226 protein-coding genes and 4 tRNA genes (2 of these 230 only partly in view) are annotated in these 228,929 nt (G+C 62.6%); 156 read left to right on the top strand and 74 right to left on the bottom strand.

Annotated elements, in window-relative coordinates:
• The 6 genes from FQP90_RS05325 to FQP90_RS05300 all read left to right on the top strand — a co-directional run.
• A protein-coding gene (locus tag FQP90_RS05325) for a DEAD/DEAH box helicase (protein ID WP_144648649.1) crosses the window boundary here: on the top strand, positions 1–1,223 show its 3' portion. 934 nt of this gene lie to the left of the window's left edge; only the last 1,223 of its 2,157 coding nucleotides appear in the window; the start codon falls outside the window, past its left edge; it ends in the stop codon at positions 1,221–1,223.
• A gap of 194 nt (positions 1,224–1,417) precedes the next feature.
• Positions 1,418–1,909, top strand: a complete 492-nt coding sequence (locus FQP90_RS05320) for a LysM peptidoglycan-binding domain-containing protein (protein WP_144648648.1) — start codon at positions 1,418–1,420, stop codon at positions 1,907–1,909.
• A gap of 118 nt (positions 1,910–2,027) precedes the next feature.
• Positions 2,028–2,099, top strand: a tRNA-Thr gene (locus tag FQP90_RS05315).
• 61 nt (positions 2,100–2,160) lie between these two features.
• Positions 2,161–2,234 (top strand) — tRNA-Met (locus tag FQP90_RS05310).
• Positions 2,235–2,297: 63 nt separating this feature from the next.
• Positions 2,298–2,954, top strand: a complete 657-nt coding sequence (locus FQP90_RS05305) for an NAD(P)-dependent oxidoreductase (RefSeq protein WP_144648647.1) — start codon at positions 2,298–2,300, stop codon at positions 2,952–2,954.
• Positions 2,955–3,051: 97 nt separating this feature from the next.
• Positions 3,052–4,620 (top strand): Na+/H+ antiporter, encoded by a 1,569-nt coding sequence (locus FQP90_RS05300; RefSeq protein ID WP_144648646.1) that lies wholly within the window; start codon positions 3,052–3,054, stop codon positions 4,618–4,620.
• Here FQP90_RS05300 and FQP90_RS05295 read toward each other — a convergent pair.
• On the bottom strand, positions 4,617–5,840 hold the full coding sequence (locus FQP90_RS05295) for an ROK family protein (RefSeq protein ID WP_144648645.1): 1,224 nt from the start codon (positions 5,838–5,840) through the stop codon (positions 4,617–4,619). The genes FQP90_RS05300 and FQP90_RS05295 overlap by 4 nt on opposite strands.
• A gap of 247 nt (positions 5,841–6,087) precedes the next feature.
• On the opposite strand from FQP90_RS05295, the gene FQP90_RS05290 reads away from it, so the two are divergent.
• The 5 genes from FQP90_RS05290 (at position 6,088) to FQP90_RS05270 (ending at position 12,012) form a co-directional block, all read left to right on the top strand.
• Complete coding sequence (locus FQP90_RS05290) at positions 6,088–7,347, top strand: ABC transporter substrate-binding protein (RefSeq protein WP_439898633.1); 1,260 nt, start codon at positions 6,088–6,090, stop codon at positions 7,345–7,347.
• 24 nt (positions 7,348–7,371) lie between these two features.
• Positions 7,372–8,289, top strand: coding sequence for a carbohydrate ABC transporter permease (locus FQP90_RS05285; RefSeq protein WP_144648643.1), 918 nt, complete (start codon positions 7,372–7,374; stop codon positions 8,287–8,289).
• Positions 8,289–9,200 carry a carbohydrate ABC transporter permease gene (locus FQP90_RS05280; protein WP_144648642.1) on the top strand — a complete coding sequence of 304 codons (912 nt, stop codon included), beginning with the start codon at positions 8,289–8,291 and terminating at the stop codon, positions 9,198–9,200. Before FQP90_RS05285 ends, FQP90_RS05280 begins: the two co-directional genes overlap by 1 nt.
• 75 nt (positions 9,201–9,275) lie before the next feature.
• Positions 9,276–11,030, top strand: coding sequence for a glycoside hydrolase family 13 protein (locus FQP90_RS05275; protein WP_144648641.1), 1,755 nt, complete (start codon positions 9,276–9,278; stop codon positions 11,028–11,030).
• Between the two features lie 22 nt (positions 11,031–11,052).
• Positions 11,053–12,012 (top strand): aldo/keto reductase, encoded by a 960-nt coding sequence (locus tag FQP90_RS05270; RefSeq protein WP_144648640.1) that lies wholly within the window; start codon positions 11,053–11,055, stop codon positions 12,010–12,012.
• Positions 12,013–12,115: 103 nt separating this feature from the next.
• Here FQP90_RS05270 and FQP90_RS05265 read toward each other — a convergent pair whose 3' ends face one another.
• From FQP90_RS05265 to FQP90_RS05250, 4 genes are read right to left on the bottom strand one after another with little or no spacing between them, the layout of a single operon-like run.
• Positions 12,116–13,045 carry a TauD/TfdA dioxygenase family protein gene (locus FQP90_RS05265; RefSeq protein WP_144648639.1) on the bottom strand — a complete coding sequence of 310 codons (930 nt, stop codon included), beginning with the start codon at positions 13,043–13,045 and terminating at the stop codon, positions 12,116–12,118.
• A gap of 54 nt (positions 13,046–13,099) precedes the next feature.
• Positions 13,100–14,020 carry an ABC transporter permease gene (locus FQP90_RS05260; protein WP_144648638.1) on the bottom strand — a complete coding sequence of 307 codons (921 nt, stop codon included), beginning with the start codon at positions 14,018–14,020 and terminating at the stop codon, positions 13,100–13,102.
• The gene (locus tag FQP90_RS05255; protein WP_144648637.1) at positions 14,020–14,910 is read right to left on the bottom strand and encodes an ABC transporter ATP-binding protein; all 891 of its coding nucleotides are present in this window, start codon (positions 14,908–14,910) and stop codon (positions 14,020–14,022) included. Before FQP90_RS05255 ends, FQP90_RS05260 begins: the two co-directional genes overlap by 1 nt.
• 2 nt (positions 14,911–14,912) lie before the next feature.
• The gene (locus tag FQP90_RS05250; protein ID WP_110503821.1) at positions 14,913–15,941 is read right to left on the bottom strand and encodes an ABC transporter substrate-binding protein; all 1,029 of its coding nucleotides are present in this window, start codon (positions 15,939–15,941) and stop codon (positions 14,913–14,915) included.
• Positions 15,942–16,320: 379 nt separating this feature from the next.
• On the opposite strand from FQP90_RS05250, the gene FQP90_RS05245 reads away from it, so the two are divergent.
• Genes FQP90_RS05245 through FQP90_RS05215 form a run of 7 tightly spaced genes read left to right on the top strand, consistent with a single transcriptional unit; the run spans position 16,321 to position 21,729 of the window.
• Positions 16,321–17,184, top strand: a complete 864-nt coding sequence (locus FQP90_RS05245; RefSeq protein WP_144648636.1) for an HpcH/HpaI aldolase/citrate lyase family protein — start codon at positions 16,321–16,323, stop codon at positions 17,182–17,184.
• Positions 17,185–17,186: 2 nt separating this feature from the next.
• Positions 17,187–18,107, top strand: coding sequence for a DUF2797 domain-containing protein (locus FQP90_RS05240; protein WP_144648635.1), 921 nt, complete (start codon positions 17,187–17,189; stop codon positions 18,105–18,107).
• A gap of 43 nt (positions 18,108–18,150) precedes the next feature.
• Positions 18,151–18,375, top strand: a complete 225-nt coding sequence (locus FQP90_RS05235) for a DUF3188 domain-containing protein (RefSeq protein WP_144648634.1) — start codon at positions 18,151–18,153, stop codon at positions 18,373–18,375.
• 41 nt (positions 18,376–18,416) lie between these two features.
• On the top strand, positions 18,417–18,866 hold the full coding sequence (locus FQP90_RS05230; protein WP_144648633.1) for an FAS1-like dehydratase domain-containing protein: 450 nt from the start codon (positions 18,417–18,419) through the stop codon (positions 18,864–18,866).
• Positions 18,867–18,868: 2 nt separating this feature from the next.
• Positions 18,869–19,306, top strand: coding sequence for a MaoC family dehydratase (locus FQP90_RS05225; RefSeq protein ID WP_144648632.1), 438 nt, complete (start codon positions 18,869–18,871; stop codon positions 19,304–19,306).
• A gap of 41 nt (positions 19,307–19,347) precedes the next feature.
• Positions 19,348–20,652, top strand: a complete 1,305-nt coding sequence (locus FQP90_RS05220) for an MFS transporter (RefSeq protein ID WP_144648731.1) — start codon at positions 19,348–19,350, stop codon at positions 20,650–20,652.
• A 9-nt stretch (positions 20,653–20,661) separates the two neighbouring features.
• Positions 20,662–21,729, top strand: coding sequence for a UDP-N-acetylmuramate dehydrogenase (locus FQP90_RS05215; protein ID WP_144648631.1), 1,068 nt, complete (start codon positions 20,662–20,664; stop codon positions 21,727–21,729).
• Here FQP90_RS05215 and FQP90_RS05210 read toward each other — a convergent pair.
• Positions 21,726–22,205: a hypothetical protein gene (locus FQP90_RS05210; RefSeq protein WP_144648630.1), complete on the bottom strand. Its 480-nt coding sequence runs from the start codon at positions 22,203–22,205 to the stop codon at positions 21,726–21,728. The two genes, FQP90_RS05215 and FQP90_RS05210, sit on opposite strands and share 4 nt — an antisense overlap.
• Before the next feature lie 85 nt (positions 22,206–22,290).
• On the opposite strand from FQP90_RS05210, the gene FQP90_RS05205 reads away from it, so the two are divergent.
• Together FQP90_RS05205 and FQP90_RS05200 are read left to right on the top strand one after the other, a co-directional pair.
• The gene (locus FQP90_RS05205; RefSeq protein WP_144648629.1) at positions 22,291–23,424 is read left to right on the top strand and encodes a winged helix DNA-binding domain-containing protein; all 1,134 of its coding nucleotides are present in this window, start codon (positions 22,291–22,293) and stop codon (positions 23,422–23,424) included.
• A gap of 194 nt (positions 23,425–23,618) precedes the next feature.
• Positions 23,619–24,644, top strand: a complete 1,026-nt coding sequence (locus FQP90_RS05200) for a type IV toxin-antitoxin system AbiEi family antitoxin domain-containing protein (protein ID WP_144648628.1) — start codon at positions 23,619–23,621, stop codon at positions 24,642–24,644.
• On the opposite strand, the gene asd is transcribed toward FQP90_RS05200, so the two are convergent.
• The 10 genes from asd to FQP90_RS05150 form a co-directional block, all read right to left on the bottom strand.
• The gene (gene asd, locus FQP90_RS05195) at positions 24,641–25,783 is read right to left on the bottom strand and encodes an aspartate-semialdehyde dehydrogenase (RefSeq protein ID WP_144648627.1); all 1,143 of its coding nucleotides are present in this window, start codon (positions 25,781–25,783) and stop codon (positions 24,641–24,643) included. The genes FQP90_RS05200 and asd overlap by 4 nt on opposite strands.
• Positions 25,784–25,890: 107 nt before the next feature.
• The gene (locus FQP90_RS05190) at positions 25,891–26,112 is read right to left on the bottom strand and encodes an NF038396 family protein (protein WP_144648626.1); all 222 of its coding nucleotides are present in this window, start codon (positions 26,110–26,112) and stop codon (positions 25,891–25,893) included.
• A gap of 10 nt (positions 26,113–26,122) precedes the next feature.
• Positions 26,123–26,722, bottom strand: a complete 600-nt coding sequence (locus tag FQP90_RS05185; protein ID WP_144648625.1) for a dihydrofolate reductase — start codon at positions 26,720–26,722, stop codon at positions 26,123–26,125.
• Complete coding sequence (locus FQP90_RS05180) at positions 26,719–27,480, bottom strand: thymidylate synthase (protein WP_244296521.1); 762 nt, start codon at positions 27,478–27,480, stop codon at positions 26,719–26,721. Before FQP90_RS05180 ends, FQP90_RS05185 begins: the two co-directional genes overlap by 4 nt.
• Before the next feature lie 35 nt (positions 27,481–27,515).
• Entirely contained in the window at positions 27,516–27,926 is a 411-nt protein-coding gene (locus FQP90_RS05175) for a GntR family transcriptional regulator (protein WP_144648623.1), read from the bottom strand.
• Complete coding sequence (locus FQP90_RS05170) at positions 27,923–29,554, bottom strand: cytochrome c-type biogenesis protein CcmH (RefSeq protein ID WP_144648622.1); 1,632 nt, start codon at positions 29,552–29,554, stop codon at positions 27,923–27,925. Before FQP90_RS05170 ends, FQP90_RS05175 begins: the two co-directional genes overlap by 4 nt.
• 88 nt (positions 29,555–29,642) lie before the next feature.
• A complete protein-coding gene (locus FQP90_RS05165) occupies positions 29,643–30,611 on the bottom strand; it encodes an NUDIX hydrolase (protein ID WP_144648621.1) in 969 nt (322 codons plus the stop codon).
• Positions 30,612–30,619: 8 nt separating this feature from the next.
• The gene (locus FQP90_RS05160) at positions 30,620–32,869 is read right to left on the bottom strand and encodes an RNA degradosome polyphosphate kinase (RefSeq protein ID WP_144648620.1); all 2,250 of its coding nucleotides are present in this window, start codon (positions 32,867–32,869) and stop codon (positions 30,620–30,622) included.
• A 104-nt stretch (positions 32,870–32,973) separates the two neighbouring features.
• Positions 32,974–33,945, bottom strand: a complete 972-nt coding sequence (gene mshD / locus FQP90_RS05155; RefSeq protein ID WP_144648619.1) for a mycothiol synthase — start codon at positions 33,943–33,945, stop codon at positions 32,974–32,976.
• 280 nt (positions 33,946–34,225) lie between these two features.
• A complete protein-coding gene (locus tag FQP90_RS05150; RefSeq protein WP_018776718.1) occupies positions 34,226–34,924 on the bottom strand; it encodes a winged helix-turn-helix transcriptional regulator in 699 nt (232 codons plus the stop codon).
• A gap of 262 nt (positions 34,925–35,186) precedes the next feature.
• On the opposite strand from FQP90_RS05150, the gene FQP90_RS05145 reads away from it, so the two are divergent.
• The 7 genes from FQP90_RS05145 to FQP90_RS05115 all read left to right on the top strand — a co-directional run bounded on the left by FQP90_RS05145 (position 35,187) and on the right by FQP90_RS05115 (position 41,257).
• Positions 35,187–35,921 (top strand): permease, encoded by a 735-nt coding sequence (locus FQP90_RS05145; RefSeq protein ID WP_144648618.1) that lies wholly within the window; start codon positions 35,187–35,189, stop codon positions 35,919–35,921.
• Positions 35,922–36,087: 166 nt separating this feature from the next.
• The gene (locus tag FQP90_RS05140; RefSeq protein WP_144648617.1) at positions 36,088–36,687 is read left to right on the top strand and encodes an FABP family protein; all 600 of its coding nucleotides are present in this window, start codon (positions 36,088–36,090) and stop codon (positions 36,685–36,687) included.
• Between the two features lie 51 nt (positions 36,688–36,738).
• Complete coding sequence (locus FQP90_RS05135; RefSeq protein ID WP_144648616.1) at positions 36,739–37,461, top strand: flavodoxin family protein; 723 nt, start codon at positions 36,739–36,741, stop codon at positions 37,459–37,461.
• Between the two features lie 22 nt (positions 37,462–37,483).
• Complete coding sequence (ygfZ, locus tag FQP90_RS05130) at positions 37,484–38,569, top strand: CAF17-like 4Fe-4S cluster assembly/insertion protein YgfZ (protein WP_144648615.1); 1,086 nt, start codon at positions 37,484–37,486, stop codon at positions 38,567–38,569.
• The gene (locus FQP90_RS05125) at positions 38,566–38,994 is read left to right on the top strand and encodes an ankyrin repeat domain-containing protein (protein WP_144648614.1); all 429 of its coding nucleotides are present in this window, start codon (positions 38,566–38,568) and stop codon (positions 38,992–38,994) included. The genes ygfZ and FQP90_RS05125 overlap by 4 nt, the downstream gene beginning before the upstream one ends.
• A 111-nt stretch (positions 38,995–39,105) precedes the next feature.
• Entirely contained in the window at positions 39,106–39,735 is a 630-nt protein-coding gene (locus FQP90_RS05120) for a PadR family transcriptional regulator (RefSeq protein ID WP_144648613.1), read from the top strand.
• Entirely contained in the window at positions 39,719–41,257 is a 1,539-nt protein-coding gene (locus FQP90_RS05115) for a DHA2 family efflux MFS transporter permease subunit (RefSeq protein WP_144648612.1), read from the top strand. Before FQP90_RS05120 ends, FQP90_RS05115 begins: the two co-directional genes overlap by 17 nt.
• Before the next feature lie 7 nt (positions 41,258–41,264).
• Here FQP90_RS05115 and FQP90_RS05110 read toward each other — a convergent pair whose 3' ends face one another.
• The 5 genes from FQP90_RS05110 to FQP90_RS05090 all read right to left on the bottom strand — a co-directional run bounded on the left by FQP90_RS05110 (position 41,265) and on the right by FQP90_RS05090 (position 45,482).
• Positions 41,265–42,014, bottom strand: a complete 750-nt coding sequence (locus FQP90_RS05110) for a GNAT family N-acetyltransferase (RefSeq protein WP_144648611.1) — start codon at positions 42,012–42,014, stop codon at positions 41,265–41,267.
• Positions 42,015–42,031: 17 nt separating this feature from the next.
• Positions 42,032–43,057, bottom strand: a complete 1,026-nt coding sequence (locus FQP90_RS05105; RefSeq protein ID WP_144648610.1) for an ATP-dependent 6-phosphofructokinase — start codon at positions 43,055–43,057, stop codon at positions 42,032–42,034.
• Between the two features lie 209 nt (positions 43,058–43,266).
• Positions 43,267–43,515: a PspC domain-containing protein gene (locus FQP90_RS05100; RefSeq protein ID WP_144648609.1), complete on the bottom strand. Its 249-nt coding sequence runs from the start codon at positions 43,513–43,515 to the stop codon at positions 43,267–43,269.
• A 31-nt stretch (positions 43,516–43,546) separates the two neighbouring features.
• A complete protein-coding gene (locus FQP90_RS05095; RefSeq protein ID WP_144648608.1) occupies positions 43,547–43,921 on the bottom strand; it encodes a hypothetical protein in 375 nt (124 codons plus the stop codon).
• A gap of 1 nt (position 43,922) precedes the next feature.
• The gene (locus FQP90_RS05090) at positions 43,923–45,482 is read right to left on the bottom strand and encodes a PspC domain-containing protein (protein ID WP_208759944.1); all 1,560 of its coding nucleotides are present in this window, start codon (positions 45,480–45,482) and stop codon (positions 43,923–43,925) included.
• A 125-nt stretch (positions 45,483–45,607) separates the two neighbouring features.
• Here FQP90_RS05090 and FQP90_RS05085 point away from each other — a divergent pair, with 125 nt between their 5' ends.
• Positions 45,608–47,137: an ATP-binding protein gene (locus tag FQP90_RS05085; RefSeq protein ID WP_144648607.1), complete on the top strand. Its 1,530-nt coding sequence runs from the start codon at positions 45,608–45,610 to the stop codon at positions 47,135–47,137.
• On the top strand, positions 47,134–47,808 hold the full coding sequence (locus FQP90_RS05080; RefSeq protein WP_144648606.1) for a LuxR C-terminal-related transcriptional regulator: 675 nt from the start codon (positions 47,134–47,136) through the stop codon (positions 47,806–47,808). The genes FQP90_RS05085 and FQP90_RS05080 overlap by 4 nt, the downstream gene beginning before the upstream one ends.
• A 111-nt stretch (positions 47,809–47,919) precedes the next feature.
• Here FQP90_RS05080 and FQP90_RS05075 read toward each other — a convergent pair whose 3' ends face one another.
• The gene (locus FQP90_RS05075; RefSeq protein WP_144648605.1) at positions 47,920–49,149 is read right to left on the bottom strand and encodes a pyridoxal phosphate-dependent aminotransferase; all 1,230 of its coding nucleotides are present in this window, start codon (positions 49,147–49,149) and stop codon (positions 47,920–47,922) included.
• 255 nt (positions 49,150–49,404) lie between these two features.
• On the opposite strand from FQP90_RS05075, the gene FQP90_RS05070 reads away from it, so the two are divergent.
• The 9 genes from FQP90_RS05070 to rplL all read left to right on the top strand — a co-directional run bounded on the left by FQP90_RS05070 (position 49,405) and on the right by rplL (position 55,926).
• Positions 49,405–49,477 (top strand) — tRNA-Trp (locus tag FQP90_RS05070).
• Positions 49,478–49,557: 80 nt separating this feature from the next.
• Entirely contained in the window at positions 49,558–49,839 is a 282-nt protein-coding gene (gene secE / locus FQP90_RS05065) for a preprotein translocase subunit SecE (RefSeq protein WP_144648604.1), read from the top strand.
• 113 nt (positions 49,840–49,952) lie between these two features.
• Positions 49,953–50,804, top strand: coding sequence for a transcription termination/antitermination protein NusG (gene nusG, locus FQP90_RS05060; RefSeq protein WP_144648603.1), 852 nt, complete (start codon positions 49,953–49,955; stop codon positions 50,802–50,804).
• Positions 50,805–50,933: 129 nt separating this feature from the next.
• Positions 50,934–51,365, top strand: coding sequence for a 50S ribosomal protein L11 (rplK, locus tag FQP90_RS05055; protein ID WP_011775609.1), 432 nt, complete (start codon positions 50,934–50,936; stop codon positions 51,363–51,365).
• A 143-nt stretch (positions 51,366–51,508) separates the two neighbouring features.
• Complete coding sequence (rplA, locus tag FQP90_RS05050; RefSeq protein WP_026539797.1) at positions 51,509–52,216, top strand: 50S ribosomal protein L1; 708 nt, start codon at positions 51,509–51,511, stop codon at positions 52,214–52,216.
• A gap of 107 nt (positions 52,217–52,323) precedes the next feature.
• On the top strand, positions 52,324–53,430 hold the full coding sequence (locus FQP90_RS05045; RefSeq protein ID WP_144648602.1) for a GNAT family N-acetyltransferase: 1,107 nt from the start codon (positions 52,324–52,326) through the stop codon (positions 53,428–53,430).
• A complete protein-coding gene (locus FQP90_RS05040; protein ID WP_144648601.1) occupies positions 53,409–54,578 on the top strand; it encodes a GNAT family N-acetyltransferase in 1,170 nt (389 codons plus the stop codon). Before FQP90_RS05045 ends, FQP90_RS05040 begins: the two co-directional genes overlap by 22 nt.
• A 300-nt stretch (positions 54,579–54,878) precedes the next feature.
• On the top strand, positions 54,879–55,472 hold the full coding sequence (rplJ, locus tag FQP90_RS05035; protein WP_144648600.1) for a 50S ribosomal protein L10: 594 nt from the start codon (positions 54,879–54,881) through the stop codon (positions 55,470–55,472).
• A gap of 76 nt (positions 55,473–55,548) precedes the next feature.
• Entirely contained in the window at positions 55,549–55,926 is a 378-nt protein-coding gene (rplL, locus tag FQP90_RS05030; RefSeq protein WP_090817745.1) for a 50S ribosomal protein L7/L12, read from the top strand.
• 105 nt (positions 55,927–56,031) lie between these two features.
• On the opposite strand, the gene FQP90_RS05025 is transcribed toward rplL, so the two are convergent.
• Positions 56,032–56,526, bottom strand: coding sequence for an aminoacyl-tRNA deacylase (locus FQP90_RS05025; protein ID WP_144648599.1), 495 nt, complete (start codon positions 56,524–56,526; stop codon positions 56,032–56,034).
• Complete coding sequence (locus FQP90_RS05020; protein WP_144648598.1) at positions 56,526–57,725, bottom strand: acetyl-CoA C-acetyltransferase; 1,200 nt, start codon at positions 57,723–57,725, stop codon at positions 56,526–56,528. The genes FQP90_RS05025 and FQP90_RS05020 overlap by 1 nt, the downstream gene beginning before the upstream one ends.
• 440 nt (positions 57,726–58,165) lie before the next feature.
• On the opposite strand from FQP90_RS05020, the gene rpoB reads away from it, so the two are divergent.
• From rpoB to FQP90_RS23750, 8 genes are all read left to right on the top strand, one after another.
• Positions 58,166–61,672, top strand: a complete 3,507-nt coding sequence (gene rpoB / locus FQP90_RS05015; protein ID WP_144648597.1) for a DNA-directed RNA polymerase subunit beta — start codon at positions 58,166–58,168, stop codon at positions 61,670–61,672.
• A gap of 105 nt (positions 61,673–61,777) precedes the next feature.
• Entirely contained in the window at positions 61,778–65,677 is a 3,900-nt protein-coding gene (locus FQP90_RS05010) for a DNA-directed RNA polymerase subunit beta' (protein ID WP_144648596.1), read from the top strand.
• 414 nt (positions 65,678–66,091) lie between these two features.
• Complete coding sequence (rpsL, locus tag FQP90_RS05005) at positions 66,092–66,466, top strand: 30S ribosomal protein S12 (RefSeq protein ID WP_009358312.1); 375 nt, start codon at positions 66,092–66,094, stop codon at positions 66,464–66,466.
• 1 nt (position 66,467) lies between these two features.
• Entirely contained in the window at positions 66,468–66,938 is a 471-nt protein-coding gene (gene rpsG, locus FQP90_RS05000; protein ID WP_003803829.1) for a 30S ribosomal protein S7, read from the top strand.
• A 69-nt stretch (positions 66,939–67,007) separates the two neighbouring features.
• Positions 67,008–69,122: an elongation factor G gene (gene fusA, locus FQP90_RS04995; protein WP_011775599.1), complete on the top strand. Its 2,115-nt coding sequence runs from the start codon at positions 67,008–67,010 to the stop codon at positions 69,120–69,122.
• 231 nt (positions 69,123–69,353) lie between these two features.
• Positions 69,354–70,544: an elongation factor Tu gene (gene tuf, locus FQP90_RS04990; protein ID WP_011775598.1), complete on the top strand. Its 1,191-nt coding sequence runs from the start codon at positions 69,354–69,356 to the stop codon at positions 70,542–70,544.
• A gap of 156 nt (positions 70,545–70,700) precedes the next feature.
• A complete protein-coding gene (locus FQP90_RS04985) occupies positions 70,701–74,849 on the top strand; it encodes a hypothetical protein (RefSeq protein WP_144648595.1) in 4,149 nt (1,382 codons plus the stop codon).
• A 28-nt stretch (positions 74,850–74,877) separates the two neighbouring features.
• Positions 74,878–75,003, top strand: coding sequence for a hypothetical protein (locus FQP90_RS23750; protein ID WP_280115942.1), 126 nt, complete (start codon positions 74,878–74,880; stop codon positions 75,001–75,003).
• A 20-nt stretch (positions 75,004–75,023) separates the two neighbouring features.
• Here the strand turns inward: FQP90_RS23750 and FQP90_RS04980 are convergent, their stop codons facing one another.
• Complete coding sequence (locus FQP90_RS04980) at positions 75,024–76,457, bottom strand: GH1 family beta-glucosidase (protein ID WP_144648594.1); 1,434 nt, start codon at positions 76,455–76,457, stop codon at positions 75,024–75,026.
• Between the two features lie 383 nt (positions 76,458–76,840).
• On the opposite strand from FQP90_RS04980, the gene rpsJ reads away from it, so the two are divergent.
• The 23 genes from rpsJ (at position 76,841) to map (ending at position 89,730) form a co-directional block, all read left to right on the top strand.
• Positions 76,841–77,149 carry a 30S ribosomal protein S10 gene (rpsJ, locus tag FQP90_RS04975; protein ID WP_003803825.1) on the top strand — a complete coding sequence of 103 codons (309 nt, stop codon included), beginning with the start codon at positions 76,841–76,843 and terminating at the stop codon, positions 77,147–77,149.
• A gap of 17 nt (positions 77,150–77,166) precedes the next feature.
• Complete coding sequence (gene rplC / locus FQP90_RS04970; RefSeq protein ID WP_018776685.1) at positions 77,167–77,817, top strand: 50S ribosomal protein L3; 651 nt, start codon at positions 77,167–77,169, stop codon at positions 77,815–77,817.
• A 4-nt stretch (positions 77,818–77,821) separates the two neighbouring features.
• A complete protein-coding gene (gene rplD, locus FQP90_RS04965; protein ID WP_089595800.1) occupies positions 77,822–78,439 on the top strand; it encodes a 50S ribosomal protein L4 in 618 nt (205 codons plus the stop codon).
• A complete protein-coding gene (gene rplW, locus FQP90_RS04960; protein ID WP_011775593.1) occupies positions 78,436–78,741 on the top strand; it encodes a 50S ribosomal protein L23 in 306 nt (101 codons plus the stop codon). Before rplD ends, rplW begins: the two co-directional genes overlap by 4 nt.
• A 29-nt stretch (positions 78,742–78,770) precedes the next feature.
• Positions 78,771–79,610, top strand: coding sequence for a 50S ribosomal protein L2 (gene rplB / locus FQP90_RS04955; RefSeq protein ID WP_011775592.1), 840 nt, complete (start codon positions 78,771–78,773; stop codon positions 79,608–79,610).
• Positions 79,611–79,622: 12 nt separating this feature from the next.
• Entirely contained in the window at positions 79,623–79,904 is a 282-nt protein-coding gene (rpsS, locus tag FQP90_RS04950) for a 30S ribosomal protein S19 (protein ID WP_011775591.1), read from the top strand.
• A 38-nt stretch (positions 79,905–79,942) separates the two neighbouring features.
• Positions 79,943–80,308, top strand: coding sequence for a 50S ribosomal protein L22 (rplV, locus tag FQP90_RS04945; RefSeq protein WP_090817766.1), 366 nt, complete (start codon positions 79,943–79,945; stop codon positions 80,306–80,308).
• Complete coding sequence (rpsC, locus tag FQP90_RS04940) at positions 80,309–81,130, top strand: 30S ribosomal protein S3 (protein WP_011775589.1); 822 nt, start codon at positions 80,309–80,311, stop codon at positions 81,128–81,130.
• Positions 81,131–81,547: a 50S ribosomal protein L16 gene (rplP, locus tag FQP90_RS04935; RefSeq protein WP_003803795.1), complete on the top strand. Its 417-nt coding sequence runs from the start codon at positions 81,131–81,133 to the stop codon at positions 81,545–81,547.
• 2 nt (positions 81,548–81,549) lie between these two features.
• The gene (rpmC, locus tag FQP90_RS23745) at positions 81,550–81,870 is read left to right on the top strand and encodes a 50S ribosomal protein L29 (RefSeq protein ID WP_014922387.1); all 321 of its coding nucleotides are present in this window, start codon (positions 81,550–81,552) and stop codon (positions 81,868–81,870) included.
• A complete protein-coding gene (gene rpsQ, locus FQP90_RS04925) occupies positions 81,867–82,163 on the top strand; it encodes a 30S ribosomal protein S17 (protein ID WP_011775587.1) in 297 nt (98 codons plus the stop codon). Before rpmC ends, rpsQ begins: the two co-directional genes overlap by 4 nt.
• A 352-nt stretch (positions 82,164–82,515) precedes the next feature.
• Entirely contained in the window at positions 82,516–82,884 is a 369-nt protein-coding gene (gene rplN, locus FQP90_RS04920) for a 50S ribosomal protein L14 (RefSeq protein WP_003803789.1), read from the top strand.
• A gap of 3 nt (positions 82,885–82,887) precedes the next feature.
• Complete coding sequence (gene rplX / locus FQP90_RS04915; RefSeq protein WP_062073171.1) at positions 82,888–83,247, top strand: 50S ribosomal protein L24; 360 nt, start codon at positions 82,888–82,890, stop codon at positions 83,245–83,247.
• Complete coding sequence (gene rplE / locus FQP90_RS04910) at positions 83,247–83,834, top strand: 50S ribosomal protein L5 (RefSeq protein ID WP_144648593.1); 588 nt, start codon at positions 83,247–83,249, stop codon at positions 83,832–83,834. Before rplX ends, rplE begins: the two co-directional genes overlap by 1 nt.
• Positions 83,835–83,912: 78 nt before the next feature.
• Positions 83,913–84,311: a 30S ribosomal protein S8 gene (rpsH, locus tag FQP90_RS04905; protein ID WP_011775584.1), complete on the top strand. Its 399-nt coding sequence runs from the start codon at positions 83,913–83,915 to the stop codon at positions 84,309–84,311.
• A gap of 18 nt (positions 84,312–84,329) precedes the next feature.
• Positions 84,330–84,866 carry a 50S ribosomal protein L6 gene (gene rplF / locus FQP90_RS04900; RefSeq protein ID WP_026539812.1) on the top strand — a complete coding sequence of 179 codons (537 nt, stop codon included), beginning with the start codon at positions 84,330–84,332 and terminating at the stop codon, positions 84,864–84,866.
• Positions 84,867–84,869: 3 nt separating this feature from the next.
• Positions 84,870–85,253 (top strand): 50S ribosomal protein L18, encoded by a 384-nt coding sequence (gene rplR / locus FQP90_RS04895; RefSeq protein ID WP_089595796.1) that lies wholly within the window; start codon positions 84,870–84,872, stop codon positions 85,251–85,253.
• A gap of 29 nt (positions 85,254–85,282) precedes the next feature.
• Positions 85,283–85,954, top strand: coding sequence for a 30S ribosomal protein S5 (gene rpsE, locus FQP90_RS04890; RefSeq protein ID WP_011775581.1), 672 nt, complete (start codon positions 85,283–85,285; stop codon positions 85,952–85,954).
• Positions 85,955–85,956: 2 nt separating this feature from the next.
• Positions 85,957–86,163, top strand: a complete 207-nt coding sequence (rpmD, locus tag FQP90_RS04885; protein WP_090817772.1) for a 50S ribosomal protein L30 — start codon at positions 85,957–85,959, stop codon at positions 86,161–86,163.
• Positions 86,163–86,645, top strand: a complete 483-nt coding sequence (gene rplO / locus FQP90_RS04880) for a 50S ribosomal protein L15 (protein WP_144648592.1) — start codon at positions 86,163–86,165, stop codon at positions 86,643–86,645. The genes rpmD and rplO overlap by 1 nt, the downstream gene beginning before the upstream one ends.
• Positions 86,646–86,830: 185 nt before the next feature.
• Positions 86,831–88,141: a preprotein translocase subunit SecY gene (gene secY / locus FQP90_RS04875; protein ID WP_144648591.1), complete on the top strand. Its 1,311-nt coding sequence runs from the start codon at positions 86,831–86,833 to the stop codon at positions 88,139–88,141.
• A 5-nt stretch (positions 88,142–88,146) separates the two neighbouring features.
• Positions 88,147–88,716, top strand: a complete 570-nt coding sequence (locus FQP90_RS04870; RefSeq protein ID WP_208759949.1) for an adenylate kinase — start codon at positions 88,147–88,149, stop codon at positions 88,714–88,716.
• 186 nt (positions 88,717–88,902) lie between these two features.
• Positions 88,903–89,730, top strand: a complete 828-nt coding sequence (gene map / locus FQP90_RS04865) for a type I methionyl aminopeptidase (protein WP_144648589.1) — start codon at positions 88,903–88,905, stop codon at positions 89,728–89,730.
• Between the two features lie 61 nt (positions 89,731–89,791).
• On the opposite strand, the gene FQP90_RS04860 is transcribed toward map, so the two are convergent.
• Genes FQP90_RS04860 through FQP90_RS04850 form a run of 3 tightly spaced genes read right to left on the bottom strand, consistent with a single transcriptional unit; the run spans position 89,792 to position 93,097 of the window.
• Positions 89,792–91,138, bottom strand: a complete 1,347-nt coding sequence (locus FQP90_RS04860) for an ABC transporter substrate-binding protein (protein WP_144648588.1) — start codon at positions 91,136–91,138, stop codon at positions 89,792–89,794.
• A 52-nt stretch (positions 91,139–91,190) separates the two neighbouring features.
• Positions 91,191–92,099, bottom strand: a complete 909-nt coding sequence (locus tag FQP90_RS04855; RefSeq protein ID WP_144648587.1) for a carbohydrate ABC transporter permease — start codon at positions 92,097–92,099, stop codon at positions 91,191–91,193.
• A complete protein-coding gene (locus tag FQP90_RS04850; RefSeq protein ID WP_208759943.1) occupies positions 92,096–93,097 on the bottom strand; it encodes a carbohydrate ABC transporter permease in 1,002 nt (333 codons plus the stop codon). Before FQP90_RS04850 ends, FQP90_RS04855 begins: the two co-directional genes overlap by 4 nt.
• A gap of 323 nt (positions 93,098–93,420) precedes the next feature.
• Between FQP90_RS04850 and FQP90_RS04845 the strand changes: the two genes are divergently transcribed.
• From FQP90_RS04845 to FQP90_RS04810, 8 genes are all read left to right on the top strand, one after another.
• The gene (locus tag FQP90_RS04845; RefSeq protein WP_208759942.1) at positions 93,421–94,374 is read left to right on the top strand and encodes a P1 family peptidase; all 954 of its coding nucleotides are present in this window, start codon (positions 93,421–93,423) and stop codon (positions 94,372–94,374) included.
• A 194-nt stretch (positions 94,375–94,568) separates the two neighbouring features.
• On the top strand, positions 94,569–94,790 hold the full coding sequence (gene infA, locus FQP90_RS04840) for a translation initiation factor IF-1 (protein WP_011775571.1): 222 nt from the start codon (positions 94,569–94,571) through the stop codon (positions 94,788–94,790).
• Between the two features lie 72 nt (positions 94,791–94,862).
• Positions 94,863–94,976, top strand: coding sequence for a 50S ribosomal protein L36 (rpmJ, locus tag FQP90_RS04835; RefSeq protein ID WP_011775570.1), 114 nt, complete (start codon positions 94,863–94,865; stop codon positions 94,974–94,976).
• Between the two features lie 196 nt (positions 94,977–95,172).
• On the top strand, positions 95,173–95,550 hold the full coding sequence (gene rpsM, locus FQP90_RS04830) for a 30S ribosomal protein S13 (protein ID WP_011775569.1): 378 nt from the start codon (positions 95,173–95,175) through the stop codon (positions 95,548–95,550).
• A 51-nt stretch (positions 95,551–95,601) separates the two neighbouring features.
• On the top strand, positions 95,602–96,003 hold the full coding sequence (rpsK, locus tag FQP90_RS04825) for a 30S ribosomal protein S11 (RefSeq protein WP_014922380.1): 402 nt from the start codon (positions 95,602–95,604) through the stop codon (positions 96,001–96,003).
• A gap of 149 nt (positions 96,004–96,152) precedes the next feature.
• Positions 96,153–97,163, top strand: coding sequence for a DNA-directed RNA polymerase subunit alpha (locus tag FQP90_RS04820; RefSeq protein WP_011775567.1), 1,011 nt, complete (start codon positions 96,153–96,155; stop codon positions 97,161–97,163).
• Between the two features lie 66 nt (positions 97,164–97,229).
• Positions 97,230–97,790 (top strand): 50S ribosomal protein L17, encoded by a 561-nt coding sequence (gene rplQ, locus FQP90_RS04815; protein ID WP_144648586.1) that lies wholly within the window; start codon positions 97,230–97,232, stop codon positions 97,788–97,790.
• Between the two features lie 32 nt (positions 97,791–97,822).
• Complete coding sequence (locus FQP90_RS04810; RefSeq protein ID WP_244296497.1) at positions 97,823–98,713, top strand: tRNA pseudouridine synthase A; 891 nt, start codon at positions 97,823–97,825, stop codon at positions 98,711–98,713.
• Positions 98,714–98,832: 119 nt separating this feature from the next.
• Here the strand turns inward: FQP90_RS04810 and FQP90_RS04805 are convergent, their stop codons facing one another.
• The 9 genes from FQP90_RS04805 to FQP90_RS04765 form a co-directional block, all read right to left on the bottom strand.
• Complete coding sequence (locus FQP90_RS04805) at positions 98,833–99,711, bottom strand: type II secretion system F family protein (protein WP_144648585.1); 879 nt, start codon at positions 99,709–99,711, stop codon at positions 98,833–98,835.
• A 12-nt stretch (positions 99,712–99,723) separates the two neighbouring features.
• Positions 99,724–100,665, bottom strand: coding sequence for a type II secretion system F family protein (locus FQP90_RS04800; protein ID WP_144648584.1), 942 nt, complete (start codon positions 100,663–100,665; stop codon positions 99,724–99,726).
• 2 nt (positions 100,666–100,667) lie between these two features.
• Positions 100,668–101,987, bottom strand: coding sequence for a CpaF family protein (locus FQP90_RS04795; protein WP_144648726.1), 1,320 nt, complete (start codon positions 101,985–101,987; stop codon positions 100,668–100,670).
• Positions 101,988–102,109: 122 nt separating this feature from the next.
• On the bottom strand, positions 102,110–103,309 hold the full coding sequence (locus tag FQP90_RS04790; RefSeq protein WP_144648583.1) for an AAA family ATPase: 1,200 nt from the start codon (positions 103,307–103,309) through the stop codon (positions 102,110–102,112).
• Positions 103,306–104,073, bottom strand: coding sequence for a Flp pilus assembly protein CpaB (gene cpaB, locus FQP90_RS04785; RefSeq protein WP_144648582.1), 768 nt, complete (start codon positions 104,071–104,073; stop codon positions 103,306–103,308). Before cpaB (FQP90_RS04785) ends, FQP90_RS04790 begins: the two co-directional genes overlap by 4 nt.
• 51 nt (positions 104,074–104,124) lie before the next feature.
• Positions 104,125–105,171 (bottom strand): TadE/TadG family type IV pilus assembly protein, encoded by a 1,047-nt coding sequence (locus tag FQP90_RS04780; protein WP_144648581.1) that lies wholly within the window; start codon positions 105,169–105,171, stop codon positions 104,125–104,127.
• The gene (locus FQP90_RS04775; RefSeq protein ID WP_144648580.1) at positions 105,159–105,560 is read right to left on the bottom strand and encodes a TadE/TadG family type IV pilus assembly protein; all 402 of its coding nucleotides are present in this window, start codon (positions 105,558–105,560) and stop codon (positions 105,159–105,161) included. The genes FQP90_RS04780 and FQP90_RS04775 overlap by 13 nt, the downstream gene beginning before the upstream one ends.
• Before the next feature lie 111 nt (positions 105,561–105,671).
• Positions 105,672–105,866 (bottom strand): Flp family type IVb pilin, encoded by a 195-nt coding sequence (locus FQP90_RS04770; protein WP_026539837.1) that lies wholly within the window; start codon positions 105,864–105,866, stop codon positions 105,672–105,674.
• A gap of 320 nt (positions 105,867–106,186) precedes the next feature.
• Positions 106,187–106,831: a prepilin peptidase gene (locus FQP90_RS04765; RefSeq protein WP_144648579.1), complete on the bottom strand. Its 645-nt coding sequence runs from the start codon at positions 106,829–106,831 to the stop codon at positions 106,187–106,189.
• A gap of 288 nt (positions 106,832–107,119) precedes the next feature.
• Between FQP90_RS04765 and rplM the strand changes: the two genes are divergently transcribed.
• From rplM to glmM, 3 genes are all read left to right on the top strand, one after another.
• Positions 107,120–107,563, top strand: coding sequence for a 50S ribosomal protein L13 (gene rplM / locus FQP90_RS04760; protein ID WP_011775554.1), 444 nt, complete (start codon positions 107,120–107,122; stop codon positions 107,561–107,563).
• Positions 107,564–107,602: 39 nt separating this feature from the next.
• Positions 107,603–108,109 carry a 30S ribosomal protein S9 gene (rpsI, locus tag FQP90_RS04755; protein ID WP_011775553.1) on the top strand — a complete coding sequence of 169 codons (507 nt, stop codon included), beginning with the start codon at positions 107,603–107,605 and terminating at the stop codon, positions 108,107–108,109.
• Between the two features lie 167 nt (positions 108,110–108,276).
• Positions 108,277–109,641 carry a phosphoglucosamine mutase gene (glmM, locus tag FQP90_RS04750; RefSeq protein ID WP_144648578.1) on the top strand — a complete coding sequence of 455 codons (1,365 nt, stop codon included), beginning with the start codon at positions 108,277–108,279 and terminating at the stop codon, positions 109,639–109,641.
• A gap of 67 nt (positions 109,642–109,708) precedes the next feature.
• On the opposite strand, the gene FQP90_RS04745 is transcribed toward glmM, so the two are convergent.
• Both FQP90_RS04745 and coaA read right to left on the bottom strand, forming a co-directional pair.
• Positions 109,709–110,578 (bottom strand): D-alanyl-D-alanine carboxypeptidase family protein, encoded by an 870-nt coding sequence (locus FQP90_RS04745; RefSeq protein WP_439898632.1) that lies wholly within the window; start codon positions 110,576–110,578, stop codon positions 109,709–109,711.
• A 1-nt stretch (position 110,579) separates the two neighbouring features.
• Positions 110,580–111,551, bottom strand: a complete 972-nt coding sequence (gene coaA, locus FQP90_RS04740) for a type I pantothenate kinase (RefSeq protein ID WP_026539842.1) — start codon at positions 111,549–111,551, stop codon at positions 110,580–110,582.
• A gap of 138 nt (positions 111,552–111,689) precedes the next feature.
• On the opposite strand from coaA, the gene glmS reads away from it, so the two are divergent.
• The 8 genes from glmS to FQP90_RS04700 all read left to right on the top strand — a co-directional run bounded on the left by glmS (position 111,690) and on the right by FQP90_RS04700 (position 124,379).
• Positions 111,690–113,573 (top strand): glutamine--fructose-6-phosphate transaminase (isomerizing), encoded by a 1,884-nt coding sequence (glmS, locus tag FQP90_RS04735; protein ID WP_144648577.1) that lies wholly within the window; start codon positions 111,690–111,692, stop codon positions 113,571–113,573.
• 4 nt (positions 113,574–113,577) lie between these two features.
• Positions 113,578–113,925, top strand: coding sequence for a holo-ACP synthase (locus FQP90_RS04730; RefSeq protein ID WP_144648576.1), 348 nt, complete (start codon positions 113,578–113,580; stop codon positions 113,923–113,925).
• Positions 113,926–113,941: 16 nt separating this feature from the next.
• Positions 113,942–115,519 (top strand): NAD(P)H-hydrate epimerase, encoded by a 1,578-nt coding sequence (locus tag FQP90_RS04725; RefSeq protein ID WP_208759941.1) that lies wholly within the window; start codon positions 113,942–113,944, stop codon positions 115,517–115,519.
• Between the two features lie 69 nt (positions 115,520–115,588).
• Positions 115,589–117,868 (top strand): glycogen debranching protein GlgX, encoded by a 2,280-nt coding sequence (gene glgX / locus FQP90_RS04720; protein ID WP_144648575.1) that lies wholly within the window; start codon positions 115,589–115,591, stop codon positions 117,866–117,868.
• Positions 117,865–120,177 carry a malto-oligosyltrehalose synthase gene (treY, locus tag FQP90_RS04715; protein WP_144648574.1) on the top strand — a complete coding sequence of 771 codons (2,313 nt, stop codon included), beginning with the start codon at positions 117,865–117,867 and terminating at the stop codon, positions 120,175–120,177. The genes glgX and treY overlap by 4 nt, the downstream gene beginning before the upstream one ends.
• Positions 120,178–120,224: 47 nt before the next feature.
• On the top strand, positions 120,225–122,003 hold the full coding sequence (gene treZ / locus FQP90_RS04710; protein ID WP_144648723.1) for a malto-oligosyltrehalose trehalohydrolase: 1,779 nt from the start codon (positions 120,225–120,227) through the stop codon (positions 122,001–122,003).
• A gap of 82 nt (positions 122,004–122,085) precedes the next feature.
• Positions 122,086–123,123: an L-glyceraldehyde 3-phosphate reductase gene (gene mgrA / locus FQP90_RS04705; RefSeq protein WP_144648573.1), complete on the top strand. Its 1,038-nt coding sequence runs from the start codon at positions 122,086–122,088 to the stop codon at positions 123,121–123,123.
• Between the two features lie 170 nt (positions 123,124–123,293).
• Positions 123,294–124,379 carry an inositol-3-phosphate synthase gene (locus FQP90_RS04700; RefSeq protein ID WP_144648572.1) on the top strand — a complete coding sequence of 362 codons (1,086 nt, stop codon included), beginning with the start codon at positions 123,294–123,296 and terminating at the stop codon, positions 124,377–124,379.
• Between the two features lie 126 nt (positions 124,380–124,505).
• Here the strand turns inward: FQP90_RS04700 and FQP90_RS04695 are convergent, their stop codons facing one another.
• On the bottom strand, positions 124,506–126,194 hold the full coding sequence (locus tag FQP90_RS04695; RefSeq protein ID WP_144648571.1) for a formate--tetrahydrofolate ligase: 1,689 nt from the start codon (positions 126,192–126,194) through the stop codon (positions 124,506–124,508).
• 105 nt (positions 126,195–126,299) lie between these two features.
• Entirely contained in the window at positions 126,300–127,544 is a 1,245-nt protein-coding gene (gene mshA, locus FQP90_RS04690) for a D-inositol-3-phosphate glycosyltransferase (protein ID WP_144648570.1), read from the bottom strand.
• A gap of 109 nt (positions 127,545–127,653) precedes the next feature.
• Between mshA and FQP90_RS04685 the strand changes: the two genes are divergently transcribed.
• Positions 127,654–128,172: a GNAT family N-acetyltransferase gene (locus tag FQP90_RS04685; protein ID WP_144648569.1), complete on the top strand. Its 519-nt coding sequence runs from the start codon at positions 127,654–127,656 to the stop codon at positions 128,170–128,172.
• A gap of 3 nt (positions 128,173–128,175) precedes the next feature.
• On the opposite strand, the gene FQP90_RS04680 is transcribed toward FQP90_RS04685, so the two are convergent.
• The gene (locus FQP90_RS04680) at positions 128,176–129,555 is read right to left on the bottom strand and encodes a 6-phospho-beta-glucosidase (RefSeq protein ID WP_144648568.1); all 1,380 of its coding nucleotides are present in this window, start codon (positions 129,553–129,555) and stop codon (positions 128,176–128,178) included.
• A 46-nt stretch (positions 129,556–129,601) separates the two neighbouring features.
• Between FQP90_RS04680 and FQP90_RS04675 the strand changes: the two genes are divergently transcribed.
• The 6 genes from FQP90_RS04675 to tsaD are packed head-to-tail and all read left to right on the top strand — an operon-like array spanning position 129,602 to position 134,921.
• Positions 129,602–130,696, top strand: coding sequence for a carbohydrate kinase family protein (locus FQP90_RS04675; protein WP_244296492.1), 1,095 nt, complete (start codon positions 129,602–129,604; stop codon positions 130,694–130,696).
• A gap of 57 nt (positions 130,697–130,753) precedes the next feature.
• The gene (alr, locus tag FQP90_RS04670) at positions 130,754–132,007 is read left to right on the top strand and encodes an alanine racemase (protein WP_144648566.1); all 1,254 of its coding nucleotides are present in this window, start codon (positions 130,754–130,756) and stop codon (positions 132,005–132,007) included.
• Positions 132,004–132,600: a tRNA (adenosine(37)-N6)-threonylcarbamoyltransferase complex ATPase subunit type 1 TsaE gene (tsaE, locus tag FQP90_RS04665; RefSeq protein ID WP_144648565.1), complete on the top strand. Its 597-nt coding sequence runs from the start codon at positions 132,004–132,006 to the stop codon at positions 132,598–132,600. The genes alr and tsaE overlap by 4 nt, the downstream gene beginning before the upstream one ends.
• Positions 132,600–133,271 carry a tRNA (adenosine(37)-N6)-threonylcarbamoyltransferase complex dimerization subunit type 1 TsaB gene (tsaB, locus tag FQP90_RS04660; RefSeq protein WP_144648564.1) on the top strand — a complete coding sequence of 224 codons (672 nt, stop codon included), beginning with the start codon at positions 132,600–132,602 and terminating at the stop codon, positions 133,269–133,271. Before tsaE ends, tsaB begins: the two co-directional genes overlap by 1 nt.
• Positions 133,272–133,284: 13 nt before the next feature.
• Positions 133,285–133,788, top strand: a complete 504-nt coding sequence (rimI, locus tag FQP90_RS04655; protein WP_144648563.1) for a ribosomal protein S18-alanine N-acetyltransferase — start codon at positions 133,285–133,287, stop codon at positions 133,786–133,788.
• Positions 133,785–134,921 carry a tRNA (adenosine(37)-N6)-threonylcarbamoyltransferase complex transferase subunit TsaD gene (gene tsaD, locus FQP90_RS04650; protein WP_144648562.1) on the top strand — a complete coding sequence of 379 codons (1,137 nt, stop codon included), beginning with the start codon at positions 133,785–133,787 and terminating at the stop codon, positions 134,919–134,921. The genes rimI and tsaD overlap by 4 nt, the downstream gene beginning before the upstream one ends.
• Positions 134,922–134,951: 30 nt before the next feature.
• Here the strand turns inward: tsaD and FQP90_RS04645 are convergent, their stop codons facing one another.
• Positions 134,952–136,103, bottom strand: a complete 1,152-nt coding sequence (locus tag FQP90_RS04645) for a glutamate--cysteine ligase (RefSeq protein ID WP_144648561.1) — start codon at positions 136,101–136,103, stop codon at positions 134,952–134,954.
• Between the two features lie 182 nt (positions 136,104–136,285).
• On the opposite strand from FQP90_RS04645, the gene FQP90_RS04640 reads away from it, so the two are divergent.
• Genes FQP90_RS04640 through FQP90_RS04630 form a run of 3 tightly spaced genes read left to right on the top strand, consistent with a single transcriptional unit; the run spans position 136,286 to position 138,438 of the window.
• Complete coding sequence (locus tag FQP90_RS04640; protein ID WP_144648560.1) at positions 136,286–137,440, top strand: GTP-binding protein; 1,155 nt, start codon at positions 136,286–136,288, stop codon at positions 137,438–137,440.
• A 37-nt stretch (positions 137,441–137,477) separates the two neighbouring features.
• The gene (gene ykgO / locus FQP90_RS04635) at positions 137,478–137,600 is read left to right on the top strand and encodes a type B 50S ribosomal protein L36 (protein ID WP_011775528.1); all 123 of its coding nucleotides are present in this window, start codon (positions 137,478–137,480) and stop codon (positions 137,598–137,600) included.
• A 25-nt stretch (positions 137,601–137,625) separates the two neighbouring features.
• Positions 137,626–138,438, top strand: a complete 813-nt coding sequence (locus FQP90_RS04630) for a shikimate 5-dehydrogenase (RefSeq protein WP_144648559.1) — start codon at positions 137,626–137,628, stop codon at positions 138,436–138,438.
• A gap of 14 nt (positions 138,439–138,452) precedes the next feature.
• Here the strand turns inward: FQP90_RS04630 and FQP90_RS04625 are convergent, their stop codons facing one another.
• Entirely contained in the window at positions 138,453–139,688 is a 1,236-nt protein-coding gene (locus FQP90_RS04625) for a class I SAM-dependent methyltransferase (protein ID WP_144648558.1), read from the bottom strand.
• A 67-nt stretch (positions 139,689–139,755) separates the two neighbouring features.
• On the opposite strand from FQP90_RS04625, the gene FQP90_RS04620 reads away from it, so the two are divergent.
• From FQP90_RS04620 to FQP90_RS04595, 6 genes are all read left to right on the top strand, one after another.
• On the top strand, positions 139,756–140,118 hold the full coding sequence (locus FQP90_RS04620; protein WP_144648557.1) for a hypothetical protein: 363 nt from the start codon (positions 139,756–139,758) through the stop codon (positions 140,116–140,118).
• Positions 140,119–140,310: 192 nt separating this feature from the next.
• Positions 140,311–140,607, top strand: a complete 297-nt coding sequence (gene groES / locus FQP90_RS04615; protein WP_011775524.1) for a co-chaperone GroES — start codon at positions 140,311–140,313, stop codon at positions 140,605–140,607.
• 85 nt (positions 140,608–140,692) lie between these two features.
• Entirely contained in the window at positions 140,693–142,306 is a 1,614-nt protein-coding gene (gene groL, locus FQP90_RS04610; protein WP_144648556.1) for a chaperonin GroEL, read from the top strand.
• A 173-nt stretch (positions 142,307–142,479) separates the two neighbouring features.
• Entirely contained in the window at positions 142,480–144,108 is a 1,629-nt protein-coding gene (locus FQP90_RS04605; protein ID WP_144648722.1) for a LuxR C-terminal-related transcriptional regulator, read from the top strand.
• Between the two features lie 98 nt (positions 144,109–144,206).
• On the top strand, positions 144,207–144,536 hold the full coding sequence (locus FQP90_RS04600) for a hypothetical protein (RefSeq protein WP_244296490.1): 330 nt from the start codon (positions 144,207–144,209) through the stop codon (positions 144,534–144,536).
• 27 nt (positions 144,537–144,563) lie between these two features.
• A complete protein-coding gene (locus FQP90_RS04595; protein ID WP_144648555.1) occupies positions 144,564–145,694 on the top strand; it encodes a flavin-containing monooxygenase in 1,131 nt (376 codons plus the stop codon).
• Here FQP90_RS04595 and FQP90_RS04590 read toward each other — a convergent pair.
• Entirely contained in the window at positions 145,607–146,584 is a 978-nt protein-coding gene (locus FQP90_RS04590) for a DUF389 domain-containing protein (protein WP_144648554.1), read from the bottom strand. The genes FQP90_RS04595 and FQP90_RS04590 overlap by 88 nt on opposite strands.
• 178 nt (positions 146,585–146,762) lie before the next feature.
• On the opposite strand from FQP90_RS04590, the gene FQP90_RS04585 reads away from it, so the two are divergent.
• From FQP90_RS04585 to FQP90_RS04570, 4 genes are all read left to right on the top strand, one after another.
• On the top strand, positions 146,763–148,868 hold the full coding sequence (locus FQP90_RS04585) for an acyltransferase family protein (protein WP_144648553.1): 2,106 nt from the start codon (positions 146,763–146,765) through the stop codon (positions 148,866–148,868).
• Positions 148,865–150,946 (top strand): acyltransferase family protein, encoded by a 2,082-nt coding sequence (locus FQP90_RS04580; protein ID WP_144648552.1) that lies wholly within the window; start codon positions 148,865–148,867, stop codon positions 150,944–150,946. Before FQP90_RS04585 ends, FQP90_RS04580 begins: the two co-directional genes overlap by 4 nt.
• A gap of 243 nt (positions 150,947–151,189) precedes the next feature.
• Positions 151,190–152,701 carry an IMP dehydrogenase gene (gene guaB, locus FQP90_RS04575; protein WP_144648551.1) on the top strand — a complete coding sequence of 504 codons (1,512 nt, stop codon included), beginning with the start codon at positions 151,190–151,192 and terminating at the stop codon, positions 152,699–152,701.
• Positions 152,702–152,791: 90 nt separating this feature from the next.
• Positions 152,792–154,690, top strand: a complete 1,899-nt coding sequence (locus tag FQP90_RS04570) for an ABC transporter ATP-binding protein (RefSeq protein ID WP_144648550.1) — start codon at positions 152,792–152,794, stop codon at positions 154,688–154,690.
• On the opposite strand, the gene FQP90_RS04565 is transcribed toward FQP90_RS04570, so the two are convergent.
• From FQP90_RS04565 to FQP90_RS23235, 3 genes are read right to left on the bottom strand one after another with little or no spacing between them, the layout of a single operon-like run.
• Positions 154,687–155,337, bottom strand: coding sequence for a hypothetical protein (locus FQP90_RS04565; RefSeq protein WP_144648549.1), 651 nt, complete (start codon positions 155,335–155,337; stop codon positions 154,687–154,689). The genes FQP90_RS04570 and FQP90_RS04565 overlap by 4 nt on opposite strands.
• Positions 155,334–155,972, bottom strand: a complete 639-nt coding sequence (locus FQP90_RS04560; RefSeq protein ID WP_144648548.1) for a hypothetical protein — start codon at positions 155,970–155,972, stop codon at positions 155,334–155,336. The genes FQP90_RS04565 and FQP90_RS04560 overlap by 4 nt, the downstream gene beginning before the upstream one ends.
• Before the next feature lie 49 nt (positions 155,973–156,021).
• Complete coding sequence (locus tag FQP90_RS23235; RefSeq protein WP_167510408.1) at positions 156,022–156,957, bottom strand: WXG100 family type VII secretion target; 936 nt, start codon at positions 156,955–156,957, stop codon at positions 156,022–156,024.
• 235 nt (positions 156,958–157,192) lie between these two features.
• Between FQP90_RS23235 and FQP90_RS04545 the strand changes: the two genes are divergently transcribed.
• The 7 genes from FQP90_RS04545 to FQP90_RS04515 all read left to right on the top strand — a co-directional run bounded on the left by FQP90_RS04545 (position 157,193) and on the right by FQP90_RS04515 (position 168,305).
• Positions 157,193–158,326 carry a GuaB3 family IMP dehydrogenase-related protein gene (locus tag FQP90_RS04545; protein WP_144648545.1) on the top strand — a complete coding sequence of 378 codons (1,134 nt, stop codon included), beginning with the start codon at positions 157,193–157,195 and terminating at the stop codon, positions 158,324–158,326.
• Between the two features lie 177 nt (positions 158,327–158,503).
• Positions 158,504–160,258, top strand: coding sequence for a glycerol-3-phosphate dehydrogenase/oxidase (locus tag FQP90_RS04540; protein ID WP_144648544.1), 1,755 nt, complete (start codon positions 158,504–158,506; stop codon positions 160,256–160,258).
• A 48-nt stretch (positions 160,259–160,306) separates the two neighbouring features.
• Positions 160,307–160,795 (top strand): PTS sugar transporter subunit IIA, encoded by a 489-nt coding sequence (locus tag FQP90_RS04535; protein WP_144648543.1) that lies wholly within the window; start codon positions 160,307–160,309, stop codon positions 160,793–160,795.
• A 120-nt stretch (positions 160,796–160,915) separates the two neighbouring features.
• Positions 160,916–161,782, top strand: coding sequence for an SURF1 family protein (locus FQP90_RS04530; protein ID WP_144648542.1), 867 nt, complete (start codon positions 160,916–160,918; stop codon positions 161,780–161,782).
• Positions 161,779–162,279 (top strand): DUF3817 domain-containing protein, encoded by a 501-nt coding sequence (locus FQP90_RS04525; protein ID WP_144648541.1) that lies wholly within the window; start codon positions 161,779–161,781, stop codon positions 162,277–162,279. Before FQP90_RS04530 ends, FQP90_RS04525 begins: the two co-directional genes overlap by 4 nt.
• A gap of 107 nt (positions 162,280–162,386) precedes the next feature.
• The gene (gene guaA, locus FQP90_RS04520) at positions 162,387–163,976 is read left to right on the top strand and encodes a glutamine-hydrolyzing GMP synthase (protein WP_011775506.1); all 1,590 of its coding nucleotides are present in this window, start codon (positions 162,387–162,389) and stop codon (positions 163,974–163,976) included.
• A gap of 162 nt (positions 163,977–164,138) precedes the next feature.
• Positions 164,139–168,305 (top strand): DUF4011 domain-containing protein, encoded by a 4,167-nt coding sequence (locus FQP90_RS04515; protein WP_144648540.1) that lies wholly within the window; start codon positions 164,139–164,141, stop codon positions 168,303–168,305.
• 23 nt (positions 168,306–168,328) lie between these two features.
• Here the strand turns inward: FQP90_RS04515 and cpaB (FQP90_RS04510) are convergent, their stop codons facing one another.
• The 3 genes from cpaB (FQP90_RS04510) to FQP90_RS04500 form a co-directional block, all read right to left on the bottom strand.
• Positions 168,329–169,138 carry a Flp pilus assembly protein CpaB gene (cpaB, locus tag FQP90_RS04510; RefSeq protein WP_144648539.1) on the bottom strand — a complete coding sequence of 270 codons (810 nt, stop codon included), beginning with the start codon at positions 169,136–169,138 and terminating at the stop codon, positions 168,329–168,331.
• Positions 169,139–169,206: 68 nt separating this feature from the next.
• Positions 169,207–169,479, bottom strand: a complete 273-nt coding sequence (locus FQP90_RS04505) for an FmdB family zinc ribbon protein (RefSeq protein WP_144648538.1) — start codon at positions 169,477–169,479, stop codon at positions 169,207–169,209.
• A 145-nt stretch (positions 169,480–169,624) separates the two neighbouring features.
• The gene (locus tag FQP90_RS04500) at positions 169,625–170,239 is read right to left on the bottom strand and encodes a 5-formyltetrahydrofolate cyclo-ligase (protein WP_144648537.1); all 615 of its coding nucleotides are present in this window, start codon (positions 170,237–170,239) and stop codon (positions 169,625–169,627) included.
• Positions 170,240–170,369: 130 nt separating this feature from the next.
• Between FQP90_RS04500 and galU the strand changes: the two genes are divergently transcribed.
• From galU to FQP90_RS04455, 9 genes are all read left to right on the top strand, one after another.
• A complete protein-coding gene (galU, locus tag FQP90_RS04495) occupies positions 170,370–171,275 on the top strand; it encodes a UTP--glucose-1-phosphate uridylyltransferase GalU (RefSeq protein WP_144648536.1) in 906 nt (301 codons plus the stop codon).
• Between the two features lie 6 nt (positions 171,276–171,281).
• Entirely contained in the window at positions 171,282–171,893 is a 612-nt protein-coding gene (locus FQP90_RS04490) for a GNAT family N-acetyltransferase (protein ID WP_144648535.1), read from the top strand.
• Between the two features lie 145 nt (positions 171,894–172,038).
• The gene (locus FQP90_RS04485) at positions 172,039–172,929 is read left to right on the top strand and encodes a hypothetical protein (protein WP_144648721.1); all 891 of its coding nucleotides are present in this window, start codon (positions 172,039–172,041) and stop codon (positions 172,927–172,929) included.
• Between the two features lie 6 nt (positions 172,930–172,935).
• On the top strand, positions 172,936–173,736 hold the full coding sequence (locus tag FQP90_RS04480; RefSeq protein WP_144648534.1) for an SDR family oxidoreductase: 801 nt from the start codon (positions 172,936–172,938) through the stop codon (positions 173,734–173,736).
• Between the two features lie 38 nt (positions 173,737–173,774).
• Positions 173,775–173,847 (top strand) — tRNA-Ala (locus FQP90_RS04475).
• 449 nt (positions 173,848–174,296) lie between these two features.
• The gene (locus tag FQP90_RS04470; protein WP_144648533.1) at positions 174,297–174,986 is read left to right on the top strand and encodes a helix-turn-helix domain-containing protein; all 690 of its coding nucleotides are present in this window, start codon (positions 174,297–174,299) and stop codon (positions 174,984–174,986) included.
• Positions 174,979–175,821, top strand: a complete 843-nt coding sequence (locus FQP90_RS04465; RefSeq protein ID WP_144648532.1) for a hypothetical protein — start codon at positions 174,979–174,981, stop codon at positions 175,819–175,821. The genes FQP90_RS04470 and FQP90_RS04465 overlap by 8 nt, the downstream gene beginning before the upstream one ends.
• A 148-nt stretch (positions 175,822–175,969) precedes the next feature.
• Positions 175,970–176,620, top strand: coding sequence for a hypothetical protein (locus FQP90_RS04460; protein WP_144648531.1), 651 nt, complete (start codon positions 175,970–175,972; stop codon positions 176,618–176,620).
• A gap of 322 nt (positions 176,621–176,942) precedes the next feature.
• Positions 176,943–177,398, top strand: a complete 456-nt coding sequence (locus FQP90_RS04455; protein WP_144648530.1) for a hypothetical protein — start codon at positions 176,943–176,945, stop codon at positions 177,396–177,398.
• A gap of 830 nt (positions 177,399–178,228) precedes the next feature.
• On the opposite strand, the gene FQP90_RS04450 is transcribed toward FQP90_RS04455, so the two are convergent.
• From FQP90_RS04450 to FQP90_RS04415, 8 genes are all read right to left on the bottom strand, one after another.
• Positions 178,229–178,432 carry a hypothetical protein gene (locus FQP90_RS04450; RefSeq protein ID WP_244296488.1) on the bottom strand — a complete coding sequence of 68 codons (204 nt, stop codon included), beginning with the start codon at positions 178,430–178,432 and terminating at the stop codon, positions 178,229–178,231.
• Between the two features lie 156 nt (positions 178,433–178,588).
• Positions 178,589–178,927, bottom strand: a complete 339-nt coding sequence (locus FQP90_RS04445) for a hypothetical protein (RefSeq protein ID WP_144648529.1) — start codon at positions 178,925–178,927, stop codon at positions 178,589–178,591.
• Between the two features lie 74 nt (positions 178,928–179,001).
• Positions 179,002–179,229: a hypothetical protein gene (locus FQP90_RS04440; RefSeq protein ID WP_144648528.1), complete on the bottom strand. Its 228-nt coding sequence runs from the start codon at positions 179,227–179,229 to the stop codon at positions 179,002–179,004.
• A gap of 239 nt (positions 179,230–179,468) precedes the next feature.
• Positions 179,469–179,672 (bottom strand): hypothetical protein, encoded by a 204-nt coding sequence (locus tag FQP90_RS04435; RefSeq protein WP_144648527.1) that lies wholly within the window; start codon positions 179,670–179,672, stop codon positions 179,469–179,471.
• Positions 179,673–179,724: 52 nt separating this feature from the next.
• Complete coding sequence (locus FQP90_RS04430; protein ID WP_144648526.1) at positions 179,725–180,087, bottom strand: hypothetical protein; 363 nt, start codon at positions 180,085–180,087, stop codon at positions 179,725–179,727.
• Entirely contained in the window at positions 180,087–180,593 is a 507-nt protein-coding gene (locus FQP90_RS04425) for a hypothetical protein (RefSeq protein WP_144648525.1), read from the bottom strand. Before FQP90_RS04425 ends, FQP90_RS04430 begins: the two co-directional genes overlap by 1 nt.
• A 465-nt stretch (positions 180,594–181,058) precedes the next feature.
• Positions 181,059–181,757, bottom strand: a complete 699-nt coding sequence (locus FQP90_RS04420) for an alpha/beta fold hydrolase (protein ID WP_144648524.1) — start codon at positions 181,755–181,757, stop codon at positions 181,059–181,061.
• A gap of 42 nt (positions 181,758–181,799) precedes the next feature.
• Positions 181,800–182,435 (bottom strand): DedA family protein, encoded by a 636-nt coding sequence (locus tag FQP90_RS04415; RefSeq protein WP_144648523.1) that lies wholly within the window; start codon positions 182,433–182,435, stop codon positions 181,800–181,802.
• A gap of 142 nt (positions 182,436–182,577) precedes the next feature.
• Between FQP90_RS04415 and FQP90_RS04410 the strand changes: the two genes are divergently transcribed.
• The 6 genes from FQP90_RS04410 (at position 182,578) to FQP90_RS04385 (ending at position 186,898) form a co-directional block, all read left to right on the top strand.
• A complete protein-coding gene (locus FQP90_RS04410) occupies positions 182,578–183,117 on the top strand; it encodes a PadR family transcriptional regulator (RefSeq protein ID WP_144648522.1) in 540 nt (179 codons plus the stop codon).
• 3 nt (positions 183,118–183,120) lie between these two features.
• Positions 183,121–184,830 carry an ABC1 kinase family protein gene (locus tag FQP90_RS04405; protein WP_144648521.1) on the top strand — a complete coding sequence of 570 codons (1,710 nt, stop codon included), beginning with the start codon at positions 183,121–183,123 and terminating at the stop codon, positions 184,828–184,830.
• Positions 184,831–184,990: 160 nt separating this feature from the next.
• A complete protein-coding gene (locus FQP90_RS04400) occupies positions 184,991–185,515 on the top strand; it encodes a universal stress protein (protein WP_144648520.1) in 525 nt (174 codons plus the stop codon).
• The gene (locus tag FQP90_RS04395; RefSeq protein ID WP_144648519.1) at positions 185,502–185,945 is read left to right on the top strand and encodes a fluoride efflux transporter FluC; all 444 of its coding nucleotides are present in this window, start codon (positions 185,502–185,504) and stop codon (positions 185,943–185,945) included. Before FQP90_RS04400 ends, FQP90_RS04395 begins: the two co-directional genes overlap by 14 nt.
• Positions 185,942–186,313: a fluoride efflux transporter CrcB gene (crcB, locus tag FQP90_RS04390; RefSeq protein ID WP_144648518.1), complete on the top strand. Its 372-nt coding sequence runs from the start codon at positions 185,942–185,944 to the stop codon at positions 186,311–186,313. The genes FQP90_RS04395 and crcB overlap by 4 nt, the downstream gene beginning before the upstream one ends.
• Positions 186,314–186,367: 54 nt before the next feature.
• Positions 186,368–186,898 carry a ferritin gene (locus FQP90_RS04385; protein WP_144648517.1) on the top strand — a complete coding sequence of 177 codons (531 nt, stop codon included), beginning with the start codon at positions 186,368–186,370 and terminating at the stop codon, positions 186,896–186,898.
• Positions 186,899–186,939: 41 nt separating this feature from the next.
• Here the strand turns inward: FQP90_RS04385 and zapE are convergent, their stop codons facing one another.
• The 4 genes from zapE to FQP90_RS04365 are packed head-to-tail and all read right to left on the bottom strand — an operon-like array spanning position 186,940 to position 190,054.
• The gene (zapE, locus tag FQP90_RS04380; RefSeq protein ID WP_244296486.1) at positions 186,940–188,091 is read right to left on the bottom strand and encodes a cell division protein ZapE; all 1,152 of its coding nucleotides are present in this window, start codon (positions 188,089–188,091) and stop codon (positions 186,940–186,942) included.
• Positions 188,088–189,083, bottom strand: a complete 996-nt coding sequence (gene corA, locus FQP90_RS04375; RefSeq protein ID WP_144648516.1) for a magnesium/cobalt transporter CorA — start codon at positions 189,081–189,083, stop codon at positions 188,088–188,090. Before corA ends, zapE begins: the two co-directional genes overlap by 4 nt.
• Before the next feature lie 10 nt (positions 189,084–189,093).
• Positions 189,094–189,519, bottom strand: a complete 426-nt coding sequence (locus tag FQP90_RS04370) for a DUF1761 domain-containing protein (RefSeq protein ID WP_144648515.1) — start codon at positions 189,517–189,519, stop codon at positions 189,094–189,096.
• A 19-nt stretch (positions 189,520–189,538) separates the two neighbouring features.
• Positions 189,539–190,054, bottom strand: coding sequence for an Lrp/AsnC family transcriptional regulator (locus FQP90_RS04365; protein ID WP_144648514.1), 516 nt, complete (start codon positions 190,052–190,054; stop codon positions 189,539–189,541).
• A 170-nt stretch (positions 190,055–190,224) separates the two neighbouring features.
• On the opposite strand from FQP90_RS04365, the gene FQP90_RS04360 reads away from it, so the two are divergent.
• Positions 190,225–191,460, top strand: coding sequence for an MFS transporter (locus FQP90_RS04360; protein WP_144648513.1), 1,236 nt, complete (start codon positions 190,225–190,227; stop codon positions 191,458–191,460).
• A gap of 29 nt (positions 191,461–191,489) precedes the next feature.
• On the opposite strand, the gene FQP90_RS04355 is transcribed toward FQP90_RS04360, so the two are convergent.
• Genes FQP90_RS04355 through FQP90_RS04345 form a run of 3 tightly spaced genes read right to left on the bottom strand, consistent with a single transcriptional unit; the run spans position 191,490 to position 193,935 of the window.
• Positions 191,490–191,996: an Lrp/AsnC family transcriptional regulator gene (locus FQP90_RS04355; RefSeq protein WP_011775479.1), complete on the bottom strand. Its 507-nt coding sequence runs from the start codon at positions 191,994–191,996 to the stop codon at positions 191,490–191,492.
• Positions 191,997–192,050: 54 nt separating this feature from the next.
• On the bottom strand, positions 192,051–192,692 hold the full coding sequence (locus FQP90_RS04350) for a TMEM175 family protein (RefSeq protein ID WP_144648512.1): 642 nt from the start codon (positions 192,690–192,692) through the stop codon (positions 192,051–192,053).
• Between the two features lie 37 nt (positions 192,693–192,729).
• Positions 192,730–193,935, bottom strand: coding sequence for an MFS transporter (locus tag FQP90_RS04345; RefSeq protein WP_208759948.1), 1,206 nt, complete (start codon positions 193,933–193,935; stop codon positions 192,730–192,732).
• Between the two features lie 116 nt (positions 193,936–194,051).
• Between FQP90_RS04345 and FQP90_RS04340 the strand changes: the two genes are divergently transcribed.
• The gene (locus tag FQP90_RS04340) at positions 194,052–195,026 is read left to right on the top strand and encodes a LysR family transcriptional regulator (protein ID WP_167510411.1); all 975 of its coding nucleotides are present in this window, start codon (positions 194,052–194,054) and stop codon (positions 195,024–195,026) included.
• Here FQP90_RS04340 and FQP90_RS04335 read toward each other — a convergent pair.
• The gene (locus tag FQP90_RS04335; RefSeq protein WP_208759940.1) at positions 195,001–196,044 is read right to left on the bottom strand and encodes a nitronate monooxygenase; all 1,044 of its coding nucleotides are present in this window, start codon (positions 196,042–196,044) and stop codon (positions 195,001–195,003) included. The two genes, FQP90_RS04340 and FQP90_RS04335, sit on opposite strands and share 26 nt — an antisense overlap.
• A gap of 41 nt (positions 196,045–196,085) precedes the next feature.
• Here FQP90_RS04335 and FQP90_RS04330 point away from each other — a divergent pair, with 41 nt between their 5' ends.
• Positions 196,086–197,021, top strand: coding sequence for an N-acetylglucosamine kinase (locus FQP90_RS04330; RefSeq protein WP_144648508.1), 936 nt, complete (start codon positions 196,086–196,088; stop codon positions 197,019–197,021).
• 12 nt (positions 197,022–197,033) lie between these two features.
• Here FQP90_RS04330 and FQP90_RS04325 read toward each other — a convergent pair whose 3' ends face one another.
• Complete coding sequence (locus FQP90_RS04325; RefSeq protein ID WP_144648507.1) at positions 197,034–198,065, bottom strand: pirin family protein; 1,032 nt, start codon at positions 198,063–198,065, stop codon at positions 197,034–197,036.
• 50 nt (positions 198,066–198,115) lie between these two features.
• Here FQP90_RS04325 and FQP90_RS04320 point away from each other — a divergent pair, with 50 nt between their 5' ends.
• The 9 genes from FQP90_RS04320 (at position 198,116) to FQP90_RS04280 (ending at position 207,717) form a co-directional block, all read left to right on the top strand.
• Positions 198,116–199,912, top strand: a complete 1,797-nt coding sequence (locus FQP90_RS04320; protein ID WP_144648506.1) for a glycoside hydrolase family 35 protein — start codon at positions 198,116–198,118, stop codon at positions 199,910–199,912.
• Between the two features lie 30 nt (positions 199,913–199,942).
• The gene (locus FQP90_RS04315; protein WP_144648505.1) at positions 199,943–200,395 is read left to right on the top strand and encodes an NUDIX hydrolase; all 453 of its coding nucleotides are present in this window, start codon (positions 199,943–199,945) and stop codon (positions 200,393–200,395) included.
• Positions 200,396–200,612: 217 nt separating this feature from the next.
• On the top strand, positions 200,613–201,782 hold the full coding sequence (gene rsgA / locus FQP90_RS04310) for a ribosome small subunit-dependent GTPase A (protein WP_144648504.1): 1,170 nt from the start codon (positions 200,613–200,615) through the stop codon (positions 201,780–201,782).
• A gap of 154 nt (positions 201,783–201,936) precedes the next feature.
• Complete coding sequence (locus FQP90_RS04305; protein ID WP_144648503.1) at positions 201,937–203,031, top strand: ABC transporter ATP-binding protein; 1,095 nt, start codon at positions 201,937–201,939, stop codon at positions 203,029–203,031.
• Positions 203,031–203,771 carry an ABC transporter permease gene (locus FQP90_RS04300; RefSeq protein ID WP_144648502.1) on the top strand — a complete coding sequence of 247 codons (741 nt, stop codon included), beginning with the start codon at positions 203,031–203,033 and terminating at the stop codon, positions 203,769–203,771. Before FQP90_RS04305 ends, FQP90_RS04300 begins: the two co-directional genes overlap by 1 nt.
• Complete coding sequence (locus FQP90_RS04295; protein ID WP_144648501.1) at positions 203,768–204,511, top strand: ABC transporter permease; 744 nt, start codon at positions 203,768–203,770, stop codon at positions 204,509–204,511. The genes FQP90_RS04300 and FQP90_RS04295 overlap by 4 nt, the downstream gene beginning before the upstream one ends.
• Complete coding sequence (locus FQP90_RS04290) at positions 204,508–205,467, top strand: ABC transporter substrate-binding protein (protein ID WP_144648500.1); 960 nt, start codon at positions 204,508–204,510, stop codon at positions 205,465–205,467. Before FQP90_RS04295 ends, FQP90_RS04290 begins: the two co-directional genes overlap by 4 nt.
• A 120-nt stretch (positions 205,468–205,587) precedes the next feature.
• The gene (locus FQP90_RS04285) at positions 205,588–206,808 is read left to right on the top strand and encodes a pyridoxal phosphate-dependent aminotransferase (RefSeq protein WP_144648499.1); all 1,221 of its coding nucleotides are present in this window, start codon (positions 205,588–205,590) and stop codon (positions 206,806–206,808) included.
• Between the two features lie 54 nt (positions 206,809–206,862).
• Positions 206,863–207,717: a polyphosphate kinase 2 family protein gene (locus FQP90_RS04280; RefSeq protein ID WP_144648498.1), complete on the top strand. Its 855-nt coding sequence runs from the start codon at positions 206,863–206,865 to the stop codon at positions 207,715–207,717.
• A 21-nt stretch (positions 207,718–207,738) separates the two neighbouring features.
• Here FQP90_RS04280 and FQP90_RS04275 read toward each other — a convergent pair whose 3' ends face one another.
• Together FQP90_RS04275 and xseA are read right to left on the bottom strand one after the other, a co-directional pair.
• Positions 207,739–207,996, bottom strand: a complete 258-nt coding sequence (locus FQP90_RS04275) for an exodeoxyribonuclease VII small subunit (protein WP_144648497.1) — start codon at positions 207,994–207,996, stop codon at positions 207,739–207,741.
• A gap of 53 nt (positions 207,997–208,049) precedes the next feature.
• Positions 208,050–209,327 carry an exodeoxyribonuclease VII large subunit gene (gene xseA / locus FQP90_RS04270; protein WP_144648496.1) on the bottom strand — a complete coding sequence of 426 codons (1,278 nt, stop codon included), beginning with the start codon at positions 209,325–209,327 and terminating at the stop codon, positions 208,050–208,052.
• Positions 209,328–209,508: 181 nt separating this feature from the next.
• Between xseA and FQP90_RS04265 the strand changes: the two genes are divergently transcribed.
• Positions 209,509–210,372, top strand: coding sequence for a hypothetical protein (locus FQP90_RS04265; RefSeq protein WP_144648495.1), 864 nt, complete (start codon positions 209,509–209,511; stop codon positions 210,370–210,372).
• Positions 210,373–210,396: 24 nt separating this feature from the next.
• Complete coding sequence (locus FQP90_RS04260; protein ID WP_144648494.1) at positions 210,397–211,482, top strand: 4-hydroxy-3-methylbut-2-enyl diphosphate reductase; 1,086 nt, start codon at positions 210,397–210,399, stop codon at positions 211,480–211,482.
• Positions 211,483–211,561: 79 nt separating this feature from the next.
• Here the strand turns inward: FQP90_RS04260 and FQP90_RS04255 are convergent, their stop codons facing one another.
• Positions 211,562–212,791: a DNA recombination protein RmuC gene (locus tag FQP90_RS04255; RefSeq protein ID WP_144648493.1), complete on the bottom strand. Its 1,230-nt coding sequence runs from the start codon at positions 212,789–212,791 to the stop codon at positions 211,562–211,564.
• Between the two features lie 113 nt (positions 212,792–212,904).
• Here FQP90_RS04255 and ychF point away from each other — a divergent pair, with 113 nt between their 5' ends.
• From ychF to FQP90_RS04230, 5 genes are all read left to right on the top strand, one after another.
• A complete protein-coding gene (gene ychF, locus FQP90_RS04250; protein ID WP_144648492.1) occupies positions 212,905–213,990 on the top strand; it encodes a redox-regulated ATPase YchF in 1,086 nt (361 codons plus the stop codon).
• Positions 213,991–214,318: 328 nt separating this feature from the next.
• A complete protein-coding gene (locus tag FQP90_RS04245; protein ID WP_144648491.1) occupies positions 214,319–216,001 on the top strand; it encodes a peptide ABC transporter substrate-binding protein in 1,683 nt (560 codons plus the stop codon).
• A gap of 124 nt (positions 216,002–216,125) precedes the next feature.
• Positions 216,126–217,055, top strand: a complete 930-nt coding sequence (locus FQP90_RS04240; RefSeq protein ID WP_144648490.1) for an ABC transporter permease — start codon at positions 216,126–216,128, stop codon at positions 217,053–217,055.
• Complete coding sequence (locus tag FQP90_RS04235; RefSeq protein WP_144648489.1) at positions 217,045–217,989, top strand: ABC transporter permease; 945 nt, start codon at positions 217,045–217,047, stop codon at positions 217,987–217,989. The genes FQP90_RS04240 and FQP90_RS04235 overlap by 11 nt, the downstream gene beginning before the upstream one ends.
• Before the next feature lie 10 nt (positions 217,990–217,999).
• Positions 218,000–219,709, top strand: coding sequence for a dipeptide ABC transporter ATP-binding protein (locus FQP90_RS04230; RefSeq protein WP_144648488.1), 1,710 nt, complete (start codon positions 218,000–218,002; stop codon positions 219,707–219,709).
• Between the two features lie 152 nt (positions 219,710–219,861).
• On the opposite strand, the gene FQP90_RS04225 is transcribed toward FQP90_RS04230, so the two are convergent.
• Positions 219,862–220,725 (bottom strand): SGNH/GDSL hydrolase family protein, encoded by an 864-nt coding sequence (locus tag FQP90_RS04225; RefSeq protein ID WP_167510406.1) that lies wholly within the window; start codon positions 220,723–220,725, stop codon positions 219,862–219,864.
• A gap of 281 nt (positions 220,726–221,006) precedes the next feature.
• On the opposite strand from FQP90_RS04225, the gene typA reads away from it, so the two are divergent.
• Together typA and FQP90_RS04215 are read left to right on the top strand one after the other, a co-directional pair.
• Complete coding sequence (gene typA / locus FQP90_RS04220; RefSeq protein WP_144648487.1) at positions 221,007–222,923, top strand: translational GTPase TypA; 1,917 nt, start codon at positions 221,007–221,009, stop codon at positions 222,921–222,923.
• A 34-nt stretch (positions 222,924–222,957) separates the two neighbouring features.
• Positions 222,958–223,353, top strand: a complete 396-nt coding sequence (locus FQP90_RS04215; RefSeq protein ID WP_144648486.1) for a hypothetical protein — start codon at positions 222,958–222,960, stop codon at positions 223,351–223,353.
• Here FQP90_RS04215 and FQP90_RS04210 read toward each other — a convergent pair.
• Complete coding sequence (locus tag FQP90_RS04210) at positions 223,350–223,586, bottom strand: putative acetyltransferase (RefSeq protein WP_244296484.1); 237 nt, start codon at positions 223,584–223,586, stop codon at positions 223,350–223,352. The genes FQP90_RS04215 and FQP90_RS04210 overlap by 4 nt on opposite strands.
• Positions 223,587–223,721: 135 nt before the next feature.
• Here FQP90_RS04210 and fdxA point away from each other — a divergent pair, with 135 nt between their 5' ends.
• The 3 genes from fdxA (at position 223,722) to FQP90_RS04195 (ending at position 226,727) form a co-directional block, all read left to right on the top strand.
• On the top strand, positions 223,722–224,048 hold the full coding sequence (gene fdxA, locus FQP90_RS04205; protein ID WP_144648485.1) for a ferredoxin: 327 nt from the start codon (positions 223,722–223,724) through the stop codon (positions 224,046–224,048).
• 14 nt (positions 224,049–224,062) lie between these two features.
• Positions 224,063–225,211, top strand: a complete 1,149-nt coding sequence (gene dapC, locus FQP90_RS04200; RefSeq protein ID WP_144648718.1) for a succinyldiaminopimelate transaminase — start codon at positions 224,063–224,065, stop codon at positions 225,209–225,211.
• Positions 225,212–225,443: 232 nt separating this feature from the next.
• Positions 225,444–226,727, top strand: a complete 1,284-nt coding sequence (locus tag FQP90_RS04195; protein WP_144648484.1) for a citrate synthase — start codon at positions 225,444–225,446, stop codon at positions 226,725–226,727.
• A gap of 87 nt (positions 226,728–226,814) precedes the next feature.
• On the opposite strand, the gene galE is transcribed toward FQP90_RS04195, so the two are convergent.
• Positions 226,815–227,855, bottom strand: coding sequence for a UDP-glucose 4-epimerase GalE (galE, locus tag FQP90_RS04190; RefSeq protein ID WP_144648483.1), 1,041 nt, complete (start codon positions 227,853–227,855; stop codon positions 226,815–226,817).
• A gap of 80 nt (positions 227,856–227,935) precedes the next feature.
• On the opposite strand from galE, the gene FQP90_RS04185 reads away from it, so the two are divergent.
• Both FQP90_RS04185 and FQP90_RS04180 read left to right on the top strand, forming a co-directional pair.
• Entirely contained in the window at positions 227,936–228,562 is a 627-nt protein-coding gene (locus FQP90_RS04185) for a TetR/AcrR family transcriptional regulator (protein ID WP_144648482.1), read from the top strand.
• Between the two features lie 94 nt (positions 228,563–228,656).
• A protein-coding gene (locus FQP90_RS04180) for a hypothetical protein (RefSeq protein ID WP_144648481.1) crosses the window boundary here: on the top strand, positions 228,657–228,929 show its start. It continues 339 nt past the right edge of the window; 273 of the gene's 612 nt are visible here — the first part of the coding sequence; it begins with the start codon at positions 228,657–228,659; its stop codon lies off the right edge, out of view.

The following is a 228,929-nucleotide window of genomic DNA, read 5'->3' as shown; positions in this document are numbered from 1 at the left end:
ACGGCGTTATCGCCTTCGTGCGCACCAAGATGGCCACCGAGGACCTTGCCGACAAGCTGAAGTCACGCGGCTTCCAGGCTGCCGCCATCAACGGCGACATCCCGCAGCAGCAGCGCGAACGCACCGTCGACGCCCTGAAGGAAGGCCGCATCGACATCCTGGTTGCTACCGACGTCGCAGCCCGTGGCCTTGACGTTGAGCGCATCAGCCACGTCATCAACTACGACATTCCCCACGACACCGAGTCCTACGTGCACCGCATTGGCCGTACCGGCCGTGCAGGCCGTTCGGGTGACGCCATCCTCTTCATGACGCCGCGTGAGAAGTACTTGCTGCGTTCCATCGAAAAGGCAACGCGCCAGCCGGTGGAGCAGATGCACCTCCCGACTGCCGAGACGGTCAACACGTTGCGCCTGGGCAAGTTCGCCGAGCGCATCACCGAGACCCTCGCGTCCGAGGATGTCGCAGCATTCCGCGACCTCATCTCCTCCTACGAGGAAGAGCACAACGTTCCGGCTTCCGAGATCGCTGCAGCCTTGGCCGTCATGGCCCAGGGTGGTCAGCCCTTGTTGGTCAAGGAACTGCCTGCCGCTCCTGAGTACCAGAAGCGTGAGCGCTCCAAAGACGGCTTCGGTTCCCGTGGCCCGACCCGTGCGCTCACCGAGGGCAACGCTACCTACCGGATCGCCGTCGGACGCCGTCAGCGCGTCATGCCGGGTTCCATCGTTGGCGCCATTGCCAACGAAGGTGGCATTTCCTCCGCACAAATCGGTGGCATCGACATTCGCTCGGACCACTCCTTGGTGGAGCTTCCGGCAGACCTGAGCCCCGAGCAGCTGCGCGCACTGTCACGCACCCGCATCGGTGGCGAGCTGATCCACCTTGAGCTGGACAACGGACGCAAGCCGAACAGCGAGCGTGGCGGCTACCAGGGCGGTGGACGCGGTGGCTATGGCGACCGCGAGAACCGCGGTGGCGGCAACTTCAAGGGCAGCGGCGGTTTCAAGAAGGACTTCCGCAAGTCCGACGGCGAGCGTTCTTCCGCTGACCGTGGCGGCCGCTCGTACAGCGACCGCTCCGAGCGCACGGCAGGCAGCTACGGCGACCGCGATCGCGGCCAGGCCAGCGGCTCACGCTTCGGTGGCCACGGCGACGGTGCCCGCAAGCCCCGCACCGGCGGCGAAGGCAGCAACCGCGACTTCAACCGCAAGGGCAAGTGGTAAACACACGCCAAGTGGTAAACACACGCCAAGTGGTAAACACATGCCAAGTGGTCAACACTAGGTAGTTCCCATCAGGGGGTCGGCTTTCGGGCCGGCCCCCTGAGGCGTTTAACGGGGTTACGTGCGGCTGCGCCCCGCCGTACCATCAAGGTGCCGGCCAAGTGGCTGGGAAGCGGAACGCAGGAGGATGCTCCATGGGATTGCTGGACAACTTGAAGAAGAACCTCGGTTTCGGCGATAAGGATCACAGCGTCCCTGCTGCTCCCGAAACCGGCCCAGTGGACACTGCCGCAAGCCAAGCGGCTGAGGACGCAGCCGCCGTCGAGGTTGCAACGTTGGACCGCAGCGCCGCTGAGGCGGCGGCCGCACAGGCGGCGGCCCAGCAGGAAGCTGCGGACGTTGCCGGGGTGCAGGCAGCCCGGCAGGTGGAGGCTGACGTTGACGGCGCGCAGGAGGCGCAGGCGGCTCAGGAAGCCCACGAGGCCACCCCTGGGGCCCCTGCAGAGGGCGGCGGGACCGCAGCGGCGGCTCCACGGGTCACGGAGGTTGTGGTGGAGCCAGGGGACACTATGGGTGGGATCGCCGCACAGTTCGGCGTGGACCTCGGTGCACTGATCGCGAGCAACGCAGATACGGTCCCTAACCCGGACCTGATCTATCCCGGACAGGTGCTTCGGCTGCCCTGATTTTCTCCGTTTGCAGATCAGGAAGTGGGCGTCTTTGCAAATTGTGTCGACGCCGTTTTTCCGCGTTCTTTCGCCGATTTGTAGCTTCTGAAAACGTCCGGTAGAGTATTTACTCGTTGCCCCCCTAGCTCAGTGGTAGAGCGCGTTCTTGGTAAGAACGAGGTCACCGGATCGATTCCGGTGGGGGGCTCTGGATGAGGGCCTGTGTCAAGGCGGTTTTGACCGGCTTGACACAGGTTTTTCTCATTCGTGGCGGTGTAGCTCAGTTGGTTAGAGCGCACGACTCATAATCGTGAGGTCGGGAGATCGAGCCTCCCCACCGCTACAGAGCAAAACCCCGCAGATTCTGTCTGCGGGGTTTTTCCGTTTCTTGGGACAGAATGGGTCAATGAGCCGAATCGCAATCATTGGCGGCCACGGCAAAGTGGCCCTGCATCTGTCCCGCATCCTGAGTGGCGAAGGTCACGACGTCACCTCCTTCATCCGAAATCCCGATCATGTGGCAGATGTCACGGACACGGGCGCCTCTGCTGAGGTGCTGGATGTAGAGAACTCGACGACGGCGGAACTCGCCCAAGCGCTCAAGGGCCACGACGCCGTGGTCTGGTCAGCCGGTGCCGGCGGAGGGAACCCCGCCAGGACGTACGCCGTGGACCGGGACGCAGCCATCCGCTCCATGGATGCGGCAGCCGAAGCCCAGGTCACGCGGTATGTCATGGTGTCCTACCTTGGTGCTTCCACGGACCATGGGGTCCCGGAGGACAACCCGTTCTTCGCCTACGCAGAGGCCAAGGCTGCTGCTGACGAATACCTGCGGGGTACCGACCTCGACTGGACCATTCTGGGCCCCGGAACCCTGACCGATGAACCGGCTACCGGCTTGATTGAGACCGATCCTGCCAACCCGGGCAACGGTACGCAGACTTCGCGGGCCAACGTGGCGCTCGTGACGGCGGCAGTCCTGGAGCTGCCGGAGACCGTCCACCGCACCATCGCCTTCAAAGATGGAGCCGAGGACGTGGTGGACGCCCTCACGGCCGAGTAGCCAGGGCCGGCAGTGCCGGGATCCCGGGATATGTTGGTAGGGAACTTTTTCGGCTTTGCCCGGGGGAGAGCTCTACAACATCTGGGGAAGCAGGAACATGGATCAGTTGGCGCTCATTGTCGGGTTGCTGCTTGCAACAGTGGTGGCAGTGGGTTTGGGGGACCGGCTCCGGCTTCCATATCCGGTGCTGATGCTGCTCTTGGCTGTTGCGCTGACCTTCATTCCGGGTTTCCCCGAATTTGAGATCTCCCCTGAGCTGATCCTGCCGATCTTCCTTCCGCCCCTGCTGTTCGCAACCGCGCAGAAGAGCTCGTGGGCGGTCTTCAGGGTGCGATGGCGGACATTGCTGCTCCTGGCCGTGGCGTTGGTGGTGGTCTCCACGGCCGTTGTGGCCGGAGCTGCCTGGCTCATGATCCCGGGCATCGGAATTCCCGCCGCTATCGCCTTGGGCGCCATGGTGGCCCCGCCGGACCCTGTGGCCGTCGAATCCGTAGCTGGCCGTGTCCACATGCCCCGACGCCTCATCACAGTCCTCCAGAGCGAAGGTCTCTTCAACGATGCCGCGGCCATCGTGATCTTCCAGGCCGCTGTGGCCGCCACGATGTCCGGCAAGGAAGTGGGCCCGGAAGTCATTCCCCAGTTCGTGATCGGTGCAGCCCTGGCCGTGGTGATCGGCATTGTGATGGGTTGGCTGACCAGATTCATCACCACACTGGTTGCCTCCATGGTGGCCCGCAGCGCGGTCACCTTGGTGGTGCCGTTCGCGGCCTACATCCTCGCGGAAGAGCTGCACGCCTCAGGTGTGGTGGCCGTCGTCGTTACCGCCTTGGAGCTGCAGCGCCATACGCGGCCGCAGGACGCCGCTGAACGCATCACGCGGACGGCCTTCTGGGACGTGGTGGAGTTGCTCGCCACGGGCTTGGCCTTTGGACTGGTGGGCCTGGAGATCCGCCACGTCATCCGCGACGAGGGAACGGCCATTTTTGGGATGATCGGCATGGCCGTGGTGATCTGCATCCTGGTATTCGTGGTCCGATTCCTGTGGTTGGCGCTGCTGTCCTTGTCGGCGCGCAGGCGGGGGAACCTCCTGCCCACGTCCCCAAAGGAAGTGTTGATCCTGACGTGGTGCGGCATGCGCGGGCTGGCGACGTTGGCCCTTGCCTTGGCCCTTCCCATGACCTTGCCGGATGGCAGCGACTTCCCGGCGCGGCACGAGATCCTGGTGATCGCCTGCGCCGTTCTTCTGGCGACGCTGGTCCTCCCCGGCCTCACGTTGCCGTGGCTCATGCGCGTCCTGAAGGCCACGGAGGATGGTTCGCACGAGCAGGATGCCGCCAAGCTCCTGGCCAAGCGTGCCCAGTCCGCGGCGGTGGCTGCGCTCAAGGATCATGACCTCATGAAGGAACTTCCGCCTGAGAAAGTAGCGCTGGTCAAGGAGAAAATGCGCCGCCTGCATGCGGAGCTGTTGGATGGCACGCTGCAGAACGAGTCGGCCTCTGAGAAGCGAAAGCGGGGACGGGAGCTGTCCATCGCCGTCCAGACCATCGCCCTCGACGCTGCCCGCCAAGAGGTGGTGGCGGCCCGCAACGAACCCGGCACTGATCCGGAAGTGGCGGATCGCGTCCTCCGTCAGCTGGACCTCCGCACCATGTCCATGCCGGACTAGCCGGCGGCCTCGTGCTTTCGTAGTGAGGCCGGGTAGAGGTCCAAGGCATGCTCTTCGACGTAGTCCAGAGCATGGCGGATCGCTCCGAGGGACACAATGCCATCGCCCAGGACGGAAGTTGCCAGCCGCGGGGGAGTGAAGGTGAAGTCTGCCAACTGCTTCTCGATGTCCGGGAGCAAGGCGTGGACGGACGCTGCGACACCACCGGCAATGACCACCAGCTCAGGGTTGACCAGCGTGCTGATCGAGCCGATGACTCGGGCCATGCGGTGTGCCACGCGATCAAGGGCGATGCGGGCGGCACGGTCATCGTCTGCTGCCGCCTTGAAAACCATCTCCGCCGTCAGGGCTGCGGGGTCTCCGCCGCAGAGTGTCCCCAGGGAACTGGTGGCGTCGTTGGCCAGAGCTTCCCGCCCCCACAGCGAGGCGTAATGGGCGATGCCGTAGGTGTCGCCAACTCCGTCCACGTTGTCCAGGTAACCCAGTTCGCCAAAGCCGCCCACTTGTCCATGGAGCAAACGGCCGGACTCGAGGATGCCCGATCCCAGGCGATCCCCGGCGAGCATCACCACCAGGTTGTCGACGCCCTGAGCTGTACCCTGCCACCTCTCCGCAAGGGCTGCCAGGTTGGCGTCGTTCTCGAGGAGTACCTGCCAACCGTGCCGCTCGGACACAATCCTGCGGACATCGAAGGATTTCCAGAACTCCTGGGCCGTGAGCACCTCGCCGTCGCGGCTGACGGGTGCGGCAACACCAACCGAAACTGCCAGGACGGAGTCGGCCGTGACGCCGGCTTTTTCCAGGGCATCCGCCGCGATCCGGTCCAGCACGTCGGCACGCTCATCTGCAGGGACGTTGAAGGTCCGGAAAGGCATGGTGGTCTGCGTCAAAGTGGTTCCGGCCATGTCGGCCACAATCGCGGTGATCTTGTTCGCGCCGATGTCGATTCCGATTACGCTGGCGGCACTGTCATCGAAGATGAAGCGACGCGCAGGCCTGCCCTTGACGTAGTCTCCTGTGCCTCGCTGGTTTTCCAGTTCCTGGAGCCATCCGAGCTGCACGAGCTCATCGCAGATCGAAATGACGGTGGCCCTCGAGAGTCCAGTGGACGCCATCAGTTCCGTGCCGGTGACCACGCCTGCTCCGCGCATGGCCTTCAGCATTGCACCCGCATTAACCCTGCGTACAAGCTGTGTTGACGGCGCAGTCCCGATCAGCATTCGTGCTCCCAATTGTTCAGTGGTCCATCGGAACGATAGGACGGTCTCTCTAAATTTAGTCCATAAATTTAGATGACGACGCATTTGCTCCAAAGCTTGACCCTGTGGCGCGAATCACTCACCATAGTTAGCGATAGGTCGTAAATTTATCTCCTATCTAAACTTCGGATGGCGTGTTCTGACCGCCGCACGATGGAAATGCGGCCACTGAGGTCCGCGCGACGAAAGGGCTACGGTGTCCGTGAAAATGACACGCGGGAAACGCTTCGCAGCTATGGGTTTGGGATTGGCACTGCTGGCCGGCCTCCTCTCAGGCTGCACCGGGGAGTCGGGCAAAGAGACAATCCGTTTTACGTTCAGCAAGAGGGAAGCAATCGGCTTCATGACCAAACTCGTCGCTGACTACAACGCTTCGCAGGACGAAACCGAAGTGGTCCTGGACACTTCAGGCGTGGACGTCGTGTCCGCGAGCTTCGTCCGCGGCAATCCGCCGGACATCGCACTGGCCAACTACAACATGGAGACATCCCGCTTTGTGCAGCGCGGAGCGTTGAGTGACTTGTCCGGCACGAACGCCGCATCCACTATCCGCGAGGACCTTCAGCCGCTTATGGACCAGTACGGTTCGTATCCCGGGCGCACCAGTGCCCTGCCTTACTCGGTGATGGCGTCCTCGGTGATCTACAACAAGGAGATTTTCGCCAAGCACGGCGTGGTGGTGCCCACTACTTGGAGCGAACTGATCGCAGCGTGCGAAAAGCTGAAGGCTGCTGGAGTGACGCCGTTCTACGCGACGTGGAAGGATGACTGGACCATCGCCCAGGGGTGGTTCGACTACTCCGTCGGTGGTCAGGTGGACACCATCGATTTCTTCAAGAAGCTTGACGCTGAAGGCGTGAATGTAGGGCAGGATTCGGCGGTGTCCTTCGAGAAGGACTTCGACCAGCCCGTGGAGAAGATGCTGACCCTTGCCAAGGGCTACGTCAATAAGGATGCTGCAAGCCGGGCCTACGGCGACGGCAACCTTGCGTTCTCGAAAGGGGAGGCTGCCATGTACCTGCAGGGTCCGTGGGCCTTCAGTGAGATCGCCAAGACAGCTCCGGACCTCAACCTTGGAACCTTTCCGTTGCCCATGACCGAGGACCCGGAAGACTTGCGCGTCCGAGTCAACGTGGACCTCGCGGCCTGGATCCCGGAGGCCTCCAAGCACAAGGAAGCGGCCCGGGACTTCCTCGAGTACCTTTACCAGCCCGAGGTAATTGAGGCCTACAACCAGTCGCAACTGGGCTTCACGCCCACCAAGGATGCCGCCGGCGTGCCCGATCCCCGGATCCAAGGGATGGTGAAGTACTACGACGCCGGAGACGTTTACCAGGGCCCCTCGGTGCTGGTGCCGCGCACGATTCCGATCATGAACTACACGCAGGCGATCGTCTTCGGCGCGGCCCCTGCAACCACCCTTCGCACACTCGACGCAGATTGGGCGCGCCTGGCGTTCCGCCAGTAGTGCAGAACCAGGGAGTCAAAAACCATGTCAACCATCACCACACCCTCCTCCACGTCCGCTGCGGCCCCCCAAAAGCAACGAGCCAGGCGCCGGGTGGAACCGATCTTCTACTTTTTCCTGGTTCCCAGCCTTGTCCTGTTCACCCTGGCCATCACGATTCCGGGCATCATAGGGATCTTCTTCAGCTTCACCAATTCCATTGGAATCGGTGACTGGGACTTTGTGGGCCTGACCAACTACATCGCCATCTTCAGTGATCCCGCCATCCTGCAGAGTTACCTGTTCACCTTCGGCTTCTCCATCGTGACGGTGATTGCGGTCAACGTTGTGGCATTCCTCCTCGCCGTCGGGCTGACTTCACGCATTCGGATGAAGTCGGCGCTGCGAACCGTCTTTGTCATTCCCATGGTGGTTTCCGGCATCATCATCGCGTACGTCTTCAACTTCCTGTTTTCGAACTCGTTGCCCTCCCTCGGAGCCGCGGCCGGGATCCCCTGGCTGGAAAGCAGCCTCCTTGCTAATCCAGACCTCGCGTGGGTTGCCGTCGTGCTCGTCACGGCCTGGCAGGCTGTGCCCGGAGCGCTGCTCATCTACATTGCGGGCCTTGTTGCAGTGCCGGGGGACGTCTATGAGGCTGCGGAAATCGACGGCGCCAGCAAGTTCCAGCAACTGCTGAAGATCACGCTGCCGCTGGTCTCCGGCTACGTGGTGATCAACATCATTCTCGGTTTCAAGGGCTTCCTCAACGCCTACGACATCATCGTCGGCCTGACAAACGGTGGTCCGGGGACTTCAACAAGGAGCATCGCGATGACCGTCATCGCCGGCTTCAACGGCGGCGACTACGCCTACCAGATGGCCAATGCGACGATCTTCTTCGTGGTGGCCATCGTTATCTCTCTCGTACAGCTTTCGCTGACTCGCGGACGGAATGCACTCTGATGACCAACCAAGCAACCCTCGCCATCGACGACTCTACCCGCGGGCAGGCCGTCACCACCGGAGCCGGCCGACGGCGATCCACACCCAAGGTGGAACGCGTCAACTGGTCGGCCACCACCATCCTCGTGCTGTGCGCGGTGACGGTGCTCCTGCCCCTGTACGTCACCGTCTCCATGGCATTCAAGACCCAAGGCCAGGCTGTGGATGGAAATGCCTTCTCCTTCCCGGCTCCCTTCAGCCTCGACGGTTTCGTCCAGGCCTGGACGCTGACCAACTTTCCTGTGGGCGCAGCGATGTCCTTGCTGGTGACCGCGGGGACCGTCCTGGCCACCATCATCCTGGCCGCCTTCGCTTCCTATGCGATCGTGCGCAATTGGGAACGGCGACTGTTCCGGTATTCGTTCTTCTACCTCCTGGGGGCTATGTTCATTCCCTTCCCGGTGGTGGCCCTGCCACAGATCCAGCTCACAGGCCGCCTCGGCCTGGATAACCCGTTTGGTGTCATTCTCCTGGCCACCATGTTCCAACTGAGCTTCAGCGTGCTGCTCTTCACGGCCTTCCTTCGCTCCATCCCCATGGAACTGGAAGAGAGTGCCAGGATCGACGGCGCTACCACGTGGCAGACCTTCTGGAAGCTGATCTTCCCGCTCCTGGCGCCAATGAGTGCAACCGTGGGGATCTTCGCCTTCCTCTACGCGTGGAATGACTTCATGATGCCTTCGCTGATCATTTCCGATCCTGCATTGCAGACGCTTCCCGTCAGGCAGAACCTGTTCCAAACCCAGTTCAGCAACAACTACCACGTGTCCTTCGCGTCTTACCTGATGGCGATGGCACCCGCCATCATCGCGTACCTGTTTACGCAGAGGTGGGTCATGGCGGGCGTGACGCAGGGCGCCGTCAAGGGCTGACGTTGTTGACCTTCCGCGTCCAGCGTTTCATACTGGTCCGGAACATAAATTTAGATTCTAAATCAAAGGAGTTTCGTGAGCACTTCCGCCACCAAGGCACACCGTACCGACGCCCACCGCATGTCCGATCCGAACTGGTGGCGCCAGGCTGCTGTCTACCAGATCTACCCGCGCAGCTTCCATGACGCGAACGGCGACGGACTTGGCGACATCAAGGGCATCACTGAGAAAGTCCCGTATTTGAAGGAACTGGGAATCGACGCCGTCTGGCTGAGCCCGTTCTACCCCTCGGCGCTGGCTGACGGCGGCTACGACGTTGACGACTACCGCAACGTGGACCCGAAACTGGGGACATTGGAGGACTTCGACGAGATGGCCGCCGCCCTTCACGCCGCGGGAATCAAGATCGTGGTGGACATCGTCCCCAACCATTCCTCCGACCGCCACGAATGGTTTAAGGAAGCGCTGGCGTCGCCCAAGGGTTCGGCGGCACGCAACCGCTACATCTTCCGCGATGGCCGGGGAGAGAACGGCGAACTGCCGCCCTCCGACTGGGACTCCGTCTTCGGCGGACCCATCTGGGACCGCATCACCGAGCCTGACGGCACACCCGGCCAGTGGTACCTGCACATCTTCGCCAAGGAGCAGCCGGACTTCAACTGGGAGAACCCGGAGATTCGCGAGGACTTCCTGAAGACCCTTCGCTTCTGGTCCGACCGCGGCGTGGATGGCTTCCGTATCGACGTCGCCCACGGCATGGCAAAGGATCTTACCGAGCCGCTGCCCATGAAGGCGGACCTGGAAGCCAAGGCACACGGCACGGATGGCTTCACCGACGGTTCCCACCCGTTCTGGGACCGGGACGAAGTCCACGAGGTCTACGCCGAGTGGCGCAAGCTCTTCAACGAGTACAACCCCCCGCGGACCGCTGTGGCCGAAGCCTGGGTCCACGAGTCCCGCCGTGCCCGCTACGCCAGCCCCGAAGGACTCGGCCAGGCGTTCAACTTCGACCTCCTGCAGTCCGATTTCGACGCCGCATCGTTCAAGCAGATCATCACGGACAACCTTGTGGCGGCCAAGGAATCGGGAGCGTCCTCCACCTGGGTCTTCTCCAACCACGACGTCGTCCGTCATGCAACCCGCTACGGCCTGCCCAAGGGCGGCTCCGTAGCGCAGGGAACCAACGCGGCGCAGGATGTCACCGGCGGAAAGCCCAAGGGCCAAGACGGCAAGGGCTGGCTGCTGGCCGGCGCACCTGCTGATGAGCTCGACGTCGAACTCGGCTTGCGTCGTGCCCGCGCCGCAACGCTCTTGCTGCTGGCGCTTCCCGGTTCCGCTTACCTCTACCAAGGTGAGGAGTTGGGCCTGCGCGAAGTGTCGGAAATTCCCGATGCGGATCGGCAGGACCCGTCCTTCTTCCGCAATCCGGGCGTGGAGATCGGCCGTGACGGTTGCCGCGTGCCTTTGCCGTGGACAGCGGACGGCCCTTCCTTCGGGTTCGGTACCGGCGGGGCACACCTTCCGCAGCCTGAGTGGTTTGCGGAATATGCCGTAGCCAAGCAGGAAGGTATCAAGGGATCCACCCTGGAGCTCTACCGCGACGCGCTGCGCCTGCGCAGCGAACTCCAGACAGATGAGGAGCTCGAGTGGGTGGAGACGGGTAACAAGGACGTGCTGCATTTCAGCCGCCCCGGTGGCTGGCACACCGTGACCAACTTCGGCAGCAACCCGGTGGAACTCCCGGAGGGGAACGTCGTGGTGGCCAGCGGCCCCCTGGAAGACGGCAAGTTGCCCTCCGACACCACCGCTTGGGTTGTCCGCAACTCCTAGCCACGTCGGGGAATACTGAAGTATGACTATCGCGAACGGGCGGGGACGCCTCATTTACGGCTGCATGGGACTTGGCGGTCCTTGGGACGGCACGTCCTACGGCGCAACCGAGATCGATCAGGCCGCTGCGGTGATTGCTGCCGCGCGGGGCATCGGGATCGAGTTGTTTGACCACGCGGACATTTACCGCAGTGGTAAGTCCGAGGCCGTCTTTGGTGAGGTCCTTGCCCGTTCGCACGGTTTGCGCGAGAAGATCCAGCTGCAGACCAAGTGCGGCATCAGGCTGGGAGAGCGCGGGCTGGCCACCCACTACGACCTCAGCCGCGAAGCCATTCTTGAACGGGTCAACGGGAGCCTGAAGCGGCTACAGACGGACTACGTGGACGTGCTGCTCCTGCACCGGCCCGATCCCTTGATGGACCCGCACGAGGTGGCGGACGCCGTCGGGCAGTTAATGACGGAAGGCAAAGTGCGGCAGTTGGGCGTGTCCAACATGTCCGGCGCGCAGATCGCCTTCCTGCAGGACGCCCTGGAGGTGCCCATCGTGGCGAACCAGCTGGAAATGAGTTTGCTTCGGAGGGACTGGCTGGAAGGCACTGTGCTGGTCAATCATGCGGAGGGCCTGGAGTACAGCTTCCCGCACGGGACCGTGGAGCATTGCATGGCCAAGGGAATTGAACTTCAGGCCTACGGTTCCTTGGCACAGGGCCGCTACACCGGGGCGAAGTCCGACGAGCTGTCACCGGCTGAGTCTGCGGCCGCGGCGATGCTGGAGCAGCTGGCGGGGGAGAAGGACACCACGCCGGAGGCTGTGCTGTTGGGCTGGCTGATGAAGCACCCCGCCCGGATTTCGCCGGTCGTTGGAACCACCAACTCTGCACGGATACAGGCATGCGCCGATGCCGCCGCCGTGGCTGCCACCATGTCCCGTGCCGAGTGGTACGGATTGTGGGTGGCGGCGCGGGGGAACAACATCCCCTGACGCTTGTTTTAACCCAACTGACTGACAGTAGTGGTTGGAATGAGGACTCATAACAACCACTACTGCCAGTCAGTTGGGTGACAACAGCAACACATACGCGCTCCTACGAAACTGCCACGGGCGCAACCACGGAGTACGTGCTCGAGTCGCCCTGGATTGCCTGGCTCGGCTTGCCGTCGATGCTGACCGGGATGTCGCCGGCAATGGTCACCCGGTTGAGCTTGCGCGGCTGGCCGTCGTAGTTGTCCGGTGCGTAGTGCTGGGTGATGCGGTTATCGAACAAGACCACCTGGTTGGGCTCCCAGTTCACCCGGACCACGTTCTCCGGACGTGTCACGTACGCCTGCAGCAGCCGGATGATGTCCTTGGACTCCGTGTTGGACAAACCCACGATCCTGAGCCGCTGCGCGAAGCCCCCAATGAACAATCCGCGCTCGCCGGTCAAGGGGTGGACCCGCACCACAGGGTGGGCAGTTTCAAACTTCAGCCGCGTGAACTCCTTGCGGCGCTCCTCAGCGTTGGAATGCTCCAGGTTCTTGGGCACCGAGTAGTCGTAGTCGTTGGTGTGGATGGCCCACAAGCTGTCCGCGAAGGTGCGGAGCTCCTCCGGGAGGTCCTTGTACGCGCCCGCCGAGGACGCAATCAGGGTCTCGCCACCGTACGCGGGAAGATCGATGCTGCGCAGCGTGGAAGCCTGTGGCGGGTTCACCACGAACGTGACATCCGTGTGCCAGTTGTTCGCCGAGCCGTTCTCGCTGTCCACGGGCAGGACGTTCTCTTCGCCTTCCACCGACGCCACCGTGGGGTGTGCTTTGGTGAGCGGGCCGAAGTGCGAGGCGAACTTCACCTGCGCTTCGTCGCTGAGAATGTTGGCCTCGCGGAACACGAGTGCCTTGTGTTCGTTGAGTGCCGCCCTGATCTGTGCGACCGTGTCTTGGCTGAGGTCGCCGCTGATGTCCAGCCCGCGGATTTCGGCACCGATGCGGGAGCCCAGTTTGGCGAACTCGAGTTTGGTTTCGGTAATGACGGTCATGATTCCTGTTCCTTACTTGTTGTGATGGTTGCGGCGGATGCCGCGGGGATGGTTCTAGGAGGCTGCGGCGCCAACGGCGGTCCGCCATCGGGAGAAGTGCCGCTCAAGGGCAACCAGGAGGAAGTTCACGCCGAGCCCCAGCAGGGAGACCGTGAGGATGCCTGCGTACATATCCGGGATGAGGAAGCTGCTCTGCGCGTTCACGATCAGGTAGCCCAGGCCGGCCTTGGCGCCCACCATTTCGGCGGCGATCAGTACCAGGATGGAGGCGGTGCCGGCCATGCGGATGCCCGTGAAGATCGTGGGTACTGCGGACGGAAGGATGACCTTCTGGAACAGCCGGAAGCTGTTGAGTCCCAGCGACCGCGCAGCCCTGATGAGCAGCGGATCCACGGTCTTCACGCCGGCAATGGTGTTCAGGAGGACCGGGAAGAACGCAGCGTAGGCAACAATGCTGATCTTGGATTCCTCGCCGATGCCCAGCAACAAGGTGAACACCGGCAGCAAGGCAAGGGCCGCCGTATTGCGGAACAGCTCCAGCAGCGGGTTCAGGACCGAGTTCAGCCGTCCGTACCAGGCGATGAGAAGCCCCAGCGAGACACCGGCCACCAGCGCAGCACCGAACCCGGCAACCGAGCGCGTGAGGCTGGCAGCGATGTGCCCTTGGATGGTCCCTGCTTCGAAGAGCTTGCCCCAGGCCAGGAGTACTTCGTGCAGCGGCGGCAGGAACACCCGGGTGGACGGGCTGGCCAAGTACGTCGGCCCGAGCTCCCACAGCGCCAGGAACGCCAGGATGGCTGCGGACTTCCACAGTGCCGACCCCGCCACCGAGGTGACCCGCCGCACTGTGGCGAGGGCCGGCGTCGTGTGTTGCGTTTTTGACTCTTCGGTGACGGAGGGTTCGACGGCGGCACCCGGGTCTACCGGTCCGGCCGCCTTGGGTGCCGCTTGTGTTGGCGTGAGCGTGGTGGTCATCAGGCCGCGCTCCTTTCGGTGATGGTGGTGGCGGGCTCGTCCGGTGCGCTGCCGTCCGGGAGGATCTTGCGATGCCCTGCGTCTTGTGCGCGGCGGACCTCATCGTGCAGGAGCGTCCACACCTGGTGGCGGTGCTCAACGAAGGCAGGGTTTGAGCGGATGTCCTCGTCGCCGTCACGGTCGGGGATGGCGATGTCCACGATCTCCTTGAGCCGGCCCGGGCGGGCGCTCAACACGGCAACGCGCTCGCCGAGGTACACGGCCTCGTCGATGCCGTGCGTGATGAAGACGATCGTTTTCCCCGTGGCCTTCCAGATCCGCAGGAGTTCGTCCTGCAACTGTTCGCGGGTCTGGGCGTCCAAGGCGGCAAAGGGTTCGTCCATGAGCAGGACATCCGGCTCGTAGGCCAGGCTGCGGGCAATGGCCACACGCTGCTTCATGCCACCGGACAATTCATGCGGGTAGCGGTCCTCAAAACCGGCCAATCCCACCAACGCCAAATATTCACTGGCTTTGGCGGCACGTTCGCGGCGGTTGAGCTTCTTGCCGTCGGGCCCCACTCCTTCGAGGCCGATCGAGACGTTAGCGGAGGCTGTGCGCCACGGGAACAGTGCGTACTGCTGGAAGACCACGGCGCGGTCCTTGCCCGGCCCGGTGACGGGCTTGCCGTCCACCAGCACTTCGCCGGAGGTCGGAGTGGACAACCCGGCGAGCAGGTCCAGAAGCGTGGTCTTGCCCGATCCACTGGGTCCCACCAGGGTGAGGAACTCACCGGAGCGGACGTCCAGGCTCAGCGAATCGATGGCGGTGAGCCGGGTGGCCGCAGTGTCCTTGGTGGCCCTGACCGTGAACTCCTTGGTGACGTTCCGGAGGCTGATTTTGGCTGTCATGACTATCCCTTCTTCGCCGCGGCGAGCTCGTTGAAGTCGTTGGTGTAGTACTTGGACGGAGTGAGCTTGTCCTTGACGATGCCGGCTGAGCTCAGCCAAGCCTCCCAGCGGGTGAAGTCCTGGTCCTGGATCACGCCGGAGTCCGGGACGCCCGGGCTCTTCCAGAACTTCAGGTTGGCTGTGCTCTCATTGCGTCCGCGGCTTTCGATGATCTTGGTGAAGCGGGCAATGACTTCGTCGCGAGGAGTTTCCGCTGCCCACTTGATCGCCTTGGCCACGCCCGTGGTGAAGGTGCGGGTGGTGTTGGGGTTCTTTTCGATGAAGTCGTTGCGGAGCACAATCTGGCCTCCCGCGAACGTCCCGAACAGTTCCACATCGCTGAACAGCGACCGCAGTCCGCCGGCCTCGATGGCCCTGTCCTGCAGCACTCCGCCGAGCGTTCCCGCATCCACCTGACCTCGACGGATGGCTTCCTCCGTGTCGTTGGGTGCCAGCGGTACCAGTTGGACCTGCTTGATCTCGTCCTGGCTGAGTCCGTTCTTGGTCAGCCAGGTGTTGATGACGGCTTCGTGGTGTGCGCCGAGGGTGTTGACCGCGATCTTCTTGCCGATCAGGTCACGCGGTTCCTTGATGGTGCTGTCCGCCTTGACGTAGTACCCGCTGAACGTCTTGTCGTCCGAACCGTAATAGTTGGTGACGGCCTTAACGGGAGCTCCCGCTTCGATGAGCTTGACCACCGCCCCGGAGAACGCGCCACCGAAGTCGGTTTGGTTGGTTGCTGCGGACTGGATGTCCTGGGGGCCGCTGGTGGTGTTGCCCACCCAGTTCAGCTTCAGGTCGCCCAGGTAACCCAGATCGGCTGCAAGTTCGGGGAACGTCACGTTGTTGGCTGAGCCTTGGTAACGGAGTTCCTTGACCTCGTTGCCGGCCTGGTTGGCTTGTCCGGCTTCGGCTGCACCGCCGCAGCCGGACACCGTCAGCGCTAGTACGACGGCGGCCGCGACGCTCAGGAGGGGCAGATGCAGTTTCATGGGAGCTACTTTCGATTGAAGAGTGGTGTGTTGGGTGGCCGGCCTATGCCAGGGCTGGGGGAACCTGTGCAACGGCTTGGGAACGATGAAAGCCCATTTCGACGGCGGGTGGGAAGCGATGGGGTAACGCCTGGAAACGCTGCGAAACAGCCCGACACGGGACGAAATCCAGGGAAATTCCCGGCAATCGGGGGACACAAGACGCCGCGTTGAGCTGTGTGAACAACAGCGACAGGTGGGTCGAAGATGACTGGCGAGTATCGTCGTCGGACGTTCATACTGCCGGACCCCACAGTCATATGGGGTTTAGTTCGTATTGATCCTCACAACCGGGCGGATTTCTTCGCCTTGCGACCCGCAGGACGGATACGGTAGATACATGACGTCTAGCATCGCCGCCGAATCCATTCGGCCTACCCGCAACATTCCCGCCGATATCGCCCGTTCCTGGCTCCTTGTGAATGCCATGAAAACGGAGCTTTTTGACGAATCCGCGGGTTCACGGGCAGACGCCATCATCCTTGACATCGAAGACGCCGTTGACCCGTCCCAAAAGGACGCAGCGCGCGAGAATGTGGTGAACTGGCTGACCGCAGGTGGCCAGGCCTGGGTCCGGATCAACGATGCCACCAGCAAGTTCTGGGCCGACGACCTCGCAGGACTTCGCGGCACCCCCGGCCTGCTCGGCGTGATGCTGGCCAAAACCGAGTCCGCTGACCAAGTCACCGAGTCCTACCACCGCATGGATGGAAAGACTCCCGTGATCGCCCTGGTGGAGTCCGCCCTCGGCATCGAAGAAGCCAACCACATTGCACGCGCACAGGGTGCCTTCCGCCTGGCTTTCGGTTCGGGCGACTTCCGCCGCGATACCGGTATGGCTGCCACCCCGGAGGCCATGGCCTACCCGCGTGCCAAGCTCGTTGTCGCCAGCCGCGTTGGCAACCTGCCAGGCCCCATCGACGGCCCCACTGTTGGCACCAACCACCCCATCCTGCGCGAGCAGACGGGCATCACCGTGACCATGGGCATGACCGGTAAGCTCTGCCTGGCCATCGACCAGACCACCGTGATCAACGAGGTCATCAGCCCGACGCCGTCCGACGTCGCCTGGGCTACCGACTTCATGAACGACTTCGAGGCCAACGGCCGCGTGATCCGTGATGGTTCGGACCTTCCGCGCCTGGGCCGCGCCGAAAAGATCATGAAGCTCGCAGTGGCCTTCGGAGTCCAGCCCTCCCTGTAAGGATGCTGGTTCACGGAGTCGTTTGGGACTCTTCATCGCCGGCTTTGCGGATGTTCTCGCCGGACACGGAGTTCAGTGATATTGCGTTGGCCCAGGGCACAGCCCTGGGCCTGCGCGTTATCCCCGGTTTGTGGTGCCTGGGCCACACGAAGGTGCACGGTCCGGGCAACCGCACGCATGTTCCGTGCCGCAGCGGCTCTCCGGCCGAGCGGGGCAAGCAATGCGGGGCGTGTTTTGCGCGCGACGACTCCCGGCTGATGCACGACTTCCATCGCGGCGGCTCCGTTCCCACCGGCCTGCGCGCGTACCTGATGCAACCGCACTGCCTCTACGTTGCAACGTTCGCCAACGGTGCGACCAAGATCGGCACCGCGTCCGCTCAGCGCAAGTGGAACCGTTTGGCCGAACAAGGCGCAGTGCACGCATCCTATGTAGCCCACGCCGAGGACGGCAGGGTGGTTCGCGTTCTCGAAGACCTGGTGACCCGCGAGCTTGGGCTTGTCCAGCAAGTTCGCTCCGCAGCCAAGGTGGCAGCCCTCGTGGAGCCGCGTGCCGGCGTCGAGCTTGCGGCGTTGAACCGCCAACACGCCGCGCGGGTGCGCGAGCTGCTGGGCGGATTGGCGATGACTGGCTATGCCCTTGTGGAGGAAGAGTGGGACCGGCCTGCCCTGGCCGATCGGCTCTGTATGGTTCGTGCCGAAGGCGGATTGCGGCACCCGTATCCGGCAGCGTTCGACGGCGGCGGGCACGGCCTGCGGGTCCACTCACTGTCCGGGGCGATCGCCTTGGCTGGACTGCCCGACGCTTCGGGAAACGAGGTTGAGGGCAGCTTCGTGGCGGACTTGGGTGCCCTGAAGGGTCGTCGGATTGAGTTCGGTCCGCACACCACGGAGATCCCGGCCTTGCAGGACTCGCTCTTCTGACCCCTCGGCAAGCTCCTCTGCCGCGCCCCGGTAGACTTGGACGGTGCTAGAAGAATTCTGGGCCAACGCCTCCACGTCCTACAAAGCCCTGGTTTTCAGCGCCATGGGCCTCATCGCCGTGGGACTCATCATGTCCATTGTTGGGAACACTTCAGGCAACCAAGGCCTTGCGATGGCGTCCCTGCCTGTGATCGGTGTGGGTCTGGTGCTCCATGTGGTCGGACTTGTGGTCAGGGGCCAGAAAATTCGCAAGGGCTACAAGAAGTAAACGGCACGCCACCCGGCCCCGCGGGCCGATAGGGTTGGATCATGAGTATCAATCCGGACCTGCAGGGTCGAAGCTACCCTGCCGCAGAGGTATACGACGTCGGCCGTGAAAAGATCCGCGAGTTCGCGAAGGCCGTGAAAGCCAGCAACCCCGCGCATTTCGACGTCGAGGCAGCCAAGGCCCTGGGCCACAGCGACCTCGTCGCTCCGCCAACGTTTGCCATCATCGTCGCCCAGCGTGCTGACGCCCAGTTGGTGGAGGACCCCGAGTCGGGCATCGACTTCTCCCGCGTGGTCCACGCCGACCAGCGGTTCACCCACCACCGCGCCATCGTTGCCGGAGACCGACTCGTGGCCGAACTACACGTCGACGGCGTCCGGGCCATGGGCGGAGGCGCCATGATCACCACGCGCTCCGAAATTTCCACGGAGGCCGGCGAAAAGGTCGCCACCACCACCTCGTCCATCCTGGTCCGCGGAGAGGGACAGTAGCCATGAGCCCCACATTCGAAGAATTGACGGTAGGCCAGGACATTGGCACCCGCAGCATTGAAGTCACCCGCCAGGACTTGGTCAAGTACGCAGGAGCTTCGGGCGACTTCAACCCCATCCACTGGAATGAAGCGTTCGCTACCTCCGTTGAGCTGCCGGGCGTCATTGCCCACGGCATGTTCACCATGGGTGCCGCAGTGCAATTGGTGAGCGATTGGGCAGGCGACCCGGCCGCCGTCGTCGACTACCAGACCCGCTTCACCAAGCCCGTGCTCGTCACGGACACCACGGGTACCGATGAAGCCGGCGCCGTCATCGACGTCACCGGTGTGGTGGGAGCGCTCGACGGCGACGCCCGCACCGCGCGCATTGACCTCACCGTCGTCGCGGCGGGGTTGAAGGTCCTGATGAAGTCCCAGGCGGTCGTGAAGGTCTCTTGAACCAACTGAACGCTTCTCCGCGACGCGCCACCCCGACTGAAATGTCGCGGTGGCGCGTCGCTGTTCTGGCCTCCTACGCCGCCAGCGGCATTGCCTTCGCCACCTGGGTATCCCGCCTACCGGCAATCCGGGACGGGCTCAACCTCACTCCCGGGGGCATCGGGCTTCTGCTCATGTGCATGACCGTGGCCTCGTTCATCTCGATCTCGGCCTCCGGTCTCATCGTGCTGCGGCTCGGCCCCAAGCTCACCAGCTGGATCGGCAGCTGCATGGTGGGTGCGGGACTGGTCACCGTGGGCGTTGGCGCATCCCTCGCGGGGAGCCCCTTGGTGGTGGCCGCGGGGTTGGTGGTGCTGGGGCTTGGCACGGCCAGCTGGAACACAGCGTCCAACGTTGAAGGGGCAGCACTCGAGCGCTCACTGGAACGGCACATCATGCCGCATCTCCACGGCGCGTTCAGCCTGGGGACCGTGGCCGCCGCCGGTTTCGGTGCCTGGGCCGCAGCCGTGCACATGCCCGTGTTCTGGCATTTCCTGATCTCCGGCGTTGTGGTGACCACGGCCGTGATCACTGCAGGTTTCTCTTTCCGTGCGGAAAAGACTCCTGCCACATCATCGAGCACCATCCGATCGGGTGAAACGGACACCTTCCAGGACCCCTCCACCGGTCCTCTGCCGATCATCACTCCGGAGTCCCAGAATTCCTCGCTCCGGTCGGACGCCAGCCAGGGCGCACCTCCGCTGGACAGCAAGCGGCTGGTGGCCCTTGCCTGGCGTGACCGCCGAACCCTGCTGATCGGCGTCCTGGTCCTTGGCCTGGCATTGGCCGAAGGAGCCGCCGGGGACTGGGTGGCGTTGGCACTCGCCGATGGCTACGGCCAGTCCGACGCCGCGGGGGCGGTGGGCTACGGGCTGTTCGTCACCTTCATGACCATTGGGCGCTTCGCCGGGACGTCCATCCGCGACCGATTTGGACGAGTGGTGGTGATGCGCTGGTGCTCGGCCACCGCCGTCGTGGGTCTTGCGCTCTTTGTCTTTTCGCCCGTCCCTTGGCTCGCGTTCGTTGCGCTGGCGGTGTGGGGCCTGGGCGCCTCGTTGGGCTTCCCCGTGGGGATGTCCGCTGCGGCCGATGACCCGGTGCATGCCGCTGCCCGTGTCTCCGTGGTGTCCACCATCGGCTACGGAGCTTTCCTGTGTGGCCCTCCGCTCCTTGGCCTCTTGGCAGAACATTTTGGCATTCTGCACTCGTTGTTGGCACCGCTGGTGCTGCTGGTGGTCAGCTTCTTCCTGGCACCCTTGGCCGGCCAACAGAAGGCAAAGTCCGTGCACTCCGGCGATGCCCGTTAGGCTTGATTGGTGACCCAAACGCTGATTTCCGAATTGACCACTGCCGCCGTTGGTGGCCCCGCAGGCAACTACATTGAGGCCCGCACCGAGGCAGAAATCATCGACGCCGTCCGATCGGCTGATGCTGCAGGCGAGAAGCTCCTGATCATCGGCGGGGGCTCCAACCTGCTGGTTTCGGACGATGGCTACCATGGCACGGTCCTGAAGATCGCGTCCGAGGGCTTCACAGTGAATTCCGAAGACAGCTGTGGTGGTGTGTCCGTGGTGGTCCAGGCCGGCCATAACTGGGACGCGCTGGTGGAGCACTCCGTACTGCATGCTTGGTCCGGCCTGGAAGCGTTGTCCGGTATTCCCGGAGCGACCGGAGCCACGCCCGTCCAGAACGTGGGTGCTTACGGCGCCGACGTCTCACAAACCATCGCCGCAGTACGGACCTGGGACCGTGAGCGCAATGCCGTCCAGACTTTCACCAACTCTGAGCTTAGGTTCGGGTACCGCGATTCGCTCCTGAAGCAGACCACGGTGGAGGGCTCGCCACGCTACGTTGTGCTGACCGTCGAGTTCCAGCTGCCCCTTGGGCGGATGAGTGCCCCCATCCGGTATGCCGAGCTCGCCCGTGTGCTGGGCGTGGAGGTCGGCAAGCGTGCCTACTCCAATGACGTCCGACGCGAAGTCCTCAAGCTCCGGGCGTCCAAGGGCATGGTCCTGGATGCGCAGGATCGCGACACCTATTCAACGGGATCCTTCTTCACCAACCCGATCGTCCCCGCCGAGCGTGCGGCCGAGCTGCCGGAGAACGCACCCAAGTATCCTGCCGGCACCGACGGATTGGTTAAGCTTTCCGCGGCCTGGTTGATCGATCAGGCCGGATTCGGGAAGGGCTTCGGGCTCGAGGCGCACAGCGTTTCCGGTGGTCGGGCTTCCCTGTCCACCAAACATACGCTGGCTATCACCAACCGGGGTTCAGCCTCGGCAGCGGACATGGTGGCGGTCGCGCGCGAGGTGCGTGACGGCGTCGTCGAGCGCTTTGGTATTGAGCTGCACCCCGAGCCGCTGCTGATCGGCGTCAGCCTCTAGCGGGTTCGCCGTTCCGCGATGGGCAGGACTTTGTTCAGCAGCAGGAACGTGAGCCCGCAGCTGACTGAGCCCAGCAGGAAGATCTGGGTAAAAGCGATGCTCTGCGGCGACGGGCCGCTGGGCATGAAGAGTCCTGCCGTCGCGAAGCCCACCAAGCCCAGGAGCATCACCAGGGCTCCGAGGAGGAAGCTTCGGACCTGTGCCGCGGCCGCCGGGTAGAACCACGGCTCGGGGGCGTCGTCGTCGCGATCGGCCACGGGCTGGCTGGCCGCAGCGGTTCCAATGAGAAGCGCGGCTGCAGCGGTAGCCACCAGTCCAGCTGTCTGGATGCCCTGCATGGAGGGGGAGAGACTCACGCCCGTTCCAACCGCAACTATCAGCCCGGAGCCCAGGCCAACGAGCGTGCAGAACCAGCCGGCGGTAGCCAACCACCGGCTCATCGGCCGCACAAACGGGGCAAGGTCACCAAAAAGCATGAACCCATCCTAGAATCCGCGGCTGGAAGACGGCTGGGAGGCGCGGCAAGGTTCCCTGTACCGCCGAGCCCTCTTAGGATGAAGCATGCCTGCAGCCCGCACCAGCCTCACTCCGCGCGTCATGGGCCGGCTTCGGCTCGCCAGCCAGGGACTCCTTGGCGACGGGTTCGCCTCGGTTCCTCAGGCCGTCCGCTGGATGACCGCCATGCAGGCGCAGGATCTTGGCTCGGCTCTCTGGGCGGTGGGACAACGTGTGCGCGGCACCGCTGCCTCCCACGTCCGAAGTGCCCTCGACGCCGGGACGGTGGTCCGCTCCTGGCCGATGCGGGGGACTCTGCATCTGCTCGCGCCGGAAGATCTCGGCTGGATCCTGGGGATCACCAGTGACCGCCTCATGAACATGGTGGCGGGGCGCCACCGCGAGCTCGCCATCACGCCCGACGACATCAACCACTGCCGGGACATTGCCTTTAAGACATGTGAAATCCTCAAGACGGCCGAGGGCGCACCTGGAGCATCCCGCGAGCAGCTGTTCCAAGCTTTCGAGGAAGCCGGTCAGGTCACCAAGGCCCAGCGGGGGATTCACCTGCTTGGGGGCCTCTGCCAGAGAGCGTGGCTGGTCCAAGGACCAATGGCGGTGTCCAACGGCAAGGTGGGCGTCCAGCAACTGTTCGTACCGTTCGCTGAATGGATTCCGGAGTCGAGGGACCTGGGGCGTGAGGAGGGAATCTCTGAGCTGCTGTTCCGCTACGTCCAAAGCCACGGCCCAGCGACAATCAGGGACTTTTCGTGGTGGAGCCAGGTGCCGCTCACCGAAGCACGCAAGGCGCTGGCGGCGGTACAGGATCGTCTGGTTGAGCTGCCGTTCGGAGGCACCAGCTACTGGCTCTCACCGGAGGCAGCGGCAATGCTCGACGACGGCGTTCCCGGCGCCCGCTCGCTGCTGGCACTCCCGGGCTTCGACGAATACCTGCTTGGCTACCAGGACCGGAGCCTGGTCCTGGCGCCGGAGTTTGCCGAGCGGGTGGTTCCCGGGAAGAACGGCGTCTTCAAACGCATCATTGTCTCCGGCGGCGAAGTGGTGGGAACGTGGTCCAGGACCGTCACGGGCAAGACCACCGGCGTGGTGTCCGAGCCCTTCGCGGATCAGCTTGGTCCAGCCCCCGAGCGTTCTTTCCAGGCGCAGGGGAGGGCGTACCTGAAATTCATGGCGGGTTGACTGGCCGGCCCGCTGCTACGTTGCCGGCCCCCGCGCCCGTTGCCGGCCCGCTGATACGTTGCCTGCCCGCTGTTACGTTGCCGGCCCGCTGCTACGTTGCCGACCCACAACGAATTAGCGGCCGCCCAACGGGGTTGTCCACATACGATGCCAGCAAGCTCGCTGCACGGCCCAACCCAGTACACGATGGGCCCATGCAAAGCAGAAAACTTGATGCCCTGATCTCCACGCATTGGCCGGACACCGTCATTGCCACCACCACGGATCTGGCACGGAAGGGACTTGGCGACCGGGCCCTGACGCAGGCGGTCCGCTCAGGAAAGCTGATCCGGCTCCGGCGGGGCGCCTACATTCGGACACACGATTGGCGCCAAAGGAAACCGTGGGAGCACGAGCTGTTGCGAATCCAAGCGCACCATTCCAATGCAAGCCGCAGAAGCGTCTACAGCCATGCCAGTGCAGCACTGTTGCATGGGTGCTCTCCGTGGAACAGCGGCTCCTCGGTACATGTCACCACGCCCTTTTCGCCGGCGCAGGCAAGCTCGGGCGATGACGTGATAGCTCACGGCGGCCTGCTGGAGCCGTGGGAGATTGTCGAGCTGCAGGCAACGTGGCCCCGGCCCGTACGTGTGACGAGCCTCGAGCGTACCGTCATCGATTGCGCGCGGACCATGGACTTGGAACCCGCCGTGGTCATCGCAGATCAAGCGCTTCGCCGCGGGGCGGATCAGGGGTTGCTTCAGGACTATGTGGACAGCGGGCGGATCACACGGGGTGTTCGCCGCGTCCTCGAAGCAATGGACGCCAGATCCGAATCGGTGGGTGAGACGCGCACGCGGCTTCTGCTGCGCAAGCTTGGCATCCAGGACGCCATCCTCCAGCTAAGCGTGGACACGCCCCTTGGACAGTACCGGGGAGACTTTGGTTGGAAGGACCCTCGGGTGATCCTGGAGTTCGACGGGCGTGCCAAGTATTTCGACTATGCACCCACTGACGAGGTGATTTTCAACGAACGCCGCAGGGAGAAGGAACTGGTGGAGGCTGGTTGGGAGATCATCCGCATCGAGTGGGATCATCTCAGCAGGCCGTGGGATGTGGAACGGAAGGTCAAATCCGCGTTGGAGCGCCGGCCGTATGAACGTCGAAAACCCGCTGTTCCGTTGCTTGGCAGCAACGGAACAGCGGGTTGGCAACGTGTTCGGCGGGCGGACGGAGGCTAGAGCTTGCCCGTCACGATGTTGAGCATGCGCCGCAGCGGTTCGGCCGCGCCCCACAGGAGCTGGTCGCCCACGGTGAAGGCGCTGATGTACTCCGGACCCATTTCGAGCTTACGAATACGGCCTACCGGAATGTCCAGGGTGCCGGAGGCGGCCACCGGGGTGAGGTCCTCCATGGAGGCTTCCTTGGTGTTGGGAACCACCTTGGCCCATTCGTTGTCCTTGGCCAGGAGATTCTCGATCTCCGTCACGGACAGGTCCTCGCGGAGCTTCAGCGTGAGGGCCTGGGAGTGGGAGCGCATGGCGCCGATGCGGATGCACAGGCCGTCCATGGCTATATGGTCCTTGCCGTCGGTGCCTTTGCCGGTGCCCAGGATCTTGTTGGTCTCGACTCCGGCTTTCCATTCTTCCTTGGACTGGCCGTTGCCGAGGTCGGCGTCGATCCAGGGAATCAAGGACCCTGCCAGCGGCACGCCGAACTGCGTAGCGTCCACACCATTGCGCTGGGCAGCGAGGACCTTATGGTCGATTTCCAGAATGGCCGACGCGGGGTCGTCCAGTTCGCTGCTGACCTCGTTGTTGAGGGTGCCGAACTGGTTCAGGAGCTCGCGCATGTGGCGGGCGCCGCCCCCGGAAGCTGCCTGGTACGTCATGGAGGTGCCCCATTCCACCAGGTTGTTCTTGAACAGGCCGCCGAGGCCCATCAGCATGCAGGAAACCGTACAGTTGCCGCCGATGAAGTCCTTCACGCCCCCGGAAAGGCCGGCGTCTATGACGTCGCGGTTGATGGGGTCCAGGACGATGATCGAATCGTCGTTCATGCGCAGGGTGGAAGCAGCGTCGATCCAGAGGCCATCCCAGCCGCGGTTGCGAAGTTCGCCGTGAACCTGCTTGGTGTAGTCGCCGCCCTGGGCGGTGACAATAATCGGCAGCTTGGCAAGCGTCTCAATATCGAACGCATCCTCGAGCTTGCCGGCCCCATCAGCGAAGGACGGGGCGGCACCTCCTGCGTTCGAGGTGGAGAAAAATACCGGGTTGATGTTGGCGAAGTCGTTTTCTTCCTGCATGCGCTGCATCAGGACGGAACCGACCATGCCACGCCAACCGACCAGTCCAACGGACGGATTAGCTGCTGTAGTCATTCATCAAGTCTAGACTTTCGGAGCAAACTGCCGCTGTTGGTTACGTCACGCAGCCCAAGCACGACGACGACACCTGGTCAGGCAGCCGGGCTCGCCTCCCGCGGAACCTAGTGGCCGGCGTCGGGCTCTTGGAGAAGTGCGGCCTTGCGCTTACGGAGGGCGAAGAACGCGCCGAACGTAAACACCTGCGTCACCAGCACCAGGACGATGATGCCTGCAATCCTGTTGCCGCCAAGGATCATCGTCAGGCCCACGATGGCCGAGATCAGCGCGAAAAGCGGCAGCAGCATATAGCCCAGCACGAACAGGGTTTCAGGTTTTTTCAACATGCAGGCTTTCCTAGCTTTCGGTCCGGCGCCACGTGGTGAACCGGTAGTTTGTGCCGTTCTTGGCGGTGAGCCAGCCATCGGCCGGCGCCACGGTGTCAAAGGTCCAGTCATCACCGAGCTCGGGGGCGTAGGTGTCACCCTCCACCTCGGTATCGATGATGGTGATCACTGCAAGGTTGGCTATGCCCATGCACTGGCGGTAAATTTCGCCGCCGCCGACGATCCACACCTTCTGGCCACCGGGCGCGAACTGCGACTCCAGCAGTGCGGCATCAAGGGACGCAACCACGACGGCGCCCTCCGCCTCGGGCGTTGACGCCCACTCTTGGTTGCGGGTCACCACAATGTTGGTGCGGCCCGGGAGGGGACGGTACTTTTCCGGGAACGACTGCCACGTCCTCCGGCCCATGATCACGGGGTGCCCCGTGGTGATCTGGCTGAAGTGCTTCATGTCTTCGGGGAGGTGCCACGGCATGGCGCCGTCCTTGCCGATCACGCCGGACGTGGTTTGCGCCCAGATCATGCCGATGCCGGTCATTTTCGCCGCGGTTTCCTGCGTGAAGATGACGCCGGGAAGCTGGGCTGGATCCTCGGAGGAAGGAGTGCTCATACCGCGATCGGTGCCTTGATGGTGGGGTGGTGGCGGTAGTCCACAACCTCGAAGTCGTCCAGCGTGTAGTCGAAGATCGAGTCCGGCTTGCGGAGGATGTTCAGCTGCGGGTACTGGTAAGGCTCGCGGCTGAGCTGCTCGGCAACCTGGTCCACGTGGTTGTCGTAGACGTGGACGTCGCCGCCGGTCCAGACGAATTCACCCGGCTCGAGGCCAAGCTGCTGGGCCACCATCCGGGTCAGCAGCGCGTAGGAGGCGATGTTGAAGGGAACGCCCAGGAAGGTGTCCGCGGAGCGCTGGTACAGCTGGCAGGACAGTTTGCCGTCCGCAACATAGAACTGGAAGAACGCATGGCACGGCGGCAACGCCATGTCCTTGAGCTCGGAGACATTCCATGCGGACACGATGTGCCGGCGGGAATCGGGGTTGTCTGCCAAGTTGGTCATGAGTTCGGAAATTTGGTCGATGTGGCCGCCGTCGGGGGTGGGCCAGCTTCGCCATTGCACGCCATAGACTGGGCCGAGCTCGCCGTCGGCATCCGCCCATTCGTCCCAGATGGAGACGCCCTGGTCCTGCATCCATTTGACGTTGGAGTCACCACGCAGGAACCACAGGAGTTCCACTGCTACGGACTTGAAGTGCACCCGCTTGGTGGTAATGAGCGGGAAACTCTCAGCAAGATCGAACCTCAGCTGACGGCCGAAAACGCTGCGCGTTCCGGTTCCGGTGCGGTCCGACTTGTGCGTGCCGTTGGCCATGACATCGCGCAGGAGGTCTTCATACGGGGTGGGAATCACGGTTCAAGCTTACTTGTACCGTGCCCATTAACCGCCAGCCGTCCACGAAGCAGATCAATGAGCGTTTCGTCACTCACCCCCGCGTCGCGCGCTGTCAGGATCAAGTCGTCGACGGCGGCAATCACCTCCGCGTCACCGCGGACTGAGCCTGGCGCCGCCTCCGGTGGGCCGAGCACCACGGTCCCGTTCCGGCGTCGTGATTCAATCAGCCCGGACTGCTCTAGTTCCTTGTAGGCACGCGCCACCGTGCCCGCTGCGATGCCGAGGTCGGCCGCGAGGCTGCGGACCGTGGGAAGGCGACTGCCGGGTTGGAGTAGCCCTATGGCGATCAGCGAGCTGAGCTGCCGCCGGATCTGCTCGTAGGGCGGCACGGGATCGGAGAGATCCACGGTGATCCCGGCGGTCATGGCGTCGGCTGGTTCTGCTTGGGTTGGGTGCCCCTGGGAATGGCCCGGAAAAGGCTCCGGACAGGCGTAACCGCGACGACGACGGCAATGACGGCTACAACGACTCCTGTCATGTACACAGGACTCGGTCCCAGCTGATTGAAAGCCGGGAACAATGTTCCCCATGCTTCGGCGTTGCCAAGCAGCATCACCGCTGACTGTGCCAGAAGGAATGCTGCCAGGGTTCGGACAATCCGGTACATCGAAATGGCACGCAGTGCGGCATCAAGCCCTCTCTCGTCCCGCAGTTCAGGAAGACCTCGACGACGGCGCGTGGCCAGGATCGCGGCAGCGCCCATCAGTCCCACCCCCATCGTGAGAAAGAGGTTGGCCGGCCAGGCGGGTGGGCCGACCAGGAGTGATTGGCCTGTACCCGTAAGGACGAGCGTTACGGCAAAGACCGTGGCCGAAACGATGCTGAAGGTGAGCAACCCCTTGGACACCGGCTGCCGCGGCCAATCGAGGGGCGCCTCTGGGTGACCATAGTTGCGGGCGATCAGTAACTCGCCTGCGGCAATGGTGAGCAGGACCAGGACGGCCGCCACGGTGACGACAATCGCCGGGGCAAGGGAGCGTTGGCCTTCTACCGGAATGAAACCGAACCACAACACGAGTGTCACAAGCGGCAAGACGGCGGCGACTCCCAGGACAGCTCCGAGGGAAACGCTGAGTTTTGCTGCGCCATGGGTGCGGGGATCGGCGCGGAGAGCAGTGCCGCTGATGGCTTTCGCGGCTGCCTGAAGCGAAGGAAGGACCGGCACCTTCCACCACAACATGACGAGCAGCACAGCCATGTTGACAAGACCCAGAACGTTGAACCACGACGATTGCCACGTTGCCCCAGGCGTCGGGAGTGCGGCAAAATTTCCCGCGATGCTGGCGAGGCCTGCGGCGATGGTGGCGACGGTCCGCAATAGCCTGTTGGCTGCAATGGCTCGAAGCATGCGGTTGTCGTCACTGCTTAGCGTCTCCAGTTGGCGCCGCCGTGCGATGAGTACCAGGACGAGCCATGTCCCTGCAACCAGAACCACTAAGGCGCCACCAAGCCACCCGGCAAGTTCCGAACCCGCGATCCTTCCGTCCTGGCCCTGGCCTGTGTAGACCGTCGTTCCTATTGGTGATGGGGGAGCGGGGACGGGACGCACCGGAGCGTGAGCGGGCAGGGCTGCAATCGAGACTATGGCGGTACCGGCATAGGCAACGATCACGACTGTTGTCCAGGCGAGTTTCGCCGGGAGGAAATCGCGGATCCTGCGGACGGTGAGTTCAGCGTACCTGTGCGGGGATTTGGGGGCCGGGTAGCTCCACTGGCCCAAGGCATTGACCACCAAGGACGCGGCGATCGGCCAAGCCAGGGCCGCCAGGAGGTCTTCCGAGGTGAAGGGCGCATTTGATGAGGTCGGACTGGCCCGGATCACCCCCGCGCTCATGGCTCCTTGCAGGGAGCTGGCCATCCAGCCAATGATGCCGACCCACAGGCCGTGTGATGCCACAGAGGTGGCGTCGGGCTTGGACCACACTTGTACCCGCAGGAACAGGTACACCAGGACGGCGCCCACGACGGGCCCCACCAAAAGCAACGGCGGCACATAAAAGGACACGGTAAAGACCCCCAAGTCTTCGAAACAATGTATCAAGTATTTGATACAAAGACTCAGGGGTCAACCGTGTCGGTACCTAGTCGTCGAAAGGCTTGACCTGTTCCACGGAAACGATCTTCCGTTCCGAACCGCGGGCGACCTGGCAGATGATGACTTCACCAGGCGTGAGGTAAGGGTCCACGGATGGAAGTTTTGACCGGAGTGCCTGTGACATGTGCTGGCCCAATTGCTTCAGCGCCGTGGGCAGCGCCGGGCGATGCGTGCACACAGCGATGGGCACCTGTTTGTCGAACAATGCCTCAACCGCCGCAGCAGTCTTCTTTGGTGAGCGCTGGTGATTGTGCTCGGTGAGGGCTTCCACCAGTTTCACCTTGGCCCCGCTGGCCTTGGCATACGGTGCGATGGTGGCAACGCATCGCACCCAAGGGCTGGTAACTACGCGTTGCGGCTTCCATACCTGCAGTAGCCGCTGAACCGCGACTGCCTGCCGCTGGCCGGTGGCAGCCAAAGGACGGTCGCCTTCGGCCTTTGTCCACGAGGACCGGGGTTTCGCCTTGGCATGGCGGATCAGCACCAGGGGCCAGGTGTCCAGCTCGCCCCTGACATGGGCCTTCTCGAGGTATTCGAGCGGCTCCACATCCGTGGGGTTGCTGAGGAAGGATGCGGCCCTGTCAGGGCTGCACCACATCACGCTGTCCACTTCCTTGCCATCGGGGCGGAGCTGCGCCCCGTTGACCTTGACGGCCCAGTAGCGCACAACCTTCAGGCCCGCCGCCACGTGATAGTGAATGGCCGGGAGCGGAATGCCCAGTGGGGCCTGGAGCCCAATCTCTTCCCACACCTCACGCGCCGCGCATTCGGGAACTGTTTCGCCGGCGTCGAGCTTTCCTTTTGGCCAGGACCAATCGTCGTACCGCGGCCGATGGATCAACAGAACCTCAAGGGCGCCCTTGCTGATGCGCCACGGAATGGCTCCGGCCGCGACAACGGCCACCGGCTCGCCGGGGTGGTCTGTTTGATCCTCCACGGGAGTATCGCTGTTCAACTGCGTCCTTACCGCCGGGCCGATGCGCGCTGGCGGGAACGCGACTCCAGAAGCCAGGATTGCATGTCCAGCAGCGGCTTGCCGTCCTGGTCCTGGTGGAACCTCGTCCAGTGGCCCTGGTTGTCCAAGTGCCAGCTCGCCGTTCCGTCGTCGACGTAGCGGCGCATCAGGTCCATGACAGTCGCCGTGTCTTCCTTGCTGGCCAACTGCACCAGGGCTTCCACGCGGCGGTCCAGGTTGCGGTGCATCATGTCGGCGGAGCCGATGTACACCACGGGATCGCCGCCATTGCCAAAGGCAAAGACGCGCGAGTGTTCGAGGAAACGGCCCAGGACGGACCGTACCGTGATGTTTTCGCTGAGGCCGGGCACCCCAGGGCGGAGGGAGCAGATGCCGCGCACCACGACGTCAACCTTCACGCCGGCCTGTGAGGCACGGTAGAGCGCATCAATGATGGCTTCGTCCACCATCGAGTTGACCTTGATCTGCACCAGGCCAGGAAGTCCCGCCCGGGCGTTGCGGATTTCGGTTTCGATCCTCTCCACCAGTCCTGCCCGCACTGAGCGGGGAGCGACGAGCAGCCTCTTGAACGTGGACTTCGGGGCGTAACCGGAAAGCTGGTTGAAGAGCTTTGACAGGTCCTCGCCTACTTGCTCGTTGGCGGTCAGCAGGCCGAGGTCCTCGTAGTACCGGGCAGTGCGAGGGTGGTAGTTGCCGGTGCCGATGTGGCAGTAACGGCGGAGGCCGTCCACTTCCTGGCGAACCACCAGCGACAGCTTGCAGTGGGTTTTAAGGCCGACGATGCCGTACACCACGTGCACGCCGGCCTGTTCCAGCTTGCGTGCCCAGGAAATGTTGGCCTGCTCGTCAAAACGGGCCTTGATCTCCACGAGGGCAAGGACCTGCTTGCCGGCCTCGGCGGCATCGATCAAAGCGTCAACAATGGGGGAGTCACCGGAGGTGCGGTACAAGGTCTGCTTGATGGCCTGGACCTTGGGGTCCGCGGCGGCCTGCTCCAGGAAGGCCTGGACGGAGGTGGAGAACGAGTCGTAGGGGTGGTGGAGCAGGATATCCCGGCGGCGCATCGCTGCGAAGACGTTGGCGGCCTTCGACGTCTCGGACTCGTTAAGGTACCGCGAGGTATGCGGCACGTGCTTGGGGTAGTGGAGATCGGCGCGGTCGATGTTGCTGATGGCAGAAAGGCCGCGAAGATCCAAGGGAGCCGGCACGGAGTAGACCTCGGACTCTTCGACGCCAAGTTCCCGGATCAACAGGGCCTTGATGTTCGGGTTGATGTCCGTGGTGACTTCAAGGCGCACCGGCGGACCAAAGCGTCGACGCAGCAGTTCCTTCTCCAACGCTTGGAGCAGGTTCTCGGCGTCGTCTTCTTCCACCTCAAGGTCCTCGTTGCGGGTAACACGGAAGGTGTGGTGTTCCAGGACCTCCATGCCGGGGAAGAGCTTGTCCAGGTGGACCGCGATGACTTCTTCCAAGGCAATGAACCGTGCCACGCGGCCGGGAATGGCACCTGCACGCGGGCCGTCAACGGCGATGAGGCGGGGGAGCTGGTCCGGAACCTTCACGCGGGCGAAGAGTTCCTTGTCGCTGATCGGGTTGCTGACGATCACGGCGAGGTTCAGGGACAGCCCGGAGATGTACGGGAAGGGATGTGCAGGGTCCACTGCCAGCGGGGTCAGGATGGGGAAGACCTTCTCCTGGAACATGATGCTGATCCGGTGGCGGGCATCTTCGTCCAACTCGTGCCAGTGCATGAGGTGGATGTGCTCGTAGGCCAGGGCCGGACGGATTTGCTCGGCGAAAACGCGGGCATGGCGTTCCTGCAGCCTGTGGGCTTCTTCACCGATTTGTTCCAGCACCTCGATGGGACTCAGGCCGGCGGGGGAGGGCACGGCGAGCCCGGTGGCGATGCGGCGCTTAAGGCCTGCGACGCGGACCATGAAGAACTCGTCGAGGTTGGAGGCGAAGATCGAGAGGAAGTTGACACGTTCCAGCAGGAACAGGTCAGGATCTTCGGCAAGCTCCAATACACGGGAGTTGAAGGCAAGCCAGCTCAGCTCGCGGTCCAGGAAGCGGTCCGGGGAGATGTCGCCTTCAGGCTCCAGGCTCGGTGCGAATTCCGGGATGTCGATGCGGTCCTGGGTGGCTCGCGAGGCCGGCACTTCCGAGGATCCGAAGCGTGGGGGCAATGTCGCACCCTTCGAGGTGGATCCGGCGGTGCCGACGGGGTCCGGCTGCATGGGGTTCTCCTAAGCTCAGGACTGGGGTTTCCTCCCACATTACAAGCAATTGCGGTGCCCGAATCCAAGATGTCACCGGCTTTCCGTCCGGCGAAGTTCCGCGGTTAATTTTTGGTTAACGGACCATACATCACATCGGTGTCCCAGCGGACGAAGCCAAGTTTCTGGTATAGGGCCACGGCAGCGTGGTTGTCGGCATCGACGTACAGCATTACTGCATGCAAACCCTTGTCCTGGAGGTGCTTGATTCCGGCCACCGTCAGCGCTTTGCCCAAACCCAAACCTTGGGCGGCCGGGGTGACTCCAACCACGTACACCTCACCGATGGCGGGGTGCGCACCCTGGCGGGGGTGGACTTTGGTCCAGTGAAAGCCCAGGAGCTCACCCTCGGTGTTGACGGCCAGCAGGAATCCCTCGGGGTCGAACCACTCTTCAGCTTTGCGTGCTTCGAGGTCCGCGAGCGTCATGGAGCCCTGCTCAGGGTGGTGGGAAAAGGCGGCACGGTTGGCAGCCAGCCATGCCTGCTCATCCCGGCCCGGCACGAAGGCGCGGAGCGAAACTCCATCCGGGAGGCCGGCGTCGGGCAATTCAGAAGTGGACGACATGAGGCGCATCTTCCACAGCTCTCGTACGGGCCCGTACCCGAAGCGGGTGGCCAGCTCAGCGGCCGCCTCATGGTTGCCGTGGGACCACGCGCTCAGTCCGTCGAGGCTTCGTTTGCCCTGCAGCGCCCCCAGCAGCCTGCCGGCCACGCCTTGGTTGCGGTAAGTGGGGTGGACAGCCAGCTCCAACACGCCAGTGCCGTGAGGCGCTTCGACCACAACGGCGATTCCAGCCAGGTCCTCGGCCGTCGCCGGGTCCGAGTCCTCATCCGGCGCATAGAGGGCGAAGGACACCACGGAGTGGTCGCCGGAATCGGCTCCCCGCAGCATGACCAGCGTCTGTTCAGAGAGGGGAGGATTGCCGTCGGATTCCTCCGCGGCGGCTGCGAGGGTCTTGAAATCCTTGAGGAGTTCGGCGTCCAAGGCGCCGTTGATAATCAGTACGGGCCAGTTCTCCGGGTGCGCGTGACTCATGATGCAAGGCTATACGCCCCGGGCAAGCCTGGTGATTTGATGTCCTGCAGGAACGGATGTATTCTCGACATCTCGTTCGGTTTTGAAGTGAACTTCGCTCTTTGAATTGAACAGACTCATTCGGCTTCGGCTGGATAACAGGGGGGATCCACCAGTGGGGTGGCCTCGATACGTTCGACCCGTATGTCCTCCACTAAACAACGCAGAAGAGGCCAGGATCCTTGTGGATCCTGGCCTCTTCTGCGTTGTTCTGAATGTAGTGTGCCGAAGGGTGGGAAGCCTAGGCTTCGGAGAGTTCGTCGTCCGGCAACCGGACCAGCGTGAGCCGGTAGCCCACGTTGCGGACCGTGCTGATCAGGTTCTCGTGATCCACGCCCAGCTTGGCCCGGAGGCGCCGAATGTGGACATCCACGGTCCTTGTTCCTCCGTAATAGTCATAGCCCCACACCTCGGTGAGCAACTGTTGGCGCGTGAAGACGCGGCCCGGATGCTGTGCCAGGTACTTCAGGAGTTCGAACTCCTTGAACGTCAGGTTCAGGGGCTGGCCGCTGACACGTGCCGTATAGCTCGCTTCGTCAATTACGACGCCGGCGGCCCGGATTTCCGTCTGCGTTTCCTCTTCGCCCGGTACAGCCCGTGCCATGGCAAGCCTGATGCGGGCTTCCACCTCAGCGGGGCCCGCCGAGTCCAGCACGATGTCGTCCACTGCCCACGCGGAGGAAACGGCAGCCATGCCGCCCTCCGTGAGGATCAGCATCAGGGGTGCGCTCAAGCCGGTTGCTTTCAACAGCTGCGTCAGTGAGCGTGCGCCCACCAAGTCCTTGCGGGCGTCCAGGAAGACAATATCCGTGGGGTCGGTTTCCAAAAGGGCTGTGGGTTCTGCCGGGAGGATGTGCACGCGGTGGTTCAACAGTTCCAAGGCAGGCAGAATGTCCACCGAAGAGCCGGTGCTGTTCGTCAGGAGCAGGATGTGCGACATAGTTCCTCCAATGGGCGGTACGCGCATCATCGGGCGTCGAAACCGGAGTCTCACCGGTCGGTCACGACGTGGTGGCCGCCCCTGACCGTTGTAACGGGATGAGGGCAAACACAGTGCGTCGTTGAAGTCTGAGTATACCCATCAGTGCCCTGCGACACAGGGATTCGTGACGGGCTGGCAGTGGAATTACGACATATTGGGCCGGCTTAAGGCAGGATTGTCGAGAGGTCGTAAGGCGCATCGGATTGAGGTCGGGCACACAGTGAAGTCTTGGAGCATCGGGGTATTCGGACTCGTGGCGCTCGCAGCCATCGTGGCCAGCACCTTCGTTTCCCGGGAAGCCATGGTGGGCGTGGGCATCGCGGCCTCCGCGGCTGTGGGGATCGGTTGGCCGCATTTCCTTGCAGTTCCGGCCAAGAAAACGTTGGCGGCCGTCATTGGATTGGCCGGTGCCGGGTCGGCTGTGACTGCCGCCTATATGCCGGCGCCCGGGTTCCTGGAGGGGACCCCCGCGTTCGCTGCCTTGGGCGTCATGGCGGTCTTCATCGTCCAACTAGTTCGAGGTACCGGACAAGCCCAGCGCCTGGAATCCACGCTGGGTTGCAGTGCCGGTGTCCTGTTGAACTGCCTGGGGGCCGGCTGGATTGCCAGCGCACGGTTCAACGGCGTCAAGGAAATGGTCCTTGTGGCGGGCCTGAGTGCCGCGGTGGCCCTGCTGGTGGGAATCATCCGCTGGCCGGACCGGATCGTGGCCCCCCTTGGCGTGGTGATGGCAGGACTCATGGGTCCGCTGGCAGGCCTTGTTTTCTCGGATATCGCAGTACTTCCCGCCGCCTTGGTCGGCGTTGTGATCGGGTCCGTCCTGGTGTGCTTCCGGCGGATGACCACCCTGAGGCGCGGACGCCTCAACATTCCGGCCGCGCTCGGAATGGGCATAGCGCCGGTGTGGGCCGTGGGGGCCTTGGCTTACTTCATAGACAAACTACTCATCTACTAAAGGTTAGGATTGCATCATGTCTGTTCTCGCATTCGAAATTTTCTTCCTCGTTCTCCTTGGCCTGGCCAGCGTCGCCATGGCATGGTTTGCGGGATTTGTCGTTTACCGCCTTTTCAAGGGCCAGAAGTAAACCTTCTGTTCCTGCAGCCCAACCGAGGTAATCGTTGTGCCTATTGAGATCCCCACAGATCTGACGCCCGAACTCGTCCCCCTTTCATGGCTCATTGGTGAGTGGGAAGGCCGCGGCCGGCTTGGCAGCGGAGACGAGGATTCCGAGCATTTTGTCCAGCACGTATCCTTCACGCACAACGGGCTGCCGTACCTGCAGTACCGGGCTGAGACCTGGCTCAGTGACGACGCCGGAGAGAAGCTGCGCCCGCTGACGGTGGAAACCGGGTTCTGGGCCCTTGAGCGGAAGCTCGAAGAGGGCGACGGCGGCCCTGGACTTATTCCCGCTGACATTGTCCCGGTGCTCAAGACCGCCGATGAGGTGGAGGAGCGCCGCAACGAGGACGGCGGGTTCGACATTTCAGTGTCGATCGCCCACCCCGGCGGCATCACCGAGCTCTACTACGGCCAGATCAAGGGACCCCAGATCCAGCTGAGCACCGACATGGTGATGCGCGGAAGCCACTCCAAGGAGTACACCGCAGCTACCCGGATTTTCGGCTTGGTTGATGGCAACCTCTTGTGGCGTTGGGACGTTGCGTCCAGCGGCAAAGCACTCGAAGCCCACGCATCGGCCTTCCTCCACAAGGTGTCCTGACCCAAAGGCCTCACTGTACGTTCCACAAGCAACCAGCAGAAGGAGCAGATAGTGAACACCAACCTCAAGCCGGGCGGCTACGAGGGCCTCAAGGCTGTCTTCTTCAACGGCACCCTGAAACCTTCGCCGCAGCTCAGCAACACCGATGGGCTGATCCGGATCAGCCGGGACATCATGGAGAAGCAGGGCGTCACCACCCGCCTCATCCGGACCGTGGACCATGACATTGCCAGCGGTGTTTACCCGGATATGCGGGAGCACGGCTGGAAAACGGACGCATGGCCGGAGATCTATCCGGATGTTCGCGATGCCGACATCGTGGTGGTTGCCGGCCCTATCTGGCTGGGCGACAACTCCTCCCAAACAAAGAAGCTCATCGAGCGGCTTTACGCCCATTCGGGAGAGTTGAACGGCCAGGGGCAGTGGGCCTTCTACCCCAAGGTGGGTGGGTGCCTCATCACAGGCAACGAGGACGGCATCAAGCACTGCTCAATGAACGTGCTGTACAGCCTTCAACACATCGGGTTCACCATTCCGCCACAGGCCGACGCCGGGTGGATCGGTCCCGTAGGCCCCGGACCCAGCTATTTGGACGAGGGATCGGGTGGTCCGGAGAGTGATTTTACTAACAGGAACACCACGTTCATGACGTGGAACCTGCTCCACATGGCCAAGCTCCTGCGTGACGCCGGCGGCATTCCTGCCTATGGCAACCTGCCGGAGGAATGGAAAGCGGGCACCCGATTTGATTTCGAAAACCCGGAATACCGCTGAGACGCAAGGACTTCTACTACATATGACTTACAAGAGCCCTCTGTTGTCGCGCCCTGGCGCCGTTGAAGACACCGGCCTGGATGCCGGCGTCGCTGCCCATTACGGTGAACCGCTGCGTGAGCAGCGCGCCCTGGCCGCAGGCACCGCCGTCGTCGATCTTTCGAACCGTGGCGTGGTGACAGTCTCCGGCCCCGACCGCCTCAGCTGGCTCAACACGTTGTCGTCGCAACAGGTCACCAATCTCCAGCCCGGCATTTCCAGCGAGCTGTTGCTGCTCAGCGTGCAGGGCCGCATCGAGTTCGATGCCCGCGTCGTGGACGACGGCGGCACCACTTGGTTGATCGTCGAGGCCGCCGAAGCGGCGCAGTTGGCCGAGTGGCTGAACAAGATGAAGTTCATGCTCCGCGTCGAGATCGACGACGCTTCGGAGCAGTGGGCCGTAGTGGGTGCCACCAAGCCGGTGGAGCAGTTGTCCTCCCGCTTGGTCTGGGAAGATCCGTGGCCGCATGTCAGCCCCGGTGGCTATGCGTACAGCATCGTCCCGGAGGAATCGCATCCGGGACTCGAGCGGCCGTGGTTCGAATACCTGGTCCCTGCCGTCGAGCTGGAACAAGCGGTGGAAGGCCTGCCCCTGGCTGGTGCCATGGCCGCCGATGCCCTCCGTGTTGCGGCGTGGCGGCCGCGCCTTGGTGCCGAGACGGACGAGAAGACCATTCCGCACGAACTGGATCTCCTCCGCACTTCGGTCCACCTGAACAAGGGCTGCTACAAAGGCCAGGAGACCATTGCGCGCGTCCACAACCTCGGCCACCCGCCGCGGCGCTTGGTGTTCCTGCAATTGGATGGCTCGCAGCACACGCTGCCGGCCGTTGGCAGTGTTGTATTTGTCGGGGACCGCAAGGTGGGTACTCTGACATCGGTGGCGCAGCACTTCGAGATGGGACCCGTTGCTTTGGCCGTGATTAAGCGGTCCGTGTCAGCTGAGGAGACCCTGACGGTCATGGACGGCGAGGAGCCGTACATCGCCGCGCAGGAAGTGATCGTCGCCCCCGACGCCGGCCAGGTTGTCGGGCGCCAGACCGGATTCCTGAAGGGACCCCACCGATGAGCCAACTGAACCAGCCTGCAGGCCACGAGGCGGCCAGTCCGACCACGGGCGCCGATGAAGAAACGTTGGCGCTTGCGCATGCCCTGTTCGATGCCGCCCGGGAAGGCGACACGGAATTGCTGAGGGGCTATCTGAACGCCGGCGCGCCGTCCACCCTGACCAACGCGGCGGGCGATTCGCTCCTGATGCTGGCCGCTTACCACGGGCACGAGGAAGCGGTTCAGTTGATTCTTCATCACGGCGCTGATGTCAACGCCGCCAATGATCGTGGCCAGACGCCGCTGGCTGGAGCGGTGTTCAAGGGATACACGAGCGTCGCCAGAGTGCTGTTGGACGCCGGAGCTGACCCCGACGCCGGAACCCCCACCGCGCGCGAGGCTGCGGCCATGTTCGCTCGCTCCGAAATCCTGGCCCTCCTGGGCTGACGCGGACCAGCAGAGGACAGCCCGGTCGCTGAGGCGGCCGGGCTTACTTGCACCCTAATATTCCACGTGGAATAGTTGTGGTGGAATATTAGTGGATGGAAGGGGTTGCACATGCCCAAAGCAGCTGAGTTGACGCCGTTGGGTGTCGCGTCGTTGGCGCTGCTGGCTGAACAACCCATGCATCCGTATGAGATGTATCAAGTGCTGATGGCCCGCCATGAAGACCGGCTCGTCAAAGTACGCCCTGGAACGCTCTATCACGCAGTCGGCCGGCTCGAAGAAAACGGGCTGGTTGAGGCAACCGGAACCGAACGGGAAGGCAACCGCCCCGAACGGACCACGTATCGGATCACCGAAGCGGGGCACCAGGCCCTCGACGCCCGGCTCCAGGCCATGCTGTCCACGCCCGTCAACGAGTACCCCCTCTTTCCGCACGCCATCGCCGAGGCACATCACCTGCCGGCCAGCGTGGTGATTGGACTGCTGGAAGACCGCCTGGTGGCCCTCAACGCCGATCTTGACTTCCTGGTCAGGGCAGAGTCCACCGTGACGGCCAAGGGATTGGATCGCAAGTACTGGATCGACATCACGTATCAACAAGCAATGCGCCGCACGGAGATCGCGTGGATCCGCGGCCTCCTTGAGGAGTTGGGCAGCGGGCTCCTGCCCTGGGACGAACCCCGGCCGACTCCAACCGAACTCTCACACAAGCCAAAGGAATCCCTTGGAAAACGTAGCTAAGCCGTGGCCCGCACTGTGGTCACTGGTGGTTGGCTTCTTCATGATCCTTATCGACACCACCATCGTGTCGGTCGCGAATCCGCGGATCATGGAAGGCCTCAATACCGATATCAACGCCGTCATCTGGGTCACCAGCGCCTACTTGCTGGCCTACGCGGTGCCCCTGCTCATCACCGGCAGGCTGGGTGACCGATTCGGACCCAAGAACCTGTACCTGATTGGCCTGGTGGTTTTCACCCTCGCCTCGTTGTGGTGTGGCCTCTCCGGTGATGTCACCATGTTGATTGCCGCCAGGGCCGTTCAGGGCCTCGGTGCGGCCATGATGACTCCGCAGACCATGGCCGTCATTACCCGCATCTTCCCGCCGGACCGCCGCGGCGCCGCCATGGGACTGTGGGGAGCCACCGCGGGCATGGCCGTATTGGTTGGCCCGATCCTCGGAGGCCTGCTGGTGGACAGCCTTGGCTGGGAATGGATTTTCTTCGTCAACGTTCCCATCGGAATCGTGGCCTTCATCCTGGTGACCCGCTTCGTGCCGAAGCTGACCACCCACAGCCATTCGTTCGACGTCGTGGGTGTGGTGCTGTCCGCCGTCGGCATGTTCCTGCTGGTCTTCGGCATCCAGGAAGGCCAGACGTATAAGTGGGGGACAGTCACCGGCTTCGTCACTGTCTGGGGCCTGATTGTCACAGGGCTCGTTGTCCTGGTCCTCTTCGTGGTTTGGCAGTGGCTCCTTGAACGTCGTGGTGGGGAACCCTTGCTGCCCCTTGGCTTGTTCAAGGACCGCAATTTCTCCTTGGGCAACACCACCATCATGGCGGTCGGCTTCACCGTGACCGCGTTCCCGTTGCCCACCATTTTCTACTACCAGACCGTCAGGGGCCTGACGCCAACCCAGTCGGCCCTGCTGATGATTCCGATGGCTGTGATTTCGGGTGCCCTGGCTCCATTCGTGGGCAAACTTATTGACCGCGCCAATCCGCGCTGGTTCGCGTCCTTCGGTCTGGTGTGCCTCGCGGCAGCGCTGTTCTGGACGGCCTCCCTGCTGGGACCGGACACCCCCATCTGGATGTTCCTCTTGCCCAGCGCCCTCCAGGGTATTGCCAACGCCTTCATCTGGGGACCGGTCTCCAACGCGACCACGCGAAACCTGGAGCCCCGCCAGGCAGGTGCCGGATCGGGCGTCTTCAACACCACCCGCCAGATCGGTGCGGTACTCGGTTCGGCAGCCATCGCTGCCCTCATCCAGTCGCGGTTGGCCGCGGAGTTGCCGGCGGCCCCTGCGGGCGCCCCTGTTGGCGAAGCCTCCGTTGGTGGCGTCCTTCCGGAGGCGCTTCACGCAGGATTCTCGACGGCGATGAGCCAGTCAATCCTGCTGCCTGCCTGTGCAATTCTGCTGGGCGCCGTGGTGGCGATGTTCTTCGGCAAGCCGAAATCGGTGACCGGCTGGGGCCGGAAGCCTGCCTCGGAGGCAGAGGCACCGTTGCAGGACACCGTCTCCCAGGACGCTGCCGGAAAGTAGGCCTAACTCAGCCGAGCAGGACGCTCGCGTGGAGCCCGCCCGTGGCGAAGCCAAGGCTACGGGCCATCGCGAGCGCTCCTGTGTTGCTGACATCGGCCTTCCACTGGAGGGTCAGCCCCGCTGCCAGGGCTTCATGCGCAGCTATGGACGCGGCCAGCGTGCCGATGCCCCGGCGGCGCCATGGAGGTGCCACCAGGACGCCCATGTTGGCCAGGATGCCCTCCCACTCGGAGTAGGCGCCGCAGGCCACGGGCGTGGGCGGATCCTGGTCGGGATGCATAATCGTGAAGCGGTGCTCAAGACTTTGGAGCCGCACCTCGTTGACGTCGTCCGGAGGGCACAAAGCTTCAAGGCTGATTGCTTCGGGGTTGCCCTGTGAGACCGTCAGGTCGTCCGAAGGCTGCTGCAGGGGTAGATCGTCCGCGAAGAACAACGCCGAGGATCCCAGCCCGTGTCCGCCGTGGGATCTGGTCAGGGTCAGCAACGTAACGTGTTGTGCGAGCTCGGTATCGGGGATTCCGGCGGCTGCGTCCAGCGCCCACTGCGGCCCTACCAATGCCGAAACGCCGAAGAGTCGCAGGAACGTCACTGCCCGCGCCGAGTCGTCCACGCGGATGATGCGGCGCGTGGGGTCCCCCGGGTCCGCTTCAGGGGTGGTGAGCCGGGCGGCCTCCGTGGCGAAGGCGTCGTCGTCGAGTCCCAAATGGCGAGCCCACGCCAGCTGGATGATGGCAGCGGACGTGGGCTCTAGGGTCATGGATTCAGCCTAGCCGACTAGCCGAACAGCACCGACGCTTCGTCGTAACGGTGCTGCGGAACGGTCTTGAGCTTGCCCAGGGCTTCCTCGAAGCCAACATGGGAGATGTCCGTGCCCTTCAAGGCCACCATGGTGCCCCAACGGCCTTCCACCACCGAGTCGATGGCGGCCATCCCCAGGCGCGTCGCCAGGACGCGGTCGTAGGCGGTGGGTACGCCACCACGCTGGATGTGGCCGAGGATCGTGGCTCGGGTTTCAATGCCCGTTCGCGCCTCGAGTTCGGGTGCCAGTTGATCTGCGATGCCGCCAAGGCGGGGGCGGCCGAACGTATCGAGGCCGCGTTCGGAGTGCGGAGACTCCATGTGATCCGGCACGAATCCTTCGGCCACTACCACCAGCGGCGCACGGCCGCGGTCGTGGGCTTCCTGCACCCATTCGGTGATCTGCTCGATGCTCGCCTTCTGTTCCGGGATCAGGATGGCATGGGCTCCGGCTGCCATGCCGGCATGCAGTGCGATCCAGCCGACGTGGCGTCCCATGACTTCGGCGATCATGCAGCGGTGGTGGGATTCGCCGGTGGTGCGGAGGCGGTCGATGGCCTCGGTGGCAATCTGTACGGCGGTATCGAAGCCGAAGGTGTAGTCAGTGGCATCGAGGTCGTTGTCCACGGTCTTGGGGACACCAACGATCTTCAGGCCGGCGTCGGTAAGCCGCTTGGCAGCGGCCAGGGTTCCCTCACCGCCGATGGCGATAATGGCGTCAATGCCCAAACGCTCCATGTGGGCCTTGATGACGTCCGGCCCGCCGCCGTTCTCGAAGGGGTTGGTGCGGGAGGTGCCCAGAATGGTGCCACCCTGCTTGGCGATACCACGGACCATGGTGCGGGGGATGTCGATGACGTCACCTTCAACCACGCCACGCCAGCCGTCGCGGAAGCCCACAAATTCCTGGCCGTGGATGGCGATGCCCTTGAGGACTGCTCCCCGGATCACTGCATTGAGGCCGGGGCAGTCGCCACCGCTGGTAAGAATGCCAATTTTCATGTTTGCTCACTCATGGCTTGGAGGAATACGTGCAGAGCGCCACGCTGAGCTCCCAATGATTGTAGACGCGCATGTGGGGTGGGACACAAATGGTTACTTCGGAGCCCGGCTGTGCGGTAGTGGAAACCTGCCTGAAAACGACGAAAAGCGCCCCACCGGCGGCGGGGCGCTTTGTATCGCTGTGAAACTTTGCAGTGGTGTATCGGCAACTACCGGGAACGTTGGCTGATAAAGGATTCCAGTGCGATTTTGTTGTTCTGGTCCGGCAGGATGAGCCAGCCCAGGATGTAGACCACGATTGCCGGTCCCGGAAGCAGGCAGAAAAGCAGGAAGGCAACCCGGACATACGCTACGTCTACCTTGAGCTTTGCGGCGATGCCTCCGCAGATGCCGCCCAGCCACCGTTGCGGTCCACGCTTCAGGCCGAAGCCCCTGACGATGCTGAAGAACTTGTCCATGGCTACAGACTCCCTTGTTGCAGGTGCTTTGTCACTTTGTGGTGGTCACTTTCTTGGATCCCTTGCGGGCCGACAGAAGCCCACCTACCACCAAGGCAGCGCCCGCGCCGATCATGAGGCCGATCAGCACATAGGTCCCGTTGAGTGTCACCCACCCGAGCGTCGAAACGACGATCAAGGCGGCCAAAGCCATGACGATCAGCCCCCACACCACGGTGCCGATCCGGGCTTCCCGGGGTTGGTCGTCATCCTCGGGGGCTTCAACCTTGAAGCTGGGCTCCAGGGGCGGCGTGAGCGGAATCGGTTGGAGGGTGGGCTTGGGAAGAGCTTCCGTGGGGCTCGTTTCCCGGGGCAGGGGCTGGGTTGGCTGGGCGTCGTGGGCCTTGCCTGGCTCGTTGGTGCTCATGTCAGTTTCCTTCCTGGATGGTCACGTTGCTGAACGTGCCGTCGATTTCCACCACGAGGTTTGCGCCGGGTTTTTCGGTGTTGTAAAGGGTCCTGTCATCCTGCAGCCGGCCACCCCGGTCCGTGCCACGTTCGTTGAGGTTGCCGAAGGTCATGTCGGCCCGGACCTCAACGGGGACATCGTCGGGGATGATGACCGTGACGTTGCTTGCCGTGGCATCCACGGGAATCAGGACTTCGGAAATCAAGGGAGGCGTCATTGTGATCTCGCTGAGGTCCACAAGGCCCTTGGCTCCAGTGACATCAATTCCCTGCCGCGCCTGCTCCAGGCTTGTAGGTGCCCAATTGACGTCGTCGAACGTCCAACGGTCGCCGTTCCTTGGAACCACGTTGAAGATTCCGCCGATGATCAAGGCAACCACTGCGAGGAAGCCCAGGAACCCTGACGTCCGCCCCCGAAGCCCCGCCACAAGAATGCCCAAGCCGAGAACTGCGGCACCTGTAGCCCAGACCACGGCGTTGCCCGTGTTGCCCAGCTCAATGACGTTGCCGGCGTCGAGGGCTTTCAATGTACCGCCGGCCAGCAATGCTGCGCCTGCAGAGACGGCCACGATCGCGGCGCCCGGCCCCTTGCGCTTGGGTGCAGCCGGCTTAGGCTGCCATCCATGCGGGGGAGTGGGGCCGTACGGTGGCCGCGGACCCGAAGGCACGGAGGGGCCGGAAGGATTGTGGGGGACCGACGGCGGAACCGGGCCGGAGCTGTATCCGCCGGAAGGATTGGGCCGTCCCTGGTGCTTGGTGCCGGGGGCGGATGCGCCGTACACGGGCACGCCGGTGTTGGTTCCGGTAGTTGCCGTGCTTCCGTAGGTGGTCGGGGTCCCGTAGGCATGAGTGCTGCCTGGTGCGGCTGCGTAGTTCTGCGGGCCCATGGGTGGAGTTCCCTTCGAAGCTTTGTTGCGTTGAACCAGGAAGTAGATCAGGTAGAAGACGCCACCCATCCAGAAGAGTGTCCAGAAGAGTCCTGGCAGTCCGTCCCAGCCCCAGCCCCAGAATCCGCGGCCCAGGCTCGGCAGTCCGATGATGGAGGTGATCAACGCCCCGGTCATGCCTCCGGACCATCGGCCGGCTGCAGCCTCTTGAACGTGGATGCGGCCGTCCGGCTCGGGCAGGAGCGCCCATGCCACGCCGTACAGCAGAACGCCCACGCCGGCAAAGAGTGCCAGGACGATGAAGATGCCTCGGACGATCAGCGGATCGATACCGAAGCGGTGGGCCACGCCACTTGCCACGCCGCCGATCCAGCGGTCCGGTCCGCGGCGGATCCCTTGGCTGCGGATCCAGTCGAAGAAGTTCTGCTGGGAGGATGCGGGGTCGGCGCCAGCGGGTGTGTAGGTACCTGTGGCAGGGCCAGAGCCGGCGGAAGCGCCGGCGGCGGGTTCTTCCGGGGTCCCGGAAGCGGAACCGGCGGCGCCGGTGGAAGCGCCACTGGTGGCGCTGGAGCCGGATGTGCCGGCGTTGCCTGGCGTTCCGGGTTCCTCTGGGTTCATGCTGTTCGCGTTCATACTTCGATCCTGCCGTTCGGCCTACCCTCCCCTCTACTGGGGGATACCCTGAATGATCCCTGAGAGACCCCCCAACAACCCGGGATTCCGGTCCGGGGCACCCTGATCCGTGCTTGGATTGGTACATGACAACCGCTGTACAACGCCCCACGCTGGTCCGCAGCAGCGACCGCATGATCGCAGGCGTCTGCAGCGGACTCGCCGATCATTTGGGATGGCCCGTCAAGCTCGTCAGGCTGGGCATGATCCTGGCCTGTTTCGCAGGCGGAGCAGGCGTGGCCTTCTATGCGTGGTTGTGGACCATGGTTCCCACCGCGGACGAGAACGCCAAGCGCAATGCCCGCCGCCCGGCGTCGCCCATTGCTCCTGCCGTGAGCCTGCCGCCCGTCCCGGCGGACAGCGTAGGGATCACAACCGCGCCGAAAACGTACGACGCCGGACCCGTACCGGCGGCGTTCGGCGGACCGTCGGCGGCTGGTGGTCCGGGGGGTAGCTCAGCGACCGGCGGAACCACCGGCCCAGCCGGCGCCCGTCCCGCATCCGGCATCAACGCTTCTGGGGATTGGTGGGGCGGCAGCGCGCTGGCCTCCTGGTTCTCGTTCCGCAAGATCCAATACGGCAAGGAAATCCTGCTTGGCGCGGCACTGCTGTTGGTGGCTGCCATCCTGATCGCCCGCCAGTTCGGCGTGGACGTTCCTTTGGGCACACTGATTCCGGCGGCAGCAATCCTGGGCGGTGCTGCGATTGCGTGGATGCAGCTGGACGAAACCCGCAGGGCCGGACTGGTGGACAAGACGAAGGCCGACCAAGCAGGTGGATGGGTCCGCCTCGCAGCCGGCCTGGCCCTGGTGGTTGCCGGTGTCCTGGTGATGGTGTCCGGTTCGGGGTCTTGGGAGCAGACCTGGCTGGCGCTCCTGGCATCGGTTGCCGTCCTTGGCGGCGTCGCCTTGGTATTGCTGCCTTGGGGGCTGAAGTTCTGGAAGGACCTGGAATCCGAACGGGCAGGCCGCGTCCGTGAGACGGAGCGCGCCGAAATCGCCGCGCATCTGCACGACTCCGTGCTCCAGACCCTGGCTCTCATCCAGCGGAGGGCGGGATCCGAACAGGACGTGGTCAGGCTGGCCAGGGCGCAGGAACGCGAACTCCGGGCATGGCTCTTCAGCGATGCCGCCAAGGAAGCCGGGCGCTTGGCCGAGCGGATCAAGTCGATCGCGGCTGAGGTGGAGGACTCCCACGGCCACGCGGTGGAGGTGGTCACCGTGGGCGATACCGACATGACGGACCGGCACGAGGCCCTGGTCCAAGCAGCCAGGGAAGCGATGCTCAACGCGGCCCGGCACGGCGGCGGAACGGTTTCCGTGTACTTGGAGAGCGCCGACGGCAGTGCTGAGATCTTCATCAAGGACCGCGGCCCCGGCTTCAACCTCGATGCCGTGCCCGATGACAGGCTGGGCGTTAAGGAATCGATCATTGGCCGTATGAAACGGCACGGTGGAACTGCGGTCATCAACAGCAGCAGCGACGGCACGGAAGTCCGCCTGGCCCTTCCGTCAGCAAACGCCGATGCCGGGGACCAGCGGAACAGTGAACCAGCGCGGAACAGTGAACCAGCGCGAAACAGTGAACCAATGCGGAACGGAGAAGCGAAGCGATGAACAACGCCCCTGACAACGGTGCAGGACGCACCGTGCGTGTGGTGATCGTGGATGACCACACGATTTTCCGGTCCGGCTTGAAAGCCGATCTCGATGCCCGGATGGATGTAGTGGGCGAGGCCGGAACCGTAGAGCAGGCTATTGCGGTGATCGTTGAAACCCGCCCGGAGGTGGTGCTCCTGGACGTGCACCTGCCTGGTGGCCTGGGTGGGGGAGGCCGCGAGGTCATCGCCGGTTCCGCAGCGTTGCTAGGCACCACCAGCTTCCTGGCCCTGAGCGTGTCCGACGCCGCGGAGGATGTGGTTTCCGTGATTCGTGCCGGTGCCCGCGGCTACGTCACCAAGACCATTTCCGGCAAGGAGATCTCCGACGCCGTGATGAGGGTGGCCGATGGCGACGCGGTGTTCTCGCCGCGCCTGGCCGGTTTCGTGCTCGACGCTTTTGGAACCGCTCCGGCGGACATTGCGGACGACGAACTGGACAAGCTCTCCGCACGGGAGCTGGAAGTCATGCGGCTAATCGCGCGGGGCTACAGCTACAAGGAGGTGGCCAAGGAGCTGTTCATCTCCATCAAGACGGTGGAAACGCATGTCTCCGCCGTCCTGCGGAAGCTCCAGCTCTCCAGCCGTCACGAACTCACCAAGTGGGCGGCCGAGCGACGCCTCCTCTGACGCCCTTTCACATCCCGCGGGGATTTACCCATCGCCCGCTCACATCCCGTGCCTTAAACGCAAACGCTCTTCCACCTGTCACGATGGAAGAGCGTTTGCGTAGGTTGCTTGCTACTTGGCCTTGCCCAGGAATTCCTGGATGCGGCGAACACCTTCAGCGAGGTCGTCGTCGCCGAGGGCGTAAGACAGGCGCACGTAGCCGGAGGGCCCGAACGCCTCGCCCGGAACCACGGCAACTTCGACTTCGTCAAGGATGAGCGTGGCGAGTTCTGCGGAGGTGGTGGGGCGGACGGGACCGTTGGAGGTCTCGAATTCCTTACCCAGCAATCCCCGGACGTCCGCGTACACGTAGAACGCGCCCGTCGGCGTCGGGCATTCAACGCCCTCGATGGCGTTCAGGCCGGCCACAATCGCCTTGCGGCGGCGGTCGAAGGCAACCTTCATCTCGTCGACGGCGGTCAGTGGGCCCGTGAGGGCAGCGGCGGCGGCGACCTGCATGATGTTGGAGACGTTGGAGGTCGCGTGCGACTGCAGGTTGGTGGCGGCCTTGATGACGTCGGCCGGGCCGATCATCCAGCCCACGCGCCAACCGGTCATGGCGTACGTCTTGGCCACGCCGTTGAGGATGACCACTTTGTCGCCGAGCTCAGGCGCGGCCGTGGCGATGGAGGTGAACTCAACGCCGTCATAGGTGAGGTGTTCGTAAATCTCATCGGTGACAACCCAAAGGCCCTTGGCCGCTGCCCACTTACCGATCTCCGCAACCTGTTCCGGGCTGTAGACGGCGCCCGTGGGGTTGGACGGGGAGACGAACAGCAGGATCTTGGTCTTCTCCGTCACGGCGGCTTCCAGCTGTTCAACAGTCACCAAGTAGCCCTGCTCCGGTCCAGCGAACACCTCGACGGGTACGCCGCCGGCGAGGCGGATGGCCTCCGGATACGTGGTCCAGAACGGCGTGGGGATGATGACTTCGTCACCCGGATCAACCAAGGTGGCGAACGTGTTGTACACGGCCTGCTTGCCGCCGTTGGTCACCAGGACCTGGGAAGGATCCACCGTGTAGCCGGAGTCCCGAAGGGTTTTCTCGGCGATGGCCTTCTTCAGTTCGGGAAGACCGCCGGCGGGGGAATACCGGTGGTACTTCGGTTGGCTGGCAGCTTCGATGGCCGCCTGGACGATGTAATCCGGGGTAGGGAAATCGGGTTCGCCCGCACCGAAACCAATCACGGGTCGCCCCGCGGCCTTCAGCGCCTTGGCCTTGGCGTCAACGGCAAGGGTGGCGGACTCGGCAATGGCGGAAATTCGCTGTGAAATGCGGGCGGTAGTTGTTCCGGCAGACATCTATGTACCGTTCTTCGCAGGCAGCTCGTGGGCTGGATGATGGGATTCGACGTAAACTACCTTATGCTGTTCTGCGGAGCTCCCGGGTGCCTGCCGAACTTTGTGACTGATAATGCTGGTCACAGGCTTTATTGAGGGCTGGGAGGTCCGGAAATGGGCCGGTTCGACTATCGCGAAATTCTTGCGTAGACTGGTTCACCGGTGTTGAAAAGCACCACAGGCTGAAGTGCGGCCTGAAACATGGATTTGATCCATAGGGTAGTGGCGCAATTGGTAGCGCAGCGGTCTCCAAAACCGCAGGTTGCAGGTTCGAGTCCTGTCTGCCCTGCGCAAGCTGTTCCGGTGGAAACGCCGGAGCACGCGCAGCAACCATGGCTCTGATCAGAGTCGGGTCAACGACTTTGCAAGGTGAGTGAGGACCAGGTGACCGAAACAGCTGCCAGCAGCTCCAAGGGCCGTCCCGCCAAGAAAGCCGATCGCGGCTTCTTTGCCCGTATTGCACTCTTCGTCCGCCAGGTCATTGGTGAACTGAAGAAGGTCGTTGCACCCACCCGCAAGGAACTGATCAATTACACGCTCGTGGTGCTGGTGTTCGTGGCCATCATGATGCTCATCGTCACCCTGCTGGACCTTGCCTTCGGCACGGGAGTCAGCTGGGTCTTCGGTGGGACAGGGGCCGGGGACCGCTAAGCGGATCTGTCCGCAAACTGTGTGAACTCCTTGGTAACTCAGGGATTTTGCGGGGTTTGCGGAATTGAGCCATTTAAATAGGCATGTTAGGCAATGAGGAAGCAGGAGACCAAGTGTCTGAGCAGGAGCTCGAGGTAAACGAGACTGAGCTGGGCGGACCCGCCGAGGACTCAGCCGACGCCACGGCAATTGTCGCGGAAGAGTCCGAGGTTGATTCCGCTGCACCCGAATCTGCCGACGTCGACGCCGACGATTCCGAAGAGGACTTCGAGGCTGACGTAGACGCCGAGGAAGACTCTGACGTCGACGCTGCAGGAGAGACCGACGGCGACGAGCTGGCAGCCGCTGCTGCTGCAGCCCCCGTGGATCCCGCTGACGAATTCAAGGCCAAGCTGCGCCGCCAGGAAGGTGACTGGTACGTCATCCACTCCTACGCCGGTTACGAGAACCGCGTGAAGGCCAACCTTGAGACCCGCATCCAGACCTTGGACATGGAAGATTACATCTTCGAGATCCAGGTCCCCATGGAAGAGGTCGTCGAGATCAAGAATGCGCAGCGCAAGGTCATCAACCGCGTTCGCATCCCCGGCTACGTCCTGGTCCGCATGGACCTGACGGACGCCTCCTGGGGCGCCGTCCGTCACACCCCGGGTGTCACCGGCTTTGTGGGCAACGCCCACAACCCCGTCCCGCTGCGCCTTGACGAGGTCTTCTCCATGCTGGCCCCGGTCTTCGAAGAAGAGCAGGCTGAGCAGGGCAAGCCGGTCAACAAGCAGAACCAGGCTCCCGTGGCCATCGACTTCGAGGTCGGCGAGTCGGTCATCGTCAAGGAAGGTCCGTTCGAGACCCTGCCTGCAACGATCTCCGAGATCAAGCCCGAGTCCCAGACTCTCGTGGTGCTGGTCTCGATCTTCGAGCGCGAAACTCCGGTGACGCTCGCATTCAACCAGGTCACCAAGATCTAGCTGATTCCAATTTTCGCTCCAGTCCTGCCTGCTTAGCAGTTCGGGAGCGGCCGGCCGCCTCGCCATGGCGGCCACCAACCTGGGACGCGCTCCTGTGTCCCAGGAAGCTATTGAGAGAAGGACCCTACATTGGCTCCCAAGAAGAAGGTCACCGGCCTCATCAAGCTGCAGATCCAGGCAGGTGCCGCTAACCCGGCTCCGCCGATCGGTCCTGCACTTGGCCAGCACGGTGTCAACATCATGGAATTCTGCAAGGCGTACAACGCTGCAACGGAATCCCAGCGCGGAAACGTTATCCCGGTTGAAATCACGGTTTACGAAGACCGTTCCTTCACCTTCATCACCAAGACCCCGCCGGCTGCAGAGCTCATCAAGAAGGCTGCAGGCGTTGCCAAGGGTTCGGCTACCCCGCACACCGTCAAGGTTGCCAAGCTGACCCAGGCGCAGGTTGAGGAAATTGCTTCCACCAAGATGGAAGACCTCAACGCCAACGACATCAAGGCAGCTGCCTTGATCATCGCAGGCACCGCCCGCTCCATGGGCATCACCGTAGAGGGCTAATACCCTCCAAGGCTTTTTGAGCCTTACCGCCGGGCAACCGGCATCTGAAACATTGAAATGTCGCAGGATCCTTGCCGGATCCACGACTGTGGCAGGGCCCAGCGCGGTCCGCAGACCACAACTGCACAAGGAGAAACAGCAGCATGGCAAAGCGCAGCAAAGCATATGAGGCAGCCGTAGCCAAGATCGAGGCAGACAAGGTCTACGCCCCGATCGAGGCCATCAACCTCGCGAAGGACACCAATCCTTCCAAGTTCGACGCAACCGTTGAGGTCGCATTCCGCCTGGGCGTTGACCCGCGTAAGGCTGACCAGATGGTTCGTGGCACCGTCAACCTGCCGCACGGCACCGGTAAGACCGCCCGCGTCCTCGTTTTCGCAACCGGTGACAAGGCTGAAGCAGCAATCGCTGCCGGCGCCGACTTCGTTGGTTCCGATGACCTGATCGAAAAGATCGCAGCCGGCTGGACCGACTTCGACGCCGCAGTGGCAACCCCTGACCTCATGGGCAAGGTTGGCCGCCTCGGTAAGGTTCTCGGCCCGCGTAACCTGATGCCGAACCCGAAGACCGGTACGGTTACCCCGGATGTCACCAAGGCTGTCAACGACATCAAGGGTGGCAAGATCGACTTCCGCGTCGACAAGCACTCCAACCTGCACTTCATCATCGGCAAGGTGTCCTTCGACGCCAACAAGCTGGCTGAGAACTATGCAGCAGCACTGGAAGAGGTGCTTCGTTTGAAGCCGTCCGCTTCCAAGGGCCGCTACATCCAGAAGGCTACCGTTGCCACCACGTTCGGTCCGGGCATCACCGTTGACCCGAACGTCACCAAGGTTCTCACCGACGCGTAAGTTTCGGGAGCACTTGCTCTGATGAAGGACCGTCCGGCATTGCCGGGCGGTCCTTTTTTCTTGCCTTGCCCTGTTCACCGGCAGTGGTGCGCCGTAGGCTGTGGTGCGTGTCGTCGTCGAACTCTTCCGCAATCGCCCGGTTGTCCGTCGAGCGGATCCCGGTTCCCGAGGGCCTCGATGCAAGCGCGCCCGACTTCCGTGCCTTCCATGAACTGGATGTTGCCCACCACATGGAACTCTGGGGAAACCTGGACCGCTGCGCCACCCTGACCGAGGCCGTCCTTTTCTGGCGGGGCGACGAGTACGAGGAGCGGCAGGTCTTCCTGGCCCGACTCGACGGCGCGGTGGTGGGCAGCGGCACGCTGACGCTTCCACTCAGTGAAAACACGACGACGGCGGGCGTGGACGTTCTGGTTGGCGCGGCTTTCCGCCGGCGCGGGTTTGGGTCGAAGATCCTCGGAGTACTCGAGCAACTGGCACGCGATCGGGAGCGCGTGTCCTTTGACGCTTACTGCGGGGAGCCAATCGCGCCGATCGAGTCCGGTGTGGAACTGCTGGAGGCCAAGTCTGGAACGGGCGGAGTTCCGTTGAATTCAGCCTCCACACGCTTCGCCGTCCATCACGGTTATTCGTTGGAGCAGGTGGAAACCAACAGCACGCTGGCCTTGCCGGTCCAGGAAGCTCGATTGCAGCAACTTGAAGCGCAAGCACTGAAGAGCGCCGATGGCTATTCCGTCCTTGCGTGGCGGGACCGTTGCCCCGACGAGCTGGTGGACGTCTTCGCGCGACTCAAGAGCCTCATGAGCACGGAGGTGCCCATTGCAGGTTTGGGTTGGGAGGGCGAAGTATGGGACGCCGCCCGGGTTCACCAGGAGGAATCCACCTGGCTGGCGAGCGGGCTGGAGTCCGTAGTGTCGGTTGCCCGCCATGAGGCCAGCGGCGAACTGGCGGCATATACGGTCCTGACCCACCGTGGAGCTTCGCCCGCGGTGATCTACCAGGAGGACACGCTGGTGGCGCCCGGGCACCGCGGTCATCGCCTGGGCATGGTGGTGAAGATAGCAAACCTGCGGCGCGCGAAGGAGCTGTGGCCGGGCGCCACGGTGGTGATGACATGGAACGCCACTGAAAACCGGCATATGCTGGCCATTAATATCGCCCTTGGATTCAAGCCTTCCGGCTTTGAAGGCGAATGGCAGAAACGGCTGGAATGACTGTAGACGAGGCGAAAACCGTTCAAGTTGAACAGCTGTGGGTGCCTGACACTCTGGACAGCCCCGATGCCGCTGACTTCCTGGCCGCCGTGGAAGTAGGGCGCAAGGTCCGTATGGAGACGTGGGGGAGCGACGACCTCGCGTACACCCCCCTGGAAAAACTGCTTGAATTTTCCGATACCTACGAGCGCCAGATCATCTTGGTGGCAAAGGTTGACGGCGTCATTGTGGGCACCGTGGACGTTGCCTTGCCCTTGGCAGACAACCAGGACCTGGCCGAATTCACTTTGGACATCCTTCCTGAGTTCCAAGGCCAGGGCGTCGGGCGGCAACTTCTGGAAGCGGCTGAGGAATTGGCCAGGGCGGAAGGCCGCACCATGGCCCTGGTGGACACGAACCATCCGGCGACCTCGCTCACCGAGATACCCGAGGATCAGCTGATCCCCGGAAGCGGCGCGGGCTTTGTTCCCGTCAGCAGCAGGGAAGTGGATTTCGCCAAGCGCGCCGGCTATACCCTCCAGCACATCGAGCAGTTCAGCTCCTGCGCATTGCCACTGGATTCCAAACTCGTGGGTGAGCTGCAGTTGGAGGCCGAGGAGGCCAACGGAGGGCGATATGTCCTTCATCACTGGACGGACCGTTGCCCGGAGCACTGGCTGGACGCTGTGGCCGCGCTGGAGAACGCTGCTGGCGAGGTGGTCCGTGATGAAAGCGAAGATGATGCTCCTGAGGTAGAGGCGAGCGGAATGGTCTTCGATCCAACCGTCCTTCGTGAAACTGAGGACGCTGCAATGGCGCAGGGACGGCGCACGGTAGTGACCGCCGTCGAACATGCTGAAAGCGGGCGGATCGTAGGCCTGACTACCATCAGCGTCCTGGCGCACCGCCAGGACGTGGTTTTCCAGGACGATACCCTGGTTCTCCAGGAGCATCGTGGTAACAAGCTCGGGCTGCTGATCAAAGTGGCCAACATGGAGCGGCTCAGCGAGCAGTTCCCCGACGCCCGTGTGATTTACACCTGGAACGCGCCGGAAAACCGCTACCTTCTGACGGTCAACAAGCAACTCGGATTCACGACCGCGGGCGTCACCGGACTCTGGCAAAAGGAACTTCCCGGCAGGGACAAGGGCACTACGTCCTCGGACTAGCGCGCCGTCGATTTGGTTTGCCGAACACTGTCCCGTAACCTTGAAGTACCAAAGACCGTCGGTTGATGGGAATCCACTCTTTCGAGCGCAGCTCAATTCTGCAGCCACGCCCCTGAGGCCCAAGTGAATTCCTTGACGAAGGACCCTGAACATAGGGCGGCCGGCGCAGGTGAACGAAGCTAGTCTCCACGGATCAAACTGTGTTGAGCCAAGCCCCGTGCATCTGCGCGGGGCGTTTTTAGTTTTAGCTCTCGTGAGCGGGGACCCGGAAGACCGGCTTTATTCCCCGGAAGGAGGGTTATGACAACGCCTAGCAAGATCTCCGCAGTTGCAGAGATCACGAACGATTTCAAGGAATCGAACGCGGCTGTCCTGACCGAATACCGCGGGCTCACTGTTGCACAGCTCAAGGAACTGCGTGTTGCGCTCGGCCAGGACACCAAGTTCTCGGTCGTCAAGAACACCCTGAGCGCAATTGCAGCCAAGGAAGCTGGTGTTGAAGCATTCAACGATCAGCTTGCCGGCCCCACTGCAATCGCCTTCATCAAGGGTGACGCTGTTGCTGCTGCCAAGAGCCTGACGGACTTTGCCAAGGCCAACAAGCAGCTGGTTATCAAGACCGGCGTCTTCGAAGGCAAGGCATTGGACGCAGCAGGAGTTGCCGCACTGGCAGCCCTCGAGTCCCGCGAGCTGCAGCTTGCACGTGTTGCTGGTGTCCTCAAGGCTCCCGCATCCGCTGCTGCCCGTATCATCGACGCCCTGCGCCTCAAGCTTGAAGAAGAGGGCGGCGCACCTGCACCGGCCGCTGAAGAAGCCCCGGCCGCTGAAGAGGCTGCTGCTGAAGAGGTTGCGGCTCCGGCCGAAGCCGCTGAAGCTGCAACCGAAGAGAACTAAGTTCTCCCCTCAATCAAACTCTGGTGCATGGACCGGCATGATCCGGATCTGCACCAACTAATGGAAGGACGCCACCATGGCGAAGCTCAGCAACGAAGAGCTCATTGAAGCTTTCAAGGAACTGACCATCATCGAGCTCTCCGAGTTCGTCAAGCTCTTCGAAGAGACCTTCGAAGTTACGGCTGCTGCTGTTGCAGTTGCTGGCCCCGCTGCCGGCGGTGCTGCTGAAGCTGCTGAAGAGAAGACCGAATTCGACGTCGTTCTCGAAGCTGCTGGCGACAAGAAGATCGCAGTGATCAAGGAAGTTCGCGCTATCACCTCCCTCGGCCTCAAGGAAGCCAAGGACCTGGTTGACGGTGCACCGAAGGCTGTTCTCGAAGGCGCCACCAAGGAAGCCGCAGAGAAGGCAAAGGCTCAGCTCGAAGAAGCTGGCGCAACGGTTACCCTCAAGTAACTCGTCTTGCTTGTGGAAGCCCCGTCCGGTTCGCCGGGCGGGGCTTCCTGCGTTTAAGGTCCCCTACCGGGGTTCCGTCGGCTGGGTTCGATCAGTTGGGTTCGATCAGTTGGGTTCGCTGATGTCCGCTACCACTGCGCCAAGTGCGGCGGTGAGGGCGTCTGCGTCTACGAACGCGCTGCGGCCGTGTGCCCCGGCGCCCATGGAGATGCGTCGCCCCGTGATGGTGGCATCGGCGTAGACGGGCCACGGGGTGGTGCTTCCCAAGGGAGTGATGGTTCCACGTTCGTAGCCTGTGGCTGCCAGGGCGACGTCGGCGTGGGGGAGCGAGAGCTTGTTGACACCCACCAGCGCGCGCAATTTTGGCCAAGAGATCTGGCGGTCCCCGGGGATGAGCGCAAACAGGAAAGTTCCATCGCGGTGCTTGACCACCAGCGACTTCACGATGTCGGCAGGGCTAATGCCCAGGATGCCCGCGGCCTCCTCCAGGCTGCGGGCAGCAGGGCGCTCGACGACGTCAACGTCCAGTCCGCGGGCGGCCGCATCGGAAAGGAACCGTTCGGCACCATCCATGCCCGGCCCAATCGCTTCGCCGGCCATCAGTCGCGGTACAGGAGGAGTGCTTCGCCCTGGCCGCCACCGCCGCACAGCGAAACGGCGGCTTTGCCCGTTCCCCGACGCTTGAGTTCATGGGCGGCGTGCAAGGCCAACCGTGCGCCGGATGCCCCGATGGGGTGCCCAAGGGCTATTGCGCCACCATGGATGTTGCACTTTTCCAACGGATATTGGAGGTCCTTGAGGGACTGGACGGCGACGGAGCCGAACGCCTCATTGATCTCGATGAAGTCCAGGTCTTCTGCGGTCCAACCGGCACGCTTCAATGCCTGTGCAATGGCGTTGGACGGCTGGGAGTGCAGCGAATTGTCCGGTCCGGCAACCTGGCCTGGCTTGCCAACGACGGCAAGGTAGTCCAGTCCGTTGTCCTCGGCGAAACGGCGACTGGTCAGCACCAGTGCGGAGGCGCCGTCGGACAGTGGGGAAGAGTTGCCTGCAGTGATGGTGCCGTCCGTGGCGAAGGCGGCCTTCAGCGGGGCCAGGGTCTCAACCGTGGTGTTGGGCCTCACGCCCTCGTCCGTGGTGAGGACCAGGGGATCGCCCTTGCGCTGCTTGACGCGGACCGGAGCGATTTCGACGTCGAAAATTCCGTCAGCGACTGCGGCAGCGGCGCGCTGGTGGGAGGCAGCCGCAACTTCGTCCTGGGCTTTGCGGTCGATGCCGAGCGTCACGTTCTTGGTTTCCGTGGAGAGGCCCATGGACTGGCCATCGAACGCGTCCGTCAGGCCGTCGTGCGCGGCGACGTCCAGCGCCTGGATGGCGCCGTACGTCCAGCCCTGCCGGGATCCCGGGAGGAGGTGTGGCGCGCGGGTCATGGATTCCTGGCCACCGGCGACAACCACCGTTGCGTCGCCGCTGCGGATCAAGCGTGCGGCATCGATCACGGCGGTCAGGCCGGACAAGCACACTTTATTGATGGTGACAGCCGGGATGTTCCAGCCGACTCCCGCAGCGATGGCACTCTGGCGGGCGGGGTTCTGGCCGGCCCCTGCTTGGAGCACTTGGCCCATGATCACGGCGTCCACCTGCTCAGCCTTGACGCCGCTGGCTGCCAGGGCGGAGCTAATGGCATGTGCGCCAAGGTCGACGGCGGTGAAGCTCGCCAGTTGTCCGTTGAGCCGACCCTGTGGGGTGCGGGAAGCGGCAAGGATGACAACGTCATTGTCGTCAGCGGAGTTGGTCATGGTCTCTCTTCCGATCCGGGAGTGGTGTAGCAAGGCTATCGCGGGGCGTACGCCAGCCTATCCATTCAACGGTTATGGCCGTCGCCGCATTCCGGTGGGCTGTTCCGGCGGGCAGTTCCACGGTCGCCCTCCACCTGGAGACCCTGCTTAGGTGCCTGCAGCAACGGTGCTTGCAATCACGGACGATCTGGGGTAGACAGGAAGGCTGCTTTGCCGTATCGTAGATATTTGCGTCTTCCCTGTTAACCTTCAGCCTTCATATAGCGGTGGGCTTTACCTCTCAGCTGCGTCATTGACGTGCCGTTCCGAAACGTGCACGGCCATGAGCAGGCTGGGTCCGGGTCATATAGCGGAACCGGAATAAGTATGCTGCGGAGCACTCTGCAGGATGCAAACGGGGGAGATCTGAAAACGCCTGAAGGTCTGTGGAAGGATCCCTCTTGGTCGCCTCGAGCACCTCTAATAACGAAACCGCTAACACGGCAAGCACCGATGGTGCCACCCGCCGCCTCTCATTCGCAAAGATTCACGAACCCCTTGATGTTCCGAATCTTCTCGCCCTGCAGACGGACAGCTTTGACTGGCTCGTCGGAAACGAACGCTGGCAGGCGCGGGTAGCGAAGGCTGTCGAGGAGGGCGACCTGAGCGTCGCCACCACCTCCGGACTTGCCGACATCTTCGAAGAGATCTCCCCAATCGAGGACTTCCAGGGCACCATGTCCCTGAGCTTCTCCGAGCCGGAGTTCGCTGATCCGAAGTACACCATGGCCGAATGTAAAGACCGTGACGCCACCTACTCGGCACCGCTGTATGTCAAGGCCGAGTTCATGAACAACAACACGGGCGAAATCAAGCAGCAGACCGTGTTCATGGGCGACTTCCCCCTCATGACTGAAAAGGGAACGTTCGTCGTCAACGGCACCGAGCGTGTCGTTGTCTCCCAGCTGGTCCGCTCGCCGGGCGCCTACTTTGAGCGCACCGCTGACAAGACCAGTGACAAGGACATCTTCACTGCGAAGATCATCCCGTCCCGTGGAGCATGGTTCGAACTCGAAATCGACAAGCGCGACCAGGTCGGCGTACGCCTCGACCGCAAGCGCAAGCAGTCGGTCACCGTTCTGCTGAAGGCCCTCGGCTGGACCGAAGGCCAGATCCTGGAAGAGTTCGGCCAGTACGACTCCATGCGCGCAACGCTGGAGAAGGACGCTACCGAAACCCGCGAAGACGCGCTTCTGGACATCTACCGCAAGCTGCGTCCGGGCGAGCCGCCCACAGTCGAGGCTGCCCAGTCACTGCTGGACAACCTGTACTTCAACGCCAAGCGCTACGATCTTGCCAAGGTTGGCCGTTACAAGATCAACCGCAAGCTCGGCATCGACCGCTCCCTTGGCGACAAGGAAGCGTCGGTCCTGCACGTTGAAGACATCGTTGCCATGATCAAGTTCCTCGTTGCGCTCCACGCCGGCGAGAAGACCCTCATGGGCAAGCGCGACGGCGAAGACCACGAGCTCCGCGTCGACATCGATGACATCGACCACTTCGGCAACCGTCGCATCCGCGCCGTTGGCGAACTGATCGAGAACCAGGTCCGCACCGGCCTTTCCCGCATGGAGCGCGTCGTCCGCGAACGCATGACCACGCAGGACGTCGAGGCCATCACGCCGCAGACGCTGATCAACATCCGTCCCGTTGTTGCAGCCATCAAGGAGTTCTTCGGGACCTCCCAGCTGTCGCAGTTCATGGACCAGAACAACCCGCTTTCGGGTCTGACCCACAAGCGCCGCCTGTCGGCCCTTGGCCCGGGTGGTCTGTCCCGTGACCGCGCAGGCATGGAAGTTCGAGACGTTCACCCGTCCCACTACGGACGTATGTGCCCCATCGAAACTCCCGAAGGCCCGAACATTGGTCTGATCGGTTCGTTGGCTTCCTACGGCCGCATCAACCCGTTCGGCTTCATTGAGACGCCGTACCGCCTGGTTTCCGAGGGCGTCGTTTCCGATGAGGTTCAGTACCTCACGGCAGACGACGAAGCAGAGGTCCTGATCGCACAGGCCAACGCTCCGCTGGACGCTGACAAGAAGTTCTCCGAAGAGACTGTCCTTGTCCGTGCCCGTGGTGGTGGAGGCGAGCCCGTTCTGGTTCCCGCTGCAGACGTTCAGTTCATGGACGTTTCCCCGCGCCAGATGGTGTCTGTGGCAACTGCCCTGATTCCGTTCCTCGAGCACGACGATGCCAACCGTGCACTCATGGGTGCCAACATGCAGCGCCAGGCCGTGCCGCTGGTCCGTTCCGAGGCTCCCTTCGTGGGCACCGGCATGGAGCGCGCAGCAGCAGTCGACGCCGGTGACGTTGTCATCGCGAAGAAGGCAGGTGTGGTCACCGAGGTTTCCGCCGAGCTCGTTGTGATGATCAACGACGACGGTACGGAGACCAACTACCGCATCAACAAGTTTGCCCGCTCCAACCAGGGCAACTGCTACAACCACCGTGTCCTGGTCAACGAAGGCCAGCGCCTGGAAGTTGGCGGCATCATCGCCGACGGTCCCGCAACGGACCAGGGTGAACTCGCCCTCGGTAAGAACCTGCTCGTGGCATTCATGTCATGGGAGGGCCACAACTTCGAGGATGCCATCATCCTGTCCCAGCGCATTGTGGCTGAGGACGTCCTTTCCTCCATCCACATCGAGGAGCACGAAATTGATGCCCGCGACACCAAGCTTGGTGCCGAGGAAATCACGCGTGACATCCCCAACGTGTCCGAGGAAGTCCTGGCAGGTCTTGACGAGCGCGGCATCATCCACATCGGTGCCGAGGTTGAAGCCGGCGACATCCTGGTCGGTAAGGTCACCCCCAAGGGTGAAACCGAACTGACCCCGGAAGAGCGCCTTCTCCGCGCGATCTTCGGTGAGAAGTCCCGCGAAGTCCGCGATACCTCCCTGAAGGTGCCCCACGGCGAGTCCGGTACGGTCATCGGCGTGCGCGTCTTCGACCGCGACAACGACGACGAACTGCCCCCGGGCGTGAACCAGCTGGTCCGCGTCTACGTTGCAGCCAAGCGTAAGATCACCGACGGCGACAAGCTCGCCGGCCGTCACGGCAACAAGGGCGTCATCTCCAAGATCCTCCCGATCGAGGACATGCCCTTCCTTGCGGACGGTACACCGGTGGACATCGTCCTGAACCCGCTGGGTGTTCCGGGTCGAATGAACGTTGGACAGGTCCTGGAAACCCACCTCGGTTGGGTTGCCAAGACCGGTTGGAAGATCGAAGGCGAGCCGGAGTGGGTCAAGAACCTCCCGAACCTGCCCCGTGAAACCGGCCAGACCACCGTTGCCACCCCGGTGTTCGATGGCGCCCGCGAAGAAGAAATCACGGGCCTGCTCGACTCCACCAACGTGACCCGCGATGGCGATCGCCTGATCGACTCCTCCGGCAAGACGCGTCTGTTCGACGGCCGCTCCGGCGAGCCGTTCCCGGACCCGATCTCCGTCGGTTACATGTACATCCTGAAGCTCCACCACTTGGTGGACGACAAGATCCACGCCCGTTCCACCGGCCCGTACTCCATGATCACGCAGCAGCCGCTGGGTGGTAAGGCTCAGTTCGGTGGCCAGCGCTTCGGTGAAATGGAAGTGTGGGCGCTCGAAGCTTACGGTGCCGCCTACACGCTTCAGGAACTCCTCACGATCAAGTCCGATGACATCCATGGTCGTGTGAAGGTCTACGAAGCCATCGTCAAGGGCGAGAACATCCCTGAGCCTGGCGTTCCCGAGTCCTTCAAGGTCTTGATCAAGGAAATGCAGTCGTTGTGCCTGAACGTGGAAGTTCTTTCCACGGACGGAACCACGATCGAAATGCGTGACTCTGATGACGCAGTCTTCACGGCTGCGGAAGAACTGGGCATCGATCTGTCTCGTGCAGAGCCCAGTTCCGTAGAAGAGGTTTAGCAGCCGTTCCGGCGGGTGAGGGCAATGTCATTGCCCGCCGGGACAGCTCCCTCTTCCCGTAACCAAGACTTCAGAATTTAGAGAACAAGAGAGAACAGGGACCATATGTCCAGCGAATCCTCCTTCGGCCTCATGCAGATCGGCCTCGCCACCGCGGAAGACATCCGCGGATGGTCTTACGGTGAGGTCAAGAAGCCGGAAACCATCAACTACCGCACACTCAAGCCCGAGAAGGACGGCCTCTTCTGCGAGAAGATCTTCGGCCCGTCCCGCGACTGGGAATGCTACTGCGGTAAGTACAAGCGCGTCCGCTTCAAGGGCATCATTTGCGAGCGTTGTGGCGTTGAAGTCACTCGCGCCAAGGTGCGCCGTGAGCGCATGGGCCACATTGAACTGGCCGCGCCTGTAACCCACATCTGGTACTTCAAGGGCGTTCCCTCGCGCTTGGGCTACCTTTTGGACCTGGCACCGAAGGACCTTGAGAAGGTCATCTACTTCGCCGCCTACATGATCACGAGCGTTGACACGGAAAGCCGTCACGCCGAATTGCCGAACCTCCAGGTCGAGCACGACCTCGAGAAGAAGCAGATGGTGGACAACCGCGACAGCGACATCGCCACGATCGCCCGCGACCTTGAAGACGAGCTTGCCCGTCTTGAGGGCGAAGGCGCCAAGGCTGCCGACAAGAAGAAGGCCCGCGACTCTGCTGACCGCCAGATGGCGAACGTCCGCAAGCGTGCCGACGCCGACATCGAGCGCCTCGAGCAGGTTTGGGACCGCTTCAAGAACCTCAAGGTCGCTGACCTTGAGGGTGACGAGGGCCTTTACCGCGAACTGCGCGACCGCTACGGCTTGTACTTCGAAGGCTCCATGGGTGCCGAAGCCATCAAGAAGCGTCTCGAGACCTTCGACATGCAGGCTGAAGCCGAGTCCTTGCGCGACACCATCCAGAACGGCAAGGGCCAGCGTAAGACCCGCGCCCTGAAGCGACTGAAGGTTGTCAACGCATTCCTGACCACCAACAACAGCCCGCTCGGCATGGTTCTGGACGCCGTCCCGGTGATCCCGCCGGAACTGCGCCCGATGGTCCAGTTGGACGGTGGCCGCTTCGCGACCTCCGACCTCAACGACCTCTACCGTCGTGTGATCAACCGCAACAACCGACTCAAGCGCCTGCTTGACCTCGGTGCTCCGGAGATCATCGTCAACAACGAGAAGCGCATGCTTCAGGAAGCTGTTGACAGCCTCTTCGACAACGGCCGTCGTGGCCGCCCCGTTACGGGTCCGGGCAACCGTCCGCTGAAGTCCCTGAGCGACATGCTCAAGGGCAAGCAGGGTCGCTTCCGCCAGAACCTGCTCGGTAAGCGCGTCGACTACTCCGGCCGTTCGGTCATCGTTGTCGGCCCGCAGCTGAAGCTGCACCAGTGTGGTCTGCCCAAGCAGATGGCCCTGGAGCTCTTCAAGCCGTTCGTGATGAAGCGCCTGGTTGACCTTAACCATGCCCAGAACATCAAGTCGGCAAAGCGTATGGTCGAGCGTTACCGTCCGCAGGTTTGGGACGTACTGGAAGAGATCATCACCGAACACCCGGTGCTGCTCAACCGTGCACCTACCCTGCACCGCCTCGGCATCCAGGCCTTCGAACCGCAGCTTGTGGAAGGCAAGGCAATCCAGCTTCACCCGCTGGTTTGTGGCGCCTTCAACGCTGACTTCGACGGCGACCAGATGGCAGTCCACCTGCCGCTGAGCCCGGAGGCCCAGGCCGAAGCACGCATCCTGATGCTGTCCTCGAACAACATCCTGAAGCCGTCCGATGGCCGTCCGGTGACCCTGCCTTCGCAGGATATGATCATCGGCCTGTACCACCTGACCACCAAGCGCGTCGGTTCCGCCGGCGAAGGCCGCATCTTCTCCTCGGTTTCGGAAGCGATCATGGCGTACGACGCCCGTGACCTGCACCTGAACTCCCAGGTCAAGATCCGCCTTGACGACTTCGTGCCGTACGCAGGGTGGGAAGCTCCGGAAGGTTGGGAGCCCGGTCAGCCGGCCCTCGTTGAAACCTCCCTGGGCCAGGTCATCTTCAACCAGACGCTGCCCGAGGATTACCCCTGGGTTGAGGCTGTTGCAGACAAGGGCGAACTGTCCCGGATCGTCAACGACCTCGCCGAGCGTTACCCGAAGGTTGTTACGGCGGCAACGCTGGACAACCTGAAGGATGCCGGTTTCTACTGGGCCACCCGTTCGGGTGTCACTGTGGCAATCTCCGACATCGAGGTGCCTACTTCCAAGCCCGCCATCCTGGCTGGTTACGAGAACATGGCCGCCAAGATCCAGGGCCAGTACGACAAGGGCCTGATCGACGACGACGAGCGTCGCCAGGAACTGATCGAGATCTGGAACAAGGCAACCAACGAAATCGCCCAGGCGATGCGCGACAGCCTGTCCCCGATGAACACCATCAACCGCATGGTGTCCTCCGGTGCACGTGGTAACTGGATGCAGGTCCGCCAGATCGCGGGTATCCGTGGTCTTGTGGCCAACCCGAAGGGTGAGATCATTCCTCGCCCGATCAAGTCCTCCTACCGTGAGGGCCTGTCGGTTCTGGAATACTTCATCGCCACGCACGGTGCCCGTAAGGGTCTGGCCGATACCGCTCTGCGTACCGCCAACTCGGGTTACCTGACCCGTCGTCTGGTGGACGTTTCGCAGGACGTCATCGTCCGTGAAGAGGACTGTGGCACTGAGCGCGGTCTGGTCACCCCGATCGCCGTGCCGGATTCCAACGGTGAGCTCGTCCTGGACGAGAACGTCGAGAACAGCGCCTACGCACGTACGCTGGCTGTCGACGTCGTCGATGCCCAGGGCAACGTCCTGGCTGCCGGCGGCACCGACTGCGGCGACGTCGTCATCGACCAGCTGCTGGCTGCAGGCATCACCGAGGTCAAGGTCCGCTCCGTACTCACCTGTGAGTCCAAGGTGGGCACCTGCGCCCTTTGCTACGGCCGCTCGCTGGCCACCGGCAAGACCGTGGACATCGGCGAGGCCGTGGGCATCATTGCCGCACAGTCCATCGGTGAGCCCGGTACCCAGCTGACCATGCGTACGTTCCACACCGGTGGTGCTGTTTCCGCCGGTGGTGGCGACGACATCACCCAGGGTCTGCCCCGTATCCAGGAGCTCTTCGAAGCCCGTACTCCGAAGGGTGTTGCACCGATTGCTGAAGCAGCCGGCCGCATCACCATTGAAGAGTCCGAGCGCCAGATGCGCTTGGTCATCACTCCGGACGATGGTTCCGAAGAGATTGCCTACCCGGTGCTGCGCCGTTCCCGCCTCCTCATCGAGGATGGCGAGCACGTCAGCGTCGGCCAGAAGCTGATCAACGGTCCGGTGGACCCGAAGCAGGTTCTGCGCATCATGGGCCCGCGTGCCGCTCAGAAGTTCCTTGTGGACGAGGTTCAGGGCGTTTACCGCAGCCAGGGTATTGGTATCCACGACAAGCACGTCGAGGTTATCGTCCGCCAGATGCTGCGCCGCGTGACCGTCATCGAGTCCGGCGATTCCGACTTGCTCCCCGGTGAGCTTGCAGAGCGCGCCCGCTTCGAAGACGAGAACCGCCGCGTCGTATCCGAGGGCAAGTCCCCGGCTTCGGGTCGTCCGGAACTCATGGGTATCACCAAGGCTTCCTTGGCTACCGAGTCTTGGCTGTCGGCAGCTTCCTTCCAGGAGACCACCCGCGTCCTGACGCAGGCGGCCATGGAAGGCAAGAGCGATCCTCTGCTCGGCCTCAAGGAAAACGTCATCATCGGTAAGCTCATCCCGGCTGGTACGGGTCTGCCCCGCTACACAGAGGTCACTGTGGAGCCGACGGAAGAAGCAAAGGCAAGCCTGTTCACGGGCCCCAGCGCTTTCACCGACTTCTCCTATGACGCCCTGGGCGGCGACGGCGCTCCTGAGTTCCACGCCATCCCGCTGGATGACTACGATCTCGGCAACGACTTCCGCTAGAAGCGGCAGTCGGCGTTATGACGGTCAGGCCCCGCACTTTCGAGTGCGGGGCCTGACCCGTTGACGGAACCCTGAAAGCCGACCCGGGGGAGAGCGGAGGACGACGGCGGAAGCCGGCTGCCGCCGTCGTCCTCCATACACCCGATTAAGGCGTCAGATCAAGCCGTGCTAGACTTTTGGTAATTGTTCTGTGTGGCAGTGGATGAAGGCCGCCGCAGCATCATTTTGGTTTTGTTCTCATGGTGCTGGGTGGAGCCTGTTTCCGGGTTGCGGGCAACATGCGCAACGAATGCCGCACTTTTGCACGCCTACCGGAGTTTTCGGCCGGCTGCACGAGCAACGCCAAAGTTCCCACGTTTACACTGGCTGGCGCCTGTGTGTGGGGGCAGAGATCAAACAACGGAGAACACGAAAGTGCCTACGATTAACCAGCTGGTCCGCAAGGGCCGCACGCCGAAGGTCTCCAAGACCAAGGCTCCCGCGCTGAAGGGCAGCCCGATGCGCCGCGGTGTTTGCACCCGCGTTTACACCACCACCCCCAAGAAGCCGAACTCGGCTCTTCGTAAGGTGGCACGTGTGCGCCTCAACGGTGGCGTTGAAGTTACCGCTTACATCCCGGGCGTTGGCCACAACCTCCAGGAGCACTCCATCGTGCTCGTCCGTGGTGGTCGTGTGAAGGACCTTCCGGGTGTCCGCTACAAGATCGTCCGCGGCGCACTCGACACCCAGGGTGTCAAGAACCGCAAGCAGGCCCGCAGCCGTTACGGCGCAAAGATGGAGAAGAAGTAATATGCCTCGCAAGGGTCCGGCCCCGAAGCGGCCGCTAGTTTCCGATCCCGTTTACGGCTCCCCGTTGGTCACGCAGCTGATCAACAAGGTTCTGGTTGACGGCAAGAAGTCCACCGCAGAGCGCATCGTTTACGGCGCACTCGAAGGTGCACGTGCCAAGTCCGGCGGCGACCCCGTTGCCGCCCTCAAGAAGGCCATGGACAACGTCAAGCCTTCCCTCGAGGTGCGTTCACGCCGTGTTGGTGGCGCCACCTACCAGGTTCCGGTTGAGGTCAAGCCGGGTCGCTCCACCGCCCTCGCTCTGCGTTGGCTCGTGGGCTACTCCAAGGCCCGCCGGGAGAAGACCATGACTGAGCGCCTCCAGAACGAAATTCTGGATGCCTCCAATGGTCTTGGTGCCGCTGTGAAGCGTCGCGAAGACACCCACAAGATGGCCGAGTCCAACAAGGCCTTCGCACACTACCGCTGGTAAAAACTTTCCGGACGCCGCCGGCTCACTGAGCCGGCGGCGAACGTGTAGTCCATCCGAAAGGGAGACCCCGTGGCACAGGACGTGCTTACCGACCTTAATAAGGTCCGCAACATCGGCATCATGGCCCACATCGATGCCGGCAAGACCACCACTACCGAGCGCATCCTGTTCTACACGGGTGTGAACCACAAGATCGGCGAGACGCACGACGGTGCTTCGACGACTGACTGGATGGAACAGGAAAAGGAACGCGGCATCACCATCACGTCTGCCGCCGTGACTTGCTTCTGGGACAAGAACCAGATCAACATCATCGACACCCCGGGCCACGTTGACTTCACCGTTGAGGTTGAGCGCTCCTTGCGCGTCCTCGACGGTGCAGTCGCAGTGTTCGACGGCAAGGAAGGCGTGGAGCCGCAGTCCGAGACTGTTTGGCGCCAGGCTGACAAGTACAACGTGCCGCGTATCTGCTTCGTCAACAAGATGGACAAGCTGGGTGCTGACTTCTACTTCACCGTAGACACCATCATCTCCCGCCTTGGTGCCAAGCCGCTGGTTATGCAGCTGCCCATCGGCGCCGAGAACGACTTCATCGGTGTTGTTGACCTCCTCGAAATGCGTGCCCTGGTTTGGCCGGGCGACGCTAAGGGTGACGTCACCATGGGCGCTTCCTATGAAGTGCAGGAAATTCCGGCGGACCTCCAGGCCAAGGCCGAAGAGTACCGTGCACAGCTCGTTGAGACTGTGGCCGAAGCTTCCGAAGAACTCATGGAGAAGTACCTCGAAGGTGAAGAACTCACCCTCGAAGAGATCAAAGCCGGCATCCGCAAGATGACCATCAACTCTGAGCTCTACCCGGTCTTCTGTGGTTCTGCCTTCAAGAACCGCGGCGTACAGCCGATGCTGGACGCTGTTGTTGACTTCCTGCCGAACCCGCTCGACGTCCCGCCGATGATCGGTCACGATCCCCGCGACGAAGAGAAGGAACTCACCCGCAAGCCGTCTGCAGACGAGCCGTTCTCGGCCCTCGCCTTCAAGATTGCTGCGCACCCGTTCTTCGGTCAGCTGACCTTCGTCCGCGTGTACTCCGGTCACGTCGAGGCCGGCGCCCAGGTGGTCAACTCCACCAAGGGCAAGAAGGAACGCATCGGTAAGCTGTTCCAGATGCACGCCAACAAGGAAATGCCCGTCGAGGGCGCTACCGCCGGCCACATCTACGCAGCTATCGGTCTGAAGGACACCACCACGGGCGACACCCTGTGCGATGCGAACAACCAGATCGTTCTCGAGTCCATGAGCTTCCCGGAGCCCGTGATCTCGGTTGCTATCGAGCCCAACACCAAGGGTGACCAGGAGAAGCTCTCCACGGCCATCCAGAAGCTCTCCGCTGAGGACCCGACCTTCCAGGTCTCCCTCAACGAAGACACGGGCCAGACCATCATCGCCGGCATGGGCGAGCTTCACCTGGACATCCTGGTGGACCGCATGCGCCGCGAGTTCAAGGTCGAGGCAAACGTTGGCAAGCCGCAGGTTGCTTACCGCGAGACCATCAAGCGCGCCGTTGAGCGCCTTGACTACACGCACAAGAAGCAGACCGGTGGTTCGGGTCAGTTCGCAAAGATCCAGATCGCGATCGAGCCGATGGACACCGCTTCAGGCGAGCTGTACGCGTTCGAGAACAAGGTCACTGGTGGCCGCGTTCCCCGCGAGTACATCCCGTCGGTTGACGCCGGTATCCAGGATGCACTGAACGACGGCGTCCTGGCCGGTTACCCGGTTGTTGGCATCAAGGCCACGCTGATTGACGGCGCGTCCCACGATGTTGACTCCTCGGAAATGGCGTTCAAGATCGCCGGCCGTATGGCTTTCAAGGAAGCTGCACGCAAGGCGAACCCTGTTCTGCTTGAACCGCTGATGGATGTTGAGGTCCGCACACCTGAGGAATACATGGGTGATGTTATTGGTGACCTGAACGCCCGCCGTGGCCAGATGCAGTCCATGGAGGACGCAGCAGGTGTGAAGGTTATCCGTGCACACGTTCCGCTGTCCGGCATGTTCGGCTACATCGGTGACCTGCGGTCCAAGACCCAGGGTCGCGCTGTGTACTCGATGACGTTCAACAGCTACGCGGAGGTCCCGAAGGCAGTAGCCGACGAGATCATCCAGAAAACCCGCGGCGAGTAATCTCCCGGTAACGGATGCAATTCCGGTATCGGGAAGGCATCTAAGCGTGTGAGGCGGGGCTGCGGCGAGAGTCGCGGCCCGGCCCCTGCGCAAACAGGCTCTAGGAACTAAGATTGGTTCCTGAATCTGCAATTTCACCAAAACCAAGCCCCCAAGTAGACTTGCTAAAGTTTCTGCCGCGAAAAGCGCGGCCGAGGAGCACTTCACTTGAAATCGTTCTAGGAGGAACCTGTGGCAAAGGCAAAGTTCGAGCGGACTAAGCCGCACGTCAACATCGGCACCATTGGTCACGTTGACCACGGTAAGACGACGCTGACTGCCGCCATTTCCAAGGTGCTGTACGACCAGTACCCGGATCTCAACGAGCAGCGCGACTTCGCGTCGATCGACTCCGCTCCGGAAGAGCGCCAGCGCGGTATTACCATCAACATCTCCCACGTGGAGTACCAGACCGAGAAGCGTCACTACGCACACGTAGACGCCCCCGGTCACGCTGACTACATCAAGAACATGATCACCGGTGCTGCCCAGATGGACGGCGCAATCCTCGTGGTTGCCGCAACCGATGGTCCGATGGCTCAGACCCGTGAGCACGTTCTGCTCGCCCGCCAGGTTGGTGTTCCCTACCTGCTGGTCGCACTGAACAAGTCCGACATGGTTGATGACGAAGAACTCCTCGACCTCGTCGAAATGGAAGTTCGTGAGCTCCTCAGCTCGCAGGGCTTCGATGGCGATGAGGCTCCGGTTGTTCGCGTTTCCGGTCTGAAGGCTCTGGAAGGCGACCCGGTTTGGGTCAAGTCCGTCCAGGACCTGATGGCAGCTGTCGACGAGTCCGTTCCGGACCCCGTACGTGACCGCGACAAGCCGTTCCTGATGCCGATCGAAGACGTCTTCACGATCACCGGTCGTGGCACCGTTGTTACGGGCCGCGCCGAGCGTGGAACCCTCGCCATCAACTCCGAGGTCGAGATCGTTGGCATCCGCCCGATCCAGAAGACCACGGTTACCGGTATCGAGATGTTCCACAAGCAGCTCGACGAAGCATGGGCCGGCGAGAACTGTGGCCTCCTGCTCCGCGGTCTGAAGCGCGACGATGTCGAGCGTGGCCAGGTTGTCGTCAAGCCGGGTTCCATCACCCCGCACACCGACTTCGAGGCTAACGTCTACATCCTTTCCAAGGACGAAGGCGGACGTCACAACCCGTTCTACTCCAACTACCGCCCGCAGTTCTACTTCCGTACCACGGACGTAACCGGCGTCATCACCCTGCCGGAAGGCACGGAAATGGTTATGCCTGGCGACAACACTGAGATGACCGTTGCGCTCATCCAGCCGATCGCTATGGAAGAGGGCCTCGGCTTCGCTATCCGCGAAGGCGGCCGCACCGTTGGTTCGGGACGTGTCACCAGCATCATCAAGTAGTTTCTACTTGTAGATCTGTGACCTTCCGGCTCAACCGGTAGTTACGCACAGAAGAGCCCCACCGCTTCGGCAGTGGGGCTCTTCTTTGCTACGATTATTCAATCGAATGGATAAACGCCGTGCAGGTTCTGCGCCCGGCGCAACCAAGGAGCTGTCATGAATGCATTGCTCGTACTCGTGCTCCTCATTGTGACGGGGACGCTGAGCTATGTCCTGGGCGTGAGGCAGGGTCGCAGGGCGACACCGGGCGGCGCTCCGGGTCCTGTCCAACGCGACGGCGGCGCCTATCAGGCAGGTTACCTCGCCGGGCATGTGGCTGGCTGGCGTGATGCGGAGGCCAAACGGCAGGGGAGTGCGGCTCAACCGGCTCCCCAGGTGGCCCCCGCTCCCGCGCCGGTGAACCTGCCACCGAATCCTGCCTACATCCAGTCGCCGGTACGCCTACCGGCTCCACCTGCCGCGCCTGCCCCGTTCCCTGCCGTCGCTGCGCAGCGGCCTTTTGTCCAACCTCAGCAGAATGTAACCCGGCCTCAGCAGCCGCCTATGGCTCGGGAGACGCCCGAAGCTGCGGCGGCGCGGAAGGCAAAGCGGGACCAACAGAACATCAACATCACCTTGTATGTCGCCAGCCTTTTGCTGGTGGCTGCTGGTGCCCTGTTCGTAGGCACGAGCCTTCCTGAACTTTTCCGATTCGTGGGAATCGGGTTCATTACGGTCCTCTTTTACGTTTCGGGTCTTGTCGTCCATGCCCGGGTGCCCCGCTTGCGTCCTGCCGCGATTGCCTTCGTTGGCACTGGCTTGGCGCTTATCCCTGTGACGGGTCTGGCAATGTACAACTTCGTGCTCCACAACGGTCCGGCGGCTTGGTTGCTGACGTCCCTGCTGGGAACCATCGCTTATGCCTACACAGCCGTCCGGTTGGACAATAAGGTCCTTGCCTTCCTGTCCCTGAGCTTTGTTGTGTCCACGGCGTGGTCGGGCGTGGCAATGCTTGGGGGTGCGTTGGCCTGGTACTTCACGGCCCTGATCGGCGTGGCAATCGCGTTGACGCTTGGAGCGCTGCTCCGACCCCGTTGGATCCCTCCGCTTTATGTCCGCCCGCTGATGCTGCTCCACCCATTGGTGGTTCCCCTTGTGGCGTTGGCAGTGACTTTGACACCGCACCTTTTGTCGAAGGGGGAGTATGCGCTGGTCATGGCGATGTGTGGGATCTACTTCGCAGTGATGGTCTTTGTACCGGGCACCCTGTACAGGATTCAGCATGTTTACGCCGCACGGGCCGCCTTGACCCTTGCACTCCTCGGTTTGGTGTGGGACATCACCGAAGATGTCAGCACGGTGATGCTTGCTGCAGTTATCTGCCTCGGCGTTCAATCCATCGGAGTGGCACTGGGCGGGGAAAAGCTGGCTCCAGGCCGTTGGTGGACCGACGCTGTCTGGTGCCTTGGCCTGCAACTGGTTACCTCAGCCATCCTCACAGTGGTGCTGGGCCTTGGCAGGTACCAGCTGCCAGTTGAAGTCCCCCTGTATGTGGCGATGCTGACCGCCATGGTGGTGGGGTGGAAACTGGGCATGGGGTCGGAGTTCGCCCCAGCCGCAGTTCTCGGATTGGCTCTGCCTGTTGTTGGACTGCTCGGGTCATGGCCTGTTTCAATACTCCTCGCGTCCTCCGCCGTCTATTGGGGACTTCGGGCGACCATACAGCCAAGTGCCCACCGACAGCACTTGATCCTCGCCGGCCGGATCGCCCTGACCCTGGCTGCACCGGCGGTAGCGGCGGGGGTATTCGAGGGAAGCCAGCAACGGGCGGCGCTTTCCTTGGTGGCCCTTGTGGCTTCGGCTGTAGTGCAGCAGCTGGTAAGCGCTGGGCTGGTTCGTGCGGGCGTCCGGCTCGTGGCGCCCCTGTCCTCAGTGGCTGGATTCGGGGCCGCCGCAGTGGCGGGGCTTCTTGCCCTCACGGTATTCGATCACGACGCCGGTCACCCGATGGTCGCCTCTTCGGTTTTGCTTGTTCTCTCCGCCGGTGTGGCTTCCGGCCTGCTGCTCCCTTGGCAGGTGGAGGCCAGAGGTGGTCCCACCGTGTGGCGCCCCACGCTGGGCGAACTCCTGGCTCCCACAACGGCCGTTGTAGCGGGTGTGGTTGCGGCAGCTGTGGTCTCATTGACCTGGGGCAATGTGGTTCTTTTGGTGGCCGTGGGCTACTTCTGCGCGACCGCCCTGCGGATTCCGGCGTCATTCCATCGCCAGGCGTACTGGTGGTTGTCGCGGGCGAGTGCCACCGTACTGGCAGCAACCGCCTACGCGGATGCGACCAACCATGGATGGCACCTGCGACTGGCCGGCGAGGCTCCCAGCGTCGCCCTAGTCATCGTGTCGGCAGCGGCCCTCCAGCTGGCCCTTCCCTTGCTCTCGGGTTTCCGGCGCCGCTTCCCTCGGGCTTCCATGATTGACTCCGGCGTCGTCGTGGGAGCTATGGCCGCGGCCTCCACCGTCCTGACCGTCGCCAGTGTGACGGGAGAACCGCTGTTGCGTGATGGATGGCAGCCAGGCTTCGCGGCAGTCGTAACTGCCCTTGCGGCAGTCACCTGCGGTGTGGCTCTTCGACACCACCCCGCCGCATGGACGTTCGCACCTGCCGCTTTCGGCCTGCTCATCGCGCTGAGAATGGGGAACGTCCGCGATGTTGAGATCCTGTTGGGCGTCTTCGCCGCCTACAGCGGCTTCATGGCAACGGCCGTCAGGGACCGCGTTGCCCGGGGTGGGTATGTGCTCGGCGTCCGGGGCCTCATCGCCGTCTTCATCGCGGTGGTGGTAGCTGATGTGACGGCGTCGCCAGCAGCGGTGTCCATCGCAATGGCCCTGGTACTGGTGTTGCAGCACGTGCTGACATGGATCTTGAACAGCCGGAAGGTGGATGTCGCCTTCCAACCCACCCTGGTGTGGGTCACCCTGGGTGCCCAGCTCGCGTTGCCTTTGGTGTACGTTGTGGCGGGAGATTACGACGACGGCGGCCGGTGGGTGGTCCTCGTCGAGTTGGCCCTCGTGCTGGCTTCCGCGGCGGTCACCTCCCGTGCGCTGGGCGCACGTAGATCCCAATACTTCGGCATGGCAGCGACCGGGTCAATGGTCATGGCTGCCGGACCAGCACTGACGTTCCCTCCTGGCACCTGGCTCCATGAACCCTTGCTTGAGAAATCCCAGGTCCCGCTTGTGCTCCTTGCACTCGCCGTTGCCATGATGGGGGCCCGAGTCGTCTTCCAGCGGCGACGGATGGCGGGACTGTCCGCTGGCGACCACCCGGACCGTTGGTTCTGGTTGGTGTCATCCCTGGCTTTCATCGCTGCCGGTGGACTCTTGGCCTTGGATGTTTCCACAGCCCTCGCCGGGTTGGCGGTGCTGGTACTGGCGTCTACGCTGTTCGCTGCATCCCACCTCGAGCGGCTACCTCGCCTTTACGCCGCAGCTGCCCCTTCTGTGCTGGTAGGTGCCGCACCCGCCGTCGAAGGTTTGCTGGGCGGCCTGCCAGCGGGTGTGTGGAGCGATTACGCGCCCTGGCTCGTGGGTGGAGTGGGCACCGCGGTGGCCATGTACGCGATCAGGATTCTCGGTGGGGCGTCCATCAAGGAAGAGTCGTGGCGCCGGAACGCCGTAGCTGCAACCGCAGCTCTGGCACTTGCTTGTTCTGCCGCAGTGGGGCTAGTGCACGATGAAACATCCTTGGTCGGCTTCGCCTTGGTGGTGGCAACCGGTGTGCTGGTGGTTGCCGAGATTCCTTACGGCAAGTGGCTTGCGGGGGAGATTGCAGGCTTGCTGGCCCTGGCTTCCCTCCAAAGGGCAATGCTGTTCGTGGACGGGGCCATTCCCGATTGGTTCTGGACTGCGCAGTGGTACGTCATAGCCGGTGCTGTTATAGCAGGGCTGCGCTATATGAAGCGGGAGCGGAGCGATGGCTTGCTGCGATTGTGCCTTGCCGCGGGTGCGCTGTCCCTGACGTCCTTGGGAACGATCTTGGGCGGTACCACATCGCAGCAACTGTACGTTCTGGTGGCACACGTGGTTCTCCTGGCGGCCGGGCTGCTCCTGGCCGAAAGGGTGTTCGTGTGGTGGGGTGCGGCTGGTGTTGCGTTGAGCGTGATGTGGGCGCTTCGTTCATACGCCTTCGCCATGCTGGCGCTGGTTGCCGTGGCCTTGATTGTGCTGGCAGTGTGGCGCCTGAACCGGAAACCTCCAGCGGCCACCGGGTTGCCGGCACCCGGAGGAGATCCGAGTGATGCCCCTTCGCGGAGCCGGGACGTCATCCGATAATGTTGCAGTCTAGGCAGAGGAGCGCACCATGGAATTCCTGATTTTCCTGGCAGTCATCGTCGCTATCGGCGGCGGAGTGCTGTGGGGCCGCAAGAACTTTCGGAACGAGATTGAACGGGCCAAGCGCATCAGGCGCGCCAACAAGAATCAATAGGCTGATTTAACCTGGCTGGGCTACGCGGGATGGTTGCGCGCACGTCCCAGGGCGCGATACCAGTAGAAGGAATCCTTGGGAGTCCTTTCCAAGGACTCGAAGTCCACGTGAACAAGGCCGAAGCGTTGTGAGTACCCCGCGGCCCACTCAAAATTGTCCAGCAGCGTCCACACATAGTAGCCGCGTAGATCCACGTCTTGGGCCAGGCCCCCCGGACCTGTCGCGGTCAAGGCGTGGCCCAGGTGCTCAGCCAAATATGTGATGCGGTTGGTGTCTTGGACAGGACCGTCAACATGGGCGGGTTCGGGGAAGCTGGCTCCGCCCTCCGTGATGTACAAGGGTGGAAGGGCGTCCCCGTAGCGGTCCTTCATCTCTCGCAATAGCAATGCCAGATGTTCGGGTGCCACCGGCCAGCCGAAGCCCGTCGTGTCGTACTCCTGGTAGGCGGCCAAGTGGAAGGGAACTTTGGTCATTTCCGGAGAGGTTCCGGTGGGGATCTCCGCCGGACCGGGGCCCGCCGCAACCTTGATGGGGTAGTAGTAGTTGAGCCCATAGAAATCCAAGGGTTGGCTGATCAACGCGAGGTCGCCATCGTGGATGGTGCCCAGGGATCGGAACCAAGGTTTCATGGGAAGCGGTGGCTTGGGGTACTGGCCGAGCAGTATTGCGTCGGCATAGACACGGTTCAGGATCAGATCGAAGGACTGGGCCATCAGGCGATCACCCAAGCTGTTGCTGGCGGGCTGGACAGGGGAATGCATGTTGGAGACCCCAACCTCTCCTTTGACCCCCGCGGTCCGGAGCGCCTGGACCGCCAGGCCGTGCCCGAGTAATTGATGATGGGCGGCTGGGAGGGCATCGAACAACAACTGGCGACCCGGAGCATGAACGCCCAAAGCGTAGCCCTGCAGAGTGACGGACACTGGCTCGTTCAAGGTGACCCAGCGTTCCACACGGTCACCGAAGCGCTCTGCGGCGGCGGCGCAATAGACCGCAAAGCGTTCGGCTGTGTCCCTGTTCATCCAACCGCCGGCGTGTTCCAACTCCAACGGGGTGTCCCAGTGGAACAAGGTGGCCATGGGGGAGATGCCGGCGGCCAGGAGTTTGTCGATCAGGCGGTCATAAAAGTCCAGCCCCCGCTGATTCATTGCCCCCTTGCCACCGGGCTGGATGCGCGGCCACGAGAGTGAGAAGCGGTACGAATCTATGCCGAGCTCCTGCATCAATGCGATGTCTTCATCAGAGCGGTTGTAATGGTCGCACGCTACGGTGGGGGAGCCGCCGTCGACAATTGCTCCCGGCTTTTCGGCGAACGCATCCCAGCCCGATGGGCCGCGGCCGTCCGCGGTGAGCGAGCCCTCGATCTGGAAAGCAGCGGCGGCCACGCCAAGCGTGAAACCCGGACGCAACCGTGCGGCGAGGTCTTCCACGGAGCCTGAATCCTGGACGGTCATGCCCCCATCTTCCTCAGCCGCTGGCGGCCGGGCAATGGCCCCCAAGGGCCCGATTGGCCTTTGCCCCACATTTCCGCCATACTGGATGAGTTGTTCAAGCGCTTCTTCGTGTCCCGATCCGGATAATGCCGGGTGTCAGGGTCCAGGTTGAAGCCCAAACATAACCCTGAACCCCATGGAATGCGGTCGAGTCTGCGTGGAAATCGCGACACGCCCGACCGCGGGGGTCGGTGCGCCGACAGGTTGAGGAACCCGGAATATCCGGATTCAGCTTGTGCGGCGTGTGGTGGTACAACCTCAAACGCTTCGGCGGCCACATCAACAGGTAAGTAAACAGAGCAGCCCTAACTAGAGCAGCACTAGCTGAAAGAGAGTCAGGCGACATGGCGGGACAAAAAATCCGCATCCGGCTGAAGTCATATGACCACGAGGTCATTGATGTTTCAGCGCGGAAGATCGTTGAGACGGTCACGCGCGCAGGCGCAACGGTAGTCGGCCCGGTGCCGCTGCCCACGGAGAAGAACGTTTACTGCGTTATTCGCTCTCCTCACAAGTACAAGGACAGCCGTGAGCACTTTGAAATGCGTACTCACAAGCGTCTGATCGACATCATCGACCCCACGCCGAAGGCCGTTGACTCGCTTATGCGTCTCGACCTGCCTGCAGACGTGAACATCGAAATCAAGCTCTAGGGAGGTGCTGAGAGACTATGACCGCAACCCGTAACGTAAAGGGCCTGCTGGGCACGAAGCTCGGCATGACCCAGGTCTGGGACGAGAACAACAAGCTCATCCCGGTAACTGTCGTCCAGGCTGACTCCAACGTCATCACGCAGCTGCGCAACGCAGATGTCGATGGCTATGTCGCCGTCCAGATCGGCTACGGCCAGATCGACCCCCGCAAGGTCACCAAGCCGCTGGCTGGTCACTTTGAAAAGGCTGGCGTCACCCCTCGCCGCCACGTCGTCGAACTGCGTACCGCAGACGCCGCATCCTACGAGCTGGGCCAGGAGCTCTCTGTTGAGATCTTCGAAGCCGGCCAGAAGATCGACGTCGTCGGCACCTCAAAGGGTAAGGGCTTCGCCGGTGTTATGAAGCGTCACGGCTTCCACGGCGTTGGCGCTTCCCACGGTGCCCACAAGAACCACCGTAAGCCTGGCTCCATCGGTGGCGCATCCACCCCGAGCCGCGTCTTCAAGGGCCTGAAAATGGCCGGCCGCATGGGCGCCGAGCGTCACACCACGCTGAACCTCACGGTTCACGCTGTTGACGTTGAGAAGTCGCTGCTCCTTATCAAGGGTGCCGTCCCCGGTGCCCGCGGCCAGGTCGTACTCGTACGCACCGCCGTGAAGGGAGCCTAGTTCAATGACTAGCACTGTCAAGGTAGACCTGCCTGCAGAGATCTTCGACGTCCAGACCAACGTGCCGCTGCTGCACCAGGTCGTCGTCGCACAGCTCGCTGCTGCACGCCAGGGTACCCACAAGACGAAGACCCGCGCCGAGGTTTCCGGTGCAGGTCGCAAGCCGTTCAAGCAGAAGGGTACCGGCCGCGCCCGTCAGGGTTCCATCCGTGCTCCTCACATGACCGGCGGTGGCGTTGTCCACGGTCCGACCCCTCGTGACTACAGCCAGCGCACCCCTAAGAAGATGAAGGCTGCTGCACTCCGCGGCGCCCTGTCTGACCGCGCCCGCAATGGCCGCATCCACGTCATCGCTGAACTGGTAGCCGGCACCAAGCCGTCTGCCAAGGACGCACTGGCTTCGCTGCGCTCCGTTACTGAGCGCAAGAACCTGCTCGTCGTTATCGAGCGCGCCAACGATGTTGCTGCACTTTCCGTGCGCAACCTCCAGGATGTTCACGTTCTGTACGCAGACCAGCTGAACACCTACGACGTGCTTGTCTCCGACGACGTGGTCTTCACCAAGGCTGCTTTCGAGGCGTTCGTCGCTGACAAGGCAAAGAACGAGGAGGCCTCCAAGTGAGCGTAACCACCATCAAGGACCCGCGCGACGTCGTGCTTGCACCCGTCGTATCGGAAAAGAGCTACGGTCTGATCGACGAAGGCAAGTACACCTTCCTGGTGGACCCTCGCTCGAACAAGACCGAGATCAAGCTGGCCGTCGAGAAGATCTTCTCGGTCAAGGTTGACTCGATCAACACCATCAACCGTGCCGGTAAGCGCAAGCGCACCAAATTCGGCTGGGGACAGCGCAAGAGCACCAAGCGTGCAATTGTCACCCTCAAAGAAGGCACAATCGACATCTTCGGCGGTCCGCTCGCGTAGCGGAGACCACTTTAACGAGGAAATAAATTATGGGAATCCGTAAATACAAGCCGACTACCCCGGGCCGTCGTGGCTCGAGCGTAGCCGACTTTGCTGAAATCACGCGATCGACTCCGGAAAAGTCGTTGCTGCGTCCGCTGCACAAAACCGGCGGCCGTAACAACTCCGGTAAGATCACCACCCGTCACAAGGGTGGTGGGCACAAGCGCCAGTACCGTCTGATCGACTTCCGTCGTCACGACAAGGACGGCATCAACGCCCGCGTTGCCGAAATCGAGTACGACCCGAACCGCACGGCTCGCATCGCACTCCTGCACTACGTTGATGGCACCAAGCGTTACATCATCGCTCCTAACAAGCTGTCCCAGGGTGACTTCGTCGAGGCTGGTCCTGACGCTGACATCAAGCCGGGCAACAACCTGCCGCTGCGCAACATCCCGGTTGGTACCGTAATCCACGCAGTTGAACTGCGTCCGGGTGGCGGCGCCAAGATGGCTCGTTCCGCAGGTGCTTCGGTACAGCTCGTTGCCAAGGAAGGCCGCTTCGCACAGCTGCGTCTGCCCTCCGGTGAAATCCGCAACGTTGACGTGCGCTGCCGCGCAACCGTCGGCGAGGTCGGCAACGCCGAGCAGTCGAACATCAACTGGGGCAAGGCCGGCCGTATGCGCTGGAAGGGCGTTCGCCCGACAGTCCGTGGTGTAGCCATGAACCCGGTTGACCACCCGCACGGTGGTGGTGAAGGTAAGACTTCCGGTGGACGTCACCCGGTTAACCCGAACGGCAAGCCCGAGGGCCGTACCCGCCGTCCGAACAAAGAGAGCGACAAGCTTATTGTTCGTCGCCGCCGTACTGGCAAGAACAAGCGATAGGAGCCTGGACACATGCCACGCAGCCTGAAAAAAGGTCCTTTCGTTGACCAGCACCTCTTTGTGAAGGTCGCACGGGAAAACGATAAGGGCACCAAGAACGTCATCAAGACCTGGTCCCGCCGTTCGATGATCATCCCCGACATGCTCGGGCACACGATCGCCGTACACGACGGACGCAAGCACATTCCGGTGTTTGTCACTGAGTCGATGGTCGGGCACAAGCTCGGCGAATTCGCTCCCACGCGGACATTCCGCGGCCATGTTAAGGACGACCGTAAGGGCAAGCGCCGCTAGGCGCCTGACCTTACGTCTTAGACGAGAGAAGGAAAGCAATGGAAGCCAAGGCTATTGCGCGTCACATCCGCGTAACGCCTATGAAGGCCCGGCGCGTCGTCAACCTTGTTCGTGGTAAGCAAGCGAATGAGGCTCTGGCAATTCTGAAGTTTGCCCCCCAGGCAGCTTCGGAGCCGGTATTCAAGGTACTTCAGTCGGCAATGGCCAACGCACGTGTCCTCGCGGACCGTGACGGCGTTGCATTCGACGACAGCGACCTGTTCATCAGCGAAGCATTCGTTGATGAAGGCCCGACCATGAAGCGGTTCCAGCCGCGTGCCCAGGGCCGCGCCTACCGCATTAGGAAGCGGACCAGCCACATCACCGTGGTCGTCGCAACCCCGGAGAAAGAGGAGGCTCGCTAAGTGGGACAGAAAGTAAACCCGCACGGGTTCCGACTCGGCATCACCACCGACCACGTTTCGCACTGGTTCGCTGACAGCACCAAGCCCGGACAGCGCTACAAGGATTTCGTCCGCGAGGACATCAAGATCCGTCAGCTCATGTCCACCGGCATGGAGCGCGCCGGCATCGCCAAGGTCGAGATCGAGCGCACCCGTGACCGTGTCCGCGTGGATATCCACACGGCACGCCCGGGTATCGTTATCGGTCGCCGCGGCGCCGAAGCAGACCGCATCCGCGGCGAGCTCGAAAAGCTCACCGGCAAGCAGGTTCAGCTGAACATCCTCGAGGTCAAGAACCCCGAGATGGAAGCACAGCTTGTTGCGCAGGGCATCGCCGAGCAGCTGACTTCCCGCGTGGCTTTCCGCCGTGCGATGAAGAAGGCAATGCAGTCCGCACAGCGTGCGGGTGCCAAGGGCATCCGTGTTGCTTGCTCGGGCCGTCTGGGTGGAGCAGAAATGTCCCGCTCGGAGTTCTACCGCGAAGGCCGTGTGCCCCTGCACACCCTCCGCGCGAACATCGACTACGGCTTCTACGAAGCCAAGACCACCTTCGGCCGCATTGGTGTGAAGGTTTGGATCTACAAGGGTGACGTAACTGCCAAGGAACTGGCTCAGCAGGCAGCTGCTGCTCCGTCCCGTGGCCGTGCAGGAGACCGTCCGGGCCGCCCGGGTGGCGACCGCCGTCGTCGTAACGACCGTCCGGCAGCTGAGGCAGCACCTGCTGCCGTTGAAGCACCGGCCGCTGAAGCTGCTGCCCCCGCAGCAGAAGGAGGACAGGCTTAAATGCTTATCCCACGTCGAGTCAAGCACCGTAAGCAGCACCACCCGGGTCGTTCCGGCGCTGCTACGGGCGGCACCAAGGTCAGCTTCGGCGAGTACGGTATCCAGGCCCTGAGCCCGGCATACGTGACGAACCGTCAGATCGAGTCCGCTCGTATCGCGATGACCCGCCACATCAAGCGTGGCGGCAAGGTCTGGATCAACATCTACCCGGACCGTCCGCTGACGAAGAAGCCTGCCGAAACCCGCATGGGTTCCGGTAAGGGTTCTCCGGAATGGTGGGTCGCAAACGTCAAGCCGGGCCGGGTTCTCTTCGAACTCTCCGGTGTCAATGAAGAGGTAGCTCGCGAGGCCCTGCGCCTGGCAATCCACAAGCTCCCGTTGAAGGCACGCATTGTGCGTCGCGAAGGTGGTGAATAGAAATGGCAGTAGGGTCGAAGGATCTCGCACCCGCACAGCTGGACGGTTTCGACAACGAGCGTCTCGTTGAAGAACTCCGCAAGTCCAAGGAAGAGCTGTTCAACCTGCGTTTCCAGTCCGCCACCGGACAGCTGGAGAACCACGGTCGCCTGCGCGCGGTAAAGAAGGACATCGCACGCATCTACACCGTGCTCCGTGAGCGCGAGCTGGGCATTCGTGCCGAGGTTGCCGCACCGGTTGTGGAAGCCAAGGAAGAAAAGAAGTCCAAGAAGGCTGCCAAGGCTGAAAAGGCCGAGGTTGAAGCTGGAGAGGACGCCAAGTGAGCGAGAAGGAAACTGTGACGGAAGCAGCAGCCAGCGCTGAACAGCGCGGTTACCGTAAGACGCGTCGCGGCTACGTTGTCTCTGACAAGATGGAAAAGACCATCGTTGTTCAGGTTGAAGACCGCGTGAAGCACGCTCTGTACGGCAAGGTTATTCGCCGCACCTCGAAGATCAAGGCTCACGACGAAGAGAACACCGCCGGCATCGGCGACCTCGTTCTCATCTCTGAGACCCGCCCGCTCTCCGCTACCAAGCGGTGGCGTCTGGTGGAGATCCTCGAAAAGGCCAAGTAAATCCATCGCCGGGCTTGCCTGGCAGGGTTCACTGGGAAGGCCCGCGTTCCTTGGGGAACGCGGGCCTTTCCGCATCTCCGGCCGTTTCGGATTCAGCCTTGGAACGTGCTAGGATATTGAGTTTGTATGGCGCCACTTGTGCGTCATCAACTACCTCGTAAACAATCGTGCCGCTGCATACTGCCCCGCGCAGAGTTTTCTGCAAGGGAAGCTGATGCTTGTGGCACGGGCGTTTAGGCCTGTACTGGCAAAATCCAGGCAGGTCAAGAGACACCCCGATCAACCGTTCCGCAAGGCTCATTCCGTATGCATGATTTCGGTCTGAGAACCGGCGCGACGCAAGGAGTAAAAATTGATTCAGCAGGAGTCGCGACTCAAGGTCGCCGACAACACGGGTGCTAAGGAAATCCTTACCATTCGCGTTCTCGGTGGATCCGGTCGTCGCTACGCAGGCATCGGCGACGTCATCGTCGCCACCGTCAAGGACGCTATCCCTGGCGGCAACGTAAAGAAGGGTGACGTCGTCAAGGCTGTCATCGTTCGTACCAAGAAGGAACGCCGCCGTGCGGATGGTTCCTACATCAAGTTTGACGAAAACGCAGCTGTGATCCTGAAGAACGACGGTGACCCCCGCGGTACCCGTATCTTCGGCCCGGTTGGTCGTGAACTTCGCGACAAGAAGTTCATGAAGATCGTTTCGCTGGCCCCGGAGGTGCTTTAGTCCATGGCTAAGATCAAGAAGGGTGACCTCGTACAGGTCATCACCGGCGCCAAGCAGGAACGCGGCGGCGACCGCGGCAAGCAGGGCAAGGTCCTGCGCGTATTCCCTGACACCAACCGCGTGCTGGTAGAGGGAATCAACCGCGTCACCAAGCACACCAAGGTCGGTCAGTCGCAGCGCGGCACCAAGACCGGTGGCATCGAGGTCGTTGAGGCCCCGATCCACGTTTCCAACGTTGCTTTGGTTGACCCGTCGACCAAGAAGCCGACCCGTGTTGGTTTCCGTCTCGACACCGTTGAGAAGGATGGCGCTACCAAGACCGTCCGTATCCGCGTGTCCAAGGCCACCGGGAAGGACATCTGATGAGTGAGACACTGTCTGAGACCACCGTCGCAAACAAGATCGTTCCGCGTCTGAAGACGAAGTACGCAGAGACCATCAAGAAGTCGCTGCAGGACGAATTCAGCTACGCGAACGTCAACCAGGTTCCCCGCCTGGTGAAGGTTGTAGTGAACATGGGTGTTGGAGATGCCGCCAAGGACTCCAAGCTGATCGACGGCGCTGTCCGCGACCTCACCCTGATCACCGGCCAGAAGCCGCAGGTAACCAAGGCCCGCAAGTCGATCGCTCAGTTCAAGCTGCGCGAAGGCATGCCGATCGGTGCACACGCAACTCTGCGTGGAGACCGCATGTGGGAATTCGTGGATCGTCTGGTTTCGCTGGCACTGCCGCGTATCCGTGACTTCCGCGGCCTCAACGGCAAGCAGTTTGATGGCAACGGCAACTACACCTTCGGTCTGACCGAGCAGGTTATGTTCCACGAAATCGACCAGGACTCCATTGACCGCGTTCGCGGTATGGACATCACGGTCGTCACCACCGCCAAGACCGATGACGAAGGCCGCGCGCTGCTCAAGGCGCTTGGTTTCCCGTTCAAGACCGAAAACTAACTACGTGACAGGTCCGTCCGCGCAGGCTCCTAAGAGCCAGCGCAACGGAAACCGGTACGAGGAAGGGCTATAGCCCAAATGACTATGACAGATCCTGTCGCAGACATGCTCACGCGTCTGCGCAATGCAAACTCGGCATACCACGACACCGTGTCCATGCCGTACAGCAAGCTGAAGGCACGCGTTGCTGACATCCTGAAGGCAGAAGGCTACATTGCCGGCTGGAAGGAAGAAGACGCCGAGGTTGGCAAGAAGCTGACCATCGACCTGAAGTTCGGTCCGAACCGCGAGCGTTCCATCGCTGGCGTCCGCCGCATCTCCAAGCCGGGCCTCCGCGTTTACGCGAAGTCCACCAACCTGCCTCACGTGCTGGGTGGCCTGGGTATCGCAATCCTGTCCACCTCTTCCGGCCTCCTGACTGACAAGCAGGCCGGTAAGAAGGGCGTGGGCGGCGAAGTCCTCGCGTACGTCTGGTAACGGGAAAGGAAGAGAATAATGTCACGTATTGGACGTCTCCCCATCACCGTTCCTGCCGGAGTTGAGGTCAAGCTCGATGGCTCCGTCATCAGCGTCAAAGGTGCCAAGGGCGAGCTGAGCCACACTGTGGCCAGCCCGATCGAGGTTACCCAGGAAGAAAACACTCTCACGGTCACCCGCCCGAACGACGAGCGCAACTCGCGTTCGCTGCACGGCCTGACCCGCACCCTGATCGCCAACATGATCCAGGGCGTTACCGAGGGCTACGAGAAGAAGCTTGAAATCGTTGGTACCGGTTACCGCGTTCAGGCCAAGGGTTCTGACCTGGAGTTCGCTCTGGGCTACAGCCACCCGGTTAACGTCTCTGCACCCGAAGGCATCACCTTCGTAGTGGAGGGTCCGACCAAGCTCTCTGTTTCGGGTATCAACAAGCAGCAGGTCGGCGAGGTTGCTGCCAACATTCGCAAGCTGCGCAAGCCTGACCCCTACAAGGGCAAGGGTGTCCGTTACGCCGGCGAAGTCATCCGCCGCAAGGTCGGAAAGGCTGGTAAGTAAACCATGGCCATCGCAATTAACAAGAAGCGTACGAACAAGAGCAAGTCTGCTGCACGCAGCCGTCGCCAGCTTCGTATCCGCAAGCGCATCACCGGTACGGCTGTACGTCCTCGTCTGGTCGTCAACCGTTCGGCACGTCACGTATTCGTCCAGGTTGTCGATGACAGCAAGGGTGTAACCGTGGCTTACGCTTCCACCCTGGAAGCTGACCTTCGCGCGTTTGACGGAGACAAGACTGCCAAGGCCAAGCGCGTCGGCGAGCTCGTTGCCGAGCGTGCCAAGGCTGCAGGCGTCGAAGCTGTTGTCTTCGACCGTGGCGGTAACAAGTACCACGGCCGCATCGCCGCCGTCGCTGACGGTGCTCGCGAAGGTGGGCTGGCACTGTGACCGTTGAAAATAACGAAAAGGACATTCAGGTGACTGAAGCTGTAGCTGCTGAAGCAACTGAGACCGCACCCGCTACCGATGACCGCCGCGGCGGACGTCGTGGCGAGCGTGGCGACCGTGGCCAGGGCCGCGGCGACCGTGGTGGCCGTGGTGGCCGCGACGGCGGTCGTGAAGCCGAGAAGAGCCAGTTCGTAGAGCGCGTTGTCACCATCAACCGCGTTGCCAAGGTCGTCAAGGGTGGTCGTCGCTTCAGCTTCACCGCTCTGGTCGTCGTCGGTGACGGCAACGGTATGGTCGGCGTGGGCTACGGCAAGGCCAAGGAAGTTCCCGCAGCTATCGCAAAGGGCGTTGAAGAGGCCAAGAAGTCCTTCTTCCGCGTTCCCCGCGTTGGCAGCACCATCCCGCACCGTGTGCAGGGTGAAGCTGCTGCAGGCGTAGTCCTGCTGCGTCCGGCTTCCGCCGGTACCGGTGTTATTGCCGGTGGTCCGGTCCGCGCTGTACTGGAGTGCGTGGGCATCCACGACATCCTCTCCAAGTCGCTCGGTTCTTCCAACGCGATCAACATCGTTCACGCGACCGTTGCCGCTCTGAAGCAGCTCGAAGAGCCCGCTTCCGTGGCTGCCCGCCGTGGCCTGCCGCTGGACGAGGTTGCTCCTGCTGCTCTGGTGCGCGCGCTCCAGAACCAGAAGGCAGGTGTTTAGTCATGGCTAAGAACCTGACTCCCTCCGACGCCAAGTTGGAGATCACCCAGATCAAGGGCGTCATTGGCGCCAAGCAGAACCAGATTGCGACCCTTCGCTCCCTCGGCCTGAAGCGCATCGGACACACTGTTGTCCGCAACGCTGACGCCGTGACCGTTGGCATGCTCAACACGGTTCCGCACCTCGTGAATGTAGAGGAGGCGAAGTAATGGCAGAGAACAAGACCGCCGCAGAGACTGCTGAGAAGCAGAACGCTCTGAAGGTCCACCACCTGCGTCCCGCCCCGGGTGCCAAGACCGCCAAGACCCGTGTTGGTCGTGGTGAAGGCTCCAAGGGTAAGACCGCTGGTCGCGGTACCAAGGGTACGAAGGCCCGCTACCAGGTAAAGGCTGGCTTTGCCGGCGGCCAGCTGCCGCTGCACATGCGCCTGCCGAAGCTGCGCGGCTTCAAGAACCCGTTCCGGGTCGAGTTCCAGGTTGTAAACCTGGAGAAGCTCAACGAGCTGTTCCCGGAAGGTGGCACTGTCACCGTCGAGTCCCTGGTTGAGAAGGGTGCAGTTCGCAAGAACCAGCCCGTCAAGGTGCTTGGCACCGGCGACATCACCGTCAAGGTTGACGTCACCGTCCACGCATTCTCTTCCAGCGCTTCGGAAAAGATTGCCGCAGCAGGCGGAAGCACCACCACTCTCTAAGAGTCAGTGGGGCAGATGCCCGTTGTAAAAAAATCCCGGTACGCGGGGCCTCGGCCCGGTGTACCGGGATTTTTTGCGTGATTGTGGACTCTCGATTATTACGACGGCGTCACAAGCAGTTAGACTCGGTTGTTGGGTTTCATTGATCCCTTCCACATCCTTGTACTTTCTACTCAGGAGGACGCTTGCTAAGCGCATTCGGCCGGGCGTTTCGGACGCCTGATTTGCGACGCAAGTTGTTGTTCACGCTGGGAATCATCACAATCTTCCGCTTGGGAGCTTTCATCCCCTCGCCTGGTGTGAACTACCAGAATGTCCAGCAATGCTTGAACACCGGTGACACCTCGCAGGGCATCTACCAGCTGGTGAACTTGTTCAGCGGCGGCGCGTTGCTGCAGGTTTCAGTCTTTGCCTTGGGCATCATGCCCTACATCACGGCGAGCATCATCGTGCAGTTGCTCCGGGTAGTCATTCCCCGGTTCCAGCAGCTGTACGAAGAAGGTTCCTCGGGACAGTCAAAGTTGACGCAGTACACCCGGTACCTCACGATCGCCCTCGGCCTGCTCAACGCCACCACGTTGGTGTCGCTTGCCCGATCCGGCCAACTTCTGCCTGGCTGTAACCTGCCCATCATTCCTGATGACAGCATCATGACCACCATCCTCATCATCATCACACTGACGGCCGGTACGGGCCTCATCATGTGGATGGGCGAGCTGGTCACTGAAAAGGGTGTTGGCAACGGCATGTCGCTGCTCATCTTCACCTCCATCGCAGCCAGCTTCCCCGGCTCGCTCGGTTCCATCTGGGAGTCCAAGGGCCCGGGAACCTTCTTCACCGTTCTGGCCGTCGGCCTGCTCACGGTGGCTTTGGTGGTCTTCGTGGAGCAGTCGCAGCGTCGCGTTCCGGTTCAGTACGCCAAGCGCATGATCGGACGCCGAACCGTGGGTGGCACCAGCACCTACATCCCCATCAAAGTGAACATGGCCGGCGTCGTGCCTGTCATCTTCGCTTCCTCCATGCTCTACCTGCCCGGCTTGATTGCGCAGTTCAACCAGCCGGCGCCCGGCGAGCAAATGGCACCGTGGGTTGAGTGGATCAACAACAACCTCACCCGCGGCGACCACCCCATCTACATGGCGCTCTACTTCGCCATGATCGTGTTCTTTACCTACTTCTACGTGGCCATCACCTTCAACCCTGAAGAAGTGTCGGACAACATGAAGAAGTACGGCGGGTTCATTCCGGGCATCCGGGCGGGTAAACCGACCGCGGACTACCTGCAGTACGTGCTTTCCAGGATCACCCTGCCTGGAGCCCTGTACCTGGGCTTCGTCGCGTTGATTCCGCTGGTTGCACTCGTCCTGATCAACGCCAACCAGAACTTCCCGTTCGGTGGCACGTCAATCCTGATCATGGTGGGTGTCGGCCTGGAAACCGTCAAGCAGATTGATGCGCAGCTACAACAACGTCACTACGAAGGGCTTTTGCGATGACGAGAATGCTGATCATTGGACCTCCCGGTTCGGGCAAGGGTACGCAGGCTGAACGGATTTCCGAGCGCCTCGGCGTAGTCGCCATCTCCACGGGCGACATCTTCCGTGCCAACGTAAAGGGCGAAACCCCTTTGGGCATCGAGGCCAAGAAGTACATGGATGCCGGCGACTTCGTTCCGGACAGCGTCACGAACAACATGGTTCGTGATCGCCTGAGCCAGGACGACGTCGAGAACGGCTTCCTCCTGGACGGCTACCCGCGCACCACGGCGCAGGTGGACTTCCTGGACCAGATCCTCGCTGAGGGTGAGCAGGAGCTCGACGTCGTGCTCCAGTTGACCGCCGACGACGAAGTACTGGTAGCCCGTCTCCTTGGCCGTGCCAAGGAAACCGGCCGCTCGGATGACAACGAGACCGTGATCCGTCACCGTCTGGACCTCTACCACGAGCAGACCGAAGCAGTTGTTGCCAAGTATGCCGAGCGTGGAATTCTCACGCAGGTTGATGGCATCGGCGGTATCGACGAAGTTACCGACCGTGTCCTCACGGCAATCGAGTCGGCCAAGGCCGTCTAGCTCGTTGTCCACATAGCCGGGTGTCCGGCGGTGGAGCAAAGGGTGTGCCCCGTACCGTTGGTGCGGGGCACACCCTTCTTCGTTGAAGCAATCGTGCCAATTTCAACCACGCTCCCAGATACGGGAAAATGGTCGGAGCATGGGACCGTGTGATCGGCCCCAACAAACAATTTTCCAGAGGAGAACATGGCGTTCGGTCAGCCCCGCATTGAATACAAAACAAACGAGCAAATGCGCACCATGCACCAGGCCGGACTTGTGCTGAGCCGTGCACTCGACGCTGCCGTTGCGGCGGCCAAGCCGGGCGTCACCACCAAGGACCTTGACGATGTATTCGCCGCGGTCCTCAACGGCGCCGGGGCCAAGTCGAACTTCCTCGGTTACCACGGCTTCCCCGCCACCATCTGCACGTCCGTCAACGAAGAAGTGGTCCACGGTATCCCCGGTGGACGCGTCCTGGAAGATGGCGACATCATCTCCATCGACGGCGGCTGCATCGTGGATGGCTGGCACTCAGACTCGGCACGGACGGTCATCGTCGGTGCCGCCGATCCAGAAGACCAGCGTCTTTCGGATGTGACTGAAGCTGCCATGTGGCGCGGCATCGCTGCCCTGGCCCAAGGCAAATTCGTCGGAGACATTGGGAACGCCATCGATGACTACGTGTCCTCCGTCCAAGGCAAGCCCCTGGGTATCCTGGAGGACTACGTCGGCCACGGCATCGGTTCGGAAATGCACATGGCACCGGATGTCCTGAACTACAGGACCGGTCACCGCGGCCCCAAGATCCGCCCGGGCCTGTGCCTCGCCATCGAACCCATGCTGGTACGTGGCGGCATAGAGACGGCCACGCTCGACGACGACTGGACCGTTGTCACCACCGACGGCAAGCGGTCCTGCCAGTGGGAGCACTCGGTAGCCGTTCATGAAAAGGGCATCTGGGTCCTGTCCGCCCCGGACGGAGGCGCAGAGCAGTTGGCGCCGCTCGGTGTCGTGCCTGTCCCGATTCCCTGACACCTGCAAAAGAAAAGCCGGGCTGCTGAAGCAGCCCGGCTTTTCTGGCGTTCAAAGGAAGTTATGCTTTCAGCTTGGGCTTGACGTCCTTGGTGTAGATGCCTTCGAGCGTCTTCTTCAGCTCGGTCATGGTTGCCTGGACATCGCCTTGCTGGGTGAGGATCTTGGCTGCCGACTTGGCCATTTCCTGATCAGCCCCAGGGAGGAACACGCGTGCGTTGTCCTGGACCTTGGTGGCCGCGAGCTGGTCCATGGCGGTCTTGATCTGCGGTGTCGCTGCGAGGACGGCGGACATGTCAGCCGAGAGCCGGGTAGGCATGTAACCCGTTGCTGCGGAGAATGCGGCAGTGTTCTCCGGCTCAGTCATGAACTTGAGGAACGTCGCGGCTGCCAACTGCTCTTCCTTGCTGATGCCGCTGGGGATGCCCAGGCCCGCACCACCGGTGGGGCACACGCCGGTGGGTGCCTCTGGCCCGCCCGGGAGGAAGCCGACGCCCACGTTGAACTTGGCCGCCTTCAGGACACCCAGCAGGGATCCGGTGGAGGAAATGGTGGACGAGGTGATGCCGGCGGCAAAGTCGTCAGCGGCTTCCTTGGACGAGACGCCGGCCCAGCCGTCCTTGTAGATGGAGTCCTGGGCCCACTGCAGCGCAGCAACGGACTCTTTGGAATCGCAGGTGATGTCCCAGTCCTTGGACCAGCTGCCGCCCCAGCCCCAGAGGTTGTTCTGCAGGGTCCAGCCGGCGTAGCCAGCCAAGGCGGGGTAGATGTAGGCGTATTGGGCGCCTGAGGTGGCCTTGAGCTTGGGTGCCCATTCCGCGAATTCCTGCCACGTGGCCGGTGCGCGGTCAGGAAGCCCGGCAGCCTTGAAGTGGTCCTTGTTGTAGTAGAACAGCGGCGTGGAGCGCCCATAGGGGAGTGCCCACTGCTTGTCGTCGTACTTGTAGTCGTCCACCAAGGACCTCTGGAAGTCGTCGATCTTGATGTCCAGCTGTTTCACCAATCCATCGATGGGAATGATGCTGCCGTTGGAGAAGTAGCGGAACCACCAGACGTCGGACAGGACCACCAGGCCCGGAAGTCCTGTCTTGGCCGCCTGGGACGTTTGGAACTTCTGGGCGATTTCCTCGTAGTTGGCACCAGCCGTCACCAGATTGACCTTGATGTCCGGGAACTTGGCGTGGAACTTGTCGATGATCGCCTTCTCCACGTCCTGGGACTTGCCTGGGTGGTTGGTCCAGAAGGCGATGGAGGCGGCCGGTTTGACGCCGGCGAAATCGATCGTTGCGGCGTCGACGGCGTCCGCGGTGCCCGCCGTCGACGGTCCACCGCATGCGGCGAGGGCCGCAGCCCCGGCTCCGAGGCCTGCAAGTCCCAGGAAATGTCGGCGATCAAGGTTGGTGCGCATGGTGCTTCCTCTCAATTACTTACTTCGATGCGAATAGTGCGGTTGGAGAAAATCAGCCGGTGACACTGCCCTGGGTCAGCCCGGCAACGATGTAGCGCTGGAGCGCGGCGAACACCAGCAGGATGGGGACGATCACCAGCACTGCGCCCGCCATGAGGATTCCCCAGCCGGCCCCGTTGCCTTCGGAGTTTTGAAGCAGTGTCAGGCCCACGGGGAGCGTCATAGTTTCGGGGCGGTCAGTGATGATGAGCGGCCAGATGTAGTCGTTCCATTCGCTGACCACGGTCACCAGGGCCACTGTCGCGATCGACGGAACGGACACAGGGACGATGATTTGCCACAGTCGCCGCCAATGGCCGGCGCCATCGATCTCCGCAGCTTCAAGGATGGACGGCGGCAGGGTCAGGAAATGCTGCCGCAGCAGGAACGTGCCGAATGCCGTGCCAAGACCGGGGAGGATGATCCCCCACAGGGTGTTCTTGCCGCCCATCCCGGCGATGAGGATGTAGTTGGGCAGGATGGACACTTGGGCCGGAACCATGAGGGCCACGAGGATCAGCACGAAAATCACGTTCTTGAACGGGAAGCGCACGAACACCAGGGCATAGGCAGTGAGAATGGCGAGGATCACCTTGATGGTGGAACCCACCACTGTGACGATCAGGCTGTTGGCAAAGAACTGCGCGAACGGGACGGTGGTCATCGCAATGGCATAGTTCTCCAGGTTCAGCGACTCGGGCAGGACCCTCAAGTCGATGGTGACGATCTCGCCCGGTTGCTTGAAGGAGCTCAACAGCATCCACAACAGAGGGAGAAAAACCACCAGCGTGGCGATGATCAAGGGGAAGTAACCGGTGACGAGAGTCTGGAGCAGGTTCGCCCTTGAAAGCGGGCGGGGCCGCTCCTGCGGTGCGGCCTCCTGAGAGGAAGTACCGACGGCGGCTGGTGACGGCGCGCTCATGAGTAGTGGACCTTTCGCTCTACGAACCGCAGTTGGAGGACCGTGATAACCAGCAGGACCGCAAAGAGGATCACCGAGATCGCGGCAGAATAGCCGGCCCTGTTGTAGGCGCCGAAGGCCTGCAGATACGCCTCATAGATGAGGGTGCTGGTGCCGTTGCCCAGTGGAGTCATAATGCGGATGAGGTCGAACGCCTGTAGCGAACTAAGCATGGTGGTGATCAGCAGGAAAAAGGTGGTGGGGGAGAGCAGCGGAAGGGAGATGTGGAAGAACCGTCGAACGCCGTTGGCTCCGTCCAGTGCTGCCGCTTCCATGACGTCGCGGGGGAGGGACTGGAGGCCTGCGAGGTACACCACGGCGCAATAGCCCAGGTTCTTCCAGACGTACACGATGATGACCATCACCAAGGAGAGTTGGGGGTCATTGATCCACTGCGGGCTCTGCTGCCCCAGGCCCCGGAGGATCCAGGCGAGCACACCGTAGCCGGGGTCGAAGATGAACAGCCACACCAACCCGACACCGACGCCCGAAAGCACGTAGGGTGCGAATACCGCGGACCTGGCGAAGGTGGTGCCGCGAACCTTCGAGTTCAAGGCGAGGGCAACCAACAATCCGAGGACCATCGACCCGCCAACTGTGATCAGCGTAAAGATCCCTGTAGTCCCAAGGACCTTGGCCGCATCCTCGCTGGTGAAGAACGTGACGTAGTTCTGCAGGCCCACCACCGTGGCCGAGGCCGAACCCAGCGTCCAATCCAACGTGGAGTAGTAAATGTTGTTGATCAGCGGCCAGTACGTGAAAGTGCCGATCAGCACAAGGTTGGGTAGGGCCATGGCCAGGAAGACCAGAAAGTCCTTCCGGCTGCGGCCGGACCAGCGCGGTCTTTCGGGGGTTGGCTTGGTTGCAGGTGCAGGTGCAGGTGCAGGTGTAGTTGCAGGTGGCTTGGTGGCCGGCCTGTCAGCAGGCGCGCTGCTGTTGTGAATCAAGGGGGCAGTCATGGGTCACTCGGTTTCGGGCGAATGCGGGGCGCCAGCTCCCGGACCGGGGCGGCGAAGACAGGCCTAGCTCACCACACCGAATGTCGCTGTTCGGGCCAAAATGGCGCACTGTAGCGATAGTTGGCTTACACTTCCGAACCCGTTTACTCAGCGTTACTCGCGTGTTTGTAATTGAGGCTCGACTCCCACTTTGCGCGGGGGCGGTTGTCGCAGCCAATTGGCTGCCACCCTCTGCGCGCTCGGAGGTGCCTCCCCTGGACGCGCGCTGCCGGGTGCCAGCCGATTTGCTGAGTGAGCTGTCTCCGCAGGTGGAGAATGGAGCCATGAATTCGATCACCGATGTTCCTGGCATACGGGTTGGGCATGTGCAGAAGACGGGGGTGGGGTGGTTGTCCGGCGTGACAGTGGTACTTCCTCCTGTGGGGACTGTTGGGTCCGTTGATGTTCGCGGGGGAGGTCCGGGGACGCACGAGACCGATGCCCTGGACCCGACCACCCTTGTGTCCACCGTGGATGCTGTGGTGCTGACTGGGGGCAGTGCTTTTGGGTTGTCATCGGCTACGGGTGCCCAGGTCTGGTGCGAGGAACAGGGGCGGGGGTTTGCGGTCCCCGGGACCGTGGTGCCGATTGTTCCGGCCGCGGCCATCTTCGACCTCGGGCGTGGCGGCGACGTCACAGCGCGTCCCGGCGCGGGCATGGGTTACCAGGCAGCTGCTGCCGCTTTCGCGTCCGGTGACCATGCCGCCGTCGAACGTGGAAACGTGGGCGCAGGCACCGGCGCTGTTGTTGCGCGCGGGCAGTTCAAAGGCGGGATCGGCAGTTCCTCGATCACCCTCGACGGCGGTGTGATCGTAGGTGCCATTGCCGTGGTGAATGCGCTGGGGGCGCCAGTCTTTGGGGCGGCGGGGCCGCAACCTGCAGGCGAACCGTCCACGAGCACGCCGCAAGGGCTGAACACGACGCTGGTGGTCATTGCTACGAACGCCATCCTGGACGTTGCCGAGTGCAAGCGGACGGCAAGTGCTGGGCATGCGGGGTTGGCCCGGGCTTTGGATCCGTCCCATACGCTCGCGGACGGCGATACCGTCTTCGCCCTGGCGACTGGCGCCGTCGCGCTTGACCGCAGTAGCGAGCAAGCACGGCAAGTGTCCTTGATTACGCTCCAAAGCGCTGCGGCGGAGGCCGTTCGACTGGCCATACTGAACGGGGTGGAATCGGCCGAGGGGGTCGCCACCCCCGCCGGTGAGTTCCCGGCTTTCCGGCGGCCGGGGGAGTGACGGAGGCGGACGCTTGCGCTACCATGGACGGATTTAACTTTCCGGCCCGATTGGCGTAGAGTTATTTGTTGGTTGTCTGTGCAGCCACGCCCTTTTTAGTGTCGTGGTTCAAGAGAGCCAAGCAAACAAAAAACGTCCGCTGGATCTTCGGTGCCTAACTGGAGGACGGCGGCAAACAACAGTTAGCGGAGGATATGGCCAAGAAGGACGGGGTCATTGAGATCGAGGGCGTTGTGACTGAGGCGCTGCCCAATGCGATGTTTCGTGTTGAGCTCACCAACAAGCACGTCGTTCTCGCACACATCTCTGGGAAGATGCGTCAGCACTACATCAGGATTCTCCCAGAGGACCGCGTAGTGGTGGAGCTGAGCCCATACGACCTCACACGTGGTCGTATCGTCTACCGCTACAAGTAAATTGCTGGGCGGCCAGGCAACAGTGCCTAAGCCGCTCCAGCAGATCAACTGCAAAACACGCAAAGGAACGCCATGAAGGTCAAGCCGAGCGTCAAGCAGATCTGCGACAAGTGCAAAGTGATCCGCCGTAACGGCCGGGTCATGGTGATCTGCGAGAACCCGCGCCACAAGCAGCGCCAGGGCTAATTCCCCTTCAGGGAATCAGCGCCCGCAAGGGCAAACCTGGGTTGCTAGCCCACGCAAGTAAATAAAGGCAGCACAAGCTGTGCCAGGACTGCATTACAGAGCCTGGTCAGCGAACCCCCGGTCGGAGGCTGGGGCCACACGGAACGTGTGGGTGTACTGCCTACGACCTCCGGTTTATTCAAGGAGTACCGCCACTATGGCTCGTCTCGCTGGCGTAGACATTCCCCGCGAAAAGCGGTTGGAAATTGCGCTTACTTACATCTACGGCGTGGGCAAGACCCGTGCACACGAAACCCTGGCTGCCACCGGCATCAGCGCTGACGTTCGCGTCAAGGACCTGACTGACGCCGAGCTGGTCCAGCTGCGTGACTACATTGAAGGCAACTACAAGGTTGAGGGTGACCTTCGCCGCGAGGTAGCCGCTGACATCCGCCGCAAGGTTGAGATCGGCAGCTACGAAGGCCTGCGCCACCGCAAGGGCCTGCCCGTACGCGGACAGCGTACGAAGACCAACGCTCGTACCCGCAAGGGCCCGAAGCGCACCGTCGCCGGCAAGAAGAAGGCCGGACGTTAATCCCTCGGGATTGATCCGGTTTTCCCCCGATAACTTTCTGTAGGAGAAACAATGCCCCCGAAGACTCGTGGAGCGGTTCGTAAGCCGCGTCGCAAGGATAAGAAGAATATTGCGCTTGGCCAGGCGCACATCAAGAGCACCTTTAACAACACCATCGTGTCCATCACGGACCCGAACGGTGCTGTCATCTCATGGGCTTCCGCCGGTGAGGTTGGCTTCAAGGGCTCCCGTAAGTCCACCCCGTTCGCTGCCCAGATGGCTGCCGAAGCTGCTGCAAAGCGCGCTCAGGAGCACGGTCTGCGCAAGGTTGACGTATTCGTCAAGGGCCCGGGATCCGGACGCGAAACCGCAATCCGTTCGCTTCAGGCCGCTGGCCTCGAGGTTGGCTCCATCCAGGATGTCACCCCCAGCGCCCACAACGGTTGCCGCCCGCCGAAGCGCCGCCGCGTCTAATTAGGTCTTCCCTGCCTGACTGGCCGGGCCTGCTGTGGATGGTTTCGACCGTTCACAAGCATGGCCCGGCTGGTCAGGCTGGAAACCGAAGCCGATTTCCACCACCTGTGTTGCGTCATATAGCGGATGCTCGCCGAAAGGAAACCTAAGTGCTCATTGCACAGCGCCCCACCCTGTCTGAAGAAGTTGTATCCGAGAACCGCTCCCGTTTCATCATTGAACCGCTGGAGCCGGGCTTCGGTTACACCCTCGGAAACTCCCTCCGCCGTACCCTGCTCTCCTCCATCCCCGGTGCCGCTGTAACCAGCATCCGGATCGATGGCGTGCTGCACGAGTTCACCACGGTTCCGGGTGTCAAGGAAGATGTCACCGAGATCATCCTGAACATCAAGAACCTTTCGGTTTCCTCCGAGCACGATGAGCCGGTTGTTGCGTACCTGCGCAAGCAGGGCCCCGGAGTCGTCACCGCCGCGGACATCGCTCCGCCGGCCGGCGTCGAATTCCACAACCCGGATCTGCACATTGCCACTCTGAACTCGAAGGGCAAGTTCGAACTCGAACTGACCATCGAGCGCGGCCGTGGCTACGTTTCGGCAGCTCAGAACAAGTCCGGCGACTCCGAGATTGGCCGTATTCCGGTTGACTCGATCTACTCGCCGGTCATGAAGGTAACTTTCCGCGTGGAAGCTACCCGTGTTGAGCAGCGCACCGACTTCGACAAGCTCATTGTCGACGTCGAGACCAAGCAGGCTATCGCCCCGCGCGATGCTGTTGCTTCTGCAGGCACCACCTTGGTGGAACTGTTCGGTCTGGCTCGTGAGCTGAACACCGCAGCTGAAGGTATCGAGATTGGCCCGTCGCCGACGGACGCTGCCCTGGCAGCTGACATGGCTCTGCCGATCGAGGATCTGGACCTCACCGTCCGTTCCTACAACTGCCTCAAGCGTGAGGGCATCCACACCGTGGGTGAACTCGTTGCCCGCTCCGAGGCTGACCTGATGGACATTCGTAACTTCGGTGCGAAGTCCATTGACGAGGTCAAGGCAAAGCTCGTGGAACTGGGTCTGTCCCTCAAGGACTCCCCTCCCGGTTTCGATCTCGCAGCACGCGCCGCAGCCATCGAAGAGGACGACGCCGCGTTCAGCGACGACGAGCTCTAAACAGCAGATCTTGGCCGCCGGGTCCAGCAATGGACCTGACCGGCTTACATAACAGGAGAAATAACTATGCCTACCCCCACTAAGGGTCCGCGCCTCGGAGGCGGCCCGGCTCACGAGCGCCTGATGCTCGCGAACCTGGCAGCTGCTCTGTTTGAGCACAAGCGCATCACCACCACGGTTACCAAGGCCAAGCGCCTCAAGCCGTACGCAGAGCGTCTGGTCACCTTCGCCAAGCGTGGCGACCTCGCTTCCCGCCGCCGCGTTCTCGGCCTGATCAGCGACAAGGGCGTTGTCCACGAGCTGTTCACCGACATCGCCGGCGCCGTTGCCAACCGCGATGGTGGCTACACCCGCATCACCAAGATCGGCAACCGCAAGGGCGACAACGCTCCCATGGCTGTCATCGAGCTCGTCCTCGAGCCGGTTTCCCCGAAGCAGGCCGTTGTTGCTGAAGCAACCGCAGCTGCTGCCAAGGCTGCTCCGGCTGCCGAGGAAGAGGTCGTTGAGACCGAAGCCGTAGAAACCGAAGCTGCTGAGACTGAAGAGGCTCCTGCCGCTGAAGCCGAAGCTGCTGAGACTGAAGCTGCTGAGACTGAAGAGGCTCCGGCCGCTGAGGACAAGAAGTAATTCACTGAATTCTTCACAGTAGACTTAAGTCTATGAACGAACGAAAACCCGCTGCCCCCGTTATGGGGGGCGGCGGGTTTTTGCGTGTCCGGCTTGATCTTTCGTACGATGGCGGTCCCTTCAGCGGGTGGGCCCTTCAGCCTGGCCTTCTGACAGTGCAAGGAGCACTCGAAGAGGCATTGGCGCTCCTCCTGCAGCGACCCGTCCGCGTGACGGTTGCCGGCCGGACGGACGCAGGCGTCCACGCCCGCGGGCAGGTAGTCCACGTGGATCTGACCGACGATGAGTGGCTGTCGCTGCCACGCGGGCACGAACTCGATCCCGGCGTCGCGCTTTTGCGGCGCCTCCGCGGCGCCCTGAGCCGCATCCTCGGCGACCTCACCGGTGCCGTGGAAGTGCACGACGCCGGTCTGGCGCCCGAAGGATTCGACGCCCGGTTCTCGGCGTTGTGGCGCAGGTACAGCTACCGGATTGCCGACGGCCCGGAACGCTGGGACCCGGTCCTGCGGGGAATCACCTTGTGGCATAAGGCCCCTTTGGATGTTGCGCTCATGAACGAGGGTGCGGTGGCGCTCTTGGGTTTGCAGGATTTCCGTTCCTATTGCAAACCACGTGAAGGTGCCACCACCATTCGCGAGTTGCAGAAGTTTTCATTTGATCGTGGAGCCGATGGTGTCATCGTCGCTACGGTGCAGGCTGATGCTTTCTGCCACAACATGGTGCGTTCCCTTGTGGGTTCTGCACTGCGAGTGGGGGAGGGCCTGGAGACTCCCGGCTGGCTGCACTCGCGTCTGTTGGAGCGCCGACGCGATGCCAAGTCGGTGCTGGCGGCGCCCCATCCGTTGGTGCTGGAGGAAGTTGCCTACCCGTCGGACAGCGAACTGCTGGCACGGGCTGAACTGACGCGGGCCCGGCGCGAATAGTCCCTGGTCGCCCGGACATTGGAGGACCCCCTCCCGGCTCTGGGTACCGGAAGGGGGCCGTTGTGGCACTCCGTGGTCTGGGATCCACGAAGTGCCGGTCTGTTTCCCGCAAGACAGGGTCAGCTGAATGCCTCCATGATTCTGATACCGGCGGGGCCAAGGAGGATGATGAAGAGTACCGGGAAGATACAGAACAGCAACGGGAAAAGAACCTTCACCGGCAACTTCATGGCTTTCTCTTCTGCATTCTGACGTCGCTTGACCCGAGCTTGCTTTGCCTGCGCACGCAGCACGTTCGCGATGCCGATCCCATACTTGTCTGCTTGAATGACCGCAAGAACGAAGCTCCGGACGTCCGTCACAGTAGAACGCTCAGCCAACGCCTCGTAGGCTTCCTGCCTGGGTCTTCCTACCTGGATGTCCTGGAGGGTCCTCATGAGTTCATGTGCCAGCGGACCAGTCCCTTGAGCGGATGCCCGTTCCATGGCCGACTCGAAACCAAGCCCCGCTTCAACCGAAATCAACATCTGGTCGAGGGTATTGGGGAACTCCATCTTCATGGCTTCCTGCCGTTTGGCGCCTTGGTTGTAAACCAACAGGTCGGGAATGAAGTAAAGAAACAGCGTCAGGAAGAGACCAAGCCCAACAACCGTAGGGCTGGGGTTGGCGACGAAGAGCAGGACGCTGAAAAGGGCGCCACCGGCCGCCAACATCGGCTTGATCGCAATGAGCTTAGTGAGCGGCATGGACTTTGGGCGCCCCGCAAGTGCCAGCCAATGGTCAAGTTTGGCTTCGTAACTTCCTGGCGTGAGTTTCCGCGCGACACCAAGCAGCAGGGGAGGACGCTGGATGCTAACCCCCGCACCCTGTGCGAAGCCCGACCCGAGGTTAGTGTGAATGGCCACTATGCCCTTGCGGTCGATGGTGGCCAAGGACCAGACGAAGTAGGCGAGCGGAAGGACAATCGCGGCGATGATCAGCCACACATGGGTAGTCATGTCACTTACCTCCTAGAACTTGATCTTTACGGTGCGGTTCATCCAGAAGCCCCCCACGACGAAGAGCACACAGCTCAAGACCGTCAAGGCGATTCCGATGGGATGGTGGACGAAAACCCGTAGATACCCCGGGTTGATGACACCAAGTACCGCGCCGACTCCAACAGGTAATGCCATCAGGATGACGGCAGACATTCTGCCTTCAGCACTCAAGGATCGGACGTGGCCCTTGATCTCACTGCGCTCGCGGATAGTGCCCGCCACTTGTTCCAGAACTTCTGCCAGGTCTCCACCGACTTCGCGGTTGATTTGTATGGCCTGGCCGATCCAGCGAAAGTCCTCGCTGTCCATGCGGGCTGCGCAATCTTCTATTGCTTGGCGGGCGTCCTTGCCAATCCTCACTTCATTGACGATCCGGGCCAACTCTTCCGATGTCGGAGCTTGGGACTCCTGGGCTGCGGCCTCAAGCGACCGCATGATGCTGTGTCCGACACGAAGCCCGCCGATCAGCATCTGGATGGTATCGGTCAATTGGGTTTCAAATTTGGATCGACGTTTTTCGGTTCGGTAGACCAGAACCAGTTTTGCCGCAAAGGGCGTTGTTATGGCCGCCATTATGCCGATCAGGGGATTGGTCAGCAGCGCCCCGAGGATGCCCAGCACCACGGTGGCGATGGCTACCAGAACGGTGAAGTCAGCGGGAGACTGCTTTACCCCTGCGTTGTATAAAACCTCCCTGTTGTAAGGTCCTCCCGAACGGCCAAGGGCAGTGTCAACCACGTGGACGGCGGACTGGGATACACGCCCCAACGCGGACTCATCCGGAGTGAAGCCCAGGCGGCGGCGCTCCAGGGGAATGCTCCCGTTGCGGGGCTTCATCACCACGACGACGAGAATCAGGAGGGCGGCAGCACATGTACCGATCGCGGAAAAGAACAGGACTGGGGTGTCCACGTTTACCGCCTCCCGCTGGTGACTGGTGCGGCTCCGAAGACGGAAGGTGGAACATTGATCCCCAGTTCCGTGAAGCGGTCCAGGAAGCGTGGGCGAATGCCTGTAGGCAGGGCCTTGCCCAGGAAGCGGCCCTCGGAATCGAGTCCAGCCGCGTAGTCGAAGAGAAACGCATCCTGTAGGGTCACGACCTCTCCCTCCATCCCTTGTACTTCGGTGACGTGCGTGATTCGCCGGCTTCCATCGCGTAATCGCGTGACTTGGACGATCAAGTCGACGGCCGAAGATACTTGCTCGCGGACTGCTCGGAGCGGTAGGTCCATGCCTGCCATCAGGACAAGCGTTTCCAGTCGTGCAATGGCATCGCGAGGAGAGTTCGCGTGAACCGTCGACAACGAACCGTCGTGCCCTGTGTTCATGGCCTGGAGCATGTCGAGTGACTCTCCACCACGTACTTCCCCGACGATGATCCGATCGGGCCGCATACGCAGTGAGTTCCGCACCAGGTCTCGAATGGTGACGGCGCCCTTACCCTCGATGTTGGGCGGGCGACTCTCCAACCTGACCACATGGCGCTGCTGCAGCTGGAGTTCCACAGCGTCTTCGATAGTGACGATCCGGTCGGATTCCGGGATGAAGGACGACAACACGTTCAAGAGCGTCGTCTTGCCGGTTCCCGTTCCTCCCGAAACGATGACGTTCAACCTGGCCCGCACGCAGGCACTGAGCAGTTCAGCCATTTCAAGGCTCATCGATCCCCATTCGATGAGATTTCGAACCGTCAGGGGAACATGACTGAATTTCCTGATGGTGAGCGAGGGACCATTCACGGCCAGCGGAGGAATGATGGCATTGACACGGGAACCGTCCTCCAGCCGGGCATCCACAAGTGGCGAGGACTCATCAATGCGACGCCCGACCTTGGAAACAATCCGCTCAATGACTTTTCTGAGGTGGGCATCCGAACTGAACTGCAGATCCGTGAACGCCAAGTGTCCATGCCGTTCGACGTAAATCTGGTCGAAGCGGTTCACCATGACTTCCGTGACGGATGGGTCCTCCAATAACCGTTGCAGGGGACCGAACCCCATCACTTCGTCCGAAATCTCGCGAATCAGCCGACGCCGCTCTTCGGGAGTGAGCGGCACTTGTTCTTCGTCAATGACAGCTGACAGTTCTTCAACGGCGAAGGAACGCAAATCCTCCTCGGAAGACGATGTGTCCCCGATTCTGCTGCCCATGCGTTCAAAGAGTGCCGAAGCAGCCCGTTGTTTCAAGCCGGCAAGAGCATCCACTGCTGGCACGGAAAGGGTTCCGCCCAACATCGGCCCGCTGGCGGGTGGCATGATTTGAGCGTTCTGCACGTCCTCGTCCTGACCTCCGTCGTCGGAAGCCAGGGCATCGGCGATAACATCCGGGTTCTTCTTCGAGAGCCGTTCCGAGAGTTTCATGACACCACCACCCTTCGGTGAAGTTTGCCTTGGGGGACTGTTTCCAGCCGCGGATCGAAGCGTTCGACGAGTTTTTTCAGCCCCTTTGCGGCCGAGTCCCGAGAGGTCCCTTGGAGAACTGGCACCCCACGGTTGGTCGAATACGGGAGATTCCGTGATCGTGGAATCACGGTGTCGATCGGCACTCCAATGGTCGCTTCCACGTCCTGGACGGAGATTCCGCTCTTCCTGTCCGCGAAGTTCAGCACAGTGTGCCGGCCCTGCGGCAGGAGTTGGAGTTCCCTCAAAACACTGAAGCACTTCCGTAAGCCGCGGATGCTGGGTACATCCATTCCACATACCCAAACACCATCCGTCGCAAGCTCCAACGTTGCGAGGCAATGCTCGCCCAAGCCCGGGGCAGTATCCACCACGACGTACTTGAACTCTGTGGCAAGTTGGTTGATCAGCCTTGTGACGTGATCCGCCGTGATGTAATCCGACTCAGACGGCTTCTTGGGTGCGCAGAGCGCGTAGATGCCCGACGGGTGCACAGTGAGGAACGCTTTGAGGACCATGGAGTCCTGTGAAGCTGAGCCATGAACAGCCTCAGTGATGGAATGCTCCGGTTCAAGCAGCAGGCCGGAAGCAACATCTCCGAATTGGAGATCCAGGTCCACAATCACAACACTCATAGGGGCAACGGCACCCAGCCCGACGGCAAGGTTCGTCGCGACAGTAGTCTTGCCCACGCCACCTTTGGGCGACATGACAGCTATGACTCTGCCCCTTTCCTGACCGGACTCGGAAACCGACTGCATTCCACGGCGCCTGCTGGCTGCGGCCAAACAGGCCCTTTCCAGGAGGACACGTAGCTCGTTGACGTCGATCTCAGGCGTCACGACGTCTCGAATGCCGGCGTGCATGGCGCGGAGGATGATGTCCGGGCTGGGTTCCGATACCAGCAGGAGGCTGATTTCCGGGTATTGGAGGTCGAAGACCGTAGCCAGTTTCAGGGCGTCGTCCGGGTTTACGCCCGGCCCCAGGATCATGACTTCCGGCGGTGCCCCGGTCAGTTGCTTGAAAACGTCATCTGTTCCGCCCTTCAATACCTCGGGGGACAGAGTTTGCAGGTCGCCATGCAGCGCCCCGGTGACGGCTTGACGCACACGGCCTTCGAAGTCCCGGACTGCCGTGATTGCTACGAAGCGGCTCATTGGACCAGCCCTCCAAAGTTGGTGGTGGGCGGCTCGGTCTTCACGGTCTTGTCGGTCTGCTTGGAGAGCCAGAGCGTGCCAAACTCAGCGCCAAAGACCATCTTTGCTGCGTTCGCGTCGCTGAGGGCGACGGTGACGTAGGCGGAACCATTCGGCAGTGCTACGCCCTTGTCCGCTCCGGCCGACTTCTCGGCATCGGGTGCTGCCTGTTGGACTGCTGTCACCAAGACGTCGTGATACAGCAGTTCCGTGAAATCTTTCCACCCGGTCATACCGGCCGGAAGGTTGGCTCCTGCCGGCACGGCCTCATCCAACTTGAACGATGCGAAAACTGTGACAGTGTCTCCGGCTTCAATTCTTCCACCGAGGATTCTCTCAGGGGCAAGGACAAAGGTAGCTTCCTGCAGGCCGTCCGGCACTGGTACGGTCCCAGGCGCCAGTTCCTTGGGATCCACGAGCTTGACGCCCAGCAATTGCTCGCCGGGCTGAAGGTCGGCCGACGTGACCTTTCCCCTCTGATCATTGAGTGCCTTGATGGTGCCGGGCGCTACCGCAGTCTGCGGGAGGGTTTCCACCCGAACCTTTGAATCCAGCTCTTCGGCTTTGGTACCAGCCGGAACACGTTCCTTGACGACCAGGACGTTGACGGGATCGAGCCCTTGCTGCGCACGTTTGTCTGCTCCCTGTACGTAGGTGACCAGTAGAACGGTGCCAATGACTGCCAAGAGCAGTGCTGCAATGCCTCCCAGTAGGCGTGTTTTCACTTTTAACTCCTTTCGAGTTTTTGGTGATGCTTTTGTTGAAACTGTGCGCAGCTAATCGGTCAGTGTGACTACGGATGCGCCGTAGTTGGGGACAGTGCCGCCTATCTGCGAGCCCTCTTCGAGAGATACGAAGCGGGAGAAGTACCCCTGAAGTCCCCGGCAGTTTCCACTGCAGTTAGGGGCAAGAGGATCGAGCACCGCCCCTGATCCGCTGAACTTGTAGCCGGTGACCTGAAAGGCGGCGAAGCCGATCAGCGTGTACTTTGCATTGCTTCCGTTTCCGGTTGCAGTCTTGAAAAGTGGTATGAGCGCGGGCTCGTCCATGATGGTGGAAAGTACAGCGTCACAAGCGGCCGCGTTGGGGAAATGATTGCCGGTTTGCCCGTTAACAGTCGCGTTGACAGAGACGTTGGTGGAGCAACCTGCGTTGGTGACGAGCCATCCAAAACCACCGGGCTGGTAGCCGTTTTGTGCAGCGCAACCTGGCATCGTGGGGGCGTTCTCGTCGTAGCGAAGCAGGATGTGGGTGGGAGTTGGATCGCCCGAGAAGTTGCCTGTGGAGTTGAGCGATGCCAGTTGAGTCGGTGAGAGGTACTTTTTGAAAACGCACTCACTCACCGTCCAAGGCAACGTTGTCGCAGCGTTTGGCGCCCCCCATTTTGCTTCTGCGGCGGCATCCACAGTTGCTGTGTCCATGCCCAGAACCCGGGCGAAGTACAGGGAGAAGCTGTTCGCCCCTGAGCCGTCATCGCGTGCATTCGTCACAACACGGACGGTGGTGGACGCCGGAAACGACACTGCGGATCCGCTGGAACCATCGTTGGCGTTGCTGTTGGCGAAGCTGTTTGCCGTGGCAGTGCTGTCTCCGCAATTCCCGTTGGCGCAATCGGTTGCGATGGCCAGGGCGGCGGCATCGGCGCCGTTCTGCAGTTGGGCTTTCTCCGCGTACAAGGCGCCGACATCAATGGCCAGGGCCGCGAAGCCCAATAGGACAACCATCAGCCCTGCGACCACTATGGTTGCTGCCCCTCGTTCGTTTGACGGATTGCCATCCAGGGAGGTCCGGCTCTTGTCCCGGATTTGCCTTAGCCGCCGCATCTCATCACCCCAACCCCTGTCATGTTGAGCGGGAAGATGCCCGGTGCTCCGAAGAAGCCGGCGTCCAGGAATCCTGACATCGAAGGCAGCGAAACGCTGGTTGTCACTTCGACATTGGCGCCCGGAGCGCAACTGGAAGCGTTGTCGCTGACACTTACACCCAGGCCATCCAATGAGGGCGCCGTGGACAACGCCGTGCCGGCAACATCCAAACCGCCCTCCTGGTAATGGACTGCTGCATAGCGTGCCCCCTCGCGAGCCGCTTGTGTCAGCGATACTTGGACGTTGAGCACCCGGCCAAACTCGATGATTCCGATGAGGATGAGCAGCAGCAGCGGCAATAGGATCGCCATTTCAATGGCAACCGCGCCTCGTTCTTTCCGATCCATGTCGATTCCCCGACTTTCCCAGATAGGGCTGAAAGTGGAACTATTCGGAAAGCAGTTTGGCTCTGGTGGAACTACGCCACCAGAGCCAAACTACGTTTGGGGTGGTACTGCCTAGATGGCGGCGTCCACACGGGTGAAGAGGTTTGCGATCTGCGGACCAAGGAGGGTGACGGCCGCAAGCACCAGCAGGGCGATGAATGCCACCATGATGCCGTATTCAACCATCGTCGCGCCCTTTTCCTCTTTGGTGAAGCGGTCCTTGACGCCGGCGATGTACGAGGTAATGGTGAAAATGAAAGCAGACATTGGAATATCCTTCCCAGAAAATGAATTTCGAAGTTTCGTTATAGGTCCAGCAAATTATCGGAATTTGCTTCGACTCCCGAACTACCCCCATGTTTCCTTTAGCGGTCCGGAATTCGATGAGATAAGAATTCACCCTGGGAGGGTTGGTAAACAATGCGTAGTCGTACTCGAATTGCTGGTGCGGTATCGCGGGGACACTCGTTCCTGGGCAGGGGAGTACTCGGTTTTTGGTGCACGAGGTGAGTTGGGCTACTTGCTTTTGTCAGCAGCCTTAGAAAAAGGCGGAAGGGAACATGCCTTCGCGCACTCCGCCAGGGGCCCTACTGGAGTACCAGCACCACGCCCATGGCGGCTGCGAACATGGCAGGTCCGTGAGCAGTTTCCACAGGCTTTTCCTTGGGTTGGAGCCGTAACATCAGCACCGTCAGCACCCCACCCACCACGAATCCCAAGAGACCCCCGAAGAGTACTTGCTCCCAACCTAAGTACCCCAAGTACAGTCCCAGGGGCGCTGCGAGCTTCACATCGCCCATTCCGAGGCTCCCCGGCGAAATAAGTCCCAGAATCAAGTACCCCGCGAACAGGGTGGCCGCTCCCGCGAGTCCGCGAATCAGCTCTGGCCAGGCTGGCGAGACGACGGCAGCGACACCCAGGAATGCCACCCCGCCGCCCAGCAAGATCAAAACCAGGGGGTTGGGCAGTAAATGCAGCACGAAGTCGATCCGGGACAGTTGCACGCCGAGAAGTGCCAATAAAAAGAACGCCGGCAATTCAGGTGAGAAACCAAAGCGCCACGCCAGCAAGCCGAACAGCAGTGCGGTGACTGCCGCCGTCGTGATCCGGACCTTATGTGCAGGGAGTCCGCCAAGTCGCGGCAGCGTGCGGGCGATCAGGAACTCCGCTGCCGGACCCAACAACAGGCCGGCCAGGGCAGCAAGGAGGGGAAAGGCGACGCCGTAGGTCATGTGCTCTCCCTCTGCGCGGTGCGGGACCCCGAGGGGTGGATACCCCATTTTGACCCGGGCGCCCCGTTGAAGGTATTGTTTAGAGTCGTTGTGCGTGTCCTATCTCGATGACACATGCCTACAGGGGGATCCAGTTGCAGGATCGCTAACTCCAGAGGCATTTCGAGATCCTGGGATAACTGGTACATAGAGCCCTCACCTCTGCTCCGGTAGCGCATACATAGTAGGTACACGCCTCACTGCGTGTCGCCTAAAACATGAACGCCAGAACAAGAACGAGGCAAAACCGTGCGTACGTACACCCCGAAGCCCGGCGATATCAACCGCCAGTGGCACGTCATTGACGCCACCGACGTTGTCCTTGGTCGTCTTGCCAGCCAGACCGCAACACTGCTGCGCGGAAAGCACAAGCCGACCTTTGCGTCCCACATGGACATGGGCGACTTCGTCATCATCATCAACGCTGAAAAGGTTGCCCTCACCGGCGCCAAGCTGGAGCAGAAGCGCGCATACCGCCACTCCGGTTACCCGGGCGGCCTGACCTCCGTCAACTACGCCGAGCTGTTGGAATCCAACCCGGTTCGCGCTGTTGAGAAGGCCATCAAGGGCATGCTCCCCAAGAACTCCCTCGCAGCTCAGCAGCTGGGCAAGCTCAAGGTCTACGCAGGCCCCGAGCACCCCCACGCAGCTCAGCAGCCGAAGACTTTCGAAATCACCCAGGTCGCCCAGTAGTCCTGGCCACCAACTAAACTTTTTATTACAAGGAGAACCGTGGCTCAGAACGAAGAACTGACCGCCGAAGCCGTCGAGGCTGAGGAAACCCTCACCAGCTACACCTCTGAAAGCACATCTGCTGAAGATGCGCCCAAGAAGGAGCGCCCGGCACTGACCGTTGCCGGCGCGGCTGTTGGCCGTCGCAAGGAAGCCGTTGCACGCGTTCGCGTTGTTCCGGGTTCCGGCAAGTGGACCATCAACGGCCGCACGCTGGACAACTACTTCCCGAACAAGCTGCACCAGCAGGATGTCAACGAGCCCTTCAAGATCCTTGATCTCGAAGGTGCCTACGACGTCATCGCCCGTATCCACGGCGGTGGCATCTCCGGCCAGGCCGGCGCATTGCGCCTCGGTGTTGCCCGCTCGTTGAACGAGATCGACGTCGACAACAACCGCGCCACCCTCAAGAAGGCCGGTTACTTGAGCCGTGACGCCCGCGTCATCGAGCGCAAGAAGGCCGGTCTCAAGAAGGCACGTAAGGCTCAGCAGTACTCCAAGCGCTAAACCGCTTTTACCCCTTTGCCGGGGTATCGAAAGCCCGTTCCGCCCTATTGGCGGGGCGGGCTTTCGCCGTTAAGACCACGCCGCTGCTCGCCGATGCGGGTCCCGGATGTGACGCCCCGACACGCTCCTGAACTGGTGGCGCTCCGTCGTCGTCTAAACTTGAGCCGATGTCTAGATTATTTGGAACAGATGGCGTGCGCGGTCTCGCGAACGGATTGCTAACCGCCGAGCTTGCCATGCAGCTCGCCCAGGCCGCCGCCGTCGTACTCGGCCATGACCGCACAACCGACGGCAAGCGGCCACGCGCCGTCGTTGCCAGGGACCCCAGGGCAAGTGGTGAGTTCCTCGCCGCCGCTGTAGAAGCCGGGCTTTCGAGCTCCGGGATCGACGTCTACGACGCCGGTGTCCTCCCCACCCCGGCTGCGGCCTACCTGGTGGCAGATCTCGACGCCGACTTCGGCGTCATGCTGTCGGCCTCACACAACCCCGCGCCGGACAACGGAATCAAGTTCTTCGCCCGGGGCGGCCAGAAGCTTCCCGACGACGTCGAAGACGCCATTGAGGCTCAGCTGGGCAAGGAGCCCCAGCGTCCGGTGGGCGCCGACGTCGGACGCATCCAGCGATTCTCAGACGCCGAAGACCGCTACATCGTTCACTTGCTGGGCACACTGCCCAAGCGGCTGGACGGTCTTAAGGTAGTCCTGGACTGCGCACACGGCGCAGCGAGTGGGTGTTCGCCGCAGGTATTCAAGGACGCCGGTGCCGAGGTTGTGGTTATCGGCGCCGAACCGGATGGCCTGAACATCAACGAGGGCGTGGGCTCAACCCACCTCGGCCCGTTGAAGGAAGCGGTCCTTAAGCACGGCGCTGACCTTGGCGTAGCCCACGATGGTGACGCCGACCGCTGCCTGGCTGTTGACCATGAGGGCAATGAAGTGGACGGCGACCAGATCATGGCGATCCTGGCACTGGCCCTCAACGACGCCGGAAAGCTCAAGGACAACGTGCTAGTTGCCACCGTCATGAGCAACCTTGGCCTGAAGATCGCCCTCCGCGACGCAGGCATCACCATCCTGGAAACCGCGGTGGGAGACCGCTACGTCCTGGAAGGCATGCGCGACGGCGGGTACAACCTGGGCGGCGAACAGTCCGGCCACGTGATCTTCTCCGACTACGCGACCACGGGCGACGGTGTCCTTACCGGCCTGCAGCTCGCAGCGCAGGTGGCACTTACCGGCCGCAGCCTCAAGGAACTGGCCACTGCAATGACCAAGCTTCCGCAGCTCATGATCAACGTCAAGGGCGTGGATAAGGCCCGTGCCGGTACCGATGAGGGCGTGGCAGCGGCGGTTGCCGAAGCCGAGCTGGAATTGGGCGAGACCGGCCGTGTCCTGCTCCGCCCCTCGGGCACCGAAGCCCTGGTCCGGGTGATGGTGGAGGCCGCGGACATGGAAACGGCCGAGCGCATCTGCACCGGCCTTGCCGCGGTGGTCAAGGAGCGTTTGGGCGCTTCCACAGAGCTGGCAGTCTAGGAACTCTTTTAACGGCGTCGGCCCGCTCTCCTGGTGACCAGGGGAGCGGGCCGATTCCTTTTAAGGCCTAGAGGTAGTCCGGCGCTGCTTCCAGTCCGAAGTACTCCTCGAGTGTCGCGATGCCTCGCGCAGCCATGTCCGTGGCCGCTTCGACACCGATGTAGCGAAGGTGCCAGGACTCGTAGAAGTAGCCCGTGGTGTCGTGGAACATCCAGGGATACCTGACGACGAACCCGAACTTGTGGGCATTGGCTTTGGCCCAGACGGCGGCGGGTTGGTCAGCGAAGCAGGGCTGGAAGCTGCAAGCTCCTCCTCCGTCGCCGATGTCGAAGGACCAGCCCGTTTGGTGCTCGGAGTGGCCGGGGCGGGCGGACGCGCGGTCCGCCGCCGCCTGCCCGGTGCCGGCGACGTAGCCGTTATAGGTGGCTACCTGCGTGGAGTAGGAGCGGTAGCCCGAGGCAAGGGTCATGATGACGCCCTCCGCTGCTGCGGCCGCGAACATCTTTTCTGCGGCAGCCGCCGTCGTGCTGTTGACGAGTGCGGCTTCGCCGCTGACGGCGAGCCGTATGTTCGGTTGGACAAGGTCTGCCGGGACGAAGTTCTGCGGATTCAGTGGCCGGTGCTTGTTGACTACTACCCAGGGGCTGGTGGGATCGGTCAGCGAGTGCTGGGTGGCCGCGGAACTGGACGGGGCGGCGCTTGTGGGCGCGGGGTCGGCGGCAGGCGCGACGACTGAAGGATCGCTGGTGGGGACGCCCGACGCGGCCACAGAGGGCGTGGCAGTGGCCGAGGGCGTGCTGGTCGCCGCATTCGCGGCAGCGGGGGAGGGGACGGCATTCTCCGGTGTGCACGCGGCAAGGGCGGCCATCCCGATGCCAGCGCTCAGGAAGCCCGCGAAGGCCCGCCTGCTGGGCATCGGCTTCGGGTGGTTGAGCACGTTAGACCTTCCTCAGCAGCATGCGGCGGATGGAGTGGTCCGCGTCCTTGGTGAGCACCAGCTGTGCACGGCCCCGCGTGGGCAGCACGTTCTCTTCGAGGTTCGGCTCGTTGATGCGCTTCCAGATGCCGCGTGCCGTTGATTCCGCGTCGTCGTCGGACAGGGTGGCATAGCGGTGGAAGTAGGACTCGGGCTGCGCGAAGGCAGTGGTGCGCAGTTTCCGGAAACGGTCTACGTACCATTCCTCGATATAGGAGGTTTTGGCATCTACATAGATGGAGAAATCGAAAAAGTCGCTGACTGCCAGTCCCTGCTTGCCGTCCATGCGGGGGCGGGCGGGCGCCAGGACGTTCAGGCCCTCCACGATCAGGACATCGGGACGCCGGACCACCACTTCCTTGCCGGGCACGATGTCATATGTGACGTGGGAGTACCAGGGGGCCCTGACTTCTTCCGCGCCACCTTTGACTTCCGAGACGAAGCGAAGGAGGCCCCTGCGGTCATAGGACTCCGGAAATCCCTTGCGTTCCAGGAGATGACGGCGCTTCAGCTCGGCCAAGGGATAGAGAAAACCGTCGGTAGTGATGAGTTCCACGTTGGGAGTTCCGGGCCAACGCCTGAGCATCTCGCGGAGTACGCGGGCGATGGTGGACTTACCAACCGCCACTGAGCCTGCCACGCCAATGACGAAGGGCGTGCGCTGGGTCTGTTCTCCCAGGAAGGTGGTTGTTGCGGCATGGAGCTGGTGCGAGGCCTGGACGTAGAGGTGCAGGAGCCGTGAAAGGGGAAGGTAAACCTCCCGGACTTCCTTCATGTCCAGGGGATCACCGAGGCCGCGGAGCCGAAAGATGTCCTCTTCGTTGAGGGGCTGCTCCATCTGGGCTGCAAGCCGGGACCAGGTCTGACGGTCCAGCTCTACGAACGGGGAAGCGCCGTCGCCGTTAGCTTCGGTGCGTTGCAAAGTCACGCTCATGATTCTGCCCTCCACGCGGCGGATCAGGAAATGCGAGACGACGGGACGATGAATTGTGAGTGATAGCCGACTAGCAGTAACAGTAGGAGCTGGGATGTCCCACGTCAGTTGTTTGCGCTTGCCGTTAGGCTTGTACCCATGTGTGGAATCGTAGGCTATGTTGGCAATTCGTCTCGCAAGGCAGCTGGTCACAGCGCCCTTGACGTCGTCGTGGAAGGGCTGCGCCGTCTTGAGTACCGCGGCTATGACTCCGCAGGCGTCGCAGTGGTGGCTGACGGGACGATCTCGTCCCGTAAAAAGTCCGGCAAGCTGAGCAACCTGATCGCGGAACTGGAAGCAAATCCAGTCCCCGAATCCCTTACCGGCATTGGCCATACCCGTTGGGCTACCCACGGCGGCCCCACCGACCGTAATGCGCACCCGCATCTCTCCGATGGTGGTCGCCTGGCGCTCATTCACAACGGCATCATCGAGAACTTTGCCGAACTCAAGCAGGAGCTGCTGGGCAAGGGCGTCACTTTCGAGTCGGAGACCGACACCGAAGTTGCAGCCGCGCTGGTGGGCGACATCTTCCGCAACCAGCTCAATGGCGACGGCGGAAACCTCACCGAAGCGATGCGCCTTGCATGCCAGCGCCTCGAAGGCGCCTTCACCCTCCTGGCAGTCCACGCGGACCAGCCCGACGTCGTTGTGGCCGCCCGCCGCAACTCCCCGCTGGTTGTGGGCCTGGGCGACGGTGAGAACTTCCTCGGCTCCGACGTCTCCGGCTTCATCGACTACACCCGTCGCGCCGTTGAGCTGGGCCAGGATCAGATCGTCACCATCACTGCGGATTCCGTGGAAATCACCGACTTCTTCGGCGCTCCTGCCGAGGGCAAGGAATACCACGTTGACTGGGACCCGGCTTCCGCCGAAAAGGGTGGCTTCAACTCCTTTATGGAGAAGGAAATCCACGACCAGCCCGACGCCGTTGCGCAGACCCTCCTGGGCCGCTCGGACCTTGATGGCAAGCTGACCCTTGACGAAGTCCGCATCGATCCGGAGCTCCTCAAGCAGGTTGACAAGATCATCGTCCTGGCTTGCGGCACCGCAGCTTATGCCGGCCTGGTGGCCAAGTACGCCATTGAGAACTGGTGCCGTATCCCCACGGAGGTGGAGCTTGCGCACGAGTTCCGCTACCGCGATCCGATTGTTGACTCCAACACACTGGTTGTTTCCATCAGCCAGTCCGGCGAGACCATGGACACCTTGATGGCGGTCCGTTACGCCCGCGAGCAGGGCGCCAAGACCATCTCCATCTGCAACACCAACGGTTCCACCATCCCGCGTGAATCCGACGCCGTGCTGTACACCCACGCTGGTCCGGAAATCGCCGTTGCATCCACCAAGGCCTTCCTTGCGCAGATCACTGCTGCCTACTTGCTCGGCCTGTACCTGGCCCAGCTTCGCGGCAACATCTTCTCCGGCCAGATCAAGGACGTCCTCGCGGACCTCAACAAGATCCCGGCCAAGATCCAGCACATCCTGGACAATGCCGGGCCCTTGCGTGAGCTCGCTCGCAGCATGAAGGACGAAAAGTCCGTGCTGTTCCTGGGCCGCCACGTTGGCTATCCCGTAGCCCTCGAAGGTGCCCTTAAGCTCAAGGAAATCGCCTACATTCACGCTGAAGGCTTCGCCGCCGGCGAGCTGAAGCATGGGCCGATCGCCTTGATCGACGATGGCCAGCCGGTCTTCGTCGTGGTGCCGTCCCCGCGTGGCCGCGACTCCCTGCACTCCAAGGTGGTCAGCAACATCCAGGAAGTGCGCGCCCGTGGTGCACGCACCTTGGTTATCGCTGAAGAAGGCGACGAATCGGTCAAGGATTACGCGGAGCAGGTCTTCTACGTACCGGAGACCCCCACGTTGCTCATGCCGCTGCTCACCACGGTTCCGCTGCAGATCTTTGCCGCTGAACTTGCCGGCGCGAAGGGTTACGACGTCGATCAGCCGCGTAACCTCGCCAAGAGCGTCACCGTAGAATAACCGCATGATTGTTGGCATTGGCGTAGACGTCGTGGACATCGAGCGGTTCGGTCGGCAGTTGGAGCGAACGCCTGGCTTGCGGGATCGTTTGTTTGTTCCTGCCGAACGGGAGCTCAACACGCGGTCCCTGGCTGCCCGTTTTGCAGCCAAGGAAGCCGTGGCCAAGGTCTTGGGAGCACCGGCGGGCATGAACTGGCAGGACTGCTGGATTGGTCTTGACGAGAATGGTCCTACCGTTCAGGTCAAGGGAACGGTGCTTGCTGTGGCTGAGGGCAAGGGCGTCAAGCGTTGGCACCTGTCCATGAGCCACGACGGCGGCATTGCCACGGCGACTGTCCTCGCCGAGGGCTAAGCGAACTTAATAAGCAATGATCAGCGCCTTCACCGGACAACAGATCAGGGATGCGGAACAGCCGCTCCTGGACTCCGGTGAGGGCGCTGTTCTGATGCAACGGGCTTCGTACGGCCTTGCCCAGGTGGTGGTCCGCGAGCTGAAGGCCAGGCGCCGACTCGCGGGAGCCGGCGTCACCGTCCTTGCCGGCAAGGGAAACAACGGCGGTGACGGCCTTTTTGCTGCCGCTCTCCTTGCGCGCCGGGGAATGCGCACGACGGCGATTCTCGCCGCGGCTGACGTGCACCCCGAAGCACTTGCTGCTTTCACTGCTGCCGGCGGGCGGACTTTCCGCTTGGAACCCGGAAACGCAGAGGAACTCGCGGTCATGTGCGCAGGCGCCGACGTCGTTATCGACGCCCTGCTCGGAACGGGCGCCCGTGGTGGTTTGCGGGACGACTCCGCGGAACTGGTGGCTTCGCTCCAGGAGTTGCGTCCACGGCTGGTCGTGGCGTGCGACCTCCCCAGTGGAGTGGATGCGAACACCGGCGAGGTCCATTGGCCGGTGCTGGACGCGGACATGACGGTGACGTTCGGCGGCATCAAAGCCGGGCTGATGACGGACCCCGGTGAAGGCTGTGCCGGACGTATTGAACTGGTACCGATTGGTATTGAAGAATTCCTGCGCGCCGAAGGCCCTGAGGTGCGGCGGATGACTGCCTTGGATTTAGGCAGTGTGTTACCCAAACCCGGCCGACGTGCCCACAAATACTCTCGAGGAGTTCTTGGCGTCGTTGCTGGGTCCCCGCGTTTTGCCGGCGCTGCTGTGTTGAGCGTCCACGCGGCAGCCTTGGCTGGAACCGGCATGGTGAGGTACGTGGGTCCGGAATCCGCTGCGGGACTGGTCTTGGCGCCAACCCCCGAAGCCCTGTGGGAATCCGAGGACCCGGGCCGCGTTCAGGCGTGGCTGCTGGGCTCCGGAGTTGACGGCGAGGAACAAGTCGACCGCGCCCGGACCGCCGCCGCAGCTGCCCTGACCGCTGATCTGCCCGTCGTGGCCGACGCCGGCGCCCTGAGCCTTCTTCCTGACCGGTGCCCTCCGCACTGGATCCTGACGCCACACGCCGGAGAACTGGCCACACTGCTGGGTTCACTGCCTTCTACCGGGGAGGTGGCCGTGACCCGTGACGACGTTGAGTCCCGGCCACTGCACTTCGTACGGCAGGCTGCCCGGGAAACGGGGGCCACCGTCCTCCTGAAGGGTGCCACCACACTGGTGGCCTCGCCGTCGGGCGTCGTCTTCAGTCAGTCGGAAGGCACCGCATGGATGGCCACCGCAGGCAGCGGTGACGTCCTGGCGGGCGTCCTCGGGGCGTTGGTGGCGCAGAGCGCGGAAGCAGTCAAGGAGGACGACGGCGCGTACGCCCGGCTGGGGTTGAACCCAGAGGACCGCTGGGCTGCTGTGGCCGCCGTTGCTGCGAGCGTCCACGGACGCGCAGGCGTCCTGGCTTCCGCCGATTTCGCAGGAGGACCCCTGACGGCGTCGGCGATCATGGCGGCGGTTCCGCGCGTCATTGGTTCGCTGAACGCGGAATACGACCGAACAAGACCATAAGGTTACTGTCAATGTCGGGGACATGAGTAGGCTTGCAGCAGGTTATCCGCATCACCAAGAGGAGAACGCATGGAAGTCTGGCCTGGATCGGCTTATCCGCTGGGTGCCACCTTTGACGGCACCGGCACCAACTTCGCGCTGTTTAGCGAGAAGGCCGAGAAAGTGGAATTGTGCCTCTTTGACGACGACGGCGGGGAAGTCCGCGTGGATGTCACCGAGGTTGACGGCTATGTGTGGCACTGTTACCTGCCGCAGGCTCAGCCCGGGCAGAAGTACGGCTACCGTGTGCATGGCGACTACGACCCCGACGCCGGTCAGCGCTTCAACCCCAACAAACTGCTGCTGGACCCCTACGCCAAGGCGATCCACCGGCAGATTGATTGGGATCCGTCCCTGTTCTCCTACAACATGGGGGACCCGGATTCCCGCAATGATGAGGACTCGGCTCCGCACATGATGCTGGGCGTCGTCATCAACCCATTCTTCGACTGGGATGGGGACAAGCTGCTTCGGATTCCGTACCACAAGTCGGTGATCTATGAGGCCCACGTCAAGGGCTTGACCCAGATGCACCCCGAGGTGCCGGAAGAACAGCGCGGCACCTATGCCGGCGTCGCCCATCCTGCCGTCATCTCCCACCTGCAAAAGCTGGGCATCACCGCCATTGAGCTCATGCCCGTGCACCAGTTCGTCAATGACGGCATCCTGCAGGACAAGGGGTTGAACAATTACTGGGGCTACAACACCATTGGCTTCTTCGCGCCGCACAACAGCTACAGCTCCAAGGGTGATACCGGCCAGCAGGTCCAGGACTTCAAAGCCATGGTCCGGGCCCTGCACACTGCAGGCATCGAAGTCATCCTGGACGTCGTGTACAACCACACGGCAGAGGGCAACCACCTGGGACCTACGTTGTCCTTCAAAGGCATCGACAACTCTGCGTATTACCGCCTGGTGGAAGACGACCAGAAGTACTACATGGACTACACCGGCACCGGCAACTCGCTGAATGTCCGCAGCCCCCACTCCCTCCAGCTGTTGATGGACTCCCTGCGTTACTGGGTGACCGAAATGCACGTGGACGGGTTCCGTTTCGACCTCGCCTCCACGCTGGCCCGCGAGTTCTACGACGTGGACAAGCTGTCCACCTTCTTCGAACTGATCCAACAGGACCCGGTTGTTTCCCAGGTAAAGCTGATCGCAGAGCCGTGGGACGTTGGTCCCGGCGGTTACCAGGTGGGGAACTTCCCGCCGCAGTGGACCGAATGGAATGGCCAGTACCGGGACACGGTCCGCGACTTCTGGCGTGGGGAACCGTCCACCCTGGGCGAATTCGCGTCCCGCTTGACCGGGTCGGCGGACCTCTACGAACACTCCGGCCGGCGCCCGGTGGCATCCATCAACTTCGTCACCGCCCACGATGGCTTCACCCTGGCAGACCTCGTCTCCTACAACGAGAAACATAACGAGGCCAACGGCGAAGACAACAACGACGGCGAATCCCACAACCGCTCGTGGAACTGTGGCGAGGAGGGACCCACGGACGATCCCACCGTCCTCGGTTTGCGGGCGCGCCAGCAGCGCAACTTCATCGCCACCCTTTTCCTCTCCCAGGGCGTGCCAATGCTGCTCCACGGAGACGAGTTGGGCAGGACGCAGCGCGGCAACAACAATGGCTACTGCCAGGACTCCGAACTCACGTGGATCAACTGGGAGAACGTGGACCAGCCACTGATCGAGTTCACCGCCGCCGTGTGCGCCCTGCGCGCCAAGCACCCCAGCCTTCGCCGCAGCCGGTTCTTTGACGGACGCCCGGTGTTGCGTGGGGAAGGCGAGCGGCTCCCGGACATCGTATGGTTGGACGCTGACGCCAGCACCATGAGTCCCTCGGACTGGGACGAGGCGCTGGGCCGCTCTGTGGGCGTGTTCCTGAACGGTGACGGTATCCACGGCCGCGACAACCAGGGACGACGCATCACCGACGTCAACTTCCTGCTCTACTTCAACGCGGACCAGGACGAGGTTGGCTTCCGGATTCCGTCCGATGAATATGCTCCGGCCTGGGACGTCATGATCGACACCGCGGGAGAAGGCGCCGAAGCAGGTGTCGTCAAGCCGGACCAGATCCTCATGGTAGGTGCCAAGTCCTTGGTGGTCCTTCGTGCGCACAGCACTCCCGAGGTGGAACCCGACCATTCGGTGGCAGCATCCCTCGCCGCGCTGACCCAGACGAGCACTCCGGAAACGGCCTCCATCACGGCACCTGCGGTGACGTCCCTCCCCTTCGACTACAAGGGAGACGCCACGGCCGACGATGAGTCCGATTCCGCGAAGAAGGCCGACTCGTGAGGACGCCCGTCTCGACATACCGGCTCCAGATCCGGCCGAGCTTCACACTGCAGGACGCTGCCGGGCTCACCGGCTACCTGCGGTCCCTGGGCGTCGACTGGATCTACGTTTCGCCGATCCTCACCGCAGAGGAGGGTTCGGACCACGGTTATGACGTCACTGACCCCTCCTCCGTGGATCCCACACGCGGCGGTCCCGAGGGCCTCGCCGCCCTCGCCAAGGCCGCACGCGAGCAAGGTCTGGGCATCTTGGCAGACATTGTGCCCAACCACATGGGCGTTGCCTCGCCCGGGCAGAACGCCTGGTGGTGGCAGCTCCTGAAGGAGGGACGCGCGTCCAAGTACGCGGAAGCCTTTGACGTCGACTGGGACTTCGGTGGCGGGAAAATCCGTATCCCCATCCTGGGCAGCGATGACGACCTGGATCACCTCGAAATCGTGGATGGAGAACTGCACTACTACGACCACCGGCTTCCGCTGGCCGAGGGGACTTTCACAGCCGGGGACAGTCCGCAGGAGGTCCATGCGCGGCAGCACTATGAGCTGGTGGGCTGGCGCCGGGCGGATGCTGAACTGAACTACCGCCGCTTCTTTGCCGTGAGTACCTTGGCCGGCGTCCGAGTGGAGATCCCCTGGGTCTTTGACGAGGCGCATGAAGAGGTAGTCCGATGGTTCCATGAAGGTCTGGTGGACGGCCTCAGGATCGACCATCCGGACGGGTTGGCAGATCCCGAAGGCTATCTTGCCCGGCTGCGCGAGGCCACTGGCGGGGCGTATCTGCTGGTGGAGAAGATCCTGGAACCGGGAGAGGCATTGCCGGACACCTTCGACTGCGAAGGCACCACCGGCTACGACGCCCTAGCGGACGTGGACCGACTGTTCGTGGACCCGAATGCCGAGGATTACCTCGATTCTCTGGACGCCAGGTTGCGGGATGCGGATGAGCCGGCAGACTACGCCGCCATGATCCACGGGACCAAACGCCGCATCGCGGACGGCATCCTGCGCTCGGAGATCCTCCGCCTGGCGCGGCTTGTGCCGGAGGCCGCCCGGTTGTCTCCGGATATGGTGGCCGATGCCATCGCGGAAGTCATATCCTGCTTCCCCATCTACCGGACGTATCTTCCCTATGGCAGGGAGATCCTGCTGGAGTCCATCAACCGCGCGGCGGAGAACCGCGAAGACCTCAAGGCGGTGCTGGAGGACCTGACGCCGTACTTGCTGGACACTGAGGGCGAACTCGCCCGGCGTTTCCAGCAGACCTCCGGCATGGTGATGGCCAAGGGCGTGGAGGACACTGCGTTCTTCCGCTACACACGGCTCGGGACGCTCACCGAAGTGGGGGCAGATCCCACTGAGTTTGCTCTTTCCACGCAGGATTTCCACGAGCGGATGGTTCGCCGCCAATCTGATCTGCCGTTATCGATGACAACGCTGAGTACGCACGACACCAAGCGCAGCGAAGACGCTCGGGCACGGATCTCCGTGATTTCCGAGGCTGTCCCCGAGTGGGAGCTGTTCCTCGGCACAGTCCAGGAGCTCGCACCTATCCCGGATGGTCCCTTGGCCGCATTGGTGTGGCAGTCAATCGTTGGTGCATGGCCTGCAGATCGTGGCCGCCTCCAGTCATATGCGTTGAAAGCGGCCCGTGAAGCAGGTAATTCGACCAACTGGACCGACCCCGACCTCGACTTCGAGCGCCACCTTGCTGCCGCCGTCGACGCCGTTTTCGACGTTCCGGAGGTAACTGCCGCCTTGGAGAACTTCGTTGCCGAGCTTGAACCGTACGGCACCTCCAACTCGCTGTCCGCGAAACTGGTCCAGCTGACCATGCCTGGGGTCCCGGACGTCTACCAAGGCACGGAGTTCAGGGACGGTTCGCTCACGGATCCGGACAACCGCAGGCCGGTGGACTTCAAAGCCAGGATGGCGGCCCTCGCTGAACTGGACAAGGACTTCAGGCCTGCTTACACCGAGGAAGCTGCCAAGCTTCTGGTGGTGTCCCGGGCGCTCAGGCTTCGGCGGGACCGCCCTGAGCTGTTCGGCGGCTACCGTGCCGTGGATGCCCGAGGGGAAGCCGCTGGCCATGTGATCGCGTTTGACCGGGGAGCCGAGGCTCCGGGCGCGGTGACTGTGGGCACACGCCTGCCCAAGCGTCTCGCGGGGGACGGAGGATGGCGGGATACCACCATCGAACTCACAACCAGCGTCCGGGATGAACTTACCGGAACCACGTACAGTGCCGGTCCTGTGTCCCTTTCCACGTTGTTGGAGCAGTACCCGGTGGCGCTGTTGGTACCCACCGACTGATTCCAGAACCACACACCGTCACTCTTGAACACCTACTGGGGAGCATGATGCTGGAACACCCTGCTGGAAAAGACCTTTTCGACGTTTGGGCGCCGAACGCAGGTTCGGTCCGACTGCTCGCCGACGGTCGCGAACACGCCATGGAACAACATCACGACGGCGCCGCCACAGGTTGGTGGCGTGCGCCGGCTGACGTCGTGGCACAGGGAACCGACAACGTTCCCTACGGCTACATCGTGGACGGGGAAGGGCCCTTTCCCGATCCACGCTCGCGGCGGCAGCCCGAAGGCGTCCATGGGTTGTCCGCAACCTTCGATCCCTCTGTCCATGAATGGAAGGACGCCGGCTGGAAGGGGCGGAACCTCAAGGGTTCCGTCATTTACGAGCTGCACTTGGGTACCTTCACCCCGGAAGGAACCCTGGATGCTGCTGCCGGGAAGCTCGACTACCTGGTGGACCTCGGGATCGATTTCATTGAGCTGCTGCCGGTCAATGGCTTCAACGGTGTGCACAACTGGGGCTACGATGGCGTTCTTTGGTACGCCGTCCACGAGCCCTACGGTGGGCCTGCGGCCTACCAGCGGTTCGTTGATGCGGCGCACGCTGCGGGCTTGGGTGTCATCCAGGATGTCGTCTACAACCACCTCGGACCCAGCGGCAACTACTTGCCTAAGTTCGGTCCTTATCTGAAGTCAGGGGAGGGCAACACCTGGGGCGACTCCGTGAACCTCGACGGCCCCGGCTCCGATGACGTCCGCCGCTACATCCTGGAGAACGCTGCGATGTGGCTCCGCGACTACCACGTGGACGGGCTTCGACTCGATGCCGTTCATGCGCTGCGCGACGAACGGGCTGTGCATATTCTTGAGGACTTTGGTGCCTTGGCCGACCAGATAGAGGCCGAGACAGGAATTACCCGAACCCTGATTGCGGAATCCGACCTGAACAACCCTCGCCTCATTTATCCCCGCCAAGCCAACGGCTATGGGTTGGAAGGCCAATGGAGCGACGATTTCCACCATGCCGTCCACGTCAACCTCAGCGGGGAGACCACCGGCTACTACTCGGACTTCGACTCACTCGCAGTCCTGGCGAAGGTCCTTGAGCACGGATTCCTGCACGACGGCAGCTACTCCAGTTTCCGCGGGCGGCACCATGGCAGGCCCATCCGGCATGACCTGGCCCATCCATCGGCGCTGGTGGTTTGTCTGCAAAACCACGACCAAATCGGAAACCGCGCTATTGGTGACAGGCTCACGGCTTCGTTGTCGTACGGGAAACTGGCCATCGGCGCCGTGCTGACCATGACGTCCCCTTTCACTCCGATGCTGTTCATGGGGGAGGAATTCGGTGCTTCGACCCCGTGGCAGTTCTTCACCTCCCACCCAGAGCCTGAACTTGGGAAGGCCACAGCCGAGGGCAGGATCAAGGAGTTCGAGCGTATGGGGTGGGACCCGGCCGTTGTTCCTGATCCCCAGGATCCGGAAACGTTCCAGCGCTCCAAGCTCAAGTGGGACGAAGTCACCGATGGAGATCATGCGCGCTTGCTGCAGCTGTACAAGGATTTAGCACAGCTGCGCCGCAACATGCCGGAGCTGGTGGAAGGGGGCTTCGGCGAGACGTCCGTGGAGTTCGACGACGACGAACACTGGCTGCAGCTTTCCCGTGGCAGTGGCAGCGTGAGGGTGGTGTGCAACTTCGGGGACGAAGCACTCGCGACACCCCTGGACGGCTCCGTGGTGCTGGCTACCGACCACGAAGCATTCCTGGAGGATGGCACCCTGACGCTTCCCGGCGCCAGCGCCGCCGTCGTTCGCGTCAACTAGAGCTGCCGACAGGCCGGGGTGACGGCGCCCACATAGCGGACGGCGCGGTCGCCCCGGTTGGCACAGTGGCAGGATGGTACGTATGACTTATTCGGCTGCGGAAAACCGCTACGAAACCATGCCCTACCGCCGCGTCGGACGCAGTGGACTCAAGCTCCCCGCCATCTCCCTGGGCCTCTGGCACAACTTCGGCGACGACAAGCGTTTCGACGAACAGCGTGCCATCCTGCGCCGTGCGTTCGACCTCGGCGTCACCCACTTCGACCTCGCCAACAACTACGGTCCGCCGGATGGTTCGGCCGAGACCAACTTCGGGCGCCACTTGAAGGACGACTTCAAGCCGTACCGTGATGAACTGGTCATCTCCACCAAGGCCGGCTACTACATGTGGCCCGGCCCGTACGGTGAGTGGGGATCCCGCAAATATTTGATCTCCAGCCTGGACCAATCCCTTGAACGTATGGGCTTGGACTATGTGGACATCTTCTACAGCCACCGGCCGGACCCCGAAACGCCGCTGGAGGAGACCATGGGGGCACTGGACTACGCAGTTCGGTCCGGCAAGGCCCTCTACGCCGGCATTTCCTCCTACACCCCGGAACAGACGCTGGAAGCAGCCCGGATCCTGAAGGAACTCGGCACGCCACTGCTCATCCACCAGCCCAGCTACTCCATGTTGAACCGGTGGACCGAGAACGGCTCGCCCAACCTCTACGAAGCCCTGGACCAGGTGGGTGCCGGTTCCATCGCTTTCTCGCCGCTGGCCCAAGGGATGCTCACCAACCGTTACCTCAACGGGGTGCCGGCCGATTCGCGCGCAGCCAAGGAACGGTTCCTCTCCGAATCCGCGCTGACCGATGACAAGCTGGACCGCGTGCGGGGCCTCAACGCCATCGCCGAAGGCCGCGGGCAGACACTCGCGCAGATGGCCATTGCCTGGATCCTCCGCGACCAGCCGAAGGGCTCACCCGTGACGTCAGCTCTGGTGGGCGCTTCCAGTGTGGCCCAGCTTGAGGACACCCTCAGCGCCATCAACAACCTGAAGTTCACCACGGACGAACTGACGGCCATTGACGAGTTTGCCGTCGAATCGGACATCAACCTGTGGGCACAAAAATAGCCGCACAGCTGTGACATAAAACAGGAGGGGCCGGCCGGGAACAAAGCCGGCCCCTCCTGTGTTGGCTACAATGCAAGTGTGCGCCAACTGGCGCCGTGCCAATCAGTCGTGCCCTGGACTCAGCCAGCGGCGCGCCTGGCACCTGAGGTTTAGTTCTCAAAAGGAGTTCCGTGTCTTCACATCCGATTCGTGTTGCCATTGTCGGCGTAGGAAATTGCGCCGCATCGCTGGTCCAAGGTGTTCAGTACTATCGCGACGCTGACCCCAAGGCCACGATCCCGGGTCTGATGCACGTCGAGTTCGGCCAGTACCACGTCAACGACGTCCAGTTCGTTGCTGCTTTCGATGTTGACAGCAAGAAGGTTGGACTGGACCTGGCCGACGCCATCGGCGCCAGCGAAAACAACACCATCAAGATCGCCGACGTTCCCGCAACCGGCGTCACCGTCCAGCGCGGCCACACCCTGGATGGCCTCGGCAAGTACTACCGCGAGACCATCGTTGAGGCCCCGGAAGAAGCTGTGGACATCGTCGCAGCGCTCCGTGAAGCCAAGGCCGATGTCATGGTGTGCTACCTCCCCGTTGGTTCGGACCAGGCTGCCAAGTTCTACGCTCAGTGCGCCATCGACGCCGGCGTGGCGTTCGTCAACGCCCTGCCTGTCTTCATTGCCGGCACCAAGGAATGGGCTGACAAGTTCACCGAAGCCGGTGTCCCGATCGTCGGCGACGACATCAAGAGCCAGATCGGCGCCACCATCACCCACCGTGTGATGGCAAAGCTGTTCGAAGACCGTGGCGTCACGCTGGACCGTACCTACCAGCTCAACGTCGGCGGCAACATGGACTTCAAGAACATGTTGGAGCGCGACCGCCTGGAGTCCAAGAAGATTTCCAAGACCCAGGCCGTCACCTCCAACGTCGAGGCCGAACTTCACGCCGACGACGTCCACATTGGACCGTCGGACTACGTTGCCTGGCTTGATGACCGCAAGTGGGCCTTCGTCCGCCTCGAGGGCCGCAACTTCGGCGATGCCCCGGTGTCCTTGGAGTACAAGCTCGAAGTGTGGGACTCCCCGAACTCAGCCGGTGTGATCATCGACGCCATCCGCGCTGCCAAGATCGGCCTGGACCGCGGCATCGGCGGCCCGCTGCTCTCCGCTTCCAGCTACTTCATGAAGTCTCCGCCGGAGCAGTTCAACGACGACCTCGCCCGCGACAAGGTTGAAGCCTTCATCCGCGGCGACATCGAGCGCTAAGCCCGAACGTTTCCGCAAGCGCCCTTCCACTCATGTGGGAGGGCGCTTGTCGTTTGTCCGGACGCTCTCTCACTTCCTCCCTGAGGGTTGTGGGTTTGGGGGTGGGATGTGAGTGAGCGTTGGGAGCTAGAAAAGGCCCGTGGGGTTGCCGTCGGCGTCGACGTCCATGCGCATGGCCGCGGGCTCCTTGGGCAGCCCCGGCATGGTCATGACGGCCCCGGTCAGGGCAACAATGAAACCTGCCCCGGTCTTGGGAATCAGCTCGCGGACGTGCACCCGGAATCCCTTGGGCGCGCCCAGCCTGGAGGCGTCATCCGTAAAGGAGTACTGCGTTTTGGCCATGCAGATGGGAAGGTCCGTCCAGCCGTTCTTCTCGATCTCGGCGAGGCGCTTGAGGGCCGGGACGGAGAATTCCACGCCATCGGCCCCGTAAATCTCCTGCACAATCGTCCGGATCTTGTCCTCCACCGGGAGGTCCAGCGCGTAAAGGTGGTGGAAGTCGGAAGGGGCGTCCAGCGCAGCTGCCACCTTGGCAGCGAGCTCATCCCCGCCGTCGCCACCGCCGCCGCGTCCCCAAACATCGGCGACGGCGGCCTCCACGCCTTCCGCTGCACACCAAGCCAGCAGCCACTCAAGTTCCTCGGGAGTGTCGGTGGCGAACTTGTTGATGGAGACCACCGGCGAGATACCGAACTTTGCCACATTGCCGACGTGCCTCTTCAGGTTCTCCACTCCGGCCGCCACCGCGTCCACGTTGGGCTCGCTGAGCTGTTCCTTGGGAACCCCGCCTTGCATCTTGAGGGCGCGGATGGTGGCAACAACTACGACGGCGGACGGTGCCACCTCCGCGATGCGCGCCTTGATGTCCATGTACTTTTCTGCGCCAAGGTCAGCGCCGAAACCGGCTTCGGTGACCACGACGTCCGCAAGCTGCATCGCGGTGCGGGTAGCGATCAGCGAGTTGCACCCATGGGCGATGTTCGCGAACGGGCCACCATGAACCAAGGCGGGCGTTCCGGCGATGGTCTGGACGAGGTTCGGCTTGATGGCGTCCTTCAGCAGCATGGTGAGGGCGCCCTCGACGCCGAGGTCCGCGACGGTGACAGGCGCGCGATCGTGCGTGTATCCAAAGGTGATCCTGCCAAGCCGCGAGCGGAGATCGTCAAGATCCGTGGCCAGGCAAAAGACGGCCATGATTTCCGAGGCGACTGTAATGTCGAAGCCGTCCTGCCGAGGCACACCCTGGGTGGGGCCTCCGAGGCCGATGATGACTTCCCTCAGTGAGCGGTCATTCATGTCCAGCACGCGCTTGAAGGTCATCCGGCGCGGATCAATCCCCAACTGGTTGCCCTGGAAAATGTGGTTGTCGACCAAGGCCATGAGGGCGTTGTTGGCCGAGGTTACGGCATGGAAATCGCCGGTGAAATGCAGGTTGATGTCGTCCATGGGGAGCACTTGGGAGTAACCTCCCCCCGTGGCTCCGCCCTTCATGCCGAGGATCGGGCCCAGGGATGGTTCCCGAAGGGCGATCATCACCTTGTGTCCTGCCCGTGCCAGCGAATCGGCGAGCCCCACCGTCGTGGTTGATTTCCCCTCGCCCGCAGGGGTAGGGGACATGGCCGAGACAAGCACCACCTTGCCGGGTGCCTTGTTCGGCGGAATCACCAGCTTGGCGGGGTTGATCTTCGCCTTATGGGGCCCATACAGCTCTAAGGCGCCCACAGTGATGCCGGCGCGTTCGGCGATGACCTCAATGGGCAGGATGGCGGCGTTGCGGGCAATTTCAAGATCGCTCAAGACCTTGTTTTCAGACATCGTTGTCCTTCGGCTGGATGTTCCCGTACCAGGGCTGACGCTTGTGGCGTGCGTACGCTGTGCGCGACAATCTACCAGCCTGCGGGCACCACTCCCTGGACGTGCTCAGCGCCGGGGCACCAGGAGTCCGCCAACGGCTTCCCGGTAGCTCTCCAAGGTGATCGCGGCGGTCCGCTGCCACCCAAAGGATTCGGCATGGGTTGCTGCCAGCCGGCCCATGTCCTCACGGGTCTGGACGTCGTCGTAGAGATCTTCCAGGGCGTCTGCCCAGTCAGCGGGGTCATGTCCGTCCACCAGGATGCCGGTGCGGCCATCGGAGACGGCACGGGAGAGGCCACCTACGTTGGTGGCGACCACTGGCGTCCCGCACGCTTGTGCTTCCAAAGCGACCAGACCGAACGATTCGCTGAACGAGGGCATGACCACCACGTCTGCGGAGCGGAACCAGCCGGCCAGCTCCGGCGCCACAACGGGTGGGCGGTGAGTGACGACGTCGTCCAGTCCACAGTCATGGATGATCTGCTGGAGGTTGAAGTCCTTGGCCCCGCTGAGGGATCCCAGGATGGTCATCTCAAGATCGATGTCCGGCCGGCGCTTCCGTAGGATTCCGGCGGCTTTGACGAAGACCTGCGGTCCCTTGAGCCGCTGGATCCGGCCGGCAAACACGATGTGGAAGCTGTCCGGCCTGACGTCCACCTTGGCCCGGGACTTCTTCCGGAACGAGGGCGTGAAGACTTTCAGGTCCACTCCGGGAGGTGCGACATCGATCCGGTCGAGGTCGGCGCCGTAGTGGGACACGAGTTCCTCTGCCTCGGCAGGGGTGTTGGCCACGAGGCGGGAAGCACCATCCACGATCCTCTGCTCGCCTTCCTCCCGGCGCCGTGGTTCCGGGCGCTCGCCGGACTGCAGCACGAGGTTCTTGACCTTGGCCATGGTGTGCATGGTGTGGACCAGCGGTACACCCCACAGTTCGGCCAATTCGAGTCCTGCCACGCCGGAAACCCAGTAGTGGGAGTGAATGGCATCGTACCGACCGTGGAGTTGCTGGTGCCGGATCCTGTCGATCTCTTCCACCATGTGGTGCAGGAGTTCGGGCAGTTGTTCCTTGGGCAGCTTGCGGCGTGGGCCCGCCATGACGTTATGGACGCAGACTCCGGGGCCCGGATGTTCGACGGCGGGCTGGCCCGCTTTGGTGGAACGCGTGAAGATCTCCACCTCAACGCCGGTCTCAGCCAAGGCCATGGCCAGGGCCCGGACGTAGACGTTCATGCCACCTGCATCGCCTGCGCCGGGCTGCTCCATGGGGGAGGTGTGCAACGAAAGGAACGCCACACGTCGGATCGATGGCACGGCGTTCCTCCTGACAGACACAGCAAATTCACTTTTGCCCTGCAGAAAACACTACTCCTGCCACTGGCACACCAACGCGCGCGACCTTCAGGTGATCAAGGCTGCTAGCGTGTCCGCTGTGAGCCAAGAACAGACTTTTGATATCCGCCCGGCAACACCTGAGGACTGGCCCGGCATCTGGTCCATCCTGGAACCGGTGATTCGTGCCGGTGAGACCTTCACCTGGGACCGCGACACCTCCGAGGAAGCAGCGCGGGCCAAATGGACCAAGGAAGCTCCCGGCCAGACCTTCGTGGCAGTAAACAAGGACTCGGGCGGGATCCTTGGCACGGGGGAGTTCCACGCCAACCAAGCAGGCGGTGGAAGCCATGTTGCCAACGCCGGATACATGGTAGGGGCCAACAACTCCGGCCAAGGCATCGCCCGTGCTTTGTGCGCCTACTCACTGGAGGCAGCCAAGGCGTCAGGGTTTTATGCCATGCAGTACAACGCCGTGGTGGAAAGCAACGTCCGTGCGGTGTGGTTGTGGCAGTCCATGGGTTTCCGGATCCTCGCCACGGTACCTGAAGCCTTCAACCACCCGGAGATCGGCTACGTCGGCCTGCACGTGATGTACCGGAAGCTCTAGGACTCAGCGCCACAGTCCGCGCAGCTCAGGAAAAGCCTGCTCATATCCTTCCAACAGCTGCCTTCCCTGCGGGGTCGCGCCCACCAAGGGGTGCGACGCGAACGCCTGGACGGCCGCTTCGCGCTCGCCGTTTCGAACAGCGCGGATTGTCAATCGCTCCACCTCCTTGACGTGCCGCATCAGGGTGAGGAACTGCCCGCGGGGCGGTTCCTGCGCAAGCGGCAACGCGCCGTCGGGCGTTACCTCGCAGGGAACTTCGACGACGGCGTCTGCTGGCAACCCGGGCACGGCCACGTCCGCTGTGGCAGGGTCGCCCACAGCGACCACGGGCGCGTTGGGAACGTTAAGGATGAGTTGGGCAGTCCCACCGCCCGAGAGGGCACGCATGACGGACAGTGCCACCCGCTCGTAGCCACCTCCGGCGAGGTCTTCCTCATCCCGTTGCTCGCCGTGCGTGCGGGCCTCGGCCAGGTACCCTTCCTCCCGGGACCGGCGGGCGGCATCCCAGAGGGCATAGGCATCCGTGGACTCAAGCAAGCCGGGGTACAACGAGCTCTGCTGGTGGTGGATGGAAGCCCCCCGCGTTTCCCGCTGCTGGGTAATTGCTGCCGTGGCCTGCGAGGACCGGTAATAGTAGTAGAGGTATTCGTTGGGCAGGCAGCCGAGTTTCGTGAGCAGCTCACGGCCGAACAACCGGCCCTCTTCCATGGATTCGATCGCCGCGGGATCGGCAAGCAACTCCGGCAAAAGGTCGCGGCCGTCGGGTGCCAGCCTGTAAAGCCAGCCGAGGTGGTTCAGACCGTAGTAGCCCACGCCGTCGAGCGTCCCATCGGGAAGCGGCGACCCGGCAGCGCGGGCCGCACGCTGGACCAAGCCGCCCGCGGAGTCGCAGATACCGATCACGCGTCGGCCCAACACCGGTAGAAGCGCTTCGGTGACCATACCGGCGGGGTTGGTGAAATTGATCAGCCAGGCGTCCGGGCAATGCTTCCGCATGGCCTCGGCAAGCTTGGTCATGTGCGGGATGGTGCGCAGCGCGTAGGAGATTCCGCCGGCGCCCGTTGTCTCCTGGCCCAACAGGCCGAGTTCAAGGGCAATGCGTTCATCGGCGATCCTGCCGGCTGTTCCGCCGGGGCGGATGGCCGCGAAGACCATGTCCGTGCCACTCAAGGCCTCAGCAAGGTCCGTGGACATGACGACGTCGGGCCGTGTAGCCGCCGCCGTGGGCATGTCCCGAAGCACCGCGTCAATGGCCCTGAGCCGCTGGGCGTCGACGTCGTAGAGGACCACGCGGTCCACCAGTCCGGCGAAGGGACCCGCGCATAAGGCACGGTAGACAAGGGGAACCCGGAATCCGCCGCCACCGGCGATCATGAGCCGCATGCTCCGAGTCTATGCAGCCCCGAGGGTGCAGCGTAGTGTGCCGTGCATGGACGCCATGCCCCAGCGACGATTTGATCCCCTTGCCGCCGTTCGCTCGGACGGGGACCACCAGTGTGACCTTCTCCTGACCGGAACGGTGTTCCAGGACATCATTTTTACCGGCCTGCCGCACTCACCGGAACCCGGTACCGAAGTGTGGAGCGAAGGCATGGGCAGTTGCCCCGGCGGCGTGGCCAACCAAGCCATCGCCGCGTCACGTTTGGGCTTGAGGACCAACCTGGCCGCAACGTTCGGTGACGACGGGTACGGCGACTACAACTGGCAGATCCTGGAAACGCAGGAACACGTGGACCTTTCGTTGTCACGCACCATTCCGGGATGGCACTCGCCCGTCACGGTCTCCATGTGTGTGAACCAGGACAGGTCCATGGTGACGCACGGCCATCCGGCACCGATCAGTTCCTCTGAGCTGATCGGAGAACCGCCCAAGGCGCTCGCGGCCGTGGCAGAGCTGGAGGAGGAACTGGAGCCGTGGATGCTGGCGGCAAAATCCTCAGGCACCAAGCTCTTTGGCGTGGTGGGCTGGGACCCCACGGGGGAGTGGTCCGAGCGGCGACTGGACCAACTGGAGAACTTCCATGCCTTCCTGCCCAACGCCCCGGAGGCCATGGCGTTCACCGGAAAGGCGGACCCCTGGGCAGCCCTGTATTCGTTGGCTGACCGGGTTCCCGTGGCGGTGGTGACGCTTGGCCCCCAGGGTGCCGTTGCCGTGGACTCGGAAACCGGCGAAGAGGAGTGGGTGCCCTCCCTGCCCGTGTCCGCCTACGACCCCACTGGTGCGGGCGACTGCTTCGGAGCAGCCTTCATTGTGGGATGCCTGGCCGGGTGGAGGCTGGGCGACCGGTTGCGGTTCGCCAACCTCTGCGCTTCGCTTGCTGTCCAGGAGGTTGGCGGCTCGCTTGCCGCACCTGGATGGGGAGACATTGCCGACTGGTGGCAGCGGGCGAATGCCCGGAAGGAACGGCAGTCGAGCCAGTGGTTGCGGCGCTTCGCCTTCCTGGAACCGATCGTGAAGGACATCCCGGCGGAGGCCCAACGACGGGCAAGGGCGACGATTGCACATTTGTCGGACGCACAGTAGCGGGCAGTGAATCACCGCAGTTAACCCGAATTCACCGGCACTACTAGAATCTCTAGGGTGACTTACGAAGCAGCTGCAGATATCGGGATCGGATCCAAGACCTCCATAGCAAGGTCAGCGGTGCTGGAACGCTCCGCCGTGATCGACCTCGACGCCGTGCGGCACAATGTTCGTCAATTCGTCGGCATGGCCTCCCCAGCGGCGGTCATGGCCGTGGTGAAGGCGGACGCTTACGGCCACGGCGTTGTCCAGGTTGCCCGTGCAGCCCTCGACGCCGGTGCCGCCTGGCTCGGTGTCGCGCACATCTCCGAGGCGCTCGCCTTGCGTGCCGCAGGGATTGATGCTCCGTTGCTGGCGTGGTTGCACACCCGTGAGAGCAACTTCCAAGCAGCAGTCGCCGCCGGTATCGACGTCGGAATTTCCGGCTGGGAGCTGGACGCCGTCGTTGCGGCGGCCCGCGAGCAGGAACGGCCCGCTCGCGTGCACCTCAAGGTGGACACAGGCCTGGGCCGCAACGGCTGCACGATTGCCGATTGGGACCAGTTGCTGGGCCAGGCCATGGATTACCAGGACCAGGGCCTCTTGCGGGTGGTGGGTATCTTCTCGCACCTCGCCGTGGCCGATGAACCGCACCGGCCGGAAACCGATGAGCAACTCGCTGTCTTCCGCGAGGCAATCGCCATGGCTGAGGACGCGGGCGTGGATACCGAGGTACGGCACATCGCCAACACTCCGGCCACCCTCTCACGCCCGGACTCACATTTCGACCTGGTCCGTGTGGGGCTCGGTATTTATGGATTGTCGCCCTTCGAAGGTGCTACCTCAGCCGAACTTGGCCTTCATCCCGCCATGACCGTTCGAACCCTCCTGTCCAACTGCAAGAAGGTTCCCGAGGGCCAGGGCGTCTCCTACGGCCTCAACTACCGGACCAGCGAAGAAAGCACGCTGGGCCTGGTGCCTCTGGGCTACGCCGATGGCGTCCCCCGGATCGGCACCGGAGGTCCGGTCCGCGTCAATGGCGTCAATTACCCGGTTGTGGGCAGGATCGCGATGGACCAAATGGTCATTGACCTGGGACCACTGACACCGGAAGCTGCCGCGCAACTTAGGGGAGCTGAAGCCGTGATGTTCGGTGACGGCGCCGACGGCGGCCCCACTGCGGACGATTGGGCGGCCGCAGCGGGAACCAACAACTATGAAATTGTCACGCGGATCAGCCCGCGCGTACCACGCAGCTATGTCAACGAAATGCCCGCCAAGCCTGAGTCACAGACTGCTGTTGCCGCCGACGCCGAAACGGCAGCGCTGTGAGCGAACCCCTGTGGGAGCGCACGCTGAAGGTCACGACGGCGGAGCAGACGCACGCGCTCGCAGCAGCGCTCGGTGAGGTGCTTGAACCGGGGGACCTTCTGGTCCTGACGGGTGAACTGGGAGCGGGCAAGACGACGTTTACCCAAGGTCTGGGTGAAGGTCTTGGCGTTCGCGCAGGCATCATCTCGCCTACCTTTGTGCTGGTCAGGATTCATCCAAACCTGCCGGACGGTCCCAGGCCGGGAGGTCCGGACTTGGTTCACGTTGATGCGTACAGGCTGGACTCAGCTGCGGAGATCGACGACATCGATCTGGAGAACACCATGGACACTGCCGTCACCGTGGTGGAGTGGGGGCGGGACCGGGTGGAGCATCTTTCGGAAAGCCGCCTTGAAGTGGAACTGCACAGGTCGGTAGGTGGCGGAAGCGCGCCGAGACCGACCCAGGCAGGTGACGTCCTGGACTTCGACACCGATGATGACGACGAGCCCCGCACCATTGTGTTCCGGGGATTCGGTCCACGTTGGGCCGACGTGCCACAACTCCCGGACTCCTCAGGGCAACCGGACACCTCAGACGAGGGAGGCAATTGATGCTGATCCTGGCCATTGATACTTCCGCCGTTGCCAGCGCGGCTTTGATTTCCGACGACGCCATGGAAGGGGTGGTGGATTCCTTCGCCACCGAAGAGACCCGGAGCCACGCCGAAGTCCTTGCCCCGGGCATTGAGAAGTTGCTGGCTGGCGCCGGTTTCACTGGAGCGGACGTCGACGCGATCGTCACCGGAGTGGGTCCGGGTCCGTTCACCGGACTCCGCTCGGGTATCGCAACTGCCCGCACGTTGGCGTTCGTCTGGAACAAGCCGCTGTACGGACTGATGAGCCTGGATGCCATCGCCCTTGAGGTGGCCGAGTCCACCGCCGCCGCCCCCGAGTTCCTGGTGGCCACTGACGCCCGACGCAAGGAGGTCTACTGGGCGCGATACACCCTGAAGGGCGGCCAGTTGCCGGAACTCGTGGATGGACCGCACGTCGGCTTCGCCTCCGAACTGCCGGACTTGCCGGTGTTCGGCGCAGGTGCAGGCTTGTACGCCGACGTCCTCAGGGCGAATGAAGATTTCGCCACCACCCAACCGGATGCCGCTTCCTTGGGCCAGTTCGCCTTGGCCCGTCTTGCGTCGGGACAGGCGCTGCTGGATTCCACCCCCTTGTACCTGCGGGAATCCGACGCCCAGGTCCCTGGACCCAGGAAGCGTGCACTGTGATGGGACGGAAACTGTGAAATTGTCACCCAAGCTGGAACTCGCCGGGGTTTCCCTGCGCGACATGACCGAAGCCGACATCCCAGCCGTAGAGGCTTTGGAGCGCCGTTTGTTCCCTGTGGACGCCTGGCCCTTGCAGATGTTCTTCGATGAACTGGCCCAGCCCGAAACCCGCCGTTACGTGGTGGCCGAGGCCGCAGGGGAGATCGTCGCTTATGCGGGATTGATGTGCATCGAGCCCATCGCGGACGTCCAGACGATCGCCGTCGTGCCTGAATTCGAAGGCAGGGGCATCGGCTCCGCTGTCTTGGCGGAACTCATCGATGAGGCGCGGCGGCGACGCGCAGCAGATGTGTTGCTGGAAGTGCGGGCGGACAACCCCCGCGCCCAGCAGCTCTACGTGCGTTTCGGCTTCGAGCAGATCCACATCCGCCCCCGCTATTACCGCGACGGCACCGATGCCTTGATCATGAGGCTGACCTTGAACGAACAACACCCCTCCGAAGGAGCCCCAGCGTGAGCGGCCTCAATCGACAGCAGCCGCTGGTGCTCGGCATCGAGTCGTCCTGTGACGAGACCGGTGTGGGGATAGTGCGCGGGACAGCCTTGCTGACCAACACGGTGTCCTCCTCCATGGACGAGCACGTGCGTTTTGGCGGCGTCATTCCGGAGATCGCTTCACGGGCACACCTGGACGCTTTCGTGCCCACGTTGCAGGAGTCGCTGCACGAGGCCGGGGTTACCTTGGACGAGATCGACGCCATCGCCGTGACGTCCGGCCCGGGCCTCGCCGGGGCGCTCATGGTAGGCGTGTGCGCTGCAAAGGCCTTGGCTGTGGCCACGGGCAAGCCGCTCTACGCGATCAACCATCTGGTGGCGCACGTCGGCGTTGGCCTGCTGGATGAAAGGCGGACCCCGGACGGAAAGCCCGACGCCGGTGCTGCCGCCGGCTTGGGTGCTGGAAAGTTGCCTGAGAACCTCGGCGCGTTGTTGGTCTCGGGCGGGCACACGGAAATCCTGCGGATCCAAAGCATCACGGACGATGTCGAACTGCTGGGCTCCACCATCGACGACGCTGCAGGCGAGGCCTACGACAAAGTGGCGCGCATCCTGGGTTTGGGTTATCCGGGTGGTCCCGCGATCGACAAACTGGCTCGCCAGGGCAATCCAAAATCCATTCGCTTCCCGCGGGGCCTCACGCAACCCAAATACATGGGGACAGCCGAGGACAAAGGTCCGCACCGCTATGACTGGTCGTTCAGTGGTCTGAAAACTGCCGTGGCGCGCTGCGTTGAACAGTTCGAAGCCCGCGGCGAGGAAGTGCCCGTGGCAGACATCGCCGCGGCTTTCCAGGAGGCAGTGGTGGACGTGATCAGTTCCAAGGCCGTTTTGGCCTGCAAGGAACACGGCATCACGGACGTCCTGCTCGGTGGGGGCGTGGCAGCGAATTCGCGGCTGCGGGAGTTGACCGGGCAGCGCTGTGCTTCTGCCGGAATCAAGCTTCACGTTCCACCGCTGGATCTTTGCACGGACAACGGCGCCATGGTTGCGGCGCTCGGCGCCCAGCTGATCATGGCGGGCATCGGTCCCAGCGGCATTGGCTTCGCGCCGGATTCCTCCATGCCCGTCACCACGGTGTCAGTGCCGGCCTAGGCTTCGCCCGGGCCGGCGCGCAGGGGTTGGCTAGGCGTCAGGACCCTTGCGCATCTGCTGCACAAGGTCCATCACCACGGCCTGCAGGTCGCCGTCGTGCTCTGCTGCCACTCGCCGCTGCCGCTGGTAGCTGGCCCCGCGTTCGATGATCTTGAGGACATCGGCCAACTCTTCTGAACACCCCAGCTTGGCGGCTACAGGTTCCAGCCGAACAACGGTTTCCGTGAGGTGTTCAGTGACCAGCTGTTCGTTGCCTTCGGCATCCAGGATGATGATGGCTTCCATGCCGTAGCGTGCCGCGCGCCATTTGTTCTCCTGCACATGCCATGGCGGCATGGTGGGAATGGTGCCGCCGGCGTCGAGGATGGAAGAGAACTCGTCCACCAGGCACTGGGTCAGGGCAGCTATGGCGCCCACTTCCTCAAGGGTGGCCAAGCCGTCGCAGATCCGCATCTCGATGGTGCCCAGGTTGGAAACAGGCCGGATATCCCAGCGGATTTCGGACGTGGCGTCAATGACACCTGTGGTGAACATGTCCTGGACGTAGGACTCGTATGCCTCCCAGGTTTCGAACTGGAACGGGAGTCCGGCAGTAGGCAGTTGCTGGAACATCAGTGCACGCTGTGACGCGTAGCCGGTTTCCTCGCCTGCCCAGAATGGGCTGGACGCTGACAGCGCCTGGAAGTGCGGGAAATAGTTGACCAAGCCGTCAAGGATCGGGAGGACCTTGTCCCGGCGATCGATGCCCACATGGACGTGAACCCCGTAGATCACCATTTGGCGTCCCCACCATTGGGTCCGCTCTATCAGCTTGGCGTAGCGCTCTTTGTCCGTGACGGGCTGGAGCAGGGGAGGGCTGAACGGGTGGCTGCCTGCACAGAAAACTTCGACGCCCATGGAGTCGGTGACTTCGCGGACGGCGGCAAGGGAGCGGCTGAGGTCCTCTTTGGCGTCCTTGACCGTTTCGCAGATTCCGGTGACCAGTTCCACGGTGTTGAGGAGCAGTTCGCGTTTGATGTGGGGGTGCTCATCGTCCTCATTGAGGTCGGGGTGGTTTGCCGCTACGCCTTTCAGGACGTCGTTCGCGACGGATACCAGTTCCCCTGTGCGTGCATTGACGAGCGCCAACTCCCATTCCACACCCAGTGTCGATTGCCTGGATGGCGCAAAATCAATCTGCACGTAGTCCCCTCATTGTGTACTTTCCGGCCTGATGTTGTTTCAGCCGGACACGGTTCCCCGCTGCGGGGCCGCCAGCGGTCGGATCAAGTCTAATGCAGCCGGAACGCCCGCGATGGCGGCACGGAAACACCTGCAATGAGCCGTAATTTGCTAATGAGAACTGTTCGCATTAGAGTCGAGTCATGCACCTCACAGTCGTCAGTTCCCTGGACAGCCAATGCCGTGAGGCAGCTACCGACAGGCTTGGCCGAACCCACACGAATTCGGTAGTGGTCCTCCATGACCTTCTGGATGGTTCGTTGGTCCTGCGGCGCGTATACCGGGGCGGCCAATTGTTCGAGCGCGAATCGACCCTGCTGGAACATGGCTGCCTCAGCTGCACCGTTCGGCTGGATGTGGTCCCGACGGCGGAGCGCCTCGCCGCGTGCGGTTTCGACCACATAGTCCTCGGACTGCCGCCAGGCGTGGCGGCAGGGATGGCTGTGGCGGAGCTGCGCCGCGGCCTCAGCCGCCCGGCGGTGGTGGATAACGCGGTGCTGGCCCTTGATCCCGCTGAGTTGGATGACCAGATTTGGGACCGGCACACCCTGTTTGAGTCCGGCTTTACTTCCATGCCCCAGGATGAGCGGACCAGCGGCGAGTTCCTGATCGGGGAGTTCGGGCAGGTGGACACCGTGATGGTGCACCCGGGTTTGGGCGCCGTGTTGGCGGGGGACCCTCGCGAAGGCTCACAACAGTGGTTGACGGGGGCGGAATTGCTGGGCGAATTGGCGCCCCATGCAGCCGTCGTCGGGGCAGCCGACGATTTCCAGCCAGGGTGCTTCGACGACGCCGAAGCAGCGGCCCGCAACCGGCCCGGCGTCGTGCGGGTGCCCGCGAACGATACAGCGGGTTCCTTCCGGACCGTGCTGCACAGGGCCGCCCGGCCGCTTCACCCGGGACGCTTCCGTGAGGCGTTGCCACACCTGGCTGTAGGCACGCACTGGCTGCGGGGCAGGCTTTGGATCGCGTCCGCTCCCACCAAGCGGATAGCCGTCCAAGGCATTGGTCCCCGTGTCTGGCTCGAAAGCACCGGGAGCTGGATGGCCGATTCCGCGGAGGCGGTAATTGCGGATACCGGCGCGGCGGGAAAGGGAGACGTCGACGTCGACGCCTTCCTCGACTGGCACCCAAGCCATGGTGACCGGGGGACAGTGCTCGCCGTCACCGGGCGCACCGAGGACATCGACCCTGATGAGATCCGCGAACTCCTGGAAGGCTGCCAACTCACTGAGGCCGAGATGGCCATGGACTCCGGCGTCTGGGACGACCCCCTGGAACTCAGCGACGCACTCTAGGCCACACCACCAACACCATCAACACAAGGAGAACACCATGAAGGTCAGGAACTCGCTGCGAGCCCTCAAGAAGATTCCGGGAGCTCAGATCGTCCGGAGGCGTGGACGTACGTTCGTCATCAACAAGAACAACCCGCGGATGAAGGCGCGGCAGGGCTAGGCACAGCCCGTTGTTTAATGGGGGAATGCCAATCCTGAACAAAGACATGTCACTGTGCATTTCGCTCGCGGCCCGGCCCAGCAACATCGGGACCAGGTTCCACAACTATCTGTACGATCTGCTCGGCTTGAACTTTGTCTACAAGGCATTCGCCCCCGCGGACATCACCCTTGCGGTGGCGGGCATCCGCGGCCTCCCGATCCGGGGTGCCGCGGTGTCCATGCCCTACAAGGAAGCGGTGATCCCGCTGGTTGACGTCATGGATCCGTCGGCCAAGGCCATCGATTCGGTGAACACCATCGTGAACAACGACGGCGTCCTCACCGCCTACAACACCGATTACATCGCCATTGCCCGCCTCCTGAAGGACCACGAAGTCCCCAGCGGCCACACCGTCCTGCTCCGCGGCGCCGGGGGAATGGCAAAAGCTGTTGCAGCCGCCCTGAGGGACGCCGGTTTTACTGCCGTCACCGTCGTGGCCCGCAACGAAACCACCGGCCGTGCGCTCGCCGACCTCTACGGCTTCGATTGGCAGGACGACGTCAACGGAGCCACCGCGGACCTGATCATCAACGTCACCCCGCTGGGCATGGCAGGCGCAGATGAAACCGCCCAGTCCTTTGACGATGCCACCATCGCTGCCGCGCAGGTGGTGTTCGATGTGGTGGCCCTTCCCTCCGAAACGCCCCTCATCACCGCCGCGCGCGCTGCGGGCAAGCCGGTCATCACCGGGGCCGAGGTCATCGCCATCCAGGCAGAAGAACAGTTCGTCCTCTACACCGGCGTGCGCCCGACGCCGGGGCAGGTTCGGGAAGCATCGGAATTCTCCCGACGCTGACCGCATAACGCCCCCTATGCCTGGGCAGTCACCGGTTCCACCACAACAGCCACTCTTTCCTCGCCGATCCTGGTGAGGACCAGGGTGGCTGTTTTCGCGTCCTTGGATTTGGTGGGCTTTGCCGGCAGAAGCTGCTTCCGCAATTCCTCGGGTGTCACTGCCGTGCCGCGCTTCTTGATATCCAGTACGGTGATGCCGTTCGATTTCACCCAGGCCTTGAGGGCCTTGACGTTGTAGGGCATGACCTCCAGCACCTTGTAGGCGCGGGCAAAGGGGGTGTCGTGGAGTTCCGGGGCACAGATATAGGCAATGTGTTCATCCACCAAATGCCCGCCCAGCCGTTCGGCGACGTCTGCCACGAGTCCGGCGCGGATCACCGCACCATCCGGTTCGTACAAGAAACCTTCAACAGGCCCGACGGCGGCTACCGGACCGCCGTCGAAATCCTCACCGCTGGTGATTTCGGCGGCGCCCTGGCTGCCAATCAGCAGTGCGGCACGTCGGATTCCGGGACGTGCCACGGCGTTGAACCACAGCGTGACTTCCGTGACGTCACCGCCCACCGAAACCCACTGTGCCTCGCACCCCTTGGGCACGGAGTCGTGGGGCATGCCTGGGCCCATCTTCACGCCCACTGCGCGCCCGGTCGCCGCCAGGTTCTCAACGAAGGACAGGGGAGGGGAAAACGCTTCAGGATCCCAGATCCTTTTGGTCCCGGACGAGGATGTTGTCCGCCGGGCGGGGTCCAACCACACGCCGTCGATCCCGTCCAGTTCCACCGAGGTGGCATCCGAGTGAACCACGGTGGCGTGCGGGAAGGGCATGAGGTTGATGGTGGCGCAAGCTGCGGTGGTTTCATCCATCTCCACCGCCGTCACCGCAATGTCCATGGAAGCCATCGCCAGGGAGTCGGCGCCAAGGCCGCAACCGAGGTCGGCAACGTGAACGATGCCGGCCTTGGCGAAGCGCTCGGCGTGGCGGGCCGCCACGTTCAGGCGGGTGGCCTGCTCCAGCCCCGCCTGCGTGAACAGCATCTGCCGGGCAAACTCACCGAACTTGGCCTCGGCGCGGGTCCGCAAGCGTGATTGGGTCAGGATGGCGGCCACGAGTTCCGGAGAGTGGCCCGCCTTCCGGAGCTCTGCGTTGACGCTGAAAGCGTCGGCCTCCCGGTACGGCCCCAGCGAGGCAAGAAGTTCCCATCCTTCAGTGGTCAGCAAGGGCGCGATCTGTTCCTGCGGTGCGTGAGGCATGGAATCAAGCCTAACGTCGCGGGATATGACAACGTGACCGGCGAATCAGCCGGATAGGGTTGTTTTCATGGAAGACAACGCAGCTCCACAGCCCTCCGCCTTGACCAAGTATGCCCGCCCGGCCCTCATCGTCGGCGCTGTGATCGCCGTAGTCTGCATCGCCTTGTTGATCATCATTTTCGCGCTGGACTCCTTCAATGCAGCCGCCTACTCAGTCTCGGGCAAGAGCGTGAACGATGCCACCGACGAAGCGCGGGAGATTCGCGAGCTCTATAGTGGGGCCCGTATCGGTGGGATTATCGCCCTGGTGGCCTCCGGCGTCGTAGCTGTTGCCGCCGCCGTGGTGCTGTACCTCAACCGCGGCGCGTCCCCGATCGACGAGGACGACGACGGCGAGGACTACGATCTGGACGACCTCACGGGCCGCTGAGCGGCGTTCACCCATGACGAAATGCTGGCACTCACCTTGACCGAGTGCTAACGGCTTACATAGAGTCTTGTTAGCACTCTCCTTGGGAGGGTGCTAACCACGCCAAGCGTTCACCGGCACCGCGACGACGGTTGTACGCCTCGGCACCCTAGTTCTTAGTCCATGAATCAGCTCATGAAAAGGAGAGTCCGAGTGTCGGTCTCGATTAAGCCTCTTGAGGATCGTATTGTTGTTCGCCCGCTCGAAGCAGAGCAGACCACGGCTTCCGGCCTGGTAATTCCGGACTCCGCGCAGGAGAAGCCGCAGGAAGGCGAAGTTGTTGCAATCGGCCCCGGCCGCTTCGATGACAACGGCAACCGCGTACCGGTTGACGTAGCTGTTGGCGACGTCGTCATCTACTCCAAGTACGGTGGAACCGAAGTCAAGACCGGCGGCAACGAGTACCTCGTTCTGTCCGCCCGCGACGTCCTTGCGATCGTCGTAAAGTAACTTCCTGGAGCCCCGCACCGCCGCCGCGTTGGAATCATTCCGACCCGTCAGCGGTGCGGGTTTTCTGTCTTGAAAGGACACAACCATGGCAAAGCAGCTTGCTTTTAACGATGCTGCCCGCCGGTCTCTCGAGGCCGGTATCGACAAGCTCGCCAACACTGTCAAGGTGACGCTTGGCCCGCGCGGCCGCAACGTCGTGCTGGACAAGAAGTGGGGCGCTCCCACGATCACCAACGACGGCGTCACCATCGCCCGCGAAGTTGAGCTTGACGACCCCTACGAGAACCTTGGTGCCCAGCTGGCCAAGGAAGTAGCCACCAAGACCAACGACGTCGCCGGCGACGGCACCACCACGGCAACCGTGCTGGCACAGGCCCTGGTCAAGGAAGGCCTGCGCAACGTTGCTGCCGGCGCCGCTCCGGGCGAGATCAAGCGTGGCATCGAGGTTTCCGTTGAAGCCGTCGCAGCCCGCCTCCTGGAGAACGCACGCGAAGTCGAAGGCACCCAGGTTGCCAGCGTCGCCGCCATCTCCGCGCAGAGCGACGAAGTTGGCGAACTGCTGGCTGAAGCGTTCGGCAAGGTTGGCAAGGATGGTGTCATCACCATCGAAGAGTCCTCCACCACGCAGACTGAGCTGGTCCTCACCGAAGGCATGCAGTTCGACAAGGGCTACCTGTCCCCGTACTTCGTCACCGACGCAGAACGCCAGGAAGCCGTCCTCGAAGACGCCCTCATCCTGATCAACCAGGGCAAGATTTCCTCACTGCAGGACTTCCTGCCGCTGCTGGAAAAGGCACTGCAGGCCAACAAGCCGCTCTTCATCATTGCTGAAGACATCGAAGGCGAAGCCCTGTCCACGCTGATCGTCAACCGCATCCGCGGCACGCTCAACGTCGTTGCCGTCAAGGCTCCGGGCTTCGGCGACCGCCGCAAGGCCATGCTCCAGGACATCGCCACCCTCACGGGCGCACAGGTTGTCTCCCCGGACCTGGGCCTGACCTTGGACAGCGTTGGCCTCGAGGTGCTCGGTACCGCGCGCCGCATCACGGTCACCAAGGACAACACCACCATCGTTGATGGCGCCGGTACGGCCCAGGATGTTGCCGACCGCGTCGCACAGCTGCGTGCTGAGCTCACCCGGACGGACTCCGACTGGGACAAGGAAAAGCTGCAGGAACGCCTGGCCAAGCTGGCCGGTGGCATTGGCGTGATCAAGGTTGGCGCAGCCACCGAGGTTGAGCTGAAGGAAAAGAAGCACCGCATCGAGGACGCTGTTTCCTCCACGCGTGCAGCCCTCGAAGAAGGCATCGTTTCCGGTGGCGGTTCCGCCCTCATCCACGCCCTCAAGGCACTGGACGAGTCACCCGCCGTCAAGGCCCTGGAAGGTGACGCCGCAGCAGCTGTAGGCATCGTCCGCCGCGCCCTGGTCCAGCCGCTGCGCTGGATCGCCCAGAACGCCGGCTTCGACGGCTTCGTAGTGGTGGCTAAGGTTTCCGAGCTGGAAGCCAACCACGGCTTCAACGCCAAGTCCGGCGAGTACGAGGACCTGATTGCCGCCGGCGTGATCGACCCCGTCAAGGTCACCCGTTCCGCACTCCGCAACGCCGCTTCCATCGCTGCCTTGGTTCTCACCACCGAGACCCTGGTTGCCGAGAAGCCGGCCGAGGAAGAAGACGCACACGCAGGCCACCAGCACTAACAGCCTGTTCCAAGGAAACCCCGGTCACGTCCCCGTGGCCGGGGTTTCTGCTGTCTCCAGCCCTCTGCGCGAGGCGGCTATTGTCGGCGTACGACGGCGGCGGTACCCTGACGCTATAACGGCGGCTTGGGTGCGCCAACCGGGTGTTCCCGGTCGCGGGATGAGTCACGATGATGCCGGTCACTACCTTGGACCTCGGACGCTCGGCGTTCTCCGAGCATCGCTGGAGCGATGCTCTTGATTGCCTCGCCCGGGCGGATGCCGAGGGTGGCCTGCCTCCCCAGGACATTGAGTTGGTGGCGTCCGTGGCCATGCTCCTGGGGAAGGAATCCGAGGGCGTTGCCTACCTGACGCGGGCCCACGACGAGTACGTGACCATGGGGGACATTCCGGGAGCGGCCCGCTGCGCCGCATGGCTGGTGCTGTATCTCATGAACCTCGGAGAACCGGCACGGGGTTCAGGATGGTTGTCCCGCGCCAAGCATCTGGTGGAGGGCATGGCTGAGCCCACGGAAGCTGAGGGCTACCTCCTGATCCCGTCCGCATTGGGAGCGCTCTACGGAGGGAACCCGGAAACCAGCAACGAGCTTTTCAGCCGTGCCCTGGGAGTGGGACAACGGTTCCACGACCGCGACCTGACGGCCCTGGGACAGTTGGGCGTTGGGACGGCCCGGATCTCTTTGGGTTTCCCGGATGAAGGCCTCGAGTTCCTGGACGAGGTGATGGTATCGGTGACGGCAGGGGAAGTCTCGCCCATCCCTTCGGGAATCATCTATTGCGCCGTGATCGGCAGCTGCCGCCTGACCTTGGATGTGCAGCGTGCCCACGAATGGACAGCTGCCCTGGCGCAATGGTGCGGGCAGCAGCCGGACATGGTCATGTTCAGCGGGCAGTGCCAGTCACACCGAGCCGAGTTGTTCATGCTTCATGGAGCCTACGACGACGCCCTGGCCGCGCTCAGGATCGCACAGGAGAGATCGCGACACGGGGACCCTGAAGCGACGTGGGGCGCCTGGTACTTGCAAGGCGAAGTCTTTCGGCTGACCGGCCGTTTTGATGAAGCAGCCTCGGCCTATGCCAAGGCGGGCCGGACCGGTTTCGAAGCATTGCCGGGAATGGCTCTCATGCTCGTCAGACAGCACAAGGAACCGCAAGCCCAGGCCATCGTGCGCCGGGCGATGTCGGGCGCGGACCCGGCCAACCGCCGTCGGCTCCTTCCTGCGGTGGTCGAAGTGGAGCTTGCCGCCGGCGACCTCCAAGCGGCACGTGCGGCCGCTGACGAGTTCGGGGCACCGGTTCGGGACACGGGCAGGCCTTTGGAACAAGCGCTCGCTGCACAGGGGGACTCCAGCGTGCTGCTCGTAGAGGGCAACGCGGGCGCTGCCTTGGCCGCGGCGCGGAAGGCGTGGCGTCTTTGGTACAGCCTTGAGGCTCCCTATGGCGCCGCCGGCTGCAGGGTCCTCGCGGGGCGTGCCTGCGCCATGTTGGGCGACCAAGACTCTGCCGCCATGGAGTTCGAGGCCGCCAAGGCTGAGTTCGCCGACCTCGGCGCAACCCCGGCGGTTGCCGAGGTCCTGGAACTCACTGGAGAAACGGGCAAGGACATGTCCCCGCTGACCGGCCGCGAGCTGGAAGTCCTTCGACTGATTGCCGACGGACACTCCAACCGGACCATCGCCCGGGAGTTGTACCTCAGTGAAAAGACCATCGCCCGCCACGTCAGCAACATTCTTTCCAAGCTGGCGGTGCCATCCAGGGCAGCGGCGACGAGCTACGCCTTCCAGCACGGCCTGCACCGCTGACGCTCCACACCTCCTGAGCAGAAATACCCATGCCGCAGTGCAATGAATGGGCCATTCTGCCGACGCGGACCAGAGGGCTGGGCTCATAGCTTGTCCTTATGAACATTCCACTGCTTGCCGGCACCGTATCCACCGTGCTCTTCGCAGCCAGCATGCTGCCCATGTTGCTCAAGGCAGTCCGAACGAAGGACCTGGCGTCATACAGCCTGGGCAACATGGCCCTGACCAACGTCGCCAACGTCGTGCACTCGTTGTATGTCTTTGATCTCCCGGCAGGTCCGGTGTGGTTGCTGCACACCTTCTACGTGGTGGCATCGGCACTGATGCTCGTGTGGTGCCTGCGATACCGGAAGATGCCCGGTGATGGGCAGCTTGAGGGTCCGGAAACCTCTCCGGCAGTTGTTCACGAACCGCATTTGGCTCATTGATCCTGGCAAACAAGAAAGGAAACGACCATGTCATCGCACCAGAATCCAGTGGTGGACACCGTTATTGTGGGAGGCGGTCAGGCCGGGCTCGCGCTCGCATATTGGTTGGCCAAGGAAGGCAGGGACTTCCTCATACTGGACCTAAACCACAGGCCCGGGGACGCTTGGCGTCTGCGCTGGGACTCGCTGCGGCTCTTCACACCCGCCAAGTATGACGGACTCCCAGGCTCGCCTTTCCCCGGCGACCGCCTGGCCTTCCCCACCAAAGACCAACTGGCTGACTATCTGGAAGACTACGTTCGCCGCTTTGACCTCCCCTTTGTTCCAGGCATCCGCGTGGACGAAATCAACCGGGACGGTGAGGCCTTCACCATCAGGGCGGGCAACCGGACCTGGCACGCCCGCAACGTAGTGATCGCCACTGGAGGGCACCGCATCCCCAAACGGCCGCCGTTCGCTGGAGAGCTGGATCCGGCAATACTGCAGCTGCATTCCCAGGACTACAAAAACCCCGGGCAGTTGCGGGAAGGTCCTGTGCTCGTGGTGGGGTTGGGCAATTCAGGAGCGGAGATCGCCCTCGAAGTCGGACATACCCATCCCACCCAGCTCGCCGGTAAGCCCAGCGCCGAAATGCCGCTGCGGCATGGTCGGACGGCCGCACGCTTTGCGCTGCCCGTGGTCCGGTTCCTGGGGCTCTACGTCCTGAACCTCAACACGCCCATTGGTCGCAAAGCGGCTCCGGGGTTCAAGTCCATGGCTGCTCCGCTGATCAGGACCAAATCCAAGGATCTGGTTGCGGCCGGAGTCCACTTGGCCCCGAGGCTGGCTGGGGTGTCCAACGGCCAACCGGTCCTGGCTGACGGAACCCGTGTAAAAGCAAGCAACGTCATTTGGTGCACGGGCTATCACGAGGACTATTCGTGGGTGAAGCTGCCGGTGTTCGACCTCCACGGTGAACCGAGGCAGACCAGGGGAGTAGCCGATGACGTTCCCGGCGTGTACTTCATTGGCCAGGAGTTCCTGTTCGCGGCTGCATCGGCAACCTTGCCCGGAGTGGGCAAGGATGCCCGTCACCTTGCCCGGCGGCTGACCAGTGAGCGCCCACCGACGGTGGGGCGGCGCCGGGAAGGGGAGACTCGTTTGCCGATGAGTCGGTAGAACAGCAGTACGGCAACCGCAGCTGACACGATTCCCACAAGGTTCAGTGCCAGCTGCATGGCTGATCCCGCGGCTTTGTTGTATTCGCCCAGGACAAGGGCGACGGCGACATACCCCGCGGCGGGGACTGTTGTGACGGAAATGAAAACCCCCACCAGGGCGGAGGATCTGTGGCTGATCATGGACAGCATTCCCGCAGCCCCGGCAAGCGCGGCAACAATCAATGAATAAGGGCCGGGGTGGTAGATGAATTCGACGGCCGACCCACGCTCCAGCGCATCCAAGGGAAACAGCCCAAGGGGGATCGAGAGCCAGGCCGCAGCGGCCGTCACCACCATAGCGAGTGGGAAACCCACACCAAGTGCAAGGGCGGATGCGCGTATCAATCGCCACTTCCGTTCCACCAGCCCCACAGCCAACGCGGCCAATGGTCCGAACTCGGGTCCCACCACCATGGCACCAACAATTGCGATGGTGGAATCGGTCACAATGCCGATCGCGGCCAACTGGGTGGCTATGAGCAGGAACGCCAGATAGCTCCACGTCAACTTCGAGTCTTCCCCGGTTTGCCTCGACACTTCGTCCCAAATGACGGAATCCGCGGACTCTCCGGGCGCGGACGCCTCGGCCTCGTCCGCGCGAGCGGACAAGACCAGGTCCGGCGACGAAATGGAAATGGAGCCGAGCTCCGGAACCCTCAGCACGTGCAGCCGCCCGATCAGTTCTTCCGCGGATTCCCGGGCTATTTGAACGGTAATCAAGTCGCCGGGCGGGACCACCGATGCACCCCTGTGGTGGGCTGTCTCCGCGGTTCCGGTCTGCGCCAGACAACATTCCAGGACCGCTTGGGACAAGTCGGCCGGCACACAAAGGCGCAGTTGCACCATCATGGGGTTCCCTCCTTTTCGTCAGGCTTCAGCGTAGTTCCACCGGTGGACGTCAGGGCTTAACCAGCACAGGTCACGCACAGGTGCGGCTGGGAAAATCCATAGCTGGACCTGCGCTAATTGAGGGTCATACGGCGGCCGGAAAGGCCCTCCCGAATGGGTTCGGCCAGCCAAACCGCGTATGATTGATGCTTTGTGCCACAGCTTTGAGGAACTGCCTAACGTGACTACGCCGACGATCCCAGCCCCTGCCAATCGCGGTAGGCGAGCTTCCGGACCCGTTGCAAAGTCTAAGTTCCGTCCCGAAATACAAGGTCTTCGCTCCCTCGCCGTCCTCATGGTGGTGAGCTACCACATCTGGATCGGACGTGTCTCAGGGGGCGTGGACGTGTTCCTCCTGATCTCTGCGTTCCTTATGACGCTGCAGTTCACCGGACGCTACAAGCAGCGCCGCCCCATGGACCTGTTGCGGCACTGGCTGCATTTGTTCAGACGTCTGCTGCCCGCCGTCGTCGTGGTTCTGCTGGCAACACTCGCAGCTACCTTCGTGTTTCTTCCGCCCACCCGTTGGGTGGAAGTGGTGCACCAAGCCTGGGCTTCGCTGTTCTACTTCGAGAACTGGCTCCTCCAGGGGCTGGCAGTGGACTACTACGCGGCGGACCACAGCCTCGCGAGCCCACTGCAGCACTTCTGGTCGCTGTCCATCCAAGGCCAGGTCTTCATCATGTGGCCCGTCATTTTCGCCACCGTCGCGGTTCTGTGCCGCCGATTCGGCCTGCGGTACAGGGCAACGCTGGCGTACGTCTTCGCGATGATCTTCGTCCTCTCGCTCACCTACTCCGTCATTTTCACCGCCACAAACCAGGCCGTGGCCTACTTCGATACCTTTGCGCGGCTGTGGGAGTTTGCCCTGGGCACCTTGCTGGCACTGGTTCTCCCCGGGCTGAACTTCGCCAAGCCCGTCCGCGTGGTGATGGGCTGGATCGGCGTGCTGGCGATGCTCAGTTGCGGTGTCCTGCTGCAGGTCCAGACCGCTTTCCCGGGGTTCGTCGCGCTATGGCCCACCCTGGCGGCCGTGGCGGTTATTGCCGCAGGCCAGACGGGGAGCCGGTTCGGGGTAGACCGGATCCTCAGTTCCAAGTTCCTGGTCCGGCTGGGCGACAACTCCTATGCCCTCTACCTTTGGCATTGGCCCATCCTGGTGATCGCACTGGCGTGGAGCGGCAAGGACCACGCGGGGTGGCTTTCGGGGACCGTCATCATTGCCTTGGCACTCACGCTGGCCTTCCTCACCACCAAGTACGTGGAAAAGCCGTTCCGGGAATGGAAGTGGCCTGAGGTCAAGCGTCGCCGCTCAGCCATCGCCATCGCAGCGTGCCTCGCCGTAGCGTGCTCGCCGCTCCTGGGGTTCCAGTACAAGCAGGATCTCGACCTCAAAGCCGCGCAGGCACAGGCTTTCAACGACAACCCGGGAGCCCACGCACTCCTGCCCGGCTACGTGGACCTGGTCAGCGACGGCGCCAAGACGCTGCCCACAGCGGAGCAACTGCCCGAGGACTGGGCAACCTTGGCGGGCCCGTGCGAGGGTGAGTCCCGGCCGGACGAAAAGATGCTGCAGGACAAATGCCAGCAGAACGGCGTGGGGGATGACGCTGTCAAGGAAATCCTGGTGTTGGGCGATTCCCACTCCCAGCAATGGCTTGCCGCGCTGGGTCCCCTCGCTGAAGCCGAGCACTGGAAGGTGACGGCCCTGTTGCTGGGCGGATGCCACTTCATGCCCGACAATCCGGATGCGGAACCGGAGTGCAACGACTTCAACGCCGCAGCGTTCAAGTACGCGGCCGCCCACGCGCCGGACGCCGTGTTCATGGTGGGAACCATGGCATCGCCGTCGTCCTCGGATGAGCAGTTGGTGTACGGCTTTGAGCAGACCGTGACCAACTTCAACGACCTTGGCATCGGGGTGGTCGCCATTCGCGACAACCCCCGGTACGACTACAACGTCACCGAATGTGCGTTGGCCAAGGGCGTGGACAGCGCCGACTGCAAGTCCGACCAACCCGATGTCATTGCGGCAGAGAATCCCTTGATGGCGGTGCAAGGCATGTTTGGCAACGCCGCTTTCCTGGATATGACGGACCTTCTTTGCGATGGCGTCACGTGCCCCAGCGTGGTGGGAAACGTCTTCGTCTACCTGGACGACAACCACTTGTCCAAGACGTACGTCACCAGCATGAGCGAAATGTTTGAGGAAAGGTGGTTTGCCGCGACCGGGTGGCAACGATGATGGATATACGCGCAAGGGAGGCCGCTCCGGCGGCCAAAGAACGCACGACGACGAAACCCGGCTTCCGTCCGGAGGTCCAGGGACTGCGCGCCCTGGCGGTGCTCATGGTCGCGGCCTATCACATCTGGCTCGGCCGGGTGTCCGGCGGCGTGGACGTGTTCCTGCTGATCTCCGCGTTCCTGCTGACGTTGTCGTTCACCCGCAAGCTGGAGAACCGCAAACCGTTGCGCCTCCTGCAGCACTGGCTTCACGTGTTCAAGCGCTTGCTGCCCGCAGTGGTTGTGGTGCTCCTGGCGATCCTGGCCGGCACGTGGGCGCTCATCCCGCAAAGCCGATGGCCCGATGTCCTGACAGAGGCCTGGGCTTCCCTCACCTACCGTCAGAACTGGCAGCTTGCCGCTTTCGCCGTCGACTACTATGCCCAGCAGCATGTGGACGCCAGCCCCCTGCAACATTTCTGGTCGTTGTCTGTGCAAGGCCAGGTGTTCATCCTGTGGCCGCTGATCTTCGCCGGTGTCGCCCTGCTGCAGCCTCGACTGGCCACATGGTTTCCGCAGCGCAAAGCTGTGGGTCACAGGCAGTTGTTGTTCGTAGCCTTTGGCGCGGTGTTCGTCGCTTCGCTCGTGTTCAGCATCGAACAGACATACAGCAACCAGGCATACGCCTACTTCGACACGTGTGCCCGGTTGTGGGAGTTCGCCCTGGGATCCCTGCTTGCCTTGGCTCTTCCCTACCTGAAGCCAGGACGCCGGCTCCGTGTTGTGCTGGGGTGGGCAGGCATTGCGGCAATGCTTGCGTGCGGGCTGCTGCTCACCGTGGACCGCTCCTTCCCTGGCTTCGTGGCCCTGTGGCCCACCCTTGCCGCCGCGTGCGTGATCGTAGCCGGGCAAAGTGGCAGCCGGTGGGGTGTCGACCGGATCCTCAGTTCCCGTCCGTTGGTGGGCGTGGGAGGCATCTCCTACGCCCTTTACTTGTGGCACTGGCCGATTCTTGTCTTTTTCCTCCTCGCCACCGATACCGGCACGCCCGGAATCGTTGAAGGCCTCGGCATCATGGCGGCAGCAACGGTGCTCGCAATGGTCACCACCAGGTGTGTGGAAGAACCCATGCGGCGCTGGAAGTGGCCGGACGTGCGGTCCTGGCGTGCCGCCGTCGTGATTGCTGCCTGCGGTGCCCTGCTGGCGCTTCCGGTCACCGCGTGGCAGGGAGCCATCACCGCGGAGGCCACGGCGATCGCCGCCCAGCCCCACGAACTGACCCCGGGCGCGGCCGCGTTGTCCCCTGAATATGTAGGGCAGCCGAGCGAGGAGGCGCGGATCATCCCGGCGCCGGCAGCCATGAAGGACGAATGGGCGAACGTCGACGGTGCTTGCACGGGTGACCATGTCCCCAGCGACCCGGTGCTGGAGGGATGCCTCCAGAATGAGGAACCCGAGGTAGTCACCAAGAGAATCGTCGTGTTGGGTGATTCGCACTCCCAGCAGTACATGGCCGCCCTCGGCCCGATAGCCAAGCAGCACGGCTGGGAAGTGGTGACCTTGCTGAAGGGCGGTTGCCGGTTTGGTGCCCAATCGGAGGAACGACCCGATTTCTGCAACGAGTTCAACAAAGCAAGTTCTGCCTACGTCCTTGAGCACAAGCCGGACGCCGTGTTTACGGTGGCATCGCTGACGCACGTCGACGCGCCGTTCGAAACCGAAGTGCCCGGCTACCTCGAAGGCATCAAGCCGTTCACGGATCTTGGCATCGAGGTAGTGGGGGTGCGGGACAATCCGCGCTTCAGCTTCAACATGCCCGAGTGCGTCCAGAAGAAGGGCAAGGATTCGCCCGACTGCAACGTTCCCCTGGAGCAATCCTTGGCGGACGCGTCACCCTTGGATGACTACGTCGGCAAGGTGGATGGGCTTCACTTGTTGGACATGAGCGACTTCATCTGCGAGCAAGGGACCTGTCCGGCAGTCGTGGGCAACGTCTATGTCTATAAGGATGACAACCACCTCAGTAAGACCTACGTGCAGAGCATGATCCCGATGTTCGAGGAACGGCTGCTGGCCGCCACAGGCTGGTCAAGCAGCTAGCGTCCCTTGGCGGAGCGGTTCCCAAACGTACGACGGCGGCATGCCGGCAGTGCTGTTGCTCACACTCATACGTCGCGGAATATGGCGATCGGCGCGGAGGTTCTACTATTTATTCAATACCGGCAGCATGTTTTCTGCCTCGCGGTACCCTATGCACAGGCCAGTCCCGTAATGACGGGCTGGTCATCAGTTGCAACCCCTACCAGTTAAGCCCCCAAGAACCCAGGTAAGAGGCGCACACTCATGACCCAGCCCGAACACAATCCGTTTGGCTTCATTGGCCTGACGTACGACGACGTCCTGCTGCTTCCCGGACACACCGACGTCATTCCGTCCGAGGCCGACACCTCATCCCGCATTTCCAAGCGCATCAGCGTGCAGACCCCGCTGCTCTCCGCCGCCATGGACACCGTGACCGAGTCCCGCATGGCCATTGCCATGGCCCGTCAGGGTGGCTTGGGCGTGGTTCACCGCAACCTGTCCATCGACGATCAGGCCGAGCACGTGGATCGCGTCAAGCGCAGCGAATCCGGCATGATCACCAACCCGCTCACCATCGGGCCGGAAGCCACCCTGCAGGAGCTGGACGAGCTCTGCTCCCGTTACCGTGTTTCCGGCTTGCCCGTGGTGGACACCGACGGCCGCCTGTTGGGCATCGTCACCAACCGCGACACCCGGTTCATTCCGGAGTCCGACTTCCCGTTCCGCAGTGTCAGCGACACCATGACCAAGATGCCCCTCATCACCGGGCATGTAGGCATCAGCCGCGACGAAGCCTCGCACAAGCTGGCAACCAACAAGATCGAGAAGCTTCCCCTTGTTGACGAGCAGGGCCGTCTGAAGGGCCTCATCACCACCAAGGACTTCACCAAGGCCGAGCAGTACCCGCTGGCTACCAAGGATGATGAAGGCCGCCTGCGCGTTGGCGCTGCCATTGGCTTCTTCGGCGACGGTTGGGAACGCGCCATGAAGCTTATCGACGCCGGCGTGGACGCCCTGTTCGTGGACACCGCCAACGGCCACTCCCAGGGCGTTCTGGACATGATCCGTCGCCTCAAGTCGGATCCGATTGCCGCCCACGTCGACGTCATCGGTGGCCAGGCGGCAACCCGTGAAGGCGCCCAGGCACTGATCGACGCCGGAGCCGATGGCATCAAGGTGGGCGTTGGCCCCGGCTCCATCTGCACCACCCGCGTTGTGGCCGGTGTTGGCGTTCCGCAGATCACCGCCATCTACGAATCCGCGAAGGCTGCCATTCCGGCCGGAGTTCCGCTGATCGCCGACGGCGGCCTCCAGTACTCCGGCGACATCGGCAAGGCCCTGGTTGCCGGCGCCGACACCGTGATGCTCGGCTCGCTCCTGGCTGGCTGTGAGGAGTCTCCGGGCGACCTCATCTTCGTCAACGGCAAGCAGTTCAAGAGCTACCGCGGCATGGGTTCCCTCGGTGCCATGCAGTCCCGTGGCAAGAACACGTCCTACTCGAAGGACCGCTACTTCCAGGCCGACGTCTCCGGCGATGACAAGCTCATCCCCGAAGGCATCGAAGGCCGGGTGGCCTTCCGGGGCCCGCTGGCTTCGGTGGCCTACCAGTTGGTCGGTGGCCTCCGCCAGACCATGTTCTACACCGGTGCCCCCACCATCCCGGAGCTGAAGGCGCGCGGCAAGTTCGTCCGCATTACTCCGGCCGGTTTGAAGGAATCGCACCCGCATGACATCCAGATGACGGTGGAAGCGCCCAACTACGGCTCCCGCTGATATCCAAGCTGTTCCCCGTGGAAGCATCCGCGGGGAACAGCTGTTTAAGGAGGCGGCAATAGTGTCGGTCCACAAGCATAGGCTGGGGTCATGTCTGAAAAGCCCGCGCAACCGCGGCACCCGGAGTCGGTCCGACTGAACTCAGTCCAACCGGTCAAGACGCCGCCCCGCAAGCTGGCGCTGCGGCCCTATGCACGCGCCGTCGGGCAGGTCCTGAAAGTCAGCTTCAAAGCCTCGCCCGTTGCCGTCCTCATGAAGGTGGCCGGCTCGTTGATCTCCGCCACCCTGCCGCTGGTCACCACCTACTTTGCCGCGCTGACCACTACCGCGTTGGCCGCCGGTTACGCAGGAGACCCCGACGCCGGCCCCCGGGCCATTCTGTACGTCATCATCACGGCGGCGCTTGGGCTGTTCTGGGGCGCCTTCAGCAGCGTGGACCGCTATATCCAGCAGCTCATGAGCTTCAAGGTCGGCGCAATCGTGGGCGACATGATGTACCAGCGTTTCCTGGCGCTGGAGTTCTGGCGCTATGACGACAAAGAAACAGTGGACCTCTACGACCGCGCCAAGCGGTTCTCCGATTCCTATGCCAGGGTCCTGGACCGAATTGCCGCCATTTTCACGCAGCTTGTTTCCGTGATCCTCGCCATTGGGGCGCTGCTGCTGGTCAGCTGGTGGATCGCCGTGATTGTGCTGGTGGCGATCGTGCCCAGTGTCTACCTGCAGTTCAAACTGTCGCGCGAGCAGATCGCACACTGGAACACACAGGTTGATTCCCGGCGGCAGCGCCGGATGATCGAACAGAACCTGCTCCGGCCCCAGCACATTGCCGAGATGCGGCTCTACGGGATCGTTGGGTACCTCATGGACCTGCGGTCCCGTTTGCGGGACGCTGATGAGCGCCGGCGGCTGGACTTCCAAAAACGGTACATCCCCAAGCAACTGGCAGCTGATTCCCTGCAGTACGGTGCCGAAGTCGTCTCGCTGGTGTGGGTTGTTGGACAGATCATCGCCAGGGCCCAGCCTGTGGGGCAATTCCTGTATGTGCAGCAGATCGTGAGCCGTGCGTTGTCCACAGCAAACAGCCTGGTGTCCTCCCTGAGCTCCATTGACGAGGATCTCGCAAACCTCAAGGACTATGAGCTCTTCATGGCCCTGCCGGTTCCCAGTGGCAAAGAACAGCCCCTGCCGTCGTCTCCTTCCACCGTGGAACTCCGCGACATCCGCTTCAGCTATACGGGAAGCGACATCGAGGTCATCAAGGGCATTTCCATGACCATCAAGGCCGGCCAGCACATCGCGATCGTCGGCGAGAATGGCGCAGGAAAGTCCACCTTGATCCGGATTCTGGCGGGACTGTATAGGCCTGATTCAGGCCAAGTACTGCTCGACGGCGCAGACCTCGCCGGGATCGATATCACCAGTTGGCACAGGCACCTCGCCGTCCTGAGCCAGGAATTCCTGAAATACGAGTTCGCCACCGCGGCGGAGAACATCTACCTCGGGGATGTGGACCAGCCCCGGGACGATCACCGCATTCGGCGGGCAGCCTCCGACGCCGAGGCCATGGAATTCATCAACAAACTGCCCAACGGCCTGGAGAACCATGTCAGCAACTGGATGGAAGATCCCCGGGGACGCAAGGGGAGCGGGCTTTCAGGCGGGCAGTGGCAACGGCTGGCCATGGCGCGCAACTTCTACCGGGATGCCTCGTTCATGGTCATGGACGAGCCCACCTCCGCCATCGACGCCTTGGCGGAGCACCGCATTTTCACGCGTCTCTTCGCTGACCGGAGCAGCACCATCATCGCCATCAGCCACCGCCTTGCCACCATTGAGAAGGCGGACATCGTGTACATGCTGGAGGATGGGCGCATCGCCGAGCAAGGTACCCACCGGGAACTCGTGGCCCTGCGTGGTCGGTACTTCCGGATGTTCGAATCCCAGCTTTCAGTGGACGAGACCAGCCGGAAAAGTCCTGAGGCCTAGAGCGGACCGTACCCGGCGTCACCGTAGGGATCGCGCCAAGTGGCAAGGTCCTGTTCCAGAAGCGCCCTGAAGTGAGGGTCATTGGCAGCCTTGCGACGAAGTGATTCCCGCGAACGGCCAAGGATGGTGGCCGGGATGATGATCGCGGCCACGAGGAGGCAGATGAGGAACGCAAGCACCGTGGCCAGCGTTAGCAGGACTTCGGGGTCTTGCCAGGTGGATGGTTTAGCCGTGAAGGCGAACACTCCGATGAAGACGATCAGGATGAACCCCACGAAGGACAGTGCCCCTCGCAGGCTCCCGGGCCCACGATTGACCAGCGCTCGGCTTGTTTTAGGCAACCGGTCCCGCACCCGAGCATAGAAAACGCCGCAGAACACAGCAATTGCAGCTCCGGGAAGGCCGAGGGCGGGAAGGGGCGCGAACGTGCCAAGCCGAACGGAGAGGACAGCGCCTAAGAGGACGAGGCACGCGCCGAGTCCGGTTCCGGCCGCCCAAGCGCCCATGTAGGCGCCACGCGCGCCGGCGATTTCACGCAGGCGGGAACGCGCACTCGCCGGAGTGATGGCGGCGAGCTCCGGGGACAGCCAATAGTCCAGGGGGCGGTCGGAGTGGAAAAGTGGAGAGGGGCCTGTCTGGTAGCTCACCCGGGGTACTGCTCCAGACCTGCGCGGATACGGGCATCGAGCTGCTCACGCTCGAGGGCTGAGGACTCGAGATTTTCGCCCTCGCCTGCAGCGATCGAAAGGGAACCGTCGGCCTCCGCCTTGACGTGTACTGCGCGGGACGTTCCGTCCTTGAAATGGCGGCGGGTCGTGGCGGCCGCGGGGAATCCGTCCGGCGCCTGGTTCAGATAGTAGTCGGCCATCTGCACGGCCGTGGTGACCATGCCCTCGGAGCCCGTAATGGGGTGCAGTTCGTGAACGCCGTACTTACTCAGGTTGAGCAGCAGTGCACCCTGTTCTGCGCCGAACATGAAGGAGACATGTTCCGAGGCAGGGGTGACGAGGGCTGATTCCAGCCATGACGTGGAGTCCGCCAGGACAGCCGTAACCGTTGCAGCAGGCCCGACCGGCAGGAGTGCGTCGTTTTCGATCTTCATCAGCCCACGCTCCAGCAACGTGGAGACACCGGCTTGTTCCAGCGGCGCCCCTGCGGCGTGGTCGAGGCGGAACAGCGTCTGGCACCTCAGGGCGCCGTCGGTTCCAGCCAGCGCGATGAGAGCAATGAGCTCATGTTCGGTGATGAGCAATGCCTGGTTTTCTTCGGTCTGAGTGGTCATTTCTGCCTTTTCTCGATCGGTTCTGTGTCCAGTCTAGGAAGTCGCGCGATCATGTGAGCCATCCCCAGACCTTCTTCGCGCCGTCGGCCACTGCCCCGGCAGCGTCCTGGGCGCCTTCCCAGACATGCTGGGCGCCATCAGCGATCATGGAGGAAGCGGAGTCGTAGCCCATGTTGGTGGCCAGGAGGCCCAGACCGCCCCACGCGATGCCGGCAACGGCGCAGGCAGGGCCAATCACCGGGATAAAGCTGCCCACAGCCAAGGCAGCGGAGATGCCGCCGTCCACTGCAACTCCGGGATGTCCTGTCTGGATGCCTTGGTAGACCTGGAAGCCACCGGTCACAATTCCCAGTGCTCCCGAGAGGCGGCCAAGCATCGAACTGCCGTTGAGCAGCTGGGTGCCCTTGACATAGCCGGCGCCGGCGGCCTGACCGTACTGGGCACTCAGCCAAGGCCACTTTGTCAGCTCCGTCACCAAGCCGCCTCGTGCCATCTGGGCCAGGATGGAGTCCGCCACCACGCCGTTCGCGGTTACCAGGGCGTTTCCGGCCCACCATCCCTGGCTTCCGGTGACGCCGAGAAGGCCTTCCAAGCCAGTGGTTGGACCGACGTGGTTTCCATTGCCACCGGGAACCTGTGGGGCGTTGGGTCCGCCCGGCCCGCCTGACCCGCCTGACCCGCCTGGTCCGCCTGACCCGCCTCCGAGGGGGCCACCTTGGGTACTGGCCTTCTGCTGTTCGTCGGCCTGGGTGCGGAGCACCGTGGCCGCGTCATCCAGGGAACGGGATGCCTTGTGCAACATGGGCCGCAGCGTGCTGCTCCACTCGCGGCGGAAGCGCTCTCCGTCGGTTCCTTTCCACGCCACGCTGGAGATCAGGCTGTTGACCTGAAGTTCCTGGTTCTGGAGTCGGCTCCCGGCCTGTCCCATTTGTTTGGACAACGAGCGGAGCTGTTCAATGTCGGCTCCGTAGAATCCGGGCGCCATGGTTCCCCCTTGCATGGTGTGGTGTATTTCCGCAGGCTATCGGATATGTCCAGGATGCTGCCATGGGCACCTCTGCCCATGTGAACACTGCCCGGCACCCGCGGCAGCAGCCAGCGGGCCCGGAACCGGAACCGGCACCGGCCAAGTCTCGTTCAATGCCTTCTTAGCCCATTGTGAAGTGCCCACGCCATTTGCCGAATCGGGGTTCCGGGAGGGGTCCAGTAAAGTAAGAGCCGTGACTTATGAGATTGAGATTGGCCGTGGCAAGCGTGGGCGTCGTGCCTACTCCCTGGACGACATTGCGATCGTCCCCAACCGCCGGACCCGCGATCCCAAGGACGTCTCCGTCTCCTGGCAGATCGACGCCTACAAGTTCGACATTCCGGTGATCGCAGCGCCCATGGATTCGGCCATGTCGCCGGAAACCGCCATTGCCTTGGGTCGCTTGGGCGGCCTCGGTGTCTTGGACCTTGAAGGCTTGTGGACCCGCTACGAAGATCCCCAGTCCGTGCTGGATGAGATATCGGCGCTCGCCGGAGAAACCGCGAGCCCCGCCGTTACCCGGCGCATGCAGGATCTCTACCAGGCACCCATCCAGCCCGAACTCATTACCAGCCGCCTTGCCGAGATCCGCGCCTCCGGAGTGACAGTGGCAGGCTCCCTGACGCCGCAGCGCACCCAGGAGCACTACAAGACGGTCCTGGCGGCCGGTGTGGACATCTTCGTCATCCGTGGCACCACTGTCTCCGCCGAGCACGTCTCCAAGAACCACGAGCCGTTGAACCTGAAGCAGTTCATCTACGAACTCGACGTTCCCGTGATCGTCGGCGGTGCCGCCGGATACACCCCGGCGCTGCACCTCATGCGCACCGGCGCGGCCGGCGTCTTGGTCGGCTTCGGCGGCGGTGCCACCACAACCACGCGCCGCGCCCTGGGCATCCACTCGCCGATGGCTTCGGCCATCAGCGATGTCGCCGCCGCCCGCCGGGACTACCTTGATGAGTCCGGCGGCCGCTACGTGCATGTCATTGCCGACGGCGGTATGGGCGCCTCGGGCGATATCGTCAAGGCAGTTGCCATGGGCGCCGACGCCGTCATGCTGGGCAGCGCACTGGCGCGGGCCGAAGAAGCCCCCGGCAAGGGCTGGCACTGGGGCCAGGAAGCCCATCACCTTGAACTCCCGCGCGGCGACAGGGTCAACGTCGGAACTGTAGGCCCGCTGGAAGAAGTTCTGTTCGGACCGGGGCACCACACCAATGGCACCTCCAACCTCATTGGCGCCCTGCGTCGCTCGATGGCGACCACCGGCTATTCGGACCTGAAGGAGTTCCAGCGGGTCGACGTCGTCGTCTCGCCGTACCTCGGCTAAGCCTTCATAAGGAGGGCCCCGGGAGCAGACCACGGTTTGCTCTCGGGGCCCTTTTTCGGATTTCGACCGGGACGCGTCAGCTCGGCAGCCCTGCCGTCAGTTTGGCAGCCCTGCCCAAGGCGACGAGCAGCAAGTAGGGTAGGGGACTACCAGCTGTTGCGTTTGAGGAGGGGTCCGATGAGCAATGTCGCAGGCGGTCCGCAGGTGAGTTCCCCGGGAGCACTGAGCCCGGAATCCCGTGCCGCATCGATCGAAGTCCTGAAAGCTACCGCCGAGGCCGGCAAGGAGCTCGACATCCTGATTGTCGGGGGCGGGGTGGTGGGAGCCGGTGCTGCACTGGATGCGGTGACCCGAGGCCTGACTGTGGGCATCGTCGAGGCGAGGGACTGGGCCTCCGGCACATCCTCCCGCTCGTCCAAGCTCATCCATGGCGGACTTCGGTACCTCGAGATGCTCGATTTCGGCCTGGTCCAGGAAGCCCTGCAGGAACGCGGGCTGTTGATCCAACAGATCGCACCGCATCTGGTACGCCCTGTGCCGTTCCTGTATCCACTGACCCGCCGCTTCTGGGAGCGCCCCTACGTTGGGGCGGGCATCATGCTCTACGACACCCTGGGTCTGACGTCCGGACACAGCCGCGGCGTCCCCATGCACAAGCATCTCTTCCGGCGCGGAACCCTGCGGGCGGCTCCCAGCCTCAAAGATGATGCCTTCGTCGGATCCATCCGCTACTACGATGCGCAGGTGGATGACGCGCGCTTGGTGGTCAACCTGGTCAGGACTGCCGCGCACTACGGTGCGTATGCCGCCAATCGAGTGCGCGTGGTGGACTTCCTTCGTGAGGGTGAACGCGTCGTCGGGGCCAAGGTGGAGAACCAGGAAGACGGCAGTGTCTTCGAAGTCCGGGCCAAGCAAGTGGTCAACGCCACCGGTGTGTGGACTGATGAAACGCAGGCCATGGTGACTGACCGTGGCCAGCTCAAGGTCCGTGCGTCGAAGGGAATCCACTTGGTGGTGCCGCGGGACCGCTTCCAGTCCACGGTGGGCCTCATCCTCCGTACCGAGAAATCCGTGCTCTTCGTCATCCCTTGGGGCCGCCACTGGATCATCGGTACCACCGATACCGACTGGACGCTGGACAAGGCTCATCCGGCCGCTTCCAGCAAGGACATCGACTACGTCCTGGAGCACGTCAACAAAGTCCTCAAGCGTCCTTTGACCCGTGAGGACGTCGAAGGCGTCTACGCAGGTCTCCGCCCGCTCCTGGCAGGTGACAACGATTCCACCGCCAAACTGTCCCGTGAACACGTCGTGGCGCACCCTGTGCCCGGGCTGGTAGTGGTTGCGGGCGGCAAATACACCACCTACCGGGTTATGGCGAAAGACGCCGTGGACGAGGCAACGCGGGCCATGGACGAACGCGTTCCGTCGAGCTGCACGGACACTATTCCGCTGCTCGGTGCCGAGGGATTCAAAGCGGCCTGGAACCGGAGGGGCCGGTCGGCAGAACAAGCCGGGGTGCACGTGGCGCGCGTGGAGCACCTGCTCAACCGCTTCGGATCCATGACACCGGAGGTCCTGGAGATCATCTCCGGCCGGCCGGAATTGGGGGAACCCCTTCCCGGTGCCGATGACTACCTCGCCGCAGAAGTTGTCTACGCGACAACCCATGAGGGCGCCCGTCACGTGGACGACGTTTTGACCCGTCGCACCCGAATCTCCATCGAAGCGTGGGACCGGGGTGTGTCTGCCGCGCCCGTTGTAGCTAAGCTGATGGGAGAAATCCTTGGCTGGAGCGAGACTCAGCGAGAAAGCGAAATCAAGCACTACCTTGCGCGCGTGGAAGCTGAACGACTCAGTCAGCAGCAACCCGATGACGAATCGGCCGATGCTGCGCGCATGGGAGTGGATGACATCGTCCCCCTTCGCTGACCAGCACATGGAACTGAGGCCGGGAGGCCACACTGGAGGGAACACGACTTGGCTGAACCACTTGACCGGTATGACGCGGAACTGACAACCCCGGATACTGTCATCCTCGAGCTTGTCGCCAAGGACAAGATCGACGCAGCTGCCCAGCTGGCCCACAAGCTCCACGATGCCGGCAGGATCTCGAATCTTGAGGGCTTCCTTGAGCAGGTTCATTCGCGGGAGCATCAACTCGCGACGGGACTGCCTGGCGGCATCGGCCTGCCCCACGCGCGCAGCGAATTCGTGGACAGGATCTCCATCGCCGTGGGCGTGACCAAGTTCGGACACGCCCTGGATTTCGGTGCCACCGACGGACCGGCGACTCTCATCCTCCTCATCGCCACGCCAGCCAGTTCCTTCTCCGATCACCTCGAGGTCCTGGCCACCTTGGCGCGTTCCCTGTCGAAGGAGTCATTCCGCGAATCCCTGCGGCGGGCTCACGATCCCGAAGTGATCTCCGAGCTCATCAACTCCAGCCTGGTGTTCTTCGACCATTAGAAGAGTGGGGCAGGCCCTTCGCGTCGACTCCGTCGCCACCCAGGGACCCTGCTGCCCCACTCGAGGCTGGCCTCAGCCCTCGTTTCGTTGTTCTACAGCCGGACGAAGTACGGTTAAGGGGTGTTGAAAACCGCGTTGAAACCCCGCTGGATCGCAGGACTGGTCTTTGCGCTTCTGTTGTCCGGGGTGTTTGTGCTGCTCAGCCAATGGCAGCTCAGCCGGTCTGCCCAGCACGAGCCTCCCGCGCCGTCCAGCATCGAAGAAGTGAAACCGCTGGTGGATGTCCTCCAGCCGGGCCAGTTCTTCCCGGGCTCCGTCTCTGACCAGATGGTCAGTGCGACCGGAAGCTACGACCCCGGCAAGCAGGTGCTGGTTGAAGGCCGCCTGTACAACAACCAAAAGGGATTCTGGATCGTCTCCGCCTTCGCCGTTAATGACGCCCCCGCGTTGAGCGGCGTTGCTGCGTCTCCGCAGACATGGATCCCTGTTGCCCGCGGCTGGGTGGCTGATGCCGCCCAAGCCGGCCCGCCGCCGTCGGGCACCGTGACGTTGACCGGTCGCCTCATCCCGTCTGAAGCGCCAACGCCAAACGTCGACGCCGGTCCAGGCCGCGCGTCTGCGGTGTCGGCCGCGGAGCTCATCAACAAATGGGAAGTCTCCAGCTACCCGGGCTTCATCGCCGCGACGTCGGAAGTGGCCGACGGCGTACCCATACCCCTCGGCGACAACGTCAAGGCCCTCAACATTCCGCCGCAGCCCCCTGCCGAGCAGGTCAACTGGCTGAACCTCTTCTACGCGGTGGAATGGGTGGTCTTCGCAGGCTTCTCCATCTTCATCTGGTGGCGACTGGTCAAGGACGACTACCGGCGAGATCTCGAAGAGGACGAAGACGACAACGAGTACGGCGACTTTGACGACGAGCCGGACACCGCTGAGGCAAGCCAAGAACCTACAACCCCAGAGCCAGAACAAAAGGTGCAGCAATGATTGAGCCCAAACCGGCCAGCCAGCCCGAGCAATCAGGACCCAAGCCCAAGAAGCGGCGGTTCGGCGGAACGGAAGCACAGATCCGTTCGGCATTGAAGTTCTACAAAGTCATGGCCTACCTCACCGGTGCTATGCTTCTCCTGCTGTGCGCCGAACTGATCGCCCGCTACATTTTTGGTGTTTCTCTCTTCGCGGGTGGCACGAACGCGGCTACCGGCCAGCCGTTCGGCTTCGGCTTTGCAGAGTCCGAGCCCAAGGGCGTCATTGGCGGATTCAACATTTCCACTTCGGTGCTGATCGTGCACGGTTGGATGTATGTGGTGTACCTCGTGTCCAACTTCCGCTTGTGGTCGCTGATGCGGTGGCCGTTCTCCAAGATGATCCTCCTGGCATTGGGCGGCGTGATCCCGCTCCTGTCCTTCATTGTGGAGAAAAAGTTCCATGCACAGGTGGAAGCAGAGCTCGCAGCCAACCCGCAGGCGTCCAAGCGCTACTAGGGCATGCGGGCGTTCCAATGTGAGATGCCTAACTGCGGGGGCTGTTTTGGCCCCTGGCCCACCCCGTCAACGTGCACCGGGGTGGCCCGGCAAAGTAGTCTTGTTTGGTGACTACTCCCACCGCACCCCAGACTTCCCAGAAGCCGGTGCTGGTTGTTGACTACGGTGCCCAGTACGCGCAGCTGATTGCCCGCCGCGTCCGCGAAGCGAATGTGTATTCGGAAATTGTTCCGCATACCTTCACCACCGAGCAGCTTCTGGCCAAGAACCCGGCAGCCATCATCCTCTCCGGTGGCCCCTCGAGCGTTTACGCCGAGGGAGCCCCGAGCGTCGGCGCTGACCTTTTCGAAGCCGGAGTGCCGGTCTTCGGTATCTGCTACGGCTTCCAGGCCATGGCCAACGCCCTAGGCGGCAAGGTGGCCCAGACGGGTCTCCGGGAGTACGGCGCCACCGAAGCACTCGTCGTAGGCGATGCCCGCTCCATTCTGGACGGCGTCCCTTCATCCCAGAACACCTGGATGAGCCACGGCGACTCCGTCCACGAGGCCCCTGAGGGCTTCGAAGTCCTGGCCTCGACGGCCGGCGCACCGGTGGCCGCCTTCGCCAACGACGAGAAGCGACTTTACGGCGTGCAGTGGCACCCCGAGGTCAAGCATTCCGTCCACGGCCAGCACGTCCTGGAGAACTTCCTGTTCAAGGGTGCGGGCCTGAGCCCCAACTGGACCACGGGCAACATCCTCGAAGAGCAGGTGGATCGTATCCGCCAGCAGATCGGCGATTCCAAGGTCATCTGTGGCCTGTCCGGCGGCGTCGACTCCGCTGTCGCAGCTGCACTTGTCCAGCGGGCCGTGGGGGACCAGCTGACCTGTGTGTTTGTGGACCACGGACTCCTGCGTGAAGGCGAAGCCGAGCAGGTCGAACGCGACTTCGTGGCAGCCACGGGCGTCAACCTGTATGTTGCCAACGAGCAGGAGCGCTTCCAGTCTGCGCTTGCCGGTGTCAGCGATCCCGAAACCAAGCGCAAGATCATCGGTCGCGAATTCATTCGTGCCTTCGAGGAAGCGGAGCGGGCCATCATCGCCCAGGCCGCTGCCGAAGGCGAGAAGATCAAGTTCCTGGTCCAAGGCACGCTGTACCCGGACGTTGTCGAATCCGGTGGGGGCGAAGGCGCTGCCAACATCAAGAGCCACCACAACGTGGGTGGGCTCCCGGAGGACCTGCAGTTCGAACTCGTCGAGCCGCTGCGTGCCCTGTTCAAGGACGAGGTGCGTGCCGTTGGTGCCCAGCTCGGGCTGCCACAGGAAATCGTCGGCCGCCAGCCGTTCCCGGGTCCCGGCTTGGGAATCCGGATCGTCGGTGAAGTGACCAAGGAACGTTTGGACCTGCTGCGCAAGGCTGACGCCATTGCCAGGGCGGAACTGACCGCCGCAGGCCTGGACAACGACGTCTGGCAGATGCCGGTGGTCCTCTTGGCCGATGTCCGCAGCGTTGGTGTCCAAGGCGACGGCCGTACGTATGGCCACCCGATCGTGTTGCGTCCGGTGTCTTCCGAGGACGCCATGACGGCTGACTGGTCGCGGTTGCCGTATGACCTCTTGGCCCGGATCTCCAACCGCATCACCAATGAGGTGGACGGCGTAAACCGCGTGGTGCTGGATGTCACCAGCAAGCCACCGGGAACCATCGAGTGGGAATAGCATTGTGAGTGGCCGGCTTCCTTCGGGAGGCCGGCCACTGTGCTTGAATCGGGAGTGCCGATGACCCGCGAATCGGCAGGCACCTGTGAAATGACGGCGAATTTCGCGTCGGAACAGCGTTGCGGAGCGGGCTGACCGGGTATTCCCGCTACCCTCGAAAGTATGCCGGTATGGTCCAAGGCGTCTAAAGCTAGTACAGAAAAGAAGGCAGAAGTTGTGTCAGTAGGTCAAGGCCACGAAGAGGGCTCCGAAGAGCTCCGGAAATGGCTGTCTGGTCTCAAGCCCGTCACCGGGGCGGACACGATGCTGCGTTTCGTCAAGACGCCGGAAGGCGCCATAGATCTTAGTAACGCACACCCTTCCGGGCTGGCGCAGTTACTGGCGGGCCGGCGAACACGCCTGTCCACCCTGATCAGGGACAGGCAACAATATCTGGTGGCTGCGCGGGCAGCGCGCAACATCCGATCCAAGATCTTCGAGCTCAGCAACGATCGCGGTATCGAAGCCGGGTATTTGTCAGCCGGAACGGTGGTGTGGACATCGGCTGTAGGCGGCAAGCCGCAGCGCGTCTCGGCACCCGTCATGCTGACCTCCATCGTGCTCACCGTTAGGCCGGGCGAAGACGACTTCGAACTTCAGCTCACCGAGCAAGCCCGCATGAACCCGGCCTTGGTGCGCCATTTGAAAACTGTCCACGGCATCGTCTTCGACGTCAACGCCGTAGCCCGCATGGCCTACAACACGGCCAGGCTCGATCCCCAACCGGTCCTGGACCGGTTGTCCACACTGGTTCAGCCCATTCACGGCGCCGAGGTGGAGTTCAACCTGCTGGTCACCACTCTGGCCGACCTGTCGGGGAATCTGGACGATCCCTGGATCAACACCAACAACCCAGTCGTTGCCGCGCTCGCTACGGCAGCCAATGGCGGCGACATTGAACCGGAGTCCATCAAAGCCGGCAGGTTCTCCAGCCTGGACCAAAGGGACCCGGCTGATGAACTTCTCTTGCTTGATGCAGACACGGACCAGCAGTACGTGGTGGATGCCGTTCGCGCCGGGGACTCCCTGGTGGTCAGCACCCCTCCGGGAAGCGGGCAGACACAGACGGCCATCAACGCCATCGGCGCCCTGGTCAGCGAAGGCAAGTCCGTGCTGGTGGTGGGGGACAGGCAGTCCAGCCTCGCCGGTCTCTCCGCCCACTTGGAATCGCTTGGCCTGGATTCGATGCTTTTCCGTCCCGGCAACGGCACCACGCCGCAGCAGCTCAAGGGCCAACTGGTCCGGGCCATCATGCGCAACGAGAAAGCCCTTGAACCACAACTGGGCAACCTCCACCAGACCCTGACCGGACACCGTCACGCCCTCATGGACCACGTCGCCTCGTTGCACAACGTCCGTGAGCGGTGGGGGTGCTCGCCGTACCAGGCGATGCAGTCGCTTGCAGAGCTGACGTCCATTCACCCCGCGCCATCAACCACTGTTCGTTTGAAGCGCAGCGTCCTGGACAACATCAAGGACCGTGAGGAGCTGGCTGGGCGCCTGCGTCGGGCTGCCGAACTGGGCAGCTTCAGCAGGGCTTCCACCTCGAGCCCCTGGTACGGCGCCCGCCTGGTTACCCGCAAGGAGACCGAGGAAGCGCAACAGCTTGCACGCCTGGCCGAGGAGAAGCTCCCCGTCCTGCGGGACCGTATGAAGCAGGTTTCCGATCACGCGGAGATCAGGCTGGGAGAAACACTCAGTGAGTGGGGTGCCCAGCTGGAATTGCTGATCGCCGTGCGGGAGAGCTTGGATAAGTTCACGCCCGACATCTTCGACCGGCCGGTCCACGACCTCATTTCCGCTACGGCCAGCTCTGCCTGGCGGCGTGAGCGCAACCTGGAGATGCCATCCATGCAGCGTTCAAGGCTGCGGCGGGTGGCGAAGGAATATGTGCGGCCCGGCGTGCACATCGCAGACCTTCACAGCTCCCTGGTCCTGGTCCAGGAGCAGCGTGCCCTGTGGGCGGGCTACGCCACCACGCAACGCCATCCTGCAGTGCCTTCCGGGCTTGCGGATCTTGGATCTTTGTACCGGGAACTTGATGGTGAATTGCGCCGTCTCGGTGAGGCCCTGAAGCACACATCTGCTGGAGGCTCCCTCCACGAAGTGCCATACCTGGAGCTCATGGAGCGGTTGGAACGGCTTGTCGCGGATACCGCCACGTTGGAGACGCTCCCCGAGCGCACGCTCTTGATCGAGGAAATGCGCGAGCATGGCCTTGGCGAATTGCTTGCCGACCTCGCCGCGCGAGAAGTACCCGCCTCGTCGGTGGCCGCCGAGCTGGACCTGGCGTGGTGGCAGTCCGCGCTGGAGGCCATGATCAGTGGTGATGATTACCTCGCTATGTCCGACGGCGACTCCCTGCGTCGACTTGAGGCCGAGTACCGCCTTGCGGATCAGGCACACATCGCCAGTGGCGCTGCCCGGCTTCGGTGGCAGTTGGCCCAGAAGTGGCGCCAGGGGATCCTGGAACATCCACGGCAGGCCGAACTGCTTCGTGCGTTGCTGAAGGATGGACGGGTCACCTTGCCGGCCCTGAGCGCACAAGCTCCGGACTTGGTGCCGTTGCTGGTCCCGGTGTGGTCGGTCAGCCCGTACCTGCTCACCGGCGTACTTCCTGCAGAGCAGAAGTTTGACGCCGTAGTGATCATCGACGCCGAATCCACGTCCCTGCAGGCCGTTCTCCCCGCCATTGCCCGGGCGCAACAGGTGGTTGCCTTCGGTGATGCGAAGATCGCCAACGCGCGGACGTTCAGTGTGGCAGTGGAACCGCCGGTTGCCGGCGTGGCCAACCACGAGAATGTGGACAGTGCATTCAAGGCGCTGGCCAGGGTTTTGCCTACCTGGCAGCTGAACTGGGTGTACCGCGCGGTGGATGAGGACTTGATCCTTCAGCTAAGCAAGAACTACTACGACGGCGGCCTCCGCCGGCTGCCCGATGGCAACTCGGTCACGGGGCTGGATCGCTCAATCCATGTGGAGTACATTCCCGACGGAACCGGACTCCCCGGGGCTGACCATGAGGGTGTGGAGTCCGTCACCGCCGAAGTCAACCGCGTAGTGGACCTTGTCTTCGAACACGCCAGGCTCAGGCCCCGCACGTCCTTGGCTGTAGTGACGGCCAGCCTGCGTCACGCCGCACGGATCGGCGAGGCCATCAGGCTGCAGTTGCCTAACCATTCTTTGCTGTCTGCTTTCTTTGGCGCCGGTCCTGAGTCCTTCCGGGTGGTGGACCTTGAGCGCGCCCAGGGCCTTGTGCGGGACCACGTTATTTTCTCGTTGGGGTACGGCCGGACTCCGCATGGCCGCGCGCTTCATTCCTTCGGTCCGCTGTCCGTGGAAGGCGGGCGGAACCGCTTCGCCCTGGCGATGACCCGCGCCCGCCGTTCCATGCACGTCCTGAGCTGCTTCCGGCCTGAGGACCTGGATCTTGACCGCCTTGCCCACGGTGCGGTGGACTTCTACGAACTGCTGGACCGGGAGCTCTCCGGAAATAGTAACCTCGGAACACCTGCGTCCCGTGCCGTCGCCAGTGAGCAGGCCCTGGGGGAGGACCCCCTGGTAGCTGACTTGGGGGAACGCCTGCGCGCCCGGGGTGCCCGTGTCTGGCACCTCTACGATGGCGTGTTGGACATCGCGGCGGCGGCTGACCCTGTGCACACGATTGGCAGGGAGGGCGCTGAGATCCCTACGCCGGTTGCCATCGAGTCCGATGGCACCGAACGCTACAGGCGCATGAGTGTCCGCGAACGCAGCCGGTTGCGGCCGCAACTGCTGGAGCGCATGGGGTGGCGATACATGTCGCTGTGGACCATTGAGGTCTTCACTGACCCGTCCTCCTGCGCTGATCGGATCGGTTCTTACCTGGGGCTCGAGAACCACATTCCGCAGCCTGCGGCCTCGCCTCAGCATGGCTTCCTGGACATGGATGTTGAACAATTGAATCTGGACCATGCGAAGCCAACGTTCGGCCGGAGTTCGGCTCGACGGGCGGACGGCGAATCCATTAACGCTGCCGGCGACGACTCCGACGTCGCTGAGGACAAGAAGGAAGCACCAATGACGGCACGGGGAACAGAGGCAGAAGACAGTTCCGTGGAAGAATCCGGCGAATCACTCAGCAGCACAGAAAGCGACGCTGCAGACGCGAAGGGAGCAGGAGTGAAGCCCAGCTCCGGCGGTATTCTTCCCACCAAGGCTGCCGAAGACGACCCTCGTCGATGGGGCGACGAGGCAGGCTACGACCATGAGCAGTGGCTGAAGGAGCAAAAGCCCCCGCACTGGGGCTGAATGGCTCCCGGTTGCTGATCTGGTCATTGCTGGTTCACCAACACAAAGAAAAGCTTGCCCTGCGTTGACGCGCCGGCAAGCTTTTCTGCTTGTTGGGGATCGGCCGCCACCACAACCAGCCCGTCGGTGTCGCTCGTTCCGAGCCATTCCCCAGTCTTCCCGCCTTGGGATGAGGTCCACAGCACCGGAACAGGGCCGGCCAGCACTTGGCTCTGCCTGGACTCGTCATAGGAGCCTGCCGCAGTGAGGACCACAGTCACCAGCTGGCCGGGGGAGAGTAGCTGGATGGATGAAGGATCGGCCATACGAAGCGGCACAGCTGCAGTGCCCACAGGTGCTCCGGTGAGGAGCCCCGGTCCCAGAAGGTTGGACTCGGCAGGGGCTTGGCCCTTGCCGAGGGGCGACGCGAGTTGACGGCCAACCAGGGCCTCAGCATCCACCAGTGTGCCGGAGATGGCGAGGTCAGGTGGCATGGACGCGCGGGTGAAATCGGACGCAGTGAGGACGGCACCCGTAGGAAGGTCGCGTGCTGCGACAAGGACGCTGACTCGCTGCTCGGACGCTGGAGTCAGTTGCTGTACGACGATGCCGGCGGCCACACACAGTAAGAGGGCAACCGTGAGACGACGGTTGCGTCCGATCCAGGACGTCCATCTGCGTCGGAAGCCTCGCCGGTGACCACTGCCCCGCGCCTGATTGCGGGTGCCCCCGGCGACGTTACTGCCGGGGGAAACGGAGCGATGGGCTCGGGATCGGCGGACCCTGGGCCGGGCGGCGGAAGCCGCTGAGCGTTCGGAGCGGGCCAGAAGCGTGCTTGGTGAGGTGTGTGGCATGCGGCCACGTTAGCCAGCAGTCCTGGCCCCCAGACAGCGCCCCGGAGGCCTATGTGGAAAAAGTCAGGTTAGCTGGCCGCGGCCGCAGCTGCGGGGGCGGCCGCCGGGGCAGAGGACGTGGCTGCAGGGGCTGCCGGGGCAGCGGAAACCGTGCTGCCTTTGGCATCACGGGAGTCAGTGCGGTAGAAGCCCGAGCCCTTGAAGACAACGCCAACGCTGTTGAACTTCTTGCGAAGCGCGCCCTTGCATTCGGGGCACTCCGTCAGGGAGCTGTCAGAGAAGGACTGGACGATGTCAAAGGCATGGTCACAGTCTTTGCAGGCGTATGCGTATGTGGGCACTGAGTTCCTCCTTCAGGACAAGGTTCAGGTCCTGTGCAGCAGTGCCGGAGATAATCCGCATTAGCAGTCGCAGGGCCTGAGTGCCAATTCTATCATCCGGCCAGCTGGCCTGTGCCAGTGGATGTGCCGGAACTCACCAAGGTCGTCACACTGTCCCGGCGGTGTCGTCCAGCCGGACGACACCGGAGGGTGTCAGGACTTCCCGCACAGGGCGATCAAAGGCTTCGGCGGGAATGGAACCAGAAGGCAACAGATCGTCGTCGTACACCACAGCGATGGTGGGCGGCCTCTGGCCGGAAGCGTCGAGGCCCTGGAGGAGCCGGTCGTAGTAGCCGCCACCTTGGCCGATCCGATTACCGTCCCTGTCCACCGCTGTTGCCGGCATGAAAATGCCCGCAATCGCGGCTATCACGGAGCTTTCCAGTCGTTCGCCTTCGGGTTCATCGATCGGAGCATAAGCTGACCGCACGAACAGTGTGGCGGGTGTCCAATACACCCAACTCAGCTGCCTGCCCGGCTCGCAGACCGGGAGCAGTACGCGGTGGCCGGCCTTGTGGAGCGCCTCGATGAGCGGCAGCGTGGGCGGCTCGAAAGCCACCCCGACATAGACCGCATAAGTGGCTGCCGGGCCGGGGGAGATTGTCTCCGCCCACGCCACGCCGTGCTGCGCGATCGCCTCGCCCGCGGCCAGGATTTGTTCGGGTGCGAGGGTCCGCCGCTGGAGGCGCCGGCTACTGCGGATGTCTTCCTTCGTTGCCATGTGTATCCGATCCTGAAGCTCGCGTGATGCCGGTCGAACAGCAGGGGCTGTCCGTAGTGGAAACTAAAATCCGCTTCCCGGCGCGGCGAGGGTTTAGCCGTTGATGTGTTCCTTCCGTTAGATTAGTCCGGTGACTCTCGATAACAATGCTGTCCGTAAGGCCGTCATCCCCGCAGCGGGTCTTGGTACCAGGTTCCTCCCTGCAACAAAGGCGATGCCGAAGGAAATGCTGCCCGTGGTTGACAAGCCAGCCATCCAGTACGTCGTCGAAGAAGCGGTCAAGGTGGGTCTGCACGACGTCCTGATGATCACAGGACGCAGCAAGCGCGCCCTGGAAGATCACTTTGACCGTGTCCCGGCCCTGGAAGCGACGCTGGCGGAAAAGGGCGATACCGCCAAGCTTGAGGCCATCCAATCCGCCACCAACCTCGGCGACATCCACTACGTTCGCCAGGGCGACCCTAACGGCCTCGGCCACGCTGTCCTTCGTGCAAAGCAGCACGTCGGCTACGAGCCGTTCGCCGTTCTGCTCGGTGATGACCTGATCGATGCCCGCGAAGACCTGCTGAGCGAAATGATCGCCGTCCAGCAGAAGACCGGCGGTTCAGTGGTTGCCCTCATCGAGGTGGAGCCTTCCAAGATCAGCGCTTACGGCTGCGCCGACGTCGAGGACATCGGTGAAGAGGGCCACGTGCGCATCAAGCAGCTCGTGGAGAAGCCGTCTCCGGAAGAAGCTCCGTCGAACCTCGCCGTGATCGGCCGCTACGTGCTGCACCCGGCCGTGTTCGATGTCCTGGAGAAGACGGCCCCCGGACGTGGTGGCGAGATCCAGCTGACGGACGCCCTCGAAGTGCTCGCTGCAGGCGAAGGTGAGGGCTACGGCGTGTACGGCGTGGTCTTCCGCGGCCGCCGCTACGACACCGGTGACAAGCTCAGCTACCTTAAGGCCTGCATCGAGCTCGCCTGCGAACGCGAGGACCTCGGTCCCGAGCTGCGCGAGTGGTTGCCGACCTTCACTGCCGCACTTCCCAAGTAACACCGCATGTACGGCTCTGCGATCTGGCCGGTGACGCTGGAAAGCGGAGACCTGATTCTGCGGCCCATCCGATACCGCGACAAGCGGGAGTGGTCCGAAGTCCGTTCGCGGAACAGTGAGTGGCTTGCGCCGTGGGAGGCGTCCAACCCGGCCCCGGGTGGACGCCTGCCCAGCTACCGCCAGATGGTGGCGTCCCTGAATGATCAGGCCCGTCAGGCGACGGCGCTGCCCTTCCTCATTGTTGAGCGCACGCCCGGCTTCCGGGAGCCGAGGATCGTGGGGCAACTGACGGTGTCATCCATTGTGTGGGGCTCGGCCATGATGGCCACACTGGGCTATTGGGTTGATAAAGAACGAGCCGGGCACGGTATCGCTCCGACGGCGGTTGCGATGGCAACCGATCACTGCTTCAGGGTGTTGGGGCTTCACCGGATGGAAATCAACATCAGGCCGGAGAATGCACCCAGCCTGCGGGTGGTGGAGAAGCTTGGATTCCGCGATGAGGGCTACCGCGAAAGGTACCTGCACATCAATGGCGAGTGGGCTGATCACCGTTCCTTCGCGCTCACGTCCGACGAAGTCCCGGAGGGACTCCTGCGCCGGTGGCTCAGAGGATAAACGGGCAGGTCATGGGCCTTTTTGGCCGTATCTCCAGTCATTTGCGGACTCGACCACGACACACCGGTCGCAATGCCGCCACCCCCGGTGATTTGCTTCTACGGTTTTGAATGTGGACTTCCCTCTCAGCAGCTCAGTGATACTTGTGGTCACTGTTGCGCTGTGGATGGTTTGGGTGGCGCCTTACGTTTTGCGGAACAGGCGGCAACAAGTCCAAGCGGCCGCTGTCCCAGCAGAGGCATTTGATGATGAACCAGACGACGCGCAGGCAGGGGTGGTACTGACTTTGGCACCTCAGCAGGAGAAACCGATGGAGACCATGCACAGCAAAGCACAGGCGTCGCCCCAGGAATCCCGCACGGCTGAGTCGTCTGCTCGAAAAGCTCCGGTCACTCCCTTCACCATCCGCTATGCACGGTGCACGTTGGCGTTGGCCGGCCTCGCGCTGCTGCTGACCGCAGTGATTTCCGGCGTTCTCCGTATCTTTGGAACCGGATCCGTGTGGTTGCCGTTGGTATCACTCATCGGTGCGGTAGTGGCCGTCGTCGTCCTGCGAAGGCTCGCCCTCAGGGATCTCCGCGAACGCCGTGCCCGCCGGGCCGCACAGGCCTCACCTATTCCTACGCCTGCGCGCTATTTGCCGAAGGACCAGCCTGTCGAATCGAAGGACACGCCGGTCTTCGATGCCGAAGCCAGCAGCCGCGAGGCTGCCCGTCTGTCCGCCGTGGAACTTCGCCAGGCCGCATTGGCTGTCGCTGTTGCCGCTGGCGACGAATCCGCTCAGGCCGCCGAGGGCGTCAAGGGCGCAAGCTGGGAGCCGGTCGCGGTTCCCAAGCCCACGTATGTTGATGCGGCCAAGGCGCCCAGGCCCGCTCCCGAACCCCTGGATCTTCCCGAGGCGCCCAAGCCCGTTGGCAAGCCCGTCCTGAAGCAGGCTGGCGAGCAGCCAGTCGCGTCAACGGTGGCAGTTGCGTCGGTCAAGGGCCAGAGCGCACTCAGCAACTTGGACAACATCCTTCAGCGCCGCCGCGCATAGCCACCGATGACCTCCCTCTGCGTTGCCGGTGGCACGGGTCAGGTTGGTCGTGAGGTTGTCCGTCTCGCTCTTTCGGCGGGGCACACGGTAACCGTCTTGAGTCGCCATGTGCCGCCTTCCAGATCGGAGAAGCGTCACGACGGCGCCACCTACTTAGCGGGCGATGTCACCACGGGCGAAGGGCTGGCGGCCGCTGTGGCTGGTGCCGACGTCGTTATTGACTGCCTGGAAGGTCAGTTCGGTAAAGCCCAAAGGCAATTTGCCGACGGCGGCGCACGCCTGCTTGCCGCCGCGCACCTTGCCGGTGTCCGGCGGGCGGTGGCCTTGTCCATCATCAACTGCGATCTAAGCACGTTCTCCTACTACGTCTCCAAGGCGGACAAGGAGCGGGCCTACCATGCGGCTGAGCTGGAAACTGCGGTGGTGCGTGCTACGCAGTTCCATGGTTTGGTGGCGATGATCTTCGCTGCCGGCGCCAAGGTTGGCCTCATTCCGTCGTTCAAGGGAGTGAAATTCCAATCCATCTCGCCCGTGGACGTGGCCGGAGCGCTGCTGGCAGTGGCGTTGACGGATCCGTTTCCTGAGCGGCACAGCGTGCGCACGGTGGGTGGTCCGGAGGTGCTGACCATGAGGGCGATGGCTGAGGTGTGGAAGGCCGGAACCGGCATGCGCGGCAAGATCATCGAGCTGCCGTTGCCCGGTCCCATGGGCGCTTTCCTGCGTGCCGGCCACAACCTGATCCCCGGGCAGGCCGCCGGCACGGAGACGTTCGTGTCGTGGTTGGAAAAGCGCAGGGAAAGTTTGTAGCCTAGGGACACTGGCCGGGTGGTTGAACGCCGGGTCCGGGGGCTATAGCTCAGTTGGTAGAGCGCTTCGTTCGCATCGAAGAGGTCAGGAGTTCGAATCTCCTTAGCTCCACAGATGGCGGTGTTTCTTGACCACTCCTTTGTGACAGATAAACACTTTCGTAACACTTTGGTCCGAATGATCGGAAATTCCCTGCCGATGTAATGAATGTCATCGCATGAATGTAAGCACGCCGGCCGTCCCAATATCGTCGGCTCCGCTCATGTCGTGTCTGCTGGTGCCTACGGAACGTTGCCCGTCAGCAGAGCTCTCGCATAGAGGTAACCATGAAGGAATCTAAGAGGTCTCCGGAGCTACACCCGGGTCCAGACTTGCCTGCCCCGTTCATGAGTACCGAAGAAGTGGCCTGCAGATGTGAGAGGCGGGAACCGCAACGCCTGGTTCTCCTGGTCGCTGCGGTAAGTCCAACTATTGACACTTATCCCCACAACCGTAGGGATTAGCGCCAGGGTCCGCATTCAACTATTGACACTAAACCCTACGACTGTAGGGTTTAGTGTATGCAGGACATGAGCGGGATGACCGTCGCGGAGGCCGGGGACAGGCTCGGTATCACTCGCGCCTCTGTTCATGACCTGCTCGAGTCTGGCCAGTTGACGGCCAGTGGCCGCGCTGGCCGCATGTTGCTCATCAATCGTTCGTCGGTGGAGCGCCTGGCCATGGCCGGCACCCGTCGTGGCCGCGCCTGGACGGCCAAGACTGCTTGGGCGGCATTGGCGCTGCTCTCTGGTCAGAACCCCACATGGATCAGCGCTTCGGAGAAGTCCCGCTTGAAGACTCGACTGCGTGAGCTGGACGCCGACGCCGTTCGTGTTCTTGCCCGGAACAAGGACAAAACCCACCGCTATCGGGCGACCCCGGACGGGCTGGCCGCACTTAACGACCACCTGATCCCCAGTGGTGCCTCGGCAATGCGCGCGGAATCCATTGCCGGGACCTTCGGGATGGCCGGCGGGAGCGGGACTGCCGAAGGCTATGTCATGCTCGGCGACGTATCCGCCCTCGCGGACGCGTTCGGCCTGGTTGAGGACCCCGACGGCAATGCCATCATTCATGAAGTCGATTTGGATGAACCCTTCGTTGACGGCCGGGCGCCGGTGGCAGCTATCGCTGTGGACCTCATGGCCTCACTGGCAACCCGCGAACGCAGCGCCGGACAACGCGTCATCAACGAACTGCTCCATGGCTGAAGCTGAACTGGACGTCGTCGCCGAAGCGGCAGATGACCCCGAGACCTGGGACGTGGCCGTACCTCTTGGAGGCTGGGGAACGCCATGGCCACAGTGCGTGGAACTGGCTCGGGCCCTGCCGTCCACCCAATGGACGTTGGTCGGTGGGCTCATGGTGCAGCTGCACGCTGCGGCCGCAGGCCTTGCCGTCTCCCGGCCAACGGCGGATGTCGACATCGTGCTGCACATCGAGACCGGTGCGGCGACGACGGCTGCAGTCAGTGCTGTCCTGAACGGGCTTGGGTACACCCTGGAGAAGTCCATCTCCCATGACGCACCAGCCCACCGTTTCCTCCGCGGCAAGCAGCAGATCGACGTGATGGTGGCCGACCACCTGGCCCCGGCGAAGATCCCGACGCTCGGCGGCCGCAGACCATTTCAGGTATCCGGCGGCACGCAGGCGCTGCAGCGGACTGTGAACTGCCGAATGACCGTCGACGACGACGAACCGGTCCTCATTAGCGTCCCCAATGCCCTCGGGGCATTGGTCTTGAAGGGAGCGGCCTACCGCGAAGACTCCCGGGACAGGGACCGGCACCTCGATGATGCCGCTGTCCTCTGCGCGACCATCAGAACACCTCTGGTCACGGCGACCCAGATGAAGGGCAGCGACAAATCCAGGATTCGTTCCCTGCACAAAGAGCTGGCCGATCCGGGGCACCGATCGTGGCAGCTGCTGGACCCAGTCGACCGGACACCGGCCATGGACGCGCTGCGCATACTTGCCGCCAATCACAGCCTGCCGCCAGCCAACCGCCTCAAATCCGGCCGACAACGTCGAGGAACGGCTGTCTAATAACAGTGGTCAGAAAATCCCGGCCATTGTTATTTGACGTAAGAGCAAAGCGCGGCCTACGTATGCGCATGGTCAAAGTTATAGGGGCTTGATGTGGCAGCATGCTGTCGGGGCGATCAATCTCGCCCGGTCAGAAAGGGAACCCATAGTGCCACCGCGTCAGACACCGGCCCAGAAGTTGTCGGCCAAGCTATTGCTGGGGGGTGCCTGGGCTCCGGTGACCAGCACCATCGGGTTCATTAACCGTCCGCTGGACGAAGCCGCCCTCGAATGGCGGGTGTGGGCACAGGGCCGTCCCGAGGAGTGGGGTGGTCAAGGTGTGGGCGTCACAGAACATCACGGCAAGTTGAAGGAACTGCTCGAGAAGCTGTTGCCGCTCGACGGGGGTTCCAGGTGGCTTCTTCTGGAGACGACCAATCCGGAGTGGACTGCCGTGATGGACAGCTCCCGCCAGGGCGCAAACCTGCACGCCGCCCTTCACATGCATTTCCCGGACGCACGAGGCATTTCGACCATCGAAGTTGAAGACGTTCCCAAGAACCTCAAGCGCATACCAATCGAGATCGCACGCGGCCGCTGGGGCTCCCGGCATCTAACGGTCCACGACAAGGACGGGCTGAAGAGATTTCTCAGCCTCACCGACTTTGAGCCGTGGAAGTTCAACCAGAATGGCGAGCCCTACGATTTCGAGGACACGTCCAAGTACGAGGAACCAAAGATAACGGACCGTTTCACCCACGAGATGCTCGTCGAGTACTGCCGTCAGCTGGGGTTGGAACCGTTCGAAGACGACTTCTAGGTCCCTACCGGCCGCGCCGTGTTGGTGGAGCTTCTCGGCTCTTCCCGTGAGCGGGACGGGTACACCCTGGCAGAAGCCAGAGCAGGCTTCGATGACATGGACCACCCCCGTGTGGAGGCACCCGTGGAATGGAAGCAGCTCCACCCGTCCGGCGTCGAATACCCGCCCTATGATGCTGCGTTCCCGATGACCGGGTACAAGCGCTTTGCCAAGCCAACCCCGTGGGATGACGCCCGGACAGAATTTGAGCAAAAGCCTGCAGCGGTACAGCTCTCATCCGGCGGAGGCATCCCTGAGTGTCGGCCTCGATGAGCATGGGACATTGGCCTCCCCGACGTTTGAGATCACCAGCCCGCGACTCAGTGTCCTGGTCGCCCCGACACTGCTGGAAGCGCCGGCAGCGGTCCGTGAGTACACGGCGGCGTTCATGAGCGTCCAGTACGAGGAGTTCAACGGTAAGTCCGTCTACAAGGCGTTCTATCCGAACAAGAAGCAGATGGCCGTCATCCGGAAGCTTTACAAGGACCAGGGCCTGTACCCGTTCGACCAGCCATCCGACGGCGTCTACTTCACCCTGGCGCTGGACAAGATGGTCCGCATGATGACCGACCTGAAGCTCACATCTGAGCTCGTGGACTGGGAGAACACCATCGCTCAGGCAGGGCCCAAGGAGGTGCCTTCACCGGACCGGCGAAGCCACTCGAAGGCCTGGGACATCCGACTGCACATCCAGGAGAACGAGGACGCCATCTGGAACGCCGAACTCGACGACCGCTAGATCCGCGGAGCACTCCGCAGTGCTTGACTGAATTGAATCGGATCGGAGTGGGTTGAGTCTGAAATGAGGAGATGTCTCGGGGTGAGTCGCTTCGCGAAGTGTCCGCGGAACGGGAGCGTAAGGATGGTTTCGAGACCGGTGTTCCAAGCTTCGATGAGCGCGGCTAAGCTAATCCGCTCCGGGCTCGGCTCTACCGGCATTCTCACATCGCGGACCTTGGTGAACCAGTCGACGAATGCTGACTTGTCCAACCCTTTGAAGCCGTACTCATCGGACCACGATGGCGGGATAGCGGGATGGAGTTTACGGCCAGGTAAAGACTGCGTCTTCATCAGTTCTGAAGTGGGATGAATGTGCTTTGTGTCTTCTATTTCGTACCAGTGCATGGCTCTGGCCCATGCACTTTTCCACCGCTCTTCCCACTCGTCAGCGTCCGGACTCCGCGGTAGTTCAGAGTCGCCAGTATCCGGCGGAGCGGCCAAGGCGGGAACTTCCTCAATCCCGTCCAGCCGCCAAGCTTCTCGCACAAACAGAAGCAGTGACAGATGAGCCGGACAGCGGTCGACACTTATGACCATGTCGCGCGGCCACGCACTATGTAATGACGACTGACCCAAACGCATGATATGTCCCCCTTCGGCATCACCATACTCGGGAGGCTGGGCTTAGTGAATGAGGCAGTTTGCGGCGCGGGGACACGTGCTTCGGAGGGAAACCGCAGAGAACCGGGCTGACTCCCACTGACCTTTTAGCGTGATCGGCCCAGCAAACGGCTCTGCTGACAGCCTCGGTCCCGAGGATACAGCACACGACGGCGGCGGCCAGGCAGATCACGACGACAACAGACCCGATGATGCCCGGAGGACGTTGCGGGGCCGGGCGAACACGGAATATCCGGCCACCAAAGCTGCAAGTGCCGGCACAGTTACGGACACGGCCATGACCGTTCGTCGGACCGGGATCTGGTCCCTGTAGTAGGCCGCGGAGTGCTGGCCGCTGCAAGATCGAACCCGGCCCACTAAGCCTGCAGTCATGCATTTCACTCTCCGCGTCTTCGGGGTAGAGAGGAGTGGGCGGTCTCTCAAGGGAATTACCTGAGCAGCGAGCGTTCTCGGCCGAAACGCCGGCTGTAGTGAAGGCATGGCGGCGGGTGGGAGTGGAAGGAGCTCGAGCGGGCAGAATTGGTTAGGTCAAATAACTACTGTTTTGCTTCCACAGGTCAACCGCAGTACCCCGTCGGCGGAGTCCAAGTGGCAATCTTGATCTTCCACGCGCGGCCACCCTGAGATTTCAGGAGCACTCCGGACCCATTTGTAGTGGAAGTCGTCATTGGGGATGTAGATGTCCACACTGTCGCCGTCAAAATCATCCTGTGTCACGATCACGGACTGTCCGTCTGGGGCTACTATCCTCAGGCTGTCCCCCATGCCGTAGACGCCCGTGTAGGCAAGGATGGAGAGGATGCCCACGTATGGCACCGCCGCGGCAGCGGCCACCAGCGATGTCCACCCGATGATGCGCCGTGGCAATTTTCGCGGAATTTTGGCAATCAGTGCGGGGATGAGGAGAACCGGGCCGGCTGTTCCGCCGAGGAGGGCGACGATCAGGAACCAAGCGGCGATTGAATGACCGGTATGCCGGCGTAGAGGAGCAGGCCGTCTCGTGAAGCGGCCAAATCCGCCTCTTTTGTGGCGTGGTTTGCCCACATGGCAAATGCGGCAAAAGCCAGGAAACCTGCGCCCCAGATTACGCGTCGATTCACCGGTTGCTGGCGAATACGCTCCGCCGTTGGCTCGTGGAGACCGGCTGCCGTGGGTTTCGTTTGAGCCATGACCCAAGACTATTTGACGGGAACCTATGCTCTGAGACCAGGAGCAATGCGGTCTCGGTGACACAGTGGCTGGTGATAGCCGAGACCTTTCGGTCGTTTGAAATGTGCCAGAGCCCAAGGACAGTACCTGAGGAGAAAAGCTATCCCGGTTTTCGCGTCACGATCCGGCTGGAGCCACCACTGTTTATCTAGGAGAGATTCATCCTCGTCTGGGCGTGTCGTAGGCTCCGATGGTGAAATCAAGAATCGTTGACCCGCGGTACGTTAACCGTGTTGACCTGGAACCGTCCTACCGGGTTGATTTCTGGACGGCCGCCGGCGTCGCTGAAGAGTGGCAACTTACCGAGGTCGCAGATGTCACTGAGGTGCTGGCGTGGGCTGAGGAGCAAGCGAATGGACGGGCCTTCGTGTTGTGCTCCGAGTTCATCCACGAAGGCGGCCATGGAATGATTCGGCTCCTTGGGCAAGAGCCTCCAGGCGTCTAACCCAGGGCGCCTACGGATTGACGGCGGGGTCGCATTCGAACACTGCAGGGTTCCGCTGCAGGCCGTCAAGGGAGCAGCGACTTCGCTGACCTTCGAAGAGAACATCGACGTGGCCCACGGACCATCCTGAAGCAGCGCGATACCCGTTGCCCCACTTGAGATCGAGGACCTGGCCACCTCTGGATTCGACCTTGGCTTCGATCTCGGCCCTTTGCCTCGAATGGTCAAGCTGCAGGCTGATTCCGTAGGCGATGAACCCCAGCAGAATCACGGCCGAGAGTACGATCGGTAGCCGTCCCTCAAGAGTCTTCCTTCGCTGGGACCGGCGTTTCCTCGAGGGCTTCTTCGTCGGCGGTTCGTGAGGGTTGACCATCAGCTTCCCGCGGATCCTGTCGACGCTCCGGTGGGGCAAGACTTTGATGCCGATGACTCCGGGGTCCGGGGACGTTGGGGACTCAGCCAGTAGTCATACAGTGGCTGCTCCAGTGTCTTCCAGCGGTCATCGGGAAGGAGATTGCATGAGTTCGTGCTCAGCTGAAGATTGATCTCGCCCCCTGAAGTTCCGTTCTCTTTCTCAGTGCGGGATACAAGCCCTATGCCCAGGTTGAACTCCTGACCAGCGGCATCCAGCCTGTCAATTGCCGCTGTCAGGTGGGGCCACAGAGGTGTTTGATCCAAGGGTCCTGGTGGCTGTTGCGGAATCTCTGTGTTGAAAGGGGTCACCTGTGAGTCACCCACGTTGTACACCATCACGTCGATGTCGTTTTTGGCTGTACCGCTGGGCTTCCATTCACGCGAGTACACCGTGACATAGGTGCCATCCGGAGTGTCACCTTGCAGGGCTGAACTGGCTGCCTTGCCGTTCAAAGCGATTCCCATGTCTGTCTCCCCAAACCGAACAATAAATCCAGCGACTAGCATAACTCCTGCCAGCTTCCAGGGAGGGGTGAAGCAGGTGGGGACTTCTGGGATGGACGAATGCCTGATGAGCCCCCAGGCCATGTCTCGTGATTGGCCATGGCAGCACGGGGGAGGCATCCACGTGGATTCTTTGATCTCTGTGCTCGATGTCTTCATGGTTGTCCCTATGCGGCCCGATTGCTCACAGCTGTCATTGGGCCGATGGGACACCGGAGAACACTTTGCCTGTAAACGAGCGTGAATCGGACGTGAACAGACGTGAGCTCCTGTGGGCTGGATCCGCGAGTTTCAGGGCTATGGCCGGAATTCATGAGCGTTCGTGATACCGCGTAACCCCGAGTTTGCATCGAAGGGGTCAGGAGTTCGAATCTCCTTAGCTCCACATTTGACGGCAAATCTGCTTTCTCGCCCTGCTGAAAATCATCACCGCGTCTCATTTGCGCTGCCGAGCCATTGCAGGACGGTGGTGTTGAAATCTTCCGGTGCGTTGTGGTGGACATTGTGGCCTGCATCCAGGGTTACCACGGTGCAGTCCGGAATGAGCCCGGCGACTTCGGACAGCAATTCTTGGGGTACATGGCTGCTTGTCCCGCCGCCAATCAGCAGGGTCGGTGCTGTGATGTCGGAGAGGTGCCTCCACCAACGCAGTGAAGGGTCATTGACCTGGCTGGCGATTGCGGGCACCACATCCCAGTCGAAAAGCAGTTCACCGCTGGGCCGAGCGGGCAGCGGGCGGGTTCGCGGAAACGGGGGCGGGGCGTCTTCAATGATCAGGCGCGCGATCCTGTCGGGTTGCGTCTGGGCGAGGATATAGGCCACCACGCCACCCATGGAGTGCCCGATCACTACGACGTTGTTCAGGTCCAAGACGTCGAGGACCGCTGCTACGTCGTCAGCCATCAACTCGAACGAATACTTCCCTGGCCAGTCGCTGTCGCCATGGCCGCGGAGATCCAGGGCGATCACCCGAAAATACGGGGCCAGGGCGGCCGTCGCAGCGGACCAGTCCGTCGCTCGATCACCCAGGGCATGCAAGAGCAACAATGCGGGGGCGTTGGAATCCCCGGTTATGTGAGCCCTGATTCGGACCCCGCCTGAGCCGGGAAGGGTCTGGGTGTCCATGCCCGGTAGCCTACCGGTCTCTGAGCTGAAGCCCTCCATGTGCTAATTGGCCCGTTCTTTCCGCCTTTTGACGTTGCGAATGATCAGCCAGGCCACGAAGACTGCCAGCCCTGCGTAGAGGGCGTAGTTGAGGATCCGCGAGAATTGGTCGACCAAGTGATATTGCTTGCCGAGCAATACGCCCAAGCCGATGAGCAGGGCATTCCAGATGCCCGTTCCTGCAACAGTGAAAATGCTGAACGTCATCAGGTTCATGCGTTCTGCGCCTGCGGGGAGGGAAATCAGGCTGCGCACCCCGGGCAGCAGCCGGCCGAAGAAGATGGCGGATTTTCCGTGCCGTTCGAACCATTCAGCGGCTTTTTCGAAATCCTCCTGGTCCACCAGTGGCAGCTTGGACAGCAAGTGGATGGAGCGTTCCAGGCCCACCTTGTAGCCAAGCCAATAGAGGAGCAGTGCTCCGGCGTACGCTCCGAGGGTGCTGGTGACGAAGACCAGAATGATGTTGATGCTTCCCTGCTGGGTGAGGAATCCAGACAGCGGGAGGATCACCTCACTGGGTATCGGAGGAAAAACCGTCTCCAGAAGTGACAGCAGGCCCACGCCCCATTCGCCGAGGGATTCGATAATCCCCGCGGCGATACCGGCAATCCCGGTCAAGTCTTCGGTCGAACCGGCCATTCTTATATGGCTGATCAAGTCTGCCTCCGTTATCTCGCCCGCCTCATGTGCATCACCTTCCGAACCATTGTGTCAGCACCGCCGCGCATATATCGTTAGCTATATCGTTCAGTATCGTTCGCGACATCCTGAGGTGAGTTTGATGCACAATTCATTCCCGGCCAGTGGATTTATGGGGAACAACCTGGAGGGCATGTGGCAGGCCGTCGAGGAGTTTCGGTCTCGGTTCGAGAAACGCTCCGGGTCGCGTGCCGGAAGGGGCGAGCTTCGGTCGGCTATCCTGGCGCTGCTTGCCGAGCGTCCCATGCACGGCTACCAGATCATCCGGGAAATCGAGGAACGCAGCGGTGGAAACTGGAAGCCCAGCGCAGGTTCCGTCTACCCAACGCTGCAATTGCTGGCCGATGAAGGCTTTGTCAGCTCCGAGGAATCCAACGGCCGCAAAATCTATTCGCTGACTGAAGCCGGTCGAGAGGACGTAGCGAGTGCTGAAACGTCCCCGCCCTGGGACTCCGCGGGCGCTGCAGGAACGGGTTTCGCAGCATTGCCCAAGGCAGGCATGGAGTTGGCCCAAGCGGCTGCGCAAGTAGGGCGAACCGGTACGCCCAAACAAGTGCAGGAGGCAGTGGCGGTGCTCGAAGAGGCACGGCGGAAGCTGTACAAGATCCTTGCCCAGGACTGACGGTTGACACTGGTTGACCGCGACCGGGCAGATGCATTGCCCGGCGGTGGGAACGCGCGCGCCCGCTACCGCCGCATTTTGCGGTTCGCTGCCTGGCACCTTGCAGTGACGTGGTGGTTTGAACTGTTCCTGCCCAAGGTGGGGCTGCGCAGGATTGCCGAAAGCAACCGGGCCCGCAGGATGCGGAGCTTCGCGCAGCGCTTCCATGCCCTCGCTGTGGAGCTTGGTGGCCTGATGATCAAGGTTGGCCAGTTCATGTCGTCCCGGCTTGACGTGCTGCCACCGGAAATCACCACCGAACTTGAAGGACTCCAGGACGAGGTGCCCCCGGTACCCTTCCATGAAATCCGTGCACTGGCCGAGGCGGAGCTGGGGGCGCCCCTGGAAGCTGTTTTCGCCGCCGTCGACGAGACGCCCATCGCCGCGGCGTCTCTGGGGCAGGCCCATCGCGCCAAACTCTTGGCGGGCAATGCAGCCGATACCGGGCTCAGCAGCGTGGTGTTCAAGGTGCAACGTCCTGGCATTGGCGCCATAGTGGACATCGATCTGGCAGCACTTCGCAGGGTGGGAGGCTGGCTGGGGCGTATCCGCATCGTCTCGGATCGCGCCGATGTGCCTTCGCTGATTAGGGAGTTCGCCCAAATAAGTCTTGAGGAGATCGACTACCTCAATGAAGCGGCAAACTCGGAACGCTTTGCCGCTGACTTCGCCGGAGATGCCAGGGTAACGGTGCCAGAGGTCGTCTGGGAACGAACCACGCGCCGCGTGCTCACCCTGGAAGATGTCACCGCCATCAAGATTACGGATGCGGAGGGGCTGAAGGTAGCCGGGATCGACCCGGGGGAAGTTGCTCCCGTGTTTGCTTCCGTTATGTTTGACCAGTTGTTCACCAACGGCTTCTTTCATGCTGATCCGCACCCAGGCAATATCTTCGTCACACCCAGTACGGATTCAGGGGATCGTCCGTGGAAGCTGACGTTCATCGACTTCGGCATGATGGGCGAAGTCCCGGCGACGACGCGCAGCGGGCTGCGGAAGCTTCTGATCGCTGCAGCTTCGCGGGATGGGAAGGGGCTGGTGGACGCCATCAGCGATGTTGGTGTGTTGATGCCCTCCGCCGACAAACCTGAGCTTGAAAGGGCAATGACGCAGCTTTTCGCTCGTTTTGGCGGGATGGGCTTCGCTGAGCTACGCGAGGTGGACCCGCGGGAGTTCCGTGATTTCGGTGCAGAGTTTGGCACTGTGGTGAGGTCACTGCCGTTCCAGTTGCCGGAAAATTTCCTGCTGATCATCCGGGCCATGTCGCTGACGTCCGGTGTGTGCAGTTCACTGGACACCCGCTTCAACCTGTGGGATTCAGTGGAACCCTACGCGGCGCAGTTGCTGCGGGACGAGCGTGGCAACCTCGCGAAGGACGTTGCAGCCCAAGCCCTCGACGCCGCCTCGCTCGCAGTGCGCCTGCCGAAGCGTCTGGACGCGCTCGTCACGCACATCGAGGACGGCTCGTTGCAGGTGAAGAACCGGCGCCTTGAACAGCAGCTGGCCCGCCTCATCCGAACTGCCCAACGAGCAGTAGCCGTCTTGATCTTCGGTGCCATACTGATCGCGGGTTCGGTGGTTCGGTCCGACGACGCCGTCCTGGGCAACACGCTGATGATCGGGTCCGTGGTTCCGCTGCTGTTCGGCTGGTGGGCGGGTCGCCGCCGCGGTTAGGCATGGTCCGCAGGCAAGATGCTGCCCCAAGGTACGTTCACAGTGACACCTGTTTACGACATACCCTGCACGCTGCTTTACGGTGACGAGACGGGAACTGAGGTTCAGGCGCAGTGTGTTCGCCGATTGGAGCCGAAAATCGGCGCCGTAGACTAGCCCTGTGACTGAGACCCCAGCCCAACGTCCCGAGGCATCAACAGGCATCGCCGGCCCCATTCTGGTGGGTGTCATGCCCGGGCAACAGCCGGTCGTCGTCGAACAAGCAGCGCACTTAGCTGCCGCGGCCGGCCTGGGGCTCGTGCTCGCCTACGCCGACGTCACGGTGTACCCGGTGGACGGGACCACGGGCGGCCCTTCTGCCCCGATTGATCCTGACGGCGTCAATGACGAGGTCCAGGAGATACCCGAAACGCTGAGGTCTGTCCTCGCCTCACAACTTGCTGGCAGCAACGTCGAATGGTCCATGATCCGCCTGGCAGGGGAGCCCGCACGCGCTCTGGCTCGCGAAGCCGAAGACATCGGTGCCTCGATGATTGTGGTGGGGACGCGGGAGCACAAGCTGACTGCAGCTTTGAAAGAGTTGACAGCCGGGTCTGTGGCCCGCCACCTGTTCCACAGGCAGGACCGCCCCGTACTCGTGGTGCCCGTGAACCCGCGGGTCCCGGACGACGATGACGACGACTGAGGGTACGCGGCCAGTCCACCTCCACTGGGGATTCATAGGGCTCGTAGCGGCCGGCGGAGTGCTGGGAGCCCTCGCCCGGTACGGTCTGGGGCTCGTGATTCCGGCGCCGGGCGCCTGGCCGCTTCCAACCTTGGTCATCAATCTTTCAGGTGCGTTGGCCCTGGGCGCCTTGTTGGAGGCGCTGTCGCGCGGAGGGCCCGACGCCGGAAGTCGCCGCGTCCTGCGGCTCGCTTTGGGAACGGGGTTCTTGGGCGCCTACACCACGTACAGCACACTCGCCTTGGACGCCGTCCATCTGTTCATCGCGGGTGCGGCGACTGCGGCTGCGGGATACCTGGCTGCGAGCCTGCTGGGCGGTGCGGCAGCCACCACAGTGGGTATCTGGCTGGGCGCGTGGCATCACAGGCGTGCCCGGGGGCGTCAGCCGTGACGGTCTTCCTCCTCGCGCTCGCCGGAGGCGTCGGCGCAGCTGTTCGGTTCATCGTGGATGGGCTGATCCGGGCCCGTGTGAAGACCGCCCTTCCATGGGGCACCATCCTGATCAACGTAACCGGCTCTTTGGTGCTCGGCTTCCTGGCCGGTCTGGTGATGCGGGGGCAGGCGCCGGAGTCCCTGCTGTTGATCGTGGGGACAGGGTTCCTCGGCGGCTACACCACGTTCAGCACGGCCAGCCTGGAGACGATCCGCCTGGTGCAAAGTGGCCGGACGCGCGTGGCGCTGGTCAACGGATTGGGGACCATGGCGGCCAGCGTCCTCGCCGCTGCGGGTGGTGTGTGGACCGCCGCGTTGCTGCCCTGAGGAGTGGCGAACTTCACGGTCAGGAGTGCCCCCGCCCGGCTGTAGGATCGTGCCATGGCTAAGAAGACATTCAATGAGCTGTTGTCCGCCCAGGTCGCCAACGAGTTTGCTGCCTCCCAGCAATACATCGCAGTGGCTGTGTATTTTGATGGTGAAGACCTGCCGCAGTTGGCTCGTCACTTCTACCGGCAGTCCCTTGAAGAGCGCAACCACGCCATGATGATGGTTCAGTACATGCTGGACCGTAACGTGCACGTTGAGATCCCGGGCATAGCCCCTGTTCGCAACAATTTCTCCAACGCCAAGGAGCCCATCGCATTGGCTTTGGAGCAGGAGAAGGAAGTCACCCGCAACATCGAAGAGATGTTCCGCGTTGCCCGTGCCGAGGGCGACGCCCTGGGTGAGCAGTTCATGCTGTGGTTCCTGAAGGAACAGGTTGAAGAGGTCGCTTCCATGACCACGCTGCTGAACATTACCGAACGTGCCGAGAACCTCTTCGACATCGAGAACTACATCGCTCGCGAGACCGTCGGCGACGGGGGACATGACGCAGGCGCTCCGTCCGCGGCCGGCGGCGTGATCTAGCGCCAAGCTCAGCCCAAGCAGGCACAGAGGCCGCCGGAAGCTCAGCTTCCGGCGGCCTCTTCTTGTGCCAGGGCCTCGTCAATGTCGGAGCGGCCCAGCAAGGACAAACGACTTGCGATGCGCGCCAGATCCACGGGCAGGGCACTTCCAGGGGCTGCCACGTCCCAGTCCAAGGGGCCTTTACCGATGAGGAAGAGCGTGATGTCTTGATCGTGGAGGACGTCCACCACGTTGCTGAACCGCTGCCAGACCGGCGCTGAGTCCGGGCCGGCACCAGCCGGCGAGGGGACTTGGTCGATTACCCACGTTGCGTAGCGTTCAGCCAATGCCAGGAAGTCAGACGTAGACGTCAGACCGCCGCACAACTCCTCAAAACCCACCCATAGGAGATCCGGATCCGAGTTCCTGACCACGATCGGCTGTGTGGTGGGCGTCAGCACCCGGCTCTGTAACGGGGACGGCGTGAAGAGCCCCAGCCGTCCAAGCTGGCGTGGCGTCCCAGGGGCGATGATGCGGCCTGCGCGGAACCCTTCCGGCCCGGGCACGGGGGCAGATCCGCCGGCGGGAAACCTACGGAAGTCGGAAGCGCCATTGATCTCGACGATGTCCATCATCTCCTTGATGGCCTCGATGGTGGGCACAAAGTGATCGTGCCAGAGGGGATTGGGCAGCAACTCGTCCGGAGCGTAGTTCGAGGTCACTACCAAGGGTATGCGGCGTTGCGCGGCCGTCCGCAGCAGGCGGGAAATGAACATGCCGTCTCCCACGTCATGGACGTGGAACTCGTCAAAGAACAGCACATCGATTTCCGCCAACAGGGCGTCCACGGACTGCTGGATGGCAGTTCCGTTGCCGGCATCGACGTTGTGGGTTCCCGCGTGCAGTCCGCGGAAAAAGTCATGGAAGTGTACTCGGCGCTTCCGTACCTGCAGCCTCGCGTAAAAACTGTCCATGAGCCACGTCTTGCCGCGTCCCACCGGCCCATGGAGGTAGAGGCTTCGTGGCGACTTTCGGGAAAGCGTTCGACGCCGGCCGGTCACCTGGGCGCCAAACACCGCCAACCGCTCGGCTGCTTGGCGCTGGCTGGGCTCAAGTTCGAAACCCGACCGTGCGGCGTCTAGCGCCATACCTTCGGTGAAAGCCCTGGCGGCATCCTTCGCTGAGCGGGATCCCGGCACCAAGGCAGGCGTCACAACCAGCCTTTTCTTTTGAAGATAAGGTACATCAGCAAGGCGGCACCGAACATGAGTCCCACCGCCAGCGGGTATCCGAAGTCCCAGTGCAGCTCCGGCATATGGTCGAAGTTCATCCCGTAGACGCCCGCTACGAAGGACGGTGCAAAGAGTATTGCCGCCCATGATGAGATCTTCTTGACCTGCTCGTTCTGGGCTGCGCTGGCCTCGTTTTGCCGGTTGGCGGTCAGTGTTCCATCCAGGGTGAGCGCGTTCTGAAGGAGGTCCCGGAACGAGTTCACACGGGAGATGACCCGCTGAACGTGGTCCTCAACATCACGGAGGGAGCGCTGCAATTCAATATCCACGCCATACTTTTCGAATCCCTTTTCCAGAAGCGCCATCATGTCCGGGAGCGGTTGAATGGCCCGCTGGAACTGGATCACTTCACGGGCGAGCTCGTAAATTCGGCGCGAGACGGCGCTGTCGCCGCTGAAGAGCTGGTCCTCGATCTCGTCGATGTCGTTCTCAAGGCCAGCCACCACGGGCGCATAGTCATCCACCACTTGGTCCAGGAGCGCGTAGAGCACGGCTTCAGGCCCATGGCAGAGAAGGTCCGGACGCGTCTCAAGCCGATGGCGGACCCGGGCTACTCCACCGGTTTCGGCATGCCGGATGGTCACCACGAAGTTGGGCCCCGTGAAGATGTGCAGTTCGCCGAACTCAACTGTCTCGGTGTCGTCAAGGTATCTGGCCGGGCGCAGGACGGTGAACAAGTTGTGGTCGTACCGCTCGAGCTTGGGCCGTTGGTGCGCAGAGACGGCGTCCTCCACGGCGAGTTCGTGGAGCCCGAATTCCTGGGCGACGGCGGCCATCTCGTCTTTGGTGGGGCGATAAAGCCCGATCCATGCCATGCCGCCGTGTTCCGCCAGGGTTTCGAACGTTTGCTCAAGGCTATGCGGGGTTGCAGTGCGTACGCCGTCTACGTATACGGCGTTGTCGATAATGGTCACTGGTTGAACGCTACTGCATGGCTCCGATGATCGCGCCCGCGATCGTCATGGCCACAATGTCATGGCCGGAATCGATAACCGTTACTGCGGACGGGCGGCCGGCGAAGCCGTTGTGGATGACATGGCCTCCGGCACGGAAAACAATGGCCAGTACCAAGGCGAAGAAGCCGCCGGCCAGGAAGGTGTTCAGGTCCAGCGCACTGATGAGGATGGCCAGGAGAAGACTGGTGACGGCCGCTGCCAGCATCATGGGCACCCAAATTCCCGCGCCGCCCTCGATGTTCTTGAGATCGTCCTCGGTCTTGCCGATGGCCTGCATCCACCTGCGCCCCAGGACTGCCGGCATGTACCAGATGAATCCGATCACCATGCTTGAAACGAAGGCCAGAAGTACGGCGAGCCAGTTGATCTGGGAGATGTGTGAGAGCCAATCCATGCCTAGAATCCTAGTCCGTTCAGGCCCTGGGCTCAGCGCTCTGGCGCTCCTGGCTGGACCGTGTTGGAGCTGTAGCCATCCTCCCGATGAGGGGTTCGGTCCGATAGGGAATATGGGTGTGCAGAGCCAACACTGTCTCCGTCCGGATGACGCCTTTTGTTCGGAGGACGGAACGTAAAGCGGACTGCAGATTGTGGGTGTCCGTTGCCACCACCCGGCACCACAAATCCCCGCGACCGGAGATTTCGTGGACTTCCAGGACCTGGGGAATCAGGCGCAAGGCGCCGATGACGCCGTCGAGTTCCCGGTGGGTGACCTCGATGGTCACGAAAGCGACGACGTCGTACCCCACCTTTTCCAGGTCGACTTCCCGACCGGCTGCCTGCAGCACACCGGAACGGAGCAGGCGCTTGACCCGGCTTTGGGCTGTGTTGCGCGCTATGCCCAGCGCATCGCTCAGTTCGGCGATCTGGATGCGCGGATCCTTGATGAGTTCAAGGAGGATTTTGGTGTCCATGGGGTCGAGGGTGTTCAAATGTTCACTCCAGCTCACTTGGCTTGCACTAGTTTGAGTATTTTGCTCAATCTTTGCATTTCCGGCGCCCTTTGAGCGCAGGGTTACTGCATTCTATTGCCATCAATACTTAGCTGCTCTCGGCCCCCACAAGGACGCGTCAGGCAGCCACCGAGTCCGAAGGCATGGAAATGACTGTCTTGAGCGAACTCCGCATGCGTCCGGCCACCGCCGAACGATGGGGATGGGATGCCTCCACAACGGCCAGGCTTGTCCTGACCGGCGTCGTGATATTTACGCTGCTGGTCGGCGCAAACCTGGCCACCCCCTTGTATCCCTTGCTCCAGGCCCGGCTGGGGATGTCGTCGTTGGACGTGACGGTGGCCTTCTCCAGTTACGTCGTGGCGCTGGTGGCGGTGTTGATGGTGGCAGGGCATTGGTCCGATCACATCGGGCGGCGCGCCGCGTTGGTGCTGGCCGTCATCGTGGGACTGGCGGGAGGCCTGATCTTTGCCAACGCCGACACTCTGGCCGCGTTGTCCCTGGGCCGGGCGCTCCAAGGCGTAGCAGTCGGACTCGCTACAGGAGCCAGCGCCGCGGCATTGCGTGAACTCCTGCCACAGCGGCCTGACTGGGCCTCCCGCTTTACGCTGCTCTCCTCCGCGGGAGGCGTTGCTGCAGGTCCGGCCATCGGGGGGCTCCTGTCGCTGTTACCAGACCCCACGCGCACGCCGTACCTCGTTCACTCCGCGGTGCTGCTTGCTGCACTCATTCCTTTGTGGCTGTTGAAAGCCAGGCCGGCCATTGCGCCGGCAGACGGGCCCAGGCCGCTCAAAGTCCTTGCCCCGAGGAAGCCGTCCATCTCCAGCGACGCACGTGGAGCATTTTGGATGGCGGCGGCCACCGGGTTCCTGAGCTTCGCTGTGTTCGGTTTCTGCTTGTCCTTGGCACCGGGCTACTTCGCCAGCGTTGTCCATGCCGATTCGAGGCCCCTGATCGGTGTACTGGCCGGCATAACATTGGGTGCGTCAGCGCTCAGCCAGCTCCTGGGAGCCCGTGGGCGCTTTGTTGTCCCTGCAGCACTTGCGGTGCTTGGCGTTTCCGTGGTCCTTGTGGGTGCGGCCGCTGCCTGGTCCAGCCCCTGGCTTTTGGTTGCTGCGAGCATTACGGCAGGAGTGGGCCAAGGACTGGCCTTCCGTCAGGTCTTCAACGAAGTTGCCGGCAAGGTTGAAGCTGCCCGCCACGCGCAAGTCATCAGCACCGTTTACGTGATCACGTATCTGGGCAGCGCCGTTCCGGTGGTCGGGCTGGGAATGGCTGTTTCGGCACTGGGCCTGCAGACCGCCGTCGTGGCCTTCACCGTTGTGTGCGGTGCGGCCGCGCTGACGCTGGCGGGCATTTCACTGCGGAGCGCGTTGCGCGACTGACGACCCCTGGCCTGAACCCAGGCCATTGCCTACTCCGGGAGCGGTCCGCGGTTTCCCGGGATGTGCTGGAAGACCATGGTGGTCTCCGTGTGCCCCACCACTGGGTCAGTGGCGAGGTTGTCCAGGAGCCAGTTGCGGAGGTCGTCAGTGTTGGCGACGGCGATGTGCAGCAGGTAGTCCACGGAACCTGTGGTGTGGAAAGTGGAGATCACTGCAGGAAGCTTGGGGACGCGTGCGGTAAAGCGGTCGATCTGGTCGCGGTCGTGGGCGCGGAGGCGGACAGCAATGAGGGCCTGCACGGAGCGGCCGATGGCCGGCAGGCTCAGGACGGCCTCGAAGCCCTCGATGATCCCGCGTTCAGACAACGCCCGGGTCCGCATCAGGGCCGTGGAGGGGGCGATTCCTACGAGTTCGGCCAACTGTTTGTTGGAGATACGTGCGTCGTCCACCAACGCTGCGAGGATTCGCTCATCGATCGCATCCAGCGGCTCAGCGCTGCCCGTGCTCGACCGAACATTCTTCGTGGGGTTGCTCACGGATCCTCCTGAAATTGCCTTGCATCCATCCTATGCGGTGAATTCTTCAGGTGCCTATCCTTTTGAGGGGGTCCCGGGGTACCTTCGCCGGTCCAGCCGTTGGAGCGGCTCACTCAGGAGCATTAGCAGCAAGGGAAGGTTCCCGGCGCCCGGAATAACGAGTGCCAAAACCAGGGCGGCCAGGAAGAGCCCGGCAACGACCACACCTGCCCGGATTCCGAATTTCGTCTCGGCAGGATCCATGGCGTGGAGGTCCGGATGGGACCGTAGGTAAATGCGAGCCAGCAGGAGCATCAAGCTGGTGGCGAACAAGGTTCCAATGTAGACAAGGGGTTGGGCCCAGTCAGGATCCATCTGGGTGGAGAGGGACGTAGCCACGGGCATCCACACAATGGTGAACATCCACGCCACGGTCAACCACAGCAAACCGGAGTCCACCTGCTTGACGCTGCGGAAAAGCTTGTGGTGGTGCACCCAAAACACTGCAATGAGGACGAAGCTCAGGACGAAACCCAGGAGAGCGTATTGCTCCTCGGCAAACCACTCCGACGTGGTGCCGTCATGGTCCGCGAGCTCACCCACACTCTCCATGAGCGGAAGGATGAGCAAAGTCAACGCAATCGCCACCACGGCATCGGTAAACGCCTGCAAACGTTCCGGTGACGACAGCTCCCGGGGTTTCGCGACCTGTGTCATGCCTCCGATTGTAGGACCAGCCCGGCGTGAATCAGCGTCAGTGGCGCGGCGGGCGGTGCACTATCAAGGTGACTACCGCCGTCGTTAGGGCAAGCGTGATGACGCTCCAGGCCAAAGCAGGCCAACCGAAAGCTTGAAAGGCGAGTCCGCCAGCCCATCCGATGACACTGGAACCCAAGTAATACGACAGGTTGTACAGCGACGCTGCCTGGGCGCGCCCTGTGGTTGCGATGGCCCCTGTCCAGCCTGATCCCACGCTGTGGGCCGCGAAAAATCCTCCGGTGAAAATAACGAGTCCGGCCAATGTTGCTGCCAGGTTCTCAACCAGCGTCAAGGCCAAGCCTGCGGACATGATGGCGATCCCTGCCACCAGCACATTCCGGCGCCCGAACCTGGTGGTCAGCCCGGCGGCCCATCGGGAACTCACTGTGCCTGACAAGTACGCCAGGAAGATGAGGCTGACCAGAGTGGCAGGGAGGCCGAACGGCTCGGCATGCAACCTGAAGCCGAGGTAGTTGTAGACGGCGACGAAGCCGCCCATGAGGAGGAAGGCCTGCAAGTACAGCGACAACAGCTTGGGGTTTCTTGAATGGCCGCCCAAGGTTCGCAGAGCTCCACCGAAACCAATGGCCGGGGAGGGACTGAAACGGCGTTGCTTGGGTATGAGCGCCAGGAACAGGACTGCGGCCGCGGTTGCCAGCAGGGAGACAGCCAAGGCAGCGGCCCGCCAGCCCCACAGTTCACCGACCGGGCCGGCCACCAAACGGCCGGCGAGCCCGCCCAGGGTGGTTCCGGCAACATAGCTGCCGGCTGCCAGGGCGGTGTGGATCTTGGTGACTTCCTCGTTGAGGTAGGCAATGGCGATGGCGGGGATGCCGCCCAGCGCCATGCCCTCCAGCGCCCGCAGGCCCAGCAGAAGAGTAACTGTTGGGGCCAAGGGAACCAGAAGGCCCAGCAGGGTGGCTGCCGCGATGCCGATGGCCATGGCGCGCACCCGACCAATCCTGTCGGCCACGAAAGACCAGGGCAGCACTGTGGCAGCGAGGCCAACGGTGGCGAGGGAGATGCTGAGGGCGGCTTCTGCGGCCGTGATTCGGAGGTCCGTGGCCATGAGCGGGAGGACCGCCTGCGTTGAGTACAGCTGGGCGAACGTGGCCACTCCGGCCAGCGCCAAGGCGGCGAGCACACGGCGGTAGCCCCGGGATCCCTTGGCATGTCCGTCCCACGTTTCGGCGGTGCCCATGACGATAGCTTTACTCACCCGGCAAGATTAGGACGCGGCCAACTACGTATTCCAATGCATATGTTGCGTACGATTGATGCAGAATCGCATGAATGGTTTCGGACGCAAGGAACCCCGTGGAACCTGATCATCACCAGCTCATCCAACTGCTCCCGCTCCTACCCGTCCTCGCGGAACTCGGCAGGACGGAACACATGACCGAAACGGCCGAGATCCTCGGTGTTCCCCAATCGACTGTCAGCCGGGCGGTGGCTCGCGCCAGTGCCATCGTGGGGATGGACCTGCTGATCCGCGACGGCCGGGGCATCCGCCTGACACCAGCTGCAAGAACCCTGCTGCCCTACATAGAGGCAGCCTTGGAGGATTTCCAAGCAGGCCTGGACAGGGTGCGTCACGAATCGGACGTAGTACGGGGGCGCATCGGCGTTTCATTCCAGCACACCTTTGGCGAAGCGACGCTGCCTTTGCTCATCAGCGCTTTCCGCGGCCGCCACCCGCATGCGGTGTTCGACCTCTGGCAGGGACCACGGGACGATTGCCTCAAGCAGCTGGCCAACGGTGACATGGATTTCGCGCTGATCGCACCGATCGCCCCGGAAGGCAGGGGCATCCGTTCGCTTCCGCTCTACCGTGAACCGCTGCGGGTGGTGCTCCACTACCGTCACCCCCTGGCCGGGCGGCCCAGCATCCACCTCTCCGAATTACGGCACGAGCCCTACATCACCCTTCCTGAAGGGGTGGGCCTGCGGGCCTTGGGGGAGGGGCTCCTGCGCGAAGCCGGATTTCGGCCGCGGATAGCCTTTGAAGTCCAGGAGTCCACCTCCGCGCGCGGCCTGGTTTCCGCCGGCTTGGGCTTCAGCATCCTTCCTCCTGCAGGACCCGGCTCAGGGACGGGCCAGTTTCTCCCGGAGGCTGAACTTGGCTTGGTGGAGGTAGCCATCGAGTCCGAGCTGGCCTTCCGGCAGATCGGCATCGCATGGCGCGAGCGAAGCTTCGAGCCGGACGCCGTCCGGCTATTCCGCGAGCTGGTGGTCACCGAAGGCGGGGAATTGCTTGCTGAACTTGTCAGAGCCCGCGCAGGAACTCCCTGACCACGTCTTCGGCCGAGCCCTCCCGTGACTGCTGCCAGCCGGTGCCCGCCCAGAGGTTGAGGCGATGCGGATCACCGGCAGCGGACGACGCCGCCCGCACCGGGCTGGTGAGGTGGTGGATGGCGGGATAGCCCTCTGGCGCGTTCTGGTGATCCACCACGAATTCGTTGACCAGGGAACGTGCCCACCGGCCCGTGAAAGCCCGGGTCATGGCCGTTCGCGTAAACGACGGATCACCCAGCGCGTCCTTGTGCGGCTTCCGCGCGCCGCTTTCATGGGTGCGAACCAGGGCAGTGCCTATTTGGGCTGCCGAGGCGCCAGCCGCAAGCACGTCGCGAAGCGCCGCACCGTCCATAATGGCGCCCGCCGCGATCAGCGGAAGTTCGACGGCGGCCCGCACCTGGGCCACCAGTTCCGCCGTCGTACGGGCTGCTGGTGAGTCGGTCGGTGCGCTGCCGCTTGAGAGAAACGCTGCCGTATGGCCACCAGCGGAGCTGTGCTGGACAGCGATGGCGTCTGGACCTTCCTCTGCAGCGGCCAGGGCCTCCGGAACGCTGGTGACACTGGAGATGACCAGAGTTCCCGCCTTCTGCAAAGCCTGGACAGCCGGCTTTCCCGGCAGGCCAAACGCAAAGCTCACGTACTCTACGGGATCTGCCAGCAGGGCATCGATCTTGTCCTGCCATGCGTCGTCGTCATCGAGGCGAAGCGGTGGCAGTGTCACGCCGTAACGGACTGCCTCGGATTCGAGTTCTGTCCGGTAGGACTCAAGACGTGCGCGCGCAACCGGACCTGGTGGGAGTTGGCCTGGGTCCGGCACGAACAGGTTCATCCCGAACGGCACCTTGAGGGCACGGGCAGCCGCGATCTCTGCAGTCATGGCTTCCGGACTCTTGTAGCCAGCGGCGAGGAATCCCATCCCGCCACCAACATGGACCGCCTGCAACAGCGCCGGCGTGGACGTCCCCCCGGCCATGGGAGCTGCAATGACCGGTGTTTCAAACAGGGATTCAGGCATGTTCGGTTTCTCCTCCGGACGCTCCAAGCTAGTCTTTCACGGTGAACAATCTTGACTCTGCCCAGCATTCCCACGCTTCGACGGAGACCGTGAGCGGCACCGTCATCGGGCTCGACATCGGCGGTACCAAAACCCGCGGAGTGCGGTTTGAGAACGGAGCACCGGTCCGTGACGAGAGCGCAGGCAGCTCCAACGTCCAGAACGTCAGCAGGGAGCAGGCGGCAGCAAACCTTGCCGAACTGTTCGCCAAGATCGGTGGCGGCCGCATCGACCAGGTCTATGCCGGAGCAGGCGGGATCGACACGGATGAAGACGCCCAGGCGCTCGCCGACCTCATCGCGCCCCACGCCTCCGGGGCACACATCACCGTGGTCCATGACTCACGTTTGCTCCTGGCCGCCGGCGGAGCGAGCACGGGCGTGGCTGTGATTGCTGGTACAGGCTCAGCCGCCTGGGGTAAGAACGACGCCGGCGAGGAAGCCCGCGCGGGTGGCTGGGGCTACCTTTTGGGGGACGAAGGCAGCGGTTACTGGCTGGGGCGCGAAGCGGTGCGCCACAGCCTGCGCCGGATGAACCAGGGCTTGGAGCCGGATCGACTCAGCCGTGCGCTCTTGGACTCCGTGGGGGTGGACGAGCCGGGCAAGCTGATCGCCCTGTTCCATTCGCCGGAGACAGGCCGCCGATACTGGGCACAGCAGGCCCGGTTGGTGGTGGAAGCAGCCGATGCCGGTGACGAAACCAGCAAAGCGCTGGTGGAGCAGGCAGGCCGAGACCTGGCTGACCTCGCTGAACAAGCGGTCCGACAACTGGGCATCGACGGGCCGGTCATTCTTGGCAGCGGACTGGGCATGAACGTCCAGCGGCTGCAGGAAGCCTTCAAGGCCAGGCTGGCCGAAGAGGGCATCGTCGACGTTCGCATCCTCCACCAGGATCCTGTGTTCGGCGTACCGCGGCTCGTGGCAGAGCAGCAGGGCTAACCATCCACTGAGTCAGCCGCGGGTGCGTGGTCGCAGTTTCACGCCCGGAAGTGGCGGCGCTGGAATGCGGCCGGCTTCAGGGCCAGCGTCGGGCCCATGGCCGGGGACGAACCCGAAGCGTGAGGTGGCGGCAACGTCGTCGTCGAGCAGTCCCTCGGCCTCCCATTCCTCGCGGGCCTGCTCCACTTCTTCGTGGGTCCGCCCCACGAAGTTCCACCACATGAGCAGGTCTTCGCCGAAGGGCTCGCCGCCCAGAAGCATGAAATGCGTGTCGGGTTGCGCTTCCACGGCCAAGCGGGTCCTGCCGGCTCCGAGGTAGGCCAGCGGTCCGGGCTCGATGTCCTGGCCGTCGATGACCACGTGGCCGTCCAACACCAAAACCGCATGCTCAAAATCGGGGCGGAGGGGCAGCTCAAGTGGCCCCGTGCCAGTGATGTCCGCTCCCACAATGGGGCTGAACATCGTGGCAGGGGAGCGTTGTCCGGCGAACTCGCCCACCATGACCGTAGCGGTGAAGCCCTCGCCCACGGCCACCGGCAGGTCCTTCACCTGCTCAAAAGATGGGGCACGATGCCGGTGCTCCTCCGGCAGGGCCACCCACAATTGCAGGCCCCGGGACACGGGGATTTCGTCCACCAGCGGGCTGGTCCCGGCCTCGGTGGTGGCGGGGAGGACTGAGAACTCGGAGTGGGAGATCCCGTGGCCTGCCGTCATGATGTTCAGCTCACCTGGTCGGACGACAACATCGCTGCCAACGCTGTCGCGGTGCCGCACGGCTCCTTCCAGTGGCCAGGTAACGGTCTGCAGGCCGCAGTGGGGATGCGGAAGGACGCTCATGGCCACCCGATCAGGCCCGAAGCTGTCCAGGAAGCACCAGGCGCCCACGGTCGGCAGGCCCCGCTGCGGCAAAGTCCTCATCACGTTCATGGCGCGGACGCCGCCCAAGGGAACCTCGCGCTCGGGCCAAAGCTGTACGCACGGACCTTGGTCTTCCGGCGCCGCGGGGCAGACTTCCTGTACGGGGGAAGTATCAAGATTGGTCATGCGATCATCACCTGTGCATAAATGTTGGAAATTGAGCTAATCTGTTCCACGTGAACAACGCCCTTCTGAGCTACCACGACGCCGTCCTTTACCGTTCGGGTGAACCGTATCGCATCCTCGCCGGAGCCATCCACTACTTCCGTGTCCACCCGGATCTGTGGCAGGACCGGCTGCGTCGACTCAAGGCGATGGGCGCCAACACCGTGGACACCTATGTTGCTTGGAACTTCCACCAGCCTCGGCAGGATCAGGCTCCGGACTTCACCGGATGGCGGGACCTGGGCCGGTTCATTGACATCGCCGCCGAAGAAGGGCTGGACGTCATTGTCCGTCCCGGCCCGTACATTTGTGCCGAGTGGGACAACGGCGGTTTTCCTGCCTGGTTGACCGGCATCCCGGGAATCGGCCTGCGCTGCCTGGACCCGGTGTTCACCGCTGCCATCGAGGACTGGTTCGATCACCTCCTTCCCATCGTCGCGTCCCGGCAAACGTCCACCGGCGGTCCAGTGGTGGCGGTGCAGATCGAGAACGAATACGGCAGCTACGGCGACGATCACGAATACATCCGCTGGAACCGGCGTGCCCTGGAGGAGCGGGGCATCACGGAGCTGCTTTTCACGGCCGACGGCGGCAACGACTACTTCCTCGACGGCGGCGCCATAGAGGGGACCTGGGCAACGGCAACGCTGGGAAGTCGGGGTGACGAAGCCGTGGCTACCTGGAAGCGACGCCGACCGGACGAGCCGTTCTTCAACGTCGAGTTCTGGGGCGGCTGGTTCGACCACTGGGGCGAACACCACCACCGCCGCGACGCCGATGATGCCGCCCTCGAAGCGCGCAAGATGCTGGACCTTGGTGGCTCGGTCTGTATCTATATGGCCCACGGCGGGACCAACTTCGGTCTGGGCTCCGGCAGCAACCACGATGGCACCATGCTGCAGCCGACGGTCACCAGCTATGACTCCGATGCGCCCATCGCAGAAAACGGAGCGTTGACACCCAAGTTCCATGCTCTCCGGAAGGAGTTCTTCCGGGCGCAAGGGATTGAAGACATCCCTGAGCTCCCCGTCGAGCTGCTGGCGGACGCTCCGGTGCTTCCCGCGCAGCAATTGGCGTTGTCGGCAGGACCGGACCTGCTTGAGCTGGCGAGGGCCGCCGGGAAGCCTGTCACCAGTGTCAAACCCCTCAGTTTCGAACAGTTGGGTCTCGACGCCGGAATGGTCCTTTACGCGGCCGAAGCCATCCTGCCGGGTGGTGCGGAGAAACCTGCCGAGAGCCGATTGAAGATCACGGGCCTGAACGACCGCGCCTATGTTTGGGTTGATGGTCATTTCATCGGCGTCCTGGACGATGTGTCCGGCGCTGAAGGGCTGAAGGTCACGGGCACTGGTGTTACCGCCAAGCTCGAGATCCTGGTGGAGAACCTGGGTCGCATCAACTACGGACCACTCACCGGCCACGGCAAGGGCATCCTGGGCGGCGTCCTCATCAACCAGCGCTATACCTTCCACTGGACGCAGACTCCTCTGGCGCTCACGGAATGGGTACAGGAGGACCTGGCAGGCCTGGCCGGAGTTGACTTCGAGATTGGCGAACCCGCTGACACCTACATCGCCCTGCCTGACTCCGGCAAGGGCTTCGTCTGGCTCAATGGATTCCTCCTGGGCCGGTACTGGGAGAAAGGCCCGCAAGTAACCCTGTACGCCCCGGCGCCTTTGCTGAAACCAGGCCGCAACACCATCAAGGTGCTGGAACTCGGGAACGCGGGGACCGTCGTCGAGCTTCGCGAGGGCCCGGACCTGGGACCTGAAGAGGCCGGTCCGATCGCTGCCGCCGAACTCCCGTAGGGATCCACCCCAAGGATTTATGCTGGCACCATGAGCCTGCAGTTCGATACCCGCCCAGCCGCCTACGCCGTCATCGTCCAGGAAGGGCGGATCCTGTTGGCCTACTGGAAACAGGACGGTAAGGAGGGCTGGACGCTTCCTGGTGGTGGCTTGGACCTGGCTGAACACCCGGTGGATGGGTGCCGTCGGGAGGTTTTTGAGGAGACCGGCTACGAAGCCCGGATCGATCGCATGCTGGGTATTGACGTGGGCCATTGGCCAGGGGAGATACGGCCGGACGGTTCGGTGAAGGACTTCCAAGCGCTGCGCCTGGTGTACGAAGCCACGGTAGTTGGTGGTGAACTGACCCATGAAGTGGACGGCAGCACCACCCACGCCGCATGGATTCCGTTGGAGGACATTGGGAAGCTCAACCGCGTGTCCCTGGTGGACACGGCGCTGCGCCTGCACAAGGAGCGGCCCGCTGACGGGAAGCTCAACTAGGACAAAGGCCTAGCCAAAGTCGGTAGTGGTTGGCTACGCTGAACATCGTTGCCGGCCTCGCAGTTGCCGGCCCGGAATGCCGAGGAGGTGGATTTGATGATTGTCACGATCTTGCGCGCCCTGCACACAGTTGCGGCGCACCCTCATCACCCCACCATTCCTGTCCCGGCATCAGCCTGCCAAAACTAGGCGGCCGGGCCTCAGCAGAGGCTAACCCTTGAACACTTTCGCTTCTTCAAGCAATCCTTCCATTACCTCCACCACGCCATTTCCGGGACCTCGGGAGTACGGCTACACCGAGAAAACCGCGGAGCTTTTCCGCGCCAATCCAGCCCCTGGCGCGCAGGACGACGCCAGTCCGGGCAGGGTTGTCCGTCTCGACAGAAACCGGGTGCTTGTTGCTTCGAGCGACGGCCTGTTGCATCTGCCGTATCCGGCCCACGGGCTCGTTCCAGCCACGGGAGACTGGGTATGGCTCGGCCATAACCTCGCGGGGGAGCCCGCCGTCGTCGACGTCCTTCCGCGCCATTCGGCCCTCAGCCGAAAACGCGCGTTTGAAGCCTCCTCCGAGGAACAAATCCTGGGAAGCAACATCGACATTGTGGCCGTAGTGGTCCCCGTGGACCGGCCCCTCACACATAACCGCCTTGAACGGACCCTCGTGGCCGCTTGGGATTCCGGCGCAACACCGCTGGTGGTCATCACCAAAGCGGACCTGGCGGACTTGGCGGACGACGTAGTGGGCGAGGTCATCCTCCAGGCAGCGGGCGTGGACGTTGTCACCACCTCCGCGGAGCAGGGCGATGGGCTCGACGAGCTCATGCGTCACGTCCCCGACGGGGCCACGCTGGTTCTGTTGGGCCCATCAGGTGCCGGGAAATCAACACTCATCAACGCGCTTGCGGGACATGACGTGCAGCAGACCGGCGCTGTCCGTGCCGGCGACGGCAAGGGCAAACACACCACAACGTCCAGGGAACTGGTTCCTTTGGCCGGAGGCGCTGTGCTCATGGACACCCCGGGTGTCCGCGGGTTCGGGCTCTTCGATGCTGAGGAAGGCATGGACGAGATGTTCGGCGATCTTGACGCGCTTTTCGCCCGGTGCCGTTTTGCCGACTGCGCGCACCAAGCAGAGCCGGGCTGCGCGGTGCAGGAGGCGCTCGCGGACGAAAGCCTCGATCCCCGCCGCTGGTCCAGCTACCTGAAACTGCAACGCGAGCTGGCGGCCCTGGCCAGGAAGCACGACGCAGCAGCGCGGCGTGCCTACCAACGTGAATGGCACCAGAAGGTGGTTTCGGCTGAAAGGGGCCAGCGTGCAGCGGAACGGTACAGGCATGATCAGGCCGAAGAGAGGGCGGGTAAGGGTGGGAAGCGTCGGAAACGCTGAACATTGCCGATTCATTACGGAATACGTGGCTTCGCTGACATCGTCGGTGGTGCTGGCTACGCTGGGTGAAGATTGCTTTGCAGCCAAGTAATAAGAGTGCATATGATCATGTGGCTCTACCGATATTCTCGACCACAGATAGGTAAGCCCGGGTATGGCCGAAGCCATGATTGAGTTCCAGAGCGTAACCAAGCAATACCAGGGCGGGCAACCGGCGGTGGACGCCCTCAGCATGTCCATCGACAAGGGCTCCATCACTGTGTTCGTCGGCCCGTCGGGCTGCGGTAAGACAACGTCGTTGCGCATGATCAACCGCATGGTGGAGCCCACCAGCGGAACCATCACCGTTGCAGGCGAGGACGTCTCACAGGTTCCCGCGGCACAGCTCCGGCGTTCCATGGGCTACGTGATGCAGTCATCGGGCCTTCTGCCGCACCGGTCGGTACTGGATAACATCGCCACCGTCCCACGACTCAACGGTGTTTCCAAGGCGGCGGCGCGGAAGCGCGCAGCGGAACTGCTCGACGTCGTCGGGTTGGCTTCCGTTCTCGGCAAGCGGTACCCGTCGCAACTCTCAGGTGGTCAGCAGCAGCGCGTCGGCGTGGCCCGCGCGCTTGCTGCTGATCCACCGGTCCTGCTGATGGACGAGCCTTTCAGCGCAGTGGATCCCGTGGTCCGGGACGAATTGCAGCAGGAACTCCTGCGCCTGCAGCGGGAACTGGCCAAGACCATTGTCTTCGTCACCCATGACATCGACGAAGCCACGGTACTGGGCGACAAGGTGGCAGTCTTCGCCGTCGGGGGAAAGCTGGCACAGTACTCCACCCCGGAAGAAATCCTCCGCGCGCCGGCGAACGACTTTGTTGCCTCCTTCGTGGGGCGCGACCGCGGGTTCCGGCACCTTGCCTTCAACCCCGCGGATGCCGTGACCCTGCACCCGGTGACCATGGTCGGTCCTTCCGACGGCCATGACGCCGGACGCGAATCGGGGGAGTGGGCCCTGGTGGTGGATGAGGATTCACGGCCTCTCGGGTGGTCGTCGCCGCGCGACGGCGCCGGTTTGATTCCCGGAGGTTCGCTCTTCCGCAAGGGAGATACGCTGCGCCGCGCGTTGGACGCGGCGTTGTCGTCGCCGTCGGGTCTTGGGGTTGCAGTTGACGACGACGGCCGGGTCGCCGGCGTCCTGAAGGCGCCGGAAGTTCTTGCACTCATCGAAGAAGTCCGGCACCACAGGGAGGACGCCACCTGATGGAGTGGTTCCTTGACAACAGTGGAATGGTCCTGGGCTTGGCCGGCCAGCACATGGTGCTCGCGATCATCCCCATGATCCTGGGCCTGCTGATTTCCATTCCTTTGGCGCAGCTTGCCCGGCGCAACGGGACGCTCCGGTCGGTGGTGGCCACTGCCACGTCGCTGCTGTACACCATTCCATCCCTGGCGCTGTTCATCATCCTTCCCACCATCCTTGGCACACGGATCCTTGATCCGATCAACGTGATCGTGGCACTGACCATCTACGCCGTCGCCCTGTTGGTCCGTGCTGCCGTGGATGCGTTCGATTCCGTGGACGACGATCTCCGCAACGCCGCCGTTGCCATGGGCTTCAAGCCACTGGCCCGGTTCTTCCAAGTGGACCTCCCGCTGTCCCTGCCGGTGATGTTCGCAGGCCTTCGTGTTGTCTCGGTCAGCAACATTTCCCTGGTCAGCGTTGCAGCGCTGCTGGGAGTGGGAAATCTCGGAGTCCTGTTTACCGACGGCCTCCAGCGCACATTCATCACCGAGGTGGTGGTGGGCATCATCGCCATCCTGGTTCTCGCCTTGCTGATGGACGCAGTGCTCGTAATTCTTGAGCGCCTGTTGACTCCATGGACGCGGGCCACCGGTGGGAAGCCGTCGCGTCCGGATGCGAACGCCCTGCTCACGGAGCCCAAGGCCGGTCCTGCGACGCAGCACGCTGCCCTTCGCCCCGATCCGGGAGCGTCGGCATGAACATCTTCGCCGAAACCATCGCCTGGCTGACGGATCCTGCCCACTGGGCCGGAAGCGGCGGAATACCCACGCGCTTGCTGGAGCACTTACAGTACAGCGCCTTGGTACTCCTCATCGCAGCCGCCATCGCAGTGCCCATCGGTCTCTATATCGGGCACACCGGCCGTGGCCGGGTGGTTGCTGTGGCAGTCGCCGGGGCCCTCAGGGCACTGCCGACGCTCGGCTTGCTGGTCCTGTTCGCCTTGCTTGCCGGGAGTGGCCTGATGCCACCTGTGTGGGCGCTGGTGATCCTGACGGTGCCGCCCCTCCTTGCCGGCACCTACGCCGGAATCTCGAGCGTCGATGCCACCGTGGTGGATGCTGCCCGGGCTATGGGCATGACGGAATTGCAGATCCTCTTCCGGGTGGAACTGCCCAACGGCCTTCAAGTCATGTTTGGTGGCATCCGCACCGCGGTGCTGCAGGTCATCGCGACTGTCTCAGTGGTTGCCTACCTGCCTCTCGGCGGGCTTGGCCGCTACCTGTTCGACGGCCTCGTCCTGCAGGATTTCCCCAGGATGCTCGGAGGTTCCCTGCTTATCGCCGCACTGGCCATCGCAGTGGACCTGATCCTTGCCGGAGTGCAGAGGCTTGTTATCTCACCCGGCCTGACCCTCGATTCAAGCGGCCGCCAGAAGGCAGCCGACGATCTCACAGCCACAGCTCCCGCCGGGGCTGCCGTTCAAGGAGGTACACCATGAAGAACCCCGTCCGCATGACCCTTACACGCCGTGGTCTCGGCGGCCTCGCAGCAGGACTCGGTGTGGCCCTCGCGCTGAGCGCGTGCGGTGGCAGCCCCTTGGCCACGCCTTCGACGTCGGCCCCCAGCGGTTCCGCAGCTGCTGGAGGTTCGCTGGTGGTTGGCTCAGCCGACTTCCCGGAGAGCCAGGTCATCGCCGAGATCTATGTTGGTGCCCTCAACGCCGCAGGGCTCACTGCTTCGTCCAAGCCGAACATCGGTTCGCGTGAGATCTACTTCAAGGCTGTTCAGGACGGATCCATCGACCTCGTGCCGGACTACTCCGGCAACCTGCTCTCCTACGTAGACACTGCAGCCACCGAAGTCTCGGCCGAGGATGTCTACAAGGCCCTCCCGGGCAAGCTTCCGGAGGGCCTCGCCGTTCTGGAGCCGGCTAAGGCTGAGTCCAAGGACGCCATGGTGGTCACCAAAGCCACAGCGGAGAAGTACCAGTTGAAGTCCATCGAGGACCTCGCCAAGGTATGCAAGGACTTCACCATGGCGGCACCGGCCACCTTCGAGACCCGCGCCTATGGCTTCCCGGGGCTGAAAGCCAACTATGGCTGCGAGCTCAAGGGCCTGCAGCCCTTCAACGACGGCGGCGGCAACCTGACGCTCCAGGCACTTCTTGAGGACAAGGTGCAGGTGGCGGACATCTACACCACCACGCCCTCCATCGCGGACAACGACCTCGTGGTCCTGGAAGACCCGAAGAACAACTTCAAGGCGCAGCAGGTCCTGCCGCTGGTCAAGGAGGCCAAGGTGACGGACAAGGCCAAGGAAGCGCTGAACAACGTCTCCAAGATCCTCACCACGGACGACCTCATCAACTTGAATCGGGCAGTCAGCGGCGACCAGAAGCAGAGCCCCAAGGATGCCGCGGCCGCTTGGCTGAAGGACAAAGGCATCGTCAAGTAACACCTGAAGAAAACCGCGTTCGACGGCGGTGACGGACCCGCGCGGGACCGTCACCGCCGTCGTCGTTTATGTGAGTCAAGTCTCAGCTGAACTACATCACCCTTGTGGCATATTTGAGGGATGGCGAATTTCAAGCAGTCCACCAAGCTTCATAATGTCCTTTACGACATCCGTGGACCGATTCTTCAGGCCGCCCAGCAGATGGAGGCGGAGGGTCATCGGATCCTCAAACTGAATATCGGAAACCCGGCCCCTTTCGGTTTCGAAGCGCCTGACGCCATTTTGGTGGACATGATCCGCCACCTGCCAAACGCCCAAGGTTACAGTGATTCCCGGGGCATCTTCTCCGCTCGGACCGCGGTCTCGCAGTACTATCAGACGCGCGGCATCCAGAACATCCACGTCGATGACATCTACTTGGGCAACGGGGTCAGCGAACTCATCACCATGTCCCTCATGGCACTCCTCGACGACGGCGACGAGGTGCTGATTCCCACCCCGGACTACCCTCTCTGGACTGCCTCGGTGGCTCTGGCCGGCGGCCGTCCCGTGCACTACCTCTGTGACGAGGACTCCGGATGGCAGCCCGATCTTGAGGACATGGAAGCCAAGATCACGCCGCGGACCAAGGGCATTGTTGTGATCAATCCCAACAATCCCACCGGTGCTGTCTATCCGGAAGAGACCCTCAAGAAAATCGTTGCCCTCGCCGAGAAGCATGGCCTGGTTCTCTTTGCGGATGAGATCTACGAGAAAATCCTTTACGAAGATGCTGTCCACATCAACCTTGCGGGCCTGACCGGCGACGACGTCCTGTGCCTGACGTTCAGCGGGTTGTCCAAGGCCTACCGTGTCTGCGGCTATCGTGCCGGCTGGATGGCTATCTCCGGACCCAAGAAGGATGCGGCCGACTATCTCGAGGGCATCAACCTGCTGGCCAACATGCGTTTGTGTGCCAACGTCCCCGCACAGCACGCCATCCAAACGGCACTCGGTGGCTACCAGAGCATCAATGACCTCATCCTCCCCGGAGGAAGGCTCCTGGAGCAGCGCAACAAGGCCTACGACCTCCTGAACGCCATCCCCGGCGTCAGCACCCAGCAGGCCAGGGGCGCTCTCTACTTGTTCCCGAAGCTGGACCCCGAGGTCTATCACATCAGGGATGACGAGAAGTTCGTCCTGGACCTGTTGAAGGAACAGAAGATCCTGGTCTCCCATGGTCGTGCATTCAACTGGGTGCGTCCGGACCACTTCCGCATGGTGACCTTGCCCAATGTGAAGGACATTGAAGAGGCAATTGGCCGCATGGCGGACTTCCTGTCGAGGTACCCGGGCAACTAGCCTGAGGTCCATGGCTGCGCCACGAGGGCGCGGCCCGGCAGAAAGGCACGCCCCATGGCTGTTGCAGTTGAGTTCGCCTCGAGTCCCGCCGAAGTCCTGAGGGTTGGCCCAGGCTTCTCGCTGGCAAGCGTCGATCCAAAGTCAACGCCAGGATATGCCGGTGCCAAAGCTGACGGGCGCGCCCTGCTCGAGGCACAGGATGCCCGGCTCGCGGAACTGCAAGAGAAGCTTTTTGCCGAGGGTAAGTTCGGCAGCGGTAAGCGGCTGCTGCTGATTCTGCAGGCGATGGACACTGCGGGGAAGGGCGGCATCGTCAGCCACGTGGTGGGCGCAATGGACCCGCAAGGCGTTCAGCTGACTGCCTTCAAGGCCCCCACGGACGAGGAAAAGTCGCATGACTTCCTGTGGCGGATCGAGAAACAAACGCCGGCGGCCGGAATGGTGGGGGTCTTTGACCGGTCACACTATGAGGACGTCTTGATCCATCGTGTCCATGCGTGGGCCGACGCCAAGGAGTTGGAGCGGCGGTATGCCGCGATCAATGACTTCGAGGCACGCCTCGCCGAGCAGGGCACCACCATCGTCAAGGTCATGCTCAACATCAGCAAGGACGAACAGAAGAAGCGTCTCATTGCCAGGCTGGACGATCCCAGCAAACACTGGAAGTACAGCCGTGGAGACCTGGCAGAGCGTGCCTACTGGGATGACTACATGGACGCCTACAGCACAGCCTTTGAGAAGACCTCAACGGACATCGCTCCATGGCACGTAGTACCGGCCAACAAGAAATGGTACGCACGCATCGCTGTTCAGCAGTTGCTGTTGGACGCCTTGAAAGGATTGAAGTTGGACTGGCCCAAAGCCGACTTCGACGTCGCCGCCGAACGGGCGCTCGTAGTGAATTCCTAGGCCGTCCCTTTCCTGCGTCAGCTAGTCGGTGCCGGCGGCAGCCCCGGCGTCGTTGCTGGCATCCCGGGCGGTTGCCAGGCGTTTGCGGGCGCCCTCAAGCCAGTCCTCGCATCGTTTGGCAAGTGCTTCGCCCCGCTCCCACAGAGCCAAAGATTCTTCGAGGCTGGCTCCGCCGGCCTCCAATCGGCTGACGACGGCCACTAGCTGTTCACGGGCTTCCTCGTAGCTCAAAGCGTCCAAGGAGTCCGTTGAAGGGGCCGCTGAATTGTTCTCGGTCATGATGTCCTTTGATGTGGTGGTAACGGCGGTGCCCGCGAATATGCCCGCGACTATCAGTGCTCCACGAGTTGGCCTTGGCCCGTGGATACAGCCCTGAAGCGGCCCTCGGCTACGCGGATGGCTAGCGCGGTCCCGTCCGGAGCTTCCTCGGGGCTGCTGATCACGTGATGCCCTGCCTGGTCCTCGCCGATGAGTTGCACTACGGCATAACCTCGGTCAAGTGTCTTCTGCGGTGACAGTGCCCTGACCTGGGCCCGCAAGTGATGCACCTGGTCCAGGGCGCGGACAACAGCGGTGCTTACTGCCGAATGGGAGCGCCGTTGTAGGCGGTGGATATCATCCGAACGGGCGTCCACCATCGAATCGGGAGCGGCCAGCACTGGCCGCGACCTCAGCGCATGGAGCCGATCCGTCTCACGATCCACCATTCGTCCGATGCTTCGTCGAAGATGATCCCGCGCTTGGCGGACCATGGCCAATTCCTCGGCGACGTCGGGCACTATCCGTTTGGCAGCATCAGTGGGGGTGGACGCACGGAGGTCAGCCACATCATCCAGGATAGGTCGATCCGCTTCATGGCCGATCGCACTGACAATGGGGGTGGTGGCGGCCGACACGGCGCGAATGAGGTCTTCGTTGCTGAACGGGAGGAGGTCTTCCAAAGCGCCGCCGCCTCGGGCGAGGACAATGACGTCAACGTGCGGATCGGCGTCGAGTTTTTTCAACGCGGCGATGATTTGGGAGACCGCTGTGTTGCCTTGGACGGCGACTTCGCGGACGTCGAACTCAACTGCGGGCCAACGCAGGGCAGCGTTGCGCAGGACGTCTTTCTTGGCGTCGGAGTCCCGGCCCGTAATGAGGCCGATGCGGTGGGGGAGCAGTGGCAGCTTACGTTTTCGGGAATCCGCAAACAGGCCTTCGGCTGCCAATGCCTGGCGCAGCCGTTCGATTCGGGCCAACAGGTCCCCCAAGCCCACCGGACGGATGTCTTTGACCGACATGTTCAGGCGTCCCGTTTTGACCCAGAAGTCAGCCTTGACCAAAGCAACCACGCGGGAACCCCGTTCCAGGGGTATCTTTTGGCGGTCCAGCACGGTGGACCACACCGAAGCCGGCAGGGAAATTTCGGCATCAACATCACGCAGGGTCAGGAAGGCATTGCCGCCCCGGCGGTTCATCTCGATGACCTGGCCCTCGATCCAAGCCGCCGGTGCACGCTCAATGTGCGCCTTGAGCTTGCGGGACAAGAGTTGCAGCGGCCAAGGGTTGTCTGGACTGGTCTCTGCGGCTGTTCCGGGCAGGGTGGACTCCGGCGTTTGTTCAGCGGACATGAGCTGTCCATGCCCTTTCCAATAGCCGTGATGGTGCCTGCATGATCTCTATCCTCGCTAGGTTTGCGGTCATGGGTGCCGGCCGCCTTCCAACTCTATCCATAGCTTGATCTCCGGCCCTGACATTTTTCCTGCCATGTGGACAGACCTAGGATGGTGGCATAGCCCCCGACCCCCGAGGATGACCTTGCGTACTTTCGTTTCAGCATTGGGAGTGATCCTCGCCTTGCTCCTCACCGCCGTCGCTGTCCCTGCCGCGTGGGTGGATCAGAACATCGTCAAGGAAGAGGGATTTGTTCGCATCGCCGGAGGGCTGGGCAACGATCCCGACTTCCAAAGCCGTCTCGCGGCTGCGGCGGTTGGCACGTTCGAGTCTTCGGTGGACCTTCCGGGACCTATCCAGTCCTTGGCGGCGGACGCGCTGCGGAATGCTGCAACAGGGATGCAGTCGTGGAGCGACTACCCCGCAGCATGGGAGGAAACTGTCCGAAACAGCCACCGGCTGAATTTTGGGGCAGCACCGCAAACGGAAGAAGCGGCGACCACCACGGCCTTGGTTCTTGATATTGGTCCCCTGGTGAGGCTCATACGCGACCACTTCGCTGAGGCTACCCGGATCAGGCTCGATGTTCCTGCAGAAAGCCTGGTGTCCTTGGGGGAGCCCTCCCATCGGCAACTCGTGGAACGCGTCGCTGCTTTCGCCCCGTTGTGGTGGTTGGCAGCAGCCGGGGCTTTGTTGGCATCGCTCCGGGCCCTGGCCGCAGCGCGACGACGCTCGCTGGTGTTGGTGTTCCTCGGATTAGGGGGTTTGGCACTTGCAGCACTTTGGACGGCAGGATCAGATCTCGCCGGCGGAATTGTCGGGAACCTCGCCAGCGCCAACGGCGTGGCTGAGCTGTTCAAGCAGGAATTCCTCACCACGGCCCGTACTGGTTTTGGACAGTGGACGCTGATCGCTGCAGTGGTGTCAGGCGTTGTCCTTGTGGTGGGCATCATCGGGTCCGTGGTGTCAGGGCGACAAGGGTCACGTTCTGCCCGCAGTTAAAGTCCGGGCCGGTAGCATGGAGGGATGACCAGCACAGCAGTTTCCATTCCTATGCCCACGGTGCCGCGCAGACGGCGATCTCCGGAAGAGGTACAGGCAGCGGCGCCCGTCACGGGTCCCAAGAAGGTTCTGTTGGCAGCTCCCCGCGGTTACTGCGCCGGAGTGGACCGGGCCGTCATCGCCGTGGAAAAGGCCCTGGAGCATTACGGCCCGCCCGTTTACGTCCGCAAGCAGATTGTCCACAACGTGCATGTGGTCAGCTCCTTGGAAGAACAGGGAGCCATTTTTGTCGAGGAGACGGACGAGGTTCCCGAGGGCGCATTGGTAATTTTCTCTGCACACGGCGTCTCCCCGGCTGTCGTCCAGTCCGCAGAAGACCGTGGACTCCGCACCATCGACGCCACCTGCCCGCTGGTGACCAAGGTCCATAAAGAAGCTGTGCGCTTCGCCAAGGAAGACTACGACATCCTGCTCATCGGCCACGAGGGCCACGAGGAAGTCGAAGGAACGGCCGGTGAAGCCCCCGAGCACATCCAGATCATCAATGGTCCCCACGAGGTAGACAAGGTCACAGTCCGCGATCCCGAGAAGACCATTTGGCTTTCGCAGACGACGCTCAGCGTGGATGAAACCATGGAGACCGTCCGCTTGCTCAAGGACCGATTCCCCACGCTGCAGGATCCGCCCAGCGACGACATTTGCTATGCCACCACCAATCGTCAGGTGGCCATCAAGAAGATCGCCCCCCAGGCCGATCTGGTCATCGTGGTGGGTTCAGCCAACTCGTCCAACTCGGTCCGCCTCGTTGAAGTCGCCCTTGAGTATGGCGCCAAGAGCTCCTACCGAGTCGACTTTGCCAATGAAGTGGACGAAGCCTGGTTCGAAGGCGTTGCTACGGTCGGCGTAACGTCGGGTGCTTCCGTTCCTGAGGTACTGGTCCAGGACGTCCTGCGCCTGTTGGCTGATTACGGTTACGGCGAAGTCCAGGAAGTCGTGACCGCAGAGGAAGACTTGCTGTTCTCGCTGCCCAAGGAACTGCGGGCCACGCTCAAGAAAGCCGGCGACGTCACGCGAGCCCTCGGTGGCCGCGGAAACCGAGCCACGTCCTAGCACCACATGTGCAGAGCCGGCCCGCAGTGGGCACCTCCTTTCAGGGAGGCGCCACTGCGGGCCGGTCTCTTTAACTACGCTAGGCCGCCGACTCCTGACTTTCTTCGGAGAGTAGCTCCGGCGCCGCCAGCGCGCGTGGGACGGCTTCCACGGACATGGGCGCGGTCAGACCAGCATCGTCCATGGTGTTGAGCTTGCGCGCCGTGGGCAGGACACGGGCCTCGAGCGTGCCCACCATGGCGTTGTAACGGTCCACGGATGTCTTCAGCGAACTTCCCAGCTTGCTCACGTTCTCGCCCAGCGTGCCCATCCGTTCGTAGAGCTGCTTGGCGAGCTCGAACAGCTCATGGGCGCTGTCCGTCAACACATCCTGCCGCCATGTGAAGGCCACCGACTTGAGGACCGCGAGGAGTGTGCCAGGAGAGGCCAGGACAACGTTCCTGGAGAGGGCGTGTTCCAACAATCCCGGATCGGCTTCCAGAGCCGACGCCAGGATGGACTCGGCCGGGAGGAAGCAGATCACCAGTTCGGGGGAGTTCCCGGGAATGTCCCAGTACTTCTTTGCTGCCAGGGCATCTATATGGGCCTTGAGTGCTTTTGCATGCTGCGCCAGAAGCGTCTTGGAGTCGCGGTTGGAGCCTTGGGTTACTGATTCACCGAAGGCACCATCACCATGCAGTTGTTCCTGCGCCGAGAGGTACGAGGCCAAGGGGACCTTCGCATCCACCACCAATTGCTTGCCGCCCGGCAGCTGGACCACAAGGTCCGGCCGCAAGGTGTTCTCGGTGCGGCCGGAATGGACCTGCTCATGGAAATCGACGTGCCGCAGCATCCCCGAGGCTTCCACGACCCTGCGAAGCTGGACTTCGCCCCACTGGCCACGTGCACTGTTGGAGCGAAGGGCAGAGGCCAATGCGTGTGTTGAACGCAGGAGTTGTTCGTCCGACAGGCGGGCGTCCTGCAGTTGCTGGGCAAGCTGTCCGTATTGCTCCACCCGGTCGCGTTCCAGGAGCGAAACCTGTTGCTGTACCGCTGTCAGCTTCTCAGCCACTGGGCCAAGGGCGCGCAGAACACTGCCATCCGAGTTCCTTGCTGCGCTCAACTCCCGGTTCTGTGTCATCAAGAGCCGGCGTTCGGCGTCGGCGGCTGCGAGCTGCGCCGTCACTTCCGACAGCCGCGACGAAACGGCGTCGAAATCCTCTTCCAAGCCGGCGCCCCGGCGTCGAAAGACGACGTAGCCTGCTGCGAGACCCACGAAGGCGCCTATCAGCAGCATGAGCAGGGCCAAGACCAATCCAAATCCATCCATGTGGCAACCCTGTCACAGGGGTGCGACAGTTTTAGCGAGGTTGCTGCCGTGGTCGTCGCCACAGCACGAGCCAACAAGCATGGACAAGGGTCCAGCGGGTAGAATCAATGCTCGTGGCTCTTACTATTGGCATCGTCGGACTGCCCAACGTCGGCAAATCAACCCTTTTCAACGCACTGACCCGCAACCAGGTGCTCGCTGCGAACTATCCGTTCGCAACTATCGAACCGAACGTCGGCGTGGTCAACCTGCCGGATCCACGTTTGGCGAAGCTGGCCGAGATCTTCGGTTCGCAGAAGTTGCTGCCCGCGCCGGTGTCCTTCGTGGATATCGCCGGCATCGTGAAGGGCGCGTCCGAGGGCGAAGGACTTGGCAACAAGTTCCTCGCCAATATCCGCGAGGCCGAGGCCATCGCCCAGGTTGTCCGCGTGTTCGATGACCCCGATGTTATTCACGTGGACGGCAAGGTTGATCCGCGCTCCGACATGGAGACCATCAACACTGAGCTGATCCTGGCTGACCTCCAGACCATCGAAAACGCCATCCCGCGCATCGAAAAAGAAGTCAAGATCAAGAAGCGCGAAGCAGCCGAACTGGCCGCCATCAAGGCAGCCCAGGCAGTTCTGGAACGCGGCGACACCATCTTCTCTTCGATCAAGAGCGACAAGCTGGAGATGGGGCATCTCAAGGAGCTTGGCCTCCTGACCGCCAAGCCGTTCATCTACGTGTTCAACGCCGATGAAGGCATCCTTGGCGATCCGGCAAAGCAGGACGAACTGCGTGCACTGGTTGCCCCGGCAGATGCCGTGTTCCTTGACGCCAAGCTCGAAGCCGACCTCGTTGAACTGGACGAGGAAGAAGCCCGCGAGATGCTGGAAATGAACGGGCAGAGCGAATCCGGCCTGGACCAGTTGGCCCGGGTTGGGTTCCACACCCTCGGCTTGCAGACTTACCTCACGGCCGGTCCCAAGGAAACCCGTGCGTGGACCATCCGCCAGGGTGACACTGCGCCGCAGGCGGCCGGTGTGATCCACTCCGATTTCCAGCGCGGCTTCATCAAAGCCGAAGTTGTCTCCTTCGACGACCTCATCGATGCCGGTTCCATGGCCGAGGCAAAGTCCCGTGGCAAGGTTCGCATCGAAGGCAAAGAGTACGTGATGGCCGACGGCGACGTGGTGGAGTTCCGCTTCAACGTCTAGGCAGCTGGTCTAGGCAAATGCCCTTTGCCGCTTTTTAGAAGGACCCTGGTTCAACAGAGCCGGGGTCCTTTTTTGCCCCAAGACCGTCCTGTCCTGCTGTCAGACAGCGAATATTACCACCGGGTAGCGTTTGACTTGAAATTCCTTGCAAATTAGGCATCCAGAGGTTGCGGAACGGTTACAGTTTGGCCAGCAAGTCCCAACATCCGGACGCAATGTGGGTAGGCTTACACACACATGTAGGCAACGTCACAGTAGGAAACTGTGCCTGTGCCTGGGGGCAATCACGAATTTCCCCTGCTCAACTCCACGACTCATAGGAGGCGGAATGCGTTTCTCGCGCACTTCCAAAGCTCTAGGCGTAGCGGCGATCATCGCCCTCGCAGTAACCGGTTGCGGCGGCGGTGGCGGCAGCAACACGAACAGCTCTGCCGCGACTGACCCGAACAAGGTCATTTCCGCATACAGCAACGAACCGCAGAACCCGCTGCTGCCGGCCAACACCAACGAGGTGTACGGTGGCCGCGTCGTCGAGCTGCTCTTCGAAGGCCTTCGCGCCTACGACTCGGACGGCAAGCCCGTCAACGCGCTGGCGGAGTCGATCGAAACCACCGATTCGCAGAACTGGACCATCAAGGTCAAGTCCGGCTCCAAGTTCACCAACGGCGAGCCCGTCACGGCCAAGACCTTCGTGGACTCCTGGAACTTCGCCGCACTGAGCACCAACCTCCAGAACAACGGCTTCTTCTTCGAATCCATCGAAGGCTACGCCGATGTCAGCGCAGTCACCGAGACCACTTCCGCCGACGGCAAGAAGACCTCGACGCCGGCACCCACCGCACAGACGATGTCCGGCCTGGCTGCCACTGACGACCAGACCATTACGGTCAAGCTGACCCAGCCCGAAGCTGACTGGTCCCTGCGCCTCGGCTACTCCGCCTTCTACCCGCTTCCCTCGGAGGCGCTGAAGGATTCCAAGAAGTTTGGCGAGAACCCGATCGGCAACGGCCCGTACAAGTTCGAGAAGGAAGGCGCCTGGGTACACGACCAGTCCATTTCCCTCGTCAAGAACCCTGACTACACGGGTCCCCGCGCTGCCAAGAACGGTGGCGTGACGTTCAAGTTCTACACCGATCCGGGCCCCGCATACACGGATCTCCAGGCTGACAACCTCGACATCACCGACGTCGTGCCGTCCAACGCCCTGAAGACCTACACCACGGACTTCCCGGACCGTAACTCCACGCGTCCGAACGCCAACAACGCCACCTTGAACATCCCGGGATACAACCCGAACTTCCAGGGTGAAGCCGGCAAGTTGCGTCGTCAGGCGCTGTCCCACGCCATCAACCGCGAAGAGATCACCAAGGTGATCTTCAACGGCACGCGTACCCCGGCCACCGAGTTCACGGCCCCCGTGCTCGACGGCTACAACGACGCCATCCCCGGCAGCGACGTCCTGAAGTTCGACGCCGCCAAGGCCAAGGATCTCTGGGCCCAGGCCGAGAAGATCAAGCCGTACGACGGTTCCAAGCCGCTCCTGATCGCCTCCAACACTGACGGTGGCAACAAGGAATGGATCGACGCTGTAGCCAACGGTTTCAAGAACAACCTCGGCATCGAGGCTGAAATCCAGCCGTTCGCCAAGTTCGCTGAAGTTCTGGACCTGCGCAAGTCGCAGTCCCTCCCGGGCCTGACCCGCGCCGGCTGGCAGGGTGACTACCCGTCGCTCTACAACTTCCTCGGACCGGTATGGGCAACCAACGCCTCGTCCAACTACGAGAAGTACTCGAACCCCGAGTTCGACAAGCTCCTCAAGGAAGGCCTTGCTGCCAAGACTCCGGAAGACGCCAATGCCAAGTTCAACAAGGCACAGGAAGTTCTGTTCACGGACCTCCCCGGCCTGCCGTTGTGGTACCGGGCAACCCCGATCGTTTGGAGCAACAACGTTGTCTCAGCTGAAACCGGCTGGAACGGCGGCATCCGTTACTTCGACATCGAGGCCAAGTAGTCCTCAGGATCTGAACTTGCCGTAAGGCAACGGGGGTCCGGCCAATGCGCCGGGCCCCCCTTGCTTGCTTGGCAGGAAGGCACACATGACACACCAATGCCCGACCACCGGAGAGGGGTGACCCGTGGTTCGCTTTATTTTCCGTAGGCTCCTCCAGGTCATCCCGGTTTTCCTGGGGACCACCCTCCTCGTTTATTACATGGTCTTCGCGCTACCCGGCGATCCGATCGCCGCCCTCTTCGGGGAGCGCCAGCCACCGCAGAGCGTCATCGACGCCCTGCGCGCCCAGTACAACCTGGACCAGCCATTCTGGGTTCAATACGGGCTCTTCATTAAGAACCTCTTCACCTTCAACCTGGGCGTTGACTTCACCCAGCAGCCCATCGCCGACTCTTTGGCCAGGGCTTTCCCCGTCACGGCAATGCTCGCCATTGAGGCCCTGATCATCCAGGCTGTCTTCGGCATCGCCTTCGGTGTCTTCGCCGGCCTCAAGAAGGGCAAGCTGTTCGACTCCACGGTCCTTGTGGTCTCGCTCCTGGTGATCGCTGTTCCGACCTTCGTCCTGGGCTTCGTCTTCCAGCTGGTGTTTGGCGTCCAACTTGGCTGGGCAAAACCCACAGTGGGTGCCAATGCCGACTGGGGCAACCTGATTCTTCCGGCAATTGTGCTGGGACTCGTCTCCTTTGCCTATGTGCTCCGTCTTACCCGCGCCTCCGTCAGTGAGAACATGAACGCCGACTATGTGCGTACGGCAACGGCGAAAGGACTTTCCCGGCCCCGCGTCGTTATTGCGCACATCCTCAGGAACTCGCTGATTCCCGTGGTGACTTACCTGGGCGCCAACCTTGGCGGGCTCATGGGCGGTGCCATCGTCACCGAGGGCATCTTCAACGTCCCCGGAGTGGGAAACAAACTCTTCCAGGCCATCCAGCGAAGCGAAGGCCCAACCATCGTGGCCATTGTGAGCGTCCTGGTCCTGGTCTTTGTCATCACCAACCTCTTGGTTGACCTCCTGTACGCCTGGCTTGACCCGAGGATCCGCTATGACCAGTAATACTGAACACTTCGTAGCTCCCGTCGAGGAGACACCGCTTCTGGCCACTGATGCTGTCAAGACAGATCAGGCGCCCCTGAGCCTCTGGGCCGATGCGTGGCGCAAGCTTCGCCGCCGCCCCCTGTTCATCGTTTCCTCGCTGCTGATCCTGCTGCTTGTGGTCGTTGCACTTTTCCCAGGACTCTTCACCAGTGTGGAGCCCAACAGCGACTGCCAGTTGGCGAACTCCGAGGGCGCGCCCACGGCGGGCCACCCCCTGGGCTTTACGCTGCAAGGCTGCGATGTCTATTCCCGCGTTATCCACGGTACACAGGCCTCCTTGTCCGTCGGCGTCCTGTCCGTACTTGCCGTCGTCATCATCGGTGTCACCCTTGGTGCGTTGGCCGGGTACTACGGCGGCTGGCTGGATTCGGTCCTTGCGCGTCTTGGCGATATCTTCTTCGCCCTGCCGATCATCCTCGGCGCCCTGGTCATCACGCAGCTCCCGTTGTTCCGCGAGAACAGAAGCGTGTGGACTGTGGTCCTGACGATCTCCTTGCTGGCATGGCCCCAAATGGCCCGCATCACCAGAGGCGCCGTCATTGAGGTGCGCAATGCGGACTTCGTCACCGCGGCCCGCTCCTTGGGTGTGTCCAAGTTCGGCGCCCTGGTAAAGCACGCATTGCCGAACGCACTGGCTCCCGTGATTGTGCTGGCCACTTTGGAATTGGGCGTCTTCATTGTCCTTGAAGCCACGCTGTCATTCCTCGGTGTCGGTCTGCCTGGAAGCGTGATGTCGTGGGGTAACGACATTTCCGCAGCCAACGCATCCATCCGCACCAACCCCGGAATCCTGCTCTATCCGGCAGCCGCCCTGTCCATCACCGTCCTGAGCTTCATCATGCTTGGCGACGCCGTCCGCGATGCTCTTGATCCCAAGAGCCGTCAGCGCTAAGGAGGCGACCATGAATTCTGTCAACGTCAGCATTGATGAAGCCACGGCACCAGTACGGCCCATCCTTGAGATCAAGGACCTGGCCATCACTTTCAAGACCGGTTCCGGTGAGGTCAAGGCGGTTAAGAACGCCCATTTGTCCATCATGCCGGGCGAGACGGTCGCCATTGTGGGGGAGTCTGGTTCAGGAAAATCGACGACGGCGCTGGCCGCCATCGGTCTTTTGCCCAACAACGGCCGCGTCTCGGCTGGGCAGATTCTGCTCGACGGCGAGGACATCGCCCATGCGTCGGAAAAGCGCATGATTGAGCTCCGTGGCAGCCATATTGGCATGGTTCCCCAGGATCCCATGTCCAACCTGAACCCGGTGTGGAAGATTGGCTACCAGGTTCGGGAAACCCTGAAGGCCAACGGTCGTCCGGACGGCCCGGAGGACGTTGCCCGCGTCCTCGCGGAAGCTGGTCTTCCTGATGCTGCACGCCGGGCAAAGCAGTACCCGCACGAATTCTCGGGCGGTATGCGCCAGCGTGCGCTCATCGCCATCGGCTTGAGCTGCCAGCCCAAGCTGCTGATCGCAGACGAACCAACGTCTGCTTTGGATGTCACGGTCCAGCGCAGGATTTTGGACCACCTGGATAAAATGACCACGGAACTCGGCACCTCCGTGCTGCTGATCACGCACGACCTCGGCCTTGCGGCCGAACGCGCTGACAAAGTGATCGTCATGTACCAGGGCAACGTGGTTGAGGCTGGTCCTTCCCTGGATCTCCTCCGCAACCCCCAGCACCCCTACACCCGGCGCTTGGTTGAGTCGGCACCTTCCTTGGCATCACGCCGTATTCAGGTGGCCAAGGAACAGGGTGTGGAAGCCGGCGACCTGCTGGCACCCGTGGCCGCTGCGCAGGATCGCGCCCAGGACGAGGTCCTCCAGATCAAGAACCTGCGCAAGATCTACAAGCTGCGTCAGGGGATCGGGCAGTCTGCGGACTTTGCTGCGGTTGACGATGTCAGCTTCAACGTCAAGCGCGGCACCACCACGGCAATTGTGGGGGAGTCCGGCTCCGGTAAGTCCACGGTTGCCAAAATGGTCCTTCAGCTGGAAAAGCCCACTGAGGGCCAGATCGTCTTTGACGGTGTGGACACGGCAGGGCTTAAGGGCAAGGAGCTCTTCAAGTTCCGTCGCCGCGTGCAGCCGATCTTCCAAGACCCGTATGGCTCCCTGGACCCGATGTACAACATCTTCAGGACCATCGAAGAGCCACTGCGTGTACACAAGATCGGTAACGCGGCCAGCCGCGAGAAGAAGGTACGCGAGCTCCTTGACCAGGTGGCGTTGCCTCAGTCCATGATGCAGAGGTACCCGAACGAGCTTTCAGGTGGCCAGCGTCAGCGCATTGCGATTGCCCGTGCTCTGGCTTTGGATCCCGAAGTCATCATTTGCGATGAAGCGGTCTCCGCCCTGGACGTCCTCGTCCAGGCCCAGGTGCTGAACTTGTTGGCTGATCTCCAGGACAACCTGGGGCTGACCTACCTCTTCATCACCCACGACCTCGCAGTAGTTCGCCAGATCGCGGATCACGTTTGCGTGATGGAAAAGGGCAAGCTCGTGGAGACGGGCAGCACGGATGATGTCTTCGACAACCCCCGTGAGGCCTACACCCAGGCACTCCTGGATGCCATCCCCGGCGGTTCGCTCCTCCTGCCGCCTGCGGTGGCCTGACCGGCGTCGTAGTTTTCCTTCGCCGAGCAGCAACAGAGCCGGTGGTTCCCGCCAAGGGAACCACCGGCTCTTGCCGTTAACGTCGCATTGTGGGGCCTGCTGTGCACGCTAAAGCGCTCGCGAAGCGCGCAGAGCGGGCCTCGCAACGCGCTCTATTGCGCGGGTGCAGATACCGCTGCGGAGGCCGCGGTGTCCGGCCGGGCTGTGAGCCCCAGCGCGGCGAGTTCGCGGGCCAGGATGGAGCCCAGTTTCGTATGCCCTGATGGTTTCATGTGGACGCCATCCTGAAGGTCTGCGACCGCGTCGTAGCGGGTCAGCCAGTCGCCGGTGCTCACGAACGGGATCGCGTGTTTGCCTGAGATTCGTCCCAGGAGTGCGTCCACCTCGGTGCGACGGCCGCCACCGTTGTTTGCCCCCCGCGCCAAGGTACCTATCATGGCAATGGTGGCGCCGGGGTAGCGCTTTTTCAATGCCGCCAGCAGTCGATCTGCGTTGCTGGTGATTTGCGCATCGGTAGCCTTCTGGGAGGCATCGTTGCCGCCTCCCTGCACCACGATCAAGGGCGGGTCGCCGTAGGGGAGCACCCAGTCACCACGCTGCAATGCGTCGATGTAGTTACCTGTCTTGCCGTTGGCAGCCACGAATCCCGTGCCGCCCATGCCTACAACGTGCAGCTTGTAGCCCAAAGCTGCAACACCCTGCTGTGGCCAGGAGTCTTTAGGCATGGTCTGCGAGTCCCCGATCAGCACAGCCGTGTGCCGGACGTCGGCCAGGACAAGTTCGTTGCGGTTGTTTGCCGGGTTCTTGTACAGCGAGCCCACGGGAAGGTTCAGCGCGCTGGGTTCGGCGGCGCTCCTGAGCGGTTTGTCCGCAGCGGCCGTCTGGGCGGGTCCAGGCGCGACTGATCGCGTGGGGGCAGCTTGGGGGTTTGCTTGGTTTGGTCCGCAGCCCACCAGGAGAACGCCGACGGCGATCAATGGTGCGAGCGTGCGGAACGCGGCCGAGGCTTTGCGCATCGTTGGTCTCCGTGTGGCACTGGTTCTGGAGCAATCATGGGGCACGTAGCCGGGAAAATCCAGCATCTGGAGTTGTGGATATTAAAGCGTGATGCCTGTGACCCGCGCCACATCATAGTGCCAAATGGCTTGCTTTTTAGGCTCAGAAATGCAACTGCGTTTAGACTGGATGCAGGTGCCCTGTGTCCCGGGGTCTTTTCGCTGTGTGTTCCGATCAAGTCGATCAGGTATGCGCGCGGATACAAACAGCTGACTTCACCACTGAAACGAGTCATTAACGCATGTCTGAAACCATCACCAACACTGCGTCGCGGAGCGATCTGCGCAACGTCGCGATCGTCGCACACGTTGACCACGGTAAGACCACCCTGGTCGACGCCATGCTCAAGCAGACCAACTCCTTCGCTTCCCATGGTGAGGTTGAGGACCGCGTCATGGACTCCGGTGACCTGGAGCGCGAAAAGGGCATCACCATCCTCGCGAAGAACACCACGGTTGCCTACAATGGCCCGTCGTCCAACGGCGAGACCATCACCATCAACGTCATCGACACTCCCGGCCACGCCGACTTCGGTGGCGAAGTAGAGCGCGGTCTCTCCATGGTTGACGGCGTCGTCCTGCTGGTTGACTCCTCCGAGGGGCCCCTGCCCCAGACCCGCTTCGTCCTGCGCAAAGCCTTGGCCGCGCACCTGCCGGTCATCCTCCTGGTCAACAAGACCGACCGTCCCGACGCCCGCATCGATGAGGTTGTCCACGAGTCCATGGACCTGCTCCTCGGCTTGGCCTCGGACCTCGCCGACGAAGTTCCGGACCTCGACCTGGACAAGGTCCTCGAAGTTCCGGTCGTCTACGCAGCAGCCAAGGTTGGCCGCGCGTCCCTGGACCAGCCGGACAACGGCTCGGCTCCGGAGAACGAGGACCTCGAGCCCCTCTTCAAGACCATCATCGAGCACATCCCCGCTCCGACGTACAACCCGGACGGCGTGCTGCAGGCACACGTGACCAACCTGGACGCCTCGCCGTTCCTTGGCCGCCTCGCCCTGCTCCGCATCTACAACGGCACGCTCCGCAAGGGCCAGACCGTTGCCTGGGCACGCGCCAACGGCGAGCTCAAGAACGTCAAGATCACCGAACTGCTCGCCACCAAGGCGCTCACCCGCGTTCCTGCCGAATCTGCCGGTCCGGGTGAAATCGTCGCCGTCGCCGGCATCGAGGAAATCACCATCGGTGAAACCCTCACCGACGCGGAGAATCCGCAGCCGCTGCCGCTGATCACCGTGGACGATCCCGCGATCTCCATGACCATCGGCATCAACACCTCGCCGCTGGCCGGCAAGGTCAAGGGTGCCAAGGTCACCGCGCGCCAGGTGAAGGATCGCCTGGACAAGGAACTGATCGGTAACGTCTCCATCAAGGTCCTCCCCACCGAGCGTCCCGACGCTTGGGAAGTCCAGGGCCGTGGCGAGCTCGCGCTGGCCATCCTGGTTGAGCAGATGCGCCGCGAAGGCTTTGAGCTGACCGTCGGCAAGCCGCAGGTTGTCACCAAGACCATCGACGGCAAGATCCACGAGCCGATGGAACACATGACCATCGACGTACCGGAAGAGTACCTCGGCTCCGTCACGCAGCTCATGGCCGCCCGCAAGGGCCGCATGACCAACATGGCCAACCACGGTACCGGCTGGTGCCGCATGGAGTTCATCGTTCCGGCACGTGGCCTCATCGGCTTCCGCACCAAGTTCCTCACGGATACTCGCGGTGCCGGTATCGCTGCCTCGATCTCCGAAGGCTACGAGCCGTGGGCCGGCCCCATCGAATACCGCACCAACGGTTCGATGATCGCCGACCGCGCCGGTGTTGTGACGCCGTTCGCCATGATCAACCTGCAGGAACGCGGTTCCTTCTTCGTGAAGCCCACGTCCGAGGTTTACGAAGGCATGATCGTCGGCGAGAACTCACGCGCTGACGACATGGACGTCAACATCACCAAGGAAAAGAAGCTCACCAACATGCGTGCAGCTTCCTCCGACTCCTTTGAGAACCTGACGCCCCCGCGCGACCTCACCCTCGAAGAGTCCCTCGAATTCGCCCGCGAGGACGAGTGCGTTGAGGTGACGCCGGAGGATATCCGCATCCGCAAGGTCATCCTGGACTCCAACGAGCGCGCCAAGGCCAACCGCGCCCGCGCCAAGTCCTAGCCTGTACCGGTCTGAACCCGTCAGGAACAGCTGAATGATGAGAGGAGTCGCCAGTGCGGGCCGTGGCATTGCCGCGGCCGTGCTGGCGGCTCTTTTCGTTGCGGCGGCAGGGACGGCTCTGCACCGGCAGACGGCGCTGTGGTCCGGCGTCGAGGTCTCATGGGGAGTCGTTGCATCTTTGTTGCTGCTAGCCTCCGTGCAGCTATGGCTGGCCGCCTGGTCCCGCTCGATTCTCCCGACGGCGATAGCCGGAGTGGTGAGCTACGCCGCCGTCGGCGTCTTGTCATCTGCGGGACCCGCCAAGCAATTGGTGCTTGGCGATACGCTGGGCAATGTGTGGGTCTTCGGCATCGGCGGGGTTACGCTGGTCATGCTCGTGGCAGTGAGTCGGCTCCGCCTGCCCCTGGCGCACGCAGGGGCAGGACGCTAAAGCGGCTTGCGACGCTGCGGTGGCGGTGGAACCTCTTTTGCCGCGATGACCATCGCAAGGGGGATTTCGACGTCGGACGTCCGGGTCCGTACGGTGCAACTGTTTTCGCTGGCGTCCAGCAGGTAGCCCAATGCGTCCGTGAGGCCGTCGGCGATCCTGTACCGGACCACCACCCGGATGCCGGGTTCTGCACTCAGAAGGAATTGGCGGGGTGGCAAATGCGGGGGAGTCACCGTTTCATACTAAGACGCGGGCTAGGTTGGCGTCAGCGCACTGTTGGATAATAGGCTCGGAAGTTGAGTGCCCGGCATGATGCCGGCAGATTTACCCCGGCTATCGCCGGGACAAACCGTGGAGAGGTCTGGGACGTGACGTACGTAATCGCGCAGCCGTGTGTGGATGTCAAGGACAAGGCGTGTATTGAAGAGTGCCCGGTCGACTGCATTTACGAAGGTGAGCGTTCCCTCTACATCCACCCCGATGAATGCGTCGACTGTGGTGCCTGTGAGCCCGTGTGCCCTGTTGAGGCCATCTACTACGAGGATGACACCCCGGAGGAATGGGCTGACTATTACAAGGCCAACGTCGAGTTCTTCGATGACCTCGGCTCGCCCGGTGGCGCCGCCAAGATCGGCAACACCGGCAAGGACCACCCCTTCATCGCAGCACTGCCCCTGCAGAACCAAGACCACTAAGGGCGGTGGCTTCCCTGATTTCCGCAGCGCCGGCTTTCGGCCTGAACCTGCCTGACTACCCGTGGGAGGCCATGGCGCCCTACGTTGCCACGGCTGCCAAGCACCCCGCGGGTGCAGTGAATCTTTCCATCGGCACGCCGGTGGATCCCACTCCCGGCTTGATCCGCGACGCCCTTGCCGCGGCCGCGGATGCTCACGGCTATCCCACAGTCCACGGCACGGAGGCCCTGCGCCAGGCCGTGGTTGACTGGTTTGCCAGCCGCCGCGGCGTGCCCGGATTGGACCCTAAGGATGTCATGCCGACGGTTGGTTCCAAGGAACTCGTGGCCTGGCTGCCGTTCCTGCTCGGGCTGAGCGCGGGCGACGTGGTGGTACGGCCGACCGTGGCCTACCCCACGTACGACATCGGCGCTTCCTTGGCCGGCGCGACCGCTGTGGCCGCGGACGACCTGGACGAATTGGACCCCGCCACCCGCGCGAAAGTCCGCTTGATTTGGATCAACTCGCCCGGCAACCCTACTGGCAGCGTCCGTGACGTGGAATCGCTCCGCAGGATCGTAGGCCAGGCCCGCGAGATTGGGGCCGTAGTGGCCTCGGACGAGTGCTATGCCGAACTGGGCTGGGGAGAATGGGACGCACAGCGTGGCGGGGAAGCCGTACCGAGTATCCTTGACCCGCGCGTCACGGGCGGGTCCACGGATGGGCTGCTCTGCGTCTATTCGTTGAGCAAGCAGTCCAACCTTGCGGGATACCGCGCCGCCTTCGTGGCCGGCGACTCGGCGATCATGGCCAACTTGGTCAACAGCCGCAAACACGCGGGCATGATTGTTCCTTTCCCTGTGCAGGAAGCCATGCGCGTTGCCTTGGGCGACGCCCACCACGTCCTGGCTCAGAAAGACTTGTACCGGGGTCGCCGCGAGCGGATTGTTCCCGCACTGGAAAAGTTCGGCTTGCAGATCCACGAATCCAAGGCGGGACTCTACCTCTGGTCCACGGCGGGCGAAGCCACCTGGGATACGGTGGCCAGGTTCGCTGAACTTGGCATCGTGGTAGGGCCGGGGGTCTTCTACGGTGACGCCGGCAATGGATTCATCCGCGTAGCCCTCACCGGCAGCGATGAACGGATCGACGCCGCCGTTGAACGACTTGGCAACAGCGCATAACAATGCTGTGACTTGCACCACTATTAGCGTCATTCCGCCAGTAACCGGACAGCACGGATTAGTTCCGTAGGGTTACTGGCGGTAGCTTTTTAACTGACTATCAATGGTGGCCTTCACTAAGAAAGCACTTCGGCCGTTGGAGCCCTGCAACAGTAGGGCCGAAGGCGGCGACACCAGAAGTTGGTTGGACAAGCGTTCGATAGAGGCCCTGAGGCCTCATGAAGGGGACTCCATGACTGAGACCACCAGCGCGACACTGCGCCATGCCGGCGGCGAACTCGAACTGCCGCGCATCCAGGTTGTAGAGGGAAACGAAGGCTACGACGTTTCCAAGCTGTTGAAGCAGACGGGCGCTGTCGCCTACGACCCCGGCTTCATGAACACAGCGGCCACCACCTCGGCCATCACCTACATCGACGGCGACGCAGGCATCCTGCGCTACCGCGGTTACCCCATTGAGCAGCTCGCGCAGCACTCGAGCTTCCTCGAAGTTTCCTACCTGCTGATTTACGGCAACCTGCCCACTCCCACGGAGTTGGAAGAGTTCGATCAGCGCATCCGCCGCCACACGCTCCTGCACGAAGAGCTCAAGGGCTTCTTCGGCGGGTTCCCGCGCGATGCACACCCCATGCCGGTGCTTTCTTCGGCTGTTTCGGCGCTGTCCACGTTCTACCAGGACTCGCTGGATCCCTTCAACGCCGAGCACGTGGAAGTTTCCACCATCCGCCTCATGGCCAAGCTGCCGGTCATTGCGGCCTACGCCCACAAGAAGTCCATCGGCCAGCCGATGCTTTACCCGGACAACTCCATGAACCTCGTGGAGAACTTCCTGCGCCTGAGCTTCGGACTTCCCGCCGAGCAGTACGAGATGGACCCGGTGGTGGTCAAGGCCCTGGACCTCCTGCTCATCCTGCACGCCGACCATGAGCAGAACTGTTCCACCTCCACCGTTCGCCTGGTGGGTTCGTCCAACGCGAACCTCTTTGCTTCGGTGTCCGCAGGCATCAACGCACTCTTTGGTCCCGCCCACGGTGGCGCCAACGAAGCCGTCCTGAAGATGCTCCGCCAGATCCAGGCCGACGGCATCAAGCCCGAGGATTACATGGAGAAGGTCAAGAACAAGGAAGACGGCGTCCGCCTCATGGGCTTCGGACACCGTGTCTACAAGAACTACGACCCCCGCGCCAAAATCATCAAGGCTACGGCACACGAGGTCCTGGGCAAGCTCGGCGGAAACGACGAACTCCTGGACATCGCCATGCGCCTCGAAGAGAAGGCCCTGGCCGACGACTACTTCATCCAGCGCAAGCTGTACCCGAACGTCGACTTCTACACCGGCCTCATCTACAAGGCCATGGGCTTCCCGGAGAAGATGTTCACGGTACTCTTCGCCATTGGTCGCCTCCCGGGCTGGATTGCCCAGTGGCGCGAAATGATCAACGATCCCCAGACCAAGATCGGCCGTCCGCGGCAGCTCTACACAGGGGAGCCGGAACGCAACTACCCGGCCAACTGATACGGCAAAAGTGTCAATAACGACGGCGGCCGCCCACCTCGCGCGAGGTGGGCGGCCGCCGTCGTTGGTCGCCTGGCTGGTGGCCGTTCAGGCGTTATTCGCCGCAGCGGGCTGGGCCGCGTTGTACCCGTAAGGGTTGTTCTTCTGCCAGCGCCAGTGGTCTTCGCACATCTGATCCACCGTCTTGGTGGTGGACCAGCCGAGGTCCGCCAGAGCGGAGGAGGCGTCGGCCCAGAACGCGGGGAGGTCGCCGGCGCGACGACCGGTGATTTCGTAAGGAATCGGCTGGCCTACCGCCTTCTCGAAGGAACGCAGTACCTCCAGGACCGAGGAGCCGCGACCTGAGCCCAGGTTCCAGCGGCGGACTCCGGCGCGTTCTGCGATGTAGTTCAAGGCTGCTACGTGGCCCTCTGCCAGGTCCACCACATGGATGTAATCGCGCTGCGCGGTGCCGTCGGGGGTGTCGTAGTCACCGCCAAAGACCATGAGCTTTTCGCGGCGTCCAACAGCTACCTGCGCGATGAAGGGCACCAGGTTGTTGGGGATGCCCTGGGGGTCTTCGCCGATGCGACCGGACGGGTGTGCGCCCACCGGGTTGAAATAGCGCAGCAGTGCGATATGCCACCGGTCGTCGGCGTTGCCCAGGTCGGAGAGGATGTCCTCAATCTGTTCCTTGGTGCGGCCGTACGGGTTGTTGGCGCCGATCTCCATCTTCTCGATGTAGGGGATCGGGTTGTGCTCGCCGTATACGGTGGCAGAGGAGCTGAAGACAATGGAGCGCACGTTGTGCTTGTCCATCGCGCGGAGCAGGTTCAGGGTGCCAACGATGTTGTTGTAGTAATAGGCGAGGGGTTCCTGGACGGACTCTCCCACGGCTTTCAGCCCCGCGAAGTGGATGACGGCGTCAATGTGATGCTGGTCGAATACAGCCTCAACTGCGGGCTCGTCCACCAGGTCCACCTTGTGGAACGCGGCAGTCTTGCCAGTGAGTTCGGACACTCGGCGGAGGGATTCCTCGCTGGAGTTCACGAGGTTATCCAGCACGACGACGTCATGGCCGGCTTCCTGGAGGGACAAAACGGTGTGGGAACCGATATAGCCGGTGCCACCCGTGACAAGAATTTTCATGGTTCCTACGCTATCGGAAATCGAAGCCACGCCGCTCTGTGTTGAGCGGTGTTGAAGCACGTTCGTGCTAAAAAATACTGGTGCCCAAAATTGTTGATGCCGAAGCCCGGCGCCAGGAAGTTGTCCAAGCTGTCTTTCGGATCATCGCCAGCGATGGCCTGGAACGGGCATCCCTGAGGGAAGTAGCGGACGAAGCCGGACTGGCCGTCGGCTCGGTGCGGCACTACTTTTCCAGCAGCGACGAACTTTTGGTGTTCTCCTTCGGCGCCGTGATCGATCGAATTGCCGACCGTTTGGAAGCAGCCATGTCCGCCGTGGAGGCAAAGTCTCCGGGTAGCCCGGAACAGCAGGCCGCTGTGTTGAATCTCCTGGGCCAGGTCCTGCCCCTGGACGAGGAACTCGCAGTGGACGCCTGCGTCTGGATGGCGTTCCGCCATGCAGCGCGTATCAAGCCCGTCCTGGCCGCCGAAGCCGCGCGCAGCCACCGCACTGTGGCAGCCGTCGTCGGGCGTTTGATCATGTTGCTGAGTCCCGGCGAAGCTGACGCCCACCAAACACTCGTCACCGAAGCTGAACGGCTTCTGGCAACCATGGACGGGCTGTGCATGCACGCGCTGCTGCAGCCCGAGTGGATGACCGCTGAGATGTGCAGTGATGTCCTCACTGCCCACTTGCGGTCCCTGGGAGCTGTCCCCACAGTTCGCTAGCCGGGACTCGAGGGGAGTGGCCAGGGCCGTTACCGTGGGCAGCCAAGGGGAATAGACTGGGAAATGTCGGGGACCTGCCAAGGGAGGAATTCGCATGCACGAGTCAGGCGGCCCGGGATGGCGTATCACCATGGACACGTCAGGGCCGATGCTCATCGCCCTCTACCTGCGCGACGTCGCGGGACTGGACGGCGCCGGTAGGCCCAGCCTGTCCCACGCGGCCCCAAAGGTCCGTCACGCCGACCATAGCCATCTCACCTCGGACGTAGGGGGCATCCAGGCCCTCAAGACCGAATGGGAGGCATGGTGGGAAAGCCTGGTGAAGGCTTATCCGAAGCCGGCGTCTGAGCTGGCCCCGCCGAGCTTT

It is taken from the genome of Paenarthrobacter nitroguajacolicus, assembly GCF_007786235.1.
Taxonomy (GTDB): domain Bacteria; phylum Actinomycetota; class Actinomycetes; order Actinomycetales; family Micrococcaceae; genus Arthrobacter; species Arthrobacter nitroguajacolicus_A.
The sequence above is the reverse complement of the archived record's forward strand: the minus strand, read 5'-3'. Positions and strand labels throughout refer to the sequence as shown.

Excerpts from the sequence above, each read along its gene's own strand:
- FQP90_RS04345 (WP_208759948.1), bottom strand. The coding sequence starts at position 193,935 with ATGGGCACCGCCGAAACGTGGGACGGACATGCCAAGGGATCCCGGGGC.
- FQP90_RS05020 (WP_144648598.1), bottom strand. The coding sequence starts at position 57,725 with ATGACCAACTCCGCTGACGACAATGACGTTGTCATCCTTGCCGCTTCC.
- FQP90_RS05185 (WP_144648625.1), bottom strand. The coding sequence starts at position 26,722 with ATGAGCACTCCTTCCTCCGAGGATCCAGCCCAGCTTCCCGGCGTCATC.
- ygfZ (WP_144648615.1), top strand. The coding sequence starts at position 37,484 with ATGACTTACAAGAGCCCTCTGTTGTCGCGCCCTGGCGCCGTTGAAGAC.
- FQP90_RS05260 (WP_144648638.1), bottom strand. The coding sequence starts at position 14,020 with ATGACCACCACGCTCACGCCAACACAAGCGGCACCCAAGGCGGCCGGA.
- FQP90_RS04580 (WP_144648552.1), top strand. The coding sequence starts at position 148,865 with ATGATGGATATACGCGCAAGGGAGGCCGCTCCGGCGGCCAAAGAACGC.
- FQP90_RS05205 (WP_144648629.1), top strand. The coding sequence starts at position 22,291 with ATGCCTGCAGCCCGCACCAGCCTCACTCCGCGCGTCATGGGCCGGCTT.
- FQP90_RS05285 (WP_144648643.1), top strand. The coding sequence starts at position 7,372 with ATGTCAACCATCACCACACCCTCCTCCACGTCCGCTGCGGCCCCCCAA.
- FQP90_RS04300 (WP_144648502.1), top strand. The coding sequence starts at position 203,031 with ATGGAGTGGTTCCTTGACAACAGTGGAATGGTCCTGGGCTTGGCCGGC.
- FQP90_RS04770 (WP_026539837.1), bottom strand. The coding sequence starts at position 105,866 with ATGTCTGCTTTCATTTTCACCATTACCTCGTACATCGCCGGCGTCAAG.
- FQP90_RS05320 (WP_144648648.1), top strand. The coding sequence starts at position 1,418 with ATGGGATTGCTGGACAACTTGAAGAAGAACCTCGGTTTCGGCGATAAG.
- galE (WP_144648483.1), bottom strand. The coding sequence starts at position 227,855 with ATGAAAATTCTTGTCACGGGTGGCACCGGCTATATCGGTTCCCACACC.
- FQP90_RS05040 (WP_144648601.1), top strand. The coding sequence starts at position 53,409 with ATGGCAGAAACGGCTGGAATGACTGTAGACGAGGCGAAAACCGTTCAA.
- FQP90_RS04370 (WP_144648515.1), bottom strand. The coding sequence starts at position 189,519 with ATGGATTGGCTCTCACACATCTCCCAGATCAACTGGCTCGCCGTACTT.
- rplQ (WP_144648586.1), top strand. The coding sequence starts at position 97,230 with ATGCCTACCCCCACTAAGGGTCCGCGCCTCGGAGGCGGCCCGGCTCAC.
- FQP90_RS04420 (WP_144648524.1), bottom strand. The coding sequence starts at position 181,757 with ATGGACACCCAGACCCTTCCCGGCTCAGGCGGGGTCCGAATCAGGGCT.
- FQP90_RS05280 (WP_144648642.1), top strand. The coding sequence starts at position 8,289 with ATGACCAACCAAGCAACCCTCGCCATCGACGACTCTACCCGCGGGCAG.
- FQP90_RS04805 (WP_144648585.1), bottom strand. The coding sequence starts at position 99,711 with ATGACTACCCATGTGTGGCTGATCATCGCCGCGATTGTCCTTCCGCTC.
- FQP90_RS04235 (WP_144648489.1), top strand. The coding sequence starts at position 217,045 with ATGACCAGTAATACTGAACACTTCGTAGCTCCCGTCGAGGAGACACCG.
- FQP90_RS04350 (WP_144648512.1), bottom strand. The coding sequence starts at position 192,692 with ATGACACAGGTCGCGAAACCCCGGGAGCTGTCGTCACCGGAACGTTTG.
- FQP90_RS05305 (WP_144648647.1), top strand. The coding sequence starts at position 2,298 with ATGAGCCGAATCGCAATCATTGGCGGCCACGGCAAAGTGGCCCTGCAT.
- FQP90_RS05080 (WP_144648606.1), top strand. The coding sequence starts at position 47,134 with ATGAACAACGCCCCTGACAACGGTGCAGGACGCACCGTGCGTGTGGTG.
- FQP90_RS04245 (WP_144648491.1), top strand. The coding sequence starts at position 214,319 with ATGCGTTTCTCGCGCACTTCCAAAGCTCTAGGCGTAGCGGCGATCATC.
- FQP90_RS05085 (WP_144648607.1), top strand. The coding sequence starts at position 45,608 with ATGACAACCGCTGTACAACGCCCCACGCTGGTCCGCAGCAGCGACCGC.
- rplR (WP_089595796.1), top strand. The coding sequence starts at position 84,870 with ATGGCCATCGCAATTAACAAGAAGCGTACGAACAAGAGCAAGTCTGCT.
- FQP90_RS04850 (WP_208759943.1), bottom strand. The coding sequence starts at position 93,097 with ATGACTGCCCCCTTGATTCACAACAGCAGCGCGCCTGCTGACAGGCCG.
- coaA (WP_026539842.1), bottom strand. The coding sequence starts at position 111,551 with ATGAGCGTGACTTTGCAACGCACCGAAGCTAACGGCGACGGCGCTTCC.
- ykgO (WP_011775528.1), top strand. The coding sequence starts at position 137,478 with ATGAAGGTCAGGAACTCGCTGCGAGCCCTCAAGAAGATTCCGGGAGCT.
- rplX (WP_062073171.1), top strand. The coding sequence starts at position 82,888 with ATGGCTAAGATCAAGAAGGGTGACCTCGTACAGGTCATCACCGGCGCC.
- FQP90_RS05250 (WP_110503821.1), bottom strand. The coding sequence starts at position 15,941 with ATGAAACTGCATCTGCCCCTCCTGAGCGTCGCGGCCGCCGTCGTACTA.
- FQP90_RS04525 (WP_144648541.1), top strand. The coding sequence starts at position 161,779 with ATGATTGAGCCCAAACCGGCCAGCCAGCCCGAGCAATCAGGACCCAAG.
- FQP90_RS04290 (WP_144648500.1), top strand. The coding sequence starts at position 204,508 with ATGAAGAACCCCGTCCGCATGACCCTTACACGCCGTGGTCTCGGCGGC.
- FQP90_RS04765 (WP_144648579.1), bottom strand. The coding sequence starts at position 106,831 with ATGACCTACGGCGTCGCCTTTCCCCTCCTTGCTGCCCTGGCCGGCCTG.
- rplO (WP_144648592.1), top strand. The coding sequence starts at position 86,163 with ATGGCAGAGAACAAGACCGCCGCAGAGACTGCTGAGAAGCAGAACGCT.
- FQP90_RS04985 (WP_144648595.1), top strand. The coding sequence starts at position 70,701 with ATGAATGCATTGCTCGTACTCGTGCTCCTCATTGTGACGGGGACGCTG.
- FQP90_RS05150 (WP_018776718.1), bottom strand. The coding sequence starts at position 34,924 with ATGTCGCACATCCTGCTCCTGACGAACAGCACCGGCTCTTCGGTGGAC.
- FQP90_RS05075 (WP_144648605.1), bottom strand. The coding sequence starts at position 49,149 with ATGTCTGCCGGAACAACTACCGCCCGCATTTCACAGCGAATTTCCGCC.
- FQP90_RS05295 (WP_144648645.1), bottom strand. The coding sequence starts at position 5,840 with ATGCTGATCGGGACTGCGCCGTCAACACAGCTTGTACGCAGGGTTAAT.
- FQP90_RS04255 (WP_144648493.1), bottom strand. The coding sequence starts at position 212,791 with ATGGATGGATTTGGATTGGTCTTGGCCCTGCTCATGCTGCTGATAGGC.
- FQP90_RS04675 (WP_244296492.1), top strand. The coding sequence starts at position 129,602 with ATGGACGCCATGCCCCAGCGACGATTTGATCCCCTTGCCGCCGTTCGC.
- FQP90_RS04590 (WP_144648554.1), bottom strand. The coding sequence starts at position 146,584 with ATGATGGTGCAACTGCGCCTTTGTGTGCCGGCCGACTTGTCCCAAGCG.
- FQP90_RS04630 (WP_144648559.1), top strand. The coding sequence starts at position 137,626 with ATGCCAATCCTGAACAAAGACATGTCACTGTGCATTTCGCTCGCGGCC.
- FQP90_RS05190 (WP_144648626.1), bottom strand. The coding sequence starts at position 26,112 with ATGTTGAAAAAACCTGAAACCCTGTTCGTGCTGGGCTATATGCTGCTG.
- FQP90_RS04425 (WP_144648525.1), bottom strand. The coding sequence starts at position 180,593 with ATGGGAATCGCTTTGAACGGCAAGGCAGCCAGTTCAGCCCTGCAAGGT.
- FQP90_RS23750 (WP_280115942.1), top strand. The coding sequence starts at position 74,878 with ATGGAATTCCTGATTTTCCTGGCAGTCATCGTCGCTATCGGCGGCGGA.
- FQP90_RS05095 (WP_144648608.1), bottom strand. The coding sequence starts at position 43,921 with ATGAGCACCAACGAGCCAGGCAAGGCCCACGACGCCCAGCCAACCCAG.
- FQP90_RS04480 (WP_144648534.1), top strand. The coding sequence starts at position 172,936 with ATGACCTCCCTCTGCGTTGCCGGTGGCACGGGTCAGGTTGGTCGTGAG.
- FQP90_RS04855 (WP_144648587.1), bottom strand. The coding sequence starts at position 92,099 with ATGAGCGCGCCGTCACCAGCCGCCGTCGGTACTTCCTCTCAGGAGGCC.
- FQP90_RS05220 (WP_144648731.1), top strand. The coding sequence starts at position 19,348 with ATGTCGCGGTGGCGCGTCGCTGTTCTGGCCTCCTACGCCGCCAGCGGC.
- FQP90_RS05245 (WP_144648636.1), top strand. The coding sequence starts at position 16,321 with ATGACGTCTAGCATCGCCGCCGAATCCATTCGGCCTACCCGCAACATT.
- asd (WP_144648627.1), bottom strand. The coding sequence starts at position 25,783 with ATGACTACAGCAGCTAATCCGTCCGTTGGACTGGTCGGTTGGCGTGGC.
- mgrA (WP_144648573.1), top strand. The coding sequence starts at position 122,086 with ATGACTTATTCGGCTGCGGAAAACCGCTACGAAACCATGCCCTACCGC.
- treZ (WP_144648723.1), top strand. The coding sequence starts at position 120,225 with ATGCTGGAACACCCTGCTGGAAAAGACCTTTTCGACGTTTGGGCGCCG.
- FQP90_RS04790 (WP_144648583.1), bottom strand. The coding sequence starts at position 103,309 with ATGAGCCGCTTCGTAGCAATCACGGCAGTCCGGGACTTCGAAGGCCGT.
- FQP90_RS05210 (WP_144648630.1), bottom strand. The coding sequence starts at position 22,205 with ATGCTTTTTGGTGACCTTGCCCCGTTTGTGCGGCCGATGAGCCGGTGG.
- FQP90_RS05290 (WP_439898633.1), top strand. The coding sequence starts at position 6,088 with ATGACACGCGGGAAACGCTTCGCAGCTATGGGTTTGGGATTGGCACTG.
- FQP90_RS04215 (WP_144648486.1), top strand. The coding sequence starts at position 222,958 with ATGATGAGAGGAGTCGCCAGTGCGGGCCGTGGCATTGCCGCGGCCGTG.
- FQP90_RS04620 (WP_144648557.1), top strand. The coding sequence starts at position 139,756 with ATGGAAGACAACGCAGCTCCACAGCCCTCCGCCTTGACCAAGTATGCC.
- FQP90_RS05090 (WP_208759944.1), bottom strand. The coding sequence starts at position 45,482 with ATGAACGCGAACAGCATGAACCCAGAGGAACCCGGAACGCCAGGCAAC.
- FQP90_RS04845 (WP_208759942.1), top strand. The coding sequence starts at position 93,421 with ATGAATTCGATCACCGATGTTCCTGGCATACGGGTTGGGCATGTGCAG.
- FQP90_RS04295 (WP_144648501.1), top strand. The coding sequence starts at position 203,768 with ATGAACATCTTCGCCGAAACCATCGCCTGGCTGACGGATCCTGCCCAC.
- FQP90_RS05225 (WP_144648632.1), top strand. The coding sequence starts at position 18,869 with ATGAGCCCCACATTCGAAGAATTGACGGTAGGCCAGGACATTGGCACC.
- FQP90_RS05255 (WP_144648637.1), bottom strand. The coding sequence starts at position 14,910 with ATGACAGCCAAAATCAGCCTCCGGAACGTCACCAAGGAGTTCACGGTC.
- FQP90_RS04225 (WP_167510406.1), bottom strand. The coding sequence starts at position 220,725 with ATGCGCAAAGCCTCGGCCGCGTTCCGCACGCTCGCACCATTGATCGCC.
- FQP90_RS05120 (WP_144648613.1), top strand. The coding sequence starts at position 39,106 with ATGCCCAAAGCAGCTGAGTTGACGCCGTTGGGTGTCGCGTCGTTGGCG.
- groL (WP_144648556.1), top strand. The coding sequence starts at position 140,693 with ATGGCAAAGCAGCTTGCTTTTAACGATGCTGCCCGCCGGTCTCTCGAG.
- FQP90_RS05270 (WP_144648640.1), top strand. The coding sequence starts at position 11,053 with ATGACTATCGCGAACGGGCGGGGACGCCTCATTTACGGCTGCATGGGA.
- FQP90_RS04780 (WP_144648581.1), bottom strand. The coding sequence starts at position 105,171 with ATGCGGCGGCTAAGGCAAATCCGGGACAAGAGCCGGACCTCCCTGGAT.
- FQP90_RS04325 (WP_144648507.1), bottom strand. The coding sequence starts at position 198,065 with ATGACCAATCTTGATACTTCCCCCGTACAGGAAGTCTGCCCCGCGGCG.
- FQP90_RS04450 (WP_244296488.1), bottom strand. The coding sequence starts at position 178,432 with ATGACTGCAGGCTTAGTGGGCCGGGTTCGATCTTGCAGCGGCCAGCAC.
- FQP90_RS04465 (WP_144648532.1), top strand. The coding sequence starts at position 174,979 with ATGGCTGAAGCTGAACTGGACGTCGTCGCCGAAGCGGCAGATGACCCC.
- FQP90_RS04415 (WP_144648523.1), bottom strand. The coding sequence starts at position 182,435 with ATGGCCGGTTCGACCGAAGACTTGACCGGGATTGCCGGTATCGCCGCG.
- xseA (WP_144648496.1), bottom strand. The coding sequence starts at position 209,327 with ATGTCCGCTGAACAAACGCCGGAGTCCACCCTGCCCGGAACAGCCGCA.
- FQP90_RS04680 (WP_144648568.1), bottom strand. The coding sequence starts at position 129,555 with ATGCGGCTCATGATCGCCGGTGGCGGCGGATTCCGGGTTCCCCTTGTC.
- FQP90_RS23235 (WP_167510408.1), bottom strand. The coding sequence starts at position 156,957 with ATGGCGCCCGGATTCTACGGAGCCGACATTGAACAGCTCCGCTCGTTG.
- FQP90_RS05300 (WP_144648646.1), top strand. The coding sequence starts at position 3,052 with ATGGATCAGTTGGCGCTCATTGTCGGGTTGCTGCTTGCAACAGTGGTG.
- FQP90_RS04695 (WP_144648571.1), bottom strand. The coding sequence starts at position 126,194 with ATGTCTGAAAACAAGGTCTTGAGCGATCTTGAAATTGCCCGCAACGCC.
- FQP90_RS04500 (WP_144648537.1), bottom strand. The coding sequence starts at position 170,239 with ATGGCAACGAAGGAAGACATCCGCAGTAGCCGGCGCCTCCAGCGGCGG.
- rpmD (WP_090817772.1), top strand. The coding sequence starts at position 85,957 with ATGGCTAAGAACCTGACTCCCTCCGACGCCAAGTTGGAGATCACCCAG.
- FQP90_RS04595 (WP_144648555.1), top strand. The coding sequence starts at position 144,564 with ATGTCATCGCACCAGAATCCAGTGGTGGACACCGTTATTGTGGGAGGC.
- rplB (WP_011775592.1), top strand. The coding sequence starts at position 78,771 with ATGGGAATCCGTAAATACAAGCCGACTACCCCGGGCCGTCGTGGCTCG.
- tsaB (WP_144648564.1), top strand. The coding sequence starts at position 132,600 with ATGCTGATCCTGGCCATTGATACTTCCGCCGTTGCCAGCGCGGCTTTG.
- rplV (WP_090817766.1), top strand. The coding sequence starts at position 79,943 with ATGGAAGCCAAGGCTATTGCGCGTCACATCCGCGTAACGCCTATGAAG.
- FQP90_RS04265 (WP_144648495.1), top strand. The coding sequence starts at position 209,509 with ATGACCTTGCGTACTTTCGTTTCAGCATTGGGAGTGATCCTCGCCTTG.
- FQP90_RS05110 (WP_144648611.1), bottom strand. The coding sequence starts at position 42,014 with ATGACCCTAGAGCCCACGTCCGCTGCCATCATCCAGCTGGCGTGGGCT.
- FQP90_RS04470 (WP_144648533.1), top strand. The coding sequence starts at position 174,297 with ATGCAGGACATGAGCGGGATGACCGTCGCGGAGGCCGGGGACAGGCTC.
- FQP90_RS04335 (WP_208759940.1), bottom strand. The coding sequence starts at position 196,044 with ATGCCTGAATCCCTGTTTGAAACACCGGTCATTGCAGCTCCCATGGCC.
- rpmJ (WP_011775570.1), top strand. The coding sequence starts at position 94,863 with ATGAAGGTCAAGCCGAGCGTCAAGCAGATCTGCGACAAGTGCAAAGTG.
- FQP90_RS04230 (WP_144648488.1), top strand. The coding sequence starts at position 218,000 with ATGAATTCTGTCAACGTCAGCATTGATGAAGCCACGGCACCAGTACGG.
- FQP90_RS04605 (WP_144648722.1), top strand. The coding sequence starts at position 142,480 with ATGCCGGTCACTACCTTGGACCTCGGACGCTCGGCGTTCTCCGAGCAT.
- FQP90_RS04560 (WP_144648548.1), bottom strand. The coding sequence starts at position 155,972 with ATGACCACTCAGACCGAAGAAAACCAGGCATTGCTCATCACCGAACAT.
- FQP90_RS04440 (WP_144648528.1), bottom strand. The coding sequence starts at position 179,229 with ATGGCTCAAACGAAACCCACGGCAGCCGGTCTCCACGAGCCAACGGCG.
- FQP90_RS04795 (WP_144648726.1), bottom strand. The coding sequence starts at position 101,987 with ATGTTGGGCGGAACCCTTTCCGTGCCAGCAGTGGATGCTCTTGCCGGC.
- FQP90_RS05175 (WP_144648623.1), bottom strand. The coding sequence starts at position 27,926 with ATGACCGCCGGGATCACCGTGGATCTCTCCGATCCCGTGCCGCCCTAC.
- FQP90_RS05025 (WP_144648599.1), bottom strand. The coding sequence starts at position 56,526 with ATGGCCGGCGAAGCGATTGGGCCGGGCATGGATGGTGCCGAACGGTTC.
- FQP90_RS04600 (WP_244296490.1), top strand. The coding sequence starts at position 144,207 with ATGAACATTCCACTGCTTGCCGGCACCGTATCCACCGTGCTCTTCGCA.
- FQP90_RS04775 (WP_144648580.1), bottom strand. The coding sequence starts at position 105,560 with ATGGATCGGAAAGAACGAGGCGCGGTTGCCATTGAAATGGCGATCCTA.
- FQP90_RS04260 (WP_144648494.1), top strand. The coding sequence starts at position 210,397 with ATGACCAGCACAGCAGTTTCCATTCCTATGCCCACGGTGCCGCGCAGA.
- FQP90_RS04730 (WP_144648576.1), top strand. The coding sequence starts at position 113,578 with ATGATTGTTGGCATTGGCGTAGACGTCGTGGACATCGAGCGGTTCGGT.
- FQP90_RS04515 (WP_144648540.1), top strand. The coding sequence starts at position 164,139 with ATGCCGGTATGGTCCAAGGCGTCTAAAGCTAGTACAGAAAAGAAGGCA.
- FQP90_RS04640 (WP_144648560.1), top strand. The coding sequence starts at position 136,286 with ATGCACCTCACAGTCGTCAGTTCCCTGGACAGCCAATGCCGTGAGGCA.
- FQP90_RS04585 (WP_144648553.1), top strand. The coding sequence starts at position 146,763 with ATGATTGATGCTTTGTGCCACAGCTTTGAGGAACTGCCTAACGTGACT.
- FQP90_RS04725 (WP_208759941.1), top strand. The coding sequence starts at position 113,942 with ATGATCAGCGCCTTCACCGGACAACAGATCAGGGATGCGGAACAGCCG.
- FQP90_RS04195 (WP_144648484.1), top strand. The coding sequence starts at position 225,444 with ATGACTGAGACCACCAGCGCGACACTGCGCCATGCCGGCGGCGAACTC.
- rplF (WP_026539812.1), top strand. The coding sequence starts at position 84,330 with ATGTCACGTATTGGACGTCTCCCCATCACCGTTCCTGCCGGAGTTGAG.
- rpsG (WP_003803829.1), top strand. The coding sequence starts at position 66,468 with ATGCCTCGCAAGGGTCCGGCCCCGAAGCGGCCGCTAGTTTCCGATCCC.
- FQP90_RS05010 (WP_144648596.1), top strand. The coding sequence starts at position 61,778 with ATGTCCAGCGAATCCTCCTTCGGCCTCATGCAGATCGGCCTCGCCACC.
- guaB (WP_144648551.1), top strand. The coding sequence starts at position 151,190 with ATGACCCAGCCCGAACACAATCCGTTTGGCTTCATTGGCCTGACGTAC.
- FQP90_RS05125 (WP_144648614.1), top strand. The coding sequence starts at position 38,566 with ATGAGCCAACTGAACCAGCCTGCAGGCCACGAGGCGGCCAGTCCGACC.
- FQP90_RS04280 (WP_144648498.1), top strand. The coding sequence starts at position 206,863 with ATGGCTGTTGCAGTTGAGTTCGCCTCGAGTCCCGCCGAAGTCCTGAGG.
- FQP90_RS04980 (WP_144648594.1), bottom strand. The coding sequence starts at position 76,457 with ATGACCGTCCAGGATTCAGGCTCCGTGGAAGACCTCGCCGCACGGTTG.
- FQP90_RS04315 (WP_144648505.1), top strand. The coding sequence starts at position 199,943 with ATGAGCCTGCAGTTCGATACCCGCCCAGCCGCCTACGCCGTCATCGTC.
- FQP90_RS04305 (WP_144648503.1), top strand. The coding sequence starts at position 201,937 with ATGGCCGAAGCCATGATTGAGTTCCAGAGCGTAACCAAGCAATACCAG.
- FQP90_RS04490 (WP_144648535.1), top strand. The coding sequence starts at position 171,282 with ATGTACGGCTCTGCGATCTGGCCGGTGACGCTGGAAAGCGGAGACCTG.
- rplC (WP_018776685.1), top strand. The coding sequence starts at position 77,167 with ATGACCGCAACCCGTAACGTAAAGGGCCTGCTGGGCACGAAGCTCGGC.
- mshD (WP_144648619.1), bottom strand. The coding sequence starts at position 33,945 with ATGAGTCACGCGCACCCGGAGAACTGGCCCGTACTGATTATCAACGGC.
- map (WP_144648589.1), top strand. The coding sequence starts at position 88,903 with ATGGCGTTCGGTCAGCCCCGCATTGAATACAAAACAAACGAGCAAATG.
- FQP90_RS04540 (WP_144648544.1), top strand. The coding sequence starts at position 158,504 with ATGAGCAATGTCGCAGGCGGTCCGCAGGTGAGTTCCCCGGGAGCACTG.
- FQP90_RS05240 (WP_144648635.1), top strand. The coding sequence starts at position 17,187 with ATGCTGGTTCACGGAGTCGTTTGGGACTCTTCATCGCCGGCTTTGCGG.
- cpaB (WP_144648539.1), bottom strand. The coding sequence starts at position 169,138 with ATGCCACACACCTCACCAAGCACGCTTCTGGCCCGCTCCGAACGCTCA.
- FQP90_RS05230 (WP_144648633.1), top strand. The coding sequence starts at position 18,417 with ATGAGTATCAATCCGGACCTGCAGGGTCGAAGCTACCCTGCCGCAGAG.
- FQP90_RS05100 (WP_144648609.1), bottom strand. The coding sequence starts at position 43,515 with ATGGACAAGTTCTTCAGCATCGTCAGGGGCTTCGGCCTGAAGCGTGGA.
- rplD (WP_089595800.1), top strand. The coding sequence starts at position 77,822 with ATGACTAGCACTGTCAAGGTAGACCTGCCTGCAGAGATCTTCGACGTC.
- FQP90_RS05200 (WP_144648628.1), top strand. The coding sequence starts at position 23,619 with ATGCAAAGCAGAAAACTTGATGCCCTGATCTCCACGCATTGGCCGGAC.
- FQP90_RS05180 (WP_244296521.1), bottom strand. The coding sequence starts at position 27,480 with ATGGCCAACGGCACGCACAAGTCGGACCGCACCGGAACCGGAACGCGC.
- FQP90_RS04435 (WP_144648527.1), bottom strand. The coding sequence starts at position 179,672 with ATGGCCGCCTTCGTGGATGAACTCGGAGCACAACACGAAGGCCCGTCC.
- FQP90_RS05105 (WP_144648610.1), bottom strand. The coding sequence starts at position 43,057 with ATGAAAATTGGCATTCTTACCAGCGGTGGCGACTGCCCCGGCCTCAAT.
- rpsJ (WP_003803825.1), top strand. The coding sequence starts at position 76,841 with ATGGCGGGACAAAAAATCCGCATCCGGCTGAAGTCATATGACCACGAG.
- FQP90_RS04430 (WP_144648526.1), bottom strand. The coding sequence starts at position 180,087 with ATGGTCAACCCTCACGAACCGCCGACGAAGAAGCCCTCGAGGAAACGC.
- rplL (WP_090817745.1), top strand. The coding sequence starts at position 55,549 with ATGGCGAAGCTCAGCAACGAAGAGCTCATTGAAGCTTTCAAGGAACTG.
- FQP90_RS04285 (WP_144648499.1), top strand. The coding sequence starts at position 205,588 with ATGGCGAATTTCAAGCAGTCCACCAAGCTTCATAATGTCCTTTACGAC.
- FQP90_RS04870 (WP_208759949.1), top strand. The coding sequence starts at position 88,147 with ATGCTGATCATTGGACCTCCCGGTTCGGGCAAGGGTACGCAGGCTGAA.
- rplP (WP_003803795.1), top strand. The coding sequence starts at position 81,131 with ATGCTTATCCCACGTCGAGTCAAGCACCGTAAGCAGCACCACCCGGGT.
- rpsH (WP_011775584.1), top strand. The coding sequence starts at position 83,913 with ATGACTATGACAGATCCTGTCGCAGACATGCTCACGCGTCTGCGCAAT.
- typA (WP_144648487.1), top strand. The coding sequence starts at position 221,007 with ATGTCTGAAACCATCACCAACACTGCGTCGCGGAGCGATCTGCGCAAC.
- infA (WP_011775571.1), top strand. The coding sequence starts at position 94,569 with ATGGCCAAGAAGGACGGGGTCATTGAGATCGAGGGCGTTGTGACTGAG.
- glmM (WP_144648578.1), top strand. The coding sequence starts at position 108,277 with ATGTCTAGATTATTTGGAACAGATGGCGTGCGCGGTCTCGCGAACGGA.
- FQP90_RS04860 (WP_144648588.1), bottom strand. The coding sequence starts at position 91,138 with ATGCGCACCAACCTTGATCGCCGACATTTCCTGGGACTTGCAGGCCTC.
- FQP90_RS04570 (WP_144648550.1), top strand. The coding sequence starts at position 152,792 with ATGTCTGAAAAGCCCGCGCAACCGCGGCACCCGGAGTCGGTCCGACTG.
- FQP90_RS04410 (WP_144648522.1), top strand. The coding sequence starts at position 182,578 with ATGCACAATTCATTCCCGGCCAGTGGATTTATGGGGAACAACCTGGAG.
- rpsK (WP_014922380.1), top strand. The coding sequence starts at position 95,602 with ATGCCCCCGAAGACTCGTGGAGCGGTTCGTAAGCCGCGTCGCAAGGAT.
- FQP90_RS05265 (WP_144648639.1), bottom strand. The coding sequence starts at position 13,045 with ATGACCGTCATTACCGAAACCAAACTCGAGTTCGCCAAACTGGGCTCC.
- rplA (WP_026539797.1), top strand. The coding sequence starts at position 51,509 with ATGGCAAAGCGCAGCAAAGCATATGAGGCAGCCGTAGCCAAGATCGAG.
- rplE (WP_144648593.1), top strand. The coding sequence starts at position 83,247 with ATGAGTGAGACACTGTCTGAGACCACCGTCGCAAACAAGATCGTTCCG.
- rpsS (WP_011775591.1), top strand. The coding sequence starts at position 79,623 with ATGCCACGCAGCCTGAAAAAAGGTCCTTTCGTTGACCAGCACCTCTTT.
- glgX (WP_144648575.1), top strand. The coding sequence starts at position 115,589 with ATGGAAGTCTGGCCTGGATCGGCTTATCCGCTGGGTGCCACCTTTGAC.
- rplJ (WP_144648600.1), top strand. The coding sequence starts at position 54,879 with ATGACAACGCCTAGCAAGATCTCCGCAGTTGCAGAGATCACGAACGAT.
- FQP90_RS04395 (WP_144648519.1), top strand. The coding sequence starts at position 185,502 with ATGACGACGACTGAGGGTACGCGGCCAGTCCACCTCCACTGGGGATTC.
- FQP90_RS04385 (WP_144648517.1), top strand. The coding sequence starts at position 186,368 with ATGGCTAAGAAGACATTCAATGAGCTGTTGTCCGCCCAGGTCGCCAAC.
- FQP90_RS05160 (WP_144648620.1), bottom strand. The coding sequence starts at position 32,869 with ATGCAGCCGGACCCCGTCGGCACCGCCGGATCCACCTCGAAGGGTGCG.
- FQP90_RS04810 (WP_244296497.1), top strand. The coding sequence starts at position 97,823 with ATGAACGAACGAAAACCCGCTGCCCCCGTTATGGGGGGCGGCGGGTTT.
- FQP90_RS04275 (WP_144648497.1), bottom strand. The coding sequence starts at position 207,996 with ATGACCGAGAACAATTCAGCGGCCCCTTCAACGGACTCCTTGGACGCT.
- glmS (WP_144648577.1), top strand. The coding sequence starts at position 111,690 with ATGTGTGGAATCGTAGGCTATGTTGGCAATTCGTCTCGCAAGGCAGCT.
- rpsM (WP_011775569.1), top strand. The coding sequence starts at position 95,173 with ATGGCTCGTCTCGCTGGCGTAGACATTCCCCGCGAAAAGCGGTTGGAA.
- FQP90_RS04625 (WP_144648558.1), bottom strand. The coding sequence starts at position 139,688 with ATGCCTCACGCACCGCAGGAACAGATCGCGCCCTTGCTGACCACTGAA.
- FQP90_RS04360 (WP_144648513.1), top strand. The coding sequence starts at position 190,225 with ATGACTGTCTTGAGCGAACTCCGCATGCGTCCGGCCACCGCCGAACGA.
- rpmC (WP_014922387.1), top strand. The coding sequence starts at position 81,550 with ATGGCAGTAGGGTCGAAGGATCTCGCACCCGCACAGCTGGACGGTTTC.